Here is a 223,671-nt window from a genome sequence, read left to right as displayed (position 1 = left end):
TGGGTGGGAAGAATCGGAGTGAGAGCAGGTAAGGGTGCGGTTTGCGGTGCTCTTGCTCAATTCGAAGCAAGCGAGGCTGCCCGATAAGCCACGAGACGGCCGCCAATCATGCGCCAGAGGGTCCCCGCAGCGCGCTCTGACCATATTACGTCCTGCTTACGCCGCGCAAAATTACCGCAAAATTAAGACGACATATTACGCCGCCGCAGCGGTTAAGATGTCGAAAATGTTAGGAAATATTGGAGCGGGCGAAGGGATTCGAACCCTCGACCCCAACCTTGGCAAGGTTGTGCTCTACCCCTGAGCTACGCCCGCTCTGGCGGCTGAAACCGGGCGGTTCCAGCGGGTGAGGCGGGCCATTAGCATCGGGTTTTTGACTCGGCAACCCCCCTCGGTCATTTCGATGCAATTTAAGTCGAAGGGTTGGCATATTGAACGCAAATCCCACATAGACGGGACGAGAGTTTTTTCCGGCTGACGCCGAAACGGCACCGTCCGGGCGCAGACAATGAGCAAGGAGCATTACCCTGTGGCCACTTTGGGTCTGAACCCCGCCGAGAAGGAAGCCGTCGAAGCTTTCCGCCGCGACGTCGTCGATCCGTCGATGACCGGCCTCGTCATCCTCGATTTCTGGGCCGAATGGTGCGGGCCGTGCAAGCAGCTGGGCCCGGTGCTGGAAAAGGTCGCCGAAGATTATGCCGACAAGGGCGTCAAGCTGGTCAAGGTCGACGTCGATGCGAATCGCTTTATCGCCGGCCAGTTTCAGGTCCAGTCGATCCCGACCGTCTATGCGATCTTTCAGGGCCAGCCGGTCGCCAATCTGACCAACGCGCGCACCGAAAGCCAGCTGAAGACCATCCTCGACCAGCTGCTCGCCCAATTGCCGATCGAAAGCGAAGCAACCGCCCGCGCGGTCGAGATCGCGCCGCTCATTGAAATGGGCGAAAATATACTCGCCGAAGGCGACGGGCCGCGCGCCGCGAGCGTCTTTGCCCAGATCCTCGACATCGCGCCCGACAATGCGTCTGCACATGGCGGCCTGATTCGCGCGATGCTGCTCGCGGGCGACATCGAAAGCGCGCAGGCCGCGCTGGATGCCGTTCCGACCGAGATCGCTCAGGATCCCGCAATTGCACAGGCGAAGAGCGCACTCGCGCTCGCTGCCGATGCCCCCGATGCAGGCGAGCTGGCCGGTTTCGAAGCCGCAGTCGCCGCCAACCCCGACGATCATCAGGCGCGGTTCGATCTTGCGAGCGCGCAGATCGGTGCGGGCCAGCGCGATGCCGCCGCCGACAATCTGCTCCATATCGTCGCCACCGACCGCGAATGGCAGGAGGATGCCGCGCGCGCCAAATTGCTGTCGCTGTTCGAGGCGGTCGGGCTGGAAGATCCATGGGTCGCGGCGCAGCGCCGCCGCCTGTCGCTGATCCTGTTCGGCTGATGCCCGAAGCCGCGCCTTTGACCATCCAGCGGATCGCGATTTTTCCGCTGCCCGGCGCGGTGCTGTTTCCCGGCCTTCACCTGCCGCTGCATATTTTCGAGCCGCGTTATTCGGCGATGGTGCAGGAGGTGCTGGCACGCGACCGGCAGATCGGGATGATCCAGCCGCGCCAGATTCCCGGCGAGGAGAATCGCGAGCCGCCCGCGCTCTATGACATTGGCTGCGTCGGGCGCATCATCGATGTCGAGGCGCTCGACGAAGGGCGCTTCAACCTTGTGCTGGAAGGCGTGGCGCGTTTCCGCGTCCGCCGGGAACTCGATGTCACGACACCGTTCCGGCAGGTGGAGGCCGAGATCGAGATCGAAGCCGAGGAGGCGGCCGTGCTGTCGAGTATCGAGCGCGCAAGCCTAGAACGTGAAGCGAAACGCTTTGCCGCGCGTCAGGGCTATGTCGTCGACTGGGAATCGGTCGGTCAGCTCGATGATGCGACTTTGGTGAACGGCATCGCGCAGGTCGCGCCTTTCGACGCCGCAGCCAAGCAGGCGCTGCTGGAGGCGACGCCGATCGACGCCCGCGCCGAACTGGTTGTCCAGATGATGCAGTTTTTCGGACGCTTCGACAGCGACGACGGACGCGTCACGCTGCAGTAGATTTTCAAATCGGCGCTAAATTTCAGCCCCGGCCAGCAAGCGTGGCAGGTCGCCTGCTTCGCCGCGCGCTTCGTCCATGAAGAAACGCTTGAGCATGGGAAGCCGCTGGACCGCGCCCAGCCCCGCACGGCGGACCGCCGACGCAGTACGTCCCGGAATGCCGAACAGACGCGTCAGGCCGTCGGTCGCAAGGCTGACCATCATATTGTCGAGCCCGCGCCAACGCTGATAACGCGCGAGCAGCGCCGCATCGCCGAGATCGAGCCCCAGCCTCGCGCCCTCGACGAGCACTTCGGCGAGCGCCGCAACATCGCGAAGGCCAAGGTTCAGCCCCTGCCCCGCAATCGGATGGATGCCGTGCGCGGCATCGCCGACCAGCACGATCCGGTCCGCGACGATCGACGCGCTGTGGTGGAAGCCGAGCGGATAGGTCATGCGCGGCGCGACGAGTTCCATCGCGCCGAGCGTGCCGCCCGCGCGCTTTTGAAGTTCGGCAATGAAGCCGCGGTCGCCCAGCTTGGCGAAACCCGGCCCGTCCTTTTCATCGACCGTCCAGACGAACGCCGAGCGATGCCGGCCCTGCGGATCGTCAACGAGCGGCAGCAGCGCGAAGGGGCCTGAGGCGAAGAAAATCTCATGCGCGACGTTGGCGTGCGGCTTTTCATGCGCCACCGCCCCGATCATCGCATGATGATGGTAGGACCAGCTGGCAATGCTGAACCCCGCCGCGTCGCGGGTCGGCGAGCGGCGCCCTTCGGCGACGATCAGCAGCGGCGCCGCAAGCTTTGTGCCGTCGGCGAGAGTCAAAGTGACGCCATGGGCGTCGACATCGCGCGCGGTGACAGCTGCGGGCATATGCAGGCGCGCCAGCGGCGCATCGGCGAGACCGGCGGCGAGCGCGAGGCGAAGCTGGCGATTCTCGATCATCGTGCCCAGCGGCGCGTCGTCTTCAGCGGTGACGAAATCCAGTTCGCCGCCGCGCCCTTGCCCCGGAACGCCATCGCCGACCTTGATCGCGCGGATCGGGCAGCCATGGCCAGCGAGGCGATCGGCGACCCCCAGCACTTCGAACATCTGCCAGGTCGCGCTGGCGATCGCCGAAGCGCGACCGTCGAAGCCGGGTGCGATCGTCGTGACCGGATCGGCGGGATCGACGATCTGTGACGACAGGCCGTGGTGGGCGAGAGCAAGGGCGAGCGCCTGGCCGACGAGGCCGCCGCCCGAGATCAGGACATCGCTGCGCAGCGTTTCATTCATGCCGCTGCCCTAGCTTGCCGCGCGGCGCTTGGAAAGCGGTCAGGCGCACATCCGCCACCTCTCGATGGCCCGCGCTTGACGCCGACTCCGCCCCATGTGCATACCGCCGTGGTACATCGACAGGGACCGTTCAGAGCATGGCAAGCCGCAAGGCCATTACCGCAAAGGCCGATTGGCGCAGTGTCTTCCGCCAGAGCATCGCGCGATCGCTGGTGATCGCTGCGGCGGTGGCGCTCGGCGCTTTCACCTTGTTCCTCGCGATCGCGCTTTTGACCTATGACGGCACCGATGCCGCAATCCATACCGCCGCCGGAGGCAATCCCGCGAACTGGATGGGCACCGCGGGGGCATGGTTCGCCGATCTGCTGCTGTTCGTCGGCGGCGGTGCGATCGTCCTTCTGCTGCCCTTGCTCGGCCTCCTCGCCTGGCGGCTGTGGACCGCGGCGCCGCAGCCCTATTGGAAGCGCCAGCTGACCCTTGTCTTCATCGCGATCCTGCTCGTTGGGTTGGGCGCGCAGCTTTGGGCACCCGACAGCAATGCGCCGCTGCCCGCGGGATGGGGCGGGATCATTGCGCTGATCGTCGGCACCGCGATTACCCCCTGGTTCGAACTTGCCGGCGACCCTGCCGCAGCGCTGGTCCGTTTCGGGGCGATCCTCCTGCTCTTCGGCGTCGGTCTGTGGCTCGGCTATCGCGCCCTCCGGCTCGAAAAGGGCTGGGCCTCGCGCTTTACGCTGCCTGCGGCCGAGGGAGGCCGCATCGTCGAGCCCGCGAGACCCGTCGAACCCGAAGCGAGCGCCAAGGCCCCGACCTTGGTCGAGCGCGTGGTCACACCGCGCCCGCGCGCCGAACCGACCGACCGCGCGCCGCCCGAGATCGCCGACCCCGCCGAGCGCACCGCGCCGTCGAAACCCAAGGCGAAGCCGCAGACCGAGTTGTTCACCAATTATCAGCTGCCATCGATCGACCTGCTCGCGCCGCCACCGCCGGGCCCGACCGGACAGATCGACAAGGCGGGGCTCGAACGCAACGCGCGGCTGCTCGAATCGGTGCTCGAGGATTTTCAGGTCAAGGGCGTCGTCACGGCGGTCCGCCCCGGCCCCGTCGTCACCATGTACGAGCTCGAGCCGGCCCCCGGTACCAAGGCGAGCCGCGTGTCGAACCTTGCCGACGATATTGCGCGCAACATGTCGGCGCTGTCCGCGCGTATCGCGCCGATCCCGGGCCGGACGGTGATCGGCATCGAATTGCCCAACGCAAATCGCGAGTCGGTGGTGTTGCACGAGATTATCGGCAGCGCCCTGTTCCAGGACCAGACCGGCGCGCTGCCGATCATCCTCGGCAAGAATATCAGCGGCGACCCGATGATCGCCGACCTCGCGCCGATGCCTCACCTGCTCATCGCCGGCACGACGGGTTCGGGTAAGTCGGTCGGTTTGAACGCGATGATCCTGTCGCTTCTCTATCGGCTGGGCCCCGATCAGGTGAAGATGATCATGATCGATCCCAAGATGCTGGAACTCAGCGTCTATGACGATATTCCGCATCTGCTCGCCCCTGTCGTCACCGAACCCAAAAAGGCGATCCGCGCCCTCAAATGGGCAGTCGAGCAGATGGAAGATCGCTACCGGATGATGTCGTCGCTGTCGGTGCGCAACCTTGCCAGCTATAACGACAAGGTCCGCGGCGCGCTTGCTAAGGGCAAGTCGCTCGGCCGCCGAGTCCAGACCGGCTATGATCCCGATACCGGCCAGCCGGTGTATGAGGAAGAGACGCTCGATTATGCGCCGCTGCCGCAGATTGTGGTGGTGGTCGACGAACTCGCCGATTTGATGATGACCGCGGGCAAGGAAGTCGAATTCCTGATCCAGCGGCTGGCGCAAAAGGCACGTGCGGCGGGCATCCACCTGATCCTTGCGACCCAGCGCCCCTCGGTCGACGTCATCACCGGCGTGATCAAGGCGAACCTGCCGACGCGCATCAGCTTCAACGTCACGTCGAAGATCGACAGCCGCACCATTTTGGGCGAGGCCGGTGCCGAGCAGCTGCTCGGCAAGGGTGACATGCTCTATGTGCCCGGCGGCAAGCAGATCACCCGTATCCACGGTCCGTTTGTGTCGGACGACGAGGTCCGCGCGGTCGCCGATCACTGGAAGGGTCAGGGACGGCCCGACTATATCGAGAGCGTCACCGAGGACCCCGAGGACGGCGGCTTCGCGATGGAAGGCGCCCCGGCGGGCGGCGACAGCGCCGAGGACCGCATGTATGCCAAGGCCTGTCAGATCGTCGTCGAAAGCCAGAAGGCCTCGACCAGCTGGCTGCAACGACAGCTTCGCATCGGTTACAACAGCGCGGCGCGACTGATCGAGCGGATGGAAGAGGAAGGGCTGGTCAGCACGCCCAACCATGTCGGCCGCCGCGACGTTCTGACCGACCAATATGGCCAGCAACGCTGAGGAACCTTTAGCGGTCCCGCGACTTGAACAGCATCTAACGAAGGGTTCAGCGCGGGTTCAAAGCCCGACTGCGATAGACCGGTCACCTATTCCAGAGATGAGAGTGCGATGATCTTCAAGACGAACATGACGAGCCTTGCCGCCTGGACGCTTGCGCCGATCGCGGTTGCGGGCCTTGCAATTGGCGCACCCGCGATCGCACAGTCGTCGAACACGCTTGCCGCGGTGCAGTCACACCTCAAATCGACCAGTTCGATGACCGCCGACTTCGTCCAGACCGACCGCAACGGCCAGCGCCTTTCGGGCAAGCTGACCCTCAAGCGGCCGGGCAAAATCCGCTTTCAATATGAAAAGGGCGTGCCGCTGTTGATCGTCGGCGACGGCAGTTCGCTGACGATGATCGATTATGAGGTCAAGCAGGTGCAGCGCTGGCCGGTGAAGAATTCCCCGCTCGGCGCGCTGCTCGATCCCGACCGCGACCTGACGAAATATGCCAAGGTCCTGCCGACCGGCAGGAACGAGGTGCTGAGCATCGAGGTCAAGGATCCCAAGCGTCCCGAATATGGCACGATCACGATGGTGTTCGTCCGCGACGGTTCGGCGCCCGCAGGCTTGCGCCTGCGCGGCTGGGTTGCGCTCGATTCGCAAAACAACCGGACGCGAATCGACCTCACCAATCAGAAATTCAACGTGCCGGTCGCCGATTCGGCCTTCCGCTGGACCGACCCCCGCCCGAACAAACGCGGCCGGGTGGGCTGAGGAAAGGCACGCAACCAATACGGATTCATACGGCGTCGCATCCGTCCCACGGATTCGGCGCCGCTTTTCCGTTCAACCGACGTCCGACATCGACGAACTGCAAAAATGACGCCGGGGCGTCAAATTTCGTTCAGCTTGGCGACAGGGAAGCAGCGGTATTTCTGTATTCGAAGACGCCAACACGGCAGCCGGATTTGGGTTTCCCCCTGTTGCCCCACCCGGTCGCCTGGTGTCTTCTTTCAAGAGCGTGACGAACGCTGACCTTGAACCCCCGTTCCACCGCCCCTGGAACGGGGGTTTATGATTCGCGGCGTTGCTTTCCGTCGCTGACGCGGCAGGCGGCACCAGCCCGCAATCGCATTGCGCCACGCCTCGGGCACCGATAGAGCCGCTGCATGACTCGCACCAGCATCGCTTCGTGGAACATCAACAGCGTCCGCGCCCGCATCGGCATCGTCGAAAAATTCCTCCGCGAAGAAGCTCCCGACGTCCTGTGCCTTCAGGAAACCAAGGTCGAGTGCGGCCTGTTCCCGAAGGATATGTTCCAGAAGCTCGGTTACGAGCATATCGTCACCAACGGCCAGCGCATGCACCATGGCGTCGCGATCGTCAGCAAGGTGCCGCTGACGGACGTGCGCAAATATGACTGGCAGGCGAATGGCGAGGCGCGCCATATCGGGGTGACATTGCCGTCGGGCGTGCGGCTCGACAATGTCTATATTCCCGCCGGCGGCGATATTCCCGATCGCGAACTCAACCCCAAATTCGGACAGAAGCTCGATTTCTTTGGCCGCATGATCGAATGGTCGGGCGCGCTGACCGAAGCAACCGTGCTGACCGGCGATTTCAACGTCGCCCCGCTGGAATGCGATGTGTGGAGTCACAAGGCGCTGCTCGACGTCGTCAGCCACACGCCCGTAGAGGTCGAAACGCTGGCCAGGCTGCAGGCGGCGTCAAAGTGGGTCGATCTTGGCCGCCATTTCGTCGCCCCGCCGACGCCGCTCTATACCTGGTGGAGCTATCGCGCGAAGGATTGGGAGGCGTCGAACCGCGGCCGCCGGCTCGACCATATGTGGGCGACCCCCGATTTGCTCGATCGCGCGAGCACGCACCGCATCGTCCAGCCAGCGCGCAGTTGGGAACGCCCCTCGGATCATATCCCGCTGGTGACGGAGTTCGCCTTTTGACGAATTCCGGCGCCCGCCAGGCAGCCCGCGCCATCGACGCGCTGCGCCGCGGCTGGCCGTTTCGTGTGGCCAGCGCGGTCGGTGCCATCGACCTGCTGGCGATCGAAAGCGCGCGCGACGAGGCACTGGTCGAATTCGCCAGCCGCGAAGTGCTGCTCTCCGGCGAACGCGCTGTCACACTCAAGCTGACCAATCAGCGCGCCGCCGCGGCACCGGGTCCGGTCCGGTTGGCTGACGCCGCCGATACGGTCGCGGCGGCGCTTGCGATCGCCGATCCGGCGCTTGACCTTGCCAATCCGCTGAAAGGCCCGTTTCGCACCGTTGCCACCGGCAGCGAAGCCGCTGCCACCGCCGCGATGACGATGGCGCGCCACGCTGGCCTGCTCCCCGCCTTTTTCGTGCGCGAGGCGCGCGGCGACGCCGAAACCATGTGCACCGTCGACGATGTAGCGGAGCTGCTAAATCCGGCGCGGCTCGAGGTTGCGGCGCGCGCGCGCCTGCCCGTCGAAGCCAGCGAGAGCGCCGAAATCATCGCTTTCCGCTCGCCCGAAGAGGCGTCGGACCATGTCGCGCTGGTGATCGGCAAGCGCGACGGAAATCCCCCCGTCGTGCGGCTTCACAGCGAGTGTCTGACCGGCGACGTACTCGGCAGCCTCAAATGCGACTGCGGGCCGCAGCTCCACGCCGCGCTTCACGCGATGGCCGACGCGCCGTGGGGGGTGCTGCTGTACCTGAGGCAGGAAGGACGCGGCATCGGGCTGGTCAACAAGCTGCGCGCGTATGCGCTGCAGGATCAGGGCTATGACACGGTCGATGCCAATCTGCGGCTGGGCTTTCCGGTCGAGGCGCGCGATTTCGCGATTGCCGGACGGATGCTGGAGTTGCTGAACATCCCGCGCATCCGGCTGATGACCAACAATCCCGAAAAGGTCGCGCGTCTGGAGAAGGAAGGCGTCGAGGTCGTCGAGCGGCTACCGCTCGCGCTGCCGACGAACAAATATAACGAACAGTATCTCGCCACAAAGCGGGATCGGACCGGCCACCAGCTCTGACCAAATCCTTCCCCTCGATGGGGGAGGTAGCGAGACTTGGCGATGCAATCGCCTAGTCGCAGCGGTGGGGGTGAGGTGGCAGGCATGAGCCAGCCTGCGACCTCACCCCCACCCAACCCTCCCCCATCAAGGGGGAGGGCTATTCGTTTAGTGCACGAACCGTGCGACCACGTCGCGGTAGCTGCGGCTGACCTTCACCTGTGCGCCGGACCCCAGCACGAGAAAACATTCGCCGTTAGTGTGCGGCTTGACCTGCTTCACTTGGCTCAGGTTGACGATCGTCGAGCGATGGACGCGCTGGAAGTTGCGCGGGTCGAGCCGCTTTTCCAGATCCTTCATCGTTTCCCGCAGGATCAGGCTGTTGTCGGCGGTATAGATGCACATATAATCGCCAGCGGCGTCGATCCGTTCGATGCTGTCGACATCGACGCGGAAAATCTGGCCGCGATCCTTGATGTTGATCATCTTTTCATAGCGATCGGCGGCGTGCGCGTCGGGTTGAACCTCTGCATCATAATCGTCGGCGGCTTCGGGGGCGACTTCGGCGAGCACCGTCTTCAACCGTTCAACCTCGGCCGCGCCGCGCTTTTCGGCGAGCCGCTGGCGGACGCGGTCGAGCGCGTCGGCAAGCCGTTCGGGCTCGACCGGCTTGACCAGATAATCGACCGCCTGCGCCTCGAACGCACGGATCGCATGGTCCGAATAGGCGGTGACAAAGACGACAAGCGGCGGCTCGACCTCCATCAGCCCCTGAATCACCGAAAAGCCGTCGAACCCCGGCATCTGGATGTCGAGGAAAACAAGGTCGGGTTTGTGGGTCTTGATCTTTCTGATGGCCTCCCGGCCATTCAGGGCGGTGTCGACGATCTCGACATCGCTATGCGCTTCGAGCCGCAGTTGCAGGCCCTGGGTCGCCAATTTTTCGTCATCCACCAGGATGGTTCTAATTGTCATGTGGCTTCGGTTCCAATTCTTGCTTGCCCGCCCTCTGGTTGAAACGGAAATTCGACAATCACTGTGAATCCGCCCTCAACGCCCGAATGCGTTTCGAACCTCTGCTGGTCGCCAAAAGCCTGCGCCAGCCGGTCCCTGATATTGGCTAAACCCACACCGGTCGATTCCGTTGCAAGGCCCGTGGTGGGGTCGGCGCGGTCGGCTGGCAATCCCGACCCGGTGTCGGACACGGTGATCCGGACATTTTGACCGGCAAGCTGTGCGGAGATGGTGATATCGGCGCCATCCTCCTGCGGCGTCACCGCATATTTGATGGCATTTTCAATGAGCGGCTGAAGCAGGAGAGAAGGCAGACGCGCGCGCGCCACCGCCGGATCGATGATGAAATGGGGACGCAAACGATCCTCGAAACGCATTTTTTCGATATCGAGATAAAGCTTCAGCGTTTCGATTTCCTGCGCCAGCGTCACCTGCGCGGTCGGTTCGTTGGCGAGCGTGTAGCGGAGGAAGGCCGAAAGGCGCGACAGCATCGCATTGGCAGGCTCGGTCTGCTTCAGCAGCACCAGCGTCGAAATGCTGTTGAGCGTGTTGAAGAGGAAATGGGGGTTGAGCTGGTAGCGCAGCATAGCGAGTTGCGCCGACGCAGCCTGCGCCTCCAGCCGGAGGACGCGGTCATTCTGTTCCTCAAGCTGGAGGAAATAATTGATCGCGAAATAGAGCGCCGACCAGGCGCCGAGCGAGGTCGCGTCGATATAGATGGCGCCGAGAAGCAGGCTGGTAAACCCCGCTTCGCTTGCCGGATTCTGAATCTGCGCGACCCAGGCGTCGATGAACGCCCACAGCGCGGTCGCAAGGCCCGCAAGACCCAGGCTGACACTCCACATCAGGATCGGGCGGCGGTTGATCAGCGCGCGGTAGCAGACCGACAGGATCAGCGTCAGCGAGAAGCCGGTGATCGCCGAAATCACCTGCGGGATCAGAAAGGTGAAGGACTGGCCATTGGCGAGCCCCGACACCCCGCGCAAGCCGAGCCAGGCGAGCCAGCCCAATATCTGCAGGTTCCAGAAGGCGCGTATCTTGTCGCCGAAAAACGGCCCGGGCGAAGATAATCCGAATAGCGGCATGGAGGCGCGATGGGTTCCGGGGGTCAGCGACAGAAGGGGCGGCCGGTCATTCGGCGGCGATCGATGCCGCTTCGGCACGCACGCGCGCCTGCCCGAGCGGCTGGAGTTCGGCGCGATGCTTCCACACCAGCTCCCCATAGCCCAACGCACGTCCGTCGTGCGCGGTAATCGTCACCGGACCGATCGGTTGTTCGTCATGAACGTCGACCAGCACGGGGGTCGACGGAACGCCGGCGCCCCATTTTTCGCCCCATTGGCGTAGAGCAATCATCGCGGGGAGCAGTTCGACGCCCTTTTGGGTCAGCTGATATTGCACCTTGCGCCGATCCTCGGCCATGACCTCTCGCGCCATGATGCCATGGTCGACGAGACGCGACAGGCGGTTCGACAGGATGTTGCGCGCGATATTGAGTTCCTGCTGGAACTCCTCGAAATGATGAACGCCGTTGAAGGCCGCGCGAAGGATCATGAACGACCATCGTTCGCCCATCGCCTCAAGGGCAAGCGGCAGGGCACAGTGCCCCGAATGTAGATCGCTCAGCGGTTCGCGTAATTTTCCCATTGGCCAAGCCCTAACGTAAAATCCCAATTCGCGCCAAAAAAATATAGAGCCTCCGTTGCTTTTCGCAACTCATGGAAGTAAATTTCATTTCGCAACCTTTTGGTTGCGCAAAAACAGGAAAATACCATGTTCAAACGCATTTTTTCTCCCCTTCCCTCCTTGGCTGGCGCGGCGCTGATCGGCGCGCTGGCGATTGCACCGGCGACGGCGGCAGGCGGCGCCTTTTACAGCGCGGAGCTCGCCAAGGCGGCGCCCGCGAGCCGCTTCGTCGCACGCGACGTCATATGGCTTTGCGAAGGCACCGCCTGTTCGGCGGCGCGCGGCACCAGCCGCCCAGCGATCATGTGCGCAGCGCTGGTCAAGAAAATGGGACCGGTGACCGGCTTCGTCGTGAACGGCAAGGCGTTGGCGGCCGACGAGCTGGCGCGCTGCAACGGCGAAGGCTGACACCCCTTGAAGGCGCCACGCTCTCAGCGGGCGCGGCGCCTTCATCATCGGCCGCGACAGCTCGCGACCGATGCTTTCAATCGACTTTATCAATATTGCGAAGCCTGCCGGGAACCGCGCAAGCAAATTTCGCATTGCAATTGCCCCCGCATGGGCGACATTGGCAGCGATGCTGCGTCAATATGAACTTGTCGAGCGCGTGCGCGCTTATGATCCCGACGTCGACGAGGCGTTGCTGAACCGCGCCTATGTTTTCACCGTCCAGAAACATGGCAGTCAGAAACGCGCCTCGGGCGACCCCTATTTCAGCCATCCGGTCGAAGTTGCAGGGATTTTGACCGATCTTCACCTGGACGCCGAAACGATCGTCACCGCGCTGCTCCACGATACGCTGGAAGACACGCTGACCACCCCCGAAGAGATTGAGCGGCTGTTCGGCGCCGACGTCGGCCGACTCGTTGACGGCGTGACCAAGCTCAGCAAGATCGAGGCGCAGACCGAAAATGAACGCGCCGCCGAAAATCTGCGCAAATTCCTGCTCGCCATGTCGGACGATATCCGCGTGCTGCTGGTCAAGCTCGCCGACCGGCTGCACAATATGCGCACCCTCCATTTCATCCAGAGCCCCGAAAAGCGCCGGCGCATCGCCAAGGAGACGATGGATATCTATGCCCCGCTCGCCGAGCGGATCGGCATGTATGAATATATGCGCGAGATGCAGCTGCTCGCCTTTCGCGAGCTGGAGCCCGAGGCCTATGCGACGATCACTGGCCGCCTCGCCAAGCTGACCGCCGGCGGCAAGGACAAGGTCGCGAACATCAGCCGTGAGTTCAAGGAATTGCTCGCGAAGAACGGCATCGAGGCCGAAGTGTCGGGGCGCGAAAAGCATCCTTATTCGATCTGGCGCAAGATGCAGGAGCGCCACGTCAGTTTCGAACAGGTCACCGACATCATCGCGTTCCGTATCGTCACCCCGACCGACGCCGACTGCTATGCCGCACTGGGACTGATCCATCGCAAGTGGAAAATGGTCCCCGGCCGCTTCAAGGATTATATCTCGACCCCCAAGCGCAACGGTTACAAGTCGCTCCACACGACGATCATGCACCAGCAGAATATGCGGATCGAAATCCAGATCCGCAGCATGGGAATGCACCAGCAATCCGAATTCGGCTTCGCCGCGCATTGGGCATATAAACAGGGTGGCGCCGAGCCCGACGGCCAGGCGGGGTGGATTCGCGACCTGCTCGAAATCCTCGAACAAACGCACGATCCCGAAGAATTCCTCGAGAACACGCGCATCGCGATGTACCAGGATCGCATCTTCGCCTTCACGCCGAAGGGCAGTTTGCACCAGCTTCCCAAGGGCGCGACGCCGATCGACTTTGCCTATGCCGTCCACACAGGACTGGGCGACCGTACCGTCGGCGCCAAGGTCAACGGGCGGCTGGTGCCGCTGCGCACCCAGCTCGTCAACGGCGACACGGTCGAGATATTGGTGTCGGACAAGCAGACCCCGCAGCCCGCATGGCTCGGCTTTGCGGTTACCGGCAAGGCGCGCGCCGCGATCCGGCGCCACGTCCGGTCGAAGGAAAAGGTCGAGCTCGCGGCGCTCGGGCGCAAGATGTATGACGAAATCATCGCGCGCCTGCCGAACAAGATTGGTGACAAGGCGCGCGCGGCGGCGCGCGAACGGCTCAAGCTCGATGACGATACCGCGCTCTATGTTGCGATCGGCCGCCGTCAGCTCAGCGACAATGCGCTACTCGAGGCGCTCGTCCCCGGCATTACCGCCGAGATGAAGACCAAGCCCGGCAAGCTCAGCCAGGGCGCCGCGGTGTCGATCGCCGGGCTGACACCGGGTGTTGCCTATCAGCTCGCCGACTGCTGCCACCCCGTGCCCGGCGACCGCATCGTCGGGCTGGCGCGCGAGGGCGAAGGCATTGTCGTGCATGTCATCGACTGCCCCAGCCTCGCCGACGGAATCGACGCCGACTGGATCGACCTCAGATGGCAGGAGGATAGCGAGGGCGGCAATGCGCGGCTGTGCATCGTCATCCTCAACGAACCCGGCACGCTCGCGGAGATGTCGGGAATCCTCGCCGCCAATATGGCGAATATCACCAATTTGCGCCTGTCGAACCGCGAGGGCGGTTTCCACACCTATGACGTCGTCGTCGAGGTGCGCGACGTCCACCATATGATGCGCATCCTGTCGGCGCTGCGCGCGTCGGACATGGTGGTGCAGGCCGAGCGGCTTTAGCCGGCTTCTGAATCCCGTCCGTATCGAGCGAAGTCGAGACACTCCGAAGGCATGCACCGCCGATGGGCATCCCGACTTCGCTCGATGCGAACGGGGTGAGGTGTCAGTCGGCGTATTTGAGCGGCGGACGCCACCCGGCCTGATCGACCTCGTCGCGAACCTTGTAGACCTGCCCGCGGCTGTTGAGGAACAGCTTCTCCATTTCCGGCCGGGTGAAGGGGCGTGAGCCCAGACGCCCGAACACCGCCATCTGCCCGCCGGTTTCATCGACCGCGCGATCGCGGTCGAGCCCCTTGGACAGCGCGAGCGCCGGTGACGGGGTTTTCGCCCACGCAATCAATTCGGGCGTGGGTTTCGGCGAGAAGCCATAGAGGCCCGGATTGTTCGGGCTGGTCAGCTGGATCACCTTGATGCCCGCGCGCCCGTCGGCGACATAGGCGAAGAGCGAGGCGTTGGTCGACGCGACGATCACATCTTCGGCATCATGCAGCGCGCCGCCAAAGGTCAGCCCCGGCCAGACGACCGGCGCGGCGGGTTTAGTGACATCGACAAGCACAAGCCCGTCGGCCTTTGCCGCGACGTACATATAGGTGCGCGCGAGATAGATTTTGCGCGCGTTGGCAAGCCGGACCGTCCCCTCAGGCACGGCAACCGGCTCGGCAAGTCTGGTGACGTCGAACAGCTTCACGCCTTCGGCATCGGTGACCCACAGATAGCGGAACTGCACCGCGCTCGCGCGGGCGTCGGTCAGCGGCAGCTGCGCCGTCACCCTGGGCTGGAGCGGCGCCGACAGGTCGACGACGACCAGCCCGGCATCGGTGGTGATATAGGCAAAATCGCCCGCCAGCGTCACATGCCGCGCGCCCGTCAGCACATTGTCCGGGTTCCACGTCAGCGCGCGGCTGAACTTGTTGTTGCGGAATTCGGCGTCGGCGAGCGTGTCGACATCGACGAGGATCAGCCCCTCGACGCTGTCGGTGATGACGGCATAGCGATAGAGCGGGTGGAAGGCCTGCTCGTGGTTCTCGGGGAAGTTCTTGCGGATGCTGTCGTTGCGCGCGACGCTGATCGGCTGGGTCGTGGAAATTGCCATGCAGGTCGCATTCTTCGTCTTCACATGCGTGCTGTGCCCGAGCGGCGAGAAAGGTGCGCGGATGATGCGTTCGGAGAAGCCCTTGTTGCCGATCGACGCGACGTCATAGACGCGGAAACCACCCTTGCCCTCGGCAACGAACATATATTCGCCGCGCTGTTGCAGGCAGTTCACCCGGCCGCTGGTGCCCTGAACGATATTGGCAAATTCCTCGAGCGCATGGGTTTCGCCCGAACCCTTTTTGTCGAAGGTCTTGCCACGCACCCAATTCTTCAGCTCGCGGCCGTTCTGATTGACGTGCAGGTCGTAATAATCGGGATAAGCATATTTCTGCAAATAGCTGCCGATCACCGCCTGCGGCTCGTCCCATTCGGTAACACGGGTAGCCTGAAAGCCGCCTTCCATCCCCGACCAGACGTTCAATCCGGTGAAATTGACGAAATTCGTGCCGAGCAGAAGCAGCTGCGACATGATCGCATTATTATCGTCGGCCGCCGACAAATGGCAGTCGCTGCACTGTTTGGTTTCCTGTTTCCGCACCGTGTGCGGGAAGTGCGGCGCGAAGGCCTGGCTCGAGAAGCCCGCCGACGAGATCGGCGGTTGCTGAATATAGATGCGTTCGCGGTTGATGTTGGTCGATGACAAGATCAGCGCCGAGGTCGACCGGACCGGGGTGATGATGCCGCGCACCTCGCCGTCGGGACCGGGTTCGCCGGGCTTGGTCAGCTGGTGCCGGCCGAGCTGGAACATCTCGTCGCGCGCCACCTGCGGGTTGTACGTCGCGAAGTTACGCGTCTCCTCACCCTCGAAATGGTGCATCTTGGTCTTCCAGTTCGCCTCGATCGGCAAATGGCACCCGCCGCAACTCGTCGTCCACGACAGATGGCAGGTGAAGCAGGTCATCTTGTCTTCGCCGTGCGCGCGATCCTCCTTCGCAACGCCGGGTCCCCATGCGAACTGGCCGTCATCGGAACCCGAACGCGCCATCAGCTTGGCACGCGCCGCCTTGGCGTTGAAATGCGGCCCCGGGGTCACAGCCTGTTTGACAAGGCTGACCTGCCATTCGAGCTTCGGATCGACAATCGAGCGCTGGATCAGGCCGATCACCTCGGCATTGTCGTTATATTGGAATTCGAAGCGACGGCGCCCGTCGGGGTTGCGGAGCAGCGCAAGGTTGGTGCCCTGCGGCCGCGCCGCGACGTTCGAAGTCAGCAAATTGGGCAGCGCGTCGGCGGTGCCGTGGCAATCCTTGCAGCTGATCTCGACCGCATTGGCAACCTCGCCCTGGATATAGCCATTGCCATGGCTATCCTGCGCGAAGTGGCAGTCGGCGCATTGCATCCCCTTTTCGGCATGAATGTCCATCATATGGACGGTCTTGCCGGGGTTGATGCCGGGCGGAACGAACTTGCCTTCGACCCCCGGCTTGCCGGGATCGGCGCTCATCAGACAGAGATCGCGCTCCTTGGGATCGGTGTAGTGGCTGCAGCTCTTGCGCCACTTCTCGGGATCTTTCGGGTCGATGATATGGGCGGTGTCGGTGCCATAGGTGGACATGTTGCCGTCCGCATCGAGCAGATTGCCGTTGCGGTCGCGCTTGAAGATGCCGCGGAAGTTCCAGCCATGACCGTGATAGTCGGCGAACTGGGTGTCCTTGTTGCTGTCGTTGACGTCGTAGACGTCACGCAGAAACTCGACATCGGCCCATAGCCCGCGCGGCGCCGCGGCCTCGGGATTGCGTTCGAGGACCTTGTGGACCTCGGCGGCGGTTGGATAGCGCTGCTGCTTATATTTCTTCTGATATTCCTCGTCGCTCATCCCCGGCGGGCGCGGCGCGGTGTTGTCCGGCCCCGGCCACATTTGCGGCGCGTCCGATTCATAATCCCACATCGTGTAGCCAAGGTAGGAGTTCAGGAAGATATTCGGCTGGTGCATGTGGCAGGTCATGCACTGCGCGGTCGGAATCGCGCGGGTGAAGGTGTGGCTGATCGGATGCCCCGCCTCGCGGCGCGGCTGCTTGGGCTGCTGCTGCGGTCCTGCAGCGGCTGCGGCCGGGTCGATCAACGATCCATGGCCGCCACCGCTGCCATGGCCGTCTTCCGGAGCTTTGTGCGACGCGTCGGCATGCTCGCCGCCATGGCTATCGCCGGCGGGCTTCCATTTCTTTTCGGCGATCGTCGGGTCGACCGTCGCAGTTTCGCCGTCACGGCCGAACCTGGAATAGGTCAGGCTGTGGCGCGGTTCGCGGTCATTGGCATAGATCACATGGCACCCCGCGCAGCCCGAATGGCGGAAATCGCCCGGCTGGTCGTTGGTGCCCATGAACCACATCAGCGGATCGTTGAGGCGCGTCTTGTGGATGTTGAGCACCGGGATCGCGACGCGCAGCCCGGTGCCGGGGCCACGGTTCGATTGTTTGAGGTCGGGGCGTCCGGGTTCCTCGAGCCGCTGGATGCTGCCCGTCGGGTTCGGCAGGCCGATTTCGGGGAACTGGGTGTTGATGTTGCGCCCGCCGCGCTCGAAGACGCGGAAGACGTCGCCCGGCGGCATCACGCTCCAGCGCGGGAGCGGGTACATGCGCGCCAGCGCCCCGCGCTTCTTTTCCTCGTCGGTCAATATCTTGTCCGACGGGAAGCTCGGCTTGCACGCTTCCTTATATTCCTCGGCGCTCAACCGCGACGAGGGTGACAGGATGCACGCCGCGTCGCCGGTGCGCGTATAAGCCTCACCAAACACGTAATTTTTATAGGGCACAATGCCATTGTTATAGGCCGCGCCGCCCCACAGCATCGCCGAGGTCGACATCAAGGACCGCTCGGTCGCCTCGATGACCTCCATATGGCACGCCCCGCACGCCTCGCGCGCGACACGATAATCGCTGGGGTTGATGAAGCGGATGAACTCCGGCGATTCCTTGTTGAGCAGCGTATAGCTGCGCTCGGGATTCGCCGAACTGTCGTGCCACGCGCCGGGCAAGGTCGGCTGCGGATGCGCGAGCTTCATCACCGCCTTGTTGGTCGGGTGCTGATAACCAAGACTGGGGGTTCCGCGCTGCGCCGCATCGCCGCCGTGGCAATCGGTGCAGCCGAGGCGCACCGCTGGCGTCGCGTGCATCGACGGCTGATCGGTGCGTGTGTGGCAGCTGTAGCAGCCCTCCGATTTCGCCGAAACGTCGGCCTCGGTCTGCTCGCGTGGGGCCGGGGGCGTGAAGCGATATTCGATCTTGAGCGGCTTTTCTTCCTCGGCCGCGCGGCCGACGCTGACGCCAAAAGCGGCGCACAGCGTCATGAAGGCGAGCAGGGCGAAGAGTTTGCGCATCATATCCTAGAAACTCAAAATCATATTGGCGAGGATCGAGACATAGGCGTCCTCGCGGTTCTTGTTCTCGAACAGATCCTGAAACCCGTCGCCCGGCAACAGCACCGCAGCGCTGAGCCGGCCGACGATATTCTGCGTCGCCTTGGGCCGCCAGATTGCCGCCGCCGAGAGGTCGAAGCCGATATCCTTGGGGATCGACCCTTCCATGCGCAGCGCCTGCAAGGTCGCGGTATTTTCGAACCAGAGATGGTTGAAATTGGTGCTGATGCGAAACTGCGGCGACAGGTCGAAATCGGCGCCGGCGCCGAGGAAAATGGTGCCGGGGTTGTTAAAATTCGACTGCCCCTCTTCCTTCGACGAGCGCAGCGAGTTCAATATGCCGTTGCGGCCACTGATCGAAATAACGCGGCCGCCGCCCGCAAAGGGGATGGTCTGGCGGATCCAGTAGCTGGTGTCGGCGCCGCCGAAGATCGGGTTTTCGAAGATCGCATCAAAACCGCCTTCGGTCTTGTTATACGGATCGCTGTCGCCGGTCGCGTAGAGCCCCGACAGACGGAAGCGCATCCAGTCATAGTCATAGCTGAGTTCGACCGCGCCGAAGCCGGCACGAATTTCGGCGGGCTTGCTGGTGAAGAAGCTGTTCCGGTCTTCGCCCAGTGCGGCATAGAAGCTGGCGGTGAGGTTGATCCGCCCGATCCGCCCGTCGGCGCTATAACCCAAATAGACGACATCATATTCACGCCCGCGCAGATCGCCGATCAGCGCCGGACGCACCGGGAAGCCATTATGGTCGATCTGAATGTCGTTCTTTTCGCGGTTCATATTATAGGTCGCGCTGACCTGGCTGGTCAGCCCCACGAACGGGAAATCCTGGCGATAAAGATTGGCCGTCAGGACGAAATCGTCGCGCGGCGTCTGGGTAATATCGTTGAGCCCGCTGTTGGTGTCCTTTTCCAGCCGCCAGAAGGCCGCGAGATTATATTGGAAGCGGTTGTTGTCGCGATTGCCGAACAGGCGGATGCCAAGCTGGCTGTCATTGAACAGAAAGCCGCGAAAATCGCTCTGGAACGGCTGGATGCCGAGGCGGATCGAATAAAAGTCGTAGCGATCCGAGGTGTTGCCCAGATGCTTGTCGACGAACAGTTCCTGCACGCCAAGGAAACTATCGTAACGATGGCTCGGCTCCGACGGGCGCACGTCGAGAACGCGCCGTTCGGGCACGTCGACATAATTGGCCTGATACGCAAGCGTCAGCCGATATTCGACATCGGGCGGTTTAAATGCGGTCGATCCCTTGATCAGCGCAACGCCGCCAATGAAGGTCTGTGCAAAGACAAAGCTGCGATTTTTGCCAAATACGTCGAGGCTGCCCGGACGTTCGGTGGTCTGGACGCCGACGGGAATCGGGAAGGTGCGTGGTTCGAACACAGTGTCGGACACCGCATTCGCGATGAAGAACCAGTCGCCACCCTTGATCGGCAGCCATTTGACCTTGTCGGGGTCGATCGGGCGGTCGCCCTTCAGCGTATTCTGATGATAGGGATCGAACCAGCGTTCCTTGACGACCCCCAGCGTCTCGATCAGCCGCCAGCGGTCGGGAATCGGAAGCTGGTCCTGTATCCCCGGAAAGGCTTGCGGCGGCGGCGGGCGAAGCGCGCCGACATTGTCCTGCGTCAGCTGATCGGGTAGATCGGGCGTATATCCGGGACGGCGGCGGCCTTCGATGATGTCGGTGATCAGGCCGTCGTCGACCATTTCCTTCCAGTCGACCGGAGGGGGTGGCGGGGTCAGTTCTTCGGGAGGCAGTTCGGCCGGGGCCGTGGCGGGCGGCTCGGTCGACGGCGCGACAACGTCCGCGGGCGCGCCCTGCGCCGCGAGGCTCGCGATGATCGGCCAAAGACTGCCCCCCGCCATCATCGCCTACAGCCCCTCACAGACATTTTGCTGTTGCGTATCGAGGAACGGCGCGAAGGGGCAGCTGATATAGCGCAGCCGCACTTTCTTGTTATCGGCAAGCGTCACGACGACATTGTCGGAGCGCATCGCCAATGGCGCATTGCCAATCCCGCCGACACGCGCGCCAGCATTATGGGCGCCGAGAAAGCTGATCATGTCATCCTGATCGATGCCGTCGCCCGACACCCCGATCGCGCCGACGAGCGTGCTGCCGCGATAGATGGGGACGGACCCCGGGAAGATCTGGATACCGTTCTGCAGCCGGTTCTGTCCCGGTGCGACGTCGGGAAGCGTGGTGCAGCGTTGCGGCGTATCGATCGCGCTCGCGCCCGAAACAAACCCCAGATGCGCGCCGACATTGCCGATGATCAGCGCCGATTGCAGCCCGGTCGAAAAGGGGTTGAATTGCGCGATCGGGCGCGACAGCGGACCGTGCGGACGCCCGACCTCTCCGTCGGGGAAATAGGGGCGCGACAGATTGCCGTTCGCGCGGTCGGGGAAGGCTATCGTGCCGGTGAGCGCCGCCGGATTGGCGAGGAAGCTGCGCGTCGCGGTAACGAACTGGCGGATGTCGGCGCTGGCGTTGGCGCCCAGCTCCGCTCCCGCCTGCGCGTTCGAGAAGAAGGCCGCGGTGCGCGCCTTTTGCAGACTGACATCGGTGCCGAAAATCGGTGCGTCGGGCGAACGCACGATGCCGAGCGCGACGCCATGCGTGTCGACGATGCTGATCGTCACCTGCGCGCGGCTGTCGAGTGGACGGCGGATTTGCGCGCGCGCGCGGCTCATCACCGTAAAGGCTTCCTCAAGCACTGCGCGGGCTTCGGCCTGCGTCAACGGCGCGCTGACGCTCGCGCCGTCGGTCCCGGCGCGGATCGGGTAGCGGTTCGTGCCGCTGCCGTCGGTCAGGACAAAGGCGTCGCGGTTCGAGAATTCGAAGGGTGTCGAGGCACGGATTCCCGAGGCTTCGGTGCCATAGGTCGCTCCGGCGGTGATCACGGCATTGGCGTAGCCGATGACCGCGACGAGATTGCCCGCTACCCCGTTGAGGCTGGCGAAGCTCGCCCCGCCGTTCGTTATCACCTTGTCAAAAGTCGCATCAGAAAAGCGCAAGGTGGTGCCATCGACCGCGATCCGGTCGGCAACGATCGTCGATGGCGCAGCGAACCCGCGCGTTCCAGCAAGCGCGATGAATTCTTCGGAGTCGTTGTCGGTGTCGAGGATATTGGGATCGCTGCCGTAGACGCCGTCGCCCATCACCCCGATGCCGCCGACGAGCACGCCATTTTTATAAAGCGGCAACCCGCCCGGATCGGCCGCGAGGCCGAGCGGCGAGCGTTTGGGGCCGATGAGCGCCGCGCCGCCGCCCGCGCCGAAACGGCTGGCGAGATCGCTGCACGGTAGCTGGCTGAACTGCACCCCGAACAGCGGTCCGCTTTCGAGCCCGGCGGTCGTCGGGGCGGGCGGGAAATGCTCCTGCACGATCATGCTCGCAGTACGGGTCGAGAAGGCGTTGCCGCCGCTTGAAAGATACGCCCCCGTCACCGCCTTCGCGATTGCGCCGCCCTCGGCAGGGAAGGTCACATTTTGCGCGTCGATGCTGACGCCGTTGGGCGCGGGCGCGGTCGTCGCGGTTGGGCGCGCGCCGGTCATGCGGAAGACGCCGAGTACATTGCCGACGCGGTCGGTCACCGCAATCACCGACGGCAAATTGCGCGCCTGCGCTTCGGCAATCGCTTGCGCGAGCACGCGCTCGACATCGCTACTGCTCAGCGCTTCGGCGGCGGGCGGGGTATAGAGCCCGCCGGTCGGCGTCGGGGTGGGAGTCGGTGTGGGAGTCGGCGTCGGGGTGCTTCCGCCGCCACCGCCGCCGCACGACGACAGCAACAGTGCGCCTATCGCTGGAAAGGCCACCGAACGGAAAAGGCGGGTCTTGTTTCGCATCATCTATCGCAGCGCCCGGATCGCACGCACCGCGCTGCCGAGCGAGGCCTGGAAATCGGCGGGCTTATACGCGTTGGGGTCCTTGACCGCAGCATAGGCGCGGTCGATGTCGCTGCGGATGCCCGCGGCCGCGCCAATCGTGATGCGGCCCGATGACACCATCGCGTTGAGCAAGGTATCGACCCCCATCACCGCCTGCTGCGAACCCGAATAGTCGGTGAAGCGGTCGCTGATCGCCTTTGCCGCGATCGCATCGACCATCGCAAAAGTATCGGTGCCCGAAAAGCCGCGCGAGGCGAAGCTGCTCTTGAGCGCCGCGACCGTCTGTGACAGCTGCGACGCAGCATTGACCGCGCTCGCCCGGTCGGTCGCCATCGCCTTGTGGAAAGCCACAGTGCGCGCCGCAAGCTGGTCGGCGAGCGCAGGCGAGGCGAGACGCGCTGCGGCGGCGAGCATGATCAGATTTTCATCATTATAGGGCGGCATGCCTTCCGGAATGGACCGGCCCGGATTGTCCATGCTCGTCTTCACCGGCTTGGCCTGATCGAAGATACGGCGATGGCAGCTGTGGCAATCGAGGAAGTAGAATTCGGGGAACATCCCCTCGGTCCCGCGCTTCGACTGGAAGAGGGCCAGGCTGCGCTCGATCGCCGTCGCCTGACCGACCGCCCACATCTGGACATGATCGGTGCGCCCGGTCGGCGAACCGAACTTGCGCCAGCCATAGTCGGCGTCTTCCTGATGATGCGCCTGAAGCGACGAGAAAAGATCGAGTTCGAAGGCGATGCGCGGATGTCCCGCCGCCATGATGCGGTGGGTCACAAACTGGCCGTCGGCGGCCGAACCGAAGTGGCAATCGACGCACACGCCGGCGCGGACCACGGGATCTTCGAGCTTTTTGAGTCCCGCAGACAGGTTCGCGAGATGCTTTTGCCGCATTTCGGCGTCGGGGTTGGCGTTGGTGCCGACCCCGGCATAATGGCTGGCGATCCAGCCGCCCGCCGGGCCGTGGCACGATTCGCAGCCGACGCCATCCTCGAGCGGAACGGTGCCGCGGCTCGCGCCCTTGGCCGCGACCGCCCCGGCGGTGCTGTGGCAGCCAAGGCACATCGGCGCAGTCGCAGGATCGCCGATGCCCAGGTTGCGCGCGATAAACTGACTACGGCTGTTGCCAAGCACCGCCCAGGCGCGGCTGTGTGCGCCGCCGGGGGTTGAGGGCTCCTGCCATTTCATCAGCTCGTCCTGACGGACGACGGTGCCGTCGCCTTCCATCCGGCCGTGACAGGTCGACCCGGCGCAGGACGCGACCCCGGTGTAGCGCGCGCCGCCCTCGCCCTGCGAGCGGGCGGGCGGGGCAGCGATGACGGCGGCGATGGCAAGCGCGAACAGCATCAGGGCCAGCGCGGCAAATGCCGCCCATGGCCGGTCGCCGCGCCCCTTTCCAGCGTGCGTTGTCATCCGCAATACCCCTTTTACCCCGCCCGGACGCTTTTGCGCCTCAAGCCTCTACCCCTGAACGGCATGTTCGCGCCGTCGATCCAGCAAAATCGAAACCATTTCAATGCCCTTTCGGGATTTGACCGATTTTGTCCATCGCCGCATCGACAGATAGTGGAATATTTCCATATGCCTGTGCCGTAGCTCATAGCCTTGGCCCATTATCCCAAATCCGCGAACAATGATTTGCAAAGTGCCTTTCTAGACCACCCCGAACGCCAGCATCGCATCGGCTACCTTCTTGAAGCCGGCGATATTTGCGCCCTTCACATAGTCGATATAGCCGCCACCCTGATCGCCATAGGTCAGGCAACTGGTGTGAATGCCGTCCATGATGTCCTTGAGCATCTGTTGCAGCTCGCCTTCGCTCCACGCGCGCCGCCCGCTGTTCTGACTCATTTCGAGGCCCGACACCGCCACCCCGCCGGCATTGGCCGCCTTGCCCGGTGCGAACATGATCTTCGCATCCTTGAAGATATGCACACCCTCAAGGTTCGTGGGCATATTCGCGCCTTCGCTGACCGCGATGCAGCCGTTTTTGACCAGCGCCTTCGCATCCTCGCCGAGCAGTTCATTCTGCGTCGCGCACGGCAGTGCGACGTCGCAGGGCACGCCCCAGGGCGTCTTGCCCGCCGTGAAGCTCGCGCCCTTATACTCGGCGCAATAATCCTCGATCCGCCCGCGACGGTGGGTCTTGTGCGCCTTCACCCAGTCGATCTTTTCCTGCGTGATGCCGTCAGGATCGTGGATGAAGCCCCCCGAATCCGAGAAGGTGAGCACCTTGCCGCCGAGCTGGACGATCTTTTCGGCGGCATGCGTCGCGACATTGCCCGATCCCGAAATCACCGCGGTCTTGCCGACCAGATCCTGCCCCTTGGCTGCGAGCATGTTGGCGAGGAAATAGACGGCGCCATATCCGGTCGCCTCGGTGCGGATCAGCGATCCGCCCCATTCGAGCCCCTTACCGGTGAGCACCCCGGTAAATTCGTTGGTGATCCGCTTATACTGGCCGAACATGAAGCCGATTTCTCGGCCGCCGACCCCGATATCGCCCGCCGGCACGTCGATGTCGGCGCCGATGTGGCGATAAAGCTCGGTCATGAAGCTCTGGCAGAAGCGCATGATCTCGCGCACGCTCTTGCCCTTGGGGTTGAAGTTTGACCCGCCTTTGCCGCCGCCCATCGGCAGCCCGGTCAGCGCGTTCTTGAACGTCTGTTCGAACGCGAGGAATTTGAGCACGCTTTCGGTGACGCTCGGGTGGAAACGAATGCCGCCCTTATAGGGTCCGATCGCATTGTTGTTCTGGACCCGCCAGCCGCGCTGGACGCGAATATTGCCGTTGTCATCCTCCCAGCAGACGCGGAAGGATACGACCCGGTCGGGTTCGGCGATACGGCGCAAAATCTGTTGCGCGTGATATTCTTCCTTGTCGGCGATAAAATCGAAAATATCTTCCGATACTTCCTGTACCGCCTGAACGAACTCGGGCTGACCCGGGTTGCGCTTTTTGACGCCCTCCATGAACGTCGAAAAATCGACGTGATCCGAAACTGCCATGCACCCCTCCCCTGTTGTAAACGGGAAAGTCGGCGCGACCCCTGACGATTTTATCGTTGACCGACCTTGCGGAAGAAAGGCTACACCATCGCCGGACAAAGGCAAGACGGCGCATCGCGTCGCCGGGCTTTATTTAGGCAACCGATCAAAGGGGCAAAAATGAACGAGAGCAACGGCATGGCAGAGAGCAAGGCCGGGGGCATGACGGGCACCAACCGGGCGATATTGATCGCTGCCTTCATACTGCTGGCGGCCGCCATCGGCTATGCGATCTGGCGCGATTCCACCCCGTCCGCCGCAGATCCCGCCGCGCAGGCAGCAGCGCCTACCGATCAGCTCGCCGCATTAGAAGCGCGCACCCGCAGCGAACCGAACAGCGCCGAGGCGTGGACCGCGCTCGGCGCCGCGCGGTTCGACCTCGGCGATTTCAAGGGGGCAGCGACCGCCTATGAGAAAGGCGTCGCCATCGCTCCCGAATCGGCAGGACTGTGGTCGGCGCTGGGCGAAGCCCGCGTGATGGCGAGCGATCGCGACCCCATGCCGGCAAATGCACTCGAAGCATTTCAGAAGGCGATCGCACTCGACGCCAAGGACCCGCGCGCGCGTTATTTCATGGCGGTGAAGAAGGATATCGGCGGAGATCACAAGGGCGCGATCGACGACTGGTTCGCGCTGCTCGCCGACACGCCGCAGGGCGCACCCTGGGAGGCGGACCTGCGCCGGACGATCGAACAGGTCGGGCAGATCCACAAGATCGACGTCGCGCCGCAGCTCGCGACCACCCGGCCGCGCGCGCTGACCGCCGACGAAATGCCGGTCGCGGCGCGCGCCATCCCCGGCCCGAGCCGGTCGGAGATGGAGGCCGCATCACAGCTGCCCAAAGGCCAGCAGGATGCGATGATCGAGGGCATGGTGAGCGGGCTGGAAGCCAAGCTGAAGGCCGACCCAACCAACGTCGACCGCTGGATCATGCTCATGCGCAGCCGCATGACGCTGGGCGAAACAGCGAAGGCCGCGCAGGCGCTGAAGGACGGCATCGCCGCCAATCCCGGCGCGGCCGGGCGATTGAAGGCACAAGCCCAGCTGTTGGGGGTTCCGGGGGCTTAATCCGCGCTGGCGCCCAAGGGGAAAATGCCTATATTGATCCGGCTGCGGGGGGAACCAGAACATAGGGTCGCCGCGGCATTTCGCCGCGAGCGATTTCGGACGTATTTGCCCGGGACAGTCGTCCACTCTGTATCGGGCCTCGTGGTCTCATCCGTACCGCCGATGCACGGGCCATCGCGCCCGCACATCGACGTCGGAATGATATTTACCCTGCCATCAACGCGGCATTGCCGCCTGCAGCCGTAATATCGGTCGAGATCGTCTTTTCCTCGGCGAAGCGGTGCAAATAGTGCGGGCCGCCGGCCTTTGGCCCAGTCCCCGACAGCCCGCGCCCGCCGAAGGGCTGCGAGCCAACGATGGCGCCGATCTGGTTGCGGTTGACATAGACATTACCGACCTGGGCGCGCGCCGCGACATGTGCGGCAACGGCGTCGATGCGTGTGTGGACCCCCAGGGTCAGGCCGTAACCCGACGCGTTGATCGCATCGATCAGCTGGTCGAGTTCGCCGGCTTTCCATGTTGCGACGTGGAGCACAGGGCCAAAAATCTCGCGCTTCAGGTCGGTGACAGCATCGAGACGGATCAGCGCCGGCGGAACGAAATGACCTCCCTCCGGCAGGTTGTTCCGCCCGGCTTCGGCGATCACCCGGCCCGCAGCGCGCGCTTCGGCGACATAAGCGGCGATATTCGCCTGTGCCTCGTCGTCGATGATCGGCCCAACGTCGGTCGCCAGCAACGCCGGATCGCCGACATTGAGCTCGGCCATCGCGCCCGCGACCATTTCGATCATCCCGTCGGCAACATCCTCCTGCACACAAAGCAGGCGCAGCGCCGAGCAACGCTGTCCCGCCGACTGGAAAGCGCTGGCCACGGCATCGCGCGCGACCTGTTCGGGCAGCGCGGTCGAATCGACGATCATGGCGTTGGCGCCGCCGGTTTCGGCGATCAAGGTCGCGATCGGACCATCGCGCATCGCAAGGCCACGGTTGATCGCGCGCGCGACCTCGGTCGATCCGGTGAAGGCGACCCCGATGATATCGGCATGGCCGGTCAGCGCCGCGCCGACGGTCTCGCCGCGTCCGGGCAGATAATGGAGTATATCGCCGGGCACCCCGGCTTCGAGCAGAATCTCTACCGCCGCATGGGCGATCAACGGGGTCTGTTCAGCGGGCTTGGCAAGCACGGCATTGCCCGCCGCGAGCGCCGCCGACACCTGTCCGAGGAAGATCGCGAGCGGGAAATTCCACGGGCTGATGCACGCAAAAATGCCCTTGCCCTCGAGCATCAGCTCGTTGCGTTCGCCTGTTGGCCCCGGAAGCGCGACCGGATGAGTGAAGCCCGCGCGCGCCTGGCCCGCATAATAGCGCAGGAAATCGACGGCTTCGCGCACCTCGGCGATCGCATCGATCAGCGTCTTGCCTGCTTCGTCGATCGCAAGACCGAGGAACAGCGCGTCGCGTTCCTCGATCAGGTCGGCTGCACGTTCGAGCCGCTCGGCGCGGAACGCACCGCCGGCGAGGCTCCAGTCGCCCTGTGCCACGCGGGCGGCCGCGACCGCAGCAGCGACCGCAGCGGCATCGGCCTCGATCACACGGCCGACGACCGCACCGGTGGCGGGATTGCGTACCGCCTCGCCCGTGCCGCCGCGTGGTTCGCCGCCGACCAGCGGCGCCGCGACGATATCACCGCGCCGCGCCTTGGCGATCGCGGCGACCAGCGCCTCCGGCACGCCCGGCTCGCCGAGATCATAACCGCGCGAGTTGCGGCGTTCAGCCCCGTAGAGGCCGAGCCCGGTCGCGATTTTCGGCGCCGGAGCGTTTGCGATGCTGCGCGGGTCGACCGCCAGCTCCTCGGCCGTCACATCGGGGTCGGAGAATTGATGAACGAAACTGGAGTTCGCGCCATTTTCGAGCAGGCGACGGACAAGATAGGCGAGCAGGTCACGGTGCGTCCCCACCGGCGCATAAACACGCACGGGGCGCGGCGGCGGGAAGAGCGCGACGAGCGCGTCGTGCGCGCCCTCGCCCATGCCGTGCAACCGCTGAAGCTCATAGTCCGCGCCAGCAAACAGCTCCGCGACGAATGCCAGCGTCATCGCGTTATGGCTGGCGAAGGCAGGGAAGATGCAGTCCTGACATTCGCGCAGCAATTGCGCGCAACGGAGGTAATTGAGGTCGGTGTGCGCCTTTGCAGTGAAAACAGGAAAATCGTCCAGCCCCAGCACCTGCGCGCGCTTGATCTCGGTATCCCAATAGGCCCCCTTGACGAGGCGCATCGACACTTTGGCGCCCCGCGCTCGCGCGCGTGCCGCGAGCCAGTCGATCACCGCCGGTGCGCGCTTCTGATAGGCCTGGATCACGATCCCGAGTCCGGTCCAGCCGTCGGCGATCCCGGCGTCGAGCAACGCAGCGAACACGTCCATATGGGGTTCGAGCCGGTCGCTTTCCTCGGCGTCGATCATCAGCGGAATATTCACCGCGCGCGCGGCCTGCGCGAGTTCGATGACATGCGGGATCAGTTCATCGCGGACGCGCGCGGGCTGGAGATATTCGTAACGCGGGTGAAGCGCCGACAGCTTGATCGAAATCCCATGATTGGCGTGCGGATCGCCAGGCTTCGCATCGCGGCCGATACGCTGGATCGCGTCGGCATAGCTGTCATAATAGCGTGCGGCATCCTCGGCGGTGCGCGCGGCTTCGCCAAGCATGTCGAAGCTTGCGAGTTCGGACTTGTCCTTGTCGGCGCGCTTGACCGCAGCGTCGATCGTCTCGCCCATCACGAACTGCTGGCCGAGCATCTTCATCGCCGCGAGCGCCGCCTGACGAATCACCGGCTCGCCCGATCGGCGGATCATCGATTTGAGCAAGGTTAGCGGGTTCGCCTTGCTACCCATCGCGTCGAGCATCAGCGTCGCCGAGCCGAGCGACAGGCCGCGCGAGGACAGCGAAACGATGAGCGGGCTGTCGCCATCGTCGCCGTCGGCCCAGTGGCGCCCGGCGATCTTGTCGCGGATCAGTGCGTTGGCGGTCGCATTGTCAGGAACGCGCAGCAACGCCTCGGCGAGGCACATCAGCACGACGCCCTCTTCGGTCGAAAGACGATAGCGATTCATCAGCTGTGCAACGAGTGTCTCGCGCTCGCCCTCGGCCTTTGCCTTGCGGATCAGCGCGAGGCCCCGCCGCGTCACCGCATCGACGCTGGCGGGAGAGGTCGCAAGCGCGGCGCGCAGCTCGCCAACAAGCTCGGTTTCGGAACGACGGGCGAGAGCGCGCACCGCGGTGCGATCGGGGGAAGACATGGTCATACAGCCCCTTTAAAGCATCAAGTGAAGGCGATCTGACTTCATATTACTTTAGCAAACTATCTTTTGACCTATTTTACAGCATAATCTAGGCGAAACGGATGAAAAATGAAACATCAACAGTCGATATGGACGCGTTCGACCGCAAGATTATGTCCATCTTGCGCCAGGACGGGCGGATCACCTTCACCGAACTGGCGCAACAAGTGGGGCTGTCGAAAACCCCCTGCCAGCAGCGGGTGAAGCGTTTGCAGCAAAGCGGCGTAATCATCGGCTTTCGCGCGATTATCGACCCCGCCAAGGTTGGGCTCGATCATGTCGCCTTCACCGAAGTCAAACTGTCGGATACGCGCGAGGCAGCGCTGGAGCAGTTCAACGCCGCCGTGCGCGGCATTCCTGAAGTCGAGGAATGCCACCTGATCGCGAGCAGCTTCGACTATCTGCTCAAGGTCCGCACCCCCGATATTCGCCGTTACCGGATCATATTGGGAGAGAAAATCTCCAGCCTGCCCTTTGTCGCCAGCACATCGACCTTCGTTGCGATGGAAACAATCAGCGAAGCGGCGCGCTGAAGAGCCACGACGTGAACGCGCTCATCAGGGGATTGACCGCCGCCCTCGAAGACGGCAAAGCCCGTGCCGTCAGCCGATGCGGCAAAGCCATTTGCGCAATGACTTTGGAAAACAGCCGATCGGCGGGAATGCGGGTGTAGCTCAATGGCAGAGCAGAAGCTTCCCAAGCTTACGACGAGGGTTCGATTCCCTTCACCCGCTCCACCGTCACCCTCTGGTTCAGCATTTGAATGTCGCCATATGCAGTCAGGAAACTGATGTCGGCGGCGTCGCGGCCGACAGCAATCTTGGCCATTTCAGCCTCCTTTGCCATGCCAGTTGCGTCGACAAGATGCCATTCGCCGTCCAGAAACACTTCGGCGACGGCATGGAAATCCTGTGGCTCGACGTCAGGCGCATAGACGCTGACGACACGCGCCGGGATCGCCGAAGCCCGCGCGAGGCTGACCATCACATGCGCATAGTCGCGGCACACGCCGCGACGCTCGACGAAGCTGTCGAGCGCATTGGTCTCGGCGTCGCTCGATCCCGCAGCATAGGTAAAATGTTGCTCGATCCAGTCGCGCATCGCACCGATTTTTGCGCCACCTTCCGCCCCCCCAAACTCGTCGTGAACGAAGTGCATGAACTTGTTCGAAGCGCAGTAGCGCGATTCATTGAGATACTGGACGGCCTCGGCAGGGAGCCGGTGCAACGGCACCTTCGCCAGCGCCCGGTAATCGACCGCAACACGATCGATCTCCACCGTCGCCGTATAGCGGACGTTGAGTTCGCCGCCAGACCGCAACCAGATACGATCGCCGATCATGTCCTGCGCCGCGACGCGGGCGAAAAATTCGGTGGCGCCGACGTCGAGCGTCGCCGCGACGATCGCTTGCCCCGAGATCGCCGCCGCCTCGATATGGAGCATCAGATCGACGGGATCGCCGAGGCGATAATCGAGCACGGCGGTAATATTGAGCTTCATGACTGCCAACGCTCCAAAACGGAATCGGTGTCCACAGGGACGGAACGACCGAAATCCATAGCATGATTTTACCGGGTCGCTGTATGGCCCGCACGCACATCAAAAGGCGAAGCATCTGTGACCCCATCGCGTATCATCCCATTCATCGTCGCCACCATCTTCATGGACGCGGTTGGCTTTGGTATCATCATGCCCGTGTTGCCCCAGTTGGTGATGGAGGTTGGCGAGCTGGACCTGCCGCACGCGATCGAGGTCGGCGCGTGGATCGGGCTGGTGATGGCGGTCGCGACCTTCATCGCCTCACCGTTGCTCGGCAATTTGTCGGACCGTTTCGGACGGCGACGGGTGCTGCTGCTCGCGCTTGGCGGGCTGGCGGTCGATTATGCGCTGTTGACGGTGGTCGAGACTTTGCCCTGGCTGTTCATTGCGCGGGCACTGTCGGGGATTTTCGGGGGCAGCTACGCCGCGGCACAGGCCGCGATCGCCGACATCACCAAACCTGAGGAGCGCGCGCGCAACTTCGGCTTCGTCGGGGCGGCCTTCGGCGTCGGTTTCGTCGCCGGGCCGGCGATCGGCGGCTTGCTGGGTGAGATCGGCCCCCGCGCGCCCTTCGTCGCTGCGGCGGCGCTGGCGGCCGCCAACATGCTCTATGGCTTCTTCATCTTCCCCGAAACGCTGCCGCCCGAGCGCCGCCGCGCCTTCGACTGGCGCCGCGCCAATCCGCTCGGCGCGTTCCGCACGATGCGCAGCCTTCCCGGCATGGGCGGGGTGGCGAGCGTGCTGGTGCTGTGGCAGATCGCCAGCCTCGTCTATCCGATGACATGGAGCTTCTATGGCATCGCGCAGCTTGGCTGGACGCCGGGGATGATCGGAGCGAGTCTTGCCGCGGTCGGGGTGATGATCACACTCGGGCAGGTCTTCGTCGTCGGGCCGGCGGTCGCCCGCTTCGGCGAGCGCGACGCCGCGACGCTGGGCATCCTCGTCGCGGTCGCGGTCTATATTGGCTATGCCTTCGTCAACACAACCTGGGGCGCCTTTCTGCTGCTGATCCCGGTCGCGCTCCAGGCCCCCGTCCAGCCATCGCTGATGGCGCTGATGTCGCGCCGCGCAACGGCGGAGACGCAGGGCGAGGTGCAGGGCATTTCGGCGATGGCAATGGGGCTGGGGCAACTCGTCGCGCCATTGCTCCTCACCGGGACGATGGCATATTTCACCGCGGCGAACGCACCGGTTCATTTTCCGGGCGCCGCCTTCCTTGTCGCGGCGCTGTTCGGCTTGCTCGCAATACTGATGCTGCGCCGCCTGCCGCGCGTCACCGGCGCTGACGCGTCGGCCGATCAGATTCCGCCGTCGGTCACCGCATAGCCCGCGCCTTCGATCCCTGCGGTCAGTGCGGCGACGCACGCTGCGACGCGGGCGGCGTCAGTGGCGCGAATGACGAAGTTGGCGCCGGTGCGGCCTTCGCGGAAAAAGGGATAGCTGCCGATCGCCACGCCCTCATGCGTCCGTTCGGCGGCGCTCAATATGTCGGCAATCTCACTTTCAGGCGCCCAGGCGCCGATCGTGCGCGCGATCAGCGGGGCGCCGCCCTCGAGCGTCCCGGTCAGTGCGTCGAGCATTCCCGCGGTGATATGCGGCACCCCCGCCATCACGAACAGGCTGCCGATGCGGATACCCGGGGCGCCCGACATGCGGTTGGGAATCAGTTCGGCGCCATCGGGCGTCCGCGCCATGCGTAGCCGCGCTTCGGTCAGTTCGCCGCCGCGCGCAGTATAATAGCGTTCGAGGATCGCGCGTGCATCGGGATGAATGATGACATCGACCCCCAGTGCCTTGGCGATCGCATCGACGGTGATGTCGTCGTGCGTCGGGCCGATACCACCCGTGGTGAAGACATAGTCGTAGCGGGCGCGCAGCGCGTTTACCGCATCGACGATCTCATCCTCCACATCGGGAACGATCCGCACCTCACGGAGGCGAATCCCCTGCACGTCGAGCCAGGTCGCAATCTGGGCGACATTCTTGTCCTGCGTGCGGCCCGAGAGAATCTCGTCGCCGATCACCAACACGGCGGCTGTCCAGATGCGTTCGTCGCTCATCCCCTTGCCTTACGCCGACGCCGTGACAAAACAAGCACCTGCGGTGGCACGGCATCAATGTTCATGATATGTTCGAAATCGAATCATATGCGCAAGGGAGACGTCACATGGCCAACGATCTGATTTTCTATACCAACCCGATGTCGCGCGGTCAGATTGTCCGCTGGATGCTCGAAGAGGTGGGCGCACCCTATGAACAGCGATTGCTCGACTTTGATACGACGATGAAGGCGCCCGGCTATCTCGCTGTCAATCCGATGGGCAAGGTTCCGGCGATCGTCCATGGGGACCGCGTCGTCACCGAGTGTGCGGCGATCTGCGCCTATCTGGCCGATGCTTTCCCCGATGCGAAACTGGCGCCCGCGCTCGCTGCGCGCGCCGATTATTATCGCTGGCTGTTCTTTACCGCAGGGCCAGTCGAACAGGCGATTACGGCGAAACATCTCGGCTTCGAGCCTACGGGGGAGCAACAACGCTCGGCGGGCTTTGGTTCGCTTGAGGCCGCACTCGATGCTCTCGAAGGCGCGGTCGCAGGCAAGGCGTTCGTCGCGGGCGACAGCTTTACCGCCGCCGATGTCTATGTCGGCAGCCAGATCGACTGGGGTCTGCAATTCGGCACCGTCCCATCGCGCCCGGCGTTCGAGGCCTATGTCGCGCCGCTACGCGAGCGCGCCGGCTACAAGCGCGCCAAGGAAATCGACAACGGCCTGATTGCGAAGATGCAGGAGGCGAACCCCGGCTGAGCAGACATCGGTTGGGGGCAAAGCTTAACGCTCTCCCAATTCGTCACCCGGATTTGATCCGTGGTCCAGCGGCGCAAGCGCAAATGGACCCCGAATCAAGTCGGGGTGACAATGGAGGATGCGCCGCCTTTTGATCGTTGGCCGCTACCCTGCTCACAAACTTACGCACCGGCAAAGCCCAACAAAAAAGCCCGGCGAATCGCTTCGCCGGGCTTTTTTGTGCGTGATGTCCGTCCGCTTAGTCGCGGCTGCCCAGAAGATTGAGCAGGAAGGTGAACATGTTGACGAAGTCGAGATAGAGCGTCAGCGCGCCCATGATCACCGACTTGCCGACAAAGTCGGTCCCGCGGACATAGAAATACATGCTCTTGATCTTCTGCGTGTCATAGGCCGTCAGGCCTGCAAACAGCAGCACGCCGATTACGCTGATCGCGAAGCTAAGCGCGCTCGACTGCACGAACATGTTGATCACCATCGCAACCAGGATGCCGACGACACCCATGATCAGGAAGGTACCGAAACCCGACAGATCCTTCTTGGTCGTATAGCCATAGAGGCTAAGGCCCAGAAAGGCTGCGGCGGTCGCGAAGAAGGTCGTTGCGATCGACGTACCTGTGAAAGTGATGAAAATCGTCGACATCGACAGACCCATCACACCGGCATAGACCCAGAACAGTGCCTGTGCCGCTCCGGTCGACAGCTTGTTGATGCCAAAGCTCAGCACCAGCACGAAGGCCAGCGGCGCCAGCATCACCACCCACATCAAGGGAGTGCCAACCATCGAAGCGGTGAAGCCCGACTGGAATGCCAGCATTGCGACGACGCCGGTCAGCAAAACGCCCGACGCCATATAGTTGTAAACCGACAGCATGTACGACCGCAGGCCGGCATCGACGGCCTGGTCCATCGCGTTCGCGTTGGCTCCGAAACCGGAAGCCGCCATATTGGGGTCGTTCCAATTAGCCATTGTCTTATTCTCCATCACCGGCCAGCCCATACCGGCCGTGGGTAGCAATATCGTGATTTTCCTGTCCGCTTTCAAGCGAAACCGGACAAGAGGTCATGTTTGCCGTTTTCGTGTCGATACAATGGCCTATGTTAGGGACATCATGTCGACCCACCGCCTGTTCGTCGCGCTACGCCCGCCGCACGCCATTCGCGCCTTGCTGATCGCCGCGATGCACGGCGTTTCGGCCGCGCGCTGGCAGGATGACGACCAGCTTCATTTGACGCTGCGCTTCATCGGCGAGGTCGATCATCATCGCGCCGAGGATATCGCCGCCGCGCTCGGCGCGCTGCACGCCCCGGCGATCACTGCGCGCATCGCCGGGACCAGCCTGTTCGAACGGCGCGGGCAACCGCATATGGTGTGGGCAGGCGTCGAACCGCTGGCACCGCTCGCCGCGCTCCATCGCAAGGTCGATCAGTTGCTCGCGCGCGTGGCAATCGCCCCCGAAACCCGGGCCTTCGTGCCGCATATCACGCTGGCGCGCCTCAATCGCACGTCGGGGCCCGTCGCGCCCTTCCTTGCGCAGAGCGGCGATCTGACGAGCCAGCCCTTCGTCTTTAATCATGTATTGCTTTATGAAAGTGAGCTCGCGCACGGCGGCGCCCGCTATCATCCGGTCGCGCGCTATCCGCTCGATCCCGACGCATCGGCGACCAGCGCTGCCGCGACCGCCGAAACATCGTCCCACGTCACGCCGAACCCGCCCGCGTCGCCATAATAGGGATCGGCCACGCTGTCGCCCCGGCGACCCGGCACCAGATCGAGCATCAACCGCAGCCGCGCCGTCGCATCGGCGGGGGCGATCGCGCGGGCGTCGCGGAGGTTATTATCGTCGGCGGCAAGGATTAGGTCGAAGCGATAGAAATCGTCGCGGGTCAGCTGGCGCGCGCGGAGGTCGCCGATATCGGTGCCGCGCCGCCGCGCCTCTGCCTGCGCGCGGGCATCGGGAGGGCGGCCGACATGCCAGTCGCCGGTTCCCGCCGAATCGAGCGTCGCGTCGATCCCGGCATCGGCGAAGGCCGCGCGTGCGGCGCCCTCGGCCAGCGGCGAGCGGCAGATGTTGCCGAGGCACAGAAAGAGGATCGCGGGTCTATTTTGTCTATCATTGCCCATGTCGCGTATCTTCCACACCTGAAACGAAGTTGAACCAACATTCAACTTGCGCGACCATCGCGCTCTGCTAGCCATGAGGGATAAAGCGATAACGGGTCAGGGAGAGAGTTGCCAGATGGCTGAAATGGTCCATGAGAATGCGACGGCCGGTGAACAGGCGCCGCAGCCGGTCACCAGCGCCAGCAGCTATAGCTGGTACGTGCTGGGCGTCCTTGTCGTCGTCTATATCCTCAATTTCATCGACCGGCAGATCCTCAGCATCCTGGCGGTCGACATCAAGGCCGATCTGGGACTGACCGATGCCGATATGGGCTTTCTCGGCGGGGCCGCCTTCGCGGTCTTTTATGCGCTGTTCGGCATTCCGCTGGGCCGGCTGGCCGACAATTGGAGCCGGGTGAAATTGCTGTCGATCGGCCTCACGCTCTGGTCGGTCATGACCGCATTATCGGGGTTCGCCTATAATCAGTTCACCCTGACCATGGCGCGCATGGGGGTCGGGGTCGGCGAGGCGACCGCAAGCCCGACCGCCTATTCGCTGATCTCCGACTATTTTCCCAAGCGGCAGCGGGCGACCGCGCTCGCGATTTATTCATCGGGCCTCTATCTGGGCGGCGGCGTTTCGCTGTTCATCGGCGCGTTGATCGTCGAGGCGTGGAACCGCGGTTATCCAAGCGGCGGCCCGCTGGGGCTGGTCGGGTGGCAGGCGGCGTTCCTCGCGGTCGGCATCCCCGGGCTGCTCCTCGCGCTGTGGGTGGCGTCGCTCCGCGAACCGGCACGCGGCGCGATGGACGGCGTCCCCACCCACGGCTCGCCCACGCCGTTCCGCGCCTTTGGCAAGGATCTGACGATGATCGTGCCGCCGCTGACCCTGATCGGGGCGTGGCAGCGCGGCCCGACGGCGCTGGCCATCAACATAGGCTTCGCCGCCTTCATCGCCGCCTTTGCCTGGTGGATGATCAGCCTGACCGGCAATTTCCCGCAATGGGTGGCGGTCGGCATCGGCTATTATGCGGTATTTTCCTGGGCCTGCACGCTGCGCGCCCATGATCCGGCGACCTTCCGGCTGATCTGGGGAACCCCGGCGTTCATCTGTACGACGCTGGGCTATGGGCTGGTCGCCCTTGCCGCCTATGGGCTGGCATTCTGGTCGGCGCCATATGCCGAAACCGTATTGGGACTGCCCAAGCAGGAACTGGCGTTCATTTTGGGCGCCAATGGCGCCGCCAGCGGCTTTATCGGTGTGATCATCGGCGGCCGGATGGCCGACGCCCTGCGCGCGCGCAATCCGGCGGGCCGCATTTTGATGATCATATTCGGCGTCGTCGCGCCGATCATCCCGATCTGGATCGGCTATACGACCGAGAATTCGACGCTGTTCTACACCATGAACTTTCTGGCGGGGATGTTCGGCGCGACCGCGCTCGGTGCCGCAGCGGCGACGACGCAGGATCTGGTGCTGCCACGCATGCGCGGGACGGCGACCGCCGCCTTCTTTCTGGGCACCACGCTCGTCGGCCTGTCGTTCGGCCCCTATATGGTCGGGCAGATTTCGGATCTGGCCGGAACGATAGTGGGCGGCAAACCGGTCGGCGATCTGCGTACCGGCATCCTGTCGCTGATCGGCGTCGCGCCGATCGCCCTCGCCCTGCTGCTTTACGCCTATCGCGCCGTTCCGCAGGCGGAGGCGACGATCGTCGAACGCGCGGAGGTGTAAAACGCGCAGAGGCATATAGGGCCGCCGATGGCGGCCCCGGCGTCCCTGGCAGGTTGCGAATGAGGAAAGCCCCTCCCCCGAACGGGAGGGGCTTTATGGCGTCAGGCGCCGACGGCGGAGGTCAGGCTCCGCCCTCGACGATCACGCCGCAGACGACGCGCCCGCCGCTGTTGCCGCTCGGGTCGCTCTTCATATCGTCGGGACCGGCATGGATGACGAAGGCCGCGCCGTCGGCGTCGATCACCCCGCCTTCACCGGTCAGCCGGTTACCGACGAGACGCAGCGTCGCGCGGCCGATCGTGTCGGTTTCAACCACCAGATTGGGCAGGTCACCATGATGCGCGCCGAGCGGATTGTCGCGGCCGTGCTGGGCGCCGGTCGGGTTCCAGTGCGGGCCGGCCGTGGTGAAGTCCGGCGCATCGCACCGGCCAACGGCGTGGACGTGCATGCCATAGGTGCCCGCGGCAAAGCCGCGCGCGACAACCTCAAGCCGGAGGCCGCTGCTGTCCTTGAAGATATCGACGCGGCCCCGGTCGGCGCCGCGCGCATCGGTCAACTGGGCATGGGCGTCGGGAACGGGCAGATTCTGCGCAGGATCCTTGCCGCCGCCCATCGAGGCGCAGCCGGTCAGGGCGAGTGCGCCCAGCGCGACGATGCCAGGAACCACAAAGCGCTTGCTGGATGGTGTGTTCATCAATTTTCTCCCCGATAGTCAGACTGATATCACAACGCCGTAGCGGTGTTTTGCGATCCCGCCCAGTCAGGATGCGCCTATTCGGCGCTGGTTCCAATAGCGATGTGGCGAAATCCATGCCGCAACACTTCGTCGGGACGATAGATGTTGCGCAGATCGACGAGCAGGCGGTCGGTCATGCTGGCACCGAGCCGCGCGAGATCGAGCGCGCGGAAGGCGTCCCATTCGGTGACGATCGCAACCGCGTCGGCGCCCTCGGCGGCGGCATAGGCGCTTTGCTTCATTTCGACTTCGGGCATCATCGGCGCCGCAATTTCCATTCCTTCGGGATCATAGGCGGTCACCCGCGCGCCGGCGTCGATCAGCGTCTGGACGATTGCCAGGCTAGGCGAATCGCGCATGTCGTCGGTGTTCGGCTTGAAGGTCAGCCCCAGCAGGGCAACGGTCTTGCCGCGAGCGTTGCCGCCCATCGCCTGGATGATCTTGCGCCCCATCGCCCGCTTTCTGAGGTCGTTGGCAAGCACGGTCGCCTCGACCAGACGCAGCGGCACGTCATTGTCCTGCGCGGTCTTCAACAGCGCCAGCGTGTCCTTGGGAAAGCAGCTGCCGCCATATCCGGGGCCCGCGTGAAGGAATTTGGCGCCGATGCGGTTGTCGAGCCCGATCCCGCGCGCAACGTCCTTTACCTCGGCCCCAACGGCCTCGCACAGGTCGGCGATCTCGTTGATGAAGGTGATCTTGGTCGCGAGAAAGGCATTCGCGGCATATTTGATCATCTCCGCCGTGCGGCGGCGGGTGACGAGGATCGGCGCTTCGTTGAGAAACAGCGGGCGATAGACTTCGCGCAGCACGGCTTCGCCGCGATCATCCTCGGCGCCGATGACGATGCGGTCGGGGCGCTTGAAGTCGCCGATCGCCGCGCCTTCGCGCAGAAATTCGGGGTTGGACGCGACGCTGTGTTTGCGGCCGGGGGCGCCTTCGCGCAGGATGCGCTCCACCTCGTCGCCCGTGCCGACCGGGACGGTCGATTTGGTGACGATGACGCAGTCATGGTCGAGCGTCGCGGCGAGTTCCTCGGCGGCGCCGAAGACGTAGGACAGGTCGGCGTGACCGTCGCCGCGGCGCGACGGCGTTCCCACGGCAATGAACACCGCATCGGCGCCAGCGACCGCCGGGGCGAGTTCGGTGGTGAAGGACAGGCGTCCCGCCGCGACATTGGCGGCGACCAGCGCGTCAAGACCGGGTTCGTAAATCGGCATCCGCCCTGCATGCAGCGCGTCGATCTTGGCGGCGTCCTTGTCGACGCACACGACATCATGCCCGAAGTCGGAGAAGCACGCCCCCGACACCAAGCCCACATAGCCGGTTCCGATCATCGCGATTTTCATTGGGGATAGCCTTTTACAGTTGCGGACGGTGCAGACGGCATCGCGGCCGGTCCTTATCCGTGCGGATGCGGCGCGTCCTTAAGCCCAAATGGCGCAAAGAGAAAGGGCCGCGAATCGCTTCGCGGCCCTTCCATCAAACGCATTTCCGATCAGCGATCAGAAGACGCGCGCATATTGTTCGTTGCCGACGAAGCCGAGCTTGCCGACGCCGCTGCGCTTCACCACCGCCATGACATTGTCGACGATGTAGTAACGCGCATAGGGATCGGGCTGGACCTGCAATTCCGGTTCGACGGGCAAAGCCTTGGTCTGTTCCAGATAATTTGCCAGCTGTGCCAGATCGACCGGCGTTCCGTTCCAGGTGATCGTCCCGGCGGGGTCGATCATCACCTTATTCTTTTGCGGATCGACGTTGCTCGGATTCTCATTGGGAACCGGAAGATCGATCTTCACCGCGTGGGTCTGGACCGGGATGGTGATGATGAACATGATGAGGAGCACGAGCATGACGTCGATCAACGGCGTCGTGTTCATATCCATCATCGGTTCATTGTCGTCCCGATCGCCAACTGCCATAGACATGAGTCTATTCCTTTTTTTCTATGCCGGAACCGCCCTTACAGGCGGCTCACCGCAACCGCACCAGCAGCCGGTTCGGAAATGAAGCCGATCTTCTGGAAGCCAGCGAACTGCATGGTGTAGATCACCCCGCCGATGCACTGATACGGCGTGTTGATGTCGCCACGGATATGCACTTCGGGGAAATTTTCCTCGGTGATATTCTGCGGTCCGCCGATATCCTCAAGCAGCTGCTTGAGCTTTTCCTGTCCGCGTTCGAGCAATTGTTTCGAATCGACCGGGGTCTGGCCCCAATAAACTTCGCATGCCGCGCTTTCGGGGTTGGGTTTGCCGTCGCCATCGGTGTCCGCCGAACGAACCGACAGCAGAACATTTTCAGGCTTGGTTGTCGTAACTTCAAACTGCACGTCGGGCAGCTCGAGGTCCACCGTCTCCAGCACCACGGGAACCGTGATGAGGAAGATGATGAGCAACACCAGCATGATGTCCACGAGCGGCGTCGTGTTGATTTCGGACATAGGGGCGTCTTCGCCCTTGTTGCCTGCACTCATCGCCATAGGATTAGCATCCTGTCACAAAATTTCTATCATGGACCCGGGCGGCCGCCGCGTGCGACGACCGCCCTGTCCCTGCCTTCCCGTCCCGAGGGACGGGAAAGTAGATCAGGCCTTCTTCGGCGCGGCGGCCGGAGCGGCAGCCTTTGCCGGTGCGGTCGAGATCGGCTTCACCTGGCCGCCCGACATGATCGAACCGAGAACGTCGTTCGAGAAGGTCGACAGACGGCGGGCGATCGCCTTGTTGCGGCTCTGCAGCCAGTTGAACGCGAGAACGGCGGGAACGGCGACGATCAGACCGATGGCGGTCATGATCAGAGCTTCACCGACCGGACCGGCGACGGTGTCGATCGATGCCTGACCCGACGCACCGATCTTCACGAGTGCGCGCAGAATACCGATAACGGTACCGAACAGACCGATGAACGGTGCGGTCGAACCGACGGTCGCGAGGAAGGCGAGGCCGCCGTTGAGCTTCGAGTTGATGTGGTTCTGCGAACGCTCGAGGGTGCCGTGCATCCAGTCATGCGCTTCGACGGGGTCGGTCAGCTTGTTATGCTCTTCGTTGGCGCGAAGTCCGTCTTCGACGACCTGGCGATACGCGCTGTTCTTTTCGAGCTTCGCTGCACCTTCGGCGAGCGTCGGTGCGCGCCAGAAATTGGCGTCGACTGCCTTGCCCTGGCTCATCACCTTATTCTGTTCGAACAGCTTGGTGAACAGGATGTAGAGCGTGCCGATGAACATGATCAGCAGGATGAGGAAGGTCAGCTGCGAAACGACGCCGCCTTCGCACAGTGCGGGGACGAGACCATAGGGGCTCTGGCCCTCTTCCTTGACGCACATCGACGCGGGCATCAGGCTGAGGCCTGCGTCATGAGCGGCTGCCGGCGCCGCAGCGGCGGCATTTGCGATCAGATTAAACATTGTGGAAATTCCCTCTCAAATATTCGTAAATCAAGAAAACTGGATGCCCTTGAAACCGATATCCGTGCCGATAATCAGCGCGGAATCTGCCAACGGATACGATTGCTGTAAGTCCCGCCCGTGGGGTTGCCCGCACGGTCCTTGCCCGGGTTGAACCGGCCGCGGCGCGTGATGAGCTTGCAGGTTTCGGCGTCCAAATCGCCATGACCACTCGAAGACGTGATATCGCATGACGTGATGCGGCCATCGGCACCATAGGAGACGCGGAAACCGGTCGTCCCTTCACGCTCTTCGCGCATGGCGCGTGCCGGATAATCGTCGTTCGTCGCCCAGCGGCCCGGGTTGCCCTTAGGCGTACCAGCGGCACTGAGATCCGGAGTCGGCGGCGGCGCAGGGGGAGCCGGCGGGGTATAAACCGGCGGCGGCGGCGCGGGGGGGATTTCGCGCTGCGACTGCATCGTGTTCGTTTGCACCGGCGGCGGGATCACCGACGGCGGCGTCACCACCGGCGGCGGCGGCGGCAGGACATTGTCCGGCGGCGGCGGCGGCGGCGGTTCTTCCGGCGGCGGCGGCTCTTCAACGTCCACCACGTCCAATTTTTCGGCAATTTTCTTGACGATACTGATGTTCAAGCCGTTAACTAGGCCATAGCCCAGAACCGCTGTGAACAAACCGACCAAGACAATTGCCACTACCCTATTTTTAGGGTCGACATTATCACCATAAGCCATTCAGGAACGACGCTCCTTGCTAGATCATCCTGACACCAATCCAATACCGTCAGGGGGAGTTGCAATAAGCCCGGATGATTTCCGATGCGTTCCGCAGACCCGACGGCGCAGCAACCGGCCATATCTGTTCTTGCCGGTCGCTTCGACTGCCGTCCTATCGCGGTGGCGGCAAGTTCGCAAACCCTTTATCAGCGGTTAATGTGGAGTGCCTCATGATGAGGCTTTGGACATCGACAGCGGTGTTACATATGTTGGAAAGCGAAACGATCATGCGCGCATTTTTGCCGGCCGCGCTCGCCGGCCTGGTTACGCTAAGTTACGGGATTCCCCAAGTTTCGGCAATGCAGGCGCCGCCGCCGGCAGCCGCCGCCGCCAGCCCTTTCAGCTATGCCGACATCGCCGATCTGGCCACCAGCGCCCCCATGGTATTGCACGCCAGCATCCACACGGCCGCGCCGCTGAAACCCGAGCAAGCCCCCGGGCTGGCGGCCGGCCGGGCTCGATTCTACGTCGAAGCGAACGTCATTAGCCTGATTCGCGGCGCCGGACCGCTGGCCGCGCGCATCTCCTATCTCGTCGACCTGCCGCTCGACGCCAGAGGCAAACCGGTGAAGCTGAAAAAGAAGCAGCCGGTCCTGATCTTTGCCCGCCCCGTCGCGGGCACGAGCGCCGGGAACAACAGCACCAACAGCGTCCGGCTGGTCGCCCCCGACGCCCAGCTCATCTGGGATCCGGCGACCGATGCGCAGCTGCGCGCGGTCCTGACCGAACTGGTCAAACCCGGCGCTCCCCCGGCGATCACCGGCATCGCCAACGGCTTTCACGTGCCCGGCACCCTGCCCGGCGAGGGCGAGACGCAATTGTTCCTCAACACCGAAACGGGCGAGCCGGTGTCGCTGACCATCCTGACCGCCGCCGACGGATCGCGCCGCTGGGCCGCGGCATTCGGCGAGATCGTCGACGGATCGGCCGCGGTTCCGGCGCGGGGGACACTCGCCTGGTATCGCCTCGCCTGCGGCCTGCCGCGCCAGCTGCCGCTGAACAAGCTCGCGGGCACCGCGCCCGAGGACCGGCGCAAGGCGGCGTCGGATTATGGCGTCGTGCTGGGCGCGCTCGGCGAATGCACGCGCACCCGCAAGCCACCGGCGAACTGACGGACCGCGCACTGCGGACTTGTTTCCGGCCCAAAAGCCGATAGGGCGCTGCCACCGGCGGGAACGCCCCGCGCCTTATCTATATGGAGTGTCCGCATGTCTCCCCACCCCGCCCCGTCCGCCCCCCGGCCGCCCCTGCGCGTGGCGCTCGCCGGAATTGGCGTCGTCGGCGGCGGCGTGGTGCGCTTGCTCGAGGCGAACCGCGACCTGATCGCCCGCCGCGCCGGACGCGCGATCGAGATCGTCGCGCTGTCGGCGCGCGACCGCCACAAGGACCGCGGCATCGACCTGTCGGCCTATCGCTGGGAAGATGATATGGCGGCGCTCGTCGGCGCCGATGACGTCGATGTCGTCGTCGAAATGGTCGGCGGCGCCGATGGTCCCGCATTGACGCTGGCGCGCCAGACGCTCGGCGCGGGCAAGGCGCTGGTGACCGCGAACAAGGCGATGATCGCGCACCACGGGCTCGACCTCGCACGGCTCGCCGAGAGCACCGACACGCCGCTGAAATATGAAGCGGCGGTCGCGGGCGGCATTCCGGTGATCAAGGCAATCCGCGAGGGCGCATCGGCGAACGAGATCGCGCGCGTCTATGGCATCCTCAACGGCACCTGCAATTATATCCTGACGCTGATGGAGCGCGAAGGCGCGGGCTTTGCCGAAGCCCTCGCCGCCGCGCAGGCCGAAGGCTATGCCGAGGCCGATCCGACCTTCGATGTCGACGGCATCGACGCCGCGCATAAATTGTCGATCCTTGCCTCGCTCTGCTTCGGGACCCGGCTCGACATCGATGCGGTGACCGCGAACGGCATCCGCAACATCATCGCCGCCGACATTCGCGAGGCCGAGGCGCTGGGCCACCGCGTCCGCCTGATCGGCATGGCCGAGCGCGACGAAACCGGGCTGTCGCAGCATGTCCAGCCGTGCCTCGTCCCCGCCGACCATCCGCTCGCCTATGTCCCCGGCGCATTGAATGCCGTCGTCGCCGAAGGCAATTTCGTCGGCCGCCTGTTCTTCGAGGGCGCGGGCGCGGGCGCGGGCCCGACGGCTTCGGCGATCGTCGCCGATATCATCGACATTGCGCGCGACGAATATGGCCCCGCCTTTGCGATGCCGGTCGATGCGCTCGACCAGGCGCCGGTCGCCGACGCCGGCGCGCGCGTCGGCAAACATTATGTCCGCCTGATCGTCGAAGACCGGATCGGCGTCCTCGCCGAAATCGCGACCGCGATGCGCGACGCCGGTGTGTCGATCGAAAGCTTTATCCAGCGCGGCAACGGAGCCGAAGGCGGCGTCGTCATCGCACTCGTCACCCACGAAGGCCCGGCGAGCGCCATCCACGCCGCGCTGGCGATCCTCGCCGCGTCGGACCATGTCGTCGGCACCCCGATGCACATGCCGATTCTGGCGCTTTAAGGCTCGGGCTCGGGCGGCGGCGGAGTCCCCGTTTCGGGGTCGGTCGCGCGCTTCGCCGCTTCATAGAGAGCGTTATATTCGGGGCCGGGCTTTGCGCGGCCGCCCAGCGACATCCAGTTGTGGGGCAATTTGTCGAGGGTCATCGCCTGCGCCTCTGCGCGCGGCAATTGCGGTTTGGCCGAGCGCCCCACCCCCGCGATCGCGCGCAATTCGGGTGACAGCCGGTGGCGTTCGGTATCGCTACCGCACACGGTGATCGATCCGTCATCGGCGGGTTTGCAGCGGCGGATCGGGTCCACCATCTCCTTGGCATTGGCGGCGGCTGTTTCGGCGTTGCGGGGCGGCGGAGGTGCGGGCGGCCCCTGCATCTGCGCTCCGGCCGTCACGGTCATGACACATGCGAGCGCGAAGGCGGCGCCGAAACGGGCGAAGCATCCTCGACAAGCGGTTCGACCGGCCATATGGCGCGCACAATGCCCGACCGGGGCAACAAGGCAAGAAGAAAGACGGAGATCATCGGATGACGAACAGCAGCAACCTCGACCGCGTCCTCGTGCTCGAAATGGTGCGCGTCACCGAAGCCGCGGCGATCGCCGCCGCCAAGCTGATCGGGCGGGGCAATGAAAAGGCAGCCGATGCGGCTGCGGTCGAAGCGATGCGCACCGCCTTCAACACCCTCTATATGGACGGCACCATCGTCATCGGCGAAGGCGAGCGCGACGAAGCGCCGATGCTGTATATCGGCGAAAAGGTCGGCAGCGCGCCCGGCAAGGGCCCGAAGATCGATATCGCGGTCGATCCGCTGGAAGGCACGACGATCACCGCCAAGGCCGGCCCCAACGCGCTCGCGGTGCTCGCGATCGCTGAGGAAGGCTGCCTGCTCAACGCCCCCGACGTCTATATGGACAAGCTCGCGGTCGGCCCCGGCTATTCGCCGAACATCGTCAATTTCGACAATAGCGTCGCGCAGAATGTCGAAGCGGTGGCAAAGGAAAAGGGCTGCGGCCCCGAAGACATCATGGTGTGCGTGCTCGACCGCCCGCGCCACGAGGCGATCATCGCCGAATTGCGCCGCATCGGTTGCGGCGTCGCGCTGATCCCCGACGGCGACGTCGCCGGCGTGATCGCGACGACCAACCCCGAAACCAATGTCGATATCTATATGGGCAGCGGCGGCGCGCCCGAGGGCGTGCTGGCCGCAGCGGCGCTGCGCTGCGTCGGCGGTCAGTTCAAGGGCCGCCTGTTGTTCCGCAACGACGACGAACGCAAGCGCGCAGCCAAATGGGGCGTCGAGGACCTCGACCGCGTCTATGACCTCGAAGATCTTGCCAAGGGCGACGTGATCTTCGCCGCGACCGGCGTCACCGACGGATCGCTGCTGCGCGGGGTCAAGCACCGCCGCGACGGCGTGATGACGACCGAAACGGTCGTGATGCGCGCGTCGTCGGGCACGGTGCGCTGGGTCAAGGGCGAGCATCGCGCGGGGTAAGGCGCGTTCGCGCGCAACGGGTTGTCGCGTGGCAGTAAGTAGTCGGAATGAGCTGTTCCCCGGCGCGAGCCGGGGGCCATAAGCGCGCGCTCCGCATGGACCCCGGATCAAGTCCGGGGTGACGAAGTGGAAGTGGTAGCTAGCGACCGGTAGCGGCCATCTACTTTCCGCCACCCCGAGCTTGACCCGGGGCCTGCCTTATCTTTTGATGGGGCAATGGAACGTCATCCGTGCGTCTACATCCTCGCGCGTTCGTCGCACGGAACCTTCTATACGGGCGTCACCTCGAATCTCGTTCAACGTATCCACCAACATCGAGCTGGCACGTTCGAGGGTTACGCCAAGGAATATGAAATCAAACGTCTCGTCTGGTTTGAACGTCACGAGACGATGGATATAGCGATCCTGCGAGAAAAGCGGATCAAGCGATGGCTGCGTTCATGGAAATATGATCTGGTCAACGCCATGAACCCGACGTGGCGTGATCTGGCCGAAGACTTCGGATTTGACCCGTTGCCGCTGGAAAAAAGGAAGGCGGGTCCCGGGTCAAGCCCGGGATGACGAAAGTGGGGCGCGACAGCTCACCATCCCATTGCCGCCCCCTCCATCGTCGTCACCCCGGACTGGATCCGAAGCCATCGCAGCCCTAGCCCTCTGGCCTCGGGTCAACCCCGGCATGAGACGGGTATCAGAAAATCCCCGCCGCCAGCCCCTCGGCCAGTGCGGCGCCGAGGTCGTGGGCTTCGGCTAGCCGGTCTGGCGCGATCGTCTTTGGCGCCAAGATTGCTTCCGGCGTCTGCGCAGCGGTGTTGACGATCACCGGATCGGCGACGCGTTTCAGCCGCCAGCCGGTGGCAATGCGGTCGAGTTGGCGCTGGGCGTTTTCGCCGTCGGAGCCGGCGCAGATGATCGTGGCATAGGGGCGGCCTTCGATCCGGCCGAGGCAGGGGTAATAGCAGCGGTCGAACATTTCCTTCATCGCGCCCGACAGCGCGGCGAGATTTTCGGGGCCGATGAAGAGATAGCCGCCCGCCGCCTGCAGCATTTCGGGCGTGACATCGGCGGCGGCGGCGAGCCGCGACGCTGCGCCGCCGCCCGCCGCCGCAGCTTCGGCGAGCGCGCGGCTGCCGCCGGTGCGGCTGTGCCAGGCGATCAACAGGGTCGGCGGGGTCTGGTCCATAGCCGATGCTTGCCAAGCAGGGACGTCCGGCGCAAGCTGCCCCGAAATATGGGGGAGAAATGATATGCGCCGTTTGACCGTCCTGTTGCTGGCGACCTGCCTGCCCTTCACCGCCCCCCTTCCCGCCAGCGCGCAGGATGCCGCGAGCGCGGCGACCCGCGCGGCGCAGGCCGAACTGGCGGCGCGTCTGCCGCTCGACGATCCGCGCGACATGGCGAATGTCATGCGCGGCAAGGTCGCCGAGATTACCGATGGGGTGATATTGACCAAGGACGGCAAGACGGTGTGGGACCGGCGGCCCTATGCTTTCCTTGCCGCCGAGCGCGCGCCCGATACGGTCAATCCGTCGCTGTGGCGGCAGGCGCGGCTGAATGCGGTGCATGGATTGTTCGAGGTGGTGCCGGGGAAGATCTGGCAAATCCGCGGCTATGATATTTCGGTGATGACGATCATTCGCGGCAAGGCGGGCTGGATCGTCGTCGATCCCCTGCTGTCCGAAGAGGCGGCGGCGGCGGGATGGAAGCTGTTCGCCGACACGGTCGAGGCGAAGTCGGGCAAGCTGCCGATCAGGGCGGTGATCTTCAGCCACAGCCACAGCGACCATTTCGGCGGGGTCGGCGGCATCGTGACGCCAGAGCAGGTGAAGCGCGAAAAAATCCGCATCATCGCGCCGCACGGTTTTTCCGAAGAAGCGACGTCGGAAAATGTCCTCGCGGGCGGCGCGATGGGGCGGCGCGCGCTCTATATGTTCGGGTCGATCCTCGCGCCCGGACCGACGGGACAGGTCGACACCGGGCTGGGGCCCAAGCTTTCGTCGGGGACGATCGGATATATGGAGCCGACCGAAACGGTGGGCGCGGGCGGCGGCACGCTGACCATCGACGGATTGCCGTTCGAATTTCTCGATGCCGGCGGGACCGAGGCGCCGTCGGAGTTCGTCTTTTATATCCCGGCGTACAAGGCGCTGCACACGACCGAGGTCGTGACCCATAATCTGCACAATGTGCTGACCTTGCGCGGGGCGCAGGTGCGCGATGCGCTGCGCTGGTCGAAAGTGATCGACGCGACATTGATGAAATGGGGCGGCAAGGCTGACGTCGTCATGGCGTCACATCACTGGCCGACGTGGGGCGCGAGCGAAGTGAGCGCGTTGCTGACCAACCAGCGCGACGCCTATCGCTATGTCCATGATCGCACCCTGTTCCTCGCCAATCGCGGCGCGACGCTGCACGAGCTCGCCGACCAGACCCCCGAGGCGCCGGTGCAGGCAAAGGATTTCTCGACCCGCGGCTATTATGGCACGGTCAACCACGACATGAAGGCGACCTATCAGCGCTATTTCGGCTGGTGGGACGGCAATCCCGCCAATTTCAACCCGCTGCCGCCCGAGGCCAGCGCGCCCAAATATGTCGCGCTCGCGGGCGGGGCCGACAAATTGCTTGCGGCGGGCAAGTCGGCGATTGCGAGCGGCGATTATCGCTGGGCGGCCGAACTGCTGAACAAGCTGGTGTTCACCGACCCCGGCAACAAGGAAGGGCGCGCCGCGCTCGCCTCGGCCTATGACCAGCTTGGCTATCAGGCCGAATCGGGAGCGTGGCGGAATTATTATCTCGCCGCCGCCGCCAGCCTGCGCGGCAATGCGGTCGAGAATTTATCGGGCAACGGGCAGAGCCGCAGCTTTGTCAGCGCGATCCCGACGGGCGTGTTTTTCGACGCGCTGGCGACGCGTTTCGACGCCGCGAAGGGCGCAGCCGTCGCGGGGACGTTCCAGTTCATCCTGCCCGACAGCAAGGAGAGTGTCGCGGTGGTCGTCGGCGGCGGGGTCGAGGTGCCGCGATATGGCGTGACGGACGCCGCACCGACCGCGACGATCACGCTCAACCGGGCGACGCTCGACGATGTGATGCTGGGGCAGGCGCAGTTTCCGGCGCTGATGCAGTCGGGGGCCATCAAGATCGACGGCGACCGGATGGCCTTCCTGTCCTGGTTCGCGCTTCATCCGCCCGCCGACCCGCGTTTCAATGTGGTTGTCCCCTAGGGGGGCAACCGACTAACAGAGGGTCATGACCGACACCGCCGCTGCGCCCACCGATCCCTTCGCCCATGACGCGATCAACGCCGCCGACGGGCTCGATCCGGTCAATCCGGCCTATACCCATGTGCTGCGCGCCGCGACGGCGCTCAACATGGTGCCGCTGGCGATCGGCGCGAGCGTCTTCGACTGGCTGCTGATCCGCCATATCGAGGGGCCTTATGGGCTGATCACCGCGCTCGCATGGGTGTTCGCGGCGTTCGCGATTATCAGCTTCCCGGCGCGGCGGATGCAGCGTTGGGGTTACAAGATCGGCGAGGGACAATTGCGCGTCGCGCGCGGCTGGCTGTTCCGCACCGACACCATCGTCCCCTTTGTGCGCGTCCAGCATATCGACGTCGGTCAGGGGCCGATCGAGCGCTGGTTCGGGCTGTCGCACCTGATCGTCCACACGTCGGGGACGCACAACAGCATGGTCACGCTGCCCGGCCTCCACGCCGATCTGGCAGCCGCGATGCGCGAGACGATCCGCCGTCACATCCAGACCGACTTCGCATGAACGAAACCGCCGACCTTCCCGTTGCCGCGCCCGAGTGGCAGCGGCTGCACCCCGCGACGCTGGCGCTGGCGATCGTCAAGCTTGGTCCGCGCTCGCTCAATTTCGTGCCCGCGCTCGCCGCGATCGGCTTCGCTGGCAAGTGGGCCTATGTCGTCCCCGCGCTGCTTGCCTTTCTGCTCCTTTCGCTTGCCGCCGCGTGGCTGCACTGGCTGCGCTTCCGCTTTGCGGTCGGCGCCGATGAAGTGGTGATCGAAAGCGGCATATTGTCGCGCCAGCACCGCACCATCCCGTTCGACCGCATTCAGGACGTCGGCATCGAGCAGGGGCTGGTCGCGCGCGCGCTCGGCATCGCCAAGGTCGGGTTCGAAACCGGTGCGGGCGGACAGGAGAATGAAGCCGACCTCGACGCCATCGGGCTCGACGCGGCGCAGGCGCTGCGCACGACGATCCGCGCGCACCGCAGCGAAGCCATCGCCCCGGTGGCGGAAACGGGAACGCCCGCGACGCCCGCCGAAGACCGGCTGCTCTTTGCGATGACCCCGCGCCAGTTGCTTGTCGCCGGGCTGTTCAACTTCTCGCTCGCCGCCCTCGCCGTCATTGGCGCGGCGATGCAAGTGTTCGACAATTTCCTGCCGTTCCAGTTCAACGCCTTCAATCCCGCCGACTGGATCGACATCGCCGAGGATTACGGCCTGGATCAATGGGTGCTCGCGCATCGTTGGGTCGCCGGGTTCGGCGCAGCGATCTCGCTGCTGATGATCGGCTTTGCGAGCGGCGTCATCCTGATGATCTTCGCCAACTGGAACTTCCGCCTGACCCGCGAGCCGCGCGCGCTGCGCCGGACGCGCGGGCTGACGACGCGCACCGACGTCGCGGTGCCAGTCAAGCGCGTGCAGGCGGCGATCATCGTCACCGGATGGTTCCGGCGGCGCTTCGGCTGGCACGAGCTGCGGCTGCAAAGCCTTGCCAGCGATGGCGGGAAGGAACGCGACCATCAGGTCGTGCCGTTCGCGCAGCTGGACGCGATCGACCCGGTGCTTGCCGAGGTCGCGATGGTGCGGCCGGGCGACGACCAGCCGTGGCAGCGCAGCCATGGCATCATCGCGCTCGGCGGAGTGATCGGCGCGACTTTTGCCGCGACCGGCGGGCTGATCGCGCTGTCGCTCGGCGAACGGGCGGGTTGGCTCGCCATCCTCGCCGCGCTACCGATCGCGGTCGCTGCGCTGTTCGGTGCACGCTTTCACCGCTGGACCGATCTGGGCGATCATGTCGCGATCCGCCGCGGTTTCTGGAAACCCAAAATGACCCTCCTCCCCCATGCGTCGGTGCAAAGCGTCGACCTCAAGACCGACTTCATCCTCCGCCCGTTCGGGCTCGGTACTCTGGTGTTCGGCGTTCCCGGCGGCAGCGCGCTGGCGGCGCACGAGATTCCCGCAATCCCGCTGGGCGTCGCGAAGGATCTGCGCGATCGCATCCTGGCGGCGGGAGCCCGGCGATGAGCGGCGCGGCCCTCGGCATCACGCGATCGATCCTTGGCCAGCCGTGGCATTGGCGCCGCGCGAGCGCCGACATGGCGTCCGAGAATCTGGCCCCCGACGATCTGGTCACCCAATTGCTGCTCGCGCGCGGGGTGGCGCGCGACGATCTCGATCGCCAGCGCAACCCGACCTTGCGCGGCTTCATGCCCGACCCGTCGCTGTTTCGCGACATGGACGCCGCCGCCGCACGGCTCGCCGACGCGGTCGAGCGCGGCGAGGCGGTGACGATCTTTGGCGATTATGACGTCGACGGTGCGACCTCGGCGGCGCTGCTCGTCCTGCTGCTGCGCGCGCTCGGGCTTCCCGCGGGCGCCTATATTCCCGACCGCCTGATGGAGGGCTATGGCCCGTCGGGCGCGGCGCTGGTCAAGATCGGCGAGGCGGGATCGAAACTGGTCGTCACCGTCGATTGCGGCGCGCAGGCGTTCGAGGCGATCGCCGAGGCGAATGCCGCCGGGGTCGAGGTGATCATCGTCGACCATCACCAGTGCGCCACGACGCTTCCGGCCGCCTTTGCGGTGGTGAACCCCAACCGGCTCGATGAAGTACCTGACGCCGCTGCGCACGGCAATCTGGCGGCGGTTGGCGTCGCCTTCCTGCTCGGCGCGGCGCTGCTCCGCACGTTGCGCACACGCGGCCATTTCGCGAACCGCACCGAACCCGCGCTGATCGACCTGCTCGACCTCGTCGCGCTCGGTACCGTCGCCGACGTCGCGCGGCTGACCGGCTTCAACCGCGCGCTGGTGACGCAGGGGCTGAAGGTGATGGCACGGCGCGGCAATATCGGGATGGCGGCGCTGATGGACGCCGCACGGCTGACCAAGCCGCCAAGTGCCAGCGACATGGGCTTCGCGCTCGGCCCGCGGATCAACGCAGGCGGGCGCGTCGGAAAATCGGACCTTGGCGTTCGCCTGCTCACCACCACCGACCCGCAAGAGGCCGCCGACATCGCGGTCGAACTCAACCGTTTGAACGAGGAACGCCGCGCGATCGAAGCAGCGGTGCTCGAACAGGCGATCGAGGCGAGCGCCGCGTGCGGCAACGCGCCCGTCGCGATCGTATCAGGACAGGGCTGGCACCCCGGGGTGATCGGCATCGTCGCCGGGCGGCTCAAGGAGCGGCTCCACCGCCCCGCGATCGTCATCGCGGTCGATGAGGATGGCGTCGGCAAGGGATCGGGACGCTCGATCAGCGGGGTCGATCTGGGCGCCGCGATCCTTGGCGCCAAGGAAAGCGGACTGCTCGTCGCGGGCGGCGGCCATGCGATGGCTGCCGGGTTAACCGTCGCGGCGGACAAGATCGACGCACTCGGCGCCTGGCTCAACGACCGGCTCGCCGCCGATGTCGAGCGCGCGAGCGGCGACAAGGCCTTGCTGATCGACGCCGTCCTCGCGCCACGCGGAATTTCGCCGTTCTGGTGCGAAGCGATCGAGAGCGCCGGCCCCTATGGCGCCGGCTGGCCTGCCCCGCGCGTCGCGACCGGCCCGGTGCGAATCGTCGAATCGGGGCTGGTCGGCACCGACCATGTCCGCCTGATCGTATCGGGCGACGACGGCGGACGATTCAAGGCGATCGCCTTTCGCGCCGCCGAAACCGAATTGGGCCAGACATTGCTGAACACGCGCGGGAATCGCAAATTGTGGCTCGCCGGACGCGCCAAACGCGACGACTGGGGCAGCCGCCCCGCCGCCGAACTCCACCTCGAGGACGCTGCCTGGGCCGATTAGGAGCAGCTATGTTCTGCGATTTAGCCGGCAATAAGCGACGGAAAACCTGTCATTCACACAGTTCCGAAAAAGAGTGTCGATAGAAGCCTTGACCGCACCGACATGCCCGTCTAATGCGCCGCTTCACCGATCAGACGGCCCCTTCGTCTAGCGGTCTAGGACGTCGCCCTTTCACGGCGAAAACACGGGTTCGAGTCCCGTAGGGGTCACCATCGGTGGAGCAGGCGGTCGGCCTGCCCCTCCCGCGAAAATCCGACCTTCAAGGCCCCTTCGTCTAGCGGTCAGGACGCGGCCCTCTCACGGCTGAAACACGGGTTCGATTCCCGTAGGGGTCACCATCTCCGCATCGCTCGCTTCTCCGATGAACGGTCGGGGCCGGTTGCCCGTACCAGCCGCGGCATCCCAAACGAGAACGGGCTCCATCGGCCCGCCGACGCGCCGCGAATCGGGTCCGTTGGTTTCGGATGAAACAAAATTTCACGAGGTGTGCGCGGAACATTCCGCACGTTTCGGCCTTGTTGCAAACAAGTCACAATCGCCGACGAAACGCCAAGCCGTGCCGGAAATTACCTTTACCGCACATGAATAGGGGCTCACCCTCATGCTGTCGGGGCATTCTACTGCAATCCGATTTGCTCGCGGGATTGCCCTGGACACGCAACTACTAATGGTAGGGGATGGCGCTGTGAGTAAAATCCAATCATCGAAATCGACGCTGAAACTAAGTGGGGCTCCCTTTCTGATAGGGGTCAGCCTGCTGGCCCTTGGCTCTCCGGCCAGAGCGCAGGACGCGCCCGCGGACGAAAGCACAACAGCAGACGAAACGATCGTGGTTACCGGTTCGCGTATTCCGCAAGCCAATCTGGAGGGCGCAGCGCCGATCACCGTGGTGACGGGCGAGGACCTTAAGCTGCAGGGCACGACCCGCGTCGAGGATATGCTGAACTCGCTGCCGTCGGTCTTCGCCAGCCAAGCCTCGGGACTTGCAAACGGCGCTGACGGCACTGCTTCGGTCGACCTTCGCGGCCTTGGTACCACCCGCACCCTCAGCCTCGTCAACGGCCGGCGCCTGCTGCCGGGCGATCCCAGCCCGGGAAGCGGTTCGGCCGCGGACATCAACATGATCCCGGCCGCGCTGCTGAAGAATGTTCAGGTCCTGACCGGCGGCGCGTCGGCGACCTATGGCGCCGACGCGGTCGCGGGCGTCGTGAACTTCGTCATGGACACCGACTTCACCGGTTTCCGCCTCGACGGCCAGTACAGCGTCTATCAGCACGACAACCGCAACAAATTCATCCCGCCCCTGCTCGATGCGCGCGGCTTCGGTTATCCGCGTGGCAGCGTCGTTGACGGCGGCACGATCGACGTCACGGCGACCTTTGGCGCCGCGTTCGACGACGGCCGCGGCCACATCGTCGCCTATGCAGGTTATCGCAAGGCAAACGAGGTCCTCCAATCGCGGCGCGACTATAGCGCCTGTACGATCCAGAACACCGGCGGCGGCGCCCCGAACTGCGGCGGCTCGCTGACCAACGCCAAGGGGACGGCGCTCGTCTTCGTTCCTAACCGGGATGATGACGGCAACATCATTGCCGGCTTTACGTCGACCGCCTTCGCCTTCGAACCGGGTCGCGGTCTTTCGACCGACACAACGCGCTATAATTTCGCGCCGACCAATCATTTTCAGCGTCCCGACGAGCGTTACACCGCCGGTCTGTTCGCAAATTATGAGATTAACGAGTCGATCAAGCCCTATCTCGAATTCATGTTCATGGACGATCGCACGGTCGCCCAGATCGCGCCGTCTGGCAACTTCGGCAACACGCTGACGGTCAATTGCGACAACCCATTGATGTCGGCCGCACAGAGAGCGATTGTCTGCGCGCCGTATAATCTGATCAATGGTTATATCGGGAACTTCCCGACTGCCGTTGGAGCGCCGTACAACACCACCGACAATGGTGGCCCTGGGCCTCTTGCACCACCGCTGCTTTTTACCGGCCCGTTCGGCCAGACCTATAATCAGGCATTCATGCAGGTTCTGCGCCGCAACGTCGAAGGTGGGCCGCGCACCAGCGATTTGCAGCACACCAACTACCGCGCGGTAATCGGTACGAAGGGCGACCTCGGCAAGGCCTGGTCGTATGATACCTATTATCAATATGGTCGTTCGAACTACAGCCAGGTCTATTCGAATGAATTTTCGGTCGCCCGGCTGGGCCGCGCGCTGAACGTCGTTGATGAAGGCCTAGAGCGCACCGGGATCGCCAACGGCAATATCGTTTGCCGGTCGGTGGTCGATGGCAGCGATCCGACCTGCGTTCCTTACGATATTTTTAATGGCGCGGGTGGCGCGAGCCCCGAATCGGTTGCCTATCTCTCAGCAACGGGCTTCCAGAAGGGCTATACGTCCGAGCAGGTCTTTAACGCCTCGCTCACCGGCCAGCTCGGGGAATATGGCTTCAAGACGCCGTGGGCCGACAACGGAATCGGCCTCAACTTCGGTTTCGAGTGGCGGAAGGAATCGCTCGAACTCCAGACCGACAATGCTTTCCAGACCGGCGATCTGACCGGCCAGGGCGGTGCGACGTTGCCGCTGTCGGGCAGCTTCCGGGTCTATGAATTCTTCGCCGAAACGCAGATCCCGCTGGTCCAGGATAATTTCATCTACGACCTGACCTTCAGCGGCGGATATCGTAAATCCTATTACCGGACGAGCGCCGACCGGAAATATGATACCGATACCTTCAAGCTGCAGCTCGAATTGGCGCCGATCCGGGATATCCGTTTCCGCGGTTCGTACAACCGTGCGGTGCGTGCACCGAACATCCAGGAATTGTTCGCAACCCCGACCGTCGGCCTCAACGGCGCCAGCGATCCGTGCGCCGGTGATCCGATCACCGCGACCGACTATGGCTGCCTGGCGCAGGGCTTTACGGTCAACCAAGGGACCGCTGAAAACCCAGCAGGCCAGTATAACGGCCTGCTCGGCGGCAATCCGGACCTGAAACCCGAAACAGCGACGACAAAAACCTTTGGCGTCGTGCTGCAGCCAAGCTTCCTGCCGCGCTTCTCGCTGACCGTCGACTGGTTCGACATCAAATTGAAAGATGCGATCCAGCCACCGGCGCAAGATGCGATCCTGAAAGATTGTACGCTGAACGCCACCGCAACCTTCACGCCCTTCTCATGCAGCCTGATCAACCGCGATGCGGCCGGCTCGCTGTGGCTGACACCCGACGGTTATGTCGACAATACGCCGTCGAACCTTGGGCGCCTCCGTACCAAGGGTCTGGAAATCGGTGCCGGCTATAATCACGAGATCGGCGAAGCGGGCACCCTGTCGTTCAGCTTCAACGGAACCTATCTCGACGAATATAGCGTCGAGAACGGGATCACCGAAGCCTATGACTGCGCCGGCCTCTATGGCCCAGTCTGTTCGTCGGGCGGCACGACGGCGGGCGGTGCGATGCTGCCGAAATGGCGTCACAAGCTGCGGACGACTTTCCAGATGACGAACGGCATCGGTGTCTCGCTGCAATGGCGCCATGTCGGCAAGGTCAAGGCGGAAACCCTCAGCGACAGCCAGTCGCTGCACAGCGACGTTCGTTTCAACCCGGGCGAGCGTTTGAAGGCATATAATTATTTCGATCTGTCGACGACCTTTGCCGTGTCGGACAATTATACCTTCCGCCTGGGCGTGAACAACCTCCTCGACAAGCAGCCGCCGCTGGTGACTTCAGGCAACGCCAACGTCGACGGCACGAACCTGTGCCCGACCGGACCGTGCAACGGCAACACCTATCCGGCGGGCTACGACGCCCTCGGCCGCTATATCTTCGCGGGCGTGTCGCTGGACTTCTAAGCTTCGGCTTTTATCCTTAAGAAGGGGCGGCGGGCCTTTGGACCGGCCGCCCCTTTTTCTTTGACCTGACGGACCAGTGCATATGCTCGATTCCCGAACCGCCGACGTGCTGAAGCAGGCCGTTGGCGCTGCCCAGGCAGGTGAAGTCGAACGGGCCCGGCAGATTGCCGAAGGCGCCCTTGCGAACGGCGGCGACGGGGTGGCGCTCAACGCGTTCCTCGGCATGCTGCTGGCGCGATCGGGCGACCTTGTGGGCGCGGCGCGTCATCTTGCGGCGGCGCATCAGGGGCGGCCGTCTGATGCGACGATCGCCTGCAACCTGATCGCGGTTTTGATAGATACAGGCGAACTCGCCCGGGCATTCGATGTCGCGACGCAAGAGATCGCGCGTGCGGACCCCACGTTGCGCGTCGCGCGCTATCGCGGTTTCATCGCCCAGTCGCTGGAACGATTCCCCGACGCTGTCGAAGCCTATGAGCAAGTCGTCGCCGGGGCGCCCGACGATTTCGAAAGCTGGAACAACCTCGGCAATGCGCGGTCGGCGACCGGGGATCTGGAGGGCAGCGTCGTTGCGCTGGAAAGGGCGATGGCGCTCAATCCGCTGGCGCCGCCGACGCGGCTCAATCTGGCAGTGGCGTGGCGATCGGTTGGGCGCGATGAGGAGGCCGAGGCGCTTCTGAGGCGCACGGTCGAGGAATTTCCGGACGATGCCCGCGCGCTCCACGAACTTTATGTCCAGTATAAGAAGGAGGGGCGGCAGGACGAGGCGATGGCGGCGATCGAGGGAGCGGTTGCGCTCGACCCCGGCAATGCCAATCTCCAGCTGAAATTCGGGGTCGAATGCGGCCTGCTCAATCGTACCGAAGAGGCCGAGCGGGCGTTTCACCAAGCCATCGCCGCCGATCCGTCGATGACCGACGCCTATCTGGGGCTGACGGTTCAATATGAGCATAGCAACCGCGAAGAGGAATTTGCGCCGCTGATCGCGAGGGCCGAAGCGCATGATCTGGACGAGGGCGCGCTCGCCTTCATGCGCGCGTTCGAACATCGCCGCGCCAAGCGTTTCGAAGAGGCGCTCGCGAGTCTGGATCGGGTGCCCGCCGACATGGAGTCCGAACGGTCGACGCATCTGCGCGGCCAGTTGCTCGATCGGCTGGGCCGCATCGATGACGCGTTCGACGCGTTCAGTGCCACCGCCCGTCTGCATATGGCGTCGCCGACGCGGCCGCTCGAACGGTCGGCGGCGCTGCGCAAAAGGCTGCGTGGCGAGATCGACCTGCTGACACCCGAATGGGCGGCAAGCTGGGCCGAGACGCGTGAAGCCGCCAGCCGGCCCGATCCGGTGTTTCTTGTCGGCTTTCCGCGCTCCGGAACGACGCTGCTCGACACGATATTGATGGGCCATCCCGCAACGACCGTGCTGGAAGAGCAGCCGCCGCTGAACAATGTCGACAGGCATATCGGCGGCATGCCTGCCATTCCCGGGCTCGATCCGGCCGCGGTCGCCGATGCCAGGCGGCTGTACTTCGACGAGGTCGCCAAGGTCGCGCCCGAACCGCTCGACCCCGCCCGCATGCTGATCGACAAGTCGCCGCTGTTCCTGAGCAAGGCCGTTCTGATCCAGCGCCTGTTTCCCGATGCGCGCTTCATCCTTGCGCTGCGACACCCGTGCGACGTCCTGCTCAGCTGCTTCATGAGCAACTTCCGGCTCAACGACGCCATGTCGAACTTCCTGCGGCTGGAGGATGCGGCCGAATTTTACGACCTGACCTTTCAGCATTGGGAGCGCGCGCGCGCACTCTTTCCGCTCAACGTCCATACCATCGTCTATGAACGGCTGGTCGAGGATGTGGAGGCCGAGGTCCGGCCCTTGTTCGATTTTCTGGGGCTCGACTGGCGCGACGAGGCGCTCGACCATCGCGCGACGGCCAAGGCGCGCGGGCTGATTACCACCGCCAGCTATTCGCAGGTCGTCGAACCGATTTACAAGCGCGCGGCGGGGCGATGGGAAGGCTATCGCCGCCATCTGGAGCCGGTCCTTCCGGTGCTGCGCCCCTGGATTGACAAATTCGGATATAGGCTGTGACGGACAGGCGGGCGGCGATGCTCGCCGAAGCCGATCGCGCCCTTGCGGGGCGGGATTTCGCCCATGCCGCCACCCTGCTCGAAAAGGCGGCCGCGACCGGCGGCGGCGATGTTTCGATTTTGCTGATGTTGGCCGGCGCCTATCGGGCCGGCGGGCAGCCGGGTGCGGCGCTGGATGCCGTACACCGCGCGCTGGGCGTGAGTCCCCTCGACTTCACCGCGCTGATGCTGCGCGCCAGCCTGCTCGAACGACTGGGCGACCCGAATGCGGGTGAGGCCTGGGGCCATGCGATTGCGCAGAAGCCGGACGATGCCCTGCCGCCGCATCTCGCCGCCGTGCTGGCCGAAGGCGAACGCGTTCACGCCGCCTGGCTCAATGCACGCGGGGCGCGCTGGGCCGAAAAAATGGCGGACGCCGAAAGCCGTGCCGACGCGGAGGAAGCTAGCCGCATCGCTCGCTTCCGCAGCAATGCGCTGCGCCGGACCCGGCCCTATCATAGCGAGCCCACCCATTTTCACTTCCCGGGGCTGCGCGAACGCGAATTTCATCCGCGCAGCCTGTTTCCCTGGATCGCGAAGATCGAGGCGGCGACCGAAGCGATCGCCGCCGAACTGGACGCCGTGATGGCCGCCGAGCGCGCCGAACTGGTGCCTTATGTCCAATATGCGGCGCACCAGCCGCTCGACCAATGGCGCACGCTGAACCATAATTCCGACTGGACCGCGATCCACCTGCTGCGGAACGGCCGGCGGATCGACGCCAATGCGCGCCATTGCCCGCGGACGATGGCGCTGCTGGACGCGCTGGGGCAGCCGGTGATCGCCGGGGCTTCCCCCAATGCGATGTTCTCTCTGCTCGCGCCCGGCACGGCGATCCCGCCGCATGTCGGTTTCAACAACGCCCGGCTGGTCTGTCACCTGCCGCTGGTCGTTCCCGCAGGTTGCTGGTTCCGCGTCGGCGCCGAAACCCGCGACTGGCGGCGCGGCGAAGCGTTCGTGTTCGACGACACGATCGAGCATGAGGCGCTGAACCCCAGCGACATGCTGCGCGTCGTCTTGATCTTCGACCTGTGGCATCCCGACCTCAGCCCGGTCGAGCGCGAGGCGGTGGCCGCGCTGATCGCCAGCGATGCGGGCAGCCTGCCCGAGAGCCGATGAGCTTTGCCGCCCGGCTCGCCGCCGTCCGGGCTGGTCAGGCGAATGGGGAAGATTTCGGCGAACTCGCCCGCCACGCCCTCGACGAAGGCGAGGAAGAAGCGGCGCTGCCCTGGGTGGCCGCCGCTGCGACGAAATATAAAGCGGCGCGCTTGTGGCAATGGACAGGGCTGCTCCACCGCGCACTCGATACGCATAAGGCCGCGCTGGACGCCTTTGGCGAGGCGGCCCGGCTGGCGCCTGCCGACGTCGGCGTTGCGCACGGCCGCGCGCGCGTTGCGCTGGAGGCGGGGCTCGATGCGGTGGCGCTCTTTGAAGCCGCCGAAAGACTGGGGCCACCCAATGGCGATATATTGATCGGCCTGGCGGCCGCGCGCTGGGCCGCCGGACGCGGGGACGAGGCCGAAGCGGCCCTCGATGCGATCGTCGCCCAGGTTCCCTTATGGATACAGGGGCACAACCAGCTGGCGCAGCTCCGCGCCCTGACCGGAAAGCCGGAGCAGGCGACAGCATCCTTCGAACGCGCGCTGGCGCAGCAGCCCGACGCGGTCGCGCTTTGGCGCGGACTGCTCGACCTGCATCTGGCGCACGAGGATTATGAAGCGCAGGCGATCGTCGCAAAGCGGGCACAAGCCGCCGGACTTCCCCCCGCCCAGATTGGCGATCATCTGGCGATTTCCTCTGCCGAGCGAGGCGAAGGGGACCGCGCCGATGCCCTGTTCGCCGCCGCGCCGCCCGCCATGCAGGCGGGACTGAACCTGTGGCAGATTCGGCATTTTTTGCGGACGGGCCGGCTGACGGCGGCGCTGTCGCTGATCGACGGAGTCATCGACGGCGGCGGCGCACAGGTAACCGCGATCTGGCCCTATGCGGCAACGGCGTGGCGATTGGCGGGCGACCCCCGCCACGACTGGCTGGTCGGCGACCCCCGGCTGGTGGCCGAGGTGGATCTTTCCGACCGGCTTCCGCCGCTGGACAGGCTCGCCGCCCACCTCAGGGAACTTCATGTCGCCAAGGGTGAATATCGCGACCAGTCGGTGCGGGGCGGCACGCAGACCGACGGCCCGTTATTCTGCCGAAGCGATCCCGTCATCGCGGCCCTGCGTGCGGCGGTGGTGACCGCAGTCGAGGCCTATGTCGCCGCATTGCCACCAAGCGATGCCTGCCACCCGCTGCTGGCCAAGCGGCGCGACCGGCGCCCCCGCTTTGCCGGGAGCTGGTCGGTCCGGCTGGGCGCTGGCGGCCATCACGCCCATCATGTCCATCCCCAGGGCTGGATCAGTTCGGCGCTCTATGTCGCGCTGCCCCCGAAAAGCGCGGAAGACGCGCCCGACGCCGGATGGCTTGCCCTCGGCGAGCCTCAGGCCGCGCTGGGGCTGACACTGCCGCCAAGCCGGATGGTCGAGCCCGCGCCGGGCCGGTTGATCCTGTTCCCGTCATGGCTCTGGCACGGCACGCGGCCCTTTGGCGAAGGCGAACGCCTGACCGTGGCCTTCGACGTGGCGCCGCCGCGCTGAACCGCATGCCGACGCCGCGCAAGCGGATCGAAAAATACTTGGCCGACCCGCAATGTCGGCTTAGGCTGGCCCATCATATGCATGGAAAGGCTTTGCTCATGCCCCATGGACGCTTCACCTCCCTGACCGCGCTGCTCGGCTGCGCACTTGCGACCTCCATCCCCGCCCACGCGGCGGAAACGCCCGCCGCCCCCCCGGGAAAGCCGGCGACGACCGCATCGGCCAGCGGCGGAAAGGCGAAAAGCCGCGATCCGAACGAGGTCGTTTGCCGAAAGGAACAGGTTCTGGGCAGCCGCCTGGAAACGCGCAGGGTCTGCATGACGCGAAGCGAATGGGCCGAAGCGAACCGTGTCGATCGCGGAGCATTGGAGCGCGCGCAGATTCAGCGTGGAACATCAGCGCAATAGACGTTTCGGCCCAATCGGCGTCGCCCCCGCTTGACGGTCCATCTGTCATGGATATGGGGCGCACGACACCCGGTGCGCTAGGTCACATAATGATTATCGTATCCCCGCTATCAGTGTGGCGAGGGCGGCGTTCAGATTTGAAGGATTAGATCAAGACATGTCGAAATTTTGCTCCGAGTGCGGCTCCGCGCTTTCGCAAGGCGCGCGCTTCTGTCCGGCATGCGGAACGGCCGTGCCCGCAGCGGCCGGAGAGGCTGTGCCGCCCGCGGCCGAAATCGTTGCGCCGCCCGAGGTTGCACCGGCCCCGGTTGCGCCAGCTCCGGTTGCGCCGACCCCGGTGGTTCATGACGTCGTCGAAGCGGAAGGTGCCGCACCGGCTCCGCGCAACAACATGATCTTGCTGGGCGGTGCCGCGCTGCTCGCCGTGGCGATCGGCGGCGGCGCCTGGCTGGGCCTGTCGAGCACCGACCAAAGTGCCGAAACGACGACTGAACAGGGTGCCGAACCGGGCGAAGCCGCGCAGGAGAAGCTCGATTACTTCGCCGCTGCCGACGCCAATTTGCGCGACCGGCCGACGATCGAAGGGTCAAAGATCGTCGGATCGCTCAAGCGCGGCGAGAAGATCACCGGCACGCTCGTCGGCGACGAGCGCGGCAAACAGTGGGTGAAGGTCGACACCACGGGACAATATGTCAGCCTGGTCAATCTGTCGAAGAGCGCGCCGCCGTCGCTCGCGACGCTCGACGGCAGCGACCGCATCACCACCGGGCGATGCTCGGTCCTCGAAACCCCGGCGGCCGGGGCGGCGGTCAAGACCGCCTTGCAACCCGGCGCGAAGGTCCGGCTGATTGGTGCGACCGCCGATGGCTTTACCGAATTCGGCCTCCCCGGTGGCGGTGTCGGCTATGCGGCGACGCCCGACGCCTGCGCAACCGACCCCTCGCCGGCGAAGGGCGCGGTCGCCAATTCGCTGATCAAGTTCGATTTTCGCGATTGCGGATTCGGCCCCGAACTGGAAGCCTATTTCAAGAAAGCCGCGGACGAGCGCCTCGCCAAGGGGCTCCCTGACGACGTCGAGGAATATATTTATCCGGTCGACAAGGTCTTTCAGGGCCTGCGCGTGACCAATGTGATCATCGGCTATGAGTGGCAGGGGGTCGCCTTCGCCGATCCGGCGAGCAAGGCCCAGAATGTGTTCCGCAAGCTCGGTTTCGAAATCGACAAGGACGGCAATTTCCCCGTTCCCGACGATGTCGCTCCGAGCTCGTCGCTGCAGGCGACCAACGCGGAATCGCGCGCGCGGGGGCAAAGCGAGCTGATCTGCGGCGTCTGAGGCGCCGCAGATTCCAGGGTCAGGACCCTGCGGTCCTGACCCTAGAGCAGTTCGAACACGTCGTAGCGCACCGCGCCGCCGACGCTGGCCCCCAGCCCGACCGCGACGATGTCGTTGAGCCACGCATAACGCTCGTCGCCGGTCTCGAACATCGGCGTGGTACGAAAGTAGATTTCGGCCCTGTCGGCATCGGTCTGCGGCCCGCCGGCACGTGCATGTTTGTGCGCGACCGACAGCGGGCGCAGCACGCCGCGATAGGAGACATAGATCAGCGCGCCGTCATGGGTTTCAAAGGTGATGCGCGCGTCGAGGCGCAGCGTGTCGTTGTCGTCGATCGTCGCCCAGTCGCCGCCGCTGGGCATCACCCGGCCGCGCAGCCTTTCCCCCTCCAGCTCGCCGCCGGTCAGCGCGGCGATCATGCGACGGCCGAAATGCGCCTTGCCGACCATCTGCTGCGGCTCGGTAAAGCTGGCGCGGTACGAACAGAGATAGCGGAAACTCGGCTCGATCATCAGTCTTCATCCTGTCGGTAAAAGAAAAAGGCGCGGCGAGGAAGGGACTCCCCGCCGCGCCGCCGGTCAAATCTTGAACGCCAGCGTCGCGCCGTAAGTGCGCGGCGGAGCATAGGGGGTCAGAATCTGGCGGAACGGACCGAAATAGGTGACATAGGTCGGCACCAGTTCATTAGTCAGATTCTTGCCCCACAGCGACAATTCCCATTCGTCGCCGGGGCCCGTGATCGACAGCCGCGCATCGACATTGTCGTGGCTTGGCCACAATTGCTGCGGGATGTTCGACGCCTCGAAATAGGCATCGTCGACCCAGCTGTAATCGACGCGGAGTTTCGCGGTCAGGTCGCCGATCGGCGTTTCATATTGGCCGCCGATGTTGAACTTGTTCTTCGGCGAGCGCGGCAGGCGGTTGCCGGTATAGGCCTGTCCCGGGATCGCATATTCGGTGAATTTGGCGTCGAGATACGCATAGCTGCCGTCGATCTGCAGCCCCTGCACCGGCCGGGCCACGACCTCGACCTCGGCGCCGCGAATGCGCGCCTTGGCGGCATTGCTGACGACGACGCAGCATAGCGGGACGAGCTGCGAAATCTGAAGGTCCGAATAGTCGGTCTGGAACGCCGCGACGTTCAGCCGCAGCTTGCGGTCGAACCAGTCGGTCTTTGCGCCGACCTCATAGCTCCACGCGAATTCGGGATCATAAGGGGTCGAGGCGCCCGCCGCGGTTCCCGACAAGCCCTGAAAACCGCCGCTCTTGTAACCGCGCGCAACCGAAGCATAGACGAGGATATCGTCGCTCGCCTTCCAGTTCAGCGCCGCACGCGGGGTGAATGCCTTCCACTTCTTGGCCCCGGTCACGTCATAACCGGCCGCCGATCCCAGCGGTGGCGGCACGCCCGGACCGTCGTCGATCTTGAAGCCCGCAAAGCGCCCGCTCTTGCGTTCCCACGTCATGCGCGCGCCGATGGTCGCGGTCAGCGAGGGGACGATTTCATAATCAAGCTGACCGAATATGGCGACGCTGCGCGCATTGACCGATTGCGGATAGAGACCGATTCCCGAGCCTGCGGGGGTTGGAAACTGCTGAATCTGCCCCTGCACGCGATCGTTATTTTCCTTGAGGTAATAGACCCCGGTCTGACCGCTGAGGCGCCCGTCGAACGCTTCGAAAGAGAGACGCAGTTCCTGACTGAACTGGCTGTTGTCCTCCTCACCGAAATCGGTCGATTCGATCTGGGTGGGCGGATTGACCGGGTTGCTGAAAAAGGCGGTTTCGAATTCAAAATCGACCTTGCGCAGCGCGGTCAACGAGGTGAGCGTCCCGAAAGGCAGGTCGAGGTTGATTTCGGCCGAATAAGCCTCGATCGTCCGCTTGATAAACCCGTCGGTATAGGCGTTGACGACGCGCGGGTCGGGGTTGATCCCGACGCAATGGACGCCGCCGTTGAAGCTGGTGTCGCAATTGTTATGGCGCGGATTGCCGCGCTGATCCTGATGCGAAATATCGGCGCGCAGGATGATGTCGAGCGTGTCGCTGGGCTGGAAACGCAGCGCGGCGCGCGCCGTGGTCAGATTCTGATCGTTGACGTCGTTTCCGGTCGTCTCGTTAAACTCATAGCCGCTGCGCTGCTTGTGCGAGAAACCCGCCGACAGGAAGACCTTGTCGGTCAGCGCCATATTGCCGCGTGCGACCACGCCGACCTTGTCGTAATTGCCGTAGGTGCCCTCGAAATAGAAGCTGTTGTCGGCCGACGGCTTGCGGCTGACGAACTGGACGAGCCCGCCGATCGCATTTTTGCCAAACAAAGTGCCCTGCGGCCCGCGCAGCACCTCGACCCGTTCGAGGTCGAGCGCGTCGAGGTCGGGGGTGCCGCCGCGCCCGGCATAGACGCCGTCGATGAAGACGACGACCGACGGGTCGCCGCCGGCATTCTGGCTGATGCCGGGAGGGCTGCCGATGCCGCGCATCGCGAAATTGGTGTTGATCGGATCGACCGCGCTGACCGCGAGCCCCGGGGTGCGGGTCGCGATATCGGCGACCGTTTCGATGTTGCTGGCGCGTAGCTGGTCCGAACTGAAGGCGGTGACCGAGACCGGCACATCCTGCAATTTCTGTTCCTGGCGCTGCGCGGTGACGATGATGTCGCCGCTGCTGTCATCGGCCGCTTCCTGTGCCGCGGCGACGCCCGGCATCGCCAGCAAGGCCACGCCAGTCATCAGCCATGCAGACGGATTCCACCTCTGTTCGGACATTTGCTCTCTCCCATATGTGTCGCCGTAGCGCGCGCCCGATCATGCTTGACTGTCAGCGCTTTTATTGCTTAGTTAGCTAAGCAATAAAAGCTGCTATATAGCAGCATTCTCCGCCTTGCAAGGGGCGGTCGCCAACGCGAGGAACGGGAGAGTTATGGCAGCGCAAAGCGCGGGCAACGGGCCCCTGGAGTCCATTGAAAGCCCGGCGGCGGCCAGCCCGCCATGGCCGCGTCCGGCGTATAGCTGGTATGTCGTCGGCGTTCTTTTGCTCGCCTATACATTGTCGTTCGTCGACCGGATGATCCTGAGCCTGCTCGTTGCACCGATCCGCGCCGCGCTCGACATTTCGGACACGCAGGTCAGCCTGCTCATCGGCCTCGCCTTCGCGCTTTTCTATACGCTGCTAGGGCTGCCGCTGGCGTGGATCGCCGACCGTTACAACCGGCGCAACCTGATCCTGATCGGGATCGCGGTGTGGAGCTTCATGACCGCAGGCTGCGGCTTTGCCGGGAGTTATGCGACGCTGTTTGCCGCGCGCATGGGGGTCGGGGTCGGCGAGGCGACGCTGTCGCCTGCGGCCTATTCGCTGCTCAGCGACTATTTCCCGCGCGACAAGCTGGCGCGCGCGATGGCGGTCTATTCGATCGGGGTGCCGCTCGGCGCGGGGATCGCGCTCATCCTCGGTTCCTTCGTCGTCCAGGCGGTGCTCGCGGCGCCGATGGTCGAGGTGCCCTTCTTTGGCGCGATGGACGCCTGGCGGCTGATCTTTGTCTGGGTCGCCGCGCCGGGACTGCTGATCGCGCTGTTGATGCTGACCGTGCGCGAACCGCTGCGCCGCGGCCTTCGCGCACCCGTGCCGAGCGCATCGGCCGCTCCGGCGCCGGGCCTGATCGCCCACCTCCGGACCCAGCGCGTCGCACTGGGCGCGCTGTTCGGGGGCATGTCGCTGATCGGGCTCGTCATGTATGGCGCGATCGCGTGGATCCCGACCTTCTTCGCACGAACCTATGACATGAGCGTCGGCGAGGCCGGGCTGTGGTTCGGGATCATCATGGCGGTCGGCGGCACGATCGGGCTGCTCGCTGGCGGCTCGCTCGCCGATCGCCTCTATGCGAAGGGCGTCGCCGACGCCCATCTGCGCGTCATGCGGCTGTCGATACTGCTCGGCGGCCCGCCGCTGCTGGCGGCGGCGCTGATGCCCGATTCGACCCTCGCCTTTGTCATGCTCGCCATCGCCTATCCCTGCATGACGATGCACGGCGTCGGCGGTGTCGCGCTGCAACTCATCACCCCGAATGAATATCGCGCGCGGATGACCGCGCTGTATTTCTTCGTCGTCAATCTGATCGGGCTGGGCTTCGGGCCGATGCTGATCGCGCTGCTCACCGACAATCTGTTCGAGGATGATGCGGCCTTGCGCTATTCGATCGCGACCGTCGTGGCCGTCGCGCTGCCGGTCGCGGCGGTCATCCTGACATGGGGCTTCAAGGGATTTGCCCGCGACCTTGCGCGCATGTCGGCCGAGGCGGAGGCCGCCCCGGCCTGACGGGGATTCAGTTCAGCGCGTCGAGAAATTCGACCTCGGGCGCGGCGCCGAGATGCGCGGCGAGTGCGGTGCGGATTTCGGCGAAATGCGGGGTGTTGGGGTGCTCATCGAGCGCCGCCTGCGACGCATAGACTTCCATGAGCTTGTAGACGCCCGCCTCGCTGCGCGAGCGGGCGACGCGATACATCAGGCACCCCGGTTCGCCCGCGAGCACCTTCGCCGCGCCTTCGGTCAGCGCCGCGCCCAATTGCTCATCATGGCCCGGTTTGGCGGTCAGCCTGGCAATCACTGCGATCAAAATCTCTCTCCTCTACTTATGTTTTTCAGTTTTGGGGGACGGGCGGGAAGGCCGGCGCCTTGCTGACCATCGCGGGGAGCGGGCGGCCCATCACGCCGGTGAACCACCCCGCCGCGTCGACGATCGCGGGCAGGTGCAGCCCGGTCGCGATGCCGCCGCGTTCGAGCATATAGACGACGTCCTCGCTCGCCACATTGCCCGCCGCGCCCGGCGCAAAGGGACAGCCGCCGAGGCCGCCGAGCGACGCATCGACCGTCGCCGCGCCCTCCGCCACCGCCGCCCAGACATTGGCGAGGCCGCTGCCGCGCGTGTTGTGGAAATGCACCCGCACGGGCAGACCGCCGACGGCTTCGCGGACGCGGCCGACCATTTCGGCGACCTGCGACGGCACGCCGACGCCGATCGTATCGGCGAGCGCGATCTCGCGCGGGTTCGCTTCGGCGGCGCGCTTTGCCATTTCGACGACGCGATCGATCGCGACCTCGCCCTCGAACGGACAACCGAAAGCCGTCGCAATCGTGATCTGACCGCTGCGCCCCGCCGCCTTCGCCAGCGCGACGATCTCCATCGCAGCGGCCAGCGATTCATCCGATGTCTGACGCTGATTGTTGATCCCGAAGGTGTCGCTCGTCACGCACACCGCGCCCAGTTCGTCGATCCGGCCGGTCGCCAGCGCGCGCTCGGCACCGCGCTGGTTGAGCACGAGGCCGATATAGGTCACGTCGGCGCGGTCGGGCAGCAGTGCCACCAATTCTTCGGCATCGGCGAGTTGCGGGACGCGGCGCGGATTGACGAAGCTCGTCACCTCGATCCGGCGCGCGCCATAAGCGATCGCGCGCGCGATGAGTTCGGCCTTGTCGGCGGTCGAGACGATCGCCGCCTCATTCTGCAGCCCGTCGCGCGGGCCGACCTCGACCATTTCCACACCCATATCTGTCGTCATCACGCCATTTCCGCTTTCGTGCCTGATTTAGCCGGTTGCAAATTACATAGCATACTAAGTATATCATCGCCATGGGCGGCGACAAATTTTGTCGATGCGGATAAGCCGATACGCCAGATTACCGCCCGAAGGGAGCGACATGACAGAGAAACATGGCAGCGGGGGAGCGCTGGAGGGCCTGCGCGTGGTCGAGATGGGCCAGCTGATCGCAGGCCCGTTTTGCGGGCAATTGCTGGGCGACATGGGGGCCGAGATCGTCAAGCTCGAGCCGCCGGAGACGGGCGATCCGATGCGCCATTGGGGTCAGGGGGACACCCCCAGCTGGTGGCGCGTGATCGCGCGCAACAAATATTCGGTCGCGGTCGATCTGCGATCGGGGGAAGGCCAGGAACTCGCGCGCGCGCTGATCGCCAAGGCCGATATTCTCATCGAGAACTTCCGCCCCGGAACGCTTGAGAAATGGAATCTCGACCCCGCTGAACTGCGCAAGACCAACCCCGGGCTGATCGTCGTGCGCGTGTCGGGTTACGGCCAGTCCGGCCCCTATTCGTCGCGCGCCGGTTTCGGCGGGATCGGCGAGGCAATGGGCGGATGGCGCGGGATCGTGGGCTATCCCGACCTTCCCCCCGCGCGCATGGGGGTGTCGATCGGCGACACGCTCGCCGCCACTTACGGTTGCATGGGGGCGCTCGCCGCGCTCCACCATCGCAGCAAGACCGGCGAAGGCCAGATCGTCGATTCGGCGCTGTATGAGGCCGTGCTGCAGGTGATGGAATCGACCGTGTCCGACTATTCGGCGAGCGGCACCAAGCGCCGCCGCACCGGATCGACCCTGCCCGCGATCGCGCCGTCGAACGTCTATCCGTGCAGCGACGGCGAATATCTGATCGGCGCCAATCAGGACGGCGTCTTCGCGCGCCTCGCCGAAGCGATGGGCCGGCCCGAACTCGGGAGCGACGAACGCTATGCGACCCACCTGGCACGCGGGGCGCGGCAGGAGGAACTCGACGCGCTGATCGGCGAATGGACCGCGACGATGACCATCGCCGAACTCGAAGCGAAGATGATCGCGGCGGGCGTCCCCGCAGGGCGTATCTTCGATGCCGAGGATATGCTGGCCGATCCGCATTTCGCGGCGCGCGAAGCGCTGGTAACGGTCGACGACGAAGAATTGGGCGAGATCCGGATGCAGGGGGTTTTCCCCAAGCTGTCCGCGACCCCGAGCAGCGTCCGCCGTCCGGCCCCACTCACCATCGGACAGGATGGACCCGATGTTCTGAAACGCTGGCTCGGCCGCGATGGAGCGGACGCATGATCACCCTCTATGGCGGCCCCACCCCCAATTCGCGCAAGATCGCGATCGCGCTCTTGGAAATGGATTTCGCATGGCAGGTCGAACCGATCGACATTCTGGCCGGCGACCAGCTGACCCCCGAATTTCTGGCGCTCAACCCCAACAACAAGACCCCGGTCATCGTGGATGACGAGGGGCCGCACGGGCCGGACTTTGTGTTGTGGGAGACGGGCGCGATCCTGCTCTATCTGGCCGAAAAGAGCGGGCGCTTCGTCCCCGCTGATCCGGCCGCGCGCGCGACCTGCTGGCAGTGGCTGATGTTTCAGGTGTCGGGGATCGGCCCGATGTTCGGGCAGGAGGTGCATTTCACCCATTATGCAAAGGACCGGCACGAATATGCGATCGCGCGCTATAGCCGCGAGGTCGATCGGCTGATGATGGTGCTCGACAAGCGGCTGGGCGAGGCCGAGTGGCTGGCGGGCAGCGATTACAGCATCGCCGACATGGCGATGCTGCCCTATCTGCCGCGCCAGCTTGCCGAAAAGGCGGGACGCTTTGCGAACGTCGAACGCTGGGCCGCCGCCATGTTCGCACGCCCCGCGGTTGCCGAGGGGATGAAGTTCGGGGTCGCGCGCGCCGAAACGATCGCGGGCGGCCTGACCGGCTTTACCGACGAGCATCGCGCGATCCTGTGGGGTGATCGCCAGCACGTCGCGAGGTAATTAGGACCCCTCAGTCGCCCCGCACCGCCGCGTGATTGGCGTCGCCGAACATGTTCGACCATTCGGTGTCGTCGAGTTTCTGATGCCGCCCGATATATTTGGCGGGCGCCGCAAGATCCTCGCGGCCCATTGCGCGGGCCACGGCCGGCCGTTCGCGGATGCTTTCGAACCAGCGATGCGTCGCCGGATGATCGTCCAGCCCCATTCCCATCACAAAGGCCGAGGCGCGGCCAGGCCAGATCGCCATGTCGGCAATGCTATAGTCGTCGCCGGCGACATAGGCGCTTTTCTCCAGCTGCTTTTCCAGCACGGCCTGCAGGCGCTTCACTTCGCGGGTGTAGCGCTGGACGGCATAATCCTGACCCGCCGGGGCATAGCGAAGGAAGTGGCTGGCCTGCCCGCCCATCGGCCCCAGTCCCGCGACCTGCCAGGTCAGCCACGACAAGGTCGCCGCGCGCGCCGCGCCCGAAGCGCTGAGAAAGCGCCCGCTCTTTTCGGCCAGATATTGCAGGATCGCACCCGATTCGAACACGGTCACCGGGTCGCCGTCACCCGCCGGAGCATGGTCGACGATCGCCGGCAATTTGTGGTTCGGGTTGATCTGGCCAAACTCTGCGGTCAGCTGATCGCCGTTGAAGATGTCATAAGGGATGACGCGAAAGGGCGCCCCAATCTCTTCGAGCATGATCGCAATCTTCTGCCCGTTCGGGGTCGCCGAATAATGAAGGTCGATCATCTCAAAGGATCGCATGCATCGCGTGGCGGACACCGAAGTTCGTTCGCTCGCCGACGCCGACCGCCAGCACGCCATTCAGCCAGCCATATTTCTCGCTCGCGGTTTCGAACACCGGCGCGATTCGCAGATAATAGCGCGCCGGGTCGACATCGGGCTGCGCCGGGTCGGCGAACTCGGCGCGGACATCGTCGGGAATGAGGTTGCGGCCGCTGTAGGTCAGGTAGATGAGATCGCCGTCATCGGTCCGCCACACGGCGCGCGCATCGAAGGTGCCGACGGAGGCATCGCCAAGGCGCCCCGACCGCGACCAGTTGCCGCCCCCCGGCAAGATGACGCCGTTGATTTTCGGACCATAAAAGCGCCCGCCCGTGACATATCCCATGCGCTGATCGCCGAACGGAGTCGCACCGATGCCGATGATTCCCCCCCCGACCTCAAATTCCGCGGTACACAGATATTGGCTGGCGAGCGCCGCGGGAACGGGTTGTTGATCGACGTCGATCATGATGCGAATCCTCCTAGCAAGACTATGGACAAGTATAAAACCATTAGTATACTAAGGGTCAATCAGATTGACGGATCATCACCGTCGACAATGGACCATTGGGAGGGTGAATATGAAGATTCTTGAACAGATTCTGCTGTCCGGCGTGGCATGTGCCGCGATGATCGCAAGCGCCGCGCCAGCCATGGCGCAGACCGACGCGCCGGCCGATGCGGCCACCACCGATTCGAACGACATTATCGTCACCGCGCGTTTCAAGAATGAATCGCTGCAGGATGTGCCGCAGGCCATCTCCGCCTTCGGCGAAGAGGCGCTGACCAAGATTGCGGCGCGCGACATCACCGACCTCGCCCCCTCGACCCCGAACATCAGCATCCAGCCGGTGGCGACCTTCTCCAACTCGGCGGCGATCTTTATCCGCGGCCTCGGCGCGCAGGGCATCGAATCGACCGAGGAAAGCCCGGTCGGCATTTCGATCGACGGTGTGTTCGTCACGCGCCCGGTGGCGACGATGCTCGACACCTTCGACCTCGACCGGATCGAAGTGCTGCGCGGGCCGCAGGGCACGTCCTTCGGCAAGAATTCGCTCGCGGGCGGCATCGCCGCCTTTACCAAGAACCCCGGTCGCGACTGGGGCGTGCAGGCCGAAATCACCGTGGGCAACTACGGCCGCATGGATGCGCGCGCAGCGGTCAACATGCCGATCATCGAGGACGTGCTGGCAACGCGGATCGTCGTGAACAAGGAAACCTATGACGGTTTCTTCACCAACCGCCTGAACGGCAAGAAGGTCGGCGGGCAGGACCGGCTGACGCTGCGCGGCACCGTGGTCTTTACCCCCACCGACAATCTCGACATCAATCTGAAGGCCTTTCTCGTCCGCGACCGGTCGAGTGCACCGGGCGGCGATTCGGGCCCCGATCGCACCAAGCTGTTGTGGACGGCTTTCGGCTTTGAGGAACCCGATGACGGCGCCTTCACCATCGGCCGCGACTTCCCCGCAAATCACGACACCGACCAGCTGGGCTTCATCAGCAACATCGGGCTGGACCTGGGTGCGGCGCAGTTGAAGTCGATCACCGGCTATATCGAAACCGATGATTTCAACGACAGCGATTACGACCAGTCGGAAGTGTTTTTCTTCCCGACCTTCCGCGTCCAGTCGCACCGTCAGTTCAGCCAGGAATTGCGCCTGCAATCCGATTTTTCGGACCGCGACGATGCGCTGGCGCGCCTCAACCTCGTCTTCGGTGGCTATTATCTGAAGCAGAGTTTCGAACTGGCGCAGGCCTTCCCGACGCTTCCCGGCGCCACCGGCAGCCAGGATTTCGTGTCGCAGGATAACACGGCCAAAGCCCTGTTCGGGCAGGCGATCTATGGCATCACCGACCGGCTGAACATCACCTTCGGCGTCCGCCAGAGCTGGGAATCGAAAGACTATTTCCGCGATCCGGTCGGAGCGGTGTTGCCCGCCCGCTTCACGACGCGCGCAGCGGTCAAATCGCTGGACGAGATGGAAGCGATCGCCAACGTCAATCTTGCGGCAGGCAGAGCGTTCAAGCTGGGTTATGATCGCGATCGCATGTCGTTCAAGGCCGGGGTCGATTATCGCCTGACCGACGATGTCATGGTCTATGCCGGTTACAGCCAAGGCTATAAGGGCGGCGGCTTCGGCGCCCGTTCGGCGACGCCGTCGACCGCGGGCCCGACCGAGGATAATACGTCGGAGCTGTTCGAGGCCGGTTTCAAGGGCGATTTCTTCGACAATCTGCTGCGCCTCAACCTCACCGGCTTTGTCACCAAGTTCAAGCAGCTGGAATTCGGCGTCTTCTATCCCAATCCCAATGTCGCATCGGGGCAGGAAACGGCGCAGCTGAACATCGGTTCGGCAACGAGCAAGGGTATCGAACTCGAAGCGACGCTGAAGCCGACGCAGAACTTCCGCCTGTCGGCCAATATCGGCTATCTCGACGCGAAATATACCGACTTCTGCGCCGACCTTAATGGCCCCGCGGCTTCGCCGACCCTGCCGGTTTCCACTTGCGGCGCCGTCACCACTTTGCCGAATGGCACTTATCTGGTCGATGAGGATCACACGGACCTGAGGCTGGTGCGCGCGCCCAAATGGCAAACGCAGGGGTCGGCCGAATATACGGTGCCGCTGGGCACTGCCGGCAACCTGTCGTTCCGCGCGTCGGCACTCTATCGCAGCGTCTTTTATTCGTCGGTTTCCAACGAGGCTGGCGGACGCACGGGCGATTTCGTGCTGGTCGATGGCTCGATCGGCTGGGAAAGCGAAGATGCGCGTTTCCGGGCGATGCTCTGGGGCAAGAATCTGACCAACAAAACCTATGTGTCGGCCTTCACCCCGACCGCGCAATTCTTTAACCAGCGCTTCTATGGCGCGCCGCGGACCTTTGGCCTGACGCTGGGCGCCAGCTTCTGATTTTCGGCCGCCGGGTCGAACGCCCGGGCGCTGAAAACAGGCGAAAAACAATCCCTCCTGTCCGGCTGGACAGGGGGGATTTTTTTGATCATCGTAAAGCGGATTGACAGATACCCTTAAATATCTAAGTATTTTTTCAACAACAAGAATCGTTGATTTTGGGGAGTGCTATGACTGAGGCCACCGTCCTCGCAGGACCTGCCGCATCGTCGGATCGAGGCCTTGCGCTGCGCCGCAATCTTGCGCTCGGCATGCTCTTCGTCGTCGGCACGATCAACTTCGTCGATCGCCAGCTTTTGTCGATCCTGGTCGAACCGATCCGCGCCGACATGCAGTTCAGCGACACCCAGTTCGGGCTTCTGACCGGACTCGCCTTCGCGCTTTTCTATGCCGCGATGGGAATCCCCATGGCGATGATCGCCGACCGCTGGAACCGGATCAAGCTGATCGGAATCGCCTGCATCGTGTGGAGCGGTTTTACCGCCGCGTGCGGGATGGTCTCGAACTTCTGGCAGCTCGCGGCGATGCGGTTCGGCGTCGGCGCGGGCGAAGCGGGCGGCACCGCCCCGTCGCTGTCGGTGCTCGCCGACTATTATCCGGCGGAACAGCGCCCGCTGGTAATCGGCCTGTTCACGCTCAATGGTCCCTTCGGCGTCTTCGTCGGCGCGGCCTTCGGCGCCTGGGCGGCGGCGCATATCGGCTGGCGCGGCGCGTTCCTGGTGATCGGCGCCGTCGGCATCATCGTTGCGCCGCTGCTGATCTGGCTGGTGCGCGAACCCGCCCGGGGCCAAATGGACAAGCGGACAGAAGAGGACGCACCGTTACCGATCGGACAGACGCTGGCGATGTTTGCGCAGCGCCGCTCGCTGCGCATGGTGATGATCGGCAGCGGAATGGCGGCGTTCGTCAGCTATGGCATGCTCAACTGGATCCCGGCCTTTTTGATGCGCGTGCAGGGGATGCCGCTGTCGGCCATGTCGACCTGGTTCGCGCCCGCCGCTGGCATCACCTTTGGCGTCGGCATTTTGGGGGGCGGCTGGCTGGTCAGCCGCGCGGCGCGCACATCGCCGCGCGCCTATGGCACCATCCCGGCCATCGCGGCCGCCGTGCTCGTCCCGACTTTCATCGCCGCGCTGCTTGTCGACAGCTGGCAGCTGTCGCTCGCGCTGATGCTGATCCCGATGGCGGCGTGCATCGTCTATGTCGCCCCGGCGCTGGCACTGGTCCAGAATCTTACCGCGCCGCGCTCACGCGCCACCGCTTCCGCCGTCCTGATGCTGATGTTCAACATCGTCGGCCTCGGCCTTGGTCCGCTGTTCGTCGGCATGATCAGCGACGCGCTGAAGCCCGAATATGGCGATGAAAGCCTGCGCTGGGCGCTGATGGCGATCATCCCCTTCGCCGTCGTCGCCGGTCTCGCCCAATATGCGATGACGCGACATCTGGACAAGGATTTCGCCGAATAACGGATTTCGCCGGGTAAGCGCGAAACGAGAGGAGAAGATGATGGACAGCGAAGAGGAGATCGCCGCGATGGCGACACGCTTTTTCGACGCGATCGAGGCGGGCGATATCGAGGCCATGCGCGCCACCTTCACCCCCGATGCCGAAATCTGGCATAACACCGACGAAGTGATCGGCACCCGCGACCAGACGGCAGTGACGCTGACCGCCATGGTCGCGCGGATCAAGGACCGCGAATATGCCGACCGGCGGCTGACCGCCTTTCCCGGCGGCTTCGTCCAGCAGCACGTGCTGAAGGGCCGCCGCGTCCATGACGATGGCGAAGTGCGCCTGCCCTGCGCGATCATCTGCAAGGTCGAAGGCGGCCAGATCACCCGTCTCGACGAATATTTCGATTCGGCGCACGTCGCCGAGTTCCGCAAATTTGCTGCCACTTAAGGAGAAACCCATGCCCGTCCTGCGTCAGGTTCCCCGTTCGGAAGTCACCGACGAAACCGTCCTTGCCTATTACAACCGCCTGTTCGGCGAGCGCGATCCCGTCGCCGAACCCGGCACCGCAACGGGCACCCCGGGCGACTGGTGGACGGTTTTCGCGCTCGCGCCCGACATCTTCAAACATGCCGTCGACGGCTTTGCCGTCTATCGCCACCCGGCGCGCAAGATCGACCCGGTGCTGCGCGAGCTCGGCCAGACCCGCGCCGGCTGGGTCAAGGGCAGCCAGTTCGTCTTCTCGCAGCATTGCAAGTCGCTGCGCGGCCTGGGCGTCAGCGAAGAGAAAATCGCCGCCATCGCCCACTGGACGGTCGCCGACTGCTATAATGATCAGGAACGCGCCGTGCTGGCCTATGCCGACTGCCTGTCGCAGGGCGGCGGGCGCGTGCCGCTGGAAATCTTCGAGAAGCTCAGGACCTTCTGGGATGACGAACAGATTTTCGAATTCACGTACATCACCTGCCTTTACGACATGCACGCGGTGATGACCCGCGCGCTGCGGATGGAATTTGATGCACGCGAAGATCCGATCGTCGAGGTCGCCGCGCCCGAAGGCTTCAACGCCGCCGACTTCCTGAGCGCCCCGCGGCCGAAACCCGAATGAGCTGCGGCATAACCGTCAATCTAGTTGACGGTTATGCTCAGGGATGGTAAAAGTGAAAGCGAGAGGATGGCCATGAAGCTTTATACCAGCGTCGGCCCTAACCCTCGCGTCGTGACGATGTTCATGGCGGAGAAGGGCATCACCCTGCCGCAGGTCGAGATCGACTTGCGCGGCGGTGAGAATCGGCGCGCCCCCTATAATGAGAGCATCAACCCGGCGGGGCAGACTCCGGCGCTCGAACTCGACGACGGATCGATGCTGACCGAGATTCTGGCGATCTGCGAGTATCTCGACGAAGTCTATCCCGAAGCATCGCTGATCGGCACCACGCCCGAGGAACGCGCGAATACCCGCATGTGGGCGCGCCGCATCGACCTCAAGATTTGCGAGCCGCTGACCAATGGCTTCCGCTACGCCGAGGGCCTGCCGCTGTTCGCGCCGCGGATGCGCTGTCTGCCCGATGCCGCACCGGGGCTGAAGGCAATCGCGCAGGACGGGCTGCAATGGCTCGACCCGCAGATCGCCGGGCGCGACTTTATCGCCGGCGACCGGCTGACGCTCGCCGACATATTGCTTTTTGCCTTCCTCGATTTCGGGGCGAATGTCGGCCAGCCGATCGACCCCGCCCTCTCCCATATTACCCGCTGGTACGACCGGATCAAAAGCCGGCCCAGCGCCAACCCCGCTTGAACCAGAACAGGAGACGGATCATGGCTTCGACAAACACCGAATTTGAATTTTGCGGCGTCAACCACCTTGCGCTGGTGTGCAAGGATATGGCGCGGACGGTTGAATTCTACCGCGACATCCTCGGCATGCCGCTTCTCAAGACGCTCGACCTGCCCGGCGGGCGCGGTCAGCATTTCTTCTTCGACATCGGCAATGGCGACAGCCTCGCCTTTTTCTGGTTCCCGAATGCGCCCGAAGCCGCCCCCGGCGTCTCGGCGCCCGAAGCCCTGCCGACGCGCGGCAATTTCATGTCCGCGCACGGGTCGATGAACCACCTCGCGATCAATGTCCGCGCCGACAAATTCGACGAATATTACCAGCGGCTGATCGACAAGGGGGTCGAGGTCACCCCGATCCTGAATCATGACAATTCGGAAACCCAGTCGTCAGCCGAGATGCATGACGATGTTTATGTCCGCTCGGTCTATTTCTTCGACCCCGACGGCGTGTGCCTCGAATTTGCGGCATGGACCAAGGTTTTCGACGAGGACGATATTGCGCACGATCCGGTACGCGCCGACGGCAGCAAGGCCGAAGGCATGATCACCGGACGGGCGACCGTCCCCGCCGAATAGGTTTTCTCCCCAAGAACACTCCTCGGGCCCGGCGTTCGCGTCGGGCCCTTTTTTTGTCCGCCGGACCGGCTGCTCCCGGCGGGGGAGCGCTCCCGCCGTTCCGTGCCGCTATCCCACCGCGCGGTCACGGCCTTCCCAATAGGGTGCGCGCAATTCGCGCCGCAACACCTTGCCCGACGGGTTGCGCGGCAGCGCGTCGACGAACTCGACGCTCTTGGGCAGCTTATAGGCCGCGATCCGCGCGCGGACCCATGCGATGACATCGGCGGGATCGGGCTGTTCGCCCGGCGCCGCGACGACCAGCGCCTTTACCGCTTCGCCCCATTTGTCGTCGGGGACGCCGATCACCGCGACGTCGGCGACGCCGGGACAGCCCATGATCGCGCTTTCGACCTCGGCCGGATAGACATTCTCCCCGCCCGACACGATCATGTCCTTGATGCGGTCGTGGACATAATAGAAGCCGTCGGCATCGCGATATCCGACGTCGCCGGTGTGCAGCCAGCCGCCAGCCAGCGCCTCTTCGGTTGCCGCCGCGCGGTTCCAATATTCCTTCATAACGATGCCGCCGCGGATCGCGATCTCGCCGATCTCGCCGTCGCCACGCGCACGCCCCTCGCCATCGAGGATCGCCATGTCGGTGCCCGGCCAGGGCTTGCCGCACGACGTCAGCTTGCCCGGCAAATCATGCGCGCCGGGCGACAGATAGGAGCCGCCGCCAGCGGATTCGGTCATGCCATAGAATTGCACGAAATCGCAGCCGAACGTCGCGCGCGCGCGGCGCAGCACATCCTCGGCGATCGGCGACGCGCCATAGGCGATCGACTTGAGCGCGGGATAAGCGCCTTCGTTCGCGGCGGGCTGAAGCAGCATCATCTGGATCATCGCCGGCGCCAGAAAGGCGTGCGCGACATTCTCTTCGCGCATCATGCGGATGGCGTCGGCCGCGGTGAAATCCTTGACGAGGACCAGCCGCCCGCCCTGCGCCAGTCCCGAGAAACTGACGTTCGTGCCCGCAACATGGAACAGCGGCATCACGATCATCACCGTCTCGTCCTCGCCGTAGGCGAAGCCATCGACCTCGGTCGCGGCTTCGAGGAAGGTGCGGTAATTGGCGTTGGTGAGCACGACGCCCTTGGGCAGGCCGGTCGTGCCGCTGGTATAGAGCTGGAGCACATCGTCGGCGAGCTGCGGCGTGTCGGCGGTCGGCAGGTCGGATGCCTCGCCCAGCCATGCGTCGAACGGTTCGAACGCGGGGTGCGCGCCATAGAGCGCGATGAGGCGCGGCGGCGACGCAAGGCCGGCGATTGCGGCAAGCGCGCAGTCGAAGAAATCTTCGCCCACAAACAACAGCTTCGGCCCGGCATCACCGAGGATGAAGCCGATCTCTGCGGGCGCAAGGCGACAGTTGATGGGCGCAAAGCAAGTGCGCGCGCGCGCGGTGCCGAAAAAGAGCGGATACCAACCGTCGTGGTTCTTGGTCAGCGCCGAGACACGGTCGCCCGGCACGATCCCCGACGCGATCATCGCATTCGCGACGCGGTTCGACCGCGCATCGAGTTCGGCAAAGCTCGTCTCACGATCTCCGAACTTCACCGCAACGGCATCGCCGCGCGCGCGCGCCTGCGCCGCCGGAATATCGGCCAGCGTCCGGATGGCTTCCAGATCGATCATTTCGCTCTCCCAGCTTCGTTTTCAACTTGAATTAGATAGAATACTAAGCAAATGTTTGACCAGCCCAAAAATCGAGAGGACAAGCCTTGCTGAAGCATCCGATCCTGCCAACGACGATCGTCGGAAGCTACCCCCAACCCGACTGGCTGATCGACCGCGAACGGTTGAAGGCCAGCCTGCCGCCACGGGTGCGCGCCGAGACATTGTGGCGCATCCCCGCGCCATGGCTCGCCGACGCGCAGGAAGCCGCGACGCTGATGGCGATCCGCGATCAGGAAGAGCTGGGCATCGACATCGTCGGCGACGGCGAAATGCGCCGCGAAAGCTATTCGAACCGCCTTGCGACCGCGCTTTCGGGGATCGATCCCGACAAGCATGGCAGCGCGGTCGATCGCACCGGAAAATCGAATCCGGTGCCGCTGGTATCGGGACCGATCCGCCGCATCGCGCCGATCGAGGCGCAGGACGCCGCTTTCCTGCGTCGTCATTCGACCAAACCGGTAAAACTGACGCTGCCCGGGCCATTTACGATGACCCAGCAGGCCGAGAACGGATATTATACCGACGCGAAATCGCTCGCGATGGATTATGCCGACGCGGTGAATGCCGAGGTGAAGGATTTGTTCGCCGCCGGGGTCGATGTCGTCCAGCTCGACGAACCCTATTTGCAGGCACGCGCCGACGAAGCCCAATATTATGCCATCGAGGCGATCAATCGCGCGCTCGACGGCGTCGATGGCACGACCGCGCTCCACATCTGCTTCGGCTATGCGATGGTTCATCACGGCGCGGGTTCAACCAAGCCAAAGCCCAAGGCCTATGACTTCCTTGCCGAACTCGAAGCCTCGGCGATCGACGTGATCTCGATCGAGGCGGCGCAGCCCGGGCTCGACCCCGCGATCCTCGCCGAACTGCCGACCAAGACGATCATGTACGGCGTGCTCGACCTGTCGATCCCCGAGGTCGAAACCCCCGAAGTCGTCGCGGGCCGCATCCGCGAGGCGTTGCGCTATATCGACGCCGAACGTCTGTGGATCGCCCCCGACTGCGGGATGAAGTACCACAGCCGCGAACATTCGCAGGCCAAGCTGAAGGCGATGGTCGACGGCGCGGCAATGGTGCGCGCCGAACTCAAATAGCTTTGTGATTCCCGCGAAGGCGGGAATCCGGCTCATTTCTTCTTCGTGCCTTTGCGCCTTTGCGTGAGATTTTTCTGATTTCACGCGAAGGCGCGAAGGCGCAAAGAAAAGGAAGAACAAAGCTTGGGTTCCCGCTTTCGCGGGAATGACGCGTGTTATTGATCGACGAATTCCGTCAGCAACGCCGCCACCGCCTCGGGCACCTCGACCGTCGGCAAATGCCCGGCGCCCGGCACGACCTCCAGCCGCGCACCGGGGATCGCTTCCAAAATCTCGTCATGATGCGCGCGGCTGGTGATGCCGTCCTGCTCGCCCCAGATCAGCAGGGTCGGCACCGCAATCTCGCCGAGCCGCGGCCGGCTGTCGATCCGCGCCATGATCGCGCGCTGCTGCGCGAGGAAGGTTTCGGCGCCGGTATCGGCCGCCATCTGGCGCGCGATGCCGAGCAGACGCGCGTCGCTGCGCTTATGCTCGGGGAAGAGGATCGGGATACGCTCCTCGACCACCTGATCGAACTGTCCGCTGGTCACGAGATCGATATAGCCCTGCCGCCGTGCGGTCTGCGCCGGGCCGTCGGCCGAAGCGAGGGTCGAGATGAGCGCGAGCTTCGCGACGCGTTCGGGCGCGCGGCGGATCACTTCGAAGGCGATAAAGCCGCCCAATGCGTGGCCGACCAGCACGAACTTCGGCGGTGCATTGTCGAGCAGGCGCTGCGCGAAACCCTCAATCGTGTCGTCGCTCCGGTTGTCGGCAATGATCACTTCGCGGTCGGGCCAAGCATCGAGCAGCGGCTGCCACACCGCGTCGGTCAAAAGCTGGCCGGTGATGAGAACGATGGGAAGCGACATTAGACCACCTGATGCAAAAGCGCCTCGCCCGCGGCGAGACGGCGACAATTTTCCTGCGCGACCGTCAGGCTGCGCGTGAGCGTTTCGGGGGTAAGCCACGCGATATGGGGTGCGAGCACCGCATTGGGTTGGGCGAGCAGCGGATGCCCCGGCGGCAAAGGTTCTGCGGCGAAGACGTCGAGCCCGGCGCCGCGCAAATGCCCCGACGCCAGCGCATCGACCAGTCGTGCCTCGTCGACCAGCTCGCCGCGTGCGGTGTTCACCAGCACCGCGCCGGGCTTCATCGCGAAGGGGTCGATGGTCCCGCGCGTCTCGTCGGTCAGCGGGATGTGCAGCGAGACGATATCGGCCTCGGCAACCAGCCGATCGAGCGGCCAATATTCATAAGGCACGTCGCGCGGATTGCGCGCGGTGTAGACGACCCTCGCGCCCAGCGCCGCGAGCACGGGAGCGAGAAGCTGGGCCGAATGGCCGAAACCGACGAGGCCGACGGTGCGTCCGGCGACTTCGCCGACATGATCGAGTTCGGACGGATCGGCGGTCCAGCCTTCGCCTGCGCGGGTGCGTGCGTCGAAAAAACAGGTGCGGCGCAGCACCGCCATCATCAGCGACAGCGCCATTTCGGCGACCGCCTGGCTGTTGGTGCCGGGCATATTGCACACCGCGACGCCATGCGTCCGCGCCGCATCGAGCGCGATGGTGTTCACGCCGACGCCCAGCTTCTGGATCAGTTTGAGCTTCGGCGCCGACGCGATGAAGTCCGCCGTCACCGGGGTCAGCACATGGAGCAAAGCGGTGATCTCGCCCGCGACGTCATCGAGCGGGGCCGCCTCATCGACATGGGTTACGACGCCGGGGCCGAAGATCGTATCGACCGCGGCGCGAAAACCGGGGCTCGGGCGCGCATGGAGGACGATCATCCCAGCGTCGCCGCAATCGGCGCTGCAAAGGCGGAGGCCCCGGCATATTCGGCGTCGGCGCCCAGCGCTTCTTCGATCCGCAACATCTCGTTCCACTTCGCCATACGTTCGGAGCGCGTAAAGCTGCCGACTTTCAACTGCCCGGCGTTCCAGCCGGTCGCGAGATGCGCGATGGTGACATCCTCGCTCTCGCCCGAGCGCGCCGAGACGATCGCGCCCCAGCCGCGCGCGACGGCCGCATCGAGCGCGGCCTTCGCCTCGGTGACGGTACCGACCTGATTGACCTTGATCAACGCGGCGTTGCACGCGCCCGCGTCGGCCGCATCGGCGACGCGCCGGGCATTGGTGACGAGCACGTCGTCGCCGATGATCTGGACACGGTCGCCGATCGCCGCGGTCACCGCCGCCATCGCGGTCCAGTCGTCCTGCCCCGCCGGGTCCTCGATCGACAATATCGGATAACGCTTTGCCCATTCGACGATCCGCGCGGCCATTTCCTCGCTCGTGAGGCGGCCGTCGTCGAGCGCGAGGCTGTAGCCCGACGCATCGCCCAGTTCGTTCGCAGCGATGTCGAGCGAGATATGGACTTCGTCGCCCGCGCGGTGGCCGCTCGCCTCGATCGCGCGGGTGAGGGTGTCGAGCGCATCCTCGTTCGAGGCGAAGTTCGGCCACCAGCCGCCTTCGTCGGCGACCCCCGTGAGCGGCCCCTTCGCCTCCATCAGCTTGCCCGCGGCGCGATAGACATCGTCGGTGATTTCGAGCGCGCGGCGAAAGCTTCCCGCCTTCGGGCACATGACCATGAAATCCTGCACATCGGTGCGGCGTCCGGCGTGCGCGCCGCCGCCGAAAATCTGGATTTCGGGGAGCGGGATGCGCACTTTCGCGCCGCCCGCGAGATAGCGCCACAAAGGCTCGCGCGCATGTGCTGCGGCGGCGTGCAGCACCGCCATCGATACGGCAACGACGGCATTGGCGCCGAGCCGCGCCTTGTTCGGCGTCCCGTCGAGCGCGCAAAGTGCAGCGTCGATCGCCGCCTGATCGCGCGCGTCCATCCCGGTCAGCGCGGGCGCGATCTCGGCACCGATGCCTGCGACCGCGCCATTGACGCCGAAGCCGCCGAACGCCGGACCGCCGTCGCGGAGGTCGATCGCCTCATGCGCGCCGCGCGAGGCCCCGGCAGGGGCGATGGCACGCCCGATGGCGCCCGATTCGAGAACAACCTCGGCCTCGACCGTCGGCCGCCCGCGCGAATCCCAAAGCTGGCGGCCGGTGACGCTGGCGATACGCGAAGTCATGCAATGATCCTTTTCCAATGGGTAACGAGCGCGTCGACCGGCGACGGCGCAGTAATCAGCGCGCGCGCCTGTTCGCGCACGGTGCGTTTATGTTCGGGGTCGGTGAGATAGGGGGCGGGCGACTTGCCCTCGACGCGCGCGAGCAGCAGGGCGGCAGTGAGTTGCCCCGCGCGGAGCAGCAGGTCGGCAGGGTCTTCCCAGTCGATTCCGGCGCGATAGGCATCAACGAGCGCGGTCGCGGCCTCCGTCAGGCGCGCGTCATTCAGCCATACCGCCTTCAGCAGCAGATGGGTGGTGCAGAAAGCAAGGTCGAACGCCGGGTCGCCGTACACCGCGCATTCGGCGTCGAGAATGACCGGGCCGTCGGCGCTGACGAGAATATTCTTGGGGCTGACGTCACCATGGACGAGCGCGATCTTGCGCCCCGCCAGATCGGCCGCCAGCGCGCTGAGGTGCAGCGCGAGTTCGGCATCATGTTCCGCCACATAAAGCAGAAAGGGATCGATGCGCAGCGCGCGGAACATGTCGTCGTTGGGAAAGGCGTCGCGGTCGGCATCCTTATGTGCGGTCGCGGCGTGCACCGCGGCGATCCCACGCCCGACGGCAGCGGCGAAACCGGCATCGACGCGCCCCGCGACCAGTTCGTCCTTCCACACCGGACAGCCGGGCAGAAAACGCATCGCAAAGGCGTGACCGGTCGGCAGTTCGGCGAGCACCTCCGGCGCGAGCCGTGTGTCGACGCCGCGCGCGCGTTTGAGCCAGCGCACCTCGCTCTGGCCGCGCTCGACGGGGGCGAGCCATTCGGCCGCGACGCGCAGTTGCGCCAGCGGCCGTTTGACGACGATCGGCCCCGAGGGCGTCTCGACCTTCCACACGTCGCACGAGACGCCGCCGGTCAGCGGCTCGAGGACGACATCGCCCTCGCCGATCAGGCCGGCGCCGCGCAATTCTGCGATGATATCGGCGTCGGCCTTACCCATTTACAGCTTCTCCCGGATCCAGCTGCCGACGAGATCGGCGGCGGTCTGGCGCTCTTCGATCGAGTCCTCGAAATAATGCGCGCCGGGGATGAGTTCGAGTTTTTTGTCCGACGTACCCAGAAAGTCGAAGATCTTGCGCGCGTCGCTGGGGAAGACGCCGGTGTCGGCGGTGCCCTGTACAACCAGCGCCGGCGTGTTCTGTTTGGCGAGGTGCGGCGCCCCCTGACACGGCGAGGTTTCGAGGCTCCACATGTTGAGCCAGGTCTTGATCGTGTTGGCACGGCCGATGCTGGGCGTGCGGTTGGCGATCGCCGGGTCGCCCCGATAGCACCAGTTGGGTTTGCGGTCCGACGGGTCGATTGCGGGGTCGACGCAGCGGATATCGCCCCAGCAACGGAACATCGGGAAGATGCGGTCGGGAATGCCCGCATCGTTCAAACGCTTCAGTTCGGCCTTCGCCCAGTCGGTGATGCGCTGGTTGCGCGCGCGCTGTGCCGCGCGATATTTGGTGATGAAGGCATCCGAATAGGGCGGGCCATTGTCGGGGTTGAACGGGTCGAGTTCGGGATCGGTCAGGGTCGGATCATTTTCGTCGATCACCGACGGATCCATCCAGTCGGTAAGCACTTCAGGACGGCCCTGATGCGCGTTGAAGCTGATGTAGAGGTCGCCCTTGATCAGCTGCGCCAGCGCATCCTGTCCTACCGACGGCAGCCGGTCGGTCAGCGTCGGTGCGATCGCTTCGGCCTGATAGGCGCCCATCAACGAACCGCCGCCCGAATTGCCGAGGATGACGATCTGTTCGACCCCGGCGACTTCCTTGAGCCATTTCATGCCCACGCCGATGTCGAGCACGGCATGTTCGAGCAGGAACTGGTCCTCGACGCCGCGATAACGCGTGTTCCAGCCGAGGAAGCCAAAGCCCTGCCGCGCGAAATAGGGGGCGATATAATGTTCGGAGAAATCGACATTATAATGGGTCGCGATGATCGCAACCTTTGGCCGCGTGCCCGATTTCGTCCAGTAAATGCCCTGACACGGATGCCCGCCCGCCTGAATGCGCGGCGCAGTCGGCGATACGAGGCCCACAAATTGCGCGTCCAGTCCTTCGTTCCCGTTGGGATCCATCATCGTCTCTCCTGATTATCGATTGTCGTGAAATAATTGGTTCAGCGGGTGACCTCAAACGGCAGCGCATATCCGTCGAGCCCGGCGCGGATCGCGCGCTTGTCGATCTTGCCCGTCGGCCCCAGCGGGATTTCGTCGACGAACAGCACATCGTCGGGCATCCACCATTTGGCGATCTTGCCGTCGAGATAGGCGGTGAGGTCCGCCGCGACCGCGGTCGCACCGGGTTTGAGCTGACAGAGCAGGATCGGGCGCTCGTCCCATTTGGGATGCGCAACGCCGACCACCGCAGCGACCGCGACGGCATCATAGCCGAGCGCGATATTTTCGATCTCGATCGAGCTGATCCACTCGCCGCCCGATTTGATGACATCCTTGGCGCGGTCGGTGATCTGCATATAGCCCTGCGCGTCGATCGTGCTGACGTCCCCGGTGTCGAAAAAGCCCTCGGCATCGAGGACATCGCCGCCGTCACCGCCATAATAGCCGCCCGCGATCGTCGGACCCTTGACCATCAGACGCCCGGGGGTCTTGCCATCGTGCGGCAGGCGATTTCCGGCGTCATCGACGAGCTTCATCTCGAGCCCGCAGAGCAGGCGCCCCTGTTTCAGCTTATACGCCATTTGTTCGGTATCGGGCAGCGCTGCCACCGCGGCATTGGGAACCGACACCGTACCGAGCGGCGAGGTTTCGGTCATGCCCCAGCCCTGAATGACGTCGACGCCATAATCTTCGCGGAAGGTGCGGATAATCGATTCGGGACATGCCGCGCCGCCGATCGTCACCCGCTCGAGCGTCGTGAAGCGTTTGCCATTGTCCTGCATATATTGGAGCAGCATCTGCCAGACCGTCGGCACCGCGGCCGAGTAGGTGACGCCTTCTTGCTCGATCAGATTATAGATGGATTCGCCGTCCATCCGCTGGCCGGGCAGGACTAATTTCGCGCCGACCGCAGGCGCCGAATAGACCACTCCCCACGCATTGGCGTGATACATTGGCACCACCAGCAGCACCGTGTCGCGCGCCGACAGGCCCAGCGCGTCGCGCTGAAGCGTCATCAGTGCGTGGATATAGTTTGAGCGGTGCGAATAGAGCACGCCCTTGGGATTGCCCGTCGTCCCCGACGTGTAGCAAAGCCCGCACGCGCTATTCTCGTCGAACCCGCCCCAGAGATATTCGGCGGACTGCCCCGCGATCCAGTCGTCGAACGCCGTCGCGGCAAAGCTGGTTTCAGGCAGCGAGGCGCGGTCGCAAAAGAAGATCACTTTCTCGATCGACGGCACCTGCGGCAGCAATTGTTCGACCAGATCGGCAATCGCCGGGTCGGCGATCAGCAGCCGGTCGCCGGCATGATTGGCGATATAGGCGATTTGTTCGAGGAACAGCCGCGGGTTGAGGGTGTGGAGAACCACGCCCATTCCCGCCGCGCCATACCAGGCGGCGAGATGGCGGCCGCTGTTCCAGCCCATCGTCGCGACGCGGTCGCCCGGCGCAATCCCTTCGGCGGCGAGCGCGTTCGACACGCGCTTCGCATCGGCATGAATGTCGGCCCAGGTCGAACGGGTGACGCGCCCCTCGGCGTCGCGCGACACAATCTCGCGCGCGCCATGCCAATTCGCCGCATGATCGATAATCCGATCGACCGTCAGCGGCACATTTTGCATCAACCCGTCCATGCGCTCCGTCTCTCCCCCCGGATGTCCTGCCAAGAAAGGTAGTATACTAAGCATTTTATCTTTGCAACGCCACTCTGCCTTGCCTCGCCCTCCCCCTTCTTCTAGCCTGATGCCGTCGGCGCTTCGTCGGCAAATGGGGAAAATCGCTTCCACTCATGCGTACCAACCAACTGATCATTGCCCTTTTTCAACGTTTCTGCTGGCTCGACGAAGGGCTGCAGTCGCGGCTCCACGACCATGGATGGCCCGACGTCAGCCGGTCGCAGTCGATGGTGATGACCAATATAGTCAGCGGCATCGTGCGCCCGTCGGACATCGCCCGCAACATCGGCGTGTCGCGGCAAGCGATCCACAGCACGATCGGGCAGATGGTGACGCTGGGGATCGTCCGGCTTGAGCCCGATCCCGGCGATCGCCGTCACATGATCGTGTCGCTGACCGATCTTGGCACCCAGATGCGCAGCGATGCCCAGCGCGCGATGGATGCGATGACCGCGCAGATCGCGGCGCGACTGGGGCAGGAGCAATTCGACGTGCTGCTGGCGGCGCTCGACGCCGATTGGGGCGACAATATCGAACATGCCGCCCCGATGACGCGGCGGCGCAGCGCCTAAGCCGCCAGCGCCTTCGCGACCGCGATCAGCCGCGCCGTCGTCATATCGACTAGCGACGCAGGCAACGCATCCTTCAGCGCACCCTGTTCGTCGAACGCGGCATAGGCGGCGGGAATGGCAACCTGTTCGGGGATCACCAGCATCTGGATCGTCGACAATATCTGGCGCAGATGCATGAGCGCCCGCAGACCGCCGAACGGGCTGAGCGATGCCGACATGATCGCGGCGACCTTGCCCCGATAGGCGGTCAGCGCGACCAGACCTTCGTCCCCGGTGGGGCGCGAAGCCCAGTCGATCGCATTTTTGAGCAGCGGGGGCAGCGAACCATTATATTCGGGCGACACATAGATATGCCCGTCCTGCGCGGCGAGAATATCCTTGAGCCGCAGCGCGTCCGCTGGGAAGGCGCCTGCCTCGAGCGCGGCCGAATAGAGCGGCAGATCGAAGGTCGAAAGATCGACCCGGGTGACGTCGGCCCCCTGCGCCACAAGGCTCAGGGCGGCGAGTTCACCCAGCATCTTGTTGAACGAACCGTCGCGCGTGCTGCCGACGACTACCGCTATCTTGGTCATTTTCCCTCCCGGACAAAAAATAATTAGCATGCTAACCTATTTTTCGTCCGGTCGGCAATCCCCTCCACACGCTCGCCGCCGTGAAATCAGGCCTTGATGTCCGACAATACCGACAGCTTGCGCGTTTCATCGGACAGATTGTCGATCACCCGGCGCAGCAGCATCTGCAATTGCTCGACCTCTGCGTCCGTCATGCCCTGGGTCGCAATTTCGTGGACCTCGGCATTCATCGGCGCGAGGATCAGTTCCAGCTTCTTCGCGTGCGGGGTCAGATAGATGAAGGTCTTGCGCCGGTCGGAATCGGTCTTTGTCCGCGTGATCAGCCCAGCCTTTTCCAGCCCTTTCAGCGCAACAACCGTCGTCGGTTCGCGCATCCCGACCCGTTCGCTGAGTTCGCGCTGGGTGATCCCGTCCTCACGCCACAACTGGCGCAGAAACCGCCACTGGCCCGCCGACACATCCTGGGTCAACGTACCGCGTTCGAGCAGCCGCGAAAACGACCGAAAAACGATACGCGCAAGATAGCCGATACTGTTTTCCAGATCGGTATAATATTCGGCGGGATGCCGATAGGCTTGGTTCTTCTTGGCCAACATCATTCCCCTTCGGCCGTTCCTGTCCACAAACTTGGCCGTCAACTGATCGAACCTTAGGCCGCGACGATTCGGGCGGCAATATAGTTCGACACGGACTACATAATCGGCCGCCCGCCCCACCGGACAATCGACCCGCATACCAACGGCGTTGCAAAAAACCGATAGCAGCCTATGGTTAGCATGCTAAGTTATTGAGGCATAGTCATGGAAAAATTCACCCGGCTGACCGCAGTCGCCGCCCCCCTGCCGCTGGCCAATGTCGATACCGACATGATCATCCCGGCGCGTTTCATGAAGGCGCTGACCCGCGACGGGCTGGGCGACCATGTGTTTCAGGAGCTGCGCTTTGCCGCCGATGGCCGCGAGCGGGACGATTTCATTCTGAACCGCGCCAGCTGCCGACACGCGCAGATACTGGTGGCCGACCGCAACTTCGGGTGCGGCTCGTCGCGCGAACATGCGGTGTGGGCACTGGTCGACTTTGGCATTCGCTGCGTCATCGCACCGAGCTTCGGTGACATTTTCTCGAACAATGCCCGCAAGAACGGCCTGCTATTGATCCGCCTTCCCGATGACATTTGCGCACGGCTTCGCGACGAAAGCAGCTTGTCGCAGCATGCGCCGATCACCATCGACCTCGAAGCGCAGCAGATCGCGCTGACGTCGGGGGAGACGATCGCCTTCGCGGTCGATGCCGCCGACCGGCGTATCCTGATCGAGGGGCTCGACGATATCGCCCGGACGCTGCGCCACGAAGCCGCGATTTCGCGATTCGAGGACGCCGCCTAATCGAGCATGGAAGGGTCGGCGATGCATCCCGCGATCGCGCTTGCCGCGGCGAGCGCCGGACTCATCAAATGGGTTCGTCCGCCGCGTCCCTGACGATTTTCGAAGTTGCGGTTCGAGGTCGCGGCGCAGCGTTCGCCGGGCGAAAGCCGGTCGGCGTTCATCCCCACGCACATCGAGCATCCCGGTTCGCGCCAGTCGAACCCGGCATCGCGCAGGACGACGTCGATCCCCTCCGCCTCGGCCTGCCGCTTGACCAGCCCCGACCCCGGCACGACCATCGCGCGAATATGCGGCGCGACGTGGCGCCCGCGCACGATATCGGCGACGACGCGCAAATCTTCGATCCGGCTGTTGGTGCAGCTGCCTATAAACACCCGGTCGAGCCGCTGACCGGCGATGGCCGCACCGGGCGCCAGATCCATATAGGCCAGCGCGCGCCCGGCGGTGGCCCGGTCGTCATCGTCGGCCATGGCGGCGGGGTCGGGAATAAGCTGGTCAATGCCGATGACCTGTGACGGATTGGTGCCCCAGCTGACCATCGGGACCACATCGGCCGCGTCGATCGCTATCTCGCGGTCGAAATGCGCACCCTCGTCGCTCGCCAACTCGCGCCAGCGCGCAACGGCCGCATCCCAATCATCCCCCGCCGGAGCCGAAGGGCGGCCCTTCAGATAGGCAAAGCTGGTATCATCGGGCGCCACCAGCCCGGCGCGCGCGCCCATTTCGATGCTGAGGTTGCACAAGGTCATCCGCGCCTCCATCGACTGCGCACGAATCGCGGGCCCGGCATATTCGATGACATGTCCCGTGGCGCCATCGACGCCCAGCGTGCGCAGCAGGTGCAGCGCGAGATCCTTGGCATGAACATGGGGCGCGAGGTCGCCGCCGACCATCACCCGCATGTTGCGCGAGCGGCGTTGGCGGATCGTCTGGGTCGCAAGCACATGTTCGACCTCCGACGTGCCGATGCCGAACGCCAGCGCGCCAAAAGCGCCATGAGTCGAGGTGTGACTGTCGCCGCAAACGATCGTCATTCCCGGCTGCGAGCGTCCCTGTTCGGGCCCGACCACATGGACGATGCCGCCGCGCGGATCGCCCATCGGGAAATTCTCGATCCCGAAACGCGCCGTATTGGTCGCGAGCATCTCGATCTGCGCGCGCGCCTGATCGTCGGCGACCCCCGCCGGGCCGGCCGCCTGCCCCTCGGTCGGCACATTATGATCGCACAGCGCCAGCGCCCGCGCCGGACGCCGGACCGCCCGCCCCGCCGCAGCAAGCGCGGAAAAGGCCTGCGGCGAGGTCACCTCGTGCAGCAGGTGGAGGTCGATATAGAGCAGCGTTTCACCGTCATCCTCGGCGACCGCATGGGCGTCCCATATCTTGTCGTACAAAGTGCGGGCGGGCGGCGCGTGCCGCAAATTACTTAGCATACTAACTTATATCGTCGGGGCGAACGCGGACGCAAGCCTTTATTGCGCAGCACGGCGGTGCTGCGACATGGCGGCTGCGGGGCACGCAGACGATGTCAGTTGGTGAGGTTGTCCTGCGCCAGATTGGCGGTCATGCGCTCGATCACATCGAGGAACAGAGCCTGTTCCTTCGCGCTGATACCCGTCGCGGCGATGCCGTTGACCTCTGCCACATAAGGGAAAAGCGCGGCGCGCAGTTCCTTGGCATGCGGGGTCAGCGCGATTCGCCACTTGCGCTTGTCGTCGGCCGCGCGGGTGCGCGTCACCAGTCCGTCCTTCATCATCGCGGTGATCATCGCAGCGGTCGTGTTTTCGGCAACCCCGGTACGGTCGGAGAGCTGTTTCTGGGTCAGCCCGTCCTCGTCCCACAGTGCGCGCAGATAATACCAGTAACCCGTCGCGATGCCGTGCGCCGCGAGCCGCCGCTGCAACGCGCGGTCGAAGGCGCGGTGCGCACGGCGGACGGCGAAGCCGAAGCTATGCTGGCCGGTGTCAGATTTTGAAGGCTTCAAAACATTCCTCGGCAAAAAGCTCTTCGGGTTGCAGTCGCCGCGACGATAGGCCCTGTTCGTGATGATAGCGCAGGAAGGTGTCAATCACCGCGCGATTCGGGCCGAAGCCATAGGGCCACCAGTCGCGTCCGAGCAAGCTCACCGCCTGTTCGACCGCCGCGATCTGCCATGGCAGCATCGTCTTTAGCGATGCGGTGACGAGCAATTCCTCATACACCTTCGCCTGCGCCGCCTCGAACGCCTTTTGCAGCGACCGCGCAATCCAGCGGTTCTTTTCGTAGATTTCGCGGCGGATCGCGACGACGTGCATGATCGGGAAGATGCCGGTGCGGCGGTAATAATCCTGCTCGACCGGAACGAAATCGGTGAACAGGCGGCGCACCTTGTCGGGCTGTGAATAAAAAGTGCTGGGCGTGCGCGCGGTGTGCAGCGCGTCGATTTCGCCATCCGCCAGCATTTGCGACAGCGTCTGGTCGGGTCCGATCGGCTGGAGCTTGAATTTCTCGGGCAGGGTGAGCTTCAGTTTCTCGTCGCGGCCCGGCTGTTCCTCGCCGCCGGTATAATAGGTCACGCTTGCGGGATCGACGCCATATTCGTCGGCCAAAATGCCGCGGATCCAGACCGGTGCGGTCATCTGATATTCGGGGACGCCGATGCGCTTGCCGATCAGATCGGCTGGGGTCTCGATCCCGCTTTTCGCCGAGACGAAGATGCAGCTGTGGCGGAAGAGCCGCGATGGAAAGACCGGGATTGCGATGAACGCCGGGTCGGGGCGCGACAGGGTGACGCAATAGGAGGACATCGACATTTCGGCGGCGTCGAATTCGCGGTGCCGCAGCATGCGAAAGAAGGTCTCCTCGACCTCGAGCGTCTGGAAATTGAGGTCGATGCCGTCGGGCCGGATGCTGCCGTCGGCGAGCGCCTGGGTACGGTCATAATTCCAGCAGGCGAGCGAAATCGGGAGGCGGGTCATGTCTGTCTTTCAGTGCGAGGAAGGAAGAAGGTCGGAGGGCGCAATGTCGCGGCCCTCGCGCGCCGAGCGAAGGATGGCGTGGCAGACGGCCAGGCTGCCCAAGCCCCAGCGCCCGTCGAACACAGGCGGTTCGCCATCGAGGATTGCCCGGACGAAGGCATCGGCGACATCGGCGCGCTGCACCGGCGGCAAGGGCGCCTCGATGCTGCGCATTCCGTCGTCGCCGTGAAAATTCACCCCGTGCGGGGTCAGTTCGAGATCGGCCTTTTCGCATAGCGCGACGAGTGTGCCGAAGCGCTCGTGATGCTGTGGGGGTGCGCCCACGGGACGGCCCGCAGCAAAAGTGCGCGCCGCCTTTGCGGCCTGTTCGTCGGCACCCGCCAGCGCCGCGCGCGCACGACCATGGGCTGCCGGGTCTTTGATCCCGCCCAGCTCGCCCGCCCAGCCCGCCAGCGCGTCGCTGTCGTAGCGCGCGTAGCCCGAATAGGTGAGGTTCGCGGCGACCCCATTTTCGAAGCTCAGCAGCGCGGTGAACGCCCCCTCGGCCGCGCGCGCGTCCCAGCCGCCGGTCCATGCCCGCACCGATGCGACCCGGCTGCCTGCAAGGCGGCGGATCATGTCGATCTGGTGCGTCGCCTGGCTCAGCACCACCCCGCCGCCCTGCGCGGTATCGAGTTCGGCCGGGCGGCGCGGACGATAGAGGAAGTCGGTGAAGTTCGCGGCGTGGATCAGCCGTACCGCGCCCGCTTCACACGATGCGATCAGATCGGCGGCCAGCGCGACCGGCGGGTCATAGCCATGGCTGGGCCCGACCATCAATATCGTTCCTGCCGCGTCCGCCGCCGCGACCATCGCTGCCGCCTCGGCCAGCGTCACCGCCATCGGCTTTTCAACAAGGACATGCTTGCCCGCTTCGGCCGCCATGATCGCGTGGCGCGCATGAAATTCATGCGGCGACGCGATGTACACGGCGTCGAAATCGGCGCTATGCGCGAACAATTCGTCGGCGCTGGCATAAGCGGGAAGCCCGAAACCCGTGCGCGCATCGGCATGGGGATCGCATCCGGCGACGAGCGTGATTCGCGGATGCGCCGCCAGCGCGGGCACAGTCAGCACCGCGCCGCGCCCCAACCCCAGCACTGCCAATCGCACCGTCATCCGCCGCTCCCGAAAGTCTTGCGCACCCGTCTAACCCCCGCCCCCTTGAAAAGCAAATTACTTCTATATAGAAGTATTTTCAACACAGGCATCGGGCGGCTTCGCCACATTCGGGAAAGACCATGACTCCTCAGCAAAACGACCTCCTCTGCCGCGTCGAAGGCGATGCCCCGATGGGCAAGGTAATGCGCCGCCACTGGATGCCCGTGTGCATGAGCGAGGAAGTCGCCGAGCGCGACGGCCCGCCGCGCCGCGCGCGCCTGCTGGGTGAGAATATGGTCGTGTTCCGCGACACCGAGGGCCGCGTCGGCGTCCTCGACGAGCAATGTCCGCACCGCCGCGCCTCGCTGGTGTTCGGGCGCAACGAGGAATGCGGACTGCGCTGCCTCTATCATGGCTGGAAATTCGACGTGACCGGACAGGCGGTCGACATGTCATCCGAACCCGTCGAGGCCAAGCTGCGCGAATCGATGCGCACCCGCGCTTATCCGGCGCGCGAGGCCGGCGGCTTCGTCTGGGCGTGGATGGGCGACCCCGAAAATCCCGCGCCCTTCGACCCTCCGGTGTGGACCAAGGCGCCCGACGACAGGATCGCGATCGTCAAGATGCACGCCGCGTGCAATTGGGCTCAGGTGCTGGAAGGGTCGATCGATTCGGCGCACAGCAGCAGCCTCCATTCATCGAACATGCCCACCGCAACCGACGTGTCGGGATCGACCGCGACCGACAGCCAGTGGCTGCGCCCGTCGGCCGACAAGTCGCCGCGACTGCAGGTCGAGCGCACCCCCTATGGCTTTCGCTATGCCGCGATCCGCACCCCGATCGCCGACGCCGACAAGCAGGATTACGTCCGCACGACGCTGTTCGCCGCGCCCTTCACCGTGATGATCCCGCCGACCGACCGCTATCGCCTGATCCAGATGCTGGTCCCGATCGACGATGTGAACTGCATGTTTTACTGGATCGCCTGGCACGAGACGAAGGGGATTTCGACCGAGGCTTGGCGGCAATTCTGCGACGCGACCCCCGGGGTCGATATCGATCCCGTCACCTTTCGCAAATATCGCAACGCGGAGAATGATTATCAGCAGGATCGTGCGGCGATGGCCGCCGGCGACTTCACCGGGATCAAGGGCATTCCGACGCAGGATATGGCGATGTGGGAATCGATGGGGCCGATCGCCGACCGCAGCCATGACAAGCTGGGATCGAGCGACCGCGCGATCTTCGAATTCCGCAAGATCATGCTCGCGCAGGCCAAAGAGGCGGGCACGGAAGCGCCCGAAAAACGATGGCGCAATGCCGACCTCTTCACCTTCGAAGGCATGGTGAGCCATAGCGACGACTGGCGCGCGGTGTTGCCGCCAGCCTGACGGGGCACGCCCGTTTTGGCCTTGCCCGTTGTCAAGCCAACGGCGTCCCGGTAGGGGCAGGCGCGTGGACAGCAGCATCGAAATCGGAACCGAAGGAGCGGGCAGGGCCGTCCATATCAACGTGCAGGAACTGCTCGCGACGCGCCTGCTCGTCCAGGGCAATTCGGGGTCGGGCAAGTCGCATCTTTTGCGCCGCCTGCTCGAAGAAAGCGCCGAGCTGGTCCAGCAGGTCGTGATCGATCCCGAGGGCGATTTCACCACCCTCGCCGACACGTACAGCCATGTCGTCGTCAATGCCGGCGACTATAATGAGCGCGAGATTGCAGCGATGGGTGCGCGCATCCGCGAGCATCGCGCCTCGGTCGTCCTCAGCCTCGACACGCTGGATATCGAAGCGCAGATGAGCTGCGCCGCAGTTTTCCTGAACGCGCTGTTCGATGCCCCGCGCGAATATTGGTTCCCCGCGCTGGTGGTCGTCGACGAGGCACAGATGTTCGCGCCCAGCGCATCGGGCGACGTCGCCGACAATGTCCGCCGCGCCAGCCTGAGCGCGATGACCAATTTGATGTGCCGCGGACGCAAGCGCGGACTCGCGGGGGTGATCGCCACCCAGCGGCTCGCCAAGCTCGCGAAGAATGTCGCCGCCGAGGCAAGCAACTTCCTGATGGGGCGTACCTTCCTCGACATCGACATGGCGCGCGCCGCCGACCTGCTCGGGATGGAGCGCCGGCAGGCCGAACAGATCCGCGAGCTCGAGCGCGGATCCTTCCTTGGCCTTGGTCCCGCAATTTCGCGCCGGCCGATCTCGGTCAGGATCGGCGCAACCCGGACGGCGACGCGCATGGGAACCCACGGCCTGATGCCGATGCCCGCCGCCGAGCCACAGGATATGCGCACCATGTTGTTCGCCGAACTGGAAACGCAGGTGAAGCCGCCTCCGCCCCCTGCCCCGCCGCCGGTCGCGCCCGATGAACTGATCCGCCGTTTCGCCGAACAGGCTGCAACGGACCATGACGACGGCAGCGCGAGCGATGGCAGCAGCGCACCCGAAATCGACACGCCCGACGTCGATGCCGCGATCATCACGGTGCTTGAAGACATGCTCGCCGATCCCGGCAACGCCTTTCACCCCGAATCCTTCCTCTATCAGGATTTCTCGGTGCGCTGCCGGATGCAGCGGCTGGCGCGCGTCCCGCTCGACCTCACCCAGTTTCGCCGCCGCTTCGCCTTTGCCAAGGGCGGCATCTTTGAACCGGCCCAGCCCGAGTGGCAGGAACTGATCGGCGCGGCCGGACAGCTTCCCGACGACATGCTCGCGCCCTTCACCCTGATCGCGCGCGCGGCCATGGAGGGGAGCGCCTGCCCCGACGATGACGCGCTCGCGCGCGCCTATGGCACCAGTTCGTCGGGCCGCGTCCGGCGCCTGCTCGAGTATATGGAAAAGCAGGGCGCGATCGTCGTGCGATCCGATTTCGGCGGCCGACGCTCGATCGGCATTCCCGCATTGGGCGTCAGCACCGAGGCCGAGTAACGCGGGGACGATACGGGCCGTTGCGAGCTATCAGCCTTTTACGACACGCTCGCGCTGTTCAGGCCGGCCCATCGAGAGCAGGACGGGATTTTTCGCCTGCCGTGCCATGAAATCGGCCTTGTCCGCTATGCCCTGCCAGCCGATGCCGATCAGCGATTGCGCGATCGCGCCGCCCAGCGTGTCGCCGGGGCCGGGCAGGATGATGACGTCGGGGGCATATTCCTTGACCGCCACCTGCACCGACAGCGCAAAATCATAGGGCGCGAGAATCTGGTGGCCGAAGCTGTAATTCCACAGCGCCTCCGGCTCGCTGGACAGGCGGCGCCAGATATGGCCGCGCCCATCGACCAGCGGCAGCGCAGGGCGTCCGAATAGCGAGGCCGGCAATTCCGCCTTCGCCTTGTCCGAGCTGCCGAACATCAGCGGCATGTGGAACGGGCCGTGTCCTGCAAGGCGCAGTGGATCGCGACCGGGTGTCGGCGGCGCTTCGGCAAGCAGCGCCGCAAGGCCCTCTTCATTGCCCGCGAGCACGAGCATTCCGGCGAGGTCGATCGACAGCGCAAGCGCATGGCCCGACCGCGCGCCGATAGCGGCGACGAGCGCGAGCAGGGTTTCGCGCAGGCCCGGCACCGGCCGCCAATCCTCGTCGACGATCTGGAGCAGTATTTGCCCACCGGGTCCGTGGGTCTGGCTGTTGAGCCCCATCGCATTGCTGATGCGGAAGCCGTCCTCGACCGACACCGCCCCACCGCAGGCGAGCGCGCTGTACCAGCCCATCGAATTGCCCGCTACGGCAACGATGTCGAATGCCTCGCGGTCGATGCTGAGGAAATCGAGGACCGTTGCGGTGTAGATCAGCGGCGCCGCGACGTCGCCGCGCATATGGGTCGCAACGCTGAAGCGTTCGGCACCGTCGAGTTCGCTGACCGTCGGCTGGTCCCGCTCGCGGCGTTGCGCATCGAAGTTCGCAATGAGGTCGCCGAAGCGCGCGCCGTGCACCCGGGCGATGCTGCCAAGTTCGCCCTTGCCATAGGTGCCGCGCCCGGGGGCGACGACGAGGGCGGTTCTGCGCGCGCTCATGCCAAAAGCTCCTTTGCCGCCGCATAGATGGAATCGCGGCTGGGCAGGGTCAGCGTCGCCGCGCGGCCGAGCGGAATGAAGCTGTCATCGGCGGCGATGCGCGCGATTTTCTTGCCCGGGGTGCGCTCGACGAAGGTCGCCATCAGCGCTTCGCTCTGCGATCCGGTGATACGGCATTCGTCAACGATCAGAATGCGCTTGGCGTCGCCGACCGCCGCCACGAGCTTTTCCTCGTCAACCGGGCCGAGCCAGCGCAGGTCGATCACGCGCGCCTTCACGCCATCAGCCGCGAGCAATTTTTCGGCTTGGCGCGAATAATAAGTGCCATTGCCATAGGTGACGATCGCGAGGTCGGTCCCGTCACCGTGCACGCCAACCTCGCCCAGCCGGATCGGCGTATCCGAGCCGGGCGCTTCATAGACGCTGGTCCACAGACCATCGCCCTCTTCGTGAAGGTCGCGGGTCATATAGAGCGCGATCGGTTCGACGAAGACGACGACGCGCTGTTCCTCGCGCGCGAGCCGCACGCATTCGCGCAGCATCGCCACCGCATCGCGGCCGTTCGAGGGCACGGCAAGGATGACCCCCGGAATGTCGCGGAAGACCGCAAGGCTGTTGTCGTTGTGAAAATGGCCGCCGAAGCCCTTCTGATAGCCGAGCCCCGCGATGCGGAGCACCATCGGGTTGGTATATTGGCCGTCGGAGAAAAAGCTGAGCGTCGCCGCCTCGCCGCGGATCTGGTCCTCGGCATTGTGGACATAGGCGAGGAACTGGATTTCAGGCATCGGCAGGAAATCATTGTGCGCCATGCCGATCGCGAGCCCGAGAATCGCCTGTTCGTCGAGAAGCGTGTTGACGACGCGCGCCGATCCGAAGCGCTGATGCAGCTTCGCGGTGACATTATAGACCCCGCCCTTCGGCCCGACATCCTCGCCCGCGATGACGATTTCAGGATAGGCAAGCATCAGGTCGGCGAGCGCCCAGCTGAGCAGGCGCGCCATATGCTGCGGCTTGTCCATCGCGCCGGCGTCGCTGCCGAACATCGCCTTGCGATCCTCGGCCGAGGGCGTATTCGCGCGGACGACCTCGCGCTTCGGCGGGATCAGGCTCTCCATCACATGCGCCGGCGTCGTGATCTTCGGGCGAAGGATCGCCGCTTCGGCCTGCCGGGCGAGCGTTGTGCCAATATCTTCATAGGCTTCGGCGATTTCAGCCGGGGTCATCCAACCCTGTTCGACCATCAGCGCCGCGCCCGCGAGCAACGGGTCGCGCGCCTCGTCGGCCTCGATCAAGGCCTTGGGAAGATAGGCGCCCTGCACGTCCGACCCGGCGTGGCCATAGAGGCGCACCGTTGCCATGTGGAGGAACACCGGCTTGCGATAGCGGCGCGCATAATCGGCCGCCTCGCACGCCCCGGCATAGGCCGACGCAAGGTCAGTGCCGTCGCACTGGATATAATGGAGGCCCGCACGGTGGCGGAACTGCGCCTCGATCCAGCCGGTCGGGGTGCGGGTCGAAATGCCGATGCCATTGTCTTCGCACAGGAAGATCAGCGGCATCGGCGAGCCCTGGAACGCCGCCCAGCCGGCGGTGTTGAACGCGCCCTGCGCGGTCGAGTGGTTCGCCGACGCGTCGCCGAAGCTGGTGAGGACTACCGCATCGTCGGGGAGCGGCAAACCCGTCCGGCCCAGCCGCCGCGCGATTCCGATCGAGAAGGCCGCGCCGACCGCCTTGGGCAGATGCGAAGCGATGGTCGAGGTTTGCGGCGGGATGTTGAGCGGCTTCGACCCGATCACCTTGTGGCGTCCGCCCGAAATCGGATCCTCGCTCGACGCCGCGAAGCTCAGCAACATGTCCCACGTCGCCGTCTGCCCCGGTACTTGCCGCGCGCGGTGAAGCTGAAAGGCGTTGGAGCGATAATGAAGAAACGCCATGTCGGTGACGCGCAGCGCCGCGGCGACGGCGGCATTGCCCTCATGCCCCGACGAGCCGATCGTATAGAAACCCTCGCCGCGCGCCTGAAGATGGCGCGACAGCCGGTCCATCTGGCGGCTGGTTAACTGCGAGAGAAAAATATCGGTCGCGTCACCGCGCGAGAGGCCCGCTGTTGCCGGATCGGGCGCATCGCCGCGACCGGGCAGTCTCCCCTGCATCAGTGCCGCAAGGAATTTTTCATGTACCGCCTGCGCCGCGTCCACGCCCGATCTCCTGTTCACCCCGACCAGTTACACTTGTAACCATAGGACCCATTTTTCTGCGCGCTAGAACGGGCCACCGCGACACGCAAGCATCTCTTGCCTTGGCGCGCCGCGTCGCGCTACCACTTGTTGCGATGACGGAGCGGAACGGGGCCATCTTTTCAATATGATGTCGATGTGGATCGCGCAGACGTCGGCCGCCTCCGCGCCGCCGGGCGAAGGCTGGCTCCTTGACCCCGAATTGATCGATCCGGGCTATGGCCAGACGATGGCGGGCGGTGAAATCCAGACCAGCTTTCCCCCGCCGCCGCCAACGCCTCCCACGCCCGAATGGCTGAAATCGCTACTCCAGGCGATCGGCGATTTTTTCCAGTGGAGCGCCCCGGCCCTGAAACCCCTGCTGTGGATCGGCGCGATCCTGCTGCTGCTTTTCATCCTCTATCATTTCGTTCCGGCCTTTGCGCAGTGGGTCGACGACATCAGATTTCGCCGCCGACAGGGGACGGCCGAGGAAGACATGGCCGGACAGGCGGAGGCCGGCGCGGCACGCGCGCTGCTGGCGGAAGCGGACGCCCTCGCCGCCGAGGGTCGATTTGCCGAGGCCGCTCACCTGCTCCTCTACCGCAGCGTCGAGGACATCGAGGGCCGCCGCCCCGGCCTTGTGCGGCCAGCGATGACCTCTCGCGACCTTGCCGAAACGCACGACCTGCCGACGGTCGCCCGTGATGCGTTCAGCCGCATCGCGCGCGCGGTCGAAATCAGCCTGTTCGGCGGACGGTCGATCGACGCCGCCGCGTGGCAGCAATGCCGCGCCGCCTATGCCGAGCTGACCGTGCCAAAAAATTGGGCGCGTGCATGAGCGCTTCCGCAGCCCATGACGCCGGTTTCAACCCGCGCCTGATCGGCGGCGTGGTGGTTATCGGCATCGTCGCTTTCATCGCGCTCTGGGCGCTGATCGCGCTCGGCCCGCAGCTTTCGAGCGGCAATGACGGCGGCGGCCACGCGCTGTCGAAAGCCGCCCCGGGCTATGCCGGCATCGTCGATCTGCTCGAGCGCGCGGGGGCCGATGTCGAACTGCGCCGACAGGTCGAGACCACGCAATACGAGGATTATGAGCCGATCATCGTCCTGACTCCGACCGAGCGCACGCGGCCCGAAGAGATGAAGGAGTTGATCGAAGCGCAAGGCAGCGCTCCGGTGCTGATCATTCTGCCCAAATGGATTGCCGGCCGCATCCCGGGCGAAGCCGCCAAGCCCGGCTGGGTCAGCGGAGGTGTCGCCAACCCGCCCCCCACGCGGCTGCTTCCGTCCGAATATTTCGGCGAGGTGCGCATCGCGCGCGCGCCGCAGGGCGGCGGGACAGCCCGCGGCCTTGTGGCGGGGCGCGAGCTGACGCTGGCTTTGCCCGCCCAGCTTCACACCGTCGCGGGCGACGAACTCGACACGCTGATTGCCGGACCGGGGGATACAGCGGTTCTGGCCCGTACCAGCAACCGCGACCTCTATATTCTTTCCGACCCCGATCTCGTCAACAACCTCGCCTTTTCCTCGCGCGACAAAGCGCGCGCCGCCGCAATGCTGATCGACGCGGTTGCCGAGGATGCCGATGCCGACGGCTTGGCCTTTGACCTGACGCTCAACGGGTTCGGCGGCGGGCGTTCGCTCCTCCGCTTCGCTTTCGTCCCGCCGTTCATCGGCATCACCCTGTGCCTGATCGCGGCCGGCCTGCTCGCATTGTGGCAGGCGTGGATACGCTTTGGCCCATCGCTGAAACCGCAGCGCGCGATCCCGGTGTCGAAGGCGGCGCTGATCGCCAACAGCGCCGACCTGATCAGGCAGGCCCGGCGCGAACTCGATGGCGCCGATGCTTTCGTGCACAGCCAGCGCATCGCCATTGCGCGGCGGCTGCATGCCCCGGCGGGGCTCGACACCGCCGCAACCGATGCATGGATCGACAAGCATCTGCCGCCGGACGGCGACCTTTTCTCTTCGCTCGCACGGCGCCTGCCGCTCGCGCGCAACACCCATGAGTTTCTGGCAGACGCGCAGGCGCTGCACGCCATCAGGAAGGATTTACTCCGTGACAGCTAATGCAATCGAGAGCGTTCAGGCGCTGGGCGCCGCGATCGAGGGCGAGGTCGCCAAGGTGGTGTTCGGTCAGGGGCCGCTCACCCGCATGGTGACGATCGCGCTGCTCGCGGGCGGTCATGTCCTGCTCGAGGGCCCGCCGGGAACCGCGAAGACCCTGCTCGCGCAGGCCTTTGCGCGCGCGACGGGGCTGGGCTTCGGACGCATCCAGTTCACCCCCGATCTGATGCCGGGCGATATCCTCGGTTCGAACCTGTTCAACTTCCAGACGTCGAGCTTCACCCTGACCAAAGGGCCGATCTTCACCGAATTGCTGCTCGCCGACGAAATCAACCGCACCCCGCCGAAGACGCAGGCCGCGCTGCTCGAGGCGATGCAGGAACGCCGTGTGACGATCAACGGCGAAGCGCATGTCATGAGCCCGCGCTTCACCGTGCTCGCGACGCAAAATCCGATCGAACAGCAGGGCGTCTATCCGCTGCCCGAAGCGCAGCTCGACCGTTTCCTGTTCAAACTGGTCGTCGATTATCCCGCCGCCGACGAAGAGCGCCGCATCGTCGCCGACCATGGCGGCCGTTTCAAAAGCCCCGCGATCGCCGATTTCGGTGTCACCGAGGTGGCGAACGCCAAGACGATCGAAACCGCGATCGATACCATTGCGACCGTCCGGCTCGCCGATGAAATCGTCGATTATATCGTCCGGCTGGTCCGTGCGACGCGCGAAAGCGCCGATCTGGAATGCGGCGCTTCGCCGCGCGCCGCGACCCTGCTCGCGCGCGCCGCCTGCGCCGCCGCCGCGCTCGACGGGCGCGATTATGTGATTCCCGACGATGTTCAGCGGCTTGCCCCCGGCGTGCTGCGCCATCGCGTCATCCTGTCGGCGGCGGCCGAGATCGAGGGCCGCAATGTCGAACAGGTGGTCGCAGCGCTGCTCGAACATGAGGAAGTCCCACGATGATCTACCCGACCCGCCGGGCGATCTATCTGCTGCTGGGCGGAGCGCCGGTGGCGCTCGCGCTCGGGCTGATCCGGCCCGAGTTGTGGCTGGTCGCGCCCGGCTGGATCGCCCTGATCCTCGCATGCCTGCTGCTCGACGCGGTCGCGGGCGCGAACCCGCGCCACCTCGCGATCGATGCGCGCTTTCCGCATCAGGTCGGGGTCGGCGACCCGTTCGACATGACGCTCTCTGCAACCGGCCGCGCGGTCCCGTACCGCGCCGAAATCGCCCTTGCGCTCGACGAGCGGATCGCGCCGGGGGGGCGGCTGGCAGCCGACATGACGGCCGCGGGCGGAGCCGACACGCTGGTTCGGACCCTGTCGCTTTCGGCATCGCGGCGCGGTCAGGCTATGATCGAAGCGCTTTGGGTCCGCTGGGCCGGGCCGCTCGGCCTCGTCTGGAAACAGCGGCGCTTCGCGATCGATCGCGCCATCGGCGTCGTCCCCAGCCTGCGCGCGGTAACCGAGGAAGGCAGCCGCCTGTTCCAGCGCAACAGCTGGTTTGGCCTCCGCCAGCAACAGCTGCGCGGCGAAGGCAGCGAGTTTGAAGCACTCGCCGAATATCAGCCGGGGATGGACCGGCGCGCGATCGACTGGAACGCTTCGGCGCGCCACGTCAAACTGCTCGCCAAGGAATATCGGGTCGAGCGCGACAATCGCGTCGTGCTGGCGATCGACGGCGGCCGGACGATGGCCGAACCCGTCGGCGGCATGCCGCGCGTCGACCGCGCGGTGTCGGCGGCGCTGCTGCTCGCCTATGTCGGGCTGAAGCTGGGCGACCGGATCAGCCTGTTTTCCTTTGCCGCCAAGCCGCAGGCGCTCACCCCCGCCTATATGCACACGCAGGATTTCCCGGCGCTGCAACGCGCCGCGAGCCTGATCGACTATGCCCATGTCGAAAGCAATTTCACCCTCGCGCTGACGACGCTGTCGGCGCAGCTCACGCGCCGATCGCTGATCATATTGTTCACCGAGTTCACCGATGCGACGAGCGCCGACCTGATGATCCGCGCCGCCGGACGGCTGGTGAAAAAGCATCGCCTGCTGTTCGTCGTGATCAAGGATGAGGAAGTCGAAAGCGAAGAGCGCCGCCGCCCCGAAAGCGCCGCCGACGTCACGCGGTCGAATGTCGCCGCCGCGATGCTGCGCGACCGGCAACTGGTGATTGCACGGCTGCAGCGCTTGGGCGCCGACGTGATCGAAGTACCCGCCGATGCGATGGGCGCGGGCGCGGTCGAGGCCTATCTGGGCGTCAAGCGGGCGGGCAGCCTGTGATTCCCGCCGCCCCCACCCCGCGCGCGATCGATGCGCCGAGCTTTTCGACCAGCCGCTTTCGCGCCGAGCGCGAGTCCGACTGGATCGCGTTCGAAATGCTGCTGACCCGGCTTGAAAAACGCGGCGCCAAGACGCTGACCAGCGACGAGCTGTTGCAGCTTCCCCTGCTCTATCGCGCCACCCTGTCGTCGCTGTCGATCGCGCGCGCGACCAGCCTCGACAAAGCGCTGCTCGACCATCTCGAGGCTTTGTCGATCCGCGGCTATTTCCTCGTCTATGGCGTGCGCGAAACGCGGCTCAGTCGCCTGCGCCGCTTCTTCCTCTATGACTGGCCGGCCGCGGTGCGGTCGGTGTGGAAGGAAACGATCATCATCGCGCTGATCATCCTGCTCGGCGCGCTGACCAGCCATTCGCTCGTCGCCAGCGACCCCCAATGGTATTTCAATTTCGTAGATGAGGAGATGGCGGGCGGACGCGATCCGCGCGCGACGGCCGAATATCTTCAATCGACATTGGGGCACGGCACAGCGGCCAGCGAGCAGAAGGACGGGCTCCACGTTTTTGCGACCTATTTGTTCACCCATAACAGCCGGGTATCGATCATGTCCTTTGCGCTGGGCTTTGCCTTTGGCGTGCCGACGATGATGCTGGAATTTTATCAGGGCATCGGCCTCGGGGCGATGCTGGCGCTGTTTTCGTCGAAGGGGCTCGGCTTCGACTTCGGCGGCTGGCTGTTCATCCATGGCACGACCGAACTGTTCGCCGCCGCCCTGTCCGGCGCAGCGGGCCTGCGCATCGGCGCCGCAGTCGTCTTTCCCGGCGCGCGCGGACGATTGCAGGCGGCGTCGGACGCGGGGCGAACCGCGGGCAAGGTGATGGTCGGCGTCATCCTGATGCTGCTCGTCGCGGGCCTCCTCGAGGGTTTTGGGCGCCAGCTGATCACCGACACGATGCTGCGTTACGGCATCGGTACGCTGATGCTGCTGTTCTGGCTGGCCTATTACTACATCCCGCGCCGCGAGGACGTCGCATGACCGCTGCACTCGCCAACGCCCGGCGCCGCACGGCCGAGGGCCGGAAGATCCGGCAATTCATCACGCCGGAGGGCGTCGATCTGGAACTCAAGATCGCGAGTTCGGGGCTTCGGCTGGGCGCGCTGCTGATCGACATCGTGCTGATCCTGATCATTTTGACCCTCTTCTCGCTGGCGATGATCTGGGCCGGAATGGCGTCGGGGTCCGACATCATGGTCGTCGTGTGGATGCTCGGCGCCTTTGTCCTGCGTACTTTCTGGTTCATCGGTTTCGAACTGGGACAGCGCGCCGCGACGCCGGGCAAGCGATTGGTGGGCATCCGCGTCGTCGCACGCGACGGCGGGCGCCTGACCGCCGATGCGGTGGTCGCACGCAATCTGATCCGTGAGCTTGAACTTTTCCTGCCGCTGATGATGCTGGGCGTCGGCGCGGCGGAGGATATGGTCTCGGGCTGGACGATCCTCGCCGGAGTTGCCTGGTCGCTGACGCTCAGCCTGTTCCTGCTGTTCAATCGCGACCGGATGCGGATGGGCGACCTGATCGCCGGGACATGGGTGGTGATGGCACAGCGTGCCAAACTTGACGCTGACATCGCAGCGGGAAGCGAACAGGACAATGCGATCCGCTTCAGCGATGCCGAACTGGGCGTCTATGGCATTTTCGAGCTGCAAGAGCTGGAACGCGTGCTACGCATCCACGATCCCCGCGCTATGCGCGAGGTCGCCGACGCGATCCGTGCCAAGATCGGCCGCCCGGTCGCCGAAGAGGATGACGTCTTTCTGCTTTCCTATTATCGCCAGCTAAAGGCCCGGCTCGAACGCAAATTGCTGTTCGGCAAGCGCCGAGAGGATAAATATGCCCAAGACTGACACGCTTTCCCTTTCGGTTACCGAAACGCTGAACCGCCGCCGCTCAGTGCGCGCCTTCACCGACCGCGCGGTCGATCCTGCGCTGCTGCGCGAAATCTTCGCCGTGGCACAGCGCGCGCCATCGGGCGGCAACCTCCAGCCCTGGCAGGCAATTGTGCTGAGCGGCGAACCCTGGCAGGCGATGAAAGACGCCGTCGCCGCGCGCATCGCGATGGGACGCGAAGGTTATGAGCCCGAATATGATATCTACCCCAAGGGCCTGACCGAACCGTGGGAAGCGCGCCGTTTCGGTGTCGGCGAAGGGCTGTATGCCGCATTGGACATTCCGCGCGAGGACAAAGCCGGGCGGCTCGCTCGGTTCATGGAAAATTACCGGGGTTTCGGCGCACCGGTGATGCTTTTTCTCCATTGTTCGCGCATCATGGGACCGCCGCAATGGTCGGACATGGGCATGTGGCTGCAATCGGTGATGCTGTTGCTCGTCGAAGCGGGTCTCGCCAGCTGTCCGCAAGAATGCTGGGCGATGTACGGCAACACCGTGCGCCGCACACTGGCGCTGGACGATGGACAGATTTTGTTCACCGGGCTTGCGATCGGCTATGCCGACGAGGATGCGGCGGTGAACCAGTGGCCGGTGCCGCGCGCGCCGCTGGATGAAGTGATCGATTGGCAGGGATTTTAAAATGACCAGCAAAAGTGCCGGATTTCGTCATGCCATCGCGGGGGCGTTGGCGCTCGCTCTGGCGGGCTGCACTGCGATCCCGCAGCCGGTCGCGCCTCCCCCGCCCCGGCCTGTCGCGCCGACGCCCGCGCCGACCCCGGCCCCGCTACCGACACCGTCCAAAAGCTGGGAGGATCGGGCCGTCGATAGCGGCGCATGGCGTTACGATGCCGGCAACCGGACCGCGGCCTTCGTCCCCACGGGCAGCGCAAACCCGCTGCTGACGATGGCCTGCAACGGCGAATCCATTCGGCTGACCTCGGCGCTCGCGGGCAATGTCAGCCTGCGCACCAGCGCCGGCACCGACCAGATTCGCTTCGATGGCGGGAACGCAAATCTGGGCAACCGCGACGCGCGGCTCGACAAGATCGCCTTCAGCCGCGGCCGTTTCGCGCTGGAAACCCCGGGCGGGGCGCTAACCCTGCCTGTTCAGTCCGAAATCGGACGTGTGATCGAAGATTGCCGATAGCGAACGTCGCCCCCGCGAAGGCGAGGACGACGCAGAAACCTCACCCGCCCAGCTGGACCGTGCCGCCCCTGATCCAGCCCCAGCGGCACGGACCCTGATATTCGCGGGCATTGGGGACCGACTTGCCGATGCCGCACATGTCGGGATCAGTACCGGGAGCGGTGAACACCACGCCGAACCAGGCATCATTCTCGGCCGCCTCGCACAGCGACACTTTCTCGCCGCCCGCAAGCTTTGCCTTTACGGCGCGCGTTTCGCCCGGTGCCCAATATACATCGGTGCCGCCCGGCTTCACGCGCGAAATACTCGAACAGGCAGGAAGGCTGGGGCCTTCGGTGCCGATCATCACGGCGCGGGTCGCCAGCGGTTCGCCGGCAACGACAGGCGCATTGTCAATCGGCGGCGCGGCTTCGGAACAGCCCGCAAGTGCGAGCGCCAGCAGCGTGGCGGAAGGAAGGGCGAGGCGAGCGAAAGGAGAGCGTTTCATGCCGCGAAACTAGCCGCCGCAGCGCGTGCACGCAACGCTCCTCGCCCGGCCCCCGAGAGCCGCATTTTCGCTTGGGTTTTGGGTGCTTCGACCCTATATAATCAATATGACGGACACCCCTGAAAATCCGGCGCCGAGCGCCCCTGCCAACCAGCCCAATGCCAATGCCTATGGCGCCGATTCGATCAAGGTGCTGAAAGGCCTTGATGCCGTGCGCAAGCGGCCGGGCATGTATATCGGCGACACCGACGATGGCTCGGGCCTGCACCACATGGTGTTCGAGGTTTCGGACAATGCGATCGACGAAGCCCTTGCGGGGCATTGCGACCTCGTCCTGATCACGCTCAACAGCGACGGATCGGTCAGCGTCGAGGATAATGGCCGCGGCATTCCGACCGGCATCCATGCCGAAGAAGGCATTTCGGCGGCCGAGGTCATCATGACCCAGCTCCACGCCGGCGGGAAATTTGAAAATACCAGCGACGACAATGCCTATAAGGTGTCAGGCGGCCTTCACGGCGTCGGCGTCAGCGTCGTCAACGCGCTCAGCGAATGGCTCGAACTCACCATCTGGCGCGACGGCGAAGAGCATTGGATGCGCTTCGAACATGGAGATTCGGTCGCGCCGCTCAAGGTCAACGGCCCCGCACCCGCGGGTAAGAAGGGCACCCGCGTGACCTTTCAGGCATCGACCGACACGTTCAAAAATGTCCTCGAATTCGATTTCGACAAGCTTGAGCATCGCTATCGCGAACTCGCCTTCCTGAACTCGGGCGTGCGGATCAAGCTGGTCGATGCGCGCCATGCCGAACATGTCAGCCATGACCTTTATTATGAAGGCGGCATCGCCGCGTTCGTCAAATATCTCGATCGCAACAAGACGGCGCTGCTGCCCGATCCAATCGCGATCAGCAGCGAGCGCGACGGCATCGGCATCGATGTCGCGCTGGAGTGGAACGACAGCTATTATGAAAATGTCCTCTGCTTCACGAACAATATCCCGCAACGCGACGGCGGCACCCACCTCGCAGCCTTCCGCGCCGCGCTGACGCGCACGCTTAACGGCTATGGCGACAAGTCGGGGCTGCTCAAGAAAGAGAAGGTCTCGCTGACCGGTGAGGATATGCGCGAAGGCCTGACCGCGATCGTCTCGGTCAAGCTGCCCGATCCCAAATTCTCGTCGCAGACGAAGGACAAGCTCGTCTCGTCCGAGGTCCGCCAGCCGCTCGAAAGCCTGATGGCTGACCGGATGACCGAATGGCTCGAGGAAAACCCCGGCCATGCCAAGATGGTGATCCAGAAGGTCGTCGACGCCGCCGCGGCGCGCGAAGCGGCCAAGCGCGCGCGTGAGTTGACGCGGCGCAAGGGGGCGATGGACATCGCATCGCTCCCCGGCAAGCTCGCCGACTGTCAGGAACGCGACCCCGCCAAATGCGAACTCTTCCTTGTCGAGGGTGACTCGGCAGGCGGGAGCGCCAAGCAGGGCCGCGATCGCCATGTTCAGGCGATCCTGCCGCTGAAGGGCAAGATCCTGAACGTCGAGCGCGCGCGTTTCGACCGCATCATCTCGTCGAAGGAAGTTGGCACGCTGATCCAGGCGCTCGGCACCGGAATCCGCGACGAGTTCAACCTCGAAAAACTGCGCTATCACAAGATTGTGATCATGACCGACGCCGACGTCGACGGCGCGCATATCCGCACATTGCTGCTGACCTTCTTCTATCGCCAGATGCCCGAGATCATCGAAAACGGCCATCTCTACATCGCTCAGCCGCCGCTCTACAAAGTCGCGAAGGGACGAAGCGAAGTCTATCTGAAGGACGATACCGCGCTCGAAAATTACCTCGTCGATGGCGGCATCGACGCGCTGATGCTCGAAACCACCGGCGGCGCCCGGTCGGGTGCAGATTTGCGCGACCTGATCGAGCATGGCCGCCGCCTGCGGGCGCTGATGCGCTATGTTCCGCGCGGCCATAATTACGAGCTGGTCGAGGCGCTGGCACTGACCGGCGCGCTCGACCCCGCGCTCGACGGCGCGGGGCGTACCGCCGCCGCAGCGCGCGCTGCCGAATGGCTCAACGCTGCCGAACAGGCGCTGACCGGCGGACGCGAAGCCAATTGGACGATCGCCGCCGAACATGGCGGATACACGCTGGAAAAACGCTGGCGCGGCGTGAGCGATCACCACGCGATCGACGCCGCCTTCCTCGCGAGCCAGGAAGCCCGCCGCCTCCACACGCTCGCCGGTGCGCAGGCCGAAAGCTATGCCCATCCCAGCCGCTTGGTGAAGGGCAGCAGCGCCGCCGCGCAAGCCGCCGATGCGGCGGCACTCGCGGCCGCCGCCGAAGCCGACGGTGATGCCGAAGCGAGCGACAGCGACCTGCCCGCCGCAACGTCCGGCAAGACCACGCCGATCACGCGGCCGTCCGAATTGCTCGAGGCGATTTTCGCACACAGCCGCAAAGGGCTCGCGATCAGCCGCTACAAGGGGCTGGGCGAGATGAATGCGGAACAGCTTTGGGAAACCACGCTTGATCCGTCGAACCGTTCGCTGCTGCGCGTCGAAGCCGAACAGGCCGATATCGCGCATGAAATCTTCGAACGATTGATGGGTGACGAGGTCGAACCGCGGCGCGATTTCATCCAGACCAATGCGCTTTCGGTCGCCAATCTGGACGTTTAATGCACATTCCGACGTAAATAGGGTTCCATTCAACGCGCGGCGGCTTGCCTTGGCAGGCCGCCGCTGCTTTTGGCGCGTCCACCAAAAGGGGATGTTCCATGCGGGTATTTTCAGCGATGCTGATGCCGCTTCTGCTCACGGTCTCGGCCGCGGCGCAGGATGCCGAAGTCACCAGCGACAGTGCCGACGTTGCCGCCCAGATCGATGAAGAAACCGAGATCGGCAGCGGAATGGCGAGCTATTACGGCAATGAACTCGCCGGCAACCGCACCGCAAGCGGTGAACGCTTCAACCCCGGCGAACTGACCGCGGCCCATCGCACGCTTCCGTTCGGCAGCATGGTGCGCGTCACCAACACCTCCAACGGCGACAGCGTCGTCGTCCGCATCAACGACCGCGGCCCCTTTTCGCACGGGCGCGTGATCGACGTCAGCCATGCCGCAGCGCGCGAAATCGGCATGCACCGCAGCGGCACCGCGCGCGTGAAACTGGCGCTGCTCGACAACGATTGAGCTAGCGGTTCGCTAGTCGAACACCGACCAACCTGCGGCATAGGCGAAATGTTCAAGCGCGACGGCGCCCGCGAGCGAGGTTCCCGCTTCGTTGAGCGCCGGCGACCACACCGCGATGGAGCCCTGCCCCGGCGCGATGCATAATATGCCACCGCCGACGCCGCTCTTGCCGGGCAGGCCGACGCGGAAAGCAAATTCGCCCGAATTGTCGTAATGGCCGCACAGCATCATGATCGCATTGATCCGCCGCGCGCGATGCGGTTCGACGAGCTGCTCGCCCGTCAGCGGATCGCGCCCGTCCATTGCGAGAAACAGTCCGGCCTTCGCCAGCTGACGGCACGACATCGCGATCCCGCATTGGCGGAAATAGACGCCAACGACCGTCTCGACCGGATGGCGCAAATTCCCGAACGCATCCATGAAATGCGCAAGACTGCGGTTGCGCGCGCCGGTTTCGGATTCGGACATGGCCACGTCGAGGTCGATTCCGACGCGATCGTCACCCGCCCGCGCGCGCATGAAATCGACAATCTCTTCGGCCACCGTATCGCCGCTCCGCCCGTCGATCAGCCGGTCGGTTGTGGCGATCGCACCCGCGTTGATCAGCGGATTGCGCGGAATGCCATGTTCGCTTTCGAGCTGGACGATCGAATTGAACGCCGATCCGGAGGGCTCGCGCCCGACGCTGTCCCACAGTGAACTGCCGACGCGGCGCAGTGCCAGTGCCAGCGTGAAGACCTTCGACACCGACTGGATCGAGAAGGCCTCGTCGGCGTCACCCGATGTGTGGACGGTGCCGTCGGGGAGTGCGAGCGCGAAGCCGAGCTTGTTCGGGTCGACCTTGGCAAGCGCGGGAATATAGTCGGCGACGCGCCCTTTTCCGAGGTGCGTGGCGGCCAGCGTCATCGCTTCGTCGATATGAAGGCGCAGATTGTCGGTCATGGCGCAACTTTAGCATCTTCGCGCACGTCGGCGAGTATTTTCATTTTCGTGAAAATATTCTATATATGTGAAACCATATGCAACGAATCGGGAGAGAGGTCATGGTCGATCATCCGCGAGGCAAAGGTTTTTCCAGCGCGATCAGCTATCGGGACAGCAAGGCGGCGTTCCGCTGGCTGGAGGACGCCTTCGGTTTCGAGCCGCTGTTCGTGCTGCTCGATGAGCAGGGCAATCTGGCGCATAGCGAAATGGGTTTTGGCAATTCGGTGGTGATGGTCGGCAATGAATGGTCCGACGATCACAAGAGCCCGAATTCCATCGGCGGCAAGAATACGCAATCGGTGCATGTCCAGCTGGCGCAAGGCGAGGATATCGACGCGCATTGCGAAACCGCCCGCGCCGCCGGCGCGATCATCATCGCCGAACCCGAAACGCAATTTTACGGCGACCGCAGCTATCGCGCGAAGGATCCCGAAGGCCATATCTGGACCTTTGGCGTCACCGTCGAGGCAAAGAGCGCCGAAGAATGGGATGCCGAGGGCGGCTTCACGACCAAGACGCGGCTCGACGATTGAGCGCTGGGGTCGACCGCCTGTTCGCGGCACTCGCCGACCCCAACCGGCGGCGCGCGGTCGAATTGCTGGGGCAGCGCCCGCACAGCGCGGGCGAACTGGCGGGCGCGCTCGGGCTCGCGGCCCCGGCGATGAGCCGCCATTTGCGCGCGCTGAAGGAAAGCGGACTGATCGAGGATGCGCATCCGGCCTTCGACGCGCGCGTCCGCATCTATAGCCTGAAGGACGGTGCGACCGACGAACTCAAGCGCTGGCTGGCCGAGACCGAGGCGCTGTGGGCGCACCAGCTGGCGGGCTTCAAGGCGCATGTCGAGGCGACAGGCGAATGACCGCCGCGGTGATCGTCGCGATCCGGGTCGCGGTTGCGCCCGACGTCGCCTTCACCGCCTTCACCCGCGATATCGGCCGCTGGTGGACAAGCCATCCGCTGTTCCCGCTGTCGCCGCGCGGCGACGGAATGCTGCGGTTCGACCCCGAAGGGCCTGGCGGACGGCTCGTCACGCGGTTCGACGATGGCAAGGAGTGGGAAATCGGCACGGTGCGCCACTGGCTTCCCGGCGAACGGCTGGTGTTCGGCTGGCGCTTGCCAAGCTTCAAACCCGATCAGGCGACCGAGGTCGATATACGCTTCGAAGCGGTCGGCGCCGAAACGCGGGTGACGGTCGAGCATCGCGGTTGGGACGGCATCCCGCAACGCCACTCCGCGCGGCACGGATTCGAGCTGATGCTGTTCCAGCGGCGGCTGGGCGAGCATTGGCGCGGATTGCTGAAGGCGATGGCGGCGGGGGTTTAGGTCGATGGTCGCTTTCGCTAGCGGGATAGGTCTAGCCGGACGTAGGTCCGGCCGGTGGCCTTCAAGCCATTCGCATGGACGACATCATATTCGAACCAAACCAGGCCAACGGCTCCGTTCAACCGTCGGATCTCAATTTCACCGCTTGGCTCAAGAGTCACGCTGAGACGGCCCGCAAACTTGTCGGGTACGCGGACCGCGCCTAGTCTAAGTTCTGTTCTGTCGAGGCCGATGGAGCCGACGCTGGCGACCCCCACATCGTTGCAGAGGGGTGAAGAATAATCGCCGCCGCCCAGCGAACAGTCTGCGCGAAGGGTGATGCTGTCGCTCCCCAAAACGCGGGCAATTGATCGCAAATCCGTGACAGCGACGAGGCTGTGAATGATTGTGTTGCGAACATAGGGCCGCGTTTCAATTTTCGGCGCTGGAATTTCCGCAAATTCGTGAAACGCGGCGACAAGCATATCCGTTGTAATCGTATCGGCATCTGCAACCGGGTTACCGCGCATTTGGATATCCAAAATCGCTGGAAGTACGACGAGCCGGTAGCCGTGCTGAACGTCGGCCGCGCGTCGCTGGTCTGTCAGATACATGTCCACCGCGGCGCCATATCGCGCGAGGAGCGCCGCGATTGCCCGCCCTCTGTCTGAGGAGGCCTGCTGCGATGTATACGGCATCCGTTCCATAAGCGCGCGGATCGTGGATGCGCTATTCAGGTCGACGCGACCCAACCGGAATATTTCGCCCAAGAGTGCCTGCAATGTATCAAACCGAAATCCATAATCCGGGAGTATCGCCTCGGACGCTGGTTGGCTCAGCGCTGCCAGTGCTGCAAGTTTGAGATTATAGGCAGTAACTCGTCGGCCTAGTGCGGCGGTGGCGGTGTCACTGCTCGACATTGCGGGCACGGCGGCAAAGGTAGAAAGCTCACGGGCACTCAACCCCAAGCCGGTGTTCGCCGCGACCAGATCGTCATCCACGGATCGAAGCAATGTCGTGACCGGAGACAGGTTGGTGGCTCCGACTGGCGCACCAAAATAGAGAAATGAATATCCGCTCAACATATCGATGCCGAACGCTCGCATCGCCGCAGTCGGAGTTAACGTAACTTCCGTGGCATCGTGCCGGCTGATCGCCACCGGACCAAATTGACCGGATGGGCCGGCGTCCACAGGGACGTCCCAAACGACGCGGCCGTCAGAGGAAATGACGTCGCCAAATATGCCCGATTTGTTGGTGTCGAACATTATTTCGCCGACGATAGCGGCGCCGGCTCCGACCGAGAATGTGGCACCCGTCGGCGTGGGTGTGGGAACTGGTGTAGGTGTGGGTGTCGGCGTGGGGGGGACCGTGACGACACTCCCTCCGCCCGAACTCCCGCCCCCACCGCAGCCGGCAACTATCGCGACGACCGAAGCCACAGAAAATACCCGAACGAATTGATTCAACCGCATCGTGTCCCCGCTCAATAACTTGATGACAGATAGCAAAGCCTTAAAAGTATTTGCAAAGATTTTTACAACGATTTCACTTGGGTCCAGATCGCCGGATTTTGATATTATCCAGATCGTGGCGGACGGGCGGCTATCGACCGGAAGCCACCAGTCTCGGTGTCCCGGCCTTCGTGGGGATGACGGGAAAGGCGAGTTGCTTTTTTGCGACGACCTCTCCCATCGTTTCGCGACGGCAAGGATATGGAGAAGTTCTTGCCCCCCGCCCTGCCGCGCCCCAAGCTGACGCCCATGGCCCTCCCCGCCCCCTTTACCGACTGGTTCGCCGCGCGCGGGTGGCGGGTGCGGCGGCATCAGGGGGATATGCTGGCGGCGGCGGCGCGGGGTGAGCATGTGTTGCTGGTCGCGGCGACCGGGGCGGGCAAGACGCTTGCGGGGTTTTTGCCGACGCTGGTCGATCTGGCGGAGCATCCGACCGACCGGCTGCACACGCTGTACGTGTCGCCGTTGAAGGCGCTCGCCGCCGACGTCGAACGCAATCTGGGCGCGCCGATCGCCGATATGGGGCTGGATATCAGCGTCGAAAGCCGGAGCGGCGACACATCGTCGGACAAGAAGGCGCGGCAGCGCAGCCGGCCGCCGAACATCTTGCTGACCACCCCCGAATCGCTTTCGCTGTTGCTGTCCTACCCCGACAGCTTCCTGATGTTTTCCGACCTCAAGACGGTGGTGATCGACGAAATCCACGCCTTTGCACCGGGCAAGCGCGGCGATTTGCTGAGCCTCGCGCTCGCGCGGTTACAGGCGATCGCGCCCGGCCTCCGCCGTGTCGGCCTGTCGGCGACGATCGCCGACACCACCGCCTATCGCAGCTGGCTGGCGCCCGGCGGCAGCGGCGATGCGGTGACGCTGGTCGAGGGCGAAGCGGGCGCCGACCCCGATATCGATATCTTGCTGCCCGAAGGCGCGGTGCCATGGGCGGGGCATTCGGGGCGCTATGCGGTGCATCAGGTGATGGAAGAGGTTGCGAGGAACCGCACCACGATCATCTTTTGCAACACCCGCGGGCTGGCCGAACTGATCTTTCAGGAGCTGTGGAAGGTCAATGACGCGGGGTTGCCGATCGCGATCCACCACGGCAGCCTCGACCGCGAGGCGCGCCAGCGCGCCGAGGCGGCGATGTCCGAAGGGCGGCTGCGCGCGCTCGTCGCGACCTCCAGCCTCGATCTCGGGCTGGACTGGGGCGACGTCGATTGTGTGATCCAGATGGGCGCGCCCAAGGGATCGTCGCGGCTGCTCCAGCGCATCGGCCGCGCCAACCACCGCCTCGACGAGCCAAGCCGCGCGCTGATCGTTCCCGGTAATCGTTTCGAATATCTGGAAGCGCAGGCGGCATTGGATGCCGTCGAAGCGGGCGAGCGCGACGCCGACCGTTTCCGCCCCGGCGCGCTCGACGTGCTCGCGCAGCATGTGATGGCGCTCGCCTGCGCCGCACCTTTCCAGGAAGCCGAACTCCTCGCCGAAGTGCAGAGCGCCGCGCCGTACCAATGGATCGATGCCGAAACATTCGCGCGGCTGCTCAGCTTCGTGCGCGACGGCGGCTATGCGCTCAAAAGTTACGACCGCTTTCGCCGCCTTGCGCCCGACGGACAGGGCGGCTGGCGAATCGCGCATCCGCAACTGGCTGCGCGGCACCGGCTCAACGCCGGGATCATCGTCGATGCGCCGACCTTTGACGTGCGTTTCAAAAACGGCCGCCGTCTTGGCAGCGTCGAGGAATATTTTGCGAGCACGCTGACGCCGGGCGACACATTTGCGTTCGCGGGATTGAGCCTCGAGGTGGAGTCGATCCGCGACTCCGACCTCTATGTGCGCGCGACGACGCGGCCCGCGCGCATCCCGAGCTATATGGGCGCGCGCATGGCGCTGACGACGCGCCTTGCCGACCGGGTCCGCGCCTTCCTTGCCGAACCGGCGAGCTGGGCGCGCTTTCCCGAAGATGTGCGCTTCTGGCTGGAGGCACAGGCTGAGCGATCGGTGTTGCCGCGCGTCGACCAGCTGCTCGTCGAGACGTTTCCGCACGAGGAGGCGCATTTCATGGTCGCCTATCCGTTCGAGGGCTGGAACGCGCACCAGTCGCTGGGCATGCTGATCACCAAGCGGATGGAGCGCGCGGGATTGCAGCCGCTGGGCTTCGTCGCATCCGACTATGCGCTTGCCATCTGGTCGCTGCGCCCTGTGCCCGATCCCGCCGCGCTGTTCGACCCCGCGATATTGGAAGACGAATTCACCGAATGGGTCGAACGATCGCATCTGTTGAAGCGCGCCTTTCGCGAGGTCGCGGTGATCGGGGGGCTGATCGAGCGCCAGCATCCGGGCAAGCGCAAGACCGGCAAGCAGGTGACATTCTCGACCGACCTCATCTTTGACGTGCTGCGCAAATATGAGCCCGACCATCTGTTGCTGGAGGCGGCATGGGCCGATGCGCGCGAGCGGCTGACCGATGTCGCGCGGCTGGGCGACCTGCTCGATCGCGCTGCAGGAACGATGCTCCACCGGCCGCTCCGTCACATCAGCCCGCTTGCGATTCCCGTACTGGTCCTGATCGGCCGCGAGAGTGTCGCGGGCCACGACATCGACGATGCGCTGCTCGGCGAGCTGGCCGATACGCTGGCGGAGCAGGCGATGCGGCCAGATTGACCTTTGCTTGCCGCTGTCCCCTGCCGGGTGTAATATGCCGGCGAGAGAGGATGCCGATCATGATGCATGCTGTTTTCTCTGCCCGCCTGAAGTGGGCCTCCATTCTGCTCGCACCGCTGGCCATCGGCGCCAGCCCGGCCCCGGTTACGGCGCCCTCCGCCGTCCCCGCGCCGGTCGCCCCCGATGCCGCGATCCTACCGCCCGGACATGGCGGCGAAGAGATTATCCCGATCATCCAGCCCTTTGATCTGGACGCCACGCGCCGGATGGCGGTGCCGGTGATGGTCGAAGGAAAGGGCCCCTATTCCTTTCTGGTCGATACGGGCGCCGAACGGACCGTCATTGCCGAGGAACTGGCCAGAAAGCTGGGTCTGGCGAAGGGCGAGAAGCTGCGGCTGGCGACGATCGGCAGTTCGACCATCGTCCCCTCGTTCCAGATCGCATCGCTCGAGATGACCAATTTGCGGCTGCGGCCGTTCGACGCCCCCGCCTTTGCCGGGCGCCATATCGGCGCGCCGGGGCTGATCGGGGTCGACATGCTGGAAAAACGGCGCGTGCTGATCGATTTTCGCAACGAATCGATGCAGATACTGGAAACGCGTTATCGCGCCCGGCCGATCATCCACAGCGCCGATGCGATCGTCGTCAGCGCGCGTAACAGCGCGGGGCGGCTGATCCTGTCCGACGCCCGGATCGGCGGCCGCCGCGTCGACGTGATCGTCGATACCGGCGCCCAGTCCAGCGTCGGCAATCTGGCGTTGCAAGAGATGGTCATGAAGCGGCGCCAGAACCGCATGCCCCTGATGCCGACGGTCCTGAACGCGGTCTCCGGCGAGGCCGTTCCGGCGCTGCGCACGGCCATCAAGGCGATCCAGATCAACGGGCTCGACGTCACCGACCTGCGCGTCTCCTTCGCCGATTCGCAGGCGTTTCGTGCGCTGGGCCTTCAGGAGCGCCCCGCGCTGCTGCTGGGCATGGACGGGCTGGCGGTGTTCGACCGGATCGAGATTGATTTTCCGAACAAGCGGGTGGTGTTCGATCCGCCCGCCAGCGCGGGGGCGATGCCCATCATGCGCGGCACGTCGGGCGGCCGCCTGTCGAGCTGACCACGCTTGCCCGCCGCGATGCGGCTTGGCATAGCGCGGCGATGTCGGGTGCTTCCTTGCTGCAATTTGCCGGTCATGCCTTTCATGCGCTGACCGACCGGGCCTTGTTCTGGCCGCGCCATGCGGCGCTGATCGTCGCCGACCTGCATCTGGAAAAGGCGAGCTGGTACGCCGCGCACGGCCAGCCCCTGCCGCCTTATGACAGCCACGACACGCTCGACCGGCTGGCGCGGCTGGCGGCCGAAACCGGCGCGCGCGCGATCTGGTGCCTGGGCGACAGTTTTCACGACCGCGACGCGGCCGACCGCATTGCACCCGCGATCGCCGAGCGGCTGCACAGCCTCGCCGCATCGGCCGAGCTGCTGTGGATCGCCGGCAATCACGATGGGCTGAGCGGCGGGGCGTGGGGCGGCGAGGTCGCCGACGAACTGGTCATCGATGGCATCGTCCTGCGCCATCAATGCCGAGCCGATGAAGGGCGGCCCGAAATCTCCGGGCATTTCCACCCCAAATTGCGCCTGTCGGTGCGCGGACGCGCCGTCGCGCGCGCCTGCTTCGCGGGGGACGCGCGGCGGCTGATCCTTCCCGCGTTCGGCAGCCTGACCGGCGGCCTCGATGTCGGCGACCCGGCGATCGCCCGAAATTTCGCCGACGATTATTGCGCGATGCTCGTCGCGCAGGGACGACTTCTGTCCTTTCCATGTCGCAGCGCGACAGGATGTGACGCTACGGAAAAGAGCGCAGCCCCCGGCTGATCGAAAAATCTCGGCCCGATCGCGGCTTGCCCGCCTGTGGCGAAAAAGCATCACCTGCCCAAAGAATCGCGCAAATGCGCGGCTTGCGCTGGATCGGCCATCCGCTTTGGTTATGATCGGGGCCTAACAATAAAAATGACATGAGAGAGGAGTGCCCGCTATGAATCCGTCTTCCCTTCTTGCCGCCCGCCTGATGCGCACCAGCGCATTGGGCGTATCGATCGCCATTGCCGCCATATCGACGCCGGCCTTTGCGCAGGACACCGCCGCCCAGGACACCGCCGATGGCGGAAGCGCGGAGATCGTCGTCACCGCACAGGGCCGTTCGCAGCTTTTGTCCGATGTGCCGGTCGCCATTTCGGCGGTCAGCGCCGAAACGCTGCAGAACAGCGGCGCCAATGACATTCGTCAGCTCAATCAGGTCGCGCCGTCGCTGCTCGTCTCCTCGACGGGGTCCGAAGCCAATGGTTCGGCGCGTATTCGCGGCATCGGCACGGTCGGCGACAATCCCGGGCTCGAAAGCTCGGTCCCGGTTTTCATCGACGGCGTCTATCGCTCGCGTTCGGGCATCGGGCTCAACGAGCTCGGCGAAATCGAGCGGGTCGAAGTGCAGCGCGGCCCGCAGGGCACGCTCGGCGGCCGCAACTCGTCGGCGGGCCTGATCAGCATCTATTCGAAAAAGCCCGATTTCCAGTTCGGCGCCAATGGCGAAGTGACATATGGCAACCATAATTACTGGCGCCTTGCGGGCGGAGTTACCGGCCCGATCACCGACACCATCGCCGCGCGGCTCGACGGCGTGTGGGTGAAGCGCGACGGTTTCTATAAGGACACCACCAACAACACCGACGTCAACAACCGCGACCGTTATTTCCTGCGCGGGCAGATTTTGTTCGAACCCAGCGATACGCTGTCGGTACGACTGATCGCCGATTACACCTTCCGCGACGAAAAATGCTGCGCGGCGACCTATATCGACAACAGCGTCAACCCGACGATCGGCAATCTCAACAATCCCAGCGCACCGAACGCACCGCCGACGGGCACGACGAACAATATCATTCGCGTCCTCACCGATCTGGGACAGCCGATTGGCGCCTTCAGTCAGGGCTATGCCCGGGATATCTCGGTCAGCGCGGGCCGCAGCTTTGCCGGCCAAACCAAGGATTACGGCTTCTCCGGACAGATCGACTGGGATCTGGGCGGCGCGAAGCTGACCTCGATCACCGGTTACCGCGAATATCGTTCGGGTCAGGCGGGCGACCTCGATTATGGCGCGGTCGATATCCTCTATCGCGCCGACAGCAAGGACGCCTATCGCCAGTTCCACACTTTCACGCAGGAACTGCGCCTGCAGGGTGAAGCCTTTGACGGCAAGCTCGACTGGCTTGTCGGCGGCTTCTACGCCAATGAAAAGCTGACGGTGCGCGACAATCTGCGCTTCGGTGACGATTATGGCCGCTTTGCCGCGTGCCGCTTCATCACCGGCGTCGGGCCGCTTTCGCCGCTCTATTCGCCGAACAGCCCGTCGTGCATTTTCCCCGTCGTCGGTCCGGCGGCGATCGTGGGCGCGCTGGGAGCGGCTGTCGGCAACGACGTCGTCGCCGGTCTCGCCGCGCTCGACGGAATCAGCGATCGCGGCAGCATCAACGACGTGTATCGCCAGAATGATCGCAACTGGGCGCTGTTCACCCACAATATCTTCCACATCACCGACAAGCTCGATTTCACTTTCGGCGTTCGGTACACCAATGACCGGAAGAAATTCAGCGCGCGCTTTACCAACGACAACACCGCGTGCCAGACGATCCAGAATCTGCTGTCCGACGATCTGCTGAACCCCAGCGCCACGATCAGGGCGGTTGCGGGCGGCGTGATCGGCCTGGGTTGTCAGGGCAATTCGACCGCCGAGCTCAACGGCGTGGCGATCAACGACAAGCGCAGCGAGGATGAATGGACCGGCACGGCGATCCTGTCGTACAAACCGGTCGACGATCTGATGGTCTACGCAAGCTTCGCGCGGGGTTACAAGGCCGGTGGTTTCAACCTCGACCGCTCGGCGCTCAAAAACCCGATTCAGGTCGTGGGCGGCGTTCCGACGACGACCTTTGCGGCGGCCGGCGGCGCGCAGGCATTGGTCGGCAACCTCCAGTTCGATCCCGAACTGGTGAACAGCTATGAATTGGGTGCGAAATATTCGACCGGGCCGTTCGGCCTCGGGCTGACTTTCTTCCGGTCGGATTTCAAAAACTTCCAGCTCAATACGTTCAACGGCAGCGTGTTCATCGTCCAGACGGTCAACGGCTGTTCGAGCGATCTGGCTGGCGGCGACCGCGACCAGAGCAAATTCACTGGCGCACCCAATTACAATGCGGCGGCGGCAACGACCGGCGCCTGCGCAAAGGACGATGTCGGCTATGGCGTGCGGACCGAGGGCTTCGAGCTTGAAGCCTCGCTGGTTCCGATGCGCGATTTCCGCATGACCGCGGGCCTGACCTACGCCCGGACCAAATATCGCAGCAATCTGGTCGGCAACAAGTCGGGCGCGCCGCTCGATCAGGCGCTGCGTATGCTGCCGGGCAATAATCTGTCGAACGCGCCCGAACTGGTCGCAACCGGCAGCGTGACCTGGACCCCCGAAATCGGTAGCAGCGGCCTGACCGGCCTTCTCTATATCGATGGCCGCATGACCAGCGATTACAACACCGGTTCGGACCTGTTCCCGCAAAAGGCGCAGGACGGCTATGCGCTGTTCAACGCCCGCATGGGCGTTCGCGGCCCCGACGAGAAGTGGGGCATCGAGCTGTGGGCGCAGAATATCTTCAACAAGCAATATGCCCAGGTCGCCTTCAACTCGCCCTTCCAGGAGGGTGCAACCTCGACGACCACAGCCTTCGCCGACCCGCAATATCCGGGCGGCCGCCAGATCTTCTCGCAGTTCCTGGCCGAACCCAGGACCTATGGCGTGACGCTGCGCGGCAAATTCTGATCACGTAAACGATAGTGGGAACCGTCCGCTTGCCCTTGGGTGAGCGGACGGTTTCTTTTTGGGAAGCTATCGCCCCCGCGAAGGCGGGGCCGCCGGAGGTTTTACACGGCGACGAAGGATAAGGCCGCCAGCGGCCCCCGCCTTCGCGGGGGCGACGATCCTTACCGCGCCCGGGCGGCCTGATGTGCGATGTCGGTCATCAGCTTGCGGAAGAGCACCGCCCCCGCCGTGCCCGATGCCTTGAGCGCGCGCTCGCAATCGAGCAACCGGCTCATCAGCCGCGCGATGCGCAGCGAATCCCAGATGTGAAGCTGCGCCGTCACTGCGTCGCGTTCTTTCCAGAAAATCCCGCTGCTCCGCGCCGACACGACCGTCGCGGGATGCGCGCCGGCGTCGACCTCGGCGCGCAGCCGCGCGAGCGCCATCGCGCGGATCGCGAGCGCGCGGATGATGCGAATTTCGGCGACCCCGACGGCGGTCGCCTTGGCAAGCATCGCGGGCATTTCGCGCACCTTGCCGCCGAGCGCGACATTGATGCACTCGCTGACATCTTCCTCGTGCGTCGCTGCGCCCAGGGCGGTGATGTCGGCGGCCGCGACCTGCCGCTGCCGGTCGGGTCCGGCGTCGAGATAGAGCGCCATCTTCTCGATCTCGCGGCGCATCAGCGCCTGATCGCCCGACACCAGATCGACGAGCAATTGCGCCTCGCTATTGCCGAGCCGCAGCCCCTGTTCCTCGGCCGCCGCCATCGCGATACCGACGAGCGCGCGGCGATCGGGCTGATAACAAATGGCGGCGATGGCATTGCCCGCGCCCTCGACCAGCTTGATCAGTTTCGACTTGGCGGTGACCGACGCGCCGGTCGCGACCACCGGGTTGATCGCGCTGTCGGCGTTGATCAGTGCCTCGACCGCCGCAAGGCAATCGTCGCCGCTGCCGGTGATTTCGAGCCGGATGATGCGCTGGGTGGCAAAGAGCGACATCGACGCCGCCTCGGCCGCGAGCAGCGAAGGATCCTGCGAAAGCTGTGCGCCCGTCAGGTCGAGCCGTTCGGCATCCTTGCCGGCAAGACCGATCAGCCGCGCGGCAACCGCGCCCATCGTCGCTTCGTCGGGGCCGGTGAGCAGGGTGAAACGCACCGCGGGGTCGAGCCGCGACTGGCGTTCGAGGTCGGTGGGCTTGACCGTTTTCATGCCGGTCAGGGGACCGGGGCGGGTGCCGGGGTTGCTTGCACCTGACCGCCGCCGCGGTTCGCGAACACCGCCAGCCGCGCGACAATCTGATCGGCGACGCCCGAGGCAAGCCGCTCAAGCGCCGACGATTCGGCGGCGATCGTGGCATATTCGCTGCCGACGACGTCGATCCCGGCGTCCTGCGCCGCGACCGCGTCGAGCAGCACTTCGCCCGACGCCGCATCGACGAGCTGATAACGCGCGCGGAGCGTCCGCCGCTCGCGCGTCACCGCATCGTCGGCGCGGACGCCGAAGGCGGCGATCGAATCCTCGAGCCGGACGTCGAGGCGCAGCCGCTTGCCCGCGCCCTGTCCGCCCTGCGTCGCCTGGAACCGGTCGCGCAGCGCGTTGCGGACCAGCCAGCCACTATGCCCCTCGATCGGCGCGACATCGACATCGGCCAGCACCGTCGCCACCGCGCCCTTGCTGCCGTTCGCATAAAGCGGACGCAAGCCGCAGCCACCGACAAGCAGCGAAGCGGCGACAATCGAGGATGTGACCAGTTTACGCATATTGGACAATGACGACCCTTATCCCGTTCGTGTCGAGCGAAGTCGAGACACCCCGAAGTCACGCACAAACGATGGGCATCTCGACTTCGCTCGATGCGAGCGGAAAAGGCGGGATGCGTTTGAAACCATCTTCTAGGGTACGATATTCACCAAACGGTCGGGGACCACAATCACCTTCTTTGGCGCGGCGCCGCCGAGCAGTTCGGCGATGCGTGGGCGCGCGAGCGCCGCGGCCTCGACCGCATCCTTGTCGAGCCCCTTGGGAAGCGTCATTGTGTCGCGCAATTTGCCCGCGACCTGGATCGCGATCGTCGCTTCGTCGTCGACGAGGAGCGCCGGATCCGCGACGGGCCACGCCGCATCGGCGATCATCGCGGACGTGCGCTGCGCAGGCGGCAAGGCCGCCCATGCCTCTTCGGCAAGGTGCGGCATCATCGGCGCGACGAGCCGGATCAGCGTCACACAGGCTTCGGCGCGAGTCGCCGAAGGCTTGGCCTTTTCAATCTCGTTCGCGAGCGCGTGAATTTTCGCCACCGCCTTGTTGAAGCCCAAAGCCTCGATATCGGCGGCGACCCCGGCGATCGCCTGATGCAGCTTGCGCGCGAGGGCTTTGTCTTCGCCGCCGTCGCCGATGTTTTCGGTTTCGCCGAACAGGCGCCACAGGCGCTGGACGAAGCGCCATGCGCCCTCGATCCCTGCCTCGCTCCACGGCAGATCGCGTTCGGGCGGGCTGTCGGACAGCATGAACCAGCGCGCGGCGTCGGCGCCATATTGGTCGAGGATGGCGTCGGGATCGACGACATTCTTCTTCGACTTCGACATTTTGATCACGCGGCCGACCGCGACCGGCGCACCATCGGCGGTCAGCGTCGCGCCATCGCCGCTGCGTTCGATCTCGTCGGGGGTGAAATAGAGCGGCGGCAGACCTTCGCCCTGTTCGCGGCTGTAGGTTTCATGCGTCACCATGCCCTGCGTGAACAGGCTGGCGAAGGGTTCGACGATGTCGATCATCCCCATCTTGTGCAGCGCGCGCGTCCAGAAGCGCGCGTAGAGCAGGTGAAGGATCGCATGTTCGATGCCGCCGATATATTGATCGACGGGCAGCCAGCGGCGGATCACCTCGGCATCAAAGGGCTTGTCCGACGGCGAGCTGGCGAAGCGCAGGAAATACCACGACGAATCGACAAAGGTGTCGAGCGTGTCCGTTTCGCGCACCGCATCCTGGCCGCAGCCGGGGCAATGGACATGCTTCCACGACGGATGGCGCGCCAGCGGATTGCCGGGAACCGAAAAGTCGACATCCTCGGGCAGCACGACCGGAAGCTGGCTCTTGGGCACCGGCACGGTGCCGCACGCGGCGCAATGGATGAAGGGAATCGGCGTCCCCCAATAACGCTGGCGCGAGACGCCCCAGTCGCGCAGGCGCCAGACGGTGGTGCCCTTGCCCCAGCCTTCATGCTCGGCGCGCGCAACGACCGCGGCCTTGGCCTCGTCGATGCTCATCCCGTCGAGGAAGTGGCTGTTCACCAGCTTGCCGGGGCCGGTATAAGCCTCCTTGCCTGTGAAATGCTGCGCGGTTTCGTCCCCGTCCGCGATCACGCGGTGGACGGGCAGGTCATATTTATGCGCGAAGTCGAGATCGCGCTGATCGTGCGCCGGGCAGCCGAAGATCGCGCCGGTGCCATAATCCATCAGCACATAATTGACGACCCAGACGGGCAGATGCCAGTTCGGATCGAGCGGATGCTCGACCGACAGGCCGGTGTCGAAGCCCAGCTTGTCGCCGGTTTCGAGCTGTTCCGCCGAGGTGCCCTGACGGCGGCATTCGGCGATGAACGCCGCCAGTTCGGGGGCGTCCTTTGCCAGCCGCTCGGCGAGCGGATGATCGGGCGAAATGGCCGCGAAGCTCGCGCCATAGAGCGTGTCGGGGCGCGTCGTGAAGACGTCGAAACCCGGCGTACCGCCCGCCATTTTAAAGCTGAATTCCAGCCCCTGCGACTTGCCGATCCAGTTTTCCTGCATCAGCCGCACCTTGTCGGGCCAGCTGTCGAGGCCGCCGAGGCCGTCGAGCAGTTCCTCGGCAAAGTCGGTGATCTTCAGGAACCACTGCGACAATTTCTTTTTCTCGACCAGCGCGCCCGAGCGCCAGCCGCGGCCGTCGATGACCTGCTCGTTCGCCAGCACGGTCATGTCGACCGGGTCCCAGTTGACGTAGCTTTCCTTGCGCGTGACGAGGCCGGCGGCGAACAGGTCAAGGAACAGTGCCTGTTCCTGGCCGTAATAATCGGGCTCGCACGTCGCGAGTTCGCGGCTCCAGTCGATCGATAGACCGAGGCGTTTGAGCTGGCCGCGCATCGAGGCAATATTGTCGCGGGTCCAACCGCCGGGGTGGACGCCCTTTTCCATCGCGGCATTTTCAGCCGGCATGCCGAACGCGTCCCAGCCCATCGGATGGAGCACGTCGTGGCCCGTCATCTTCTTGAACCGCGCGAGCACGTCGCCCATCGCATAGTTGCGGACATGGCCCATGTGGATGCGCCCCGAGGGATAGGGGAACATCTCGAGGATATAGGCCTTGGGCTTCTCCCCCCCCTCGGCATCGCTGCTGTCGGTGGTGGCAAAGCTGTTCGCCGCCTCCCACGCCGCTTGCCAGCGGGCATCGGCGGCCAAGGCGCCAAAGCGCGTTTCGCGGGTCATGTCTTAAGCTTCCCGTTGTCTATCTGGTTCGGCGCGAGGCGCGCCCGTGGATCAGCCCTTGAAGGCACCGCGGCGCAGATCGCGGGCGCGGGTGAGGATGACTTCCTCCAGCTTCTGCACCGTGGCGGCCTGTACCGGCGCGTCGATCCAGGTCCCGCCCTGCGCAATCTGGCGCGAGGCGGCAACGCGCAGTGCGTCGGCGCGCAGGTCGCGATCGAGGATCGATACCGTCACCTTCATCCGTTCATTGGCGTTGCCGGGGTTGGCATACCAGTCGGTGATGATGACGCCGCCCGACGAATCGGCCTGAAGCAGCGGCATGAACGACAGGGCGTCGAGCGAAGCGCGCCACAAATAGCTGTTCACGCCGATCGTCGTCACCTGGCTGGCGGCGAGGTCGGCGCGCGGACGTTCCTTGCCACCGCACGCCGAAAGGCCGAGCGCCGCAACGCCGAGCAGCGCGAGCGCGGCCGGACGGCGACCGAGCGTGGCAAGAAGGTTAAGCTTGGACATGCCGAAACACCTTATTTTGGGCGCGCCGAGCATGGAACCGGGCCGCACTGCTGATAATTTTCAGCGTCTCTATCGCCCTTGTCGCCGCCCCGCAAGCGCGGCAATTTCCGCTTTGCCGCCGTTCATGCCCGGCTCAGACGGACGCCCGACTGTTGTCATCGCGCAACAAGTTTCGATGAAAAGCGAATATGGTAAGATTAATTGGTCCCGAATCGCTGGTAATTTTGCGGCAGTGGGCCTATTTGACGAGTCTCTAGGGGTTGGAGTCGCAGAGCATATGGCGCGCAAATCGCGACATTTTTGGAAAGGCAGCATCGTCGCTTTGGCGGCGATTTCGCTTGCCTTGCCGCCTGCGCTCGCCGCGATGAGCCGCACCGACCGCATCCGCGACACCGCCCTGTCCGAAACGCTGCTCGGCCAGTTCACCCCGGCATCGGGCGATCCGCGCCTGATCGCACGCTATGCAAAAATGTCGGCCAATGCGCGCAGCGGGTTCAGCTTTACCCCCGCGATGACCGACGGAAGCCGCAAGAACCGGGCGATCACTGTCGTGATTCGCGCCCGCGACGATGCATCGAGCGCGTCGCGCACCGCCGCGATGGCGATGGGCCGCAAGGCACCGGTCGCAATCACCCCCGTCGCCTATAATCTGGGCGCCTCGGTCGGGTTCGAGAAATTCGTGACGCCGTCGCTGCCGCGCGGCGTCGACCTGCGCAACCTGCCGGTCGCGAAGGCGCCCGAACAGGAAGAAAGAAAGTCGCGCTTCGCAACGCGCATGATCGCGCGGCCCAGCGAGCCGAGCGGCGCGACCGATCGCGTCACCGCACCGGGCGAAGATCAGGTCGTCGATGTCGTCAGCAGCTATCGCGTGACGAAGAATATCGATGTCACCGCGGGCGTCCGTTACCGGAGCGACGAGCGCGTCGAGCCGCTGACCGATGCGCGCCGCGACAGCCAGGCGGTCTATGTCGGAACCGCGTTCCGCTTCTAGGCTGTATCGCCATTTGGCTCAGGGCGGCCTGCAAATGGCAATTTACCGATCTTCCGGTGCTCACATATAACAATATGCTGCGCTCCGGATCTCGAAAAATCACCATTTTCGGCTCACCCTGAGCCAAATCTCGACACAGCCCGCGCCCGGCGCTTCGTCGCCTTTTCTACCCACGCATCGATTGCTGCCCAGCCGGGGGTGATCCCGCTTGCCATCGCGGCCTTGTGCAACGCGCGCGCGCGCGCAGGGGACATGCCGCCGAGAGCGATGGCTTGCGCGTCCGCCAATCGGGCCAGACGCAGCCATGCGGCGCGGCCGAGCCCGGGCGCGCCGGGATGCGAGCGCGTCGGATGAAGCGGCGAGATGAAAGCCGCGTGCGCGCCGGCGCGGCGGGCGCGCTGCGCTTCGGTCCGGTCGTGCACCGGCATCGTGAGCCTCAGGCCCAGCTTGTGCGCCTGTGCCGCCTTGCCGGCGTGACGTTGGCGCAGATGGACGCCATCGGCACCCCAGCGGCGCGCCAGCGCGGGGGTGTCGGCGAGCAGCAGCACCAGCCGCCGTGCCCGCGCGATGCGGACCAGCCGCCGCACAAGGCGCCAGCGCACAGCGGGCGGAAGGCTGTCGTGGCGCACCACGATGCCGCTGCCCGGCGGCAGCTTTGCCGCAAGCGCGGCGACATCGACCGCCGACCGCTCGTCGCTGAACAACCAGATGTGCGGGAACGAGATGGTGGGGGACGGGATGGTATGGGACAGGGGGTGGCGTCGCGGCATCGCCCTTTCTATAGGCGCGCTGCGAACAGGCGCAACGACAGGAACCGATGATGAGCGACGCAGCAGACAGTCTGGCACAGGTGCAGGCGGCGATTGCCGACGCAGCGAAGCGCGCACAGCGGCGCCCGGGCGACATCTGCCTGATCGCGGTGTCGAAAACCCACGATGCCGACGCGATCCGCCCGCTGATCGCCGCCGGTCAGCGCCACTTTGGCGAGAATCGCGTTCAGGAGGCGCAGGGCAAATGGCCCGCGCTGCGCGCCGGGGCCCCCGACATCGTGCTGCACCTGATCGGCCAGCTGCAATCGAACAAAGCCGAAGAGGCGGTCGAACTGTTCGACGCGATCCACTCGGTCGATCGCTCGTCGCTGGTGCAGGCACTCGCCCGCGCCTGTGAAAAGACGGGCAAGCAGCCGCAACTGTTCGTTCAGGTGAATATCGGCGATGAGGAACAAAAGGGCGGCTGTGCGGTCGCCGACCTGCCCGCGCTGCTGACCGAAGCGGAGGAGGCGGGGCTGACCATCGCGGGCCTGATGGCGATCCCCCCCGCCGATATCGAACCCGCACCCTATTTCGCCTTGCTCGACGAACTCGCCGAGCGGCACGGCCTGCCGCTGCGCTCGATGGGGATGAGCAGCGATTTCGAGACCGCTGTGACGCTGGGCGCGACGCATGTGCGCGTCGGGACTGCGCTGTTCGGGACAAGGTAGCGACCGGGCATTTCGCCTGCCACCGGTGGCATATCGGGGGACGGCGAGGATTGGTCGCTAACGACCGGTTGTTGACGTAAAAGCCCTCTCCCTTTGGGAGAGGGTTGGGTGAGGGTGTGTGAGGTTTGGCAACCGGCAATTTCCGCAATCTACCGGTGATCCCCTCACCCAACTTCGGCTAGGTTGCTACGCAACCAAGCCTGCGTACCCCTCTCCCGACGGGAGAGGGGAATGGCAGCTCCCCACCCCGAAGCGGACATTGACGCCCGTGCCGCAGGCACGGTTTCACGCACCTTCCCCCGCATCTTCGCGGTTAATCCGGTGTAAAGCCCGCGGGGCGCTTATCGGCTGGCCTGCCCCCCGCTTTTGCGCCAAGGTGTCGCATGACCATGAAGCCGCCCGCTGCCTGGCTCAACGCCCTCGCCTCCGCGGTGCCCGGGCACGACATCCACCAAAGTTTCATCGACTGGGCCGCGCCGCGCATCGCCGATGAGCGGATGCGCGCGATCTTTGCCCGCATGGCGGCGCGGTCGGGGATCGATCATCGCTGGTCGGTACTGCCCCCGGCACCGGGCGGCGGATCGCTTATCGCACCGGGCGGGTTTTACGGCGACCCCGCCCTGCCCCCGACCTCGGCGCGCATGGCGGCCTATGCCGAACACGCCCCCGATCTTGCCATGCAGGCGATCGCGGCGCTTGGCGACGCATGCGACCCCGCGCGCATCACCCATATCGTCGCGGCGAGCTGCACCGGCTTCGTCGCCCCCGGGATCGACCAGATCATCGCCAAGCGGCTGGGTCTTTCCCCCACCGTGGAACGCGTGCTGATCGGCTTTATGGGCTGTTACGCCGGGGTCACCGCGCTGCGCACCGCGCGGCATATCGTCCGGTCGGAGCCGGGCGCGGTCGTGCTGGTGGTGAGCGTCGAGCTGTCGACCTTGCACCTTTCACAGGCCGATGCGGCCGAGCCGCTGTTGATGATGCTGCAATTCAGCGACGGCGCGGCGGCGGCGATCGTATCGGCCGACGCGCATGGATTAGCGCTCGGCGAAGGCGCCAGCCTCGCGCTTGAGGACAGCGCCGACCTCATTCGCTGGGATATTGGCGACAGCGGCTTTGCGATGCAGCTGTCGGGTGAAGTCCCCGGCCGGCTGCGCGAGGCGCTGAGCGTCCCGGCGGTCCGCGCGCAATTGTTCGGTGCGGGCGATCCCCCGCCTTTGCTGGCGGTCCATGCCGGCGGGCGATCGGTACTCGATGCGGTCGAACATGCGCTGGAGGTTCCCGCAGACGCTCTCGCCGACAGCCGCGCGGTGCTCGCCCACTTCGGCAATATGTCGTCGGCGACGATCCTGTTCGTACTCGCCGACATGATGGCACGCGGAGCAAAGGGCGAAGGCGTCGCGATCGCGTTCGGTCCCGGCCTTGCCGCCGAAGCGATCCGCTTCACCGCGCCCGAGGCACCATAGAACATGACCCCCTTCGCCAGCCTTCGCATGCCGATCGCGGCAGAGGAGGAGATGGACGCCGCCGAGCTTTCCCCCGCACGTTATGCCAAGGTGCTAAACGACCTGTCGCGGATCAATGCGTTGACGCTGGCGGCGCGGCCGACCCTGGGCTTTCTGGACCGGGTGCGCGCACGCGGCGTCGGCGACCGGCCGTGGCGTATTCTGGATGTCGGATTCGGCAGCGGCGACATGCTGGCGCGGATCGCGCGCTGGGGCGACCGGCGCGGCGTGGCGCTCGACCTCGCCGGTATCGACCTCAACCCCAAAAGTGCGCCCGTCGCCGACGCCCGCCTGAATGGACGAGCGCGGTTGATCACGGGCGATTATCGGGATCTGGCGGAGCAGGGATGGGACATCATCCTCTCCAGCCTCGTCACCCATCATATGAGCGCCGCCGAACGCAGCAGCTTCCTGCGTTTTATGGAGCAAGAAGCGGCGCGCGGCTGGCTGGTCAACGATCTTCATCGCCAGCGCCTGCCCTTCGCGGGTTATCCCCTGCTTGCGACGCTGGCGCTGGTCGATCCGATCGTGCGCCGCGACGGTCAGCTGTCGGTCGGTCGCAGCTTTCGCCGCGCCGAATGGCAGGCGATGCTGACCGGCGCGCTGCCGGGGTGCGCCGGGGCGGCACGCATCTTTCGCAGCTTTCCTTATCGGCTGTGCGTCGAGCGCATCCGGTGAAACCCGATGCGATCGTCGTCGGCGCCGGTCCCGCCGGAGCGGCGGCGGCGGTCGGCCTCGCGCACGCCGGGGCGAAGGTACATTTGCTCGAACGCGCGCGCGAAACGGGCGACGCACTGTGCGGCGGATTTCTGAGCTGGCAATCGCTCGCGCGATTGGAGGCGCTGGGGATCGCGCCTGAAACGCTGGGCGGGCAGGTGGTGCGATCAGTACGGCTGTTCGCCGGCCGGCGGCACAGCGAAACGCCGCTTCCCGACGCCGCCATGGGGGTTTCGCGACATCGGCTCGACAGCGCGTTGCAGGCGGCCGCCGTCGCGGCGGGCGCCGGGCTGGAACGGGGTGTGCATGCAACGGCGATCGAAAACGGCGCGGTGCAGACGCGCGATGGCGCCATGCTGTCCGCGCCGTCGCTGTTCCTCGCGGCGGGAAAGCATGGATTTCGCGGTTTTCCTCGCGAACCGGCGGCATGGCAACAGCGCGACCCGGTGATGGGCCTGCGCCTGCCGATGCCGCAAAGCGCCGCACTCGACCGGTTAATCGGCGACGCGGTCGAGCTTCATCTGTTCGACCGCGGCTATGCCGGGCTCGTCCGGCAGGAAGGCGGCCGCGCGAACCTGTGCCTTGCCGTCCATAAATCGCGGCTCGATGCGGCCGGCGGTCAACCTGCGGCGCTGCTGCGCGCGCTCGGCGACGCGCATCCGATGCTCGGCGAGCGGCTCGCCCATGCCGACTGGACGCACCATGTCGATGCGATCGGCCATGTTCCCTATGGCTGGCGCACGCGCGATACCGCGCCCGGCCTGTTTCGCCTCGGCGATCAGGCGGGCGTCATTCCCAGCCTTGCGGGCGAGGGAATGGGGCTGGCACTCGCCAGCGCCGAAGCCGCAGTGGCGGCATGGCGTCATGAAGGATCAGCATCGGCGCCCGCTTTTCAGCACCGGCTCGCGGCACAGATGCGGCGCCCCTTTGCCCTCGCCAACCTGATATGGCGCATCGGCGAAACGCCGCGCTCGGCGGCGGCGCTGGTTGCGATGGCGCACCATGCCCCGCGCATCGTCCGGTTTGCCCTGGGCGCGACGCGCATTGGATAAAGGAATTCGCGCAGAGGCGCAGAGCACGCAGAGAAGAGTGAAAATGGCGGCAAAGCCGCCTGAAGATCATTCACGTCAAGGGCGCCCACGTCCCTACTACATCCAACCGATCCACAGCCAACCGATCCTCTTCCTCCGCGCGAACCTGAATCTCTGCGTCCTCTGCGCCTCTGCGCGAATCCTCTCTTCCCCCCAGCACCGTCAGCAGACTTGCAGCATCGCAGCGCCGGTCCGATATAGTGACCTGAATGATTGGCACAGGAGATTGCCCCCATGTCCGACGACCGCACCCTCGACCCGATGGCCCATCATGTGCTGCGCGAAGGCGGCACCGAGCGCGCCTTCACGGGCAAATATACCGATCATAAGGGCGACGGCATGTATCGCTGCGCCGGATGCGGCACCCCTTTGTTCGACAGCCGCACCAAATATGACAGCGGGTCGGGCTGGCCAAGCTACACCGCACCCGCCGCCGACGCGGCGGTTACGGAACTGACCGACAGCAGCCATGGCATGGTTCGCACCGAAGTGCGCTGTGCATCGTGCGAAGGTCATCTCGGCCATGTCTTCCCCGATGGCCCCGGTCCGACCGGGCTGCGCTATTGCATCAACAGCGCAGCGCTTGACTTCGAGGGACGCGCACCGGAAGAGGCGAAGACGGGCGAAGACTGAACCACAGTTTTCGCGGGGTTGACGCATCAGGGGCGCAATCGGGGCCAGTCCCTTTAGGTAAGGAATACGGGCTTTGCGCCGCGAACGACAGCAAGCATCGTCGGGAAAATCGCCATCATCGGGTAAAGGACGGGGATCGTCGGGTTCGCCCACGCCCCCGCGCTGGCGCGTCTGGCTCCGCCGGCTCGTCCGCTGGGGCATCGGCTTTGCGGTCGTCGGCCTGATCGCGCTGGGTATTGCGGTCGGCATCGCCGTCCAGCGCATGCCGAGTTTCGAAGAGCTCAAGAAATCGCCCGCCGGACAGACGATCCGCCTGCGCGCCGCCGACGGCACGGTGTTCCTGTCGCTTGGCCCCAATTACGGCCGCTGGCTGGGCCTGAGCGAAACGCCGCAGGTGATGCAGGATGCGATGGTCGCGGTCGAGGACCGGCGCTTTCGCTATCATCCGGGGGTCGACCCCGTCGGGATGGTTCGCGCCGCGGCCGTCGCCGCCAAAAATTACGGCAGCGGGCGCCGCATGCAGGGCGCATCGACGATCACCCAGCAGCTCGCGCGCAACATCTTCCTGTCGAACAGCTACACCTTCACCCGCAAGCTGCGCGAAATGGTGCTGGCGATGGCGCTCGAATGGAAATTCTCTAAGGACGAGCTGCTCGAGCTTTATCTGAACAAGGTTTATTTCGGCGGCGGCAGCTATGGCATCGACGCCGCGTCGAACAGCTTCTTCGGTCATAGCGCGACCCAGATGTCGCTGTCCGAAGCCGCCGTGGTCGCCGGGCTGGTCAAGGCGCCCTCGCGCTACTCGCCCACCGCCGACGCGCAAGCCGCACTCGGCCGCGCCGGGGTCGTGCTGGACGTCATGGTCGACGCCGGAGTGATCACGCGCGCGCAGGCCGACAGCGCCGAGCCCGCCAATGTTCAGCTCGCCAAGGAAACCGGACAGAATAGCGCACGTTATTTCACCGACTGGGCGCTGCCCCAGCTCGACATGCTGATCGACGAGGGCGCCGAAGCGCTTGACGTCTATACGACGATCGACCTTGGCATGCAGCGTGCGGCGACCGCGTCGATCCAGGCCAATACGCCGAAGGGCGTGCAGGGCGCGCTCGTCTCGCTCGACCGCGACGGCGCGGTGCGCGCGATGGTCGGCGGCACCGACTATGTCACCTCCAACTACAACCGCGCGACGCAGGCGCTGCGCCAGCCCGGATCGGCGTGGAAATTGTTCGTCTATATGGCCGCGCTCGAGTCGGGGTATAAGGTCGACGATCAGGTGGTCGACGAGCCGGTGACGATCAACGGCTGGTCGCCCCGCAACTCGTCGGGACGTTTTTCGGGCCCGATGAGCCTGCGGACCGCCTTCGCCTATTCGGTCAACACGGTCGCGGCAAAGCTGGGCGACGAGGTCGGCTTTTCCTCGGTCGCCAATATGGCGCGCCGGTTTGGCATCACGACCCCGATCAACACCCAGCCGTCGATGGTGCTGGGCAGCGCCGAAACGCGCGTGATCGACATGACCGCCGCCTTTGCCGCCGTGTCGCGCAAGGGCGTGTCGGTGCAGCCCTATGGCATCACCAAGGTGACGACCGCCGACGGCGGCCTGCTCTATCAGCGTCCCGCGACAAACGGACAGGTGCTCGTCGACAATTGGGTCGCCGCGGGGATTACCGACCTGCTCCAGACCGCCGTCGCCACCGGCACCGGCAGGGCAGCGCAGATCGGTCGCCCCGTCGCGGGCAAGACCGGCACGACGTCGAGCAACAAGGACGGCTGGTTCCTCGGCTTTTCGAGCGGCATCACCACCGGCGTGTGGATGGGCCGCGACGATGCGAAACCCGTCGGCGGGCTGCAGGGCGGCCGCGCGCCGGCGAAAGCCTTTGCCGATTATATGCGGGTCGCGGTGGCTCGCCGCCCGGTCGAGGCGTTCGATACCGAAGTGAAATTGCCGGAGTGGCAGCTGGAGGAAGAAGGCGACGCCTATTTCGGGGCGCCCGAGGATGGCGCGCTGGTCGATGAAAATGGCATGCCGATCGAGCTGCCCGCGACCGCGCCGGTTCCGAACAGCGACCCCGAGGCCCCGCCGCCGTCCGAAACGCCCGACGACGGCCCGGTGCTGAACCAGCAATGGATCGAGGAACAGACCGGACGCCGCTCATCCGGTGAGAATAATGGCGCGGCGCCCAAGAACGGCGCGCCGCCGAGGGCTGCACCGCCAGTTGTAAAGGCGCCGTCCCAAAGGACGCCGCAGGGCGACAATAACTAAGGTTCAGGCCGCGAAGCGATAGCGGTGGAGGCCGCGCCCTTCGCGGCGCAGCCAGCCGCGCGCTGCAGCGACATCGCCGTCGTGCAATTCATCGACGAGCGCGTGAAAATCGGGGCCATGGTCCATGTGCCGCAGATGCGCGACTTCGTGCGCGACGGTCGCGCGGCGGACATGGTCGGGCGCCATCACCAGCCGCCAGCTGTAGCGCAAATCGCCGGTCGCGGTGCAACTTCCCCAGCGGCTGCGCGGATCGCCGATCCCGACACGCCCGACCGCGAGCCCCGCCGCGCCCGCAATCTCGCGGCTCTCGCGCTCCATCAGCTCGAGCGCCTGCGCCTTCAGCCAGCGTTCGATCCGCCGTCCGATGGTTTCGGCGGGCCCACCAAGCGACAGGCGATCGTCGCTCAGCCGCACGGTGCGCGGCGCCGACGGAGCCCAGTCGATATGGCGGTCGATCCCGAACAGCGGCACTGCGGCGCCGGGGCCGACGATCACCGGCGCCATCGCCTTGCCGACCTGTTCGGCCAGCCATTCCTGCTGTTCGGCCGCCCATTTGAGCGCGCGTGCGGCATTGGCACGGCGCGGCAAGGTCAGCCGAAGCTCCCCGCGCGCTGAATCGAAGACCAGCCGATAGCGGCGCGATTGGGCGTGATGGACGAGCCGGACCGGCCACGGTTCATCGCCAACCCGGATGTGCGGGCCGTCGGGCGCGAAGTCAGACGATGCGTTCGACAAGATGATTCTCGAGCGGGCCCGCCATATCCTCGCTGACCGTCCAGCCGACGATCGACTCGCCGGCGCGATGCACCGCGTCGCGATCGCCGCACACCAGATAATGCCATTCGGGAAGCGGCCGATTCTCGGCGCGCAGGCGATAGGCGCAGCTTTGCGGCAGCCATTCGATGTCGTAAACCTTGGCCTTGGTCAGCGTCAGGCAATCGGGGACATGACGGCGGCGATGCTTATAGTCGCCACAGCGCGCTGTTTTGAGGTCGAGCAGGCGGCAGGCGACATTGGTCGGATAGATGCGGCCCGTGTCCTCATCCTCAATCTTGTGCAGGCAGCATTTGCCGCAGCCGTCGCACAAGGCTTCCCACTCGCCGGCATCGAGGCTGGCGAGCGGCGCTTCCCAAAAGGGGCGCCCGCTCGCCCGGCCGGGCGTCATTTCACCCACTTCGCCAACTCGGCGGCGACCGCCGCGGGCGCGCCCTCGTCCTTTTCGGTCGACGGATCGTCGAGCGGCAGCAGCGCGAGCGGCTTGCCGTCGGGGCCCATCAAAAAGGCGAGCTGGCTATGTGCCATCAGATAGCGATCGGGCGCCGCCCCCTCGACCTTGTGATAGGTGACGACATAGGCCTTCGCCGCCGCCGCAATCTGTTCAGGGGTGCCAGTCAGGCCGAGGAGGCGCGGGTGATAGCGCGCGACGAAGGGCTTGAGCGCCGCGGGCGTGTCGCGCGCCGGATCGACGGTGATAAACAGCGGCGCAATCTTCGCCCCGCGCGCCGCGTCTTCCTTTTCGAACTGCGAAAGGCCGCGCATCAGCTTTTGCAAATCCACCGGACAAATGTCGGGGCAAAAGCTGTAGCCGAAATAGACGAGGCGATACTGGCCCGCGAAATCCGCATCGCTGACGGTCTTGCCATTCTGGTCGACGAGCGTGAACGGACCGCCGATCCGCGCGCCTTCCAGCGGCGGGCGGGCATCGGTCTGGGTCGCCGAAGGTCCGTTGCAACCGGCGAGCGCGGCACCAAGAATCAGCAGCAGGCTTGAACGAGCGAGCTTTTGCCCCATAATTGCAATATTCATCATGCGCCCAGCCTTGGTCGGCTGGCCGCCGAAAATCAACCTTTGTCGTCGCGGATCGCGGCGTGCATGCTCCAGGATCGCTCGACTATGTTCCGACGCGCTGAAATTCGTCTCGCCTCCCTCCTTCTCGCCGTCGCGATGGCGGCCGGTGTGGGAAGCGCCGTCCCTGCGCAGGCTCAGTTCCGCGGCGGCTATGCCTTTTTGCAAGCGGTCGAGAGCCGTGACGGGACCAAGGCGACCGACGCGCTGAAGGAGGATGCGGCGCTGGTCAACACGCGCCACCCCGACAATGGCGAAACCGCGCTGATCATCGTCACCAAGCGCCGCGACATCAACTGGGTGCGCTTCCTGATCGGCAAGGGCGCCGACGCGGGGATCGGCGACCGTCAGGGCGTCACGCCGCTGATGCACGCCGCGCTGCTCAATTTCGCCGATGGGGCCCAGGAATTGCTGGAGCGGAAACCGCCCGTCGATCAGACCAACCGGCGCGGCGAAACCGCGCTGATTCTGGCGGTGCAGTCGAAAAATGTCGCGATGGTCCGCCTGCTGGTCCGCGCCGGCGCCAACCCCGACAAGGCCGATCATATCGCGGGCATGTCGGCGCGCGATTATGCCAAGCGCGACGACCGCACCGGACAGCTGATCGCGCTGCTCGATGCCAAGGCCGATGCGGCGCCGACGCGCGAGTTCGGACCGACGTTCGGACCCAATTGACCGGCGCGCCCATCGCGCAATGTGATATCTGGATTGACAATCACATTTCAGTGTGAGACATCATTTGCATGTCCACACAGCTCATCGACCGTATCCGCGCCATCGTCGACGACGGGACCATGTCCCGTTCCGGCCTGGCGCGCGCTGCGGGCCTTCACGCCAATAGCCTGCGCGATCTGGAATCGCCCGGCTGGAACCCCACCGCCGACACGCTGCGCAAGCTGGAAAACTGGCTCGCGCATGGCAGCGACCTGTCGCCTATGGCGACGCCCGAAGAAATTATCGCCGAGGCGCGCAACGGCCGGATGTTCATTCTGGTCGATGACGAGGATCGGGAAAATGAGGGCGATCTGGTCATCCCGGCGCAGATGGCGACCCCCGACGCGATCAATTTCATGGTCACCCACGGCCGCGGCCTCGTCTGCCTGACGCTGACCCGGCACCGCGTCGAGGAACTGGGGCTCGAATTGATGAGCCGCAACAATGGCACGCGGCACGAAACCGCCTTCACCACGTCGATCGAGGCCCGCGAAGGCGTCACCACCGGCATTTCGGCGGGCGACCGCGCACGCACCGTGTCGGTCGCGATCGACGGCGGGAAGACCCGCGACGACATCGTCACCCCCGGCCATATTTTTCCGCTGATCGCGCGCGACGGCGGCGTCCTCGTCCGCGCCGGCCACACCGAGGCGGCGGTCGACATCAGCCGGCTTGCCGGACTCAACCCGTCGGGCGTGATCTGCGAGATCATGAACGACGACGGGACGATGGCCCGCCTCGACGACCTCGTCCCCTTCGCACGGCGCCACGGCCTGAAGATCGGCACCATCGCCGACCTGATCGCCTATCGCCACCGCAACGACCGGCTGGTCGAATGCGTGTCCGACGAGCCGTTCGAATCGGATTATGGCGGCGAATGGCGGCTGAAATCCTATCGCAACAAGATCGACGGCACCGTCAATCTGGTGCTGCAAAAGGGCGCGGTCGATCCCGAAGGCGTGACGCTGGTGCGCATGCATCCGGTGTCGATCTTTGACGATATCATGGGCCATCCCGGACCGAAGAAGCGCCGCCTGCAGCGTTCGATGGAAGCCGTCGGCGAAGCCGGCGCAGGCGTCATCGTGATGCTGATGCGGCCGCTGCCCGGCTCTGCCGCCGCCGAGGCGCTCCCCGCGCCGACCGGCGGCATGGACCTGCGCACCTATGGCATCGGCGCGCAGATTCTCGCCGACCTGGGGGTCCATGCGATGGAATTGCTCACCCCCACCCACAGCAATATCGTCGGTCTCGAAGGCTATGGCCTGTCGATCGTCGGCGAACGTCCCATTCCCGGAGAGAGCGAATAATGGCGCATGTATTGATCGCAGAAGCCCGCTTCTATTCGCACCTCAACGACATGATCCTCGACGGCGTGCGCAGCGCGCTGGAGGCCGAGGGGCATAGCCACGAGACGGTGACCGTTCCCGGCGCGCTCGAGCTTCCTGCCGCCATTTCGCTCGCCGCCGACAGCGGGCGCTATGACGCCTATGTCGCATTGGGTGTCGTCATCCGCGGCGAAACCTATCATTTCGAAGTCGTGTCGAACGAAAGCGCGCGCGGCATCATGGCGCTGACGCTTGATGGCCTTGCCATCGGCAACGGCATCCTGACCGTCGAGGATGAAGAACAGGCGCTTGCGCGCGCCGACAAGACGCGCAAGGATAAGGGCGGCGAAGCGGCAAAGGCCGCGATCGCCATGCTGGCCCTGAAGGAACAATTCGGCATTGGTTGATCGCCCACCCCCCAGCCGGTTTTCCGTCGTCGAGCGCGGCGGACGGCTGGTGGTGATCGACAGAGAGACCGGCCAGACGCCGCCGACTGCGGCCGAACGCATGGCCGCCCATGATCGCAGAACGGGCGTCGAGTCCGTCCGGCCCGCGGGGGCGGGCGCCTCCGCCGCCATGTCCGCCGCAACGCGCACCGAATCGGCACCAAGCGCGCGACCTGTACCGGCGCAGCAGAAGGCAGCGCCAACAACCCCCAAGGCCCGGTCCGGCAAACAGCCATGGAGCCAGCCGCCGACCGACCGGCCGGCCCTGAAGTCCGATGCGGCGCCCGCGCGAAGCCCCGCCCGCTCCGCGCCGCAGACCGGCAGCGCGCGCAAGACGATCGTCACCGGCAAATGGTGGGATGCCAAGGGGCCGCGAACGATCGAATTGGGGCCGCAAGGTCAGGCGAAGCTCAGCAGCGGTTTCGTGACGCTCTTCATCGCCCTGTTGTTCGCCGCAATCGTGGCGCTGGTTGTCGAACCGATTTTGCTTTTCGTCGGCGCCTTCCTGATGTTCCAGTTCGGCGGCAAGATATTGGCGCCGATCGGCGCAAGCCTCGTCGACAAGGCGCTCGCCGAGAAGGGCTAGCCGGGCGGCACCGCTATGGTTGCGTCATTGCGAGGAGCCGAAGGCGACGCGGCAATCTCCAGCGCCCGACCATAGTCGACGCCGATGGCTGGAGATTGCTTCGCTACGCTCGCAATGACGGAAATCAGGCTTCGACCAGCGCCGGATAATCGGTGTAACCGACCGGCCCCGGCGAATACCAGGTCTGCGGATTGTCGGCCGACCACTCCGCCCCATGTTTGATCCGTTCGACCAGATCGGGATTGCCGATGAACGGACGTCCAAAGGCGATTGCGTCGGCAAGCCCGCTGGCAAGCGCCGCTTCGGCCTGTGCAACATCATAGTCGCTGTTGAGGATCAACGGCCCCTTGAACGCCTGACGGATCGCCGGCGACTGCTTTGGTACGTCGGTCTTGCCGAAGGTGCCGTCGGGACCGGGTTCGCGCAATTCGAGGAAGCCGATGCCGAGCGCGTCGAGCGCGGCGGCCGCCACCGGGAACAGCTTTTCGGGCGCGCTGTCGTCGACGCCCTGCGTCTCGCCATTGGGCGACAGGCGAACCGACACGCGATCCTTGCCCCACACGCCGATCAGCGCTTCGGTGACTTCGCGCAGCAGGCGGATGCGGTTTTCGACCGGACCGCCATAATCATCGTCGCGCAGGTTCGACCCGTCGCGCAGAAACTGGTCGATCAGATAGCCATTGGCACCGTGGAGCTGGACCCCGTCGAACCCGGCGCGCTTCGCATTTTCGGCGGCCTTGACATAATCGGCGATCACGCGCGGGATTTCATCGAGGCGCAGCGGCCGCGCCACTTCATATTCGAACCGGCCGACCGGGGTATGCGCCTTGCCCGGCGCCTGTGTGGCCGACGCCGAAACGGGTGGCTGGCCATCGTTGAAGACCGAGTGAACGACGCGCCCCATGTGCCACAGCTGCGCGACGATACGCCCGCCAGCTGCGTGGACCGCTTCGGTCACCGGCTTCCAGCCTTCGACCTGCGCGTCGGTCCACAGCCCCGGTGCCGAAGGCCAGCCGAGCCCTTCCTGCGAAATGCCGGTGGCTTCCGAAATGATCAGCCCCGCCGAGGCACGTTGGCGATAATAGTCGCGCGCGAGTTCGTTGGGGACGAACCCCGGCCCGGCACGGCCACGCGTCAGCGGCGCCATGATGATGCGGCTCGGCGCCTCGATGGCGCCCAGCGAAATCGGATCGAGCAGTGATATCGTCATAAAAACTCCACTGGAGACTTTCCCCGCGACGTCCCGACCGGTCGCCGCTATGTGCCCCGAAGCTATGGACGCTCCACCCCCGGGGCAACAGTGGGTAGCAAAAGAAAATCTATATGACGACCAAGGATCAGGGCTTTGACGCAGCAGGTGGCGCACCGTCGTTCGCTGCAAGCCGCTGGGCTTTTGCCGCTTTGCTCGGCGGCAACATCGCGCTGGCGGTGGGCGCGGTTTTCGTGCGGCTGGCCGATACCGGACCGATTGCGTCGGCATTCTGGCGCATGGCGCTCGCACTGCCGGTGCTGGCCTTTTTCGCCTGGCGCGAAAGCGGCGGGCGTGCACCACCGCGCGGCAGCATCCTCATCGCGGTCGGGGCGGGCATTTTCTTCGCGCTCGATCTGATGGCCTGGCACCTCGGCATCCTCCAGACCAAGGTCGCCAACGCGACCTTGTTCGGCAATTGCACCAGCCTGCTGCTCGTCGTGTGGGGCATCGTCCAGATGCGCCAGTGGCCGCGCGGCTGGCAGGCCGTCGCCATCATTCTGGCTTTCGCGGGATCGGCCATCCTGATGGGCCAAAGCTATGAATTGTCGCCCGCCTATCTCGCCGGCGATATGCTCAGCCTGCTCGCGGGGATCCTCTACACCGGCTATGTTCTGTTGATGCAGCGCGTGCGCGGCACGCTGGGACCATGGACCGCGCTCAGCCTTTCGTCGGCCGCCTGCGTGCCGCCGTTGCTCGGAACCGCGCTCATCCTTGGCGAGGCGGTGATGCCGCACGACTGGACCCCGATCATTCTCCTCGCCCTGTCCAGCCAGATCATCGGGCAAGGGCTGCTCATCTGGGCGCTGCCGCGCTTTTCGCCGCTGATCGTCGGATTGACCCTGCTCATCCAGCCCGCGGTCGCGGCATTGGCGGGCTGGTGGGCGTTCGGCGAACTGCTCGGCCCGATCGACATTTTCGGCGGGATGATGGTCGGCGCCGCGCTGGTGTTGATTAGGTTGCCGAGCCGCCGCACACAGCCTATCTGAAGCGCATGGCCTCGATCCTTCCCGCCGACCCGACCCTCGACGAAATCCGCGCCGCGCTCGCGCCGCTGATCGCGGCGGGCGCCGCCTTCGACGGCTTTGGCGCCGCGGCGCTGGACGACGCGGCCGGACGGCTGCGAATCGACGCCGATGTCGCGCGGCTCGCCTTTCCCGGCGGCGGCCGCGACATGGTCGATGCCTGGTTCGCCGACATCGACGCCGCGATGGCCGAACGCTGGCCTGCGGAGAAACTCGCCGAACTCAAGATTCGTCAGCGTATCCTGACCCTCGTCGAAACGCGGATCGACCTGCTCGCGGATCATCGCGAATCGCTGCGCCGCGCGCTCGCCCTGCTCGCGCTGCCGACCAATGCGCCGCACGCCGCAAAGCTCGGCTGGCGCGCCGCAGACCTGATGTGGCGGCTCGCCGGTGACACCGCAACCGATTATAATCATTACAGCAAACGTGTGATCCTCGGTACCGTCTACGCCTCAACGATGGCGGTATTCCTGAACGACGAGAGCGAGAATTTTACCGATACCCGCGCCTTCCTCGCGCGCCGGATCGACGCGGTAATGCGTTTTGAAAGCTGGAAGCACCGCCGCGCCGCGCGCAGCATCGAACGCCCCAGCCTTGCGCGCTTCGTCGGGCGGCTGCGCTACCCCGGGCGGTAATCATAAAATACGAAGCGGGGGTGGCGCTCGCCTGCCGTAATTGATAATCGCTCGCAATGACTGCTTTGCTTGATAGGGCGCCGCTGGGCGTCGCGGTGCGGATCGCCCGCATTGATTGGGACGCCATGTCGCATGACGAAGGACGGCGCCTGCGCGAATTCGGGCTGTTCGAAGGGTGCGAAATCACCCCGCTCCATCGCGGCAGCATTTTTTCGCGCGATCCCCTCGCGCTGACCATCGGACGCATGAAAGTGATCATCCGCGCGCGGCAGGCCGCCGCCATCACCGTGGAGCCGGCAGCATGACCGGCGCCATCCCCTCGATCGCGCTCGTCGGCAATCCCAATGCCGGCAAGTCGAGCCTGTTCAATGCGCTGACCGGCGCGCGGCAGAAGATCGCCAATTATCCCGGCGTCACCGTCGAGCGGAAGGCGGGGCATGCGAGCTTTGCCGACGGCCGCCCGATCGCGCTGATCGACCTGCCCGGCACATACAGCCTGACCCCGTCGAGCCTCGACGAGGCGGTGACGCGCGACGTCATCCTTGGCCAGCGCGAGGGCGAGAAGCGCCCCGATGCGCTGGTCGTGGTGCTCGACGCCGCGAACCTCGACAATCATCTCTGCTTCGCGCTCGAGCTGCTCGCGCTGAACCTGCCGACGGTCATCGCGCTCAACATGGTCGACCTCGCCGAGCGCGACGGGCTGACGCTCGACGCCGCGCGCCTGTCGAAAGAGCTGGGCGTCCCCGTCGTGCCCACCGTCGCGGTGCGCAAGCGCGGCCTGACCGAGTTGCTGGCCGCGGTCGATAGCGCGATCCTGTCGCATCCCGCGCGCGAAGTCTCCGCTCCTGCCGAAGCCAATGACGCGTCGCTGCACGATCGCGCACGCGCGATTGCCCGCGCGGCGATCCTCGACGAAACGCCGATCCGCCGCTGGACCCAGCGCGTCGACAATATCGTCCTCCACCCGGTCGCGGGCCTCGTCATCCTGCTCGCGCTGATGTTCGTGATGTTCCAGGCGGTCTATGCCGCCGCCGAAGCCCCCGCGGAATTCCTCGAAGGCGGAATCGGTGTGGTCCAGCAATGGGTGGTCGCGACCTTCCCCGACAATTTCCTGCGCGGGCTGGTCGTCGAAGGCCTGCTCGCGGGGGTCGGCGCGGTCGTCGTCTTTCTGCCCCAGATCTTGATCCTCTTCCTCTTCATTCTGCTGCTCGAGGCGTCAGGCTATATGACCCGCGCCGCATTTCTGATGGACGGGTTGATGGGCAAGGTCGGATTGTCGGGACGCGGTTTCATCCCCTTGCTGTCGAGCTTTGCCTGCGCGGTTCCGGGCATCATGGCGACGCGCGCAATTCCCGACGAGAAGGACCGGCTGACGACGATCCTGATCGCGCCGCTGATGACCTGTTCGGCGCGGCTTCCGGTCTATGCGCTGATCATCGCCGCCTTCATTCCCAATACGACCGTCGGCGGGACCCCGGTCGGGTTGCAGGGGCTGGTGCTCTTTGGCCTTTATCTCTCCGGGATCGTCGGCGCGCTCGTCGTCGCCTATGTCCTGCGCCGCACCGTGGCGAAGGGCGCCGCGGCGGGCTTCATGATGGAAATGCCGCGATACCAGATGCCGCGATTGCGCGACATCGCGATCGGCCTGTGGCAGCGCGCATGGATCTTCCTGCGCCGCGCCGGAACGATCATCGCGATGACCACCGTCGTCCTGTGGCTGCTGCTCACCTTCCCGCAGGCACCCGAGGGCGAAAGCCAGGTTGAATACAGCATCGCCGGACGCATCGCGACGGGGCTGGAAGTCGTCGTCAAGCCGATCGGCTTCAACCACGACATCGCGCTCGCGCTGATCCCCGCGATGGCGGCACGCGAAGTCGCCGTGTCGGCGATGGCGACCGCCAATGCGATCGATGCGGGCGACGATGAAGAAGCAATGGCGCAGTCGCTGGGCGAACGCCTGCAGGGCAAATGGAGCCTTGCCACCGCGCTCGCTTTCCTCGCCTGGTTCGTCTTTGCGCCGCAGTGCATTTCGACGATCGCGATCACCAAGCGGGAGACCAATGGGTGGAAATGGCCGATGTTCATGGTTGGCTATTTGTTCCTGCTGGCCTATGCCGCTGCGGGTATCACTTACTGGACAGCCGTCGCCTTCGGCCTTGGCTGATCCCCCATCTCAATAGCGGAGCGGAGCGGCGATGGCTGGCAGCGTCAACAAGGTAATTTTGATCGGCAATCTCGGCGCCGATCCCGAAATCAAGTCGTTCCAGAACGGCGGCAAGATCGCGAATCTCCGCATCGCGACGTCCGAACAATGGAAAGACCGGATGACCGGCGAGCGCAAGGAGCGCACCGAATGGCATCAGGTCGTGATCAACGGCGAAGGGCTGGTCGGGGTCGTCGAACGCTTCCTGAAAAAGGGCAGCAAAGTCTATATCGAGGGCTCGCTTCGCACCCGCAAATGGCAGGATCGCGACGGTAACGACCGTTACACGACCGAGATTGTGATCGCGGGCATGGGCGGCACGCTGACCATGCTCGACGGCGCGCCCGGTGGCGGCGGCGGTTCGCGCGGCGGCGGCGGCGACGACTGGAGCGGCGGTTCGTCGGGCGGCAGCTCGGGCGGCGGCTGGAACCAGGGCGGCGGCGGTTCAGGCGGCGGCTTTGGCGGCGGGGCCAGCAGCGGCGGCGGCGGCGGCTTTGGTGGCGGCGCGAGCGGCGGCGGCCGTCCGCCCTTCGACGACGATCTCGACGACGACGTTCCGTTCTGAGCTTAGCCTGAGGCCATGACGACCGGTATCATGACCGCAGCGGATGTCGCGCGCGGCGTGTGCCGGTTGTTCGCCCAGCAGGGGCTGGTCGCGATCCCCGAAGTCCCGCTGCCCAACGGGCGGCGCACCGACCTGTCCGCAATCGACGCCAAGGGCCGGATCACCATCGTCGAAATCAAGGTCAGCCGCGCCGACCTGCACGGCGACGGCAAATGGCCGGACTATTGCGACTGGTGCGACCATTTTTACTGGGCACTGGCATCGGGGCTCGACCCCGCAATCCTAGAAACCCCCGACTATCGTCCCGAGACATCGGGCCTGATCATCGCCGACCGTTACGGCGCGGCGGTGGTGCGCGAAGCCGCGAGCTGCGACCTTGCCCCCGCGCGGCGCAAGGCGGAGTTGCTGCGCATCGGCAGGGTCGCGATGCGGCGATCGATGCTGGCGGCCGATCCCGAGCTGGCGGCAGGTTGGGTCGAGGGCTGACGCTGGTGTCGGTGTTGGAAAATGGTCTCACGCGAAGGCGCGAAGGCGCAAAGAAGAAAAATTTCACACAAAGACACAAAGAGGGTGCGCCATTGCGCGGCCGTCGTCCCTCGCCGCAGGCGACCATGAAAATGCGCTTCGCGGGGTTCTCACGCTGCCGCGTTGGTGAAAGCTGCCATCTTTGTGTCTTTGTGTGAGATTGTCGAAAGGCCAGCCCCGCAGACCTCCCTCTTTGCGCCTTCGCGCCTTTGCGTGAGACAATCCGGCAACCCGCCTCGAAGGCCGATTATCCCCGCGCCTGCATGCGCGCGAGGTAGCGCGCGAGGATATCGATCTCGAGATTCACCGGGCGCCCGGCCGCAGCTTCGTCGAGGGTCGTCATCGCCTGCGTATGCGGAATGATGTTGAGGGTGAAATGCGCCTCGCCATTTGGCTGGTCGGTCACTTCGTTGACCGTCAGCGATATGCCGTCGACCGTAATCGATCCCTTGGGTGCGATATGCGCCGCTAGCGTTGCGGGCGCGGCGATGGTGACGGTGACGCTATCGCCAACCGGCACGACCGACACGATCTGACCCACCGCATCGACATGACCGGTCACGATATGTCCGCCAAGTTCGTCGCCGACCTTGAGCGCGCGTTCGAGGTTGAGGCGGCGGCCAGCATCCCACATTCCCGGCGCGGTGCAGGCCAAAGTCTCGGCGCTGGCATCGATCGCGAACCAGTGGCCGCTATCGTCGGCGCCCTTGTCGACGACGGTCAGGCACGCCCCCGAACAGGCGATCGACGCACCCAGATCGATCCTGTCCGTATCGTAAACGGTGCCGATGATCAGCCGCGTATCGCCGCGATCCTCGCGGCTGCGGATGGTGCCGATGTCGGTGATGATGCCGGTGAACATAGGGAGTGCTTATCCTTCTCTGACCCGCTCGTAGACGTCGAGCCGGTCGCTGCCAAGCGGGCGGCTGTCGGTGCGGCGCCAGCGGCTGTGGGCGCTGGCAAGATCGGTCAAGCCGAGGTCGCCGAGCGCAGGCCGGCCGCCGCCGATCAGGATCGGTGCGCGGTAGATGAGCAGGCGGTCGACGCGATCGGCGGCGAGGAATGCCGACGCCGCGCCGGCGCCGCCCTCGACCAACACCGAATCGACCCCGGCCAAGGAATCGAGCGATTCGGGGGATCCGATCGCAGTCCAGCCGGACGGTGCCTCTCCACGCGTGAGAAGCAACCGCTGCGGGTTGCGCTGTTCCAGTCCCGGCAAGCGCACGTCGAGCCTCGGCGTGTCTGCGTCGAGCGTCCCGCGCCCGACCAGAATCGCCTGATGCCGCGCGCGCTCCAGATGGCCGTGCGCGCGCGCGCGGTCGCCGGTGATCCAGCGGCTCGTCCCGTCGGCGAGCGCGATGCAGCCGTCGAGCGAGGTCGCGAGCTTCAGCGTGACATGGGGGCGACCGCGCGTGACACGCGACCACCAGGGCGCCATCGCGGCGCGCGCTTCGGCGGCCAGCACACCCTCGACGATTTCGATTCCCGCGACCGTGAGCATCGCGATGCCCGTGCCATCGGTTCGCGGGTCCGGGTCGCGAAGCGCGACCACGACGCGGGCGATACCCGCCTTGATGAGTTCATGGGTACAGGAAGGACCCCGGGGGCTAGTGTGGGCGCAGGGCTCCAGACTGACATAGGCCGTCGCCCCGCGTGCGGCGTCGCCCGCGGCGGCGAGGGCCATCGCCTCCGCGTGCGGACGGCCGCCGGGCTGGGTCCAGCCGCGACCGACGACGCGCCCTTCTGCAACGATCACGCAACCGACATTGGGATTGGGCGCCGACGCGGGGCGCCCGCGCTCCGACAGCGCGATGGCGATAGCCATCCAGTCGGCGTCGGCGGGCGGGCGTTGCATCGGGATTTAGCGGTTGGTCGCCGGCGCGGCTTGCGGCCCGCGCGCGGCGCGTTCGGCGATCGTCGAACGCTTCGGCGGTTCGGGCTTTTTCTTCGCCGCGGCAGCCGCTTCTTCGCCCAGCGTTTCACGCGTCACCCTGTCGGCCTCGGCCGAATCATATTCGACCCCCATCATGTCGGCCAGCCGCTGATATTCGGCGCGCTTCTCGGCATTGTGGAGCGTCGTCGCCTTCGCACGCGCAATCCAGTCGGCGCGAATCTCCTCGGCGCTGCGATTCTGCGTCCAGTTTTCGAAATAGATGATTTGCCGCTTGGGTTCTTCATGCGGGATCAGATATTTGGAAAAGCCGTAGAAAATGAAGATCGGCAACGCCACCGCAACGCCCCAGACCGCCCAGCGATGCGGGCGCGGTTGGCGGATATAGTCCCAGAAATCGGACAGTCCGCCAGTGACATCGACTTTGCTCATCATCTTCATCGCGCCAATTTAGGCGATGTCGCGTCATTTTGCGAGGGGCAGAAGATTGCAGCGGATGATAGCGGTTCGCCGAACGATTGCAAATTTTGCAACTACAGATGTTTATTTCGCAGTTGCACAATTTATGGTGCGCTGCAATAAGACACTTGCCTTTTAGGCATCCTCTCCCAAAACTTTTACGGGCCGCCCTTCGGGGCGGCCCTTTTTTTTCGCGTTCGGCAGACGGCATGGGCGTCCCGCTGTCGCCATGGAAAACGGGCAGTTTATGCCTGAATTGGCAGTGTTTTTTCGAATCGCCGTACTTCGGCAATAAAGCTTCCGGGCAGCGCGGTCGCCCCGCCGCTGTCGAGATCGAGATGGGCATAGCTGATCTCGATATCGGTCAGCCGCTCCGCACCCCGGAAAATCCCGCAGTGCAGCGTGAAGCTGCTGCGCTCGAAACGGCTGATTCGTGCCGCGATGGTGATCAGTTCATCGAGCCGTGCGGGGGCATGATAGTCAATTTCGCAGTGGGTTTCGCGAATATCTGTACCATATTGGTGAAAATAGGCGCCGGGCTGCCCCTCACCCAGCGCGCGAAAATATTCGGTCACGCCGATATCGGCGTAAGCCAGATAATGCGCGTTAAAGACGATATTCTGCCCGTCGATCTCGTTGAAGCGCACCCGCACCGTTTCATGAACGCGGAAATCCTCAAGCGGCACATCCCAGTTTGCGCGGTCCATCGCAGCGCGCTCAGGCTGCGAGCGCGGTCGGCGCGCGGTCGACCGGCGCGCAGGCGGCAGCGAGCCAGTCGCGGTCGGCCTCCGGCATCCCCGCCCCGAGTTTTTCGAGCACCTCGGCATGATAGGCGTCGAGCCAGTCGGCCTCCGCCGGCGAAAGCATCCCGCCTTCGATCAGATCTCTCGCGATCGGCGCGAAGGTGATCGTCTCGAACCCCAGCATATCCTCTTCGGCGCCGTCGATCGTCTGTGGTACCACGATCACCAGATTTTCTATCCGGATGCCGAAAGCCCCCGCCTTGTAATAGCCGGGCTCGTTCGAGAGGATCATCCCGGCATGCAGCGGCTCCTCGGTCCCCGCCTGTCCGCCGGCGGGCTTGGCAATGCGCTGCGGCCCTTCGTGGACCGCCAGATAGGCGCCGACACCGTGGCCGGTGCCATGGGCGTAATCGACCCCGTCGGCCCACAGATATTGGCGCGCGAGAATGTCGAGCTGACTGCCGCGCGTCCCCTTGGGGAAGCGCGCCATCGCCAGCGCGATATGCCCCTTCAAAACCTGGGTGAAGCGGCGGCGCATCTCGGCGCTCGGCGCGCCGATCGCGATCGTGCGCGTGATGTCGGTCGTACCGTCGGCATATTGCCCGCCCGAGTCGACCAGATAGAGCGTGCCGGTCTCGATCGCCCGATTGGTCATTTCGTCGACCTTGTAATGCGGCAATGCGCCATTGGGGCCCGCGGCCGAGATAGTGTCGAAGCTCAAGTCGACGAGCCCGCCGCCTTCCTCGCGAAATTCGCGCAGCTTCGCCGCTGCCGCGAGTTCGTCGAGACCGCCCTGCGGCGCCACATCTTCCATCCATTGCAGGAAACGCGACACCGCGACACCGTCGCGAACATGCGCCGCGCGGGTGCCATTGAGTTCGGTGTCATTCTTGATCGCCTTGGGCAGCACCGCAGGGTCGCGGTGGCGTTCGATCTGCGCCCCCGCGGCTTCGAGGGCGGTGAAGATCGCCGCGACCGCGCGATCGGGATCGACCGCGACCTTTTTGTCCTTGAGGCCCGCGAGCGCCGCCTCGAACGCGTTGCGGTCGTGGATGCGGACGCTGTTGCCCAGATGGGCGCGTACCGCGTCGGTGATCTTTTCGGGCGCGATGAACAGATCGGCGGTGGCATCGGCATGGAGCAGGGCGAAGGCCAGCCCGACCGGCGTATGACTGACGTCGGAGCCGCGAATATTGAAAGTCCACGCAACCGAGTCGAGCGCGGTCATCACCGTGGTGTCGAGCCCGCGTGCCTTCAACCAGTCGGCGATCCCCGATCGCTTGTCGGTCGCCGCCTGTCCCGCGAGCGCCGCGTCATGCACGGCGACCGGCGCATCGCTCGGCGCCGGTTGATCGTCCCACGCCGCATCGAGCGGGTTGACGTCGATCGCGACCAGCTGCGCGCCCTTTGCCTTCAGCGCATGCCCCAGCCCGCGCGCCCAGTCGATGCCGTGGAGCCAGGGATCGAAACCGACCTTCTGCCCGGCACGGACGTTGGCCCCCAGCCATTGGGCGACGCTCGACTGCGGCACGCCGACATAGTCGAACAGCGATCCATCGACCTGATCGCGCACCTGCACCGTATAGCGCCCGTCGATGAACACCGCCGCCTTTTCGGGCAGCACCGCCGCGGTCCCCGCCGACCCGCCAAAGCCGGTCAGCCATGCCATGCGCTGCGCATAGTCGCCGACATATTCGCTCATATGCTCATCGCTGATCGGTACGACGAAACCGTCGAGCCCCTGCGCTTTCAGCTCGGCGCGCAGGCGGGCGAGGCGTTCGGCATGGACGGCGCTGGACCGGGGGGTAGACATGAGAGCTTCCTTGTTCCTACATCGCGGCAATCCCGCCCATATGGGGCGACGCTGCGGGAGTTTTCTGTGATGCGCACTATTTGGATGTTTCTGGCGGCAATTGCCACCCCGCTTGTCGCATCATCTCCCCTGTCCGCCCCCGCCCTGCTCGCCCAAGAGAAAGACGCCGCATTGACCAGCTCCACCCCCGCCCTGCCCGCCGCACCCATGGCGGAGCAGCGCCCGCACCAGACCACCCTGCACGGCAAGACATTGTCCGACCCCTGGCACTGGCTGCGCGACGAAAGCTATCCGGTCATCGATGACAAGGATGTGCTCGATTATGTGAAGGCGGAAAATGCGTATTTCGACGCGGCGATGAAGCCGCACGCCGCGCTGGTCGAAACCCTGTTTCAGGAGATGAAGGGCCGGATCAAGGAAGCCGATTCCTCCGTGCCGCAGAAGGACGGCGACTGGGTTTACTGGGTCGAATATGAAGAGGGCGCCGAGTACAAGAAATGGTATCGCCGCCCCGCCGCAGGGGGCGATGCCGTGCTGATCCTCGACGAGGTCGCGATGGCGGCGGGCAAGGAATATTTCCGCCTGTCCGAACTGTCGATCAGCCCGAACGGCAAGCTGATGGCCTATTCGTTCGATGACAATGGTTCCGAACGTTTCGAAGTGCGTATTCGCAATCTGGAGAGCGGCGAAATGCTCCCCGACGTGATTCCCGGCACCTTGTCGTCGCTGGTGTGGACCGCGGGCAATGACGCGATCCTCTATGGCCTCGCCAACGAGAACTGGCGCACCGACAATGCCCGGTTGCACGTCCTCGGCACCCCGCTCGGCGACGATAAATTGCTCTATCAGGAAGCCGACATCGGTTTCGGGGTCGGGATCGGCAAGACCGCCGACGACAAGTGGATCGTGATCGCGACCGGCGACAATGAAACGAGCGAGGTGCGCCTGCTCCCCGCCGACAATCCGCTCGCCGAACCGCTGATGGTGTCGCCGCGCCAGAAGGGCCGCGAGTATAGCGTCGATGTCCGCGAGAAGACGCTCTACATCCACACAAACGACGATCACGCCAATTTCCGTGTCGCGACCGCCAGCCTTGCGAAACCCGGCGCATGGACGACGTTGATCCCCGGGTCGGATTCGACCTACATCACCGGCCTCGCGATCTTCCGCGACTATTTCGTCCTCGAAACGCGCGAGAACGGCCTCGATCAGGTCGACCTGCGCCGATATGATGCGCCGCTGACCGCTGGCCGGATCCCGTTCCCCGAGGCCACTTATGTGGCGGGGCTTGGCGACAACCCCGAATATCATCAGGACAAGCTGCGGCTCGACTATGAGTCGATGGTCACGCCCGACACCGTCTATGACTATGATATCGCGACCGGAAAGCTCGAAACGCTGAAGGTGCAGGAAATCCCTTCGGGTTATGACGCTTCGCAATATGTAACCGAACTGGTCAATATCGAAGCGCGCGACGGCGTGATGGTGCCAACCTCGCTCGTCTATAAAAAGGGCACGCCGCGCGACGGCAGTGCGCCGATGCACCTCTATGTCTATGGCTCATATGGATATCGCGTCCCGCCGGGCTTTTCGACGACGCGGCTCAGCCTCGTCGACCGCGGGATGATCTATGCCATCGCGCATGTCCGCGGCGGCGACGACCTTGGCCGCGCCTGGTATCTCGCGGGCAAGACGACCGAGCGCAAGAACACTTTCAACGATTTTGTCGATATCGCGCGCGGGCTGATCGCGAAGAAATATACGAGCGCGGGCAAGATTGCGATCGAGGGTCGCTCGGCCGGCGGGCAAGTGATGGGCGCGGTCTATAATGAGGCGCCCGAGCTGTGGGGCGCGGTGCTCGCGGGGGTGCCCTTCGTCGACGTGATCAACACGATGGTCGACGAAACGCTGCCGCTGACCCCCGGCGAATGGCCCGAATGGGGCAACCCGATCACCGACAAGGCGGCGTTCGATTATATGCTGTCGTACAGCCCCTATGATAATGTCACCGCGAAAGCCTATCCGCCGATGCTGGTGTCCGCGGGCCTCAACGACCCGCGCGTCACCTATTGGGAGCCTGCCAAATGGGTTGCCAAGCTCCGCGCGACGCGGACCAACGACGCGACGCTGCTGCTGCGCACCAATATGGGCGCGGGCCACGCGGGCAAGTCGGGCCGCTGGGGCGCGCTGCGCGAGGATGCCGAAGAGTTTGCCTTTGTGCTGACGCAGCTGGGGGTGGAGAAGTAAATCCCCGGTTCCATTCACGAAAATCTAACCACTGACCGCTAGCCTCCGTTCTATCGAACGGGGGTTAGCATGTCATTTCGAGCCTGGCTTTTGACCGCCCTTCTGGCTGTCCCGCTCCTCAGCCTCTCTATAGCGAAGCTCAATCGGACGATAAACTATACGCCGGTGATGGCGGCGGCGACCAGCGTCGAAGCCGAATGCTACCTCTACGCAGAAGAGGACGGCTTGCTTTCCAAAACGACGATAACGAGCGAGAGCCTCCCTTGCGACAAGGCAGAAAAGTTGCAGGCAAGCCATCCAGCCTATCGCGACCGGACGGTGAAGGGCGAGATGGAGATATCATTCGAATATATCTCGCCCGCCGACAACCGGCAGCACAGCGGAACGCTCATTTATAGTTATGAGCGATACAAACCCCTGATGGCATTGGAATATGGCGCCAATCTTCCGATTCTCGCGCATGAGACCGACCCGGCGAAGGTCATGCAGGATTTCGATTCGCTAGCCTAGGCATGGGCAGGCGCTGGGCAGGCGCGCGCCTAAATATCCTCGCCCAGCCGCTCAAGCCACGCCTTGGCCTGTTTGGGTTCGCCGGGCGCGTTCGAACGGACCGGCCCGCGCGACGCTTCAAACTCTGCGTGCAAAGCAAAAGGCTCCAGCCCGAGTTGATCGCGCAGCTGGTCGATTTCTTCACCCCGGTCGCACAGGTCGGTCACGGCGGGCGCCCATTTGGCCTGCATCGCACGGTCCTTCGTGTGGCCGAACAGCCCCCACGATCCCGCGGCCGTCTTGCGCAAGGCCTCGACCAAAGCGAGCCGATATTCGGCTTCCAGCTCTTCGCGGCGCATGTCGATGCGCTCAAGGCGATCGGCCCGGCTCATGGCGCCGCCAGATATCCGCGCGCGATCAGCTCGCGCTCCAGCGTCGCCGCATCGCGGAACTGATGGCCGGCAATCCCGAGCGATTCGGCGCCCGCAACATTGGCCGCGACATCATCGACGAACAGCGCGCCGGCAGGGTCGATGCCGAAGCGTTCGATCGCAAGGGCATAGATGGCGGGATCGGGCTTTATCATCTTTTCGGTGCCCGAGACGATGATATCGCGAAAGCGGTCGAAGACCGGCTGGGTCGGGCGGAAGCCCTCCCAGAATTCATGGCCGAAATTGGTGATCGCGAACAAGGGCATCCCTGCCGCGTCGAGGCGTTCGACCAGTTCGAGGCTGCCGGGGACCGCGCCGGGAATCGTCTCGTTGAACCGCGTCGCATAGGCGTCGATCAGCGCTTCGTGCTGCGGAAATTCCGCCTTCAGCTCGGGCAGCATCTCGGCGAGCGGGCGCCCGGCGTCGTGCTGGAAATGCCATTCGGGGGTAACGACGGTCGTTACGAACGATTCAAGTTCGTCCCCGTCGTCGATCAGCTTGCCGAACAGATGACGCAGGTCCCAGTCGAACAGGACGCGGCCGACGTCGAAGATCACGCATTGCCGAATCATACGGGCTCCACGCACGCGAAAGCGCCGCCGGAAGCATCCGACGGCGTAACGCTGTTCATCAAAAGCAAACGGGGTGAAACCACCCCGCGCCGGAGCATCAGCCCTGGCGCGCCTTGAAGCGGCGGTTGGTCTTGTTGATCACATAGGTCCGGCCGCGACGACGGATCACGCGGTTGTCACGATGGCGGTCCTTCAGCGACTTCAGGCTGTTGCGAATCTTCATGGTCTCTATCCGATAATCTTGGCGCTTGTACGCGAAGCGGCGCAACTATGGCGATGGCGGTAAAAAGTCAACTGCCTGCGCCCGTAAATCCCGTAAATTCCCGTTCGCATCGAGCGAAGTCGAGATGCCCCTCAGCCTCAAGCCATCTCGACAGGTGTCTCGACTTCGCTCGACACGAACGGAAAAGGGGCTGCCCTACCCCGCCAGCGCCTTTTGCCGCCGCCGCTGGACCGATGAGCCATAACCCATCGCCTCGCGATATTTGACCACGGTGCGCCGCGCGATGTCATGGCCTTCGCCCGACAGCTTTTGCGCGATCACTTCGTCGGAGAGGATCGCCTTTGGATCCTCGGCCTCGATCATCGCCTTGATACGGCTCTTGATCGATTCGGACGACACCGCACCGTCGCCTCCCCCGGTGGCCGAAATTCCGCTCGAGAAGAAATATTTAAGTTCGAACAGGCCGCGCGCACATGACAGATATTTGTTGCTGGTGACGCGGCTGACGGTCGATTCGTGCATGCCGATTTCCTCGGCGATCTGCCGCAGGGTCAGGGGACGCATGTGCGCGACGCCGTGGAGGAAGAATCCCTCCTGCTGCTTGACGATCTCGCTCGCGACCTTGACGATCGTGCGCTGGCGCTGGTCGAGCGCACGCACCAGCCAATTGGCGCCCGCGAGCTGTTCGGACAGCCAGGCTTTGCTCTTTGCCGCCGTCCCCTTGGCAAGTTCGGTGTAATAGCGCCGATTGACGAGCAGGCGCGGCAGAGTGCCGCTGTTGATCTCGACCGCCCAGCCCTTGGCTGTCTGACGGATATAGAGGTCGGGGACGACCGCCTGCGCCGCATCGCCGCCGAATCGCAGCCCCGGCTTGGGATCATAACCGCGCAGTTCGCGAATCATGTCGGCGAGATCCTCGTCATCGACCCCGCAGATGCGCTTCAACTGCGGGAAGGCGCCCTTGGCGACAAGGTCGAGATGCGCGATCATCGTCGCCATCGCGGGGTCGTAGCGATCGGCCTCGCGCGCCTGAATCGCGATACATTCGGCGAGGTCGCGGCCGCCGACCCCCGATGGATCGAAGCATTGGACCCCCGCGAGTACCGCCTCGACGAGCGCGAGCGGGACACCGAGCCGCTGTGCGAGCTCGGTGAGGTCGGCGCGGAGATATCCCGCCTCGTCGATCAGCGCGACAAGCTGTTCGGCGACCATCGCCTCGATGCCGCCGAAGCGTTCGCCGACCTGCGCCAGCAAATGGCCGTGGAGCGTTTCGTCGGCGCCGGCGAAGCTGTCGAAATCGATGCCTTCGCTATCGGCGCCCGACAGGCCGACACTGTCGCTCGCGCTGTCGTGGTGAAAACTCTCGGCAGTCAGATCGACGTCGAGATCGTTGGCGGTGCCGGTATCCGCCGCCAGCGCCTGATCGGCCTCGAGCGACGCCGCTTCGGCCACGGGCGCTTCGCCTTCGGGTCCACCCTCCGGATCGCCCGCACTGCCATCATTGTCGCCAGAGGCCGTGTCGAGCAACGGATTCCCCTCCAGCGCCTCGGCCAGATAGGCTTCGAGTTCGAGATTCGACAGCGCAAGCAGCTTGATCGCCTGCTGCAACTGCGGCGTCATCACCAGCGATTGCGACTGGCGTAAATCGAGACGGGGACCCAACGCCATAGCGCGTCAGCGTATCACAGGGAGAAGCCCTCGCCGAGGTAAAGGCGGCGCACCTCGGGGTCGGCGACAAGCTCTTCCGGCGAACCGGCGAGAAGCACCTTGCCGTCATAGATAATGCACGCGCGGTCGACGAGGTCGAGCGTTTCACGGACGTTGTGATCGGTGATGAGGACGCCGATGCCGCGCGTCTTCAGATCGGCGACAAGGTCGCGAATATCGCTGATCGACAGCGGGTCGATCCCGGCAAAGGGTTCATCGAGCAGCATGATCGACGGATTCGCCGCCAGCGCGCGCGCGATTTCGGCGCGGCGCCGCTCGCCGCCCGACAGCGCCATTGCCGCCGAATCGCGCAGCCGGGTGAGGCCGAATTCGTCGAGCAGTTCCTCGAGCCGCCGTTCGCGCGATACCTTGTCGGGTTCGCTGAGTTCGAGCACCGCGGCGATATTCTGCTCCACCGTCATGCCGCGAAAGATCGAGGTTTCCTGCGGCAGATAGCCGAGCCCCAGAATCGCGCGGCGATACATGGGCAGCGCGGTGATATCGTCGCCGTCGAGCATGATGCGCCCGGCGTCGGGCTTCACCAGCCCCATGATCGAATAGAAACAGGTGGTCTTGCCCGCGCCATTGGGGCCGAGCAGGCCGACGACCTCTCCCTTCCCGACCGACAGCGAGACGTCGGAGAGGACGACGCGCTTGTCATAGCTTTTGGCGATCGACACCACCACCAAGCCGTTGCCCGCCGCCGCGTCCTGCTGAACATGCGCCCGATGCCCGGCGACGCCATGATCGGTGGCGGGCGGTGCAAGGGTGGATTCGTCGGTCATAAGCGCGTCGCTTCCTGTGAGAATATGTGCGGGCGTTACCCGAGGAGCGCGCCGAACGTCAATCTGGCAAGATATTTGCAGGGCGGCTTTTACCTCCCCTCCCGCACCCGGGAGGGGAGAAAGACTAATGCCCCGCCTGCGGCCCGCGCGCGATCCCCGACAGCGCAAGCTGTTCATCGATCGCGCCGAGCAAGCGCGCGAGAGCCGCCTCGTCCTTCGCCTCGGCGCGCGCCACGAGCACATCCTGCGTGTTCGACGCACGGAGCAACCACCAGCCGTCGTCCGTCAGCACCCGCGCGCCGTCGGTGCGGTCAACCTTGGCCCCCGCCGCGGCGAGCCGGTCCAGAACTTCATCCACAATGGCGAATTTGCGGACCTCATCAACCTGGAAACGCATTTCAGGGGTGTTGACCATCGGCGCCATTTCGCCGCGCAATCGGGTGACGCTCTTGCCGAGCTTTGCCGCCGCCTCGATCAGCCGCACCGCCGCATAGGGCGCATCGTCAAAACCATAATAGCGATCGGCAAAGAAGATATGCCCGCTCATCTCGCCCGCCAGCGGGCTGCCGGTTTCCTTCATCTTCGCCTTGATCAGGCTGTGGCCGGTCTTCCACATCAACGGTTGCCCGCCGAGTTCCGCAACGCGGTCGAACAGCGCCTGGCTCGCCTTCACATCGGCGATGATCGTCGCCCCCGGCGTGTCGGCGAGCAAGGCTGCGGCATAGATTTGCAGCAGCTGATCGCCCCAGATCACCCGTCCCTCGCCGTCGATCGCGCCGATCCGGTCGCCATCTCCGTCGAAAGCGACGCCGAAATCGAGATTCCTCTCGGCGACGAGCTTTCTGAGATCCGCCAGATTCTTTTCTTCGGTGGGATCAGGATGGTGGTTCGGAAAATGGCCGTCGATATCGGTGTAGAGAAGGAAATGCTCGCCGGGCAGCTTCGCGGTCAGCTTCTCGATCACGGTGCCCGCAGCGCCGTTGCCGGCGTCCCAGCCGATACGCAGCGCCTCGCCGGCGAAACCTTCGACCAGACGGTCGACATAGGCGTCGACGATGTCGATGCTCTCAGACGATCCCTCATCCCCGGGACTCACGCTTTCCCAGTCGCCTGCGGCGGCCATCGCACCGATCGCCTGAATGTCGGCGCCGAAGAACGGACGCCCCTGAAGCACCATCTTGAAGCCATTATAGTCGGGGGGGTTGTGGCTGCCGGTTATCTGTATGCCGCCGTCAACCTCTTCCGTTGATGCCGCATAATAGAGCATCGGCGTCGGCCCCAGCCCGACATTCAGCGCATCGACGCCCGCGGCGTTGATGCCCTCGACCAACGCGTCGCACAGCATCGGCGACGACAGCCGCCCGTCATAGCCGACCGCGACGCGCTTGCCGCCGCCACGGCGCACTATCGTCGCAAAGCTGCGCCCGATGGCATAGGCGTCGGCGGCCGACAATGTGTCGCCGACGACGCCGCGAATATCATATTCGCGCAGCATGGTCGGGTGGAAAACATGCGTCATAAAGGGCCTCGCTGATGGGGAGAGGAAAGATCAGGCGACGGCGAACAAATCGCCGTCGGGGTGCAGCCGTTCGCGCGCCGGCAGGTTGAGCCCACCCATTGCTTCACGCAATTCTTGCCGCGCAACGACATGACCAATCCCCATGCCGCCCAGATGCGCCTTGTCGAGCAGGGTGAGGCCGGCCGGGAAAAGCTCGCGATAGATGACGCGTTCGCCCAGACCCGGAATGACGCGAAAGCCGACGCGGCGCGACAGCTGGGTCAGCGCTTCGCCCACACGGCGCATATTATGCGCGTCGACATGCTGGAGCCGGTTGCGCAGGATGATCCAGTCGATCGTCCGCCCGTCGGTCTTGGCGCGCGCCTTGCGCGTGTCCCAGATCAGTTCGGAATAAAAGCTGGGGCGCACGACCTGAAAAGTTTCAGGGTCAACCTGTCCGATCAGGTCGAAATCGATGAAACTGTCGTTGATCGGCGTCACCAGCGTGTCGGCGCTGGTCGCCATGTGGCGCGCGAACACATCGTCGCGGCCCGGGGTATCGGCGATCAGATAATCGGCGCCTTCGCTCAAACGCGCGACCTGATCGTCGAGTTCTTCGATCGTCGTCCCCTCGAACACCTCGAAATTCGGGGTCGGCAGCTTGATCTCGCGGCGCTGTTCGGTGTTTTTGCGATTCTCGAGATAGCGGTGAAAGGTGCGCTGACGCGGGTCGAGGTCGATCCCTGCGACGCGCCATCCCTGGCTGGCGAGCGCGACCGCGAAATGGACGGCGCAGGTCGATTTTCCGGTCCCGCCCTTTTCATTGGCGAAGATGATCCGGTGCGGTGGGGGCTTCGTCGCTGAATTCGTCATGAGGCGTTGCGATTTTCCTGTCGGCGGCGCATGGCGTCCGCGTGGGTGGTGCATGGGCGCCGCCAATATCGGAGGCCGGGCAAGGGTGCAAATCATCCGTGATATTGCCACGCTTCATCGCGCCGTCGCGGCGCTGAAGCAGGGCGGCAAAAGCGTGGCTTTGGTGCCCACCATGGGCGCACTCCACGAAGGTCATATCTCGCTTGTCCGCATGGGCCGGCGCGTCGCGGACCATGTCGTCGCGTCGATCTTCGTCAACCCGACCCAATTCGGTCCGAACGAGGATTTTGCCGCCTATCCGCGCGACGAGGCACGCGATGCAGGGATGCTGGTCGACGAAGGCGTCGCGCTGCTGTGGGCACCCGATGTCGGCGTCATGTATCCGGGCGGCCATGCCACGCATATCGAGGTCGCCGAACTGGGCGCCGATTATTGCGGCGCGGCGCGGCCCGGCCATTTCGATGGCGTCGCGACCGTCGTCGCCAAATTGTTCAATCAGGTACGCCCCGATATCGCGATTTTCGGCGAAAAGGACTGGCAGCAGCTCGCGATCATCCGCCGCATGGCGCGCGATCTCGATTTCAACATCGATATATTGGGCGCGCCGATCGCGCGCGACGCGGATGGCCTCGCGCTCTCGTCGCGAAACGCTTATCTGTCGCCGGAACAGCGCAAGGCGGCGACCAGTTTCCCCAAAGCGCTCCAGACCGCGACCGCCGCACTGGCAAGCGGCGGCGATCTGTATGAAACGCTGGCGAAGGCCGAAGCGGCGATCATCGCGGGCGGGTTCGACAGCGTCGATTATATCGCGCTTGCCGATGCCGACAGCCTCGAACAGCTCGCCAGTTTTCGCTCCCCCGCGCGCCTGCTGGCGGCGGCAAGAATGGGCAAAACACGGCTGATCGACAATTACCCCGTAGGTTGATCAGTATAAAAATCTTATTATTTCAATATCTTAGATTCTTATCCCGACAAATTCATATCGTCGTTAACCTTTTATTGACCATGAACGTCAAGGATTGACCCGGAAAGCTTCCCTGTGGGGTGGGAAGCGACAGGGGGTTATCATGGCGAACAGTCTGAAGTCTGCCCAATATCTGATCGAAAGCCGGCTGCTCGACGCGGCCCGTGGTGATGCAGGCGCCTATTTCGATTTGGGCATCGCTTTTTCCACCGGCTCCGGGGGGGTCGATGTCGACCTGATCCAAGCACATAAATGGTTCAATCTGGCCGCGCTCGGCGGCAACGTCGAAGGCCAGCAGTGCCGCGCCGACCTGTCCGACGAAATGTCGCGCGACGAAATTTCCGAGGCGCAGCGCCAGGCGCGCGCCTGGCTCGATGAAACCGCTCGCCGTCCGGCCGCGCGGCGATTCGCGGCCTGAGCATCATCGGGGGCCCGCACGCCTCGTCATGCCGGATCCATTGACAGGATAGTCTCCGCCACCGCCTCGCAGCGAGAGCGAGACGGTCACTTCGCCAGCGGCGGCGCTCCGGTCGATGCCACCATCCGTTCGCCATCAATGACGATCGGGCTCGTCAGCCCGTCGACAAACGCTCCCTCGGGACGGAAACGCATTCCGCGCGCCTGAACCTGCGGATTGGCAAAGACCCCCGCCACATCATTGATCGGTCCTGCGGGCACATCCTGAGCCTCCAGCGCGTCCGACAGGGGTTGCGCATCCCAGCCCGCGATCCTCGCCGCGAGCATCGGGATCAGTTCGCGCCGGTTGGCCAGCCGCGCGGCATTGTTCGCAAAGCGCGCATCATCGGCCCAGCCAGCCTCCCCCAGGATCGTGCACAGCTTGCGAAACTGCCGATCATTTCCAACCGCGATCACCAGCTGCCCATCGGCCGTCGCGAACGCCTGATAGGGAACGACATTGGCGTGACCATTGCCCATGCGGCTGGGCGAGACGCCGCTCGCGAGATAATTGGCCGCCTGATTGGCGAGCACCCCGACCTGACAATCCAGCAAAGCCATATCGATATGCGCGCCCTTGCCGGTGACGTCGCGACGTCGCAGGGCCGCAAGGATCGCGACGGTCGAATACATGCCGGTGAAGACATCGGCGTAGGCGATTCCCGCCTTTTGCGGCGCGCCATCGGGCTCGCCAGTCAACGACATGGCGCCGCCCATCGCCTGAATGATGAAATCATAGCCCGCGCGATGAGCATAAGGCCCGGTCTGGCCGAAACCGGTGATCGAACAGACGATCAGTCCCGGAAACGCGGTACGCAGGGTCGCCGGGTCGAGCCCATATTTGGCAAGTCCGCCCAATTTGTAATTTTCGATGACGACATCGGCGTCGGCGATCAGCGCGCGAACCTCCACCTGGCCTTCGGCGGTCGCAATGTCGATCGCGACCCCCCGCTTGCCGCGGTTGGTGCTGTGATAATAGGCCGCACCCAGATTTACGCCCTTGTCGTCCATGATGAACGGCGGGCCCCAACTGCGCGTGTCGTCGCCGACGCCGGGGCGCTCGACCTTGATCACCTCGGCGCCCAGGTCGGCGAGCAATTGCCCGCACCACGGCCCCGCGAGAACGCGCGCCAGTTCGACTATGCGAATGCCCGCCAGCGGCTTCGGCGCCACCTCAGGCAAAACTGGCAATGCCGGTGATGGCACGGCCGAGGATCAGCGCATGAACGTCGTGCGTTCCTTCATAGGTGTTCACCGTTTCCAGATTCACCGCGTGGCGGATGACATGATAGTCGGCCGATATGCCGTTGCCGCCATGCATGTCGCGCGCGACGCGAGCGATATCGAGCGCCTTGCCGCAATTGTTGCGCTTGAGCAGGCTGATCGCATCGGGAATGAGCCGGCCGTCGTCGATGAGCCGGCCGACGCGCAGCGCCGTCTGCAAACCCAGCGCGATTTCGGTGAGCATATTGGCGAGCTTGAGCTGGACGATCTGGTTCGCCGCGAGCGGGCGCCCGAACTGCTTGCGATCCAGCACATATTGGCGCGACGCCTCATAACAGAATTCGGCGGCGCCCATCGCGCCCCAGCCGATCCCATAGCGCGCGCGGTTGAGGCAACCGAACGGCCCTTTCAGGCCCGACACGTCGGGAAGCAGCGCATCTTCGCCGACCTCGACCCCGTCCATCACAATCTCGCCAGTGATCGACGCGCGGAGCGACACCTTGCCCTCGATCTTCGGTGCCGAGAGGCCCTTCATGCCCTTTTCGAGCAGGAAGCCGCGGATCGCGCCGTCGTGTGCGTCGGACTTCGCCCAGACGACGAAGACGTCGGCGATCGGCGAATTGGTGATCCACATTTTCGCGCCCTTGAGGCGATAGCCGCCCGCAATCTTTTCGGCGCGCGTCCGCATCCCGCCGGGGTCGCTACCGGCATCGGGTTCGGTCAGGCCGAAACAACCGACGAGCTCGCCCGACGCGAGCCCGGGCAGGAAGCGTTGCTTCTGCTCTTCGCTGCCATAGGCGTTGATCGGGTGCATCACGAGCGAGCTTTGCACCGAACAGGCCGAACGATAGCCGGAATCGACGCGCTCGACTTCGCGCGCGATCAGTCCGTAGCTGACATAGCTCAGCCCCGCACCGCCATATTTTGGGTCGATCGTTGCGCCGAGCAGGCCCAGTGCGCCCATTTCGCGCATGATCTCGCGGTCGAAACGCTCGTCGAGAAAGGCCGAGGTGACGCGCGGCAACAGTTCGGCTTCGGCATAGCTGCGCGCGGTATCACGCACCATCCGCTCTTCTTCGCTGAGTTCGGCGTCGAGCTGCAACGGGTCGAACGGATCGAGCGCCTCTATGCGCTGCGGGTCGGCGAGGGCCATATGGGTGAGCTTTCTTTGCAGCGAGCGGGCCCTGCCGGGACGCGCGCTAGGGGGTCGGGTCGGCCGCTTTGCCAGCCATCGCGGCAGCGGGACTGTCGCGCGGTTCCAGTATCGCTGCGGTTTCAATGAGGTCAAGCGCGCGGCGTGCCTCGTGATAGCGGCGTGCGTCGATCAGCCAGTCGTTCGCGGCGGCCGCGCCCGGCATCGCCTGAACCTCTTCGATCGCCTTGTCGACCTGCCCGCCAACCAGCGCACGGCGCGCCCGGTCGAGCCGTTCCGACGCACGCGGCGATTGCGTTCCTGCCGGCCGCACGACGAATATTTCGGACAATTCACGGCGCATCCCGGTCCACAGGCTGCCGCCGCCCTCGCTGCGCCCAACCAGATGGGGCGAGAGCATGTCGAGTTCGGCGCGCAACTGGTCGAGGGTCACCGGCTCGCGCGATGCTTCGATGATCGTCTTGACTGCATTGGGCTGATCGTCGCCGAAGCGCAGGCGCAATTGCGCCTCCAGATAGCCAAGCGACAGTCCGCGATCGATCGCGCGGCGCACTGCGAAAGCGACGAGCAGCCCTTCGGCGCGCGAGGCATTGCCCGACGCCGATGCGGCCTCGAGGGTGATGCGCGACAATCTTTGTTCGAGGTCGGCCACCCGCGCCGCGAGCGCGTCGGCGCCGTCGACCGGCGTGACAACCAGCGGGACCTGTCCGCCGCTCGCTGGCTCGCCCGCCGCCATCACCGCGCCGCCACCGGGCGCATCGACCACTTTTGTTACGGTCGCCGCATTTTTATCGGTGAGCCAGCGGTTCATCGCCCAGCCGCCACCGGCAATGCCGATCAGCAGCAGAAGAAAGGCGCTGATGGCGATGGCACGGAATGAGGGCCCCCGTTTCGGGGCCACGCCATCCGCTGGCGAGGACGTGTCGATGGTATCGATTGCCATGTGTCTCTTTCGAACGACCCTATTTTTGCCCCTTGTGGCACAAAGCATGCGCCTGTGCCAACAATGCAGCGTCGTCGGGACGCACAGCGACCGCCACCTCGCTCCAGCCCGAACCCGCCGCGGCCGCGACCTTCGGGCTGATCGCGGCGAGCCGCAAATGCGCGCGCGCGCTGCCAACAAGCTCCGAAATTCGCGCCGCGCCGCGCATCGAATGTGCGAGCAGCACCGCCGGCGCAGCGATCATCCGCGCCCATGCCGGAGGCGGATCGATCGGATCGACCGCATAGCAGGGAAGCGGCACCAGCGTGGCGCCGAGCGTATCGAATGCCGAGCGGTCGCGCGCGCAAAGCCATAATATCTTTTGGATTTTTCGTGACGTCATCACGCCAAGAAGGTCCTGCCCGTCGGTCGATCCGGCCATCTCGACACGCAATCCCGCGGCCTCCAGCGCTTGGGCGGTCGCCGACCCGACGGCATAAACCGGCAGCGAAGCCAGCCGCGCAAGACCGGAACCCGCAAGGCGCGCCGCCTGCGCGCTCGTCACCAGCAGAGCATCGAAATCAAGCGTCGCTGGCGGCGTCCACAGCATGGGTTTCGCCGCGAACAGCGGCAAATGACGGGCATCGAGCCCCAGTGCCTTTGCCCGGCCGACCGTCGCCGCGCCGCCCGGATCGGGGCGGGTGACGATCAGCGGCAGGCCATAACTCATGCCGAAAAAAGGCGCCGCACCGCCTCGGGCGCTTCGTCGAGCAGGCGGTGCGCCAGCGCTTCCGCCTCGCCCGCGCCGGTCACCAGCGCATGCCCCGTGGCGTGCTCGGCGCCGTCGTCCGAAAAAATCTCTGCATCGAGGCGCAGCGATCCATCCTCGCGAAAATGAGCATAGGCCGCAACCGGTGAGCGGCAATCGCCGCCCAGCGCCGCCAGAAACGCCCGCTCGGCCGCGACCGCGCTATGGGTCGGCGCATGATCGATCGCCGCGATCAGGGCGCGCACGCGGTCGTCGTCGGAGCGGCATTCGATCCCGATCGCGCCCTGCGACGCTGCGGGCAGCAACAGATCCGCGCCCTGCACGGCGCCGACGTCGAACATCCCCAGCCGGTCGAGCCCGGCAGCGGCGAGCAACGTCGCATCGACACCGCCCGCCGCCAGCTTGCCCAGCCGTGTGGCGACATTGCCGCGCAACAACATGGTCACGAGATCGGGCCGCAATCTTTTCACCTGTGCCGCGCGGCGCGGACTGCTCGTTCCCAGCCGCGCACCCTGCGGCAGGTCGGCGATACTCGCAGCAGCAACACCTTCGCGCACTACCAGCCGGTCGCGCGGATCGGCGCGTTCGAGCATCGCGACGAGCGCAAAGCGCGGATCGCGAAGCGTTTCGACATCTTTGAGCGAATGGACCGCAATGTCGATTTCACCTGCATCGAGCGCGGCATCGAGCTCGCGCGTCCAAAGCGCCTTGCCACCAACCTCGGCCAGCGCGCGATCCTGGATCCGGTCGCCGGTGGCGGTCATCGGCACGATTTCCAGCGCGTCCGGCGCCAGATCATGCGCTGCGATCAATGCCGCAGCGGCCATATTCGCCTGCGCCCGCGCGAGCGGCGACGCGCGCGTGCCGATGCGCAGCGGGTTTTGAGCTGTGGGAAGGTCAGTCATGCGTCGCTGCTAAGGCTTGCGCGCCCGAAAAGAAAGATGGGGGATTTAAGGGGACTCCCGCCGACATATTCGTCGGGGCCGCGAATCTTCCCCTTCAACCGCCGCTTGCCCCCTTACGCTCTACGCGCGTAAGGAACCGGCGACATTATGACCATCATCCTGGGCCTTGAATCAAGCTGCGACGAAACCGCGGCGGCACTTGTCGATAGCAATCGGCGCATCCTCGCGCACCGCGTCGCGGGGCAGGAGGCCGAACATAGCCCCTATGGCGGCGTTGTTCCGGAGATTGCCGCCCGCGCGCATGTCGACCGTCTGGCGCCGATCGTCGAGGGCGTGCTGGCCGACGCCGGCCTCGCTTTGACCGATGTCGATGCGATCGCCGCAACCGCCGGGCCGGGGCTGATCGGCGGCGTCATGGTCGGGCTCGTCACCGGCAAGGCCCTTGCGCACGCCGCGAACAAGCCGCTGATCGCGGTGAATCATCTGGAGGGGCATGCGCTGTCGCCGCGGCTCGTGGCCCCCGAATTGCAATTTCCCTATCTGCTGCTCCTCGTCTCGGGCGGCCATTGCCAGCTGCTGCTCGTCAGGGGCGTCGGCGATTATCGCCGCCTTGCCACCACGATCGACGATGCCGCAGGCGAAGCCTTCGACAAGACCGCAAAGCTGCTCGGGCTTGGCTATCCCGGCGGCCCCGCGGTCGAACGCATCGCACAGCAGGGCGACCCGCGCGCCGTGCCGCTGCCGCGTCCGCTGGTCGGCAGCGCCGAGCCGCATTTCTCCTTCGCCGGGCTCAAAAGCGCGGTCGCGCGCGCGGCGGCATCGGGCGCGCACAGCATTCCCGACCTTGCCGCCTCGTTCCAGCAGGCGGTCGTCGACTGCCTCGTCGATCGCAGCCGCATCGCGCTGACCGCCTGCCCCGAGGCCACCGCCTTCGTCGTCGCTGGCGGGGTTGCCGCCAATGGCGCGATTCGCGGCGCGCTCACCGAACTTGCGACGCGCTTCGACAAGCCCTTCGTCGCCCCGCCCTTGTGGCTGTGCACCGACAATGGGGCGATGATCGCATGGGCGGGCGCCGAGCGTTTCGCCGCCGGGCTCACCGATCCGCTGTCCGTGGCCGCGCGGCCGCGCTGGCCGCTCGACCCCGATGCCGAAGCGGTGCGCGGCGCGGGAGTGAAAGCATGACGTCACGATATTCACGCTTCGGCATCGTCGGCGGCGGTGCCTGGGGCACCGCGCTCGCGCAGCTGCTCGCCGCCGAGGGCGCGCCCGTCCGGCTGTGGGCGCGCGAAGAGGAGGTGGTCACCGCGATCAACGCCGACCATCGCAACCCGCTGTTCCTCCCGAACGCGGCGTTGTCGTCTTCGCTCACCGCGACCGGAAACCTCACCGACCTTGCGCCATGCGACGCGCTGCTGATCGTCGTCCCCGTTCCCTATCTGCGCGCGGTGCTCGCCGAGCTTCCCGCGGGCGACGCGCCGCTGATCTTCTGCAGCAAGGGGATGGAGGCGGGCAGCTTTGCCTTCCCGATCGACATCGCGCGCGATCTGGCGCCGTCGCGGCCGCACGCCGTCTTGTCGGGGCCGACCTTTGCGCATGAGGTTGCCGCCGGCCTGCCGACCGCGATCACGCTGGCCGCCGCCGACGCCGATGTCGCCGCCGCGATCGCAGGTTCGCTCGCGCGTCCACATTTCCGCCCCTATGTCTCGACCGACGTCATCGGCGCCGAGATTGGCGGCGCGGTCAAGAATATCCTCGCGATCGCCTGCGGCATCGTCGACGGGGCCGGGCTCGGGCTCAATGCCCGCGCGGCGCTGATCAGCCGGGGTTTTGCCGAAATGACGCGTTTCGGCCTGTCGCGCGGCGCGCAGGCCGAAACGCTGGCGGGACTCGCCGGGCTTGGCGATCTCGTCCTCACTTGCACCTCGTCGAATTCGCGCAACTTCGCGCTCGGCCAGGGACTGGGCCGCGGCGAAGTTGCCGAAACCCTGATGGCCGACCGCCGCACCGTCGCCGAGGGGGCCTTCAGCGCCCCCGTCGTCGCTGCCGCGGCGCACGCCGATGGAATCGACATGCCGATCACCGACGCCGTCGCGCGTCTCGTCGCGGGAAAAACAAGTGTATCCGACGCCGTTCAGGCGCTGCTCAGCCGTCCGCTGCGACCCGAAGGTCGATGACGATGGCCCTTCAGACAATGCACATTCCATTGCCTGCCCCCGCACACCGGGCTAGACTGCGCCTCCGGGTGCAGCAGCAGGGGCGCAAGGCTTGAGCCAATCGGACAGCGCAGCTGCGCCCTCATCGCCCGAAGCCCCGCCGCGCGACGCCGACACCGCAGCGCTGGCCAAGGGCGGACGCACCAATTTCTTCGGATTCATTCTTCGCCTCGTCGCGCGCCTGCCCTTTCTCTATGTTGCCGGCCGCTGGTACGGGCCCGAGGCGGTCGGGCGTTTCGCCTTTGCCGTCCTCGTCATCGAACTGGTCGCACAGCTTGCGACATTGGGCCTCAAGCGCGGACTCGCCGAGCAACTCAGTGCTCCCGGCGCCGATCACCGCATCGTCGTGTGGGACGGCATGTTCGTCGCCTTCCTCGCTTCGGCGGCCGGATCGCTGATCCTCTTCTTCCTGCCGCAACTTATGTATCCCGCGGGCGGCATCGACAGCACCGACCGCTGGATGGCCTTCCTCGTCTTTGCCATCGCCGGCACCGAAGTCGCCCTCGCCGCCTGCGCCTATCGCTTTGACATCGGTGCGACGGTGCGCGCGCGCGCGATTGTCGAGCCGTGGGTGATCAGCATTGCCGCCGCCGGATTCTGGTTCGTGTCGATCCGCGACGGGCTGATGCTCTCCTACGCCGCCGCGATGATCGGCGCCTTCCTGACTGCCCTCTGGCCGATGATCCGCCATTATGGCGGCCCCGGTGTGTGGCGACCGCACCCGGCGCATCTGATCGCGGTGGCGCGGCGCAACGCCCCGCTCGCCGCTGCCGATGCGATCGAATGGGGGACGCGGCGGCTCGACCTCTTCATCCTCGGCCAGTTCACCTCCCCGACGATCTACGGCATTTACTATATGGCGCAGCAGGTCGCGTCGCTGCCGCAGAAGCTCAAGACCAGTTTCGAACCGATCCTCGGCCCTGTTATCACCCGCAACCTTGCCGAAAATCGCCTCGGCGCCGTCGCTGCCCAGGTCAGTCAGGTCGGCTTCTGGATTATCGCCGCGCAAACCGGCGTCGCCCTCGCGCTCGGCATCCCGGGCGAAGCCGTGATGGGCCTTGTCGGCCCCGAATTCGTCAGCGGCACCGCCGCGCTCGCCTTCCTTCTCGCCGCCGAGGTCGTCGCAGCGACCGCGGTCGTCAGCGAAGCCGCGCTTGTCTATGTCGCGCGCCACCGCAATCTGCTGATCAGTCTCGCGACGCTCGCGCTGCAGGCGATCTTCAGCGTCGCACTGATCCTGATCGCCAAATCGATGGGCTGGCCGCCGATCAGCTATGCCGCGGCGGTCGCGCTGGCGCTGATGCTGGCATTGGGTTTCGCCTCGGTGACCAAGGCGTGGCTGCTCGGCCGCCTGCTCGGCACCCCGGTCAACAGCCTGCGCTGGGCGCTTGTCTGGGCGACAGCGGGGGCCGCTGTACTTGGCTGGGGCGCAACGCAGCTTCCCGAATGGGCCGAGTTGCTGATCGGCGTTCCCGTCATCCTGGGCATCTATGCCTGGCTGATCTGGACCCGCGGCTTCGGACCCGCCGACCGCGCGCTGTTCAAGAAACATCCTGAAGAAGCAGCGGCCGAATAGCCGCAATCATGGTTCGAGATCCCGGCTTTCGCCAGGATCTCGATGAAAGCTTACCCCAGACGCGCGGCGATCTTCGCTTTCAAATCAGTCTGCGCCCGGGGGCCGACCTGCGCGATAATCTCGCGCGCGCACACCGCGCCCATCGTCAGGCAATCGGTCATCGAGCGCCCCTCGGCGTGACCCGACAGGAAACCCGCCGCGAACAGGTCGCCGGCGCCGGTGGTGTCCACGACCTCGTCGATCGGTTCGGCGCCAACCTCGGTCCGCACCCCGCCGGTGAGCGCGATCGCGCCTTGCGCACCGCGCGTCACGACGAGCAGCGGTACCTGCGCAGCAATGCTCGCCACGGCGGCTTCGAAATCATCGGTTTCGGCGAGGGCACAAATTTCGACCTCGTTCGCGAACAGGATGTCGAACAGTCCCTCGGCGATCAGCGCACGGAAATCGGCGCCGTGGCGGTCGATGATGAAGGCGTCGGAGAGGGTGAAAGCAACCTTGCGTCCCGCCGCGTGCGACACGTCGATCGCACGGCGCATCGCCGCCCGCGACAGTTCGGGATCCCACAAATAGCCCTCCAGATACAGAATCTCTGAATCGGCGATCCATGCCTCATCGATCATCGCCTGTTCGAGCAGATGGCTCGCGCCGAGGAAGGTGTTCATCGTCCGCTGCCCGTCGGGCGTGACGAGGATCAGGCAACGCGCGGTCGGCGCGCCTTCGGTCAGCGGCGGGGTTTCATAGGCGACGCCCAGCGCGCGCAAATCGTGGGTGAACACATGGCCGAGCTGATCGTCGGCGACCTGCCCGATAAAGCTGCAACGCTGACCGAGGACAGCCATTCCCGCGAGGGTATTTGCCGCAGAGCCGCCCGACATTTCGATCGCCGGTCCCATCGCGCCATAGAGCCGCTCGGCCTCTTCCGCATCGATCAGCCGCATCGAGCCTTTGGTCAGGCCTTCGGAGGTGATGAGCGCATCCTCGGCGCGGGCGATGACATCGACGATCGCATTGCCGATGGCAACAACGTCGAAACGGGCGGTGGAGGCCATGAAAATTCCTGTCGGTGAGGGGAAAGATTGCGCGGGGCCTTAAGGATGACAGCAAGGCAAGGCAAGCACAACGCTTGACGAAGGGCCGCTCGCCGCGCCATCCCGAAGCATGGCCCGCGTCGTCCACGCTTTCCTCCTCGCTCTCAAGGATTTGCCGCATCCGCGCGTGTTGCGTGTCCTCGCGCTCAGCCTCGCGCTCACCCTGCTCCTTCTCGCCGCCAGCGGCGCCGCGATCTTCTACGCCGCGCGCCTGGGTCTCGAACAGGGACGATGGCTGGATGGCGGCGGACTCGACATGGCGGGTATCCTTATCGCGCTTATATTGATTGCGGGCGGCTGGCTGTTGTTTCGTACCGTTGCAATCCTCGTCGTCGGCCTGTTCGCCGACGCAATCGTCGCCGATATCGAAGAGCGCCATTATCCGGACGCCGCACAAAGCGCTGTCGCGGTCGGTTGGCGCCAGAGTATCATGCTGGCGCTGGCATCGCTCGCCCGCGTCATCGTCGGAAATCTCGTCGCGATGCCCTTTTACATCCTGTTGCTGGTGACCGGCGTCGGCACCTTTCTGCTCGCGCTGCTGGTCAATGCCGTCCTGCTCGGCCGCGACCTCGAAGCGATGATCGGCGCGCGCCACCCCGCCCGGCCACGCCTCGACCGATCGGCACGCTGGTCGCTCGGCCTGCTGTCCGCCGCAAGCTTCCTGGTTCCTGTCGCCAATTTGTTGGCGCCTATCCTCAGCGCCGCTATGGCCGTCCACCTCTTCCATCTCGGTAGCAACAACGAAAAGCGGGGCCTTTGATGATCCGAAACCCGATGACGCCAAGCTGGCGCCTGACCGCGAGCACCGGGCTTGCCTTGCTGCTCACCGGCTGCGCCGGCTCCGCCATTCCGCGCGCCATTCCGCCCCAGACCACGGCACCGCCGCCGACGATCGTCAAGCCGGTGCAGAACAACACTCTGATCGGCAGCAGCGCCGATGCGGTCGGCAGCATGTTCGGCAAACCGCGCCTTGACGTCGTCGAGGGTGCGGGTCGCAAACTGCAATTCGCCGGCGCCGCCTGCACCCTCGACATTTATTTCTACGCTGCGCGCGCAGGCGCCGCGCCCGTCGCGACCCACGTCGACGCACGCACCCCGGACGGGCGCGATACCGAGGTCAATGGCTGCGCCAACGCATTGCGGCGTTAGAATCAAAGCGGCCGGTAAAGCGGCCAGCGCGGTAAAACTGTCAGACCCGTCACGCCGTCAATTCGGCGAGCGCCCATCGTGCCGCGTCGGCAACCATCGGCGATTCATCCCCCGCCAGCCGCTCGAGTATCGATCGAAACCGCTTGTCGCGGCTGTTCCCCGCCGCGACTGCGGCATTTCGCACCATCCGGTTCCTTCCGATCCGCTTGATCGGGGATCCTGAAAACACGGTGCGGAATTCGGCGTCGTCAAGCGCCAGCAAATCGCCAAGCGATGGCGCGACCAGTTCACCGCGCGGCAGGAAGGCGCGGTGCCGCGCCGCGGTATCGGCAAATTTGTTCCACGGACACACGGCGAGACAATCGTCGCAGCCATAAATGCGATTCCCGATCGCGCGGCGAAACTCGACCGGGATCGGCCCGTCATGCTCGATGGTGAGATAGGAAATGCAGCGCCGCGCATCGACGCGATACGGCGCGGGAAAGGCCTGTGTCGGGCACGCATCCTGACACGCCGTGCAACTGCCGCAGCGATCGCGCGCCGGCTGGCCGGGCGCAAGATCGAGCGTCGTGTAAATCGCGCCGAGGAACAGCCAGCTGCCATGCTCGCGGCTGACGAGATTGCTATGCTTGCCCTGCCAGCCGAGCCCCGCCGCCTCCGACAACGGTTTTTCCATCACCGGCGCGGTGTCGACGAACACCTTGACCTCTGCACCCTGCACTTCAGCGACCAGCCAGCGCGCCACCGCCTTCAGCGCTTTTTTGACGACGTCATGATAATCGGCGCCCTGCGCATAGACCGAGATCCGCCCACGCCCGGGATGATCCGCGAGCGCCAGCGGATCATGCGCCGGCGCATAGCTCATGCCCAAGGCGATCACCGACCTCACCTCGGGCCACAACCCCTTGGGCGAGCCGCGCTGCGCCGCGCGGCTTTCCATCCAGATCATATCGCCATGACACCCGTCGGCGAGCCATTCGCCCAGCCGCGCCGCTGTCTTCGGCGCCGCGTCGGCATCGGCGATGCCGAACGCGACAAAGCCATGCGAACGCGCGACTTCGGCAAGCCGCTGTTCAAGCGATGGCGGTTCCGGCGATGACGTTTCCGGCAAGGGCAAGGGGTTCGCAACCATTGGCGCTCTATACGCCAAGCGCTTGTCCGTGCCATAGTTCGCACGTGCAATGATCGGGGACCGGGGTTTGAGCGATTATAGCGTCGAGGCGTCGGGCCTCACCAAATATTTCGGCAGTTTCAAGGCGGTCGACCATGTGTCGCTCCAGGTGCCGACAGGCAGCATCTATGGCGTGCTCGGCCCCAATGGCGCGGGCAAGACGACCAGCCTACGGATGATGCTGGGAATCATCGACCCCGACGAAGGCACCAGCCGCATCTTCGGCGATCAGCGGCCGCAGGCGGTGCGCCACCGCATTGGCTATCTGCCCGAGGAGCGCGGGCTTTATCCGGGCATGAAGGCACGCGAGGCGATTGCCTTCATGGGCGCGCTGCGCGGGCTCGACTGGGGCGAAGGACGCCGCCGCGCCGCGATCTTCATGACCGAACTCGGGCTCGAACGCGTCATCGACGAAAAAATCCGCAAAATGTCGAAGGGCATGGCGCAGATGGTCCAGCTGATCGGATCGATCGTCCACGCCCCCGATCTGATCGTCCTCGACGAGCCTTTTTCGGGGCTCGACCCGGTCAATCAGGAACGGCTGGAGATGCTGGTGAAGCGCGAGCGCGACCGGGGCGCGACGATCCTCTTCTCCACCCATGTCATGGCCCACGCCGAACGCCTGTGCGACCGGATCGCGATCATCGCGCGGTCGCAGCGCCGTTTCGAGGGCACGGTGGACGAAGCCCGCGCGCTGTTGCCTATGCAAGTGCGCTACACCCCGCGCGACGACCGCGACGCCGCCGGGATCGCGGCAATGCTGCCCGCCAGCGCCGAACGCCGCGGTGACGCCTGGCATTTCACCATTCGCGACGGCGACGTCGAACCGCTGCTGTCGCGGATCACCGCGAGCGGCCATGGCGTCACCGGCCTGTCGATCGCCCGCCCTGCACTCCACGACGCCTTCGTCCATATCGTCCGCCAGGTCGACGCGGGCTTCGTCGCCGATGCGACCTCGGACGCGGTTCAGGAGGCACTGGCATGACCCCCTTCTTACGCAGCATGTTCGTCATTGCCCGGCGCGATCTGATCGCGATCGTCGCCACCCCGACCTTTCTCCTCTTCCTCCTCGCGCCCCTGTTCATGCTCGCGGTCGGCGCGCTCGGCGGCGTCGGCGCGTCACAACTCGCCGACAGCGCGCGCGGCGCTGGCCGGATCGTTGCGGTGCTGGACGCCTCCGACGTCGAAGCCGCACGCGCCGCTGATGCGCGGTTGCGCGCCGTCTTCGGCCGTCCACCAGTAACGCTCGAAATGCGCATTGCCGGAGCGACGGCCCCCGACCCCATCGCGATCGCACGCGAAAAGGGCAGCGACACCTATGCGGTGCTCAGCGGCCCGCTTGCGACCCCGCGCATCGTCGAGCGCGAGCCGGGCAGCAGCGCGGGTCGCTATCTCGCATTGCTCGCGAGCGACATTTTGCGGACGCGCACGAGCGGCGCCGCCCCGCCCGTCGCCCCACGCTTCGAGAATCTGGCAAGCGGCGGCACCAGCATCGCGGCGCAGCAGTCGATGGGCTTCGCTGCGGTCTTCGCCATCTTTCTCCTCACCCTTCTCCTCGCCGGACAGACCGTCGGTTCGCTCGCCGAGGAAAAGGGCAATAAGGTCATCGAAATCCTTGCTGCCGCAGTGCCGCTTGAAAGCGTATTTCTCGGCAAACTGATCGGCATGCTCGGTGTCGCAATCCTCTTCATCGCCTTTTGGGGTGGGATAGCGATCGCAGGCGGTTTCGTCGCCGCGACACAGATCGACCCCGCAACGCTCGCGGCCGCCGGTGCGGCGAGCAAGCCCGCGATCGCCCTGACCGCCGCCCCGGCCACCGGCTGGGCCTTTTTCCTCGGCGTCGGGCTTTGCTATTTCATTCTCGCTTTTCTCCTGCTCGGCGCGGTTTTCCTCGGCGTCGGCGCGCAAGCGGCGACGGTGCGCGAGATTCAGATGCTCAGCCTGCCGATCACCATTTTTCAGGTCGGAATGTTCAGCCTGTCGGCCGCCGCGGCGGGGGCGCCGGGCAGCAACCTTGCGCGCTTCGCGCAAATCTTCCCCTTCTCCTCCCCTTTCGCGATGGCAGCGCGCGCCGCGACCGACGAAGCCCGCACGGTCCATCTGCTCGCGATCGGCTGGCAGGCGATCTGGGTCGCGATCGCCATCTTCCTGTCGGTGCGGCTGTTCCGCGCCGGGGTGTTGAACAGCGGCGCCGGCTGGAAATTCTGGCGACGCGACCGCGCCGCGGCTGACCGATAGGCCAGTTTGTCCCAGCCTCATTGACAAAGCTGTCAACAGTGGCATTCTGCAACTGATCAAGCCGACGGCGGCAAACGCTGCGGCGATTCTGGCAGAGAGAGGATGCCCCCCTATGGCGACTGCAGCCAAAGCCCAACCCGTCACCGATCCTTATGATATGAGCCCCGCCGCGATCTATTCGGAGGATCGCTGGCAAGCGCCGTTTGCCGAGCTGCGCGCCATGGGGGGCATCTACAAGGTCGAGGACAGCGTCCACGGTCCCTATTGGAACATATCGAGCCACCAGGCGATCCAGCATGTCGAGGCGCTGCCCGACATTTACAGCTCGTCGTGGGAATATGGCGGAATCACCATCCTCGACCGCGACGAGTCCGAGGAATTTCGCTTGCCGATGTTCATCGCGATGGACCGGCCGCAGCACACCGATCAGCGCCGCACCGTCGCGCCCGCCTTCACCCCCGCCGAAATGACGCGCCTGTCCGAAGACATCCGCCGCCGCACCGGCGAAGTGCTGGACAGTCTGCCATGGGGTGAGACCTTCGACTGGGTCGACCGCGTGTCGATGGAATTGACGACGCAGATGCTCGCGATCCTGTTCGATTTCCCGTGGGAAGACCGCCGCAAGCTCAGCGAATGGTCCGACTGGATGGGTGATGTCGAACTCGCGCAAAAGCCCGAGCTTCGCGAACAGCGCCGCGCGGTGCTTGAGGAAGCCTTCGTCTATTTCCAGCGTCTGTGGGTGGAAAAGCTCGACCAGCCCCCGACCCCCGACCTGCTCTCGATGATGCTGCACAGCGAAGCGATGAGTCACATGGACAAATATGAGTTCATCGGCAATCTCGTGCTGCTGATCGTCGGCGGCAACGACACCACGCGCAACACCATGTCGGGGCTCGCCTATGGTCTCGACCTGTTCCCCGAACAGCGCGCAAAGCTGGAGGCTGATCCTGCGCTCATCCCCAATGCGGTGAGCGAGATCATCCGCTGGCAGACCCCGCTGGCGCATATGCGGCGCACCGCGCTCGAAGATACCGAATTGTTCGGGCACAAGATCGCCAAGGGCGACAAGATCATCCTGTGGTATTTGTCGGCGAACCGCGACGAGAGCGTATTCGATGATGCCGACGCGCTGAAACTCGACCGCGAAAATGCCCGCCGGCACCTGTCCTTCGGCTATGGCGTCCACCGCTGCGTCGGCGCGCGTCTCGCCGAATTGCAGCTGCGCATCTTGCTGGAAGAAATGGCCGCGCGGCGGATGCGCGTGAATGTCGTCGGCACCCCCGAACGCGTCCATGCCTGCTTCGTCCACGGTTTCCGCACCATTCCGGCGACGATCGAGAAATATTGACGACTGCCGGGTCGCAGGCGCAGGGTGGCGGCGTATCGAAAGGGCAAGGACCGCTCATGATCGACCGCCGCCACCTGATTGCCGGACTCGCACTGGGCGGAGCTTTCATCGGCGCGCCGATGCTCTTCGCAAAATCGGGACGGCCACAGGCTGAACCCGGCTGGCGGCTCTCCGACGCCGAATGGAAGAAGCGCCTGTCTCCGCTGCAATATCGCGTGTTGCGCGAGGCCGCGACCGAACGCGCGTTCACCAGCCCGCTCGACAAGGAAAAGCGCGCCGGCACCTTCCTTTGCGCCGGCTGCGCGCTGCCGCTCTATTCGAGCAAAACCAAATATGACAGCCGCACGGGCTGGCCCAGCTTCTGGATTCCGCTCAAGGGCGCGATCGGAACCTCGACCGACCGCGACCTCGGCTATGCCCGCACCGAAGTGCATTGCAAACGCTGCGGCGGCCATCTCGGTCATGTCTTCGATGACGGACCCAGGCCGACCGGCAAGCGTTACTGCATGAACGGCGCCGCGCTGACCTTCCGCCCCGGCTAATCGCTGTTTTTCAGAAGTTTCGGCGCAACTTTTTCCGTCAGTGAAAGCGCCATGCGTTGCGCGGCGCAACTTCGCGCCGCCCTCCGCCCTTTCGATCAGATCGATTCGCCGCTCAGTCGCTGACAGATCATGTCGAGCTGATCGAGCGACCCGAATTTCAGCGTCAATGCGCCCTTGCCGTCGCCCGCATATTGAATTGCGACACCGATCCCCAGCAATTCGGACAAATGCCGTTCGACCGCCACAATGTCAGGATCGCGGTTGGGGCCCGACGATTCGGCCACCGGCGCCTTACGCCCCCCGCCCTTTTCGGAACGAACCAACGCCTCGACCGCGCGTACCGACAAACCTTCCTTGACGACCCGCCGCGCGATCGCCTCGGCCCCGTCGGCGCCGATCAGCGCGCGCGCGTGGCCCATCATCAGCGACCCGTCGCCAACCAGTGTCTGTACGCTCGCGGGAAGATCGAGCAGGCGCATCAAATTTGCCGCGTGGCTGCGCGATTTGCCGACCAGCCTCGCCAGCGCCTCCTGGCTATGACCGAAATCGTCGATCAGGCGGCGATACGCGCCCGCTTCTTCGATCGCATTCAGATCCTGCCGCTGGATATTCTCGACAAGCGCAATCTCATAGGTCGCCGCGTCGTCGAGATCGCGCACCAGCGCCGGAATCTGGTGCAGCCCGGCGCGCTGTGCCGCGCGCCAGCGTCGTTCGCCCGCGACGAGTTGATACCCCTCTCCATCGGGTGAGCGGCGAAGAATGATCGGCTGCAACAGCCCGCGGGCCGAAATAGAATCGGCCAGCTCGGCGATCGCCGCCTCGTCGAAATGGCGCCGTGGCTGGCCCGGCAAGGGACGAATCGAACCGATCGCGACATGCTGCACCGAGTCACCGGTCGCCGGCGCAGGGGCTGATATTGCTCCCCCCGGGCTCGCAAGCACGGGTGCTTCGATGGCGACATCGCCGAACAGCGCATTCAGCCCGCGCCCCAGTCCCGACGGACGCTTGCGCGCCGACGGTGTTCCTGTTTCATCTTTATTATCAGCCATTTATGCAGCCTTGCGGACGTTGGGCAGACGATCGATCAATTCGCGCGCCAGCGCAATATAGGCGGCCGATCCGGCGCAGCGATGGTCATATATCAGGGCGGGCAAACCGTGGCTGGGCGCCTCGGACAAGCGGACGTTGCGCGGGATGACGGTCTCAAACACCACCGGCCCCAGCACTTCGCGCACGTCATCCGACACCTGATCGGTCAGCCGATTACGGCGATCGAACATCGTCAAGGCGACGCCGAGAATCGACAATTTCTGATTGAAGCGCTCGCGCACACGCTCGACCGTCGTCAGCAACTGGCTGAGCCCCTCAAGCGCGAAAAATTCGCATTGCAGCGGGACGATCAGTGATTCGGCGGCGATCAACGCGTTGAGCGTCAACATGCCCAGCGACGGGGGGCAATCGATCAGGCAGATATCCCACTGTCCCGCTTCGGCGCTCGCCAGCGCTTGCTGCATACGGTGAAGACGATCCTGAAACTCGATCAGTTCGATTTCGGCTCCCGAAAGATCGACCGTCGCGGGAACAATGTCGAGCCGCGGAACCGCAGTCGGAATTGCGCATTCGGCCAAGGTCGCGTCGCCGCGCAACAGCTCATAACTCGAACATTCGCGCTGCGATTGCTTGATACCGAGCCCGGTGGATGCGTTACCCTGCGGATCGAGGTCGATGATCAGCGTCCGCCAGCCGGTCGCCGCAAGCGCGGTCGCCAGGTTGATCGCAGTCGTCGTCTTGCCGACCCCACCCTTCTGGTTCGCCACGGCAATGCGGATCATCGCTTTCCTCGCTGTTTGTCGCCAATCTGACCCGTGCCGACCAAAATCTGGCTCTCGGCGTCGGTGAGGCTTTGTTCCACGTGGAACATTCTCTGCCATGGCTCGGGCAACAACGCCAGTTCCTTAACCGCGTTTCGGCCCTTTGGTAGCAACCATCGCGTCGATTCGGTGGAAAAACGCGTGGACAAGTCGATGAGCTTACCCAACGGCGCGAATGCCCGCGCGCTTATTGTCGCCGCCGCGCGCGTTTCAATCCGCTCGAGCGGGGCTTCGATCACCTCGACATGCGGCAAATTCAACCCATCGGCAACGCCGCGCAAAAACTCACAGCGGAGTTTACGCGATTCCACAAGCGCCACGGGCCGGCCGCTGAGGATCGCAATAACCAGACCGGGCAGCCCCGCCCCGCTTCCAAGGTCGAGCCACACGCCCTCGCGATCGCGTCCGTCGAACGCCAAAAGCTGGGCGCTATCGGCGATATGCCGAACCCACAGCGTCGGGATCGTCGATGCAGCGATCAAATTCTGCCGATCATTTTCGTCCACGAGCAGCGAGGCATAACCGTTCAACTGCCCCCACTGGGCAGGCGTCGGCGCAAAGGTCGCGTCTATCCAGTCGCGCGCTTGCTCTTCATTTTCCAGCATCATTCTTCCGTCAACTGTCGCCGGCATGGACTTTCCCTATCTCATCAATCGCGCGAAGGCATAAGGACACGAAGCCGGCGAGTTCAACTATCGAAATCCGATCCAGCTTCACGCCGCACGGCGGCGGCTGTGGACCATGATTGCGGTGAGCGCCGCCGGGGTCACCCCGTCGATCCGTCCAGCCTGCCCCAGCGTCTCGGGCCTTGCCTTCGTTAGCCGCTCCACCATCTCCCGCGACAATCCGCCGATTGCGGTATAATCGAGCGCCGGGTCCAGCATGATCGACTCATTGGCGGCCAGCGCGCGCAGTTCAGCCTGCTGGCGCGCGATATAGGGCGCGTAATGTGCGTCCTCGGCGATCTCGGAAAGAATCGTCGCGTCCACCATCGCCAATGCCGGGACAAGTTTGGCGAGGATCGCCGTCGTCACGCCGGGGAACCGGAGCAGATCGATCCGCTTGCGCGCCACACCATCACCCGGAAGCGCCAGTTCCAATGTGGCATAGTCAGCGGTCGCGACCGGCGCATCGAGCAACGCCTCGGCCTCGGCACGCGCCTCCTGCCGCGCCGCGAACAAGGCGGCGGTCGCCGGACGAACCAGCCCCAGTTCGATCCCTGTCGGCGTCAGCCGGGTCGCGGCATTGTCGGCGCGAAGCCGCAATCGATATTCGGCACGCGCGGTGAGCATGCGATAGGGCTCGGTAACCCCCTGCAACACGAGATCGTCGACCATCACCCCGATGTAACTGAGCGAGCGATCGAGGATTAGCGGATCGCGGCCCTGCACCGCCAGCGCCGCATTGACCCCGGCTATCAGTCCCTGCGCTGCCGCTTCTTCATAACCGGTTGTGCCGTTGATCTGTCCCGCGCACCAGAGCCCGCCGATCGCACGCACCTGCAAGCTCCGGTCGAGCGCCCGCGGGTCGATATGATCATATTCGACGGCATAACCCGGAACGACAATATCGACCGCCTCGAGCCCCTCGACTGTCCGGAGCATCGCCAGCTGGACATCGGCGGGCAGCGAGGTTGAAACGCCGTTGGGATAGACGAGGTGCGTGTCGAGCCCTTCGGGTTCCAGGAAAATCTGATGCCCGTCACGGTCGGCGAAGCGGTGGATCTTGTCTTCAATCGAGGGGCAATAACGCGGTCCCGCTGCCCCGATCGCACCGGTGAACAGCGGCGATCGATCGAGATTATCGGCAATGATCCGATGGGTTTCGACGTTGGTGCGCGTAATCGCGCAGAAAATCTGCGGAATGCTCCGTTCATTGTTCCACGTGGAACAGGTCCAGGTGTCGCCATCCGACGGCTGTTCCTCAAGCCGCGCCCAGTCGATCGTTCGTCCGTCGAGCCGCGGCGGCGTTCCGGTCTTCAGCCGCGCCATCGGCAAATCCGCAGCGCGCAACTGCCCGGCGAGCCTGTGCGCCCCGGCCTCCCCGATGCGCCCGCCGTCCATCCGCTCTTCGCCACGGAACATGCGGCCGCCAAGGAAAGTTCCCGTCGCGAGCACCACCGCCGGAGCGGCCAACGCGCTCCCGTCGCTGAGGTCCAGCCCTTCGACCTTCGCTCCGTCCGCCGACAAGCGTAGCGCCGCCGCTTCGCCTGCGACGACGATGATGTCTTCTTCGGCGGCGAGCATTTGCTGGATCGCATTACGATAGAGCGTCCGGTCTGCCTGGATACGCGGCCCCTGCACCGCAGCGCCTTTCGACGCGTTGAGCATCCGGTAATGGATCGCCGCCTTGTCCGCAGCCCGCGCCATCCAACCACCGAGCGCATCGACCTCGCGCATCAAATGGCCTTTGCCGAGCCCGCCGATCGCCGGGTTGCACGACATCGTCCCGATCAGCGCGGGATCGAAGCTGACGAGCGCAACGCGCGCACCGAGCCGCGCCGCGGCGGCTGCAGCCTCGGTTCCCGCGTGTCCTCCGCCGACGACGATGACATCGAATTTATTGCTGCTGTCCATGATTGCTCCGGCCTTTAGCCGAACTGCCGCCCCGAATCCACATCGCAGCAGCATGCGCAATGTTCCACGTGGAACATCATTTCCCGATACAAAAACGGCCGAACAATGTGTCGAGCATATCCTCGACACCGGCGCGTCCGGTGATCCGGTCGAGCGCTCCACTCGCGAGCCGGAGGCGTTCGGCGAGCAGGATTAAATCGCCCGCTTCGCGCGATCCGTCTTCCACGGTCAACCAGTCCCGCGCCTCACGCAGCGCAGCGCGCTGGCGTTGGCGCAGCGCCGCTTCGCCTTCGCGCGGCAAAAGGGTATGTGCCATCTCGACAATATGGCGATGGAGATTTTCCATCCCCTCCCCTGTCGCTGCCGACACGATCAGGTCGCACCGCGCCGCCGAAGCTTCCGCCGCCGCATCGCCGCGCCAGCGATCGGCCTGCGCCGCAATCAATATGCAGCACCGATGCTCGGGCGCTTCCTTCGGCAGGCCGAGCCATAGCAGGATGTCGGCCGCTTCAACGGCGGCACGCGCGCGATCGATCCCGATCGCCTCGATGGCATCGGCGCCCTCGCCGCGAAGCCCCGCCGTATCCGAAAAGCGCATCGCGATCCCGTCGAGCGCAAGCGGGGTTTCGATCACGTCGCGGGTCGTGCCCGCAACAGGCGATACGATCGCCAGTTCGCGCTGCGCCAACGCGTTGATCAAAGTCGATTTTCCGGCGTTGGGCGGTCCCGCAATCACCACCGACAATCCCTCGGCGATCACTTCCGCCGCGGGCCGGGCAAGCCATGTCGCAAGCTCGGTCGCCAAACCCTGCATCCCGGCGATCAGCCGCCGGGCGACAGCGTCACCGACCTCGACATCATCCTCGTCGGCGAAATTCAGTTCAGCCTCGGCGCCCGCCATCAGCGTCAGCAACCGGTCCTGCCACGCCTCGACCGCGCGCGACACATGCCCGCTGGCCATCCCGAGCGCCTGCACCCGCTGGCTCTCGGTCTCCGCTGCGAGCAGATCGGCAAGCCCTTCGGCTTCGGCCAGATCGATCCGGCCGTTGAGGAACGCCCGCCGGGTAAATTCACCCGCAACGGCGGGACGAAGTCCCGGAAGCGCACCGAGCGCCGCTTCGACCGCCGCGACTACCGCTCGGCCGCCATGTAAATGCAGTTCGGCCAGATCCTCGCCCGTCGCGGTAGCCGGTCCCGGAAACCACAATATCAGCGCGCGATCGAGCGCAGCGCCATCCACATCCTTGAGTTCTGCCAACGCCGCACGGCGCGCTTCCGGCAAACGTCCGGCAAGCCGAAGCAAAGCCTCGCCCGCCTGTGCCCCACTGATCCGCACGACGCCGATCGCCGCCGGCGGCATCCCGCTCGACAGCGCAAAAATCGTGTCGTTTACATTGTCCTGGTTCAGCTTTTGCCTCCCCGCGTGGGCTTGTCATCATCACCATCGGCAGGCTTGCCCGCACCGCCCATCAGACCTCCGCCGAACTGGCCGAGCAGCGACTGGACAAGGCCCAGCCCGCTTTCGCCCATCGGCATCCAGGTCTTGACCATCGACTGCACCATCTCAGGCGTAATTCCCTTTGCCATCAATTCCTTGACGCGGTCGAGATAGATATCATGGAGGGGTTCGAGGTCGGGCAGGCCGAACAGCCGCCGCGCCTCTTCGGGAGTGCAGTCCACTTCGATATTGAATTTCATCGCCTGTCTCCCGCACCCCGAAAAAACCATGAAGCGCGTGCTTGAGCCGCACCGCCATGCCAGCTAGCTTCGCGCTTTCATCACCAATAAGCAAGAGTCAGGAGAGCTCCCCACATGTCTGAAACCTCACCAACCAACACCACCATCCCCGCGCTCGACGGCGAAGGCAGCATCCCCGCCTATGTCGCGCGTCCCGACGCAGATTCGCCGCGCGCAATTATTGTCATTCCCGAAATTTTTGGCGTGAACGCCGGCATCCGCAAGAAATGCGACGACTGGGCGGCCGAAGGCTATCTGGCGATCGCGCCCGATATTTTCTGGCGCTTTGCTCCCGGGGTCGAACTCAACCCCGATGTCGAGGCCGAATTGCAGGAAGCCTTTGGTTATTTCGGCCAATATGACGCTGACTATGGGGTGAAGGACATCGAAGCCGCGATCCGCTGGCTCCATGCTGAAGGCGCGGTCAAGGTCGGCTGCGTCGGCTTCTGCCTCGGTGGCCGCCTCGCCTATATGGCCGCAGCGCGCACCGATGTTCACGCATCAGTTGGCTATTATGGCGTGATGATCGACCAGATGCTGAACGAAAGCCACGCGATCGCGCATCCGCTGATGCTCCACATCCCGACCGAAGACCATCTGGTCGACCATGCGGCGCAAAAGGTGATCCACGAAGGGCTGGACGCCCACCCCAAGGTGACGATCCACGATTATCAGGGGCTCGACCACGGTTTCGCCGCGACGATGGGCAATCGCCGCAATGAAGATGGCGCGCAGCTCGCCGACGGCCGCACCCGCGCCTTCTTTGCCGAGCATCTCGCATGACCGCGCGCTCCGGGGTCGCAGCCTGGCATGCCTATATGGCGGGCGGCGACCACCCGGAGGCGCTGAAGGCGCTGCTTGCCGAGGATGCGGTCTTCCATTCGCCGGTCGTCCACACGCCGCAGGAAGGGCGCGACAAGGTCTTCGCTTATCTCCACGCAGCGAGCCATGTCCTCGGCGGTGACGATTTTCGCTACTTGCGCGAGATCGTCGACGGCGACCAGGCGATGCTGGAATTCCAGACCGAACTGGACGGTATCCAGATCAATGGCGTCGATATCATCCGCTGGAATGAACAAGGAAAGATAAGCGATTTCAAAGTGATGGTTCGCCCGCTCAAGGCGATCAACAAGGTCTGGGAGAAGATGGGCGAAATGCTCGCGGCGCAAACGCGATGATGCATCATTAGCCCGATGCGCGGCTGGATCGCCTTTCCCGTTCTGATCGCCGCGATGGCGCTCACGGGCTGGTGGCCTCCCGCGCGCTGGACCCTCTTGCTGTGGATGCCGTTGCTCCTGGTCGCCATTTATGACGCCACACAGCGGCACCACAGCCTGCGCCGCAACTTCCCGCTCATCGCCCGCATCCGCTGGCTTTTCGAGGCGCTCCGCCCCTTTCTCTATGCCTATGTCGTCGAAAGCCCGCTCGATGGCCGCCCCTTCGCGCGTGCCGAGCGCGACATCGTCTATGCCCGCGCCAAGGGTGAACTCGACAGCCACCCGTTCGGGACCGAACTCGACGTCTATTCGGACGAATATGAATGGATGAGCCACAGCATCGCACCGGCGGTCGAAAGCGACCGGACCCAGCGAGTGAGGGTCGGCACAGACCAATGCTCGCGCCCCTATGACGCGGCACTTCTCAATATTTCAGCGATGAGCTTTGGTTCGCTCGGCGCGAATGCGATCGAAGCGCTCAATCTCGGCGCGCGCCTCGGCAATTTCTATCACGACACCGGTGAGGGCGGCTTCAGCCCCTATCATGGCGTCCATGGCGGCGACATCGTGTGGGAGCTTGGGAGCGGCTATTTCGGTTGCCGCGATAGCGCCGGTCGCTTCGATCCCGACCGCTTCCGCGAACGCGCCGGGGATGATCGAGTCAAAATGATCGAGATCAAACTGAGCCAGGGCGCCAAACCCGGGCACGGCGGCGTCCTTCCCGGGGCAAAGGTCAGCGCGGAAATCGCCGCGACCCGCGGTGTGCCCCAAGGGCAGGATTGCATCTCGCCCGCTGCTCATTCGGCCTTTTCGACCCCGATCGAGATGATCCAATGGGCCGCAAGGTTGCGCGAATTGTCGGGTGGAAAACCCGTCGGAATCAAGCTCTGCGTTGGCCAGCCGCACGAAATTTATGCCGTCATGAAGGCGATGATCGAGACGGGTGTCCGTATCGATTTTATCGTCGTTGATGGCGCCGAAGGCGGCACAGGGGCTGCGCCGATCGAATTTTCGAACCGCGTCGGCATGCCGCTGCGCGAGGGGCTGATCTTTGTACGCAACGCGCTCGTCGGCTGCGGGCTCAAGGAAGAAATACGCCTTGCCGCATCGGGCAAAGTTCATTCCGGCGCGGGGCTTGCGGTCAATTGCGCGCTCGGCGCCGACTGGTCCAACGCCGCGCGCGCCTTCATGTTCAGCCTCGGCTGCGTCCAGTCGCTACGCTGTCACACCGATCAATGCCCGACGGGAATCGCAACGCAGGATCCGGGACGCCAGCGTGGCCTCGTCGTCGAGGATAAAGCCGAACGCGTCCGCCGCTTTCAGGCCGCGACGGTATCGGCGCTCTGGGACATCAGCTGCGCGATGGGGCTCGACAATCCGTGGCAGATCCGGCCGCATCATCTGCACGAACGCCTGAATTCGGCGCGATCGGATTCGATCGACCGCATTTATAATTTCTATGAACGCGGGGTGCTACTCGATGACCCCGCTTCGGTCGCCGGCGCGCGCTATTGGGCGATGGCACGCGCCGACAGCTTCCGCGCGGCCTGTTAGATCAGCATCAACCCGGCCAGCTCGCGATAGAGCTCGGGAGGCAGGCTCGCGATCCCGCTCGCATCGTCCGCGACTTTCGGCGCGTCGGCATCGGTCAGATAACGCCACCCCTGATGCGCGCGCCTCGGCTGCGGATGTACCCGCTCAAGCACCCCAACGCAGACGATATCGAGCCGGCCGTCGTCGCGATCTTCGAAGCGCAATATCTTGATCCGCGCGACGAGCGTGTGGCGGACGTTGAAATAGAGCCCTCCGCCGATCAGCTCGTCGGCGCGCTTTGGCCGCATCCTGGTTGTAATGCGGAATTCCCCGCCCTCGCTCCGTTCGGCGATCCGTGCTGCCAACGCGGGATAGTCGGCGCAGCCGACGGCAACGCGGGTCATGTGAAGCTGGGCCATGTTTGTCAGATGGGGAGCGGGCAAGAAAAAAGCCAGCCCCTCGCGGGACTGGCCTTTTCATTATCGAGCAGCGGAACAATCAGCCGAACAAGGTGCCCATCCCGACGGCGGGGTCGATCCAGCCTTCGTAGATCATCTTGACCGCAACATAGACGATCACGGCGAGGCCGAAATAGGCGATCCAGCGATAACGCTCGATATATTTGGCGATAATATTCGCTGCGACGCCCATCAGAGCGACTGCGAAGACCAGCCCGACGATCATGATGCCGGGATGGTCGCGCGCCGCACCAGCGACCGCGAGGACGTTATCGAGGCTCATGCTGACGTCGGCGATGGCGACCGCCCAGGCGGCAGCGGCAAAGCTTTTCGCGGGCTTCAGGCCCGAATGCTCGTCGCCTTCAACTTCCGGCGAACCAGCCGAATGCGCGCCTTCACGCAGCTCGCGCCACATTTTCCATGCCACCCAGATCAGCAGCAAACCGCCGATGAAGATCAGCCCGACGATCTGCATCAGCTGGGTCACGACGAGGGCGAAAGCGATGCGCAGTACCAGCGCGGCGAGAACGCCAATCATGATCACCTTGCGGCGCTGATCGGCGGGCAGACCCGCGGCGAGCGCGCCGACGACGATCGCATTGTCGCCTGCAAGCACGATGTCGATCATCAACACCTGAACGAACGCCGCCAGAGCCGCAGGCTCGGTGATGTTCGAGAAATCATTGACGATCGCATCCCACATTCCGGCAGGACCGCCAAATCCACCGGCGTGCACAGCCGCCTGAGTCAAAAATTCGAGTATCACAACGGCTCTCCGAAATAGCTGACCTCTGGCATAGGGTCATAAAAGTGATGGAGCAACGCCCGCCACTGCTGATAGCGGTCCGACATGCGGAAACCGTCGCGATGGTCTGCGACCGATCGCCACGCTGCCAGCAGCAAATAGGGGTTACCGGATTCGACCGGGCGGCGGATTTCCAGCGAGAGGAAACCCGGCGATGCCTCGATCAGGGGCCGTGCGGTCTGCACCGCCGCCTCGAACGCCGCTTCACTGCCCGCACGGACAGGAAGCAGCGCATGTTCGATCACGGCCATAGGCAGCGGTTTACTGGTTCATGGAATCGAAGAAGTCCTCGTTGGTCTTCGAATCCTTGATCTTGTCGAGCAGGAATTCCATCGCGTCGATGGTTCCCATCTGCATGAGGATGCGGCGCAGCACCCACATTTTGCTGAGCTTGTCCTTTTCGACGAGCAATTCTTCCTTACGGGTGCCCGACTTGCCGACGTCGAGGCTGGGGAAGATACGCTTGTCGGCGACCTTGCGATCGAGGACGATTTCCGAGTTACCGGTGCCCTTGAATTCTTCGAAGATGACCTCGTCCATACGGCTGCCCGTATCGATCAGCGCGGTGGCGATGATCGACAGCGAACCGCCTTCCTCGATATTGCGCGCCGCGCCGAAGAAGCGCTTCGGGCGCTGCAGGGCATTGGCGTCGACACCACCGGTCAGCACCTTGCCCGACGACGGGACAACGGTGTTGTAAGCGCGGCCGAGACGCGTGATCGAGTCGAGCAGGATGACGACATCCTTCTTGTGCTCGACGAGGCGCTTGGCCTTTTCGATTACCATTTCGGCAACCTGGACGTGGCGCGTTGCGGGTTCGTCGAAGGTCGAGGATACAACCTCGCCCTTCACGCTGCGCTGCATGTCGGTGACTTCCTCGGGACGTTCGTCGACGAGGAGGACGATCAGATAGACTTCAGGGTGATTGTCGGTGATCGCCTTGGCGATATTCTGCAGCAGCACCGTCTTACCCGTGCGCGGCGGCGCAACGATCAGCGCACGCTGGCCCTTGCCCTGCGGGCTGACGAGATCGATGACGCGTGCCGACTTGTCCTTGACCGTCGGGTCGATCGTGTCGAGCGACAGCTTCTGGTTCGGATAGAGCGGGGTAAGGTTGTCGAAATTGACGCGGTGGCGGACGACATCGGGGTCATCGAAATTGACACTGATCAGCTTGGTCAGCGCAAAATAACGTTCGCCGTCGCGCGGTGCGCGGATCTCGCCCTCGACCGTATCGCCGGTGCGCAGACCGAATTTGCGGACCTGGTTCGGCGAGACATAGATATCATCGGGACCGGCCAGATAATTGGCCTCCGACGAACGCAGGAAGCCGAACGAGTCGGGAAGCACTTCGATCGTGCCCGAACCGATGATTTCCTCACCCTCTTCGGCGAGAACCTTGAGGATCGAGAACATCAGATCCTGCTTACGCAGTGTCGAGGCGCCTTCGACCCCCAATTCCTCAGCCATTTCAACGAGCTGGGCGGGCGATTTGGTTTTGAGTTCTTTAAGATGCATGGATGGATTCCAAGTGTAAGAAATTCTGGAGAAAATAGTCTCTTTTGGCCGCACCACGAGGGGTGCCTATCCGGTCGGGGGACGACCGTTTTGATAGATTCGGCGCGCGTGACGCACCGCCCGCACGAAACGGGGTTGATCGGCCCCTAGAACCGGGCCGGTTTCAAGTCAATCGGGCTGCGTCGATCGGGGATTTTTTCGGCCTGTGCCGGATCAGGGACGCACCACCACCAAAATCACTATGATTGCCGCGGCGATCCCGGGAACCTCATTGATCAACCGAAGCCGCTTTTCGGTCATCGGACGCTCGCCGCGCTGCAGTTTCTTGAAATGCCCGATCATCCAGCCATGATAGCCCGACAGGCCGAGAACGAGCAGGAATTTGGCGATGAACCAGCCTTCGCCCCAGTAATTTCCGTTGAAGGCGAGCAGCAGCCCGAAAATCCAGACGATGATCAGCGACGGATTGAGGATGATGCGGCGCAGCCGGTCTTCGCGCTCGATCCACTTTTTATCCTCGTCGGATCCGACCGCACATTGGCTGTGGTAGATGAAAAAGCGCGGCATCATGAACAGACCCGCCATCAGAAAGATGACGAAGATGATGTGCGCCGCTTTGATCCACAACATGGTGGCCCCCAGAAATCCTGCCCAGTCCGCTAATCCGCCCATTGCCCCGCCTATTCGCCGCGCACGCGTTTGATCAGATGTTCGACATGGGCGATCGGCGTGTCAGGCACGATTCCATGGCCAAGATTGAAGATATGGGGGCGGGTGGGGAAAGCCGCAAGGATACGGTCGATCGCATTGTCGAGCGCTTCGCCCCCCGCAACGAGCGCGAGCGGGTCCAGATTGCCCTGCACGGGCAGATGCGCCGGCAGAACCTGATCGGCCCAAACGGGATCGACCGTTTCGTCGAGCCCGAGCCCGTCGACCCCGGTTTCGCGGGCATAGGCGGGGAGCTTGCCACCGGCGCCTTTGGGAAAGCCGATGATCGGCGTGTCGGGATGCAGTGCCTTCAGCCGCGTAACGATTTCCGCGTTGGGCGCGATCACCCATTTTTCGAATTGTGCCGGACTCAGGCTCCCGGCCCAGCTGTCGAACAATTGCACGACCTCGACACCATTTTCGATCTGTCCTGACAAATAGGTGACCGAAAGGTCGATGATCGCGTCGATGATCGCCTGGAATGCCGCCGGGTCGCCGAACGCCATGCGCCGGGTCGCAGCCTGGTCCTTAGACCCCTGCCCCGCAACCATATAGGTCGCGACCGTCCAGGGACTTCCTGCAAAGCCCAGAAAGCTTGTTTCAGGAGGCAGAGCACCCGCGACGCGGGCAACGGTCGCATAGATGGGGTCGAGCCGCTGGGTGGCGGCTTCAAGCGCCGTCAGCGCGCTATCGACGAGCGGGGGCGCAAGCCGCGGCCCTTCGCCCGCCTCGAACCACAGATTCTGACCCAGCGCGTGCGGGATGACCAATATGTCCGAAAACAGGATCGCGCCGTCGAAGCCGAAGCGACGGATCGGCTGAAGCGTTACCTCGGCGGCAGCCTCGGGATCATAGCAAAGCTCGAGGAATCCACCCTTGGTCTCGCGAAGGGCGCGATATTCGGGAAGATAGCGTCCCGCCTGGCGCATCAGCCACAGCGCGGGCCGTTCCTGCTTCACCCCGCGCAAGGTCGCTAACAGACTCTTCGATCGCGTCATCGCGCGGACTCTCTTTCTTTCATCCATAATAAATTGATTAAGATGGTGGTGGTTTGTTGGTGGTTGGATAAGCTTGGCTTTAGGCACCGGCGCCGTCTTTGCCAACAGCTTGACTCTGGCGACGGCGATCTTCGCCAGAGAGTCGCAAATGCTTTTGCCCCTAATCCACACCCTGTGGATAAGTTTAATCCCGTGTGGATAACCGACAGAGCGGAATCGGCAGCGCCGGGGATGAATCGTCCCTCCCCGAATCGTCCCCGCGCTTATGCAAAACTTATCCACAGGGGCTTGAAACGCTTCGGCGCTTGCCTTTTTCGTCTGTGCCACGCCATGGTGAGGCCATGGGCCGGCTCCACCTTCACCTCATATCCGATTCCACGGGCGAGACGCTCGAGAATATCGCCAAGGCGGCGATTGCGCAGTTCGACGACGTCGAAGTGGTGCGCCATTTCTGGCCCATGGTGCGTTCGGAATCGCACCTCGACCGGATCATGGCTGAGGTGCAGGCGAGCCCCGGGATGATCCTGTTCACTCTTGTCAGCGGCGAATTGCGCGCCAGCCTCGAACGCCGTGCCGGGGCGCTCGACCTGCCGCTCGTTCCCGCGCTCGATGCTGTAACAGACGCGCTGTCGCGGATGCTCGGGCAGGAAGCCAAGGCGCGGCCCGGGCGCCAGCACCAACTCGATGCCGCCTATTTCGCGCGGGTCGAGGCAATCCAGTTCACTGTCGCGCACGATGACGGTATTGGCTGGGAAAATTGGGAACAGGCCGACATCGTCCTCGCGGGCGTGTCGCGCACCTCCAAAACACCGACGAGCATCTATCTTGCCAATCGCGGCTTCAAGACCGCGAACATCCCGATCGTTCCCGAATCACCGCCACCGGCCGCATTATTTACATTGAAGCGCCCGATGGTCGTCGGGCTCACGACCGGGCTCGACCGGCTGGTGCAGGTGCGCCGCAACCGGCTGCTCTCGCTTAATCAGGCGCCTGAAACCGCCTATGTCGACGATGAAACGGTAAAGGCCGAGCTCGCCTATGCGCGGCGGATGTTCGCCGACAACAGCTGGCCGGTGATCGACGTGACGCGCCGCTCGATCGAGGAAACCGCGGCCGCCGTGATCAAGCTGGTCGAAGACCGGAGCGCCGGATGACCCTGCTCCTCGCCTCGCAAAGCAGCGGCCGCGCCGCGATGCTCCGCGCCGCCGGGCTCGAATTCGAAACCACCGCGGCGCATGTCGATGAAGAGGCGCTCACCGCGTCGCTCGCGGCAGAGGGACAGAGCGCGCGCAACATCGCCGACGCGCTCGCCGAAGCAAAAGCGATCAAGATTTCGTCGCGGTTGCCCGGCGTTACCGTGCTTGGTGCCGATTCGACGCTGGCGCTCGACGACGGCGCGATGCTGACCAAGCCGGAGACCCCCGAAGAGGCGGCGGCGCAGCTTGCGCGCATGGCGGGGCAGCGCCACCGTCTGTTCAGCGCGGTGGTCGCCGCGCGCGACGGGGCGCCGGTGTGGCGTGCGATCGGCGAGGCCAGGCTGTGGATGCGGCCCTTGTCGGATGGCTTTATCGCCGACTATGTGGCGCGCCATTGGGACAGCATCCGCTGGACCGTCGGCTGTTACGAGATTGAGGGGGCGGGCGTGCAATTGTTCGAACGGGTCGAGGGCGATCCCTGGACCATCATCGGCATGCCGATGCTGCCCTTGCTCAACTGGCTCCGCGCGACCGGATTGGCACCCTCATGACCGGCGTCCCCTATGCCGAGGTGATCGGCGATCCGATCGCGCAATCGAAATCGCCGCTGATCCACGGTTTCTGGCTCGACGCGCTCGGCATCGCCGCCGACTATCGCCGCTGTCATGTGAAGCCGGACGATCTTGTCACCTATGTCGAAGGGCGCCGTGGGGATTCTGACTGGCGCGGCTGCAATGTCACCATGCCGCACAAGGCCGCGGTGATGGATCTGGTCGACGATCCGGGCGATATTCGCGGCACGATCGGCGCGATGAATACCATCGTCCGGCAAAAGGACGGGTCGCTGATCGGCACCAACACCGATGCGGCCGGATTTTATTCGCCGCTCGCCGAACTCGATCTTGAAGGCGCGCCGGTCGTCGTCGTCGGTGCCGGCGGCGCATCGCGCGCGGTGCTGTTCGCGCTCGCCCGGGCCAACGTTGGTCCGGTCACTATCCTCAATCGCAGCCCGCTGAAGGCGATGGGTCTGCTCGCCACCTTCGGCCTCAAGGGCGAGGTGCTCGCGCTTGAGGCCAGGCTTCCGCCTGCCGCTTTGCTCGTCAATGCGAGCAGCCTTGGCATGAAGGGCCAGCCCCCGCTCGAACTCGACCTGTCGCCGCTGCCCGATGACGCGATCGTCTATGACCTTGTCTACTCTCCGCTCGAAACGGGGCTGCTGCGCGCTGCCGAGGCGCGTGGGCTCGACACCGTCGACGGGCTCGACATGCTGATCGGCCAGGCCGCGCTCGCTTTCGAACTCTTCTTCGGCGCCGCGCCGCCCGAAGGCCGCGACGAGGAATTGCGCGCGCTGCTGACCGCATGACCCATCGCCCGCGCCCCGGTTCGCGACTGCGCCGGCCGTTCCTGATCGGCCTCACCGGGTCGATCGGCATGGGAAAGTCGACCGCGGCCGCGATGTTCGAACGCGAAGGCGTACCGGTGTTCGATGCCGACGCCGAAGTTCATCGGCTGCAGGGCCCCGGCGGCGCGCTGGTCGCTGCGATCGAAGCCCGCTTTCCGGGGACTACGGGGCCGGGAGGGGTCGACCGGCAGAAACTGGGCCCACTCGTGCTCGGCAACACCCATGAACTGGCCGCGCTCGAAGCCATTGTGCATCCGGCGGTGGCGAAGGCGCAGCGGCGATTCCTGATGCGTCACCGCGCGCGAGACGTTGTGGTGCTCGACATCCCGCTGCTGTTCGAAAAGGGTGGGTGGCGAAAGGTCGGCGCGATCGCCGTCGTCTCGGCGCCGGCGTGGATGCAGCGCAAGCGCGTCATGCGCCGCCCCGGCATGACGGCGGCGAAGCTCAAGGCGATTCGCCGACTGCAGGTCCCCGACCGCGTGAAGCGCGCTCGCGCTGATTTCATTATCGAAACGGGGCGACCGAAAAGCGCGACGCATCGACAGATAAGGGCGATCGCCTCTTGTTTCCGCGCCCGATAGGGTCCAGATTATAGCTTCGATGCGTGAGATTATTTTCGATACCGAAACCACGGGTTTCGATCCCAAAGCCGGGGACAGACTGGTCGAAATCGGGTGCGTCGAGCTGATCGACCGCCGCGAGACAGGGGTCACTTTCCACGCCTATTTCAATCCCGAACGCGACATGCCCGCCGCGGCCGAAGCGGTGCACGGGCTGTCGATCCACTTCCTGTCGGACAAGCCGCTTTTCGCGACTCGCGTCGACGAACTGATCGAGTTCCTCGGCGACGCGCCGCTGGTCGCGCACAATGCCGTGTTCGATTTCGGCTTCGTGAATGCCGAACTCGCGCGGGCCGGCCGGCCGGCGCTCGATATGGCGCGTATGTGCTGTACGGTGCAAATGGCGCGCAAGCTGCATCCGGGTGCAAAGCATAATCTCGATGCGCTGTGCGTGCGCTATGGCATCGATCGCAGTCACCGTGTGAAGCATGGCGCGCTGCTCGATGCCGAACTGCTCGCGCATCTCTATATTGAAATGACCGGCGGACGGCAGATCGGGCTTGGACTTGCCGCAACCCCGGGTCTGGCCGCGGCTTCGCCTGCAAGCGATCTCGCCCGGCCTGCGGTTCAGACCCGCGCATTTCGGGAACCGCGACCGCACGCTGCGAGTCCGGCCGAGATCGCGCGTCACACGCAATTCGTTGCCGCACTGAATCAACCATTGTGGGACGATAGTCCGTGACGGGGGTTTAGGCCGCCGTCTTCGAGGCACTGAAGGAGAAGAATAATGGAAATCCGCGTCTCTGGCCACCAGATCGAAACCGGCGAAGCGCTTCAGGCGCATGTGTCGGACCGGATGAACGCGATTGCCGGCAAATATTTCTCTCGCGCCATCGGGGCGCATGCGACATTTGGAAAAGGGCCGCACGACAGTTTTCAATGCGATATTGTGGCGCATGTGATGCAGGGGCTGGTGCTCAAGGGGCACGGACAGGCGCAGGACGCCCATGTCGCCTTCGAAGGCGCGGCGGAGCGAATCGAAAAACAGCTTCGACGCTATATGCGACGATTGAAGGATCGTCACACCAACGGACAGCCTTCTCCGTCGGTCGAGGAAATCCAGGACAATGCCAGCTACATCGTGTTCGATAGCGGCAATGAGGAAGATGATGCGGGCGATGCGCCGGCGATTATCGCCGAAACGCGCGTCGATATCCCGAGCAGCAGCGTCTCCGATGCGGTGATGATGCTCGATCTGCGCAACACCAACGCGCTGCTGTTCGTCAACAGCAAGACGGGCAGTCACAATATGGTCTATCGCCGCCGCGATGGCACGATCGGCTGGGTCGAACCGCAATAAGGCTGGATTTTTTCCGCCAACCGGCATAAGGGCCGCGCCCAACACGGCCCTGTGCCGGGTGGCGTGGCCCCGGTACGATCGATCCGCGATCAACTGCCATTGAAACAGTCGGACACGTTGTTCGGCGGCTACACAGATTTGACCAGAGCGATGAACCTATCTTCCCTTCTTTATCCGGCGACCGTGCGCGCGCATGTTCAGCTCGATTCCAAAAAGGCGCTTTTCCCCTTTGTCGGCGATCTTGCCAGCCGTTCGCTCGGCCTTGATGCAGGCGAAGTCAGCGAAGCGCTGCTCGAACGCGAGCGGCTGGGTTCGACCGGTTTTGGTCGCGGTATCGCCCTGCCCCACGCCAAGATGGCCGACCTGACTGGCGTCCGCGGCCTGTTCCTGCAACTTGCGCGGCCGATCGATTTCAACGCGGTCGATGGACTTCCGGTCGATCTGCTTTTCGTCCTGCTCTCACCGCTCGATGCCGGCGCCGATCATCTGAAGGCACTGGCTGGCGTGTCGCGCATGCTGCGCAACGAAGCGATCGCCGAGCGACTGCGTGGTGCGAAGAATGACGAAGCGCTCTACGCCCTGCTCGTCGATACCGAGGCACGTGACGCGGCCTGACGCGGCCGGCTGCTGCGAGCAGCTATGGCACGGCTGACCAGCCGCTTCCTTGTCGACCTGATTCTGCGCCAGACCCAGGCTGCGGGCGGCTTTGCCGCCGTACTTTCCAAAGGCGATGAACATTCGGGAACGATTCTCATCCAGTGCAGCGATCGCGGCCGGCCCGGACCGTTGCTCGAACGCCGCTTTTCGGCCGACGGGCATCATATCTGGGAAGCTGTCGGTCCCGACGACCCCGATGATGATGAATCACGCACTAACTATCAGAATCGGCGGCGCGCGGCCGATCCTGATCTGTGGATCGTCGAACTGGATATCGCAGATGCGCCACGACTCGTCGCGGAGTGGGCCGCGTTAACTTGACTCTGTTGCGGTGCACAATAGGTGCGCCCCATATTTCACGCGTAGGTCGTTCTGCGGGTTTATCGGCTTGTCCGAAAAGACCCGGCCAAACGGTTCGGACACGCAGTCGGATGATGACCGCAGGCGAAATTGGGCCATAGCCCCCCGCCTGTTCTTGGGTTTCGGTTCATCAGCCGCCCTTTTGACGGACAATATGAGTCGCATTTTGAACGTAGCCAGCGTGGCTGCTGTCGGCATGACTGCCGCCTCCATGCTGTTTCTGGCGGAACCCGGTTTCGCCAATGATCTGGGTGCCAGCGCCCATATTCCCCTTATCACCCTGCCGGGCGCGGATGCGCCGGCCGCATCCGATCAGGATTTGCTGACCGGGGATGAATTGACCGGCGGCGAAAGCACGGTCGAAACAAAGCCTGCCGCCGAGACGGAGACCGAGGTCGAGCCCAAGCCGGCTCCCTTGACGGCCGAATCGCTCGCCGAACTCGTCGCCGAAACCGTCCGCCCAGCCAAACTCGACCCGGAACTGCGTTGCCTCGCCGGTGCGGTCTATTTCGAATCGCGCGGCGAATCGCTCGTCGGCCAACTTGCGGTGGCGCATGTCGTCCTCAATCGCGCCAAGTCGGGTCGCTTTCCGACCAGCCTGTGCGGCGTGGTCCATCAGAAAAGCCAGTTCAGCTTCGTGCGCGGCGGCAAGATGCCCGCGGTGCGAAATGGCGGTCAGTGGAATAACGCGATCGCGATCGCCCAGATCGCGCGCGACGGCAGCTGGAAGAATCACGCCCCGGGCGCGCTGTTCTTCCACGCACGCTATGTCTCGCCGGGTTGGCGCAAGACGCGCGTTGCGCAGATCGACAACCATATCTTCTATCGCTGAACGGGAGTGATGCGGGGCGCCTTGCGGTGTCCCGTTCATTGCCAAGCCATTTATTGTGGCGCATGATGCGGGGATGATGCGTCATTTCCCCGCCACGCTGCTCGTCGCAGCGTCGCTCGCCCTCGGCGGTTGCGCGACTGCCGTGCCGCCGGTCGAAGTCACTCGCTTCCATGCCAATGCCGTCGCCGGCTGGGCTTCGGGCACGCGCTATACCGTCGATGTCGCTCCGCTCGGAAATGCGGCTGCGGCAGCCGATGGCTGGCAGCCGTCGCTCGAATGGAACAGCTATCGCACCGCCGTCGAACGCCAGCTGCAACTGCAGGGGCTGGTCGCCGCACCCGATGGTGCGCGCGCGCCGCTGAAGGTCCGCATCGGCTTCGATCGCGCCGAACGCGCCGCCCCCGGAAAACGGTCGCCGGTATCGGTCGGCGTTGGCGGATCGACGGGCAGCTATGGTTCGGGGGTTGGACTCGGCATCGGGATCAACCTCGGCGGCGGCCCAAAGCCGAAGCAGGATTTACAGCTTTCGGTGCGGATCGACGATGCCGCGACCGGTCAGGCGCTGTGGGAAGGCCGTGCGCTGACCGCGGTAGCCGCCAAGGCGCCCGCTGCGCAGCCGTCGCTCGCCGCGGCGAAATTGGCCGAAGCGCTATTCAAGGACTTCCCCGGCGAATCGGGACGCACTATTACGGTCCCATGACCATCACCATCAACGCCGCCTTCGACAGCGGCAATATCGTCGTGGACAGCATCGACGGCACATCCGCGCGCCTGTCCATCCGCAAGGATCGCGAATCCGACTTCTTCCAGTGGTTCCACTTCCGCGTTTCCTGCGCGGTCGGCGACGCGCTGGAGCTGTCGATCAACGGGCTGGAGGCCTCGGCCTTTCCGGGCGGCTGGGCGGATTATGCCGCATGCGCGAGCTATGACCGCGAATATTGGTTCCGGCTCGACACCAGCTATGATGCCAAGGCCGACGGCGGCACGCTGACCGTCCGCCACACCGCTGAAAGCCCGATCCTCTACCTCGCCTATTTCGCGCCCTATTCGATGGAGCGGCACCACGACCTGGTCGCATCGGTCGCCGAATGCGACGGCGTGACCTATCGCCGTCTCGGCACCAGCATCGAGGGTCAGCCGATCGACTGCCTCGAAATGGGCACCGGTGACACGCAGGTCTGGCTCTATGCCCGCCAGCATCCGGGCGAAAGCATGGCCGAATGGTGGATGGAAGGCGCGCTCGAAATGCTCACCGACCCCGCCAATCCGCACGCGCGCTCGCTGCGCCAGAAATGCCGTTTTCACATCGTCCCGAACATGAATCCCGACGGCTCTTGCCGCGGTCATTTGCGCACCAATTTTGCCGGGGTGAACCTCAACCGCGAATGGGACAATCCGACCCCCGAACGCAGTCCTGAAGTGCTCGCCGTCCGCAATGCGATGGACGAAAGCGGAGTCGACTGGGCGATGGACGTCCATGGCGACGAAGCAATTCCCGCCGTCTTCATCGCGGGCTTCGAAGGCATTCCGTCGCTGAAGCCCGGGCAGATGGAAAAATACAAAGCGTTTGAAACTGCGCTGGCCGCGGGCACCCCCGATTTCCAGACCGAGCTCGGCTATGTTGAAACGGCGCCGGGGCAGGCCAATCTGACGATGTCGACGACGCAGGTCGCCGAACGTTTCGGTGCGGTGGCGATGACGCTGGAAATGCCGTTCAAGGACAATCGCGACCTGCCCGACCCGGCCCAAGGCTGGTCGCCCGAGCGGTCGAAGCTGCTCGCGCATGCGTGCCTCGATACGCTGGACCGCATGCTGTGATGCCGGCCGGGGCGGATTGGCGGATTGTCGAAGATGATCTGTCGGGCGCCCCGATCCGCGCTTTGCTCGAGGTACATTTCGCCGGGATGCTGGCGAACTCGCCGGCGGAAAGCTGTCATTTCCTGGATTTCGAGGGATTGAACGCGCCCGACGTGACCTTTTGGTCGATCCACCTCGACGGCGAACTGGCGGGGTGCGGAGCGCTCAAGATGCTTGGCAGCGGGCATGGCGAAATCAAGTCGATGCGCACTGCCGATGGCTTTTTGCGGCAGGGTGTCGCGGCGCGGATGCTCGAACATATCCTCGCCGAAGGGCGTGGCCGCGGTCTCGAACGGCTCAGCCTCGAAACCGGATCGGGCGCAGCGTTCGAACCTGCGCTGGCGCTGTACCGGCGCTATGGTTTCGAAGATTGCGCGCCCTTTGCGGATTACGAACCCGATCCGTTCAGCCGATTCATGACGCGGCCGCTCTAGACGCACAAACGGGGCCCGGAAGGGACTCCGGACCCCGCTCGTCAGGCCCTTTCGGGCGCAGCTTGTCGTCAGGCGGCCTTTTCGACCAGCGTCGGAGCGCTGCCGCCGATCGCGATCTTGTGCGGCTTCATCGCCTCGGGCACTTCGCGCACCAGGTCGATGGTCAGCAGGCCGTCGGCGAGGTCGGCGGCGCTCACCCGCACGAAATCGGCGAGCTGGAAGCGGCGTTCGAACGCGCGGGTCGCGATGCCGCTATAGAGCAATTGGCGCCCCTCACCTTCGCCCGCCGGCGTCTTGCGGCCGCTGACGAGCAGCATATTCTGCTGCGCGGTGATGTCGATCTCGTCGCTCTTGAATCCGGCGACCGCGACAGTGATGCGGAAATGATCGTCGGCGATCTTTTCGATGTCGAAGGGCGGATAATTTTCGGCACCCGAACCGCTCGTCTCGAGGAAATCGAACAGGCGGTCGAAACCGACGGTCGAACGGCGATAGGGGGTCCAGTCGAAACTGTTACGCATGGGTCATGGCTTCCTTCTCAAAGCGAAACATGGGACGGGCCCTGCCGGCCGCGCCTCCACCCGGCCCCTTGGCGGCGACCGGATGACCGGAATCTGGGAAGCGGGCATGGCTTTTCAAGGGGGCAGTGGCCCTGTCGCCCCTGCCGCGCTATGGGGCGGCGAATCATCCACGCGGCGCAATGCGAAAAGGACAAAATATGCCCCAGCTCATCCTCATCCGGCACGGCCAGTCGCAGTGGAACCTCGAAAATCGCTTCACCGGCTGGTGGGACGTCGATGTCACCGAAAAGGGCGCGGCCGAGGCATGGGCGGCGGGCGAACTCATGAAGGCCAAGGGGATCACCCCCGATACCTGCTTCACCTCGGTCCAGTCGCGCGCGATCAAGACGCTCAACCTCGCGCTCGAGGCGATGGGGCGTTTGTGGCTGCCGGTGACGAAGGACTGGCGCCTGAATGAACGTCATTATGGTGGCCTCACAGGGCTCGACAAGGCCGAGACCGCGGCGAAGCATGGCGACGATCAGGTCAAGATCTGGCGCCGCAGCTTCGACATTCCGCCGCCGCCGCTCGACGCCGGTTCGCCGTGGGATCTGTCGACCGACCCCCGCTATGCCGGCATCGCGATTCCGTCGGCCGAGAGTCTCAAGGACACGATCGAGCGCGTCCTGCCCTATTATGAGAGCGCGATCGTTCCGCAGCTCGCCGCCGGCAAGACGGTGCTGATCTCGGCGCATGGCAACAGCCTGCGCGCGCTGGTCAAGCATCTTTCGGGCATTTCGGACGCCGACATCACCGGGCTCGAAATCCCGACGGGCCAGCCGATCGTCTATGACCTCGCCGCCGATCTGACCGCGGGCGAGCGCTATTATCTCAGCGAGCGTTGAGGGCTAGATCGTCCCGGTCACCGTCAGCTGGAAGTACCGGGCAAAACGGCGCTGGCGGCTTTCGCTGAACGCGACCGGGCCGTCGCGCCGGTCGACGAAGACGGTACGGTCAAAGCCTTCGCGCTGGTTCGCGAGGTTGCGGTATGACGCCTTGACCGTGAAGCCCGCGACATTCTTGTGCTCGATGAAGGCGGTGACGAATGCACCGCCGGTATATTCATGCTCGATCGCGTTCAGCCTGACGTTCGGACTATAGCGCTCGTCGAAATAGCCCGTGCCCCATGCCAGATTGCTGCCGGGAATGTCATGGCGCAGGTTGATATCCACGACATATTCCTGTCCTTCGCTCTGGTCGCGCCACAGGTCGGTCAGCGGATCGCGCACGCGGTTGCGGCGCCAGGTGACGTCGCTGTTGATCCGCGCGCCCTTCCAGCCCAGCGGGTCGAGCAGCACGGTCGCCTTGGAACTGATGCGAAAAAGATGCGCCGGAGGCAAATTGCCGCGGCCTTCGGTCGTCGGCGACAGCGGAATCTGATCGACCAGATCCTGCGCATAGGCATAGGCAAAAGCGATCGAAGCATTGCCCCAGCGGCCCATATCCTGAACCAGCTCCAGTTCGGTGCGGTTCACGATCGGGGGCACCAGCTGGCCATTGCCGATATTGCCATTGTTGTTCGCGACATCGACCGAACTCGCGAAATCGAAAAAGTCGAGCTGGTCGACGCGGCGCTGGATATGCCAGTTGACCGTCGTTTTCGGTCCGACCTTCCACGCCAGCGCCAGCTTGCCTTTCGGCCGGACAAAGCGCCGCGTCAGCCCGCCGGGACCCGAGGACGTCAGCTCGCTATATTCGGCGCCAAGGTTCAGCTGGGCCGTCAGATTGCCGGCCAGCGCACGGCCCCAGGTCAGCGAAGCTTCGCCGCGCTTTTCCTCGACTCTCGTCTTTTCGCCGCCGAAGACGATCGGCAGAAAACTGCCATCGGGTTGCAGCCGCGCAAATTCGGCGTCGACGTCGAGGCTGTTATACGCGCCCTCGAGCGCGACCTGCCAGTCGGTGCCGCCCGCGGTGCGCCAGCTATATTCGCCGCGCAGGATCGATTCGCCTTCGTCGGCGGTCTGTTTGAATCGTTCGCCGCTGCGGCCGCCCACTTCCTTGTCGACGATGAAGCTGTCGACCGCCGGACTATGCTCGAAGCGATAGAGGCCGATCAGCTTGAGCCGGCCGTTGCCGAAGCCCAGCTCATAGTCGCCGCCAATGTCGAAATTGCGCTCCTCTTCGGTAAATCGAAAAGCCTCGCGGACGGCCCCGTCGCCGGGCTGGATCGAGGTGCCCTCCACCCGCTCGTCGAGATTGATCGACTGGCCGCCAAGGTTGAAATTCCATTTGTTGCCGTTCGCGGCCGTTCGCGCGAGCGCAACCGACAGCCGCGGTTGGTCGGCATTATAACGACCCATTTCGTCGCGTATGAACAACAGCTCGCCATTGCCGTCGAACCGCTGTTCGGGGCCCCAATGGCCCTGACGCCGCGCTTCATTCTTCAGGCTGAGCGTCACATGGGTTCCGCCCAGCTTGCCGGTCGTCGAAATCTCTCCATTCAGCCAATTGTCGTCGAGCCGTGGTCGCCATTCGGGTTGCCAGCGCATGGTGGTCTTGAATCCGCCGCCCCCGGCACCCGCAACCAGTATGATGTTCGCCACCTGGCCCGTCAGCCCCGGGACGCTCAACCCGGCGCCATCGACGATATCGATATAGGCGACTTCGCTTGCGGTGATGCGGGCCAGCGCGGTGCGAGCGTCCGTCGATTTATTGGCGATGCGTTCGCCATTGATCAGTATATTTTCAGTGGCCGCGCCCAACCCGCGTTCGCCGCCATTGGTACCGGTGACGATCAAGAAGCCCGGTACTTTCTCGACCATGTCGAGCGCGGTGCGCGGGGCAAAGCGCACGAAGTCTGCGGGGGTGTAACGCTCGCCGCCATTGACCGGCACAGGTACTGCGGGCGGCGCGTCGCCCGTCACGTCCTGCGCGTCGGCGGGCGCCGCAGACAGCAAAGCCAATAGGACCAGCGATGACCCGTGAAAAACGGCCGACATAATTTCCCCTCGCGACCGCTATCGAAACCGAAGGCAGCTCCCCAAATCGCGAATAGGTCGGAATAATTATCTTGTTATATGATGTCTACCAACGGGCGGCGCCGTTCGACGAGTGGCAGGAAAGCTCCTCCCCATCGCTATGGACAGGGAGGATGCTTCCCTCAATCGCGCAGCAATTCGTTGATCCCGGTCTTCGCGCGGGTCTTGGCGTCGACGCGCTTGACGATCACCGCGCAGTAGAGCGATGGGCCAGGGCTGCCGTCGGGCAGCGGCTTGCCCGGCATCGCACCCGGAACGACGACCGAGTAAGCGGGGACTTCGCCGATGAAGATTTCGCCCGTCGCGCGATCGACGATCTTGGTCGATGCGCCGAGGTAAACCCCCATCGACAACACCGCGCCCTCGCGAACGATCACGCCCTCGGCAACCTCGGCGCGGGCGCCGATGAAGGCGCCGTCCTCGATGATCACGGGACCGGCCTGCAACGGTTCGAGCACGCCGCCGATTCCGGCGCCGCCCGACAAATGGACGTTGGCGCCGATCTGCGCGCAGCTGCCGACGGTGGCCCACGCATCGACCATCGATCCTTCACCGACATAGGCGCCGATGTTCACGAAGCTCGGCATCAGCACCGCGCCCTTGCTGATATGGGCGCCGCGGCGAACGATCGAACCGGGGACCGCGCGGAAGCCCGCGTCGCGAAAACGGTTTGCGTCCCAGCCGGCGAATTTCGACGGAACCTTGTCCCACCAGTGCGATCCGCCGGGACCGCCTTCGATCATCTCCATGTCGTTGAGGCGGAAGGACAGCAGCACCGCCTTTTTCAGCCACTGGTTGACCTGCCACGTGCCGCTGGCGTCACGCTCGGCAACGCGAAAGCTGCCGTCGTCGAGTCCGGCAAGCGCGGTCTGCACGGCGTCGCGCACCGGACCTTGTGTGGTCAGGCCCAGCGTGTCGCGTGCGTCCCAGGCGGCCTCGATCGTCGATTGCAGGTCGGTGGTCATAAAATCCCCAATGGTTGCGGTAATGTATCGAGCCAGTCCGATATGTCGTTCACATGGAAATCGACATGGTCCGGCAGGTGGTCGCGATGGCCGCTTTCGCTGCCATTGTCCAGCCAGACGGTGGTCATTCCCAATGCTTTTGCCGGGGTCAGGTTGCGCGCCATATCCTCGACAAACAGGCTCTTCGCCGGATCGACATTCTGGTGCGCGACCATCGCGGTATAGGCGGCCGGGTCGGGCTTGGGCGTGTAGCGCGTCGCACGAATGTCGCAGATACCGTCGAACAGGTCGGCGATCCCCCGCGCCGCCAGCACCCGCGCCGAATAATCGGCATCGGCGTTGGTAAAGATCAGCCGCCGCCCGGGCAGGCGTTCGAGCCCCGCACGCAGCCGCATGTCGGGGACCAGCCGCTCCATCGCGACGTCATGGACGTCGACAAGGAAGGTTTCGGGATCGACGCCGTGGTGGCGCATCAGCCCCGCCATCGTCGTGCCGTGGTCGTGGAAATATTGCTTCTGCACCCGCCGCGCCTCGACCGCGTCGCAGTTCAGCAGGCGCATGATGAAACCGCCCATCCGCTCGTCGATCAGGTCGAACATCCGCGCCGACGGCGGATAGAGCGTGTTGTCGAGATCGAAGATCCAGCAATCGATATGGTCGAGCGGCGGCGTCATGACGGGGCGCATAAAGCCTGGCGGGCGTGGCGGCAAGGAACGCCGCTCAGCCGGTTCTGCCAAGGGCCACGCGGAGCGCACGCCACTGCGCCGCCTTCACGTCGAACCCGATCGTATTCGCTGCGCTGCTCGAAGGCAGATCGATCAGGGTCATATCGCCGGGATCGGGCAGCTGTCGCCGTCCGATCGTCGAGGCTGTGCCGCCATTGAACGCGATCATTCGAAGATCGGGAAGCGTGGCAACCAGCGCGGGGAGATCATGCGCTTCGACCTCGCGGATCAGCGAATCGCTGCTGGTCCGGCGTTCCGCGCTACGGATCACGTCCCACAGGCCTATGCGTGCGCCCTGCAGCGCGGCCAGCCGGTCTGCGTAATCGAGCTTCGCTAGCGGTAGGTCAATGACGTCTCCCACCAACCGCCAGAACTGATTCGTCGGATGCGCATAATATTGCTGTTCGGCGAGCGAGCGGGCGCCGGGCAGGCTACCCAGAATCAGCAACTGCGTATCGGGGGCGCCGTGGGGCGCAAAGCTGGCGTGGCGGACGTCGGACATGATGGACCGATAGCGCGGCCGGAACGGCGCAACAATCTTGCTTCCCCCTTGACCGGCGGGGGAATCACCGCTAGGGGCGCGCACGGTCGAAAGCGGCGGTTTGCTGCCTCTTTCGGTTACAACAGCGCTGAACATTGCTGGCGCGGATGGAGCCTCCGGAAGATCAGTTTCGATCTGCCGGGGTCTTTTGCTGTTACAAGGTCGCCCGTTTTCCGCCATTTTTTGGGGGACCGATCGATGCTTCATCCACCGCGGTACAGTAACCGTTCGCTCCAATGGGCGGACATTTTAAGGTGAAGCATTCATGCCCACGATCAACCAGCTGGTCCGCAAGGGCCGGACTCCGCAGAAGGTGAAGTCCAAGGTCCCGGCGATGGACGCAAACCCGCAAAAGCGCGGCGTTTGCACCCGTGTCTACACGACGACCCCGAAAAAGCCGAACTCGGCGCTCCGTAAGGTTGCGAAGGTCCGCCTGACCAACCAGCGCGAAGTCATCACCTACATCCCCGGCGAAGGCCACAACCTCCAGGAACACAGCGTTGTGCTGATCCGCGGCGGTCGTGTCCGCGATCTTCCCGGTGTGCGTTACCACGTCCTGCGCGGCGTGCTCGATACGCAGGGCGTGAAGGACCGCAAGCAGAGCCGTTCGAAGTACGGCGCGAAGCGTCCGAAGTAAGGACCGCTTTTTCGGCTATTTGATCATCCCTGGCTGCTCATGCGCCGGGATGCTGTTGTAAAAGGAATTACCTATGGCTCGTCGTCGTCGTCCAGAACGCCGCGAAATCCTGCCCGATCCCCGTTTCGGTGATGTGGTGCTGTCGAAATTCATGAACAGCGTCATGCTGGACGGGAAGAAGTCGACCGCCGAAAGCATCGTTTACGGTGCGCTTGAATCGGTCGAAGCCCGTGCGAAGAAGGAACCCATTGGCGTGTTCCACGAAGCGCTGGCGAACATCCGCCCGAACATCGAAGTCCGCAGCCGCCGCGTCGGCGGTGCGACCTATCAGGTTCCCGTCGAAGTCCGTCCGGACCGTGCACAGGCGCTTGCGATTCGCTGGCTGATCACCGCTGCGCGCAACCGCAGCGAAACCACGATGGCCGCGCGCCTGTCGGGTGAGCTTCTCGACGCCTCGAACAACCGCGGCAACGCGGTGAAGAAGCGCGAAGACACGCACCGCATGGCCGAAGCGAACCGCGCTTTCAGCCACTACCGCTGGTAATTGCGCGGACGCTCCGGCGTCTCGCAATCGCAACAAATCTTCCTATATCGGGGGTGGTCACGCTGACCGCCCCCCAAATCCAAGGAAAAGACCATGGCACGCAGCCATCCGCTCGAACGCTATCGCAATTTCGGTATTATGGCGCACATCGACGCCGGCAAGACCACGACGACCGAGCGTATCCTTTACTACACCGGCAAGTCCTACAAGATCGGCGAAGTCCATGACGGCGCTGCGACGATGGACTGGATGGAGCAGGAACAGGAACGCGGTATCACGATCACGTCGGCCGCAACGACCTGCCTGTGGAAGGCCGATGAAGGTCAGGGCCCCGAGCACCGCCTGAACATCATCGACACCCCCGGACACGTCGACTTCACGATTGAAGTCGAACGCTCGCTTCGCGTTCTTGACGGCGCGATCACCGCGTTCGATGGCGTTGCCGGCGTTGAGCCGCAGTCGGAAACCGTGTGGCGTCAGGCCGACAAGTATCGCGTGCCGCGCATGTGCTACATCAACAAGCTCGATCGCACCGGCGCCAACTTCTATTATTGCGTCCAGACGATCATCGATCGCCTCGGTGCGGTCCCGGCTGTGCTCTATCTGCCCATCGGCGCCGAAAGCGATTTCGTCGGTCTCGTCGACCTCGTCAACGAACGCGCGATCATCTGGAAGGATGAAAGCCTGGGCGCGGAATTCTCTTACGAGGAAATTCCCGCCGACCTCGTCGACAAGGCCGCCGAATATCGTGAAAAGCTGGTCGAACTTGCCGTCGAGCAGGATGACGCCGCGATGGAAGCCTATCTCGAAGGCACCGTCCCCGCCGTTCCCGAACTGAAGGCGCTGATTCGCAAGGGTACGCTGGCGCAGGCTTTCGTGCCGGTGCTGTGCGGTTCGTCGTTCAAGAACAAGGGCGTTCAGGCGCTGCTCGACGCGGTTGTCGACTATCTGCCCTCGCCGCTCGACATCGAGAATGTTCAGGGCATCAACCCGAACAACGACGAGCCCGATTCGCGTGAAACGTCGGACTCGGCGCCGCTGTCGCTGCTCGCGTTCAAGATCATGAACGACCCGTTCGTTGGCTCGCTCACCTTCGCCCGCATCTATTCGGGTACCCTGAACAAGGGCACGTACCTGAACTCGGTGAAGGACAAGAAGGAAAAGGTTGGCCGCATGCTGCTCATGCATGCGAACAGCCGCGAAGACATCGAAGAAGCTTATGCAGGCGACATCGTTGCGCTCGCCGGCCTCAAGGAAACCACCACCGGGGACACGCTCTGCGCCACCAACGCGCCGATCATCCTCGAGCGGATGGAATTCCCCGAGCCGGTCATCGAGCTGTCGGTGGAACCGAAGACCAAGGCTGACCAGGAACGTATGGGCATTGCGCTCAACCGCCTGGCTGCCGAGGATCCCTCGTTCCGCGTGTCGACCGATCACGAATCGGGCCAGACGATCATCAAGGGCATGGGCGAGCTTCACCTCGACATCCTCGTCGATCGTATGAAGCGCGAGTTCAAGGTCGAAGCGAACGTCGGCGCGCCGCAGGTGGCGTACCGCGAATCGCTCGCGAAGGCCGTCGACGTCGACTACACCCACAAGAAGCAGTCGGGCGGCTCGGGCCAGTTCGGCCGCGTGAAGGTCAGCGTCGCTCCTGGTGAGCGCGGCGCGGGCATCACCTTCATCGACGAGATCAAGGGCGGTAACATTCCGCGCGAATATATCCCGTCGGTCGAAAAGGGCATGCGCGAATCGGCTGAAAACGGTCACATGATCGGCTTCCCGATCATCGACTTCGAAATCCGTCTCACCGACGGTGCCTACCACGACGTCGACTCGTCGGCGCTGGCGTTCGAAATCGCGGGCCGTGCAGCGATGCGCGAAGTCGCGGCAAAGGCAGGCATCAAGCTGCTCGAGCCGGTGATGAAGGTCGAGGTTGTTACCCCTGAGGAATTCATGGGTGACGTGATCGGCGATCTGAACAGCCGTCGCGGGCAGATTCAGGGCACCGACAGCCGGGGCATTGCCCAGGTCGTCGAGGCGATTGTTCCGCTCGCGAACATGTTCGGCTACGTCAATCAGCTGCGCAGCTTCAGCCAGGGTCGCGCCAGCTACTCGATGCAATTCTCGCATTATGAAGAAGTGCCGACCAACGTCGCCGAAGAAGTGAAGGCCAAGATGGCCTGATGGTCAAAACCGCGCGGGCTTGCACCGCGCGGCAAGACCCTCTAAGGGCGGCGCCTGATTCAGCAGGCTCGTCCAGGACTGATCAACGCAAACATTGAACAAGAAGGTTGTTACATCATGGCCAAGGCTAAATTTGAGCGGACGAAGCCGCACTGCAACATCGGCACCATCGGTCACGTCGACCATGGCAAGACCTCGCTGACCGCAGCGATCTCGAAGATCCTGTCGGAACGTGGCGGCGGCGCGGCCGTTGATTTCGCGAACATCGACAAGGCTCCCGAAGAGCGCGAGCGCGGCATCACCATTTCGACCTCGCACATCGAATATGAAACCGAAGCGCGCCACTATGCGCACGTCGATTGCCCGGGTCACGCCGACTATGTGAAGAACATGATCACCGGTGCCGCCCAGATGGACGGCGCGATCCTCGTCGTGTCGGCCGCTGACGGCCCGATGCCGCAGACCAAGGAGCACATCCTGCTCGCGAAGCAGGTTGGCGTTCCCACCATGGTCGTCTTCCTCAACAAGGTCGACCAGCTGGACGATCCCGAGCTGCTCGAGCTCGTCGAAATGGAAATCCGCGAAGAACTTTCGAAGCGTGGCTTCGACGGCGACAATATTCCGATCGTTGCCGGTTCGGCGCTTGCTGCTCTTGAAAACCGCGACGACAACATCGGCAAGGAATCGATCCTGAAGCTGATGGAAGCTGTCGACAGCTGGATCCCGCAGCCCGATCGTCCGATCGATCAGCCCTTCCTGATGCCGATCGAAGACGTGTTCTCGATCTCGGGTCGCGGTACTGTCGTCACCGGCCGTATCGAAACCGGCGTCGTCAAGGTTGGTGAAGAAGTCGAAATCGTCGGCATCAAGGACACCAAGAAGACCGTCGTGACCGGCGTCGAAATGTTCCGCAAGCTGCTCGACCAGGGCCAGGCTGGCGATAACGTCGGTGCGCTGATCCGTGGCGTCGGCCGTGAAGAAGTCGAGCGTGGTCAGGTTCTCTGCAAGCCCGGCTCGATCAAGCCGCACACCGAGTTCACCTCGGAAGTGTACGTCCTGTCGAAGGACGAAGGCGGCCGTCACACGCCGTTCTTCGCGAACTATCGTCCGCAGTTCTACTTCCGCACCACGGACGTCACCGGCGAAGTGATCCTTCCCGAGGGCACCGAAATGGTCATGCCGGGCGACAACGTCCAGCTGGCGGTCAAGCTGATTGCTCCGATCGCTATGGACCCGGGTCTGCGCTTCGCAATTCGCGAAGGCGGCCGCACTGTCGGTGCAGGGGTTGTGGCGACGGTCACAAAGTAATATAGGGCCTCGAGCCGCCCGATTCGCAACGATTCGGGCGGCTCGTAGCTTAAAGAATTTTGATGGCCGATCCGGCTTCCTTGAGGAGGTCGGACCAGGCCATTTCGGCTCTTTCGCATCGCTAGACGGGATTCGACTGGAACAGTCATGGAAACGCAGAATATTCGCATTCGCCTCAAGGCCTTTGATCACCGCGTGCTCGATCAGGCCACCACCGACATCGCCGATACGGCACGTCGCACGGGGGCACTCATTCGCGGTCCTATCCCGCTGCCGACGCGCATTGAAAAATTCACCGTGAACCGCGGTCCGCATGTCGACAAAAAGTCGCGCGAGCAGTTCGAGGTGCGTACCCACAAGCGGCTGCTCGACATCGTTCAGCCCACCCCGCAGACCGTCGATGCGCTGATGAAGCTCGACCTTGCTGCCGGCGTGAACGTCGAAATCAAGTTGGCCTGAGCCAACGCAGCCCCGGATCCGTCCGGGGTCTCTATCGGCAAGCGGTTCGCCGCCTGCATGTCCGGAGCGATCCGGGCCGACGATAGGGTGGATACCGCCGGTCGTTTCTTCGGAAACATCCAGACCGGGCTGCGTCCCCCGTCTCGCCGCTTTCCTTCGGGAGGGCGGCACCTCAGCCCGGACGGGGCGACACATCGAAATTTCGGGCTGGGACGGGTTTCCATCAAGGTTCGCCTTGATGGGGGCCCACACGCCGTGCGGAATGGTCCGCCCGGCCTCTGTTGAGGAGTTTGATCATGCGGACTGGCGTGATCGCGAAGAAAATGGGGATGACCCGCCTGTTTCAGGATGATGGCCGCCATGTGCCCGTCACCGTCCTGAGCCTCGAAGGCTGCCAGGTCATTTCTGTGCGCGAACAAGAACGTGACGGCTATGTGGCCGTTCAGCTGGGTGCAGGCTCGGCAAAGGCGAAGAATGTCGCCAAGCCGCAGCGCGGCGCTTTCGGCAAGGCCGAAGTGGAGCCCAAGGCAAAGATCGTCGAATTCCGCGTCGCTGACGACGCGACGCTCGACGTCGGTGCCGAACTGTCGGCTGACCATTTCGTTGCCGGCCAGATCGTCGACATCCAGGGCGTCACCCAGGGCAAGGGCTTTGCCGGTGCGATGAAGCGTTGGGGTTTCGGCGGTATGCGCGCAACCCACGGTGTTTCGATCAGTCACCGTGCGCATGGTTCGACCGGTAACCGTCAGGATCCGGGCCGCGTCTTCAAGAACAAGAAGATGGCCGGCCATATGGGTGCCCGCAACCGCACCCAGCAGAATCTCGAAATCGTTCGCACGGACGTCGAGCGCGGCCTCATCTTCGTCAAGGGCTCGGTCCCTGGTTCGAAGGGCGGCTGGCTGATGGTCCGCGATGCGGTCAAGCTGCCGCGCCACCCCGAGGCCCCCTATCCGGCGGGCATCAAGAGCGCGGCGAACGCCAATCACGAAGTCCCGGCGGATGCACCGGTTGAAACCGCGACGGAAGAAACCGTCGTCGTCGATACCGCGACCACCGACGGCGCACAGGAGTCCTGATCATGAAGGTCAAGGTTCACACCATCGACGGCAAGGCCGGCGCGGACATCGATCTTAACGACGAAGTGTTCGGCGTCGACCCGCGTGCCGACATCCTCCACCGCGTCGTCAGCTGGCAGCTCGAAAAGCGCCGTGGTCCGGCTCGCGCCGCCCGCGAACGCAGCGATGTGTCGCGCACTGGCAAGAAGTTCGGTCGCCAGAAGGGCGGCGGTACCGCTCGTCACGGCGATCGCGCAGCTCCGATCTTCATCGGCGGCGGCAAGGCGCACGGTCCCCGGGCCCGCACCTTCGGTCACTCGCTGAACAAGAAGATCCGCACGCTCGGCCTGAAAATGGCGCTGAGCGACAAGGCTAAGGGCGGCAAGATCCTCGTTCTCGACACGCTCGAGCTCAAGGATGCCAAGACCAAGGCACTCGCCGGTCAGCTCGGCAAGCTCGAACTCGGCAATCGCGCACTCTTCATCGACGGTGATGCAGTGCACGAAAGCTTCGCCATGGCGTCGGCCAACCTCATCGGTATCGACTCGATGCCGGCGATGGGTGCCAACGTCTATGACATTTTGCGCGCCGATACGCTGGTCCTGACCCGCGCCGGCCTCGAAAAGCTGGAGGCACGCTTCAATGGCTAAGGCAAAAACAGTCGACGCGCGTCACTATGACGTGATCCTCGCTCCGGTGATCACCGAAAAGTCGACGATGCTCAGCGAGAACAACGCGGTGGTGTTCAAGGTCGCAAATGATGCGACCAAGCCCGCCATCAAGGCCGCCGTCGAGGCGCTGTTCGATGTCAAGGTGATCGGCGTGAACACGCTCGTCACCAAGGGCAAGACCAAGCGTTGGAAGGGCAAGCCCTACACCCGCAGCGACGTGAAAAAAGCGATCGTTCGTCTGGCCGAAGGCCAGTCGATCGACGTCACGACCGGCGTCTGATTGTAGGAAGAGGCAGAGAAAATGGCACTTAAATCCTATAATCCGACCAGCCCCGCACAGCGCGGCCTGATCCTTATCGATCGGTCCTCGCTCTGGAAGGGCAAGCCCGTCAAGGCGCTGACCGAAGGCAAGAGCAAGACCGGCGGCCGCAACAACAAGGGTCATGTGACCTCGCGCGGTATCGGTGGCGGTCACAAGCAGCGCTATCGCATCGTCGATTTCAAGCGTCGCCTCTGGGACGTCGAAGGCACGGTCGAGCGTCTGGAATATGACCCCAACCGCACCGCCTTCATCGCGCTGATCAACTATGGCAAGGACGAAGCCGGCAAGGACCGCGTCGCTTACATCCTGGCGCCGCAGCGTCTGGCCGTCGGCGACAAGATCATCGCAGGCAAGAAGACCGACGTGAAGCCGGGCAATGCGATGGAATTGTCGCAGATGCCGGTCGGCACGATCGTTCACAACATCGAGATGAAGCCGGGCAAGGGTGGCCAGATCGCCCGTTCGGCTGGCACCTATGCACAGGTCGTCGGTCGTGACCGCGGTCTCGTCATCGTGCGTCTCGGTTCGGGCGAGCAGCGTTATATTCGCGGCGATTGCATGGGCACGGTGGGCGCGGTTTCGAACCCCGACAACACCAACCAGACCCTCGCAAAGGCTGGCCGTCGTCGTTGGATGGGCGTCCGCCCGCTGACCCGCGGTGTTGCGAAGAACCCGGTCGATCACCCGCATGGCGGCGGCGAAGGCCGTACCTCGGGCGGCCGTCACCCGGTTACCCCGTGGGGCAAGCCGACGAAGGGTGCGCGTACGCGCCATAACAAGTCGACCGACAAGATGATTATCCGGTCGCGTCACGCGAAGAAGAAGAGGTAAGCCATGGCTCGCTCGGTCTGGAAGGGTCCGTTCGTGGACCTCCATCTGCTCAAGAAAGCCGAAACGGCACAGGACGGCGGCAGCTCTGCCCCGATCAAAACCTGGTCGCGTCGGTCCACCATCCTGCCGCAGTTCGTGGGGCTGACCTTCAACGTCTACAACGGCCGCAAGTTCGTGCCGGTGTCGGTCAACGAAGATATGGTCGGCATGAAGCTGGGTGAATTTGCGCCGACGCGCTTCTTCCCCGGTCACGCTGCCGACAAGAAGGGCAAACGCTAATGGGTAAGGCAAAATCCCCCCGCCGCGTTGCGGATAATGAGGCGCTCTCGGTCGGTACGCAGATTCGCGGTTCGGCTCAGAAGCTCAACCTCGTTGCCGCACTGATCCGCGGCCGCAAGGTCGAAGACGCGCTGAACGTCCTCACCTTCTCGAAGAAGGCGATGGCTGTCGACGTGCGCAAGGTTCTCGCCAGCGCCATCGCCAACGCGGAAAACAACCACAACCTCGATGTTGATGCCCTGGTCGTCCAGGAAGCCAGCGTCGGCAAGTCGATCTCGATGAAGCGCTGGCACGCACGTGGCCGCGGCAAGTCGACCCGGATCGTCAAGCCGTTCAGCCGCATCCGCATCGTCGTCCGCGAACAGGAAGAAGAGGCGTAAGATGGGCCAGAAGAGCAATCCGATCGGCCTGCGCCTGCAGGTCAACCGCACCTGGGACAGCCGCTGGTTCGCCGAAGGCCAGGACTATGGCCGCATGCTGGTCGAGGATCTGAAGATCCGTCAGTATGTGTTCAAGACCCTGCCGCAGGCAGCGATCTCGAAGGTCGTTATCGAGCGTCCCGCAAAGCTTTGCCGCGTGTCGATCTATGCCGCCCGCCCGGGTGTCATCATCGGCAAGAAGGGCGCGGACATCGAAAAGCTGCGCAAGAAGCTGGGCGAACTGACGGGCAGCGACGTGTCGCTGAACATCGTCGAAATCCGCAAGCCTGAAGTCGACGCCAAGCTCGTCGGTCAGGGCATTGCCGACCAGCTCGAACGCCGCGTCGCATTCCGTCGTGCCATGAAGCGTGCCGTTCAATCGGCGATGCGTCTGGGCGCCGAAGGCATCCGCATCAACTGCGCCGGCCGTCTCGGCGGCGCGGAAATCGCACGTACCGAATGGTACCGCGAAGGCCGGGTGCCGCTTCACACGCTGCGCGCCAATGTCGACTATGCCGAATCGACCGCCCACACCGCCTATGGCGTGTGCGGGATCAAGGTTTGGATCTTCAAGGGCGAAATCCTGGGTCATGACCCGATGGCGACCGACCGGTTGATGCTCGACGCGCAGACGTCGGGCGTGCGCCCGGCGCGCGATGATCGCCGCTAAGGACTGCTGACATGCTGCAACCGAAAAAAACCAAGTTCCGCAAGGCCTTCAAGGGCCGCATCCATGGCAATGCCAAGGGTGGGACCAGCCTCAACTTCGGCTCCTACGGGCTGAAGGCGATGGAACCCGAGCGGATCACCGCGCGCCAGATCGAAGCTGCGCGTCGTGCCATCAGCCGTGCGATCAAGCGTCAGGGCCGTTTGTGGATCCGCATCTTCCCCGACCTTCCCGTGTCGTCGAAGCCTGCCGAAGTCCGCATGGGTAAGGGCAAGGGTTCGCCGGAATTCTGGGCCGCGCGCGTGAAGCCGGGCCGCATCCTGTTCGAACTCGACGGCGTTCCCGGCCCCGTGGCCGCGCTGGCATTCGAACGTGCGGCGATGAAGCTGCCGATCAAGACGAAGGTCGTTGCCCGCCTCGGCGACACGACCCATCTGGAGGGTTAAGGCAATGGCCAAGACCGAAGATTACAAGGCCAAGACCGACGACCAGCTCGCGGAACAGCTTGGCGAACTGAAGCGCGAGGCGTTCAACCTCCGCTTCCAGGCGGCCACCGGCCAGCTTGAAAAAGCCTCGCGCGTCAAGGAAGTGCGGCGCTCGATCGCCCGCATCAAGACGCAGCAGACCGAGCGTACCCGCTCGGCTGCGAAGTAAGGAGACTATCGATGCCGAAGCGCATATTGACCGGTACGGTGGTGTCCGACAAGGGCGACAAGACCGTCGTGGTGAAAGTCGAGCGGAAGGTGAAGCACCCTCTGTACGGCAAGATCATCCGCCGTTCGAAGAAGTACCACGCCCATGATGAGGACAACAGCATCAAGGCTGGCGAAACCGTCCGCATCGAAGAGACGCGGCCGATTTCGAAGCTGAAGACGTGGAAGGTGCTCGACAAGGTCGACACCCACAGCAAGCCCAAAACGGCTGCTGACGCCTGAAGCCAAGTTTCACGGAACCGCCGGGGTATCCCGGTAGGCCAAAGCAGAAGGAAATGCATCGATGATTCAGATGCAGTCACAATTGGAAGTCGCTGACAACAGCGGTGCAAAGCGCGTCCAGTGCATCAAGGTGCTGGGCGGGTCGAAGCGTCGCGTTGCCGGCGTCGGCGACGTGATCGTCGTGTCGATCAAGGAAGCACAGCCGCGTGGCAAGGTGAAGAAGGGTGACGTGCATCGCGCCGTTATCGTTCGCACCGCCAAGGACGTGCGCCGCGCCGATGGTTCGGTGATCCGTTTCGACAGCAACGCTGCCGTGCTCGTCAACAAGAACGAGGAGCCGATCGGCACCCGTATCTTCGGCCCCGTCGTCCGCGAACTGCGCGGCAAGGGCTATATGAAGATCATCAGCCTGGCGCCGGAGGTACTCTGACCATGGCGAACAAGATCAAGAAGGGCGACACGGTTGTCATCCTGTCCGGCAAGGACAAGGGCAAGACCGGCGAAGTGACCCAGAGCCTGCCGAAAGACGGCAAGGTTGTGGTCGCGGGCGTCAACATCATCACGCGTCACCGCAAGCCGACCCAGACCAACCCGCAGGGTGGCCTGGAACGCAAGGAAGCACCGCTGTTCGCGAGCAAGGTCGCGCTGGCGGATCCGAAGAGCGGCAAGCCGACGCGCGTGCGCTTTGAAACCAAGGACGGCAAGAAGGTGCGTGTCGCCGTGAAGTCCGGGGAGACGATCAGTGGCTGATAAATACACCCCGCGCATGCGGACCCGCTATGACGATGTGATCGTCAAGGCGATGACCGAGAAATTCGGTTACAAGAATGCGATGGAAGTCCCGAAGATCGAAAAGATCACGCTCAACATGGGCGTCGGCGAAGCCACGCAGGACAAGAAGAAGGTCGAATCGGCAGCTGCAGAAATGGAGCTGATCGCCGGCCAGAAGCCTGTCGTGACCAAGGCAAAGAAGTCGATCGCCCAGTTCAAGCTGCGCGAAGGCATGCCGATCGGTTGCAAGGTGACCCTGCGCCGCGAGCGGATGTACGAATTCCTCGACCGCCTGATCACCATCGCAATGCCGCGCATCCGCGATTTCCGTGGCGTGTCGGCGACGAGCTTCGACGGTCGTGGCAATTATGCCATGGGCCTGAAAGAGCAGATCATCTTCCCCGAGATCAACTATGACCGCATCGATCAGGTGCGCGGCATGGACGTGATCGTCACCACCACCGCCCGTACGGACGAAGAAGCCCGCGAACTGCTCAAGCTGTTCGGCTTCCCCTTCCCGATCGAAGCGCAGGAAAAGGAAGCCGCCTGATTCCTTCGGGACCAGGCAGGCTCTTTCAAGAAGGAAAGAGAACTTAAGTCATGGCGAAACTGAGTTCGATGAACAAGAACGAGCGTCGCAAGCAGCTGGTGAAGAAATATGCCGGCCGTTACGCGAAGCTGAAGGCGATTGCGGCAGACACGTCGCTCGACGATGGCGAGCGTCTGATCGCGCGCCTCAAGATGGCGGAAATCCCGCGCAATGGTAACCCGACCCGCATCCGTAACCGGTGCGAGCTGACGGGCCGCCCGCGCGCTTATTATCGCAAATTCCGGCTTTGCCGTATCCAGCTCCGCGATCTGGCCAACAAGGGCCTGATTCCCGGTGTTGTGAAGTCGAGCTGGTAAGGGACTGACAAGATGGCAATGACCGATCCTTTGGGTGATATGCTCACCCGCATCCGCAACGGCCAGCAGGCGAAGAAGGACAGCGTCCTGACGCCGGCTTCCACCTTGCGCGTCCGCGTTCTCGATGTTCTCCAGCGCGAAGGCTATATCCGCGGCTACAGCGAAGAAGCGCTGGGTGCCAAGGGCCAGCACAAGGGCATCCGCATCGAACTGAAATATTTCGAAGGGCAGCCGGCGATCCGCCATGTGGCGCGCGTTTCGAAGCCGGGCCGCCGCATCTATTCGGGTTCGAAAGAACTGCCGATCGTGCGCAACGGCCTGGGCATCACCATCGTGTCGACCCCGCGCGGCGTTCTCTCGGACGCCGAAGCACGCGAACATAATGTCGGCGGCGAAGTGCTGGCGGAGGTGTTCTGATGTCGCGCATTGGTAAAAAGGCAGTGGGCATTCCCAGCGGCGTCACCGCCGCGATCGACGGCGGTCAGCTGTCGGTCAAGGGCCCCAAGGGCACGCTCGCGATGCCGCTTTCCGACCTCATCAACTATGAAGTCGCCGAAGGCAGCATCTCGGTTCAGCCCGCGAACAGCACCCGCGAAGCTCGCGCTTTCTGGGGCATGCAGCGCACGCTGGTTCAGAACCTGATCACGGGTGTGACCGAAGGCTTCACCAAAGTCCTCGAAATCACCGGCGTCGGCTATCGTGCCAACGCACAGGGCAAGAATCTGAAGCTGCAGCTTGGCTACAGCCATGATGTCGATTTCGCGGTGCCCGAGGGCATCGAGATCAAGACGCCGGACAATACGACGATCGAGATCACCGGCATCAACAAGCAGCAGGTCGGTCAGGTCGCGGCAGAAATCCGTCGCTGGCGTAAGCCGGAGCCCTATAAGGGCAAGGGCATCAAATATCGCGGCGAGTACATCTTCCGCAAAGAAGGCAAGAAGAAGTAAGCCATGGCACATCTTACCCAATTCGAAAAACGCCGTCAGCGCGTTCGTACCGCCCTCCGCAAGCGGGCCGGTGGGCGCGCGCGCCTTTCGGTTCACCGTTCGGGCCGCCACATCTATGCGCAGCTTATCGATGACGCCGCCGGCCAGACGCTGGCCGCTGCCTCGACGCTCGACAAGGATGTCCGCGGCAAGACCGGCGCGACGACGGCTGCTGCTGCCGATGTCGGCACGCGCCTCGCCGCTGCCGCCAAGAAGGCGGGCGTGACGCAGGTCGTGTTCGACCGCGGCGGTTTCCTGTTCCACGGGCGCATCAAGGCGCTGGCCGACGCGGCACGCGAAGGCGGATTGGAGTTCTGATTATGGCAGACGAAGTACAGAACGTCGAAGGCGCTCCCGAAGCTGCCCCCACCGATGGCCAGGCTCCGCGCCGCGGCCGTGGCGGCGGCCGCGATGGTGGCCGTGGCGGTCGTGACGGTGGCCGTGGCCGCCGCGACGATCGTCGTCCGCGCGACGAAGATGGTGGCGAAGAGCTGATCGAAAAGCTGGTTCACATCAACCGCGTTTCGAAAACGGTGAAGGGCGGTAAGCGCTTCGGTTTCGCCGCGCTCGTCGTCGTTGGTGACGGCAAAGGCCGCGCCGGTTTCGGCCATGGCAAGGCACGCGAAGTGCCGGAAGCCATTTCGAAGGCAACCGCTGCGGCGAAGAAGGCGATGATTCGCGTTCCGCTGCGCGATGGCCGCACGCTGCACCATGATGGCCTCGGCCATTTCGGTGCCGGCAAGGTGACGGTTCGTTCGGCTCCCGCCGGTACGGGTATCATCGCTGGTGGCCCGATGCGCGCCGTGTTCGAAAGCCTGGGCGTTGCCGATGTGGTGACCAAGTCGAACGGCACGTCGAACCCCTACAACATGATCCGTGCGACCTTCGAGGCGCTTGGTGAACAGACGAGCCCGAAGTCGGTGGCACAGCGTCGCGGCAAGAAGGTTTCGGACCTGATCAAGCGTGGCGGTGCATCCGATCGCGCTGCCGAGGCCGAAGCCGCGGCGGTGACGGAGTAAGACAATGGCTGACAAGAAAATCAAGATCCGCCAGATCGGTTCGCCGATCCGTCGTCCCAAGAGCCAGCGTGCCATCCTGACCGGCCTCGGCCTGGGCAAGATGCGCCGCGAGGTCGAACTCATCGACACCCCCGAAGTGCGCGGCATGATTCGCAAGCTGCCGCACATGGTGGAAGTGATCGAAGGCTAAGGCGTCAGTGAAGCTCTATCGCCTGTTGACCGGCCCCGACGACAGCGCCTTTTGCGCGCGCGTCGAAGGTTTGCTCAACAGGGGGTGGCAGCTTCACGGCAGCCCGGCTATGAGCAACGTCGATGGCCGTGCCTATGTGGCGCAGGCTATTGTGATGGAAAAGGCCGGGGATTATCCCGGCTTTCAGCCGTCGAGTGAAATCGAACCGGACTGAGCCCGCAAACGGCGGCCAGTCCCGAGCGCGACAAAAGCGAAAGCGAGTGCAATGACTATCAAACTTAACGATCTTCGTGACAATAATGGCGCCCGCAAGGGCCGGATGCGCGTCGGACGCGGCATCGGTTCGGGCAAGGGCAAGACCGCCGGCCGTGGCCAGAAGGGCCAGAAGGCACGCAGCGGCGTTGCGATCAACGGGTTCGAGGGTGGCCAGATGCCGCTCCACATGCGTATCCCGAAGCGCGGCTTCAACAATATTTTCGGCAAGGATTTCGCGATCGTCAATCTGGGAATGATCCAGAAGCTGGTCGACGCGAAGAAGCTCGACGCGAAGGCTGTGATCGATCACGCCGCGCTGAAGGCTGCTGGCCTTGCCCGTGGCGGCAAGGACGGCGTCCGTCTCCTCGCCAAGGGCGAACTCACTGCGAAGCTGAACTTCGCCGTTGCTGGCGCGTCGAAGGGCGCGATCGAAGCAGTCGAAAAGGTCGGTGGTAAGGTTGAACTGCCTGAACCGAAGGCCGAGGCGACCGATGGCAAGAAAGCCCAGCGCAAGGCTGCTGCAGCCGCAAAGAATTGATCCCTGCCGCGGGGGGGCGGGTGGCCCGCCCCCCCCGCCAAGGGCAAAAATGGGCGGTGCCCCTGGGCGTGGGGCCGCGCGCCCCCCC

Annotated in this window: 222 protein-coding genes, 4 tRNA genes and 1 pseudogene; 135 read left to right on the top strand and 92 right to left on the bottom strand. The window is 64.5% G+C overall.

Features of this window, described 5'->3' with window-relative positions; translation table 11 throughout:
- Window positions 1–240: 240 nt before the first annotated feature.
- Window positions 241–315, bottom strand: a tRNA-Gly gene (locus ACSYDV_RS14375).
- A 214-nt stretch (window positions 316–529) separates the two neighbouring features.
- On the opposite strand from ACSYDV_RS14375, the gene ACSYDV_RS14370 reads away from it, so the two are divergent.
- Both ACSYDV_RS14370 and ACSYDV_RS14365 read left to right on the top strand, forming a co-directional pair.
- Window positions 530–1,441, top strand: a complete 912-nt coding sequence (locus tag ACSYDV_RS14370) for a tetratricopeptide repeat protein (RefSeq protein ID WP_438324499.1) — start codon at window positions 530–532, stop codon at window positions 1,439–1,441.
- Window positions 1,441–2,091 (top strand): LON peptidase substrate-binding domain-containing protein, encoded by a 651-nt coding sequence (locus tag ACSYDV_RS14365; protein WP_438324806.1) that lies wholly within the window; start codon window positions 1,441–1,443, stop codon window positions 2,089–2,091. Before ACSYDV_RS14370 ends, ACSYDV_RS14365 begins: the two co-directional genes overlap by 1 nt.
- Before the next feature lie 15 nt (window positions 2,092–2,106).
- On the opposite strand, the gene ACSYDV_RS14360 is transcribed toward ACSYDV_RS14365, so the two are convergent.
- Window positions 2,107–3,348: an FAD-dependent monooxygenase gene (locus tag ACSYDV_RS14360; protein ID WP_438324498.1), complete on the bottom strand. Its 1,242-nt coding sequence runs from the start codon at window positions 3,346–3,348 to the stop codon at window positions 2,107–2,109.
- A gap of 137 nt (window positions 3,349–3,485) precedes the next feature.
- Here ACSYDV_RS14360 and ACSYDV_RS14355 point away from each other — a divergent pair, with 137 nt between their 5' ends.
- From ACSYDV_RS14355 to ribA, 4 genes are all read left to right on the top strand, one after another.
- Window positions 3,486–5,804: an FtsK/SpoIIIE family DNA translocase gene (locus ACSYDV_RS14355; RefSeq protein WP_438324497.1), complete on the top strand. Its 2,319-nt coding sequence runs from the start codon at window positions 3,486–3,488 to the stop codon at window positions 5,802–5,804.
- A 108-nt stretch (window positions 5,805–5,912) separates the two neighbouring features.
- Entirely contained in the window at window positions 5,913–6,563 is a 651-nt protein-coding gene (locus ACSYDV_RS14350) for a LolA family protein (RefSeq protein ID WP_438324496.1), read from the top strand.
- 395 nt (window positions 6,564–6,958) lie between these two features.
- The gene (locus ACSYDV_RS14345) at window positions 6,959–7,750 is read left to right on the top strand and encodes an exodeoxyribonuclease III (protein ID WP_438324495.1); all 792 of its coding nucleotides are present in this window, start codon (window positions 6,959–6,961) and stop codon (window positions 7,748–7,750) included.
- On the top strand, window positions 7,747–8,802 hold the full coding sequence (gene ribA, locus ACSYDV_RS14340; protein ID WP_438324494.1) for a GTP cyclohydrolase II: 1,056 nt from the start codon (window positions 7,747–7,749) through the stop codon (window positions 8,800–8,802). Before ACSYDV_RS14345 ends, ribA begins: the two co-directional genes overlap by 4 nt.
- Before the next feature lie 147 nt (window positions 8,803–8,949).
- Here the strand turns inward: ribA and ACSYDV_RS14335 are convergent, their stop codons facing one another.
- From ACSYDV_RS14335 to ACSYDV_RS14325, 3 genes are read right to left on the bottom strand one after another with little or no spacing between them, the layout of a single operon-like run.
- Window positions 8,950–9,756 (bottom strand): LytR/AlgR family response regulator transcription factor, encoded by an 807-nt coding sequence (locus ACSYDV_RS14335; protein WP_088472124.1) that lies wholly within the window; start codon window positions 9,754–9,756, stop codon window positions 8,950–8,952.
- Complete coding sequence (locus ACSYDV_RS14330) at window positions 9,753–10,880, bottom strand: sensor histidine kinase (protein ID WP_438324805.1); 1,128 nt, start codon at window positions 10,878–10,880, stop codon at window positions 9,753–9,755. Before ACSYDV_RS14330 ends, ACSYDV_RS14335 begins: the two co-directional genes overlap by 4 nt.
- A gap of 46 nt (window positions 10,881–10,926) precedes the next feature.
- Window positions 10,927–11,442 (bottom strand): winged helix-turn-helix transcriptional regulator, encoded by a 516-nt coding sequence (locus tag ACSYDV_RS14325; RefSeq protein ID WP_438324493.1) that lies wholly within the window; start codon window positions 11,440–11,442, stop codon window positions 10,927–10,929.
- Between the two features lie 126 nt (window positions 11,443–11,568).
- Here ACSYDV_RS14325 and ACSYDV_RS14320 point away from each other — a divergent pair, with 126 nt between their 5' ends.
- Together ACSYDV_RS14320 and ACSYDV_RS14315 are read left to right on the top strand one after the other, a co-directional pair.
- Window positions 11,569–11,889, top strand: coding sequence for a CC_3452 family protein (locus ACSYDV_RS14320; protein WP_438324492.1), 321 nt, complete (start codon window positions 11,569–11,571; stop codon window positions 11,887–11,889).
- A gap of 169 nt (window positions 11,890–12,058) precedes the next feature.
- Window positions 12,059–14,152, top strand: a complete 2,094-nt coding sequence (locus ACSYDV_RS14315; RefSeq protein ID WP_438324804.1) for a RelA/SpoT family protein — start codon at window positions 12,059–12,061, stop codon at window positions 14,150–14,152.
- 103 nt (window positions 14,153–14,255) lie between these two features.
- Here the strand turns inward: ACSYDV_RS14315 and ACSYDV_RS14310 are convergent, their stop codons facing one another.
- From ACSYDV_RS14310 to gdhA, 5 genes are all read right to left on the bottom strand, one after another.
- Window positions 14,256–18,563: a hypothetical protein gene (locus ACSYDV_RS14310; RefSeq protein WP_438324803.1), complete on the bottom strand. Its 4,308-nt coding sequence runs from the start codon at window positions 18,561–18,563 to the stop codon at window positions 14,256–14,258.
- Window positions 18,564–18,569: 6 nt separating this feature from the next.
- Complete coding sequence (locus ACSYDV_RS14305; protein WP_438324491.1) at window positions 18,570–20,480, bottom strand: hypothetical protein; 1,911 nt, start codon at window positions 20,478–20,480, stop codon at window positions 18,570–18,572.
- 3 nt (window positions 20,481–20,483) lie between these two features.
- The gene (locus tag ACSYDV_RS14300) at window positions 20,484–22,463 is read right to left on the bottom strand and encodes a GlcG/HbpS family heme-binding protein (protein WP_438324490.1); all 1,980 of its coding nucleotides are present in this window, start codon (window positions 22,461–22,463) and stop codon (window positions 20,484–20,486) included.
- Entirely contained in the window at window positions 22,464–23,918 is a 1,455-nt protein-coding gene (locus tag ACSYDV_RS14295; protein ID WP_438324489.1) for a multiheme c-type cytochrome, read from the bottom strand.
- Window positions 23,919–24,158: 240 nt separating this feature from the next.
- Entirely contained in the window at window positions 24,159–25,514 is a 1,356-nt protein-coding gene (gdhA, locus tag ACSYDV_RS14290) for an NADP-specific glutamate dehydrogenase (protein WP_438324488.1), read from the bottom strand.
- A 159-nt stretch (window positions 25,515–25,673) separates the two neighbouring features.
- Here gdhA and ACSYDV_RS14285 point away from each other — a divergent pair, with 159 nt between their 5' ends.
- Entirely contained in the window at window positions 25,674–26,621 is a 948-nt protein-coding gene (locus tag ACSYDV_RS14285) for a tetratricopeptide repeat protein (RefSeq protein ID WP_438324487.1), read from the top strand.
- Window positions 26,622–26,826: 205 nt separating this feature from the next.
- On the opposite strand, the gene putA is transcribed toward ACSYDV_RS14285, so the two are convergent.
- On the bottom strand, window positions 26,827–29,925 hold the full coding sequence (gene putA, locus ACSYDV_RS14280) for a bifunctional proline dehydrogenase/L-glutamate gamma-semialdehyde dehydrogenase PutA (RefSeq protein WP_438324486.1): 3,099 nt from the start codon (window positions 29,923–29,925) through the stop codon (window positions 26,827–26,829).
- A 98-nt stretch (window positions 29,926–30,023) separates the two neighbouring features.
- On the opposite strand from putA, the gene ACSYDV_RS14275 reads away from it, so the two are divergent.
- Both ACSYDV_RS14275 and ACSYDV_RS14270 read left to right on the top strand, forming a co-directional pair.
- Complete coding sequence (locus ACSYDV_RS14275; protein WP_438324485.1) at window positions 30,024–30,494, top strand: Lrp/AsnC family transcriptional regulator; 471 nt, start codon at window positions 30,024–30,026, stop codon at window positions 30,492–30,494.
- Between the two features lie 130 nt (window positions 30,495–30,624).
- A tRNA-Gly gene (locus ACSYDV_RS14270) sits at window positions 30,625–30,698 on the top strand.
- Here ACSYDV_RS14270 and ACSYDV_RS14265 read toward each other — a convergent pair.
- A complete protein-coding gene (locus ACSYDV_RS14265; protein WP_438324484.1) occupies window positions 30,664–31,461 on the bottom strand; it encodes a transglutaminase-like domain-containing protein in 798 nt (265 codons plus the stop codon). The genes ACSYDV_RS14270 and ACSYDV_RS14265 overlap by 35 nt on opposite strands.
- Window positions 31,462–31,578: 117 nt before the next feature.
- On the opposite strand from ACSYDV_RS14265, the gene ACSYDV_RS14260 reads away from it, so the two are divergent.
- Window positions 31,579–32,826: an MFS transporter gene (locus ACSYDV_RS14260; RefSeq protein ID WP_438324483.1), complete on the top strand. Its 1,248-nt coding sequence runs from the start codon at window positions 31,579–31,581 to the stop codon at window positions 32,824–32,826.
- Here the strand turns inward: ACSYDV_RS14260 and ACSYDV_RS14255 are convergent.
- Window positions 32,799–33,560 carry a competence/damage-inducible protein A gene (locus tag ACSYDV_RS14255; protein WP_438324482.1) on the bottom strand — a complete coding sequence of 254 codons (762 nt, stop codon included), beginning with the start codon at window positions 33,558–33,560 and terminating at the stop codon, window positions 32,799–32,801. The genes ACSYDV_RS14260 and ACSYDV_RS14255 overlap by 28 nt on opposite strands.
- Window positions 33,561–33,667: 107 nt before the next feature.
- Between ACSYDV_RS14255 and ACSYDV_RS14250 the strand changes: the two genes are divergently transcribed.
- Complete coding sequence (locus tag ACSYDV_RS14250; protein WP_438324481.1) at window positions 33,668–34,303, top strand: glutathione S-transferase family protein; 636 nt, start codon at window positions 33,668–33,670, stop codon at window positions 34,301–34,303.
- Window positions 34,304–34,541: 238 nt separating this feature from the next.
- Here ACSYDV_RS14250 and ACSYDV_RS14245 read toward each other — a convergent pair whose 3' ends face one another.
- A complete protein-coding gene (locus ACSYDV_RS14245) occupies window positions 34,542–35,270 on the bottom strand; it encodes a Bax inhibitor-1/YccA family protein (RefSeq protein WP_438324480.1) in 729 nt (242 codons plus the stop codon).
- Window positions 35,271–35,412: 142 nt separating this feature from the next.
- On the opposite strand from ACSYDV_RS14245, the gene thpR reads away from it, so the two are divergent.
- The gene (thpR, locus tag ACSYDV_RS14240) at window positions 35,413–36,030 is read left to right on the top strand and encodes an RNA 2',3'-cyclic phosphodiesterase (protein WP_438324479.1); all 618 of its coding nucleotides are present in this window, start codon (window positions 35,413–35,415) and stop codon (window positions 36,028–36,030) included.
- On the opposite strand, the gene ACSYDV_RS14235 is transcribed toward thpR, so the two are convergent.
- Window positions 35,937–36,425, bottom strand: a complete 489-nt coding sequence (locus ACSYDV_RS14235; protein WP_438324478.1) for a low molecular weight protein-tyrosine-phosphatase — start codon at window positions 36,423–36,425, stop codon at window positions 35,937–35,939. The genes thpR and ACSYDV_RS14235 overlap by 94 nt on opposite strands.
- Window positions 36,426–36,549: 124 nt before the next feature.
- Between ACSYDV_RS14235 and ACSYDV_RS14230 the strand changes: the two genes are divergently transcribed.
- On the top strand, window positions 36,550–38,139 hold the full coding sequence (locus ACSYDV_RS14230; RefSeq protein ID WP_438324802.1) for a spinster family MFS transporter: 1,590 nt from the start codon (window positions 36,550–36,552) through the stop codon (window positions 38,137–38,139).
- Window positions 38,140–38,260: 121 nt separating this feature from the next.
- Here the strand turns inward: ACSYDV_RS14230 and ACSYDV_RS14225 are convergent, their stop codons facing one another.
- From ACSYDV_RS14225 to ACSYDV_RS14200, 6 genes are all read right to left on the bottom strand, one after another.
- The gene (locus tag ACSYDV_RS14225) at window positions 38,261–38,833 is read right to left on the bottom strand and encodes a superoxide dismutase family protein (RefSeq protein ID WP_438324477.1); all 573 of its coding nucleotides are present in this window, start codon (window positions 38,831–38,833) and stop codon (window positions 38,261–38,263) included.
- Between the two features lie 77 nt (window positions 38,834–38,910).
- Window positions 38,911–40,221: a UDP-glucose dehydrogenase family protein gene (locus tag ACSYDV_RS14220; protein WP_438324476.1), complete on the bottom strand. Its 1,311-nt coding sequence runs from the start codon at window positions 40,219–40,221 to the stop codon at window positions 38,911–38,913.
- 156 nt (window positions 40,222–40,377) lie between these two features.
- Window positions 40,378–40,803: an ExbD/TolR family protein gene (locus ACSYDV_RS14215; RefSeq protein WP_438324475.1), complete on the bottom strand. Its 426-nt coding sequence runs from the start codon at window positions 40,801–40,803 to the stop codon at window positions 40,378–40,380.
- 35 nt (window positions 40,804–40,838) lie between these two features.
- Entirely contained in the window at window positions 40,839–41,357 is a 519-nt protein-coding gene (locus tag ACSYDV_RS14210) for an ExbD/TolR family protein (RefSeq protein WP_438324474.1), read from the bottom strand.
- Window positions 41,358–41,462: 105 nt separating this feature from the next.
- Window positions 41,463–42,209 carry a MotA/TolQ/ExbB proton channel family protein gene (locus tag ACSYDV_RS14205; protein ID WP_438324801.1) on the bottom strand — a complete coding sequence of 249 codons (747 nt, stop codon included), beginning with the start codon at window positions 42,207–42,209 and terminating at the stop codon, window positions 41,463–41,465.
- Between the two features lie 143 nt (window positions 42,210–42,352).
- Window positions 42,353–43,009 carry an energy transducer TonB gene (locus ACSYDV_RS14200; RefSeq protein WP_438324473.1) on the bottom strand — a complete coding sequence of 219 codons (657 nt, stop codon included), beginning with the start codon at window positions 43,007–43,009 and terminating at the stop codon, window positions 42,353–42,355.
- Between the two features lie 269 nt (window positions 43,010–43,278).
- On the opposite strand from ACSYDV_RS14200, the gene ACSYDV_RS14195 reads away from it, so the two are divergent.
- Window positions 43,279–44,163 (top strand): hypothetical protein, encoded by an 885-nt coding sequence (locus tag ACSYDV_RS14195; RefSeq protein WP_438324472.1) that lies wholly within the window; start codon window positions 43,279–43,281, stop codon window positions 44,161–44,163.
- 96 nt (window positions 44,164–44,259) lie between these two features.
- On the top strand, window positions 44,260–45,579 hold the full coding sequence (locus ACSYDV_RS14190) for a homoserine dehydrogenase (RefSeq protein ID WP_438324471.1): 1,320 nt from the start codon (window positions 44,260–44,262) through the stop codon (window positions 45,577–45,579).
- Here ACSYDV_RS14190 and ACSYDV_RS14185 read toward each other — a convergent pair.
- Window positions 45,576–45,971 (bottom strand): hypothetical protein, encoded by a 396-nt coding sequence (locus tag ACSYDV_RS14185; protein ID WP_438324470.1) that lies wholly within the window; start codon window positions 45,969–45,971, stop codon window positions 45,576–45,578. The genes ACSYDV_RS14190 and ACSYDV_RS14185 overlap by 4 nt on opposite strands.
- A gap of 128 nt (window positions 45,972–46,099) precedes the next feature.
- Here ACSYDV_RS14185 and glpX point away from each other — a divergent pair, with 128 nt between their 5' ends.
- Window positions 46,100–47,068, top strand: coding sequence for a class II fructose-bisphosphatase (gene glpX, locus ACSYDV_RS14180; protein WP_438324469.1), 969 nt, complete (start codon window positions 46,100–46,102; stop codon window positions 47,066–47,068).
- Window positions 47,069–47,284: 216 nt separating this feature from the next.
- Window positions 47,285–47,629, top strand: coding sequence for a GIY-YIG nuclease family protein (locus ACSYDV_RS14175; protein ID WP_438324468.1), 345 nt, complete (start codon window positions 47,285–47,287; stop codon window positions 47,627–47,629).
- A 127-nt stretch (window positions 47,630–47,756) separates the two neighbouring features.
- On the opposite strand, the gene ACSYDV_RS14170 is transcribed toward ACSYDV_RS14175, so the two are convergent.
- Window positions 47,757–48,248 (bottom strand): NAD(P)H-dependent oxidoreductase, encoded by a 492-nt coding sequence (locus tag ACSYDV_RS14170; protein WP_438324467.1) that lies wholly within the window; start codon window positions 48,246–48,248, stop codon window positions 47,757–47,759.
- A 64-nt stretch (window positions 48,249–48,312) separates the two neighbouring features.
- On the opposite strand from ACSYDV_RS14170, the gene ACSYDV_RS14165 reads away from it, so the two are divergent.
- From ACSYDV_RS14165 to ACSYDV_RS14105, 13 genes and pseudogenes are all read left to right on the top strand, one after another.
- Entirely contained in the window at window positions 48,313–50,286 is a 1,974-nt protein-coding gene (locus ACSYDV_RS14165) for an alkyl/aryl-sulfatase (protein WP_438324466.1), read from the top strand.
- Between the two features lie 25 nt (window positions 50,287–50,311).
- The gene (locus ACSYDV_RS14160; RefSeq protein WP_438324465.1) at window positions 50,312–50,839 is read left to right on the top strand and encodes a PH domain-containing protein; all 528 of its coding nucleotides are present in this window, start codon (window positions 50,312–50,314) and stop codon (window positions 50,837–50,839) included.
- A complete protein-coding gene (locus tag ACSYDV_RS14155) occupies window positions 50,836–52,338 on the top strand; it encodes a PH domain-containing protein (protein WP_438324464.1) in 1,503 nt (500 codons plus the stop codon). Before ACSYDV_RS14160 ends, ACSYDV_RS14155 begins: the two co-directional genes overlap by 4 nt.
- Window positions 52,335–54,104, top strand: coding sequence for a single-stranded-DNA-specific exonuclease RecJ (gene recJ, locus ACSYDV_RS14150; protein ID WP_438324463.1), 1,770 nt, complete (start codon window positions 52,335–52,337; stop codon window positions 54,102–54,104). Before ACSYDV_RS14155 ends, recJ begins: the two co-directional genes overlap by 4 nt.
- Window positions 54,105–54,240: 136 nt before the next feature.
- Window positions 54,241–54,316, top strand: a tRNA-Glu gene (locus ACSYDV_RS14145).
- 51 nt (window positions 54,317–54,367) lie between these two features.
- Window positions 54,368–54,442 (top strand) — tRNA-Glu (locus ACSYDV_RS14140).
- Window positions 54,443–54,789: 347 nt separating this feature from the next.
- Window positions 54,790–57,969, top strand: a complete 3,180-nt coding sequence (locus ACSYDV_RS14135) for a TonB-dependent receptor domain-containing protein (protein ID WP_438324462.1) — start codon at window positions 54,790–54,792, stop codon at window positions 57,967–57,969.
- Window positions 57,970–58,051: 82 nt separating this feature from the next.
- Window positions 58,052–60,055, top strand: a complete 2,004-nt coding sequence (locus tag ACSYDV_RS14130; RefSeq protein ID WP_438324461.1) for a tetratricopeptide repeat-containing sulfotransferase family protein — start codon at window positions 58,052–58,054, stop codon at window positions 60,053–60,055.
- Entirely contained in the window at window positions 60,052–61,212 is a 1,161-nt protein-coding gene (locus tag ACSYDV_RS14125; protein ID WP_438324460.1) for an aspartyl/asparaginyl beta-hydroxylase domain-containing protein, read from the top strand. The genes ACSYDV_RS14130 and ACSYDV_RS14125 overlap by 4 nt, the downstream gene beginning before the upstream one ends.
- Window positions 61,209–62,726 (top strand): 2OG-Fe(II) oxygenase family protein, encoded by a 1,518-nt coding sequence (locus tag ACSYDV_RS14120; RefSeq protein WP_438324459.1) that lies wholly within the window; start codon window positions 61,209–61,211, stop codon window positions 62,724–62,726. The genes ACSYDV_RS14125 and ACSYDV_RS14120 overlap by 4 nt, the downstream gene beginning before the upstream one ends.
- A 5-nt stretch (window positions 62,727–62,731) precedes the next feature.
- Window positions 62,732–63,133 (top strand): hypothetical protein, encoded by a 402-nt coding sequence (locus ACSYDV_RS14115; RefSeq protein WP_438324457.1) that lies wholly within the window; start codon window positions 62,732–62,734, stop codon window positions 63,131–63,133.
- A gap of 157 nt (window positions 63,134–63,290) precedes the next feature.
- A pseudogene (locus ACSYDV_RS14110) lies at window positions 63,291–63,359 on the top strand (zinc-ribbon domain-containing protein); the annotation flags it as partial.
- Window positions 63,360–63,365: 6 nt separating this feature from the next.
- Entirely contained in the window at window positions 63,366–64,466 is a 1,101-nt protein-coding gene (locus tag ACSYDV_RS14105; RefSeq protein WP_438324822.1) for a hypothetical protein, read from the top strand.
- Window positions 64,467–64,507: 41 nt separating this feature from the next.
- Here ACSYDV_RS14105 and ACSYDV_RS14100 read toward each other — a convergent pair whose 3' ends face one another.
- Both ACSYDV_RS14100 and ACSYDV_RS14095 read right to left on the bottom strand, forming a co-directional pair.
- The gene (locus tag ACSYDV_RS14100; protein WP_438324456.1) at window positions 64,508–64,978 is read right to left on the bottom strand and encodes a DUF3237 domain-containing protein; all 471 of its coding nucleotides are present in this window, start codon (window positions 64,976–64,978) and stop codon (window positions 64,508–64,510) included.
- 66 nt (window positions 64,979–65,044) lie between these two features.
- Window positions 65,045–67,231, bottom strand: a complete 2,187-nt coding sequence (locus tag ACSYDV_RS14095) for a TonB-dependent receptor (protein WP_438324454.1) — start codon at window positions 67,229–67,231, stop codon at window positions 65,045–65,047.
- A gap of 154 nt (window positions 67,232–67,385) precedes the next feature.
- On the opposite strand from ACSYDV_RS14095, the gene ACSYDV_RS14090 reads away from it, so the two are divergent.
- A complete protein-coding gene (locus tag ACSYDV_RS14090) occupies window positions 67,386–68,777 on the top strand; it encodes a spinster family MFS transporter (RefSeq protein ID WP_438324453.1) in 1,392 nt (463 codons plus the stop codon).
- A 7-nt stretch (window positions 68,778–68,784) separates the two neighbouring features.
- Here the strand turns inward: ACSYDV_RS14090 and ACSYDV_RS14085 are convergent, their stop codons facing one another.
- Both ACSYDV_RS14085 and ACSYDV_RS14080 read right to left on the bottom strand, forming a co-directional pair.
- Window positions 68,785–69,066, bottom strand: a complete 282-nt coding sequence (locus ACSYDV_RS14085; RefSeq protein ID WP_438324800.1) for a putative quinol monooxygenase — start codon at window positions 69,064–69,066, stop codon at window positions 68,785–68,787.
- Window positions 69,067–69,100: 34 nt separating this feature from the next.
- Window positions 69,101–70,018: a hydroxymethylglutaryl-CoA lyase gene (locus ACSYDV_RS14080; protein WP_438324451.1), complete on the bottom strand. Its 918-nt coding sequence runs from the start codon at window positions 70,016–70,018 to the stop codon at window positions 69,101–69,103.
- Between the two features lie 139 nt (window positions 70,019–70,157).
- On the opposite strand from ACSYDV_RS14080, the gene ACSYDV_RS14075 reads away from it, so the two are divergent.
- Both ACSYDV_RS14075 and ACSYDV_RS14070 read left to right on the top strand, forming a co-directional pair.
- A complete protein-coding gene (locus ACSYDV_RS14075; RefSeq protein WP_438324450.1) occupies window positions 70,158–71,333 on the top strand; it encodes a CaiB/BaiF CoA transferase family protein in 1,176 nt (391 codons plus the stop codon).
- Window positions 71,330–72,034 carry a glutathione S-transferase family protein gene (locus ACSYDV_RS14070; protein ID WP_438324449.1) on the top strand — a complete coding sequence of 235 codons (705 nt, stop codon included), beginning with the start codon at window positions 71,330–71,332 and terminating at the stop codon, window positions 72,032–72,034. Before ACSYDV_RS14075 ends, ACSYDV_RS14070 begins: the two co-directional genes overlap by 4 nt.
- Window positions 72,035–72,044: 10 nt before the next feature.
- On the opposite strand, the gene ACSYDV_RS14065 is transcribed toward ACSYDV_RS14070, so the two are convergent.
- Window positions 72,045–72,770, bottom strand: coding sequence for a glutathione binding-like protein (locus ACSYDV_RS14065; protein ID WP_438324448.1), 726 nt, complete (start codon window positions 72,768–72,770; stop codon window positions 72,045–72,047).
- Between the two features lies 1 nt (window position 72,771).
- Window positions 72,772–73,275: a DUF3237 domain-containing protein gene (locus ACSYDV_RS14060; RefSeq protein WP_438324447.1), complete on the bottom strand. Its 504-nt coding sequence runs from the start codon at window positions 73,273–73,275 to the stop codon at window positions 72,772–72,774.
- A gap of 112 nt (window positions 73,276–73,387) precedes the next feature.
- Here ACSYDV_RS14060 and ACSYDV_RS14055 point away from each other — a divergent pair, with 112 nt between their 5' ends.
- The 6 genes from ACSYDV_RS14055 to ACSYDV_RS14030 all read left to right on the top strand — a co-directional run bounded on the left by ACSYDV_RS14055 (window position 73,388) and on the right by ACSYDV_RS14030 (window position 79,585).
- Window positions 73,388–75,721: a TonB-dependent receptor gene (locus ACSYDV_RS14055; RefSeq protein ID WP_438324446.1), complete on the top strand. Its 2,334-nt coding sequence runs from the start codon at window positions 73,388–73,390 to the stop codon at window positions 75,719–75,721.
- Between the two features lie 170 nt (window positions 75,722–75,891).
- Entirely contained in the window at window positions 75,892–77,187 is a 1,296-nt protein-coding gene (locus ACSYDV_RS14050) for a spinster family MFS transporter (RefSeq protein ID WP_438324445.1), read from the top strand.
- 40 nt (window positions 77,188–77,227) lie between these two features.
- Window positions 77,228–77,623, top strand: coding sequence for a nuclear transport factor 2 family protein (locus ACSYDV_RS14045; RefSeq protein WP_438324444.1), 396 nt, complete (start codon window positions 77,228–77,230; stop codon window positions 77,621–77,623).
- Between the two features lie 10 nt (window positions 77,624–77,633).
- The gene (locus tag ACSYDV_RS14040; RefSeq protein WP_438324443.1) at window positions 77,634–78,281 is read left to right on the top strand and encodes a carboxymuconolactone decarboxylase family protein; all 648 of its coding nucleotides are present in this window, start codon (window positions 77,634–77,636) and stop codon (window positions 78,279–78,281) included.
- A 72-nt stretch (window positions 78,282–78,353) separates the two neighbouring features.
- Complete coding sequence (locus tag ACSYDV_RS14035; RefSeq protein ID WP_438324442.1) at window positions 78,354–78,971, top strand: glutathione S-transferase family protein; 618 nt, start codon at window positions 78,354–78,356, stop codon at window positions 78,969–78,971.
- A gap of 20 nt (window positions 78,972–78,991) precedes the next feature.
- Entirely contained in the window at window positions 78,992–79,585 is a 594-nt protein-coding gene (locus tag ACSYDV_RS14030) for a VOC family protein (RefSeq protein WP_438324441.1), read from the top strand.
- Window positions 79,586–79,693: 108 nt separating this feature from the next.
- Here the strand turns inward: ACSYDV_RS14030 and ACSYDV_RS14025 are convergent, their stop codons facing one another.
- Window positions 79,694–81,259 (bottom strand): long-chain-fatty-acid--CoA ligase, encoded by a 1,566-nt coding sequence (locus tag ACSYDV_RS14025; RefSeq protein ID WP_438324440.1) that lies wholly within the window; start codon window positions 81,257–81,259, stop codon window positions 79,694–79,696.
- Window positions 81,260–81,345: 86 nt separating this feature from the next.
- On the opposite strand from ACSYDV_RS14025, the gene ACSYDV_RS14020 reads away from it, so the two are divergent.
- A complete protein-coding gene (locus ACSYDV_RS14020; RefSeq protein WP_438324439.1) occupies window positions 81,346–82,398 on the top strand; it encodes a uroporphyrinogen decarboxylase family protein in 1,053 nt (350 codons plus the stop codon).
- 155 nt (window positions 82,399–82,553) lie between these two features.
- Here ACSYDV_RS14020 and ACSYDV_RS14015 read toward each other — a convergent pair whose 3' ends face one another.
- From ACSYDV_RS14015 to ACSYDV_RS13990, 6 genes are read right to left on the bottom strand one after another with little or no spacing between them, the layout of a single operon-like run.
- The gene (locus ACSYDV_RS14015; protein ID WP_438324438.1) at window positions 82,554–83,246 is read right to left on the bottom strand and encodes an alpha/beta fold hydrolase; all 693 of its coding nucleotides are present in this window, start codon (window positions 83,244–83,246) and stop codon (window positions 82,554–82,556) included.
- On the bottom strand, window positions 83,246–84,166 hold the full coding sequence (locus ACSYDV_RS14010) for an NAD(P)-dependent oxidoreductase (protein WP_438324437.1): 921 nt from the start codon (window positions 84,164–84,166) through the stop codon (window positions 83,246–83,248). The genes ACSYDV_RS14015 and ACSYDV_RS14010 overlap by 1 nt, the downstream gene beginning before the upstream one ends.
- Window positions 84,163–85,461, bottom strand: a complete 1,299-nt coding sequence (gene eno / locus ACSYDV_RS14005; protein WP_438324436.1) for a phosphopyruvate hydratase — start codon at window positions 85,459–85,461, stop codon at window positions 84,163–84,165. The genes ACSYDV_RS14010 and eno overlap by 4 nt, the downstream gene beginning before the upstream one ends.
- Complete coding sequence (locus ACSYDV_RS14000) at window positions 85,458–86,441, bottom strand: phosphotransferase family protein (RefSeq protein ID WP_438324435.1); 984 nt, start codon at window positions 86,439–86,441, stop codon at window positions 85,458–85,460. Before ACSYDV_RS14000 ends, eno begins: the two co-directional genes overlap by 4 nt.
- Window positions 86,442–87,572 (bottom strand): alpha/beta hydrolase, encoded by a 1,131-nt coding sequence (locus ACSYDV_RS13995; protein ID WP_438324434.1) that lies wholly within the window; start codon window positions 87,570–87,572, stop codon window positions 86,442–86,444.
- Window positions 87,573–87,610: 38 nt separating this feature from the next.
- Window positions 87,611–89,245: a long-chain-fatty-acid--CoA ligase gene (locus tag ACSYDV_RS13990; protein ID WP_438324433.1), complete on the bottom strand. Its 1,635-nt coding sequence runs from the start codon at window positions 89,243–89,245 to the stop codon at window positions 87,611–87,613.
- A gap of 155 nt (window positions 89,246–89,400) precedes the next feature.
- Between ACSYDV_RS13990 and ACSYDV_RS13985 the strand changes: the two genes are divergently transcribed.
- Window positions 89,401–89,859 (top strand): MarR family winged helix-turn-helix transcriptional regulator, encoded by a 459-nt coding sequence (locus ACSYDV_RS13985; RefSeq protein WP_438324432.1) that lies wholly within the window; start codon window positions 89,401–89,403, stop codon window positions 89,857–89,859.
- On the opposite strand, the gene ACSYDV_RS13980 is transcribed toward ACSYDV_RS13985, so the two are convergent.
- Together ACSYDV_RS13980 and ACSYDV_RS13975 are read right to left on the bottom strand one after the other, a co-directional pair.
- Complete coding sequence (locus ACSYDV_RS13980) at window positions 89,856–90,431, bottom strand: NADPH-dependent FMN reductase (protein ID WP_438324431.1); 576 nt, start codon at window positions 90,429–90,431, stop codon at window positions 89,856–89,858. The two genes, ACSYDV_RS13985 and ACSYDV_RS13980, sit on opposite strands and share 4 nt — an antisense overlap.
- 86 nt (window positions 90,432–90,517) lie before the next feature.
- Window positions 90,518–91,027 (bottom strand): MarR family winged helix-turn-helix transcriptional regulator, encoded by a 510-nt coding sequence (locus ACSYDV_RS13975; RefSeq protein ID WP_438324430.1) that lies wholly within the window; start codon window positions 91,025–91,027, stop codon window positions 90,518–90,520.
- Between the two features lie 204 nt (window positions 91,028–91,231).
- Between ACSYDV_RS13975 and leuD the strand changes: the two genes are divergently transcribed.
- Window positions 91,232–91,816 (top strand): 3-isopropylmalate dehydratase small subunit, encoded by a 585-nt coding sequence (gene leuD / locus ACSYDV_RS13970; RefSeq protein ID WP_438324429.1) that lies wholly within the window; start codon window positions 91,232–91,234, stop codon window positions 91,814–91,816.
- On the opposite strand, the gene leuC is transcribed toward leuD, so the two are convergent.
- From leuC to ACSYDV_RS13950, 4 genes are all read right to left on the bottom strand, one after another.
- Entirely contained in the window at window positions 91,813–93,246 is a 1,434-nt protein-coding gene (gene leuC, locus ACSYDV_RS13965) for a 3-isopropylmalate dehydratase large subunit (protein ID WP_438324428.1), read from the bottom strand. The two genes, leuD and leuC, sit on opposite strands and share 4 nt — an antisense overlap.
- A 95-nt stretch (window positions 93,247–93,341) precedes the next feature.
- Window positions 93,342–93,797 carry a MarR family winged helix-turn-helix transcriptional regulator gene (locus ACSYDV_RS13960; RefSeq protein ID WP_438324427.1) on the bottom strand — a complete coding sequence of 152 codons (456 nt, stop codon included), beginning with the start codon at window positions 93,795–93,797 and terminating at the stop codon, window positions 93,342–93,344.
- Window positions 93,778–94,770: an ABC transporter substrate-binding protein gene (locus ACSYDV_RS13955; protein ID WP_438324426.1), complete on the bottom strand. Its 993-nt coding sequence runs from the start codon at window positions 94,768–94,770 to the stop codon at window positions 93,778–93,780. The genes ACSYDV_RS13960 and ACSYDV_RS13955 overlap by 20 nt, the downstream gene beginning before the upstream one ends.
- A 9-nt stretch (window positions 94,771–94,779) precedes the next feature.
- Window positions 94,780–95,928, bottom strand: a complete 1,149-nt coding sequence (locus ACSYDV_RS13950; protein ID WP_438324425.1) for a Gfo/Idh/MocA family protein — start codon at window positions 95,926–95,928, stop codon at window positions 94,780–94,782.
- A 122-nt stretch (window positions 95,929–96,050) separates the two neighbouring features.
- Here ACSYDV_RS13950 and ACSYDV_RS13945 point away from each other — a divergent pair, with 122 nt between their 5' ends.
- Both ACSYDV_RS13945 and ACSYDV_RS13940 read left to right on the top strand, forming a co-directional pair.
- Window positions 96,051–97,301: a Rieske 2Fe-2S domain-containing protein gene (locus tag ACSYDV_RS13945; RefSeq protein WP_438324424.1), complete on the top strand. Its 1,251-nt coding sequence runs from the start codon at window positions 96,051–96,053 to the stop codon at window positions 97,299–97,301.
- A 64-nt stretch (window positions 97,302–97,365) separates the two neighbouring features.
- A complete protein-coding gene (locus tag ACSYDV_RS13940) occupies window positions 97,366–98,832 on the top strand; it encodes a helicase HerA domain-containing protein (protein ID WP_438324423.1) in 1,467 nt (488 codons plus the stop codon).
- 30 nt (window positions 98,833–98,862) lie between these two features.
- Here the strand turns inward: ACSYDV_RS13940 and ACSYDV_RS13935 are convergent, their stop codons facing one another.
- Both ACSYDV_RS13935 and ACSYDV_RS13930 read right to left on the bottom strand, forming a co-directional pair.
- Window positions 98,863–99,912, bottom strand: coding sequence for an ACP S-malonyltransferase (locus tag ACSYDV_RS13935; protein ID WP_438324422.1), 1,050 nt, complete (start codon window positions 99,910–99,912; stop codon window positions 98,863–98,865).
- Window positions 99,909–102,110 carry a dehydrogenase E1 component subunit alpha/beta gene (locus ACSYDV_RS13930; protein WP_438324421.1) on the bottom strand — a complete coding sequence of 734 codons (2,202 nt, stop codon included), beginning with the start codon at window positions 102,108–102,110 and terminating at the stop codon, window positions 99,909–99,911. Before ACSYDV_RS13930 ends, ACSYDV_RS13935 begins: the two co-directional genes overlap by 4 nt.
- Before the next feature lie 166 nt (window positions 102,111–102,276).
- On the opposite strand from ACSYDV_RS13930, the gene ACSYDV_RS13925 reads away from it, so the two are divergent.
- Genes ACSYDV_RS13925 through ACSYDV_RS13890 form a run of 8 tightly spaced genes read left to right on the top strand, consistent with a single transcriptional unit; the run spans window position 102,277 to window position 109,562 of the window.
- Window positions 102,277–102,969, top strand: coding sequence for a DUF4129 domain-containing protein (locus ACSYDV_RS13925; RefSeq protein ID WP_438324420.1), 693 nt, complete (start codon window positions 102,277–102,279; stop codon window positions 102,967–102,969).
- Entirely contained in the window at window positions 102,966–104,201 is a 1,236-nt protein-coding gene (locus ACSYDV_RS13920) for a DUF4350 domain-containing protein (RefSeq protein WP_438324419.1), read from the top strand. The genes ACSYDV_RS13925 and ACSYDV_RS13920 overlap by 4 nt, the downstream gene beginning before the upstream one ends.
- Entirely contained in the window at window positions 104,191–105,156 is a 966-nt protein-coding gene (locus ACSYDV_RS13915) for an AAA family ATPase (protein ID WP_438324418.1), read from the top strand. The genes ACSYDV_RS13920 and ACSYDV_RS13915 overlap by 11 nt, the downstream gene beginning before the upstream one ends.
- On the top strand, window positions 105,153–106,469 hold the full coding sequence (locus tag ACSYDV_RS13910; RefSeq protein WP_438324417.1) for a DUF58 domain-containing protein: 1,317 nt from the start codon (window positions 105,153–105,155) through the stop codon (window positions 106,467–106,469). Before ACSYDV_RS13915 ends, ACSYDV_RS13910 begins: the two co-directional genes overlap by 4 nt.
- Window positions 106,466–107,503, top strand: coding sequence for a stage II sporulation protein M (locus ACSYDV_RS13905; RefSeq protein WP_438324416.1), 1,038 nt, complete (start codon window positions 106,466–106,468; stop codon window positions 107,501–107,503). Before ACSYDV_RS13910 ends, ACSYDV_RS13905 begins: the two co-directional genes overlap by 4 nt.
- Entirely contained in the window at window positions 107,500–108,372 is an 873-nt protein-coding gene (locus tag ACSYDV_RS13900; RefSeq protein ID WP_438324415.1) for an RDD family protein, read from the top strand. Before ACSYDV_RS13905 ends, ACSYDV_RS13900 begins: the two co-directional genes overlap by 4 nt.
- Window positions 108,359–109,054 carry a nitroreductase gene (locus ACSYDV_RS13895; RefSeq protein ID WP_438324414.1) on the top strand — a complete coding sequence of 232 codons (696 nt, stop codon included), beginning with the start codon at window positions 108,359–108,361 and terminating at the stop codon, window positions 109,052–109,054. Before ACSYDV_RS13900 ends, ACSYDV_RS13895 begins: the two co-directional genes overlap by 14 nt.
- 1 nt (window position 109,055) lies before the next feature.
- Window positions 109,056–109,562 (top strand): hypothetical protein, encoded by a 507-nt coding sequence (locus tag ACSYDV_RS13890; RefSeq protein WP_438324413.1) that lies wholly within the window; start codon window positions 109,056–109,058, stop codon window positions 109,560–109,562.
- Between the two features lie 40 nt (window positions 109,563–109,602).
- Here ACSYDV_RS13890 and ACSYDV_RS13885 read toward each other — a convergent pair whose 3' ends face one another.
- The gene (locus ACSYDV_RS13885) at window positions 109,603–110,049 is read right to left on the bottom strand and encodes a hypothetical protein (protein WP_438324412.1); all 447 of its coding nucleotides are present in this window, start codon (window positions 110,047–110,049) and stop codon (window positions 109,603–109,605) included.
- A gap of 106 nt (window positions 110,050–110,155) precedes the next feature.
- On the opposite strand from ACSYDV_RS13885, the gene gyrB reads away from it, so the two are divergent.
- Both gyrB and ACSYDV_RS13875 read left to right on the top strand, forming a co-directional pair.
- The gene (gene gyrB, locus ACSYDV_RS13880; RefSeq protein ID WP_438324411.1) at window positions 110,156–112,732 is read left to right on the top strand and encodes a DNA topoisomerase (ATP-hydrolyzing) subunit B; all 2,577 of its coding nucleotides are present in this window, start codon (window positions 110,156–110,158) and stop codon (window positions 112,730–112,732) included.
- A 98-nt stretch (window positions 112,733–112,830) separates the two neighbouring features.
- A complete protein-coding gene (locus ACSYDV_RS13875) occupies window positions 112,831–113,244 on the top strand; it encodes a septal ring lytic transglycosylase RlpA family protein (protein WP_438324410.1) in 414 nt (137 codons plus the stop codon).
- Window positions 113,245–113,256: 12 nt separating this feature from the next.
- Here the strand turns inward: ACSYDV_RS13875 and ACSYDV_RS13870 are convergent, their stop codons facing one another.
- On the bottom strand, window positions 113,257–114,186 hold the full coding sequence (locus ACSYDV_RS13870) for a glutaminase (protein ID WP_438324409.1): 930 nt from the start codon (window positions 114,184–114,186) through the stop codon (window positions 113,257–113,259).
- Window positions 114,187–114,287: 101 nt separating this feature from the next.
- Between ACSYDV_RS13870 and ACSYDV_RS13865 the strand changes: the two genes are divergently transcribed.
- The 3 genes from ACSYDV_RS13865 to ACSYDV_RS13855 are packed head-to-tail and all read left to right on the top strand — an operon-like array spanning window position 114,288 to window position 115,551.
- Window positions 114,288–114,761, top strand: a complete 474-nt coding sequence (locus tag ACSYDV_RS13865) for a VOC family protein (protein WP_438324408.1) — start codon at window positions 114,288–114,290, stop codon at window positions 114,759–114,761.
- Window positions 114,758–115,087 (top strand): ArsR/SmtB family transcription factor, encoded by a 330-nt coding sequence (locus tag ACSYDV_RS13860; RefSeq protein ID WP_438324407.1) that lies wholly within the window; start codon window positions 114,758–114,760, stop codon window positions 115,085–115,087. Before ACSYDV_RS13865 ends, ACSYDV_RS13860 begins: the two co-directional genes overlap by 4 nt.
- Window positions 115,084–115,551 carry an SRPBCC domain-containing protein gene (locus ACSYDV_RS13855; RefSeq protein ID WP_438324406.1) on the top strand — a complete coding sequence of 156 codons (468 nt, stop codon included), beginning with the start codon at window positions 115,084–115,086 and terminating at the stop codon, window positions 115,549–115,551. The genes ACSYDV_RS13860 and ACSYDV_RS13855 overlap by 4 nt, the downstream gene beginning before the upstream one ends.
- Window positions 115,552–115,568: 17 nt before the next feature.
- Here the strand turns inward: ACSYDV_RS13855 and ACSYDV_RS13850 are convergent, their stop codons facing one another.
- Window positions 115,569–116,798 (bottom strand): hypothetical protein, encoded by a 1,230-nt coding sequence (locus ACSYDV_RS13850; RefSeq protein ID WP_438324405.1) that lies wholly within the window; start codon window positions 116,796–116,798, stop codon window positions 115,569–115,571.
- Window positions 116,799–117,293: 495 nt separating this feature from the next.
- Here ACSYDV_RS13850 and ACSYDV_RS13845 point away from each other — a divergent pair, with 495 nt between their 5' ends.
- From ACSYDV_RS13845 to ACSYDV_RS13830, 4 genes are all read left to right on the top strand, one after another.
- Window positions 117,294–119,702: a ligase-associated DNA damage response DEXH box helicase gene (locus ACSYDV_RS13845; RefSeq protein ID WP_438324799.1), complete on the top strand. Its 2,409-nt coding sequence runs from the start codon at window positions 117,294–117,296 to the stop codon at window positions 119,700–119,702.
- A 59-nt stretch (window positions 119,703–119,761) separates the two neighbouring features.
- On the top strand, window positions 119,762–120,808 hold the full coding sequence (locus ACSYDV_RS13840; RefSeq protein ID WP_438324404.1) for a retroviral-like aspartic protease family protein: 1,047 nt from the start codon (window positions 119,762–119,764) through the stop codon (window positions 120,806–120,808).
- Between the two features lie 41 nt (window positions 120,809–120,849).
- Window positions 120,850–121,563, top strand: coding sequence for a ligase-associated DNA damage response endonuclease PdeM (gene pdeM / locus ACSYDV_RS13835; RefSeq protein WP_438324403.1), 714 nt, complete (start codon window positions 120,850–120,852; stop codon window positions 121,561–121,563).
- A gap of 160 nt (window positions 121,564–121,723) precedes the next feature.
- Window positions 121,724–124,552 (top strand): TonB-dependent receptor, encoded by a 2,829-nt coding sequence (locus ACSYDV_RS13830; RefSeq protein WP_438324402.1) that lies wholly within the window; start codon window positions 121,724–121,726, stop codon window positions 124,550–124,552.
- Window positions 124,553–124,713: 161 nt separating this feature from the next.
- On the opposite strand, the gene holA is transcribed toward ACSYDV_RS13830, so the two are convergent.
- The 4 genes from holA to ACSYDV_RS13810 all read right to left on the bottom strand — a co-directional run bounded on the left by holA (window position 124,714) and on the right by ACSYDV_RS13810 (window position 129,506).
- Complete coding sequence (gene holA, locus ACSYDV_RS13825; protein ID WP_438324401.1) at window positions 124,714–125,745, bottom strand: DNA polymerase III subunit delta; 1,032 nt, start codon at window positions 125,743–125,745, stop codon at window positions 124,714–124,716.
- 5 nt (window positions 125,746–125,750) lie between these two features.
- A complete protein-coding gene (gene lptE / locus ACSYDV_RS13820; RefSeq protein ID WP_438324400.1) occupies window positions 125,751–126,296 on the bottom strand; it encodes an LPS assembly lipoprotein LptE in 546 nt (181 codons plus the stop codon).
- A gap of 132 nt (window positions 126,297–126,428) precedes the next feature.
- Complete coding sequence (gene leuS, locus ACSYDV_RS13815) at window positions 126,429–128,993, bottom strand: leucine--tRNA ligase (protein ID WP_438324399.1); 2,565 nt, start codon at window positions 128,991–128,993, stop codon at window positions 126,429–126,431.
- A gap of 51 nt (window positions 128,994–129,044) precedes the next feature.
- Window positions 129,045–129,506 carry a DUF3576 domain-containing protein gene (locus tag ACSYDV_RS13810; protein WP_438324398.1) on the bottom strand — a complete coding sequence of 154 codons (462 nt, stop codon included), beginning with the start codon at window positions 129,504–129,506 and terminating at the stop codon, window positions 129,045–129,047.
- 277 nt (window positions 129,507–129,783) lie between these two features.
- Between ACSYDV_RS13810 and ACSYDV_RS13805 the strand changes: the two genes are divergently transcribed.
- A complete protein-coding gene (locus tag ACSYDV_RS13805; RefSeq protein ID WP_438324397.1) occupies window positions 129,784–130,497 on the top strand; it encodes a hypothetical protein in 714 nt (237 codons plus the stop codon).
- A gap of 113 nt (window positions 130,498–130,610) precedes the next feature.
- On the opposite strand, the gene ACSYDV_RS13800 is transcribed toward ACSYDV_RS13805, so the two are convergent.
- Window positions 130,611–131,267, bottom strand: coding sequence for a thiamine phosphate synthase (locus ACSYDV_RS13800; RefSeq protein WP_438324396.1), 657 nt, complete (start codon window positions 131,265–131,267; stop codon window positions 130,611–130,613).
- Between the two features lie 50 nt (window positions 131,268–131,317).
- Between ACSYDV_RS13800 and ACSYDV_RS13795 the strand changes: the two genes are divergently transcribed.
- The 6 genes from ACSYDV_RS13795 to ACSYDV_RS13770 all read left to right on the top strand — a co-directional run bounded on the left by ACSYDV_RS13795 (window position 131,318) and on the right by ACSYDV_RS13770 (window position 138,186).
- Window positions 131,318–131,977 carry a YggS family pyridoxal phosphate-dependent enzyme gene (locus ACSYDV_RS13795; protein WP_438324395.1) on the top strand — a complete coding sequence of 220 codons (660 nt, stop codon included), beginning with the start codon at window positions 131,318–131,320 and terminating at the stop codon, window positions 131,975–131,977.
- 389 nt (window positions 131,978–132,366) lie between these two features.
- Window positions 132,367–133,443 carry a type III polyketide synthase gene (locus ACSYDV_RS13790; protein ID WP_438324798.1) on the top strand — a complete coding sequence of 359 codons (1,077 nt, stop codon included), beginning with the start codon at window positions 132,367–132,369 and terminating at the stop codon, window positions 133,441–133,443.
- Between the two features lie 3 nt (window positions 133,444–133,446).
- On the top strand, window positions 133,447–134,160 hold the full coding sequence (locus ACSYDV_RS13785) for a methyltransferase domain-containing protein (protein ID WP_438324394.1): 714 nt from the start codon (window positions 133,447–133,449) through the stop codon (window positions 134,158–134,160).
- Window positions 134,157–135,251, top strand: a complete 1,095-nt coding sequence (locus tag ACSYDV_RS13780; RefSeq protein ID WP_438324393.1) for an NAD(P)/FAD-dependent oxidoreductase — start codon at window positions 134,157–134,159, stop codon at window positions 135,249–135,251. The genes ACSYDV_RS13785 and ACSYDV_RS13780 overlap by 4 nt, the downstream gene beginning before the upstream one ends.
- Window positions 135,252–135,524: 273 nt before the next feature.
- Window positions 135,525–135,923 (top strand): peptide-methionine (R)-S-oxide reductase MsrB, encoded by a 399-nt coding sequence (gene msrB, locus ACSYDV_RS13775; RefSeq protein WP_438324392.1) that lies wholly within the window; start codon window positions 135,525–135,527, stop codon window positions 135,921–135,923.
- Between the two features lie 73 nt (window positions 135,924–135,996).
- Window positions 135,997–138,186, top strand: a complete 2,190-nt coding sequence (locus ACSYDV_RS13770; RefSeq protein WP_438324391.1) for a transglycosylase domain-containing protein — start codon at window positions 135,997–135,999, stop codon at window positions 138,184–138,186.
- Window positions 138,187–138,189: 3 nt separating this feature from the next.
- Here the strand turns inward: ACSYDV_RS13770 and ACSYDV_RS13765 are convergent, their stop codons facing one another.
- Genes ACSYDV_RS13765 through ACSYDV_RS13755 form a run of 3 tightly spaced genes read right to left on the bottom strand, consistent with a single transcriptional unit; the run spans window position 138,190 to window position 139,995 of the window.
- The gene (locus ACSYDV_RS13765) at window positions 138,190–138,921 is read right to left on the bottom strand and encodes a M48 family metallopeptidase (RefSeq protein WP_438324390.1); all 732 of its coding nucleotides are present in this window, start codon (window positions 138,919–138,921) and stop codon (window positions 138,190–138,192) included.
- On the bottom strand, window positions 138,902–139,351 hold the full coding sequence (locus ACSYDV_RS13760; RefSeq protein ID WP_438324389.1) for a YcgN family cysteine cluster protein: 450 nt from the start codon (window positions 139,349–139,351) through the stop codon (window positions 138,902–138,904). Before ACSYDV_RS13760 ends, ACSYDV_RS13765 begins: the two co-directional genes overlap by 20 nt.
- A complete protein-coding gene (locus ACSYDV_RS13755; protein ID WP_438324388.1) occupies window positions 139,348–139,995 on the bottom strand; it encodes an SCO family protein in 648 nt (215 codons plus the stop codon). Before ACSYDV_RS13755 ends, ACSYDV_RS13760 begins: the two co-directional genes overlap by 4 nt.
- 84 nt (window positions 139,996–140,079) lie before the next feature.
- Here ACSYDV_RS13755 and ACSYDV_RS13750 point away from each other — a divergent pair, with 84 nt between their 5' ends.
- The 4 genes from ACSYDV_RS13750 (at window position 140,080) to ACSYDV_RS13735 (ending at window position 143,102) form a co-directional block, all read left to right on the top strand.
- Window positions 140,080–140,706: an ankyrin repeat domain-containing protein gene (locus ACSYDV_RS13750; RefSeq protein WP_438324387.1), complete on the top strand. Its 627-nt coding sequence runs from the start codon at window positions 140,080–140,082 to the stop codon at window positions 140,704–140,706.
- Window positions 140,707–140,774: 68 nt separating this feature from the next.
- Window positions 140,775–142,052, top strand: a complete 1,278-nt coding sequence (gene ribB / locus ACSYDV_RS13745) for a 3,4-dihydroxy-2-butanone-4-phosphate synthase (RefSeq protein WP_438324386.1) — start codon at window positions 140,775–140,777, stop codon at window positions 142,050–142,052.
- Window positions 142,052–142,477 carry a 6,7-dimethyl-8-ribityllumazine synthase gene (gene ribH / locus ACSYDV_RS13740; RefSeq protein WP_438324385.1) on the top strand — a complete coding sequence of 142 codons (426 nt, stop codon included), beginning with the start codon at window positions 142,052–142,054 and terminating at the stop codon, window positions 142,475–142,477. Before ribB ends, ribH begins: the two co-directional genes overlap by 1 nt.
- Entirely contained in the window at window positions 142,470–143,102 is a 633-nt protein-coding gene (locus tag ACSYDV_RS13735) for a hypothetical protein (RefSeq protein WP_438324384.1), read from the top strand. The genes ribH and ACSYDV_RS13735 overlap by 8 nt, the downstream gene beginning before the upstream one ends.
- Before the next feature lie 124 nt (window positions 143,103–143,226).
- Here the strand turns inward: ACSYDV_RS13735 and ACSYDV_RS13730 are convergent, their stop codons facing one another.
- Window positions 143,227–144,312 (bottom strand): alkene reductase, encoded by a 1,086-nt coding sequence (locus tag ACSYDV_RS13730; protein ID WP_438324383.1) that lies wholly within the window; start codon window positions 144,310–144,312, stop codon window positions 143,227–143,229.
- Between the two features lie 113 nt (window positions 144,313–144,425).
- Between ACSYDV_RS13730 and ACSYDV_RS13725 the strand changes: the two genes are divergently transcribed.
- The 6 genes from ACSYDV_RS13725 to ACSYDV_RS13700 are packed head-to-tail and all read left to right on the top strand — an operon-like array spanning window position 144,426 to window position 149,265.
- Window positions 144,426–145,340, top strand: coding sequence for a DMT family transporter (locus ACSYDV_RS13725; protein WP_438324382.1), 915 nt, complete (start codon window positions 144,426–144,428; stop codon window positions 145,338–145,340).
- A 5-nt stretch (window positions 145,341–145,345) separates the two neighbouring features.
- Complete coding sequence (locus ACSYDV_RS13720; protein ID WP_438324381.1) at window positions 145,346–146,011, top strand: COQ9 family protein; 666 nt, start codon at window positions 145,346–145,348, stop codon at window positions 146,009–146,011.
- Window positions 146,012–146,067: 56 nt separating this feature from the next.
- A complete protein-coding gene (locus ACSYDV_RS13715) occupies window positions 146,068–146,316 on the top strand; it encodes a FeoA family protein (protein WP_438324380.1) in 249 nt (82 codons plus the stop codon).
- A complete protein-coding gene (gene feoB / locus ACSYDV_RS13710; RefSeq protein WP_438324379.1) occupies window positions 146,313–148,175 on the top strand; it encodes a ferrous iron transporter B in 1,863 nt (620 codons plus the stop codon). The genes ACSYDV_RS13715 and feoB overlap by 4 nt, the downstream gene beginning before the upstream one ends.
- Before the next feature lie 31 nt (window positions 148,176–148,206).
- Window positions 148,207–148,779, top strand: a complete 573-nt coding sequence (ssb, locus tag ACSYDV_RS13705; RefSeq protein ID WP_438324378.1) for a single-stranded DNA-binding protein — start codon at window positions 148,207–148,209, stop codon at window positions 148,777–148,779.
- Window positions 148,780–148,794: 15 nt separating this feature from the next.
- Window positions 148,795–149,265 (top strand): MmcB family DNA repair protein, encoded by a 471-nt coding sequence (locus tag ACSYDV_RS13700; protein ID WP_438324377.1) that lies wholly within the window; start codon window positions 148,795–148,797, stop codon window positions 149,263–149,265.
- A 286-nt stretch (window positions 149,266–149,551) separates the two neighbouring features.
- Here ACSYDV_RS13700 and ACSYDV_RS13695 read toward each other — a convergent pair whose 3' ends face one another.
- From ACSYDV_RS13695 to ACSYDV_RS13675, 5 genes are all read right to left on the bottom strand, one after another.
- Window positions 149,552–150,166, bottom strand: a complete 615-nt coding sequence (locus tag ACSYDV_RS13695) for a riboflavin synthase (protein ID WP_438324376.1) — start codon at window positions 150,164–150,166, stop codon at window positions 149,552–149,554.
- Between the two features lie 9 nt (window positions 150,167–150,175).
- Window positions 150,176–151,129 (bottom strand): bifunctional diaminohydroxyphosphoribosylaminopyrimidine deaminase/5-amino-6-(5-phosphoribosylamino)uracil reductase RibD, encoded by a 954-nt coding sequence (gene ribD, locus ACSYDV_RS13690; RefSeq protein WP_438324797.1) that lies wholly within the window; start codon window positions 151,127–151,129, stop codon window positions 150,176–150,178.
- A gap of 36 nt (window positions 151,130–151,165) precedes the next feature.
- On the bottom strand, window positions 151,166–151,627 hold the full coding sequence (locus ACSYDV_RS13685; RefSeq protein WP_438324375.1) for a hypothetical protein: 462 nt from the start codon (window positions 151,625–151,627) through the stop codon (window positions 151,166–151,168).
- Window positions 151,628–151,899: 272 nt separating this feature from the next.
- Window positions 151,900–152,361: an acyl-CoA thioesterase gene (locus ACSYDV_RS13680; RefSeq protein WP_438324374.1), complete on the bottom strand. Its 462-nt coding sequence runs from the start codon at window positions 152,359–152,361 to the stop codon at window positions 151,900–151,902.
- A gap of 10 nt (window positions 152,362–152,371) precedes the next feature.
- Window positions 152,372–154,210 (bottom strand): aminopeptidase P family protein, encoded by a 1,839-nt coding sequence (locus ACSYDV_RS13675; protein WP_438324373.1) that lies wholly within the window; start codon window positions 154,208–154,210, stop codon window positions 152,372–152,374.
- A gap of 69 nt (window positions 154,211–154,279) precedes the next feature.
- Between ACSYDV_RS13675 and ACSYDV_RS13670 the strand changes: the two genes are divergently transcribed.
- On the top strand, window positions 154,280–156,457 hold the full coding sequence (locus ACSYDV_RS13670) for a S9 family peptidase (protein WP_438324796.1): 2,178 nt from the start codon (window positions 154,280–154,282) through the stop codon (window positions 156,455–156,457).
- A gap of 69 nt (window positions 156,458–156,526) precedes the next feature.
- Entirely contained in the window at window positions 156,527–156,967 is a 441-nt protein-coding gene (locus ACSYDV_RS13665; protein WP_438324372.1) for a hypothetical protein, read from the top strand.
- Window positions 156,968–156,996: 29 nt separating this feature from the next.
- Here ACSYDV_RS13665 and ACSYDV_RS13660 read toward each other — a convergent pair whose 3' ends face one another.
- From ACSYDV_RS13660 to ACSYDV_RS13630, 7 genes are all read right to left on the bottom strand, one after another.
- Entirely contained in the window at window positions 156,997–157,338 is a 342-nt protein-coding gene (locus tag ACSYDV_RS13660; protein WP_438324371.1) for a hypothetical protein, read from the bottom strand.
- Complete coding sequence (locus ACSYDV_RS13655) at window positions 157,335–157,949, bottom strand: HAD family hydrolase (RefSeq protein ID WP_438324370.1); 615 nt, start codon at window positions 157,947–157,949, stop codon at window positions 157,335–157,337. Before ACSYDV_RS13655 ends, ACSYDV_RS13660 begins: the two co-directional genes overlap by 4 nt.
- 97 nt (window positions 157,950–158,046) lie before the next feature.
- Complete coding sequence (ykgO, locus tag ACSYDV_RS13650; RefSeq protein WP_003046794.1) at window positions 158,047–158,172, bottom strand: type B 50S ribosomal protein L36; 126 nt, start codon at window positions 158,170–158,172, stop codon at window positions 158,047–158,049.
- A gap of 195 nt (window positions 158,173–158,367) precedes the next feature.
- Window positions 158,368–159,840, bottom strand: a complete 1,473-nt coding sequence (gene rpoN / locus ACSYDV_RS13645) for an RNA polymerase factor sigma-54 (protein ID WP_438324369.1) — start codon at window positions 159,838–159,840, stop codon at window positions 158,368–158,370.
- Window positions 159,841–159,854: 14 nt separating this feature from the next.
- Window positions 159,855–160,664: an LPS export ABC transporter ATP-binding protein gene (gene lptB / locus ACSYDV_RS13640; protein WP_438324368.1), complete on the bottom strand. Its 810-nt coding sequence runs from the start codon at window positions 160,662–160,664 to the stop codon at window positions 159,855–159,857.
- Window positions 160,665–160,788: 124 nt separating this feature from the next.
- Window positions 160,789–162,183 carry a phosphoglucomutase/phosphomannomutase PgmG gene (pgmG, locus tag ACSYDV_RS13635; RefSeq protein ID WP_438324367.1) on the bottom strand — a complete coding sequence of 465 codons (1,395 nt, stop codon included), beginning with the start codon at window positions 162,181–162,183 and terminating at the stop codon, window positions 160,789–160,791.
- A 30-nt stretch (window positions 162,184–162,213) separates the two neighbouring features.
- A complete protein-coding gene (locus tag ACSYDV_RS13630; protein WP_438324366.1) occupies window positions 162,214–163,035 on the bottom strand; it encodes a division plane positioning ATPase MipZ in 822 nt (273 codons plus the stop codon).
- Between the two features lie 85 nt (window positions 163,036–163,120).
- On the opposite strand from ACSYDV_RS13630, the gene panC reads away from it, so the two are divergent.
- Both panC and ACSYDV_RS13620 read left to right on the top strand, forming a co-directional pair.
- A complete protein-coding gene (panC, locus tag ACSYDV_RS13625) occupies window positions 163,121–163,960 on the top strand; it encodes a pantoate--beta-alanine ligase (RefSeq protein ID WP_438324365.1) in 840 nt (279 codons plus the stop codon).
- A 142-nt stretch (window positions 163,961–164,102) separates the two neighbouring features.
- Window positions 164,103–164,417 carry an SEL1-like repeat protein gene (locus ACSYDV_RS13620; RefSeq protein ID WP_438324364.1) on the top strand — a complete coding sequence of 105 codons (315 nt, stop codon included), beginning with the start codon at window positions 164,103–164,105 and terminating at the stop codon, window positions 164,415–164,417.
- Window positions 164,418–164,503: 86 nt separating this feature from the next.
- On the opposite strand, the gene ACSYDV_RS13615 is transcribed toward ACSYDV_RS13620, so the two are convergent.
- The 5 genes from ACSYDV_RS13615 to hemC are packed head-to-tail and all read right to left on the bottom strand — an operon-like array spanning window position 164,504 to window position 169,428.
- Entirely contained in the window at window positions 164,504–165,637 is a 1,134-nt protein-coding gene (locus tag ACSYDV_RS13615; RefSeq protein WP_438324363.1) for a CaiB/BaiF CoA transferase family protein, read from the bottom strand.
- Window positions 165,630–166,832, bottom strand: a complete 1,203-nt coding sequence (locus ACSYDV_RS13610) for an acyl-CoA dehydrogenase (protein ID WP_438324362.1) — start codon at window positions 166,830–166,832, stop codon at window positions 165,630–165,632. Before ACSYDV_RS13610 ends, ACSYDV_RS13615 begins: the two co-directional genes overlap by 8 nt.
- Before the next feature lie 46 nt (window positions 166,833–166,878).
- A complete protein-coding gene (locus tag ACSYDV_RS13605) occupies window positions 166,879–167,775 on the bottom strand; it encodes a mitofilin family membrane protein (protein ID WP_438324361.1) in 897 nt (298 codons plus the stop codon).
- Window positions 167,776–167,794: 19 nt separating this feature from the next.
- Entirely contained in the window at window positions 167,795–168,484 is a 690-nt protein-coding gene (locus ACSYDV_RS13600; protein ID WP_438324360.1) for a uroporphyrinogen-III synthase, read from the bottom strand.
- Window positions 168,481–169,428, bottom strand: a complete 948-nt coding sequence (hemC, locus tag ACSYDV_RS13595; protein ID WP_438324359.1) for a hydroxymethylbilane synthase — start codon at window positions 169,426–169,428, stop codon at window positions 168,481–168,483. The genes ACSYDV_RS13600 and hemC overlap by 4 nt, the downstream gene beginning before the upstream one ends.
- 147 nt (window positions 169,429–169,575) lie before the next feature.
- Between hemC and tsaD the strand changes: the two genes are divergently transcribed.
- From tsaD to ACSYDV_RS13580, 3 genes are all read left to right on the top strand, one after another.
- Complete coding sequence (gene tsaD / locus ACSYDV_RS13590; RefSeq protein ID WP_438324358.1) at window positions 169,576–170,610, top strand: tRNA (adenosine(37)-N6)-threonylcarbamoyltransferase complex transferase subunit TsaD; 1,035 nt, start codon at window positions 169,576–169,578, stop codon at window positions 170,608–170,610.
- Window positions 170,607–171,602: an NAD(P)H-dependent glycerol-3-phosphate dehydrogenase gene (locus ACSYDV_RS13585; RefSeq protein ID WP_438324356.1), complete on the top strand. Its 996-nt coding sequence runs from the start codon at window positions 170,607–170,609 to the stop codon at window positions 171,600–171,602. The genes tsaD and ACSYDV_RS13585 overlap by 4 nt, the downstream gene beginning before the upstream one ends.
- 91 nt (window positions 171,603–171,693) lie before the next feature.
- Window positions 171,694–173,217 carry a lipopolysaccharide biosynthesis protein gene (locus tag ACSYDV_RS13580; RefSeq protein WP_438324355.1) on the top strand — a complete coding sequence of 508 codons (1,524 nt, stop codon included), beginning with the start codon at window positions 171,694–171,696 and terminating at the stop codon, window positions 173,215–173,217.
- Window positions 173,218–173,267: 50 nt separating this feature from the next.
- Here the strand turns inward: ACSYDV_RS13580 and ACSYDV_RS13575 are convergent, their stop codons facing one another.
- A complete protein-coding gene (locus tag ACSYDV_RS13575; RefSeq protein ID WP_438324354.1) occupies window positions 173,268–174,266 on the bottom strand; it encodes an adenosine kinase in 999 nt (332 codons plus the stop codon).
- A gap of 109 nt (window positions 174,267–174,375) precedes the next feature.
- Between ACSYDV_RS13575 and ACSYDV_RS13570 the strand changes: the two genes are divergently transcribed.
- The gene (locus tag ACSYDV_RS13570) at window positions 174,376–175,065 is read left to right on the top strand and encodes an EI24 domain-containing protein (RefSeq protein WP_438324353.1); all 690 of its coding nucleotides are present in this window, start codon (window positions 174,376–174,378) and stop codon (window positions 175,063–175,065) included.
- Window positions 175,065–175,454: a hypothetical protein gene (locus tag ACSYDV_RS13565; protein WP_438324352.1), complete on the top strand. Its 390-nt coding sequence runs from the start codon at window positions 175,065–175,067 to the stop codon at window positions 175,452–175,454. The genes ACSYDV_RS13570 and ACSYDV_RS13565 overlap by 1 nt, the downstream gene beginning before the upstream one ends.
- A 49-nt stretch (window positions 175,455–175,503) precedes the next feature.
- Here the strand turns inward: ACSYDV_RS13565 and queG are convergent, their stop codons facing one another.
- Window positions 175,504–176,586, bottom strand: coding sequence for a tRNA epoxyqueuosine(34) reductase QueG (gene queG / locus ACSYDV_RS13560; RefSeq protein ID WP_438324351.1), 1,083 nt, complete (start codon window positions 176,584–176,586; stop codon window positions 175,504–175,506).
- Window positions 176,587–176,635: 49 nt separating this feature from the next.
- Here queG and ACSYDV_RS13555 point away from each other — a divergent pair, with 49 nt between their 5' ends.
- The 4 genes from ACSYDV_RS13555 (at window position 176,636) to msrB (ACSYDV_RS13540) (ending at window position 180,753) form a co-directional block, all read left to right on the top strand.
- Window positions 176,636–177,610, top strand: a complete 975-nt coding sequence (locus ACSYDV_RS13555) for an ABC transporter ATP-binding protein (RefSeq protein WP_438324350.1) — start codon at window positions 176,636–176,638, stop codon at window positions 177,608–177,610.
- The gene (locus tag ACSYDV_RS13550) at window positions 177,607–178,863 is read left to right on the top strand and encodes an ABC transporter permease (RefSeq protein WP_438324349.1); all 1,257 of its coding nucleotides are present in this window, start codon (window positions 177,607–177,609) and stop codon (window positions 178,861–178,863) included. Before ACSYDV_RS13555 ends, ACSYDV_RS13550 begins: the two co-directional genes overlap by 4 nt.
- 112 nt (window positions 178,864–178,975) lie before the next feature.
- Window positions 178,976–180,211, top strand: a complete 1,236-nt coding sequence (locus tag ACSYDV_RS13545; RefSeq protein ID WP_438324348.1) for a cytochrome P450 — start codon at window positions 178,976–178,978, stop codon at window positions 180,209–180,211.
- A gap of 56 nt (window positions 180,212–180,267) precedes the next feature.
- Window positions 180,268–180,753 carry a peptide-methionine (R)-S-oxide reductase MsrB gene (msrB, locus tag ACSYDV_RS13540; RefSeq protein ID WP_438324347.1) on the top strand — a complete coding sequence of 162 codons (486 nt, stop codon included), beginning with the start codon at window positions 180,268–180,270 and terminating at the stop codon, window positions 180,751–180,753.
- A gap of 95 nt (window positions 180,754–180,848) precedes the next feature.
- On the opposite strand, the gene ACSYDV_RS13535 is transcribed toward msrB (ACSYDV_RS13540), so the two are convergent.
- From ACSYDV_RS13535 to ACSYDV_RS13510, 6 genes are all read right to left on the bottom strand, one after another.
- Entirely contained in the window at window positions 180,849–181,802 is a 954-nt protein-coding gene (locus tag ACSYDV_RS13535; protein ID WP_438324346.1) for a ParB/RepB/Spo0J family partition protein, read from the bottom strand.
- Window positions 181,803–182,585 (bottom strand): ParA family protein, encoded by a 783-nt coding sequence (locus ACSYDV_RS13530; protein WP_438324345.1) that lies wholly within the window; start codon window positions 182,583–182,585, stop codon window positions 181,803–181,805.
- The gene (gene rsmG / locus ACSYDV_RS13525; protein ID WP_438324344.1) at window positions 182,582–183,256 is read right to left on the bottom strand and encodes a 16S rRNA (guanine(527)-N(7))-methyltransferase RsmG; all 675 of its coding nucleotides are present in this window, start codon (window positions 183,254–183,256) and stop codon (window positions 182,582–182,584) included. The genes ACSYDV_RS13530 and rsmG overlap by 4 nt, the downstream gene beginning before the upstream one ends.
- 81 nt (window positions 183,257–183,337) lie before the next feature.
- Window positions 183,338–185,200, bottom strand: coding sequence for a tRNA uridine-5-carboxymethylaminomethyl(34) synthesis enzyme MnmG (mnmG, locus tag ACSYDV_RS13520; RefSeq protein WP_438324343.1), 1,863 nt, complete (start codon window positions 185,198–185,200; stop codon window positions 183,338–183,340).
- Window positions 185,201–185,276: 76 nt separating this feature from the next.
- Window positions 185,277–186,581: a tRNA uridine-5-carboxymethylaminomethyl(34) synthesis GTPase MnmE gene (mnmE, locus tag ACSYDV_RS13515; RefSeq protein ID WP_438324795.1), complete on the bottom strand. Its 1,305-nt coding sequence runs from the start codon at window positions 186,579–186,581 to the stop codon at window positions 185,277–185,279.
- A gap of 23 nt (window positions 186,582–186,604) precedes the next feature.
- Window positions 186,605–186,898 (bottom strand): DUF6489 family protein, encoded by a 294-nt coding sequence (locus tag ACSYDV_RS13510; RefSeq protein ID WP_438324342.1) that lies wholly within the window; start codon window positions 186,896–186,898, stop codon window positions 186,605–186,607.
- Between the two features lie 114 nt (window positions 186,899–187,012).
- Between ACSYDV_RS13510 and ACSYDV_RS13505 the strand changes: the two genes are divergently transcribed.
- The 3 genes from ACSYDV_RS13505 to ACSYDV_RS13495 are packed head-to-tail and all read left to right on the top strand — an operon-like array spanning window position 187,013 to window position 189,708.
- Window positions 187,013–187,720 (top strand): dienelactone hydrolase family protein, encoded by a 708-nt coding sequence (locus ACSYDV_RS13505; protein WP_438324341.1) that lies wholly within the window; start codon window positions 187,013–187,015, stop codon window positions 187,718–187,720.
- Window positions 187,717–188,115 (top strand): nuclear transport factor 2 family protein, encoded by a 399-nt coding sequence (locus tag ACSYDV_RS13500; RefSeq protein WP_438324340.1) that lies wholly within the window; start codon window positions 187,717–187,719, stop codon window positions 188,113–188,115. Before ACSYDV_RS13505 ends, ACSYDV_RS13500 begins: the two co-directional genes overlap by 4 nt.
- Window positions 188,116–188,130: 15 nt before the next feature.
- A complete protein-coding gene (locus tag ACSYDV_RS13495; RefSeq protein WP_438324339.1) occupies window positions 188,131–189,708 on the top strand; it encodes an FMN-binding glutamate synthase family protein in 1,578 nt (525 codons plus the stop codon).
- On the opposite strand, the gene ACSYDV_RS13490 is transcribed toward ACSYDV_RS13495, so the two are convergent.
- The 6 genes from ACSYDV_RS13490 to hemE form a co-directional block, all read right to left on the bottom strand.
- Window positions 189,705–190,091 (bottom strand): DUF1489 family protein, encoded by a 387-nt coding sequence (locus ACSYDV_RS13490; RefSeq protein WP_438324338.1) that lies wholly within the window; start codon window positions 190,089–190,091, stop codon window positions 189,705–189,707. The two genes, ACSYDV_RS13495 and ACSYDV_RS13490, sit on opposite strands and share 4 nt — an antisense overlap.
- A 94-nt stretch (window positions 190,092–190,185) precedes the next feature.
- The gene (locus ACSYDV_RS13485) at window positions 190,186–190,848 is read right to left on the bottom strand and encodes a TerC family protein (RefSeq protein WP_438324794.1); all 663 of its coding nucleotides are present in this window, start codon (window positions 190,846–190,848) and stop codon (window positions 190,186–190,188) included.
- Between the two features lie 59 nt (window positions 190,849–190,907).
- Complete coding sequence (locus ACSYDV_RS13480) at window positions 190,908–191,201, bottom strand: antibiotic biosynthesis monooxygenase family protein (RefSeq protein WP_438324337.1); 294 nt, start codon at window positions 191,199–191,201, stop codon at window positions 190,908–190,910.
- Between the two features lie 10 nt (window positions 191,202–191,211).
- Entirely contained in the window at window positions 191,212–192,468 is a 1,257-nt protein-coding gene (rho, locus tag ACSYDV_RS13475; RefSeq protein ID WP_438324336.1) for a transcription termination factor Rho, read from the bottom strand.
- 213 nt (window positions 192,469–192,681) lie between these two features.
- Window positions 192,682–193,098, bottom strand: coding sequence for a CopD family protein (locus ACSYDV_RS13470; protein WP_438324335.1), 417 nt, complete (start codon window positions 193,096–193,098; stop codon window positions 192,682–192,684).
- A 50-nt stretch (window positions 193,099–193,148) separates the two neighbouring features.
- On the bottom strand, window positions 193,149–194,174 hold the full coding sequence (hemE, locus tag ACSYDV_RS13465) for a uroporphyrinogen decarboxylase (RefSeq protein WP_438324334.1): 1,026 nt from the start codon (window positions 194,172–194,174) through the stop codon (window positions 193,149–193,151).
- Window positions 194,175–194,515: 341 nt separating this feature from the next.
- Here hemE and ACSYDV_RS13460 point away from each other — a divergent pair, with 341 nt between their 5' ends.
- The 12 genes from ACSYDV_RS13460 to ACSYDV_RS13405 all read left to right on the top strand — a co-directional run bounded on the left by ACSYDV_RS13460 (window position 194,516) and on the right by ACSYDV_RS13405 (window position 202,832).
- Window positions 194,516–195,328 carry a pyruvate, water dikinase regulatory protein gene (locus ACSYDV_RS13460; RefSeq protein WP_088473621.1) on the top strand — a complete coding sequence of 271 codons (813 nt, stop codon included), beginning with the start codon at window positions 194,516–194,518 and terminating at the stop codon, window positions 195,326–195,328.
- Window positions 195,325–195,921 (top strand): Maf family protein, encoded by a 597-nt coding sequence (locus tag ACSYDV_RS13455; protein WP_438324333.1) that lies wholly within the window; start codon window positions 195,325–195,327, stop codon window positions 195,919–195,921. Before ACSYDV_RS13460 ends, ACSYDV_RS13455 begins: the two co-directional genes overlap by 4 nt.
- A complete protein-coding gene (gene aroE, locus ACSYDV_RS13450; RefSeq protein ID WP_438324332.1) occupies window positions 195,918–196,733 on the top strand; it encodes a shikimate dehydrogenase in 816 nt (271 codons plus the stop codon). The genes ACSYDV_RS13455 and aroE overlap by 4 nt, the downstream gene beginning before the upstream one ends.
- On the top strand, window positions 196,730–197,353 hold the full coding sequence (gene coaE / locus ACSYDV_RS13445; protein WP_438324331.1) for a dephospho-CoA kinase: 624 nt from the start codon (window positions 196,730–196,732) through the stop codon (window positions 197,351–197,353). Before aroE ends, coaE begins: the two co-directional genes overlap by 4 nt.
- Before the next feature lie 19 nt (window positions 197,354–197,372).
- Window positions 197,373–198,074, top strand: coding sequence for a DNA polymerase III subunit epsilon (dnaQ, locus tag ACSYDV_RS13440; protein WP_438324330.1), 702 nt, complete (start codon window positions 197,373–197,375; stop codon window positions 198,072–198,074).
- Between the two features lie 45 nt (window positions 198,075–198,119).
- A complete protein-coding gene (gene hpf / locus ACSYDV_RS13435) occupies window positions 198,120–198,692 on the top strand; it encodes a ribosome hibernation-promoting factor, HPF/YfiA family (protein WP_438324329.1) in 573 nt (190 codons plus the stop codon).
- A 150-nt stretch (window positions 198,693–198,842) separates the two neighbouring features.
- The gene (locus ACSYDV_RS13430; protein WP_088473723.1) at window positions 198,843–199,307 is read left to right on the top strand and encodes a PTS sugar transporter subunit IIA; all 465 of its coding nucleotides are present in this window, start codon (window positions 198,843–198,845) and stop codon (window positions 199,305–199,307) included.
- A gap of 24 nt (window positions 199,308–199,331) precedes the next feature.
- Window positions 199,332–199,670 carry a DUF1491 family protein gene (locus ACSYDV_RS13425; protein ID WP_438324328.1) on the top strand — a complete coding sequence of 113 codons (339 nt, stop codon included), beginning with the start codon at window positions 199,332–199,334 and terminating at the stop codon, window positions 199,668–199,670.
- Window positions 199,671–199,905: 235 nt separating this feature from the next.
- On the top strand, window positions 199,906–200,541 hold the full coding sequence (locus ACSYDV_RS13420; protein ID WP_438324327.1) for a cell wall hydrolase: 636 nt from the start codon (window positions 199,906–199,908) through the stop codon (window positions 200,539–200,541).
- 73 nt (window positions 200,542–200,614) lie between these two features.
- Window positions 200,615–201,241 carry a DUF4136 domain-containing protein gene (locus ACSYDV_RS13415; RefSeq protein ID WP_438324326.1) on the top strand — a complete coding sequence of 209 codons (627 nt, stop codon included), beginning with the start codon at window positions 200,615–200,617 and terminating at the stop codon, window positions 201,239–201,241.
- Entirely contained in the window at window positions 201,238–202,359 is a 1,122-nt protein-coding gene (locus ACSYDV_RS13410; protein WP_438324325.1) for a M14 family metallopeptidase, read from the top strand. Before ACSYDV_RS13415 ends, ACSYDV_RS13410 begins: the two co-directional genes overlap by 4 nt.
- Window positions 202,359–202,832 carry a GNAT family N-acetyltransferase gene (locus ACSYDV_RS13405; protein ID WP_438324324.1) on the top strand — a complete coding sequence of 158 codons (474 nt, stop codon included), beginning with the start codon at window positions 202,359–202,361 and terminating at the stop codon, window positions 202,830–202,832. Before ACSYDV_RS13410 ends, ACSYDV_RS13405 begins: the two co-directional genes overlap by 1 nt.
- Before the next feature lie 68 nt (window positions 202,833–202,900).
- Here ACSYDV_RS13405 and ACSYDV_RS13400 read toward each other — a convergent pair whose 3' ends face one another.
- Window positions 202,901–203,353 (bottom strand): Hsp20 family protein, encoded by a 453-nt coding sequence (locus tag ACSYDV_RS13400; RefSeq protein WP_438324323.1) that lies wholly within the window; start codon window positions 203,351–203,353, stop codon window positions 202,901–202,903.
- A gap of 197 nt (window positions 203,354–203,550) precedes the next feature.
- On the opposite strand from ACSYDV_RS13400, the gene gpmA reads away from it, so the two are divergent.
- Window positions 203,551–204,237: a 2,3-diphosphoglycerate-dependent phosphoglycerate mutase gene (gene gpmA / locus ACSYDV_RS13395; RefSeq protein WP_438324322.1), complete on the top strand. Its 687-nt coding sequence runs from the start codon at window positions 203,551–203,553 to the stop codon at window positions 204,235–204,237.
- A gap of 3 nt (window positions 204,238–204,240) precedes the next feature.
- On the opposite strand, the gene ACSYDV_RS13390 is transcribed toward gpmA, so the two are convergent.
- The 4 genes from ACSYDV_RS13390 to ACSYDV_RS13375 form a co-directional block, all read right to left on the bottom strand.
- The gene (locus ACSYDV_RS13390) at window positions 204,241–206,331 is read right to left on the bottom strand and encodes a TonB-dependent receptor (RefSeq protein WP_438324321.1); all 2,091 of its coding nucleotides are present in this window, start codon (window positions 206,329–206,331) and stop codon (window positions 204,241–204,243) included.
- Window positions 206,332–206,492: 161 nt separating this feature from the next.
- Window positions 206,493–207,335 carry a 2,3,4,5-tetrahydropyridine-2,6-dicarboxylate N-succinyltransferase gene (dapD, locus tag ACSYDV_RS13385; protein ID WP_438324320.1) on the bottom strand — a complete coding sequence of 281 codons (843 nt, stop codon included), beginning with the start codon at window positions 207,333–207,335 and terminating at the stop codon, window positions 206,493–206,495.
- The gene (locus tag ACSYDV_RS13380; protein WP_438324319.1) at window positions 207,332–208,009 is read right to left on the bottom strand and encodes a pyrimidine 5'-nucleotidase; all 678 of its coding nucleotides are present in this window, start codon (window positions 208,007–208,009) and stop codon (window positions 207,332–207,334) included. Before ACSYDV_RS13380 ends, dapD begins: the two co-directional genes overlap by 4 nt.
- Window positions 208,010–208,055: 46 nt before the next feature.
- A complete protein-coding gene (locus tag ACSYDV_RS13375; RefSeq protein WP_438324318.1) occupies window positions 208,056–208,562 on the bottom strand; it encodes a DNA-deoxyinosine glycosylase in 507 nt (168 codons plus the stop codon).
- Between the two features lie 304 nt (window positions 208,563–208,866).
- Between ACSYDV_RS13375 and rpsL the strand changes: the two genes are divergently transcribed.
- The 26 genes from rpsL to rplO all read left to right on the top strand — a co-directional run bounded on the left by rpsL (window position 208,867) and on the right by rplO (window position 223,583).
- The gene (gene rpsL / locus ACSYDV_RS13370) at window positions 208,867–209,238 is read left to right on the top strand and encodes a 30S ribosomal protein S12 (RefSeq protein ID WP_037515637.1); all 372 of its coding nucleotides are present in this window, start codon (window positions 208,867–208,869) and stop codon (window positions 209,236–209,238) included.
- A 73-nt stretch (window positions 209,239–209,311) separates the two neighbouring features.
- Window positions 209,312–209,782 (top strand): 30S ribosomal protein S7, encoded by a 471-nt coding sequence (rpsG, locus tag ACSYDV_RS13365; protein WP_438324317.1) that lies wholly within the window; start codon window positions 209,312–209,314, stop codon window positions 209,780–209,782.
- A 93-nt stretch (window positions 209,783–209,875) separates the two neighbouring features.
- A complete protein-coding gene (gene fusA, locus ACSYDV_RS13360) occupies window positions 209,876–211,969 on the top strand; it encodes an elongation factor G (protein WP_438324316.1) in 2,094 nt (697 codons plus the stop codon).
- A gap of 117 nt (window positions 211,970–212,086) precedes the next feature.
- A complete protein-coding gene (gene tuf, locus ACSYDV_RS13355; RefSeq protein WP_438324315.1) occupies window positions 212,087–213,277 on the top strand; it encodes an elongation factor Tu in 1,191 nt (396 codons plus the stop codon).
- A gap of 147 nt (window positions 213,278–213,424) precedes the next feature.
- Window positions 213,425–213,736, top strand: coding sequence for a 30S ribosomal protein S10 (gene rpsJ, locus ACSYDV_RS13350; RefSeq protein WP_003042199.1), 312 nt, complete (start codon window positions 213,425–213,427; stop codon window positions 213,734–213,736).
- A 296-nt stretch (window positions 213,737–214,032) separates the two neighbouring features.
- Complete coding sequence (gene rplC / locus ACSYDV_RS13345) at window positions 214,033–214,812, top strand: 50S ribosomal protein L3 (RefSeq protein ID WP_438324314.1); 780 nt, start codon at window positions 214,033–214,035, stop codon at window positions 214,810–214,812.
- A gap of 2 nt (window positions 214,813–214,814) precedes the next feature.
- Window positions 214,815–215,441: a 50S ribosomal protein L4 gene (gene rplD / locus ACSYDV_RS13340; RefSeq protein WP_438324313.1), complete on the top strand. Its 627-nt coding sequence runs from the start codon at window positions 214,815–214,817 to the stop codon at window positions 215,439–215,441.
- A complete protein-coding gene (locus tag ACSYDV_RS13335) occupies window positions 215,434–215,742 on the top strand; it encodes a 50S ribosomal protein L23 (protein ID WP_438324312.1) in 309 nt (102 codons plus the stop codon). Before rplD ends, ACSYDV_RS13335 begins: the two co-directional genes overlap by 8 nt.
- 21 nt (window positions 215,743–215,763) lie before the next feature.
- A complete protein-coding gene (gene rplB / locus ACSYDV_RS13330; protein WP_438324311.1) occupies window positions 215,764–216,615 on the top strand; it encodes a 50S ribosomal protein L2 in 852 nt (283 codons plus the stop codon).
- A 3-nt stretch (window positions 216,616–216,618) separates the two neighbouring features.
- Window positions 216,619–216,894 (top strand): 30S ribosomal protein S19, encoded by a 276-nt coding sequence (gene rpsS / locus ACSYDV_RS13325; protein ID WP_037556370.1) that lies wholly within the window; start codon window positions 216,619–216,621, stop codon window positions 216,892–216,894.
- Window positions 216,894–217,274 carry a 50S ribosomal protein L22 gene (gene rplV / locus ACSYDV_RS13320; RefSeq protein WP_438324310.1) on the top strand — a complete coding sequence of 127 codons (381 nt, stop codon included), beginning with the start codon at window positions 216,894–216,896 and terminating at the stop codon, window positions 217,272–217,274. Before rpsS ends, rplV begins: the two co-directional genes overlap by 1 nt.
- A 1-nt stretch (window position 217,275) precedes the next feature.
- A complete protein-coding gene (gene rpsC, locus ACSYDV_RS13315) occupies window positions 217,276–217,983 on the top strand; it encodes a 30S ribosomal protein S3 (RefSeq protein ID WP_438324309.1) in 708 nt (235 codons plus the stop codon).
- 11 nt (window positions 217,984–217,994) lie between these two features.
- The gene (rplP, locus tag ACSYDV_RS13310; protein ID WP_438324308.1) at window positions 217,995–218,426 is read left to right on the top strand and encodes a 50S ribosomal protein L16; all 432 of its coding nucleotides are present in this window, start codon (window positions 217,995–217,997) and stop codon (window positions 218,424–218,426) included.
- 4 nt (window positions 218,427–218,430) lie between these two features.
- Window positions 218,431–218,634: a 50S ribosomal protein L29 gene (gene rpmC, locus ACSYDV_RS13305; RefSeq protein ID WP_438324307.1), complete on the top strand. Its 204-nt coding sequence runs from the start codon at window positions 218,431–218,433 to the stop codon at window positions 218,632–218,634.
- Between the two features lie 11 nt (window positions 218,635–218,645).
- Window positions 218,646–218,915, top strand: coding sequence for a 30S ribosomal protein S17 (rpsQ, locus tag ACSYDV_RS13300; protein ID WP_088473645.1), 270 nt, complete (start codon window positions 218,646–218,648; stop codon window positions 218,913–218,915).
- Between the two features lie 61 nt (window positions 218,916–218,976).
- Window positions 218,977–219,345, top strand: a complete 369-nt coding sequence (gene rplN, locus ACSYDV_RS13295; RefSeq protein ID WP_033074348.1) for a 50S ribosomal protein L14 — start codon at window positions 218,977–218,979, stop codon at window positions 219,343–219,345.
- A gap of 2 nt (window positions 219,346–219,347) precedes the next feature.
- Entirely contained in the window at window positions 219,348–219,665 is a 318-nt protein-coding gene (gene rplX / locus ACSYDV_RS13290; protein WP_438324306.1) for a 50S ribosomal protein L24, read from the top strand.
- Window positions 219,658–220,236 carry a 50S ribosomal protein L5 gene (rplE, locus tag ACSYDV_RS13285; RefSeq protein WP_438324305.1) on the top strand — a complete coding sequence of 193 codons (579 nt, stop codon included), beginning with the start codon at window positions 219,658–219,660 and terminating at the stop codon, window positions 220,234–220,236. The genes rplX and rplE overlap by 8 nt, the downstream gene beginning before the upstream one ends.
- 50 nt (window positions 220,237–220,286) lie before the next feature.
- The gene (rpsN, locus tag ACSYDV_RS13280; RefSeq protein ID WP_039578292.1) at window positions 220,287–220,592 is read left to right on the top strand and encodes a 30S ribosomal protein S14; all 306 of its coding nucleotides are present in this window, start codon (window positions 220,287–220,289) and stop codon (window positions 220,590–220,592) included.
- A gap of 12 nt (window positions 220,593–220,604) precedes the next feature.
- Window positions 220,605–221,009: a 30S ribosomal protein S8 gene (gene rpsH / locus ACSYDV_RS13275; RefSeq protein ID WP_037556380.1), complete on the top strand. Its 405-nt coding sequence runs from the start codon at window positions 220,605–220,607 to the stop codon at window positions 221,007–221,009.
- Window positions 221,009–221,542 carry a 50S ribosomal protein L6 gene (rplF, locus tag ACSYDV_RS13270; RefSeq protein WP_438324304.1) on the top strand — a complete coding sequence of 178 codons (534 nt, stop codon included), beginning with the start codon at window positions 221,009–221,011 and terminating at the stop codon, window positions 221,540–221,542. The genes rpsH and rplF overlap by 1 nt, the downstream gene beginning before the upstream one ends.
- A 3-nt stretch (window positions 221,543–221,545) precedes the next feature.
- Entirely contained in the window at window positions 221,546–221,899 is a 354-nt protein-coding gene (rplR, locus tag ACSYDV_RS13265) for a 50S ribosomal protein L18 (protein ID WP_438324303.1), read from the top strand.
- 2 nt (window positions 221,900–221,901) lie between these two features.
- Window positions 221,902–222,600, top strand: coding sequence for a 30S ribosomal protein S5 (gene rpsE / locus ACSYDV_RS13260; protein WP_438324302.1), 699 nt, complete (start codon window positions 221,902–221,904; stop codon window positions 222,598–222,600).
- A 4-nt stretch (window positions 222,601–222,604) separates the two neighbouring features.
- Complete coding sequence (gene rpmD / locus ACSYDV_RS13255) at window positions 222,605–222,790, top strand: 50S ribosomal protein L30 (protein ID WP_438324301.1); 186 nt, start codon at window positions 222,605–222,607, stop codon at window positions 222,788–222,790.
- A gap of 7 nt (window positions 222,791–222,797) precedes the next feature.
- Complete coding sequence (locus tag ACSYDV_RS13250) at window positions 222,798–223,004, top strand: DUF1737 domain-containing protein (RefSeq protein ID WP_438324300.1); 207 nt, start codon at window positions 222,798–222,800, stop codon at window positions 223,002–223,004.
- A gap of 51 nt (window positions 223,005–223,055) precedes the next feature.
- A complete protein-coding gene (rplO, locus tag ACSYDV_RS13245; protein WP_438324299.1) occupies window positions 223,056–223,583 on the top strand; it encodes a 50S ribosomal protein L15 in 528 nt (175 codons plus the stop codon).
- Window positions 223,584–223,671: the final 88 nt, after the last annotated feature.

Source organism: Sphingopyxis selenitireducens, assembly GCF_051550705.1.
Taxonomy (GTDB): domain Bacteria; phylum Pseudomonadota; class Alphaproteobacteria; order Sphingomonadales; family Sphingomonadaceae; genus Sphingopyxis.
This window is presented reverse-complemented; position numbering and strand designations above follow the sequence as displayed.

Bases quoted from the DNA above. Each gene is read 5' to 3' on its own strand.
- ACSYDV_RS14365 (WP_438324806.1), top strand. From the start codon at position 1,441: ATGCCCGAAGCCGCGCCTTTGACCATCCAGCGGATCGCGATTTTTCCG.
- ACSYDV_RS14360 (WP_438324498.1), bottom strand. From the start codon at position 3,348: ATGAATGAAACGCTGCGCAGCGATGTCCTGATCTCGGGCGGCGGCCTC.
- ACSYDV_RS14355 (WP_438324497.1), top strand. From the start codon at position 3,486: ATGGCAAGCCGCAAGGCCATTACCGCAAAGGCCGATTGGCGCAGTGTC.
- ACSYDV_RS14350 (WP_438324496.1), top strand. From the start codon at position 5,913: ATGATCTTCAAGACGAACATGACGAGCCTTGCCGCCTGGACGCTTGCG.
- ACSYDV_RS14345 (WP_438324495.1), top strand. From the start codon at position 6,959: ATGACTCGCACCAGCATCGCTTCGTGGAACATCAACAGCGTCCGCGCC.
- ACSYDV_RS14335 (WP_088472124.1), bottom strand. From the start codon at position 9,756: ATGACAATTAGAACCATCCTGGTGGATGACGAAAAATTGGCGACCCAG.
- ACSYDV_RS14330 (WP_438324805.1), bottom strand. From the start codon at position 10,880: ATGCCGCTATTCGGATTATCTTCGCCCGGGCCGTTTTTCGGCGACAAG.
- ACSYDV_RS14325 (WP_438324493.1), bottom strand. From the start codon at position 11,442: ATGGGAAAATTACGCGAACCGCTGAGCGATCTACATTCGGGGCACTGT.
- ACSYDV_RS14320 (WP_438324492.1), top strand. From the start codon at position 11,569: ATGTTCAAACGCATTTTTTCTCCCCTTCCCTCCTTGGCTGGCGCGGCG.
- ACSYDV_RS14315 (WP_438324804.1), top strand. From the start codon at position 12,059: ATGCTGCGTCAATATGAACTTGTCGAGCGCGTGCGCGCTTATGATCCC.
- ACSYDV_RS14310 (WP_438324803.1), bottom strand. From the start codon at position 18,563: ATGCGCAAACTCTTCGCCCTGCTCGCCTTCATGACGCTGTGCGCCGCT.
- ACSYDV_RS14305 (WP_438324491.1), bottom strand. From the start codon at position 20,480: ATGATGGCGGGGGGCAGTCTTTGGCCGATCATCGCGAGCCTCGCGGCG.
- ACSYDV_RS14300 (WP_438324490.1), bottom strand. From the start codon at position 22,463: ATGATGCGAAACAAGACCCGCCTTTTCCGTTCGGTGGCCTTTCCAGCG.
- ACSYDV_RS14295 (WP_438324489.1), bottom strand. From the start codon at position 23,918: ATGACAACGCACGCTGGAAAGGGGCGCGGCGACCGGCCATGGGCGGCA.
- gdhA (WP_438324488.1), bottom strand. From the start codon at position 25,514: ATGGCAGTTTCGGATCACGTCGATTTTTCGACGTTCATGGAGGGCGTC.
- ACSYDV_RS14285 (WP_438324487.1), top strand. From the start codon at position 25,674: ATGAACGAGAGCAACGGCATGGCAGAGAGCAAGGCCGGGGGCATGACG.
- putA (WP_438324486.1), bottom strand. From the start codon at position 29,925: ATGACCATGTCTTCCCCCGATCGCACCGCGGTGCGCGCTCTCGCCCGT.
- ACSYDV_RS14275 (WP_438324485.1), top strand. From the start codon at position 30,024: ATGAAAAATGAAACATCAACAGTCGATATGGACGCGTTCGACCGCAAG.
- ACSYDV_RS14265 (WP_438324484.1), bottom strand. From the start codon at position 31,461: ATGAAGCTCAATATTACCGCCGTGCTCGATTATCGCCTCGGCGATCCC.
- ACSYDV_RS14255 (WP_438324482.1), bottom strand. From the start codon at position 33,560: ATGAGCGACGAACGCATCTGGACAGCCGCCGTGTTGGTGATCGGCGAC.
- ACSYDV_RS14250 (WP_438324481.1), top strand. From the start codon at position 33,668: ATGGCCAACGATCTGATTTTCTATACCAACCCGATGTCGCGCGGTCAG.
- ACSYDV_RS14245 (WP_438324480.1), bottom strand. From the start codon at position 35,270: ATGGCTAATTGGAACGACCCCAATATGGCGGCTTCCGGTTTCGGAGCC.
- thpR (WP_438324479.1), top strand. From the start codon at position 35,413: ATGTCGACCCACCGCCTGTTCGTCGCGCTACGCCCGCCGCACGCCATT.
- ACSYDV_RS14235 (WP_438324478.1), bottom strand. From the start codon at position 36,425: ATGGGCAATGATAGACAAAATAGACCCGCGATCCTCTTTCTGTGCCTC.
- ACSYDV_RS14230 (WP_438324802.1), top strand. From the start codon at position 36,550: ATGGTCCATGAGAATGCGACGGCCGGTGAACAGGCGCCGCAGCCGGTC.
- ACSYDV_RS14225 (WP_438324477.1), bottom strand. From the start codon at position 38,833: ATGAACACACCATCCAGCAAGCGCTTTGTGGTTCCTGGCATCGTCGCG.
- ACSYDV_RS14220 (WP_438324476.1), bottom strand. From the start codon at position 40,221: ATGAAAATCGCGATGATCGGAACCGGCTATGTGGGCTTGGTGTCGGGG.
- ACSYDV_RS14215 (WP_438324475.1), bottom strand. From the start codon at position 40,803: ATGTCTATGGCAGTTGGCGATCGGGACGACAATGAACCGATGATGGAT.
- ACSYDV_RS14210 (WP_438324474.1), bottom strand. From the start codon at position 41,357: ATGGCGATGAGTGCAGGCAACAAGGGCGAAGACGCCCCTATGTCCGAA.
- ACSYDV_RS14205 (WP_438324801.1), bottom strand. From the start codon at position 42,209: ATGCCCGCGTCGATGTGCGTCAAGGAAGAGGGCCAGAGCCCCTATGGT.
- ACSYDV_RS14200 (WP_438324473.1), bottom strand. From the start codon at position 43,009: ATGGCTTATGGTGATAATGTCGACCCTAAAAATAGGGTAGTGGCAATT.
- ACSYDV_RS14195 (WP_438324472.1), top strand. From the start codon at position 43,279: ATGCGCGCATTTTTGCCGGCCGCGCTCGCCGGCCTGGTTACGCTAAGT.
- ACSYDV_RS14190 (WP_438324471.1), top strand. From the start codon at position 44,260: ATGTCTCCCCACCCCGCCCCGTCCGCCCCCCGGCCGCCCCTGCGCGTG.
- ACSYDV_RS14185 (WP_438324470.1), bottom strand. From the start codon at position 45,971: ATGACCGTGACGGCCGGAGCGCAGATGCAGGGGCCGCCCGCACCTCCG.
- glpX (WP_438324469.1), top strand. From the start codon at position 46,100: ATGACGAACAGCAGCAACCTCGACCGCGTCCTCGTGCTCGAAATGGTG.
- ACSYDV_RS14175 (WP_438324468.1), top strand. From the start codon at position 47,285: ATGGAACGTCATCCGTGCGTCTACATCCTCGCGCGTTCGTCGCACGGA.
- ACSYDV_RS14170 (WP_438324467.1), bottom strand. From the start codon at position 48,248: ATGGACCAGACCCCGCCGACCCTGTTGATCGCCTGGCACAGCCGCACC.
- ACSYDV_RS14165 (WP_438324466.1), top strand. From the start codon at position 48,313: ATGCGCCGTTTGACCGTCCTGTTGCTGGCGACCTGCCTGCCCTTCACC.
- ACSYDV_RS14160 (WP_438324465.1), top strand. From the start codon at position 50,312: ATGACCGACACCGCCGCTGCGCCCACCGATCCCTTCGCCCATGACGCG.
- ACSYDV_RS14155 (WP_438324464.1), top strand. From the start codon at position 50,836: ATGAACGAAACCGCCGACCTTCCCGTTGCCGCGCCCGAGTGGCAGCGG.
- recJ (WP_438324463.1), top strand. From the start codon at position 52,335: ATGAGCGGCGCGGCCCTCGGCATCACGCGATCGATCCTTGGCCAGCCG.
- ACSYDV_RS14130 (WP_438324461.1), top strand. From the start codon at position 58,052: ATGCTCGATTCCCGAACCGCCGACGTGCTGAAGCAGGCCGTTGGCGCT.
- ACSYDV_RS14120 (WP_438324459.1), top strand. From the start codon at position 61,209: ATGAGCTTTGCCGCCCGGCTCGCCGCCGTCCGGGCTGGTCAGGCGAAT.
- ACSYDV_RS14115 (WP_438324457.1), top strand. From the start codon at position 62,732: ATGCCGACGCCGCGCAAGCGGATCGAAAAATACTTGGCCGACCCGCAA.
- ACSYDV_RS14100 (WP_438324456.1), bottom strand. From the start codon at position 64,978: ATGATCGAGCCGAGTTTCCGCTATCTCTGTTCGTACCGCGCCAGCTTT.
- ACSYDV_RS14095 (WP_438324454.1), bottom strand. From the start codon at position 67,231: ATGTCCGAACAGAGGTGGAATCCGTCTGCATGGCTGATGACTGGCGTG.
- ACSYDV_RS14090 (WP_438324453.1), top strand. From the start codon at position 67,386: ATGGCAGCGCAAAGCGCGGGCAACGGGCCCCTGGAGTCCATTGAAAGC.
- ACSYDV_RS14080 (WP_438324451.1), bottom strand. From the start codon at position 70,018: ATGACGACAGATATGGGTGTGGAAATGGTCGAGGTCGGCCCGCGCGAC.
- ACSYDV_RS14075 (WP_438324450.1), top strand. From the start codon at position 70,158: ATGACAGAGAAACATGGCAGCGGGGGAGCGCTGGAGGGCCTGCGCGTG.
- ACSYDV_RS14070 (WP_438324449.1), top strand. From the start codon at position 71,330: ATGATCACCCTCTATGGCGGCCCCACCCCCAATTCGCGCAAGATCGCG.
- ACSYDV_RS14065 (WP_438324448.1), bottom strand. From the start codon at position 72,770: ATGATCGACCTTCATTATTCGGCGACCCCGAACGGGCAGAAGATTGCG.
- ACSYDV_RS14060 (WP_438324447.1), bottom strand. From the start codon at position 73,275: ATGATCGACGTCGATCAACAACCCGTTCCCGCGGCGCTCGCCAGCCAA.
- ACSYDV_RS14055 (WP_438324446.1), top strand. From the start codon at position 73,388: ATGAAGATTCTTGAACAGATTCTGCTGTCCGGCGTGGCATGTGCCGCG.
- ACSYDV_RS14050 (WP_438324445.1), top strand. From the start codon at position 75,892: ATGACTGAGGCCACCGTCCTCGCAGGACCTGCCGCATCGTCGGATCGA.
- ACSYDV_RS14045 (WP_438324444.1), top strand. From the start codon at position 77,228: ATGGACAGCGAAGAGGAGATCGCCGCGATGGCGACACGCTTTTTCGAC.
- ACSYDV_RS14040 (WP_438324443.1), top strand. From the start codon at position 77,634: ATGCCCGTCCTGCGTCAGGTTCCCCGTTCGGAAGTCACCGACGAAACC.
- ACSYDV_RS14035 (WP_438324442.1), top strand. From the start codon at position 78,354: ATGAAGCTTTATACCAGCGTCGGCCCTAACCCTCGCGTCGTGACGATG.
- ACSYDV_RS14030 (WP_438324441.1), top strand. From the start codon at position 78,992: ATGGCTTCGACAAACACCGAATTTGAATTTTGCGGCGTCAACCACCTT.
- ACSYDV_RS14025 (WP_438324440.1), bottom strand. From the start codon at position 81,259: ATGATCGATCTGGAAGCCATCCGGACGCTGGCCGATATTCCGGCGGCG.
- ACSYDV_RS14015 (WP_438324438.1), bottom strand. From the start codon at position 83,246: ATGTCGCTTCCCATCGTTCTCATCACCGGCCAGCTTTTGACCGACGCG.
- ACSYDV_RS14010 (WP_438324437.1), bottom strand. From the start codon at position 84,166: ATGATCGTCCTCCATGCGCGCCCGAGCCCCGGTTTTCGCGCCGCGGTC.
- eno (WP_438324436.1), bottom strand. From the start codon at position 85,461: ATGACTTCGCGTATCGCCAGCGTCACCGGCCGCCAGCTTTGGGATTCG.
- ACSYDV_RS14000 (WP_438324435.1), bottom strand. From the start codon at position 86,441: ATGGGTAAGGCCGACGCCGATATCATCGCAGAATTGCGCGGCGCCGGC.
- ACSYDV_RS13995 (WP_438324434.1), bottom strand. From the start codon at position 87,572: ATGATGGATCCCAACGGGAACGAAGGACTGGACGCGCAATTTGTGGGC.
- ACSYDV_RS13990 (WP_438324433.1), bottom strand. From the start codon at position 89,245: ATGGACGGGTTGATGCAAAATGTGCCGCTGACGGTCGATCGGATTATC.
- ACSYDV_RS13985 (WP_438324432.1), top strand. From the start codon at position 89,401: ATGCGTACCAACCAACTGATCATTGCCCTTTTTCAACGTTTCTGCTGG.
- ACSYDV_RS13980 (WP_438324431.1), bottom strand. From the start codon at position 90,431: ATGACCAAGATAGCGGTAGTCGTCGGCAGCACGCGCGACGGTTCGTTC.
- ACSYDV_RS13975 (WP_438324430.1), bottom strand. From the start codon at position 91,027: ATGTTGGCCAAGAAGAACCAAGCCTATCGGCATCCCGCCGAATATTAT.
- leuD (WP_438324429.1), top strand. From the start codon at position 91,232: ATGGAAAAATTCACCCGGCTGACCGCAGTCGCCGCCCCCCTGCCGCTG.
- leuC (WP_438324428.1), bottom strand. From the start codon at position 93,246: ATGCTAAGTAATTTGCGGCACGCGCCGCCCGCCCGCACTTTGTACGAC.
- ACSYDV_RS13955 (WP_438324426.1), bottom strand. From the start codon at position 94,770: ATGACCCGCCTCCCGATTTCGCTCGCCTGCTGGAATTATGACCGTACC.
- ACSYDV_RS13950 (WP_438324425.1), bottom strand. From the start codon at position 95,928: ATGACGGTGCGATTGGCAGTGCTGGGGTTGGGGCGCGGCGCGGTGCTG.
- ACSYDV_RS13945 (WP_438324424.1), top strand. From the start codon at position 96,051: ATGACTCCTCAGCAAAACGACCTCCTCTGCCGCGTCGAAGGCGATGCC.
- ACSYDV_RS13935 (WP_438324422.1), bottom strand. From the start codon at position 99,912: ATGAGCGCGCGCAGAACCGCCCTCGTCGTCGCCCCCGGGCGCGGCACC.
- ACSYDV_RS13925 (WP_438324420.1), top strand. From the start codon at position 102,277: ATGATGTCGATGTGGATCGCGCAGACGTCGGCCGCCTCCGCGCCGCCG.
- ACSYDV_RS13920 (WP_438324419.1), top strand. From the start codon at position 102,966: ATGAGCGCTTCCGCAGCCCATGACGCCGGTTTCAACCCGCGCCTGATC.
- ACSYDV_RS13910 (WP_438324417.1), top strand. From the start codon at position 105,153: ATGATCTACCCGACCCGCCGGGCGATCTATCTGCTGCTGGGCGGAGCG.
- ACSYDV_RS13900 (WP_438324415.1), top strand. From the start codon at position 107,500: ATGACCGCTGCACTCGCCAACGCCCGGCGCCGCACGGCCGAGGGCCGG.
- ACSYDV_RS13895 (WP_438324414.1), top strand. From the start codon at position 108,359: ATGCCCAAGACTGACACGCTTTCCCTTTCGGTTACCGAAACGCTGAAC.
- ACSYDV_RS13890 (WP_438324413.1), top strand. From the start codon at position 109,056: ATGACCAGCAAAAGTGCCGGATTTCGTCATGCCATCGCGGGGGCGTTG.
- ACSYDV_RS13885 (WP_438324412.1), bottom strand. From the start codon at position 110,049: ATGAAACGCTCTCCTTTCGCTCGCCTCGCCCTTCCTTCCGCCACGCTG.
- gyrB (WP_438324411.1), top strand. From the start codon at position 110,156: ATGACGGACACCCCTGAAAATCCGGCGCCGAGCGCCCCTGCCAACCAG.
- ACSYDV_RS13875 (WP_438324410.1), top strand. From the start codon at position 112,831: ATGCGGGTATTTTCAGCGATGCTGATGCCGCTTCTGCTCACGGTCTCG.
- ACSYDV_RS13870 (WP_438324409.1), bottom strand. From the start codon at position 114,186: ATGACCGACAATCTGCGCCTTCATATCGACGAAGCGATGACGCTGGCC.
- ACSYDV_RS13865 (WP_438324408.1), top strand. From the start codon at position 114,288: ATGGTCGATCATCCGCGAGGCAAAGGTTTTTCCAGCGCGATCAGCTAT.
- ACSYDV_RS13855 (WP_438324406.1), top strand. From the start codon at position 115,084: ATGACCGCCGCGGTGATCGTCGCGATCCGGGTCGCGGTTGCGCCCGAC.
- ACSYDV_RS13850 (WP_438324405.1), bottom strand. From the start codon at position 116,798: ATGTTCGACACCAACAAATCGGGCATATTTGGCGACGTCATTTCCTCT.
- ACSYDV_RS13845 (WP_438324799.1), top strand. From the start codon at position 117,294: ATGGCCCTCCCCGCCCCCTTTACCGACTGGTTCGCCGCGCGCGGGTGG.
- ACSYDV_RS13840 (WP_438324404.1), top strand. From the start codon at position 119,762: ATGATGCATGCTGTTTTCTCTGCCCGCCTGAAGTGGGCCTCCATTCTG.
- pdeM (WP_438324403.1), top strand. From the start codon at position 120,850: ATGTCGGGTGCTTCCTTGCTGCAATTTGCCGGTCATGCCTTTCATGCG.
- ACSYDV_RS13830 (WP_438324402.1), top strand. From the start codon at position 121,724: ATGAATCCGTCTTCCCTTCTTGCCGCCCGCCTGATGCGCACCAGCGCA.
- holA (WP_438324401.1), bottom strand. From the start codon at position 125,745: ATGAAAACGGTCAAGCCCACCGACCTCGAACGCCAGTCGCGGCTCGAC.
- lptE (WP_438324400.1), bottom strand. From the start codon at position 126,296: ATGCGTAAACTGGTCACATCCTCGATTGTCGCCGCTTCGCTGCTTGTC.
- leuS (WP_438324399.1), bottom strand. From the start codon at position 128,993: ATGACCCGCGAAACGCGCTTTGGCGCCTTGGCCGCCGATGCCCGCTGG.
- ACSYDV_RS13810 (WP_438324398.1), bottom strand. From the start codon at position 129,506: ATGTCCAAGCTTAACCTTCTTGCCACGCTCGGTCGCCGTCCGGCCGCG.
- ACSYDV_RS13805 (WP_438324397.1), top strand. From the start codon at position 129,784: ATGGCGCGCAAATCGCGACATTTTTGGAAAGGCAGCATCGTCGCTTTG.
- ACSYDV_RS13800 (WP_438324396.1), bottom strand. From the start codon at position 131,267: ATGCCGCGACGCCACCCCCTGTCCCATACCATCCCGTCCCCCACCATC.
- ACSYDV_RS13795 (WP_438324395.1), top strand. From the start codon at position 131,318: ATGAGCGACGCAGCAGACAGTCTGGCACAGGTGCAGGCGGCGATTGCC.
- ACSYDV_RS13790 (WP_438324798.1), top strand. From the start codon at position 132,367: ATGAAGCCGCCCGCTGCCTGGCTCAACGCCCTCGCCTCCGCGGTGCCC.
- ACSYDV_RS13785 (WP_438324394.1), top strand. From the start codon at position 133,447: ATGACCCCCTTCGCCAGCCTTCGCATGCCGATCGCGGCAGAGGAGGAG.
- msrB (WP_438324392.1), top strand. From the start codon at position 135,525: ATGTCCGACGACCGCACCCTCGACCCGATGGCCCATCATGTGCTGCGC.
- ACSYDV_RS13760 (WP_438324389.1), bottom strand. From the start codon at position 139,351: ATGACGCCCGGCCGGGCGAGCGGGCGCCCCTTTTGGGAAGCGCCGCTC.
- ACSYDV_RS13755 (WP_438324388.1), bottom strand. From the start codon at position 139,995: ATGATGAATATTGCAATTATGGGGCAAAAGCTCGCTCGTTCAAGCCTG.
- ACSYDV_RS13750 (WP_438324387.1), top strand. From the start codon at position 140,080: ATGTTCCGACGCGCTGAAATTCGTCTCGCCTCCCTCCTTCTCGCCGTC.
- ribB (WP_438324386.1), top strand. From the start codon at position 140,775: ATGTCCACACAGCTCATCGACCGTATCCGCGCCATCGTCGACGACGGG.
- ribH (WP_438324385.1), top strand. From the start codon at position 142,052: ATGGCGCATGTATTGATCGCAGAAGCCCGCTTCTATTCGCACCTCAAC.
- ACSYDV_RS13730 (WP_438324383.1), bottom strand. From the start codon at position 144,312: ATGACGATATCACTGCTCGATCCGATTTCGCTGGGCGCCATCGAGGCG.
- ACSYDV_RS13725 (WP_438324382.1), top strand. From the start codon at position 144,426: ATGACGACCAAGGATCAGGGCTTTGACGCAGCAGGTGGCGCACCGTCG.
- ACSYDV_RS13720 (WP_438324381.1), top strand. From the start codon at position 145,346: ATGGCCTCGATCCTTCCCGCCGACCCGACCCTCGACGAAATCCGCGCC.
- ACSYDV_RS13715 (WP_438324380.1), top strand. From the start codon at position 146,068: ATGACTGCTTTGCTTGATAGGGCGCCGCTGGGCGTCGCGGTGCGGATC.
- feoB (WP_438324379.1), top strand. From the start codon at position 146,313: ATGACCGGCGCCATCCCCTCGATCGCGCTCGTCGGCAATCCCAATGCC.
- ssb (WP_438324378.1), top strand. From the start codon at position 148,207: ATGGCTGGCAGCGTCAACAAGGTAATTTTGATCGGCAATCTCGGCGCC.
- ACSYDV_RS13700 (WP_438324377.1), top strand. From the start codon at position 148,795: ATGACGACCGGTATCATGACCGCAGCGGATGTCGCGCGCGGCGTGTGC.
- ACSYDV_RS13695 (WP_438324376.1), bottom strand. From the start codon at position 150,166: ATGTTCACCGGCATCATCACCGACATCGGCACCATCCGCAGCCGCGAG.
- ribD (WP_438324797.1), bottom strand. From the start codon at position 151,129: ATGGCTATCGCCATCGCGCTGTCGGAGCGCGGGCGCCCCGCGTCGGCG.
- ACSYDV_RS13685 (WP_438324375.1), bottom strand. From the start codon at position 151,627: ATGAGCAAAGTCGATGTCACTGGCGGACTGTCCGATTTCTGGGACTAT.
- ACSYDV_RS13680 (WP_438324374.1), bottom strand. From the start codon at position 152,361: ATGGACCGCGCAAACTGGGATGTGCCGCTTGAGGATTTCCGCGTTCAT.
- ACSYDV_RS13675 (WP_438324373.1), bottom strand. From the start codon at position 154,210: ATGTCTACCCCCCGGTCCAGCGCCGTCCATGCCGAACGCCTCGCCCGC.
- ACSYDV_RS13670 (WP_438324796.1), top strand. From the start codon at position 154,280: ATGCGCACTATTTGGATGTTTCTGGCGGCAATTGCCACCCCGCTTGTC.
- ACSYDV_RS13665 (WP_438324372.1), top strand. From the start codon at position 156,527: ATGTCATTTCGAGCCTGGCTTTTGACCGCCCTTCTGGCTGTCCCGCTC.
- ACSYDV_RS13660 (WP_438324371.1), bottom strand. From the start codon at position 157,338: ATGAGCCGGGCCGATCGCCTTGAGCGCATCGACATGCGCCGCGAAGAG.
- ACSYDV_RS13655 (WP_438324370.1), bottom strand. From the start codon at position 157,949: ATGATTCGGCAATGCGTGATCTTCGACGTCGGCCGCGTCCTGTTCGAC.
- ykgO (WP_003046794.1), bottom strand. From the start codon at position 158,172: ATGAAGATTCGCAACAGCCTGAAGTCGCTGAAGGACCGCCATCGTGAC.
- rpoN (WP_438324369.1), bottom strand. From the start codon at position 159,840: ATGGCGTTGGGTCCCCGTCTCGATTTACGCCAGTCGCAATCGCTGGTG.
- lptB (WP_438324368.1), bottom strand. From the start codon at position 160,664: ATGACCGACGAATCCACCCTTGCACCGCCCGCCACCGATCATGGCGTC.
- pgmG (WP_438324367.1), bottom strand. From the start codon at position 162,183: ATGACGCATGTTTTCCACCCGACCATGCTGCGCGAATATGATATTCGC.
- ACSYDV_RS13630 (WP_438324366.1), bottom strand. From the start codon at position 163,035: ATGACGAATTCAGCGACGAAGCCCCCACCGCACCGGATCATCTTCGCC.
- ACSYDV_RS13620 (WP_438324364.1), top strand. From the start codon at position 164,103: ATGGCGAACAGTCTGAAGTCTGCCCAATATCTGATCGAAAGCCGGCTG.
- ACSYDV_RS13610 (WP_438324362.1), bottom strand. From the start codon at position 166,832: ATGGCCCTCGCCGACCCGCAGCGCATAGAGGCGCTCGATCCGTTCGAC.
- ACSYDV_RS13605 (WP_438324361.1), bottom strand. From the start codon at position 167,775: ATGGCAATCGATACCATCGACACGTCCTCGCCAGCGGATGGCGTGGCC.
- ACSYDV_RS13600 (WP_438324360.1), bottom strand. From the start codon at position 168,484: ATGAGTTATGGCCTGCCGCTGATCGTCACCCGCCCCGATCCGGGCGGC.
- hemC (WP_438324359.1), bottom strand. From the start codon at position 169,428: ATGACTGACCTTCCCACAGCTCAAAACCCGCTGCGCATCGGCACGCGC.
- tsaD (WP_438324358.1), top strand. From the start codon at position 169,576: ATGACCATCATCCTGGGCCTTGAATCAAGCTGCGACGAAACCGCGGCG.
- ACSYDV_RS13585 (WP_438324356.1), top strand. From the start codon at position 170,607: ATGACGTCACGATATTCACGCTTCGGCATCGTCGGCGGCGGTGCCTGG.
- ACSYDV_RS13575 (WP_438324354.1), bottom strand. From the start codon at position 174,266: ATGGCCTCCACCGCCCGTTTCGACGTTGTTGCCATCGGCAATGCGATC.
- ACSYDV_RS13570 (WP_438324353.1), top strand. From the start codon at position 174,376: ATGGCCCGCGTCGTCCACGCTTTCCTCCTCGCTCTCAAGGATTTGCCG.
- ACSYDV_RS13565 (WP_438324352.1), top strand. From the start codon at position 175,065: ATGATCCGAAACCCGATGACGCCAAGCTGGCGCCTGACCGCGAGCACC.
- queG (WP_438324351.1), bottom strand. From the start codon at position 176,586: ATGGTTGCGAACCCCTTGCCCTTGCCGGAAACGTCATCGCCGGAACCG.
- ACSYDV_RS13555 (WP_438324350.1), top strand. From the start codon at position 176,636: ATGATCGGGGACCGGGGTTTGAGCGATTATAGCGTCGAGGCGTCGGGC.
- ACSYDV_RS13550 (WP_438324349.1), top strand. From the start codon at position 177,607: ATGACCCCCTTCTTACGCAGCATGTTCGTCATTGCCCGGCGCGATCTG.
- ACSYDV_RS13545 (WP_438324348.1), top strand. From the start codon at position 178,976: ATGGCGACTGCAGCCAAAGCCCAACCCGTCACCGATCCTTATGATATG.
- msrB (WP_438324347.1), top strand. From the start codon at position 180,268: ATGATCGACCGCCGCCACCTGATTGCCGGACTCGCACTGGGCGGAGCT.
- ACSYDV_RS13535 (WP_438324346.1), bottom strand. From the start codon at position 181,802: ATGGCTGATAATAAAGATGAAACAGGAACACCGTCGGCGCGCAAGCGT.
- ACSYDV_RS13530 (WP_438324345.1), bottom strand. From the start codon at position 182,585: ATGATCCGCATTGCCGTGGCGAACCAGAAGGGTGGGGTCGGCAAGACG.
- rsmG (WP_438324344.1), bottom strand. From the start codon at position 183,256: ATGCCGGCGACAGTTGACGGAAGAATGATGCTGGAAAATGAAGAGCAA.
- mnmG (WP_438324343.1), bottom strand. From the start codon at position 185,200: ATGGACAGCAGCAATAAATTCGATGTCATCGTCGTCGGCGGAGGACAC.
- ACSYDV_RS13510 (WP_438324342.1), bottom strand. From the start codon at position 186,898: ATGAAATTCAATATCGAAGTGGACTGCACTCCCGAAGAGGCGCGGCGG.
- ACSYDV_RS13505 (WP_438324341.1), top strand. From the start codon at position 187,013: ATGTCTGAAACCTCACCAACCAACACCACCATCCCCGCGCTCGACGGC.
- ACSYDV_RS13500 (WP_438324340.1), top strand. From the start codon at position 187,717: ATGACCGCGCGCTCCGGGGTCGCAGCCTGGCATGCCTATATGGCGGGC.
- ACSYDV_RS13495 (WP_438324339.1), top strand. From the start codon at position 188,131: ATGCGCGGCTGGATCGCCTTTCCCGTTCTGATCGCCGCGATGGCGCTC.
- ACSYDV_RS13490 (WP_438324338.1), bottom strand. From the start codon at position 190,091: ATGACCCGCGTTGCCGTCGGCTGCGCCGACTATCCCGCGTTGGCAGCA.
- ACSYDV_RS13485 (WP_438324794.1), bottom strand. From the start codon at position 190,848: ATGTGGGATGCGATCGTCAATGATTTCTCGAACATCACCGAGCCTGCG.
- ACSYDV_RS13480 (WP_438324337.1), bottom strand. From the start codon at position 191,201: ATGGCCGTGATCGAACATGCGCTGCTTCCTGTCCGTGCGGGCAGTGAA.
- rho (WP_438324336.1), bottom strand. From the start codon at position 192,468: ATGCATCTTAAAGAACTCAAAACCAAATCGCCCGCCCAGCTCGTTGAA.
- ACSYDV_RS13470 (WP_438324335.1), bottom strand. From the start codon at position 193,098: ATGTTGTGGATCAAAGCGGCGCACATCATCTTCGTCATCTTTCTGATG.
- hemE (WP_438324334.1), bottom strand. From the start codon at position 194,174: ATGACGCGATCGAAGAGTCTGTTAGCGACCTTGCGCGGGGTGAAGCAG.
- ACSYDV_RS13460 (WP_088473621.1), top strand. From the start codon at position 194,516: ATGGGCCGGCTCCACCTTCACCTCATATCCGATTCCACGGGCGAGACG.
- ACSYDV_RS13455 (WP_438324333.1), top strand. From the start codon at position 195,325: ATGACCCTGCTCCTCGCCTCGCAAAGCAGCGGCCGCGCCGCGATGCTC.
- aroE (WP_438324332.1), top strand. From the start codon at position 195,918: ATGACCGGCGTCCCCTATGCCGAGGTGATCGGCGATCCGATCGCGCAA.
- coaE (WP_438324331.1), top strand. From the start codon at position 196,730: ATGACCCATCGCCCGCGCCCCGGTTCGCGACTGCGCCGGCCGTTCCTG.
- dnaQ (WP_438324330.1), top strand. From the start codon at position 197,373: ATGCGTGAGATTATTTTCGATACCGAAACCACGGGTTTCGATCCCAAA.
- hpf (WP_438324329.1), top strand. From the start codon at position 198,120: ATGGAAATCCGCGTCTCTGGCCACCAGATCGAAACCGGCGAAGCGCTT.
- ACSYDV_RS13430 (WP_088473723.1), top strand. From the start codon at position 198,843: ATGAACCTATCTTCCCTTCTTTATCCGGCGACCGTGCGCGCGCATGTT.
- ACSYDV_RS13425 (WP_438324328.1), top strand. From the start codon at position 199,332: ATGGCACGGCTGACCAGCCGCTTCCTTGTCGACCTGATTCTGCGCCAG.
- ACSYDV_RS13420 (WP_438324327.1), top strand. From the start codon at position 199,906: ATGACTGCCGCCTCCATGCTGTTTCTGGCGGAACCCGGTTTCGCCAAT.
- ACSYDV_RS13415 (WP_438324326.1), top strand. From the start codon at position 200,615: ATGATGCGTCATTTCCCCGCCACGCTGCTCGTCGCAGCGTCGCTCGCC.
- ACSYDV_RS13410 (WP_438324325.1), top strand. From the start codon at position 201,238: ATGACCATCACCATCAACGCCGCCTTCGACAGCGGCAATATCGTCGTG.
- ACSYDV_RS13405 (WP_438324324.1), top strand. From the start codon at position 202,359: ATGCCGGCCGGGGCGGATTGGCGGATTGTCGAAGATGATCTGTCGGGC.
- ACSYDV_RS13400 (WP_438324323.1), bottom strand. From the start codon at position 203,353: ATGCGTAACAGTTTCGACTGGACCCCCTATCGCCGTTCGACCGTCGGT.
- gpmA (WP_438324322.1), top strand. From the start codon at position 203,551: ATGCCCCAGCTCATCCTCATCCGGCACGGCCAGTCGCAGTGGAACCTC.
- ACSYDV_RS13390 (WP_438324321.1), bottom strand. From the start codon at position 206,331: ATGTCGGCCGTTTTTCACGGGTCATCGCTGGTCCTATTGGCTTTGCTG.
- dapD (WP_438324320.1), bottom strand. From the start codon at position 207,335: ATGACCACCGACCTGCAATCGACGATCGAGGCCGCCTGGGACGCACGC.
- ACSYDV_RS13380 (WP_438324319.1), bottom strand. From the start codon at position 208,009: ATGACGCCGCCGCTCGACCATATCGATTGCTGGATCTTCGATCTCGAC.
- ACSYDV_RS13375 (WP_438324318.1), bottom strand. From the start codon at position 208,562: ATGTCCGACGTCCGCCACGCCAGCTTTGCGCCCCACGGCGCCCCCGAT.
- rpsL (WP_037515637.1), top strand. From the start codon at position 208,867: ATGCCCACGATCAACCAGCTGGTCCGCAAGGGCCGGACTCCGCAGAAG.
- rpsG (WP_438324317.1), top strand. From the start codon at position 209,312: ATGGCTCGTCGTCGTCGTCCAGAACGCCGCGAAATCCTGCCCGATCCC.
- fusA (WP_438324316.1), top strand. From the start codon at position 209,876: ATGGCACGCAGCCATCCGCTCGAACGCTATCGCAATTTCGGTATTATG.
- tuf (WP_438324315.1), top strand. From the start codon at position 212,087: ATGGCCAAGGCTAAATTTGAGCGGACGAAGCCGCACTGCAACATCGGC.
- rpsJ (WP_003042199.1), top strand. From the start codon at position 213,425: ATGGAAACGCAGAATATTCGCATTCGCCTCAAGGCCTTTGATCACCGC.
- rplC (WP_438324314.1), top strand. From the start codon at position 214,033: ATGCGGACTGGCGTGATCGCGAAGAAAATGGGGATGACCCGCCTGTTT.
- rplD (WP_438324313.1), top strand. From the start codon at position 214,815: ATGAAGGTCAAGGTTCACACCATCGACGGCAAGGCCGGCGCGGACATC.
- ACSYDV_RS13335 (WP_438324312.1), top strand. From the start codon at position 215,434: ATGGCTAAGGCAAAAACAGTCGACGCGCGTCACTATGACGTGATCCTC.
- rplB (WP_438324311.1), top strand. From the start codon at position 215,764: ATGGCACTTAAATCCTATAATCCGACCAGCCCCGCACAGCGCGGCCTG.
- rpsS (WP_037556370.1), top strand. From the start codon at position 216,619: ATGGCTCGCTCGGTCTGGAAGGGTCCGTTCGTGGACCTCCATCTGCTC.
- rplV (WP_438324310.1), top strand. From the start codon at position 216,894: ATGGGTAAGGCAAAATCCCCCCGCCGCGTTGCGGATAATGAGGCGCTC.
- rpsC (WP_438324309.1), top strand. From the start codon at position 217,276: ATGGGCCAGAAGAGCAATCCGATCGGCCTGCGCCTGCAGGTCAACCGC.
- rplP (WP_438324308.1), top strand. From the start codon at position 217,995: ATGCTGCAACCGAAAAAAACCAAGTTCCGCAAGGCCTTCAAGGGCCGC.
- rpmC (WP_438324307.1), top strand. From the start codon at position 218,431: ATGGCCAAGACCGAAGATTACAAGGCCAAGACCGACGACCAGCTCGCG.
- rpsQ (WP_088473645.1), top strand. From the start codon at position 218,646: ATGCCGAAGCGCATATTGACCGGTACGGTGGTGTCCGACAAGGGCGAC.
- rplN (WP_033074348.1), top strand. From the start codon at position 218,977: ATGATTCAGATGCAGTCACAATTGGAAGTCGCTGACAACAGCGGTGCA.
- rplX (WP_438324306.1), top strand. From the start codon at position 219,348: ATGGCGAACAAGATCAAGAAGGGCGACACGGTTGTCATCCTGTCCGGC.
- rpsN (WP_039578292.1), top strand. From the start codon at position 220,287: ATGGCGAAACTGAGTTCGATGAACAAGAACGAGCGTCGCAAGCAGCTG.
- rpsH (WP_037556380.1), top strand. From the start codon at position 220,605: ATGGCAATGACCGATCCTTTGGGTGATATGCTCACCCGCATCCGCAAC.
- rplF (WP_438324304.1), top strand. From the start codon at position 221,009: ATGTCGCGCATTGGTAAAAAGGCAGTGGGCATTCCCAGCGGCGTCACC.
- rplR (WP_438324303.1), top strand. From the start codon at position 221,546: ATGGCACATCTTACCCAATTCGAAAAACGCCGTCAGCGCGTTCGTACC.
- rpsE (WP_438324302.1), top strand. From the start codon at position 221,902: ATGGCAGACGAAGTACAGAACGTCGAAGGCGCTCCCGAAGCTGCCCCC.
- rpmD (WP_438324301.1), top strand. From the start codon at position 222,605: ATGGCTGACAAGAAAATCAAGATCCGCCAGATCGGTTCGCCGATCCGT.
- rplO (WP_438324299.1), top strand. From the start codon at position 223,056: ATGACTATCAAACTTAACGATCTTCGTGACAATAATGGCGCCCGCAAG.